The sequence below is a fragment of the Ruegeria sp. D6 genome, assembly GCF_056534365.1.
The window spans coordinates 961,576-1,185,409 of the sequence record NZ_JBQFPH010000001.1; the positions used below are offsets into that span (position 1 = coordinate 961,576).

Below are 223,834 nucleotides of genomic sequence, written 5' to 3' on the forward strand. Positions count from 1 at the left end.
GCATCGCTGAACAGCAAAAACGCGGCGGAGTCTGCGCGTTCGTCGACGCAGAACATGCGCTGGACCCTCAATATGCGCGCAAGCTGGGTGTGGATCTGGATGAATTGCTGATCTCTCAGCCCGACACCGGCGAGCAGGCCCTTGAGATCACCGACACCTTGGTGCGGTCGGGGGCCGTGAACATGGTCGTGGTCGACTCGGTTGCGGCGCTGACGCCGAAATCCGAGTTGGAAGGCGACATGGGTGACAGCAGCGTGGGTGTTCAGGCCCGGCTGATGAGCCAGGCGATGCGCAAGCTGACCGGCTCGATCAATCGCTCGAACTGCATGGTGATCTTCATCAACCAGATCAGGATGAAGATCGGTGTGATGTTTGGCAGCCCGGAAACCACTACCGGTGGTAATGCGTTGAAATTCTACAGCTCGGTCCGTCTGGATATTCGCCGTATCGGTGCGATCAAGGATCGGGACGAAGTTGTGGGCAACCAGACCCGCGTCAAGGTCGTCAAGAACAAGGTGGCACCGCCGTTCAAGCAGGTGGAATTCGACATCATGTATGGCGAAGGCATCAGCAAAATGGGTGAGCTTCTGGATCTGGGCGTTAAGGCCGGTGTGGTCGAAAAGTCGGGTTCGTGGTTTAGCTATGGTGATGAGCGGATCGGGCAGGGGCGTGAGAATGCCAAGCAATATCTGCGTGACAATTCCCGTGCGGCGCTCGAGATCGAAGACAAAATACGTGCCGCGCATGGGTTAGACTTTGAAATGCCACCCGAAACGGAAGAGGATGACATCCTCGAAGCTTAAAGCGTGCCTGAGGGGGAACCGAAGAAATCCCCCGGCACCCCGGTAGTGCTAAAATATCTGGTACAGGGTGGCCCCTCGGGGCCGCCTTGTTTCGTTTCGGATGGGCCAATGCTGTGGACACTCTCGGGGGGTGGGGCTAAACCTTTGCTGACCATAACGACTGCGCGCCGAGAGAGCCTTATGCCAACGCTGAACGACATTCGATCTACCTTCCTGAACTACTTTGCCAAGCAGGGGCACGAAGTGGTTGCGTCCAGCCCGCTGGTTCCGCGCAATGATCCGACACTGATGTTCGTCAACTCGGGTATGGTTCAGTTCAAGAATCTGTTTACTGGCGTCGAAACCCGCGACTACAGCCGTGCTACCACTGCACAGAAATGCGTGCGTGCAGGCGGCAAACACAACGATCTGGACAATGTGGGCTATACCGCTCGCCACCATACGTTCTTTGAAATGCTGGGGAATTTCTCATTCGGGGATTACTTTAAGCATGAGGCGATACCGTTCGCTTGGGAACTGATCACCAAAGAGTTTGGTATCGATAAGAACCGTCTGTTGGCCACTGTCTATCACACCGATGATGAGGCATTTGAAATCTGGAAAAAGGTTGGTGTCCCTGAAGACCGGATCATCCGCATCGCTACCAATGACAATTTCTGGCAAATGGGCCCTACCGGCCCCTGCGGCCCGTGCACCGAGATTTTCTATGACCACGGTGATCACATCTGGGGTGGGCCTCCGGGTTCGGCTGAGGAAGATGGTGATCGGTTCATCGAAATCTGGAACATCGTTTTCATGCAGAACGAACAGTTCGAAGACGGCTCGATGGTCGAACTCGACATGCAGTCGATCGACACCGGCATGGGATTGGAACGCATTGGAGCGTTGCTGCAAGGCAGCCACGACAATTATGACACCGATCTGTTCAAAACGCTGATCGAAGCCTCCGCGGATGCGACCGGTGTTGATCCTTATGGGGATCAAAACGTGCATCATCGCGTGATTGCGGACCACTTGCGTTCAACTTCGTTCCTGATCGCGGATGGTGTGATGCCGTCAAATGATGGGCGAGGGTATGTTCTGCGCCGTATCATGCGCCGCGCGATGCGCCATGCGCATCTGTTGGGGGCCAAAGATCCGGTGATGCATCGCCTGGTACCCACGCTGGTGCAATTGATGGGTGCGCAATATTCAGAGCTTGGTCAGGCGCAGCCACTGATCGAAGAGACACTACTGCTTGAGGAAACTCGGTTCAAGCAAACTTTGGATCGCGGTCTGAAGCTGTTGGATGAGGAAGTTTCGGGCTTACCTGAAGGCGATCCACTACCCGGAGACGCGGCGTTCAAACTGTATGATACCTATGGTTTCCCGCTCGATCTGACGCAGGATGCGCTGCGCGAGAAAGGTCGAACCGTCGACACCGATGGATTTGACGTGGCGATGGCCGAACAAAAAGCCAAGGCACGCGCGGCGTGGGCCGGGTCTGGCGAATCTGCCGATCAGGTGGTTTGGTTCGATGTGCTGGATGCGGCCGGTGCGACCGATTTCCTTGGCTACGATACTGAAAAGGCCGAGGGGCAGGTCGCTGCGTTGGTGGTCGATGGTGTATTGGTCGACAAGATCGAGAAGGGTGGTACCGGCTGGGTCGTAGTCAACCAGACACCGTTCTATGGCGAGGCCGGCGGCCAGGTCGGCGACACCGGTGAAATTCGCAGGCTGGATGAGCGCGACGATATCGCCCGTGTTGAAGACACCAGAAAGTTTGCTGATGGCAAAGTCTATGCTCACAAGGTCACGATTGATCATGGGGCGATCTCAAAAGGTGACGCGGTTGAGCTGGAAGTCGATCACGCGCGCCGCACGGCCATTCGTGCCAACCACTCCGCGACGCACCTTCTGCATGAAGCTCTGCGCGAGACATTGGGTGACCACGTGGCGCAGCGCGGGTCGCTCAACGCATCAGATCGTTTGCGATTCGATTTCAGCCATTCCAAGGCTCTGACACTGGAAGAAGTGCAGAAAGTTGAGCGAGAGGTGAACGCATTCATCCGGCAAAACTCAACCGTGGAAACCAGGATTATGACACCTGATGACGCCCGTGAACTGGGTGCTCAAGCTCTGTTCGGTGAGAAATACGGGGATGAGGTGCGCGTGGTTTCGATGGGCAAAGCACCCACCGGCAAAGGCCAGGATGGCGAAACATGGTCGATTGAACTGTGTGGCGGTACCCATGTGCGCCAGACCGGTGATATCGGAACCTTCGTCGTGCTGGGCGACAGTGCCAGCAGCGCGGGCGTGCGGCGGATCGAGGCTTTGACCGGTGATGGCGCATTTAAGTATCTGTCGAAACAGGATCATCGCCTTTCCTCAATTGCGCTTGAGTTGAAAGCGCAGCCTGATGACGTTGTGGCGCGTGTTAAGACTCTGCTGGATGAGCGTAAGTCGCTGCAAAACGAAGTTGCGCAGTTGCGCCGTGATCTGGCGATGGCCGGAGGTGCGGGGCAGGGCAGTGGCGCTGAAGCGCGCGATGTAAACGGTGTGGCGTTCTTTGCGCAGTCGCTCTCGGGTGTTTCCGGAAAGGACCTGCCTGCATTGATTGATGAGCACAAAAGCCGTTTGGGTACGGGTGCAGTATTATTGATTGCTGATACCGGCGGCAAAGCGGCTGTCGCAGCGGGGGTCACTTCGGACCTGACAGACACGGTATCTGCGGTGGATCTGGTCCGCGCGGCGGTGACCGAACTTGGCGGCAAGGGCGGTGGTGGACGGCCTGACATGGCACAGGGTGGGGGCAAGGATGCCTCAAATGCAGAGGCTGCAATCAAGGCGGCTGAACAGGTTTTGGGAGGATAAGATGCCAGCACTTTGGATCGCACACGTTACTGTGACAGATGCCGATGCTTATGGAAAATACGCCGAGCTTGCAGGGCCGGCAATTGCGGCGCATGGGGGTGAATTCATCGCCCGCGCGGCACGTTACGTGCAGTTAGAGGGCAAAGAGCGACCACGCAATGTGGTCGCCCGCTTCCCAACCGTCGAGGCTGCGGTAGAGTGCTACAATTCTCCTGCATATCAGCAGGCATTGGATCATGCCCGTGGCGCCAGCGAGCGAGAGCTGGTGGTCGTTGAAATTACCGATTGAGAATCAGGCTAAATCTACTTTTGCATGAAACTTGCAAATTCTGCCCGGCCTAGAGCGGTGCGACATGCCATGCATTTTAGACTGGGCGGCTCTTCACGAGCGCTCTGAATTTATATGCATTATTACAATGGGTTGTGCGTACTTCCTGTTGGTTTTGAACATATTTCTCTATCCGATTGTGGCACTTCGCGCCACTTTCTTGCGCGGAAATGGTCACGAAAAGTGACGAATTTCCGCCGTTTTTTCCGCTCAATCTCGGATTTGATTGCGTGACAACCACGGTTTGCGGATATGGTCCGGTGTACAGATGGGTTCTGATCCACGCAGTTTGCAGGGACTAATAGGACTCGAGGGACAGGCATGAAATTCTTTGGTACGACCTTAGACGCCCACTTAAAGAGCGCTGCCAAGCTTGGCGGGCTGTTTGGTTTGGCTATCCTGATTAACGGTTCGCTGTTGTTTGGGACTGAAGCATCGGCGAAAGATGCCGCGTTTATCCCGAGTATCGCTGCCTCGCCACCACCTTCCGGTGCGCGTCAGCTTTGCGGTAAATATTCCTGGGCATGTGCGCAAAAAGGTATCGGTTCCTTATCTACCAGCCAAGAATTGAAGCTTGTCAAAGAGATCAACCGCCGCGTTAATCGATCCACGCGAGAGGTCACGGATCAGTCGCAATACAAAACCAGTGAACTTTGGGCGCTTCCAACGTCGCGCGGTGGTGACTGCGAAGATTTTGCGCTTCTAAAGAAAAGAGATTTGATCCAGGCCGGTTTCGACCCTCGTAAACTACTGCTCGCGACAGTGTTGGATACGCGCAGAAACTCTCATGCTGTTTTGGTCTATCGGTCAAGCGACGGCGATCTGGTTCTGGATAATTTGACCAATCAGATCAAGCCTTGGAAGGCGACGCGCTATCTGTTCCTGAGGATGCAAGATCCTAAGCAGCCCGCCAGATGGCTGGGAGTTTATGGAAAAAGCTGAGTTCTTCGACCTCAACTAGAGTGGGCGGGTGCATCTGCACGCCGCCCATCCGCTATTCTCGCCAGTGGCGCTATGGTCGCGCCCAACCCTGATCGAAGGAATTAATGACCGCGATCATCCTCTTTTTCGCGCTCAGCTCTGCGTTCTTGGGATTTGGCTCTGTCTTTGACCCGTTTGGCTTCGGCTATTGACAGTTTTCCCAAACGCTCTTGCGACTGCCGGGCACTTTCCCGGTACATCTTGGCGTTAGCGGCATGTTGTTGTGCGTAGGCACGTTGCTCATTAGCCCAAGCTTGGCTTTCTTTGGCCCACCCAGCAAACAGCCGCGCTTGTTCCCTTGCCTGCTTCGCACCCTTTTTATCGCCAGCGTCACGTAGTTGCTTGGCTTTTTCAGAATAGTCTTTAGCCGTTTGCCGGTGCTGCTTGATTGTCTTTCTTTTATCTTTGACTCTTTCCCTGTATTCCCTTGCCTTTTCACGCTCTTCTTTCGCCTTTTTCCTGTTTTCCTTTGCCTTTTTTCTTTCTTCCTTGGCTTTTTCGTCGTCGCCGTTTGGCTTCTCAGGCGTATCGGGTGTGTCAGGCGTATCGGGTGTGTCAGGCGTATCAGGTGTGTCAGGCGTATCGGGTGTGACCGGGGTATCAGGCCTATCGCGCTCGGTTCTTTCGTCTGAGGCACCGTCACCCGTGCGCTGCGGGTTAATGCCAATGCTCGCCGTAGGCAAGTCAGTCAAAACAGCTGCAAATCGCGGGCAATCAAGAATTGTACGCTCCAGGATCGACTCGAAGTCGGCGCGCCGTTGGATATAACGGAGCATGCCTGAAGTAACCACGTCGCACGCACAAAGAGTGTTCGACGAAACAGACTGTTTGGCCGTGCTCACTGTGCACGTACCAGCCGCCTGAGCGGAATTTCCGAAGGTGAAGGGTAAGATTGCAGAAGCAAAAGCAATCGATAACAGTTTGGATCTAATGCGCATCGCACGCTCCTTAAGCACTCGTTAACTAAATTGCCGTATACTCAAACGGCGTCACACTTTGAACACAAAGTCCTCTTTCTATCGCCTATTTTCAAGCAAACTTTCTGTTGGATTTCTGTGATCCAGCTCACTCAAACACGATTAATCCATAAAAAACAAAAAGAAGACCTGCTGTTGCACCAGGTCTTCTTTTTCTGTGTTGTTTCTAGCCTGACGCAAAAATGTCACGAATGTGGCAATGTTTCCAAAACGTGAACAAGTTCACAGCATTGATCAGGCTGATTTTGACATCCGTTTACGCTCATGCGGATCCAGATAACGTTTGCGAAGCCGGATCGCATTGGGCGTAACCTCGACCAGTTCATCGTCGTCGATATAGGCGATTGCCTCTTCAAGCGAGAACTGAATATGAGGGGTCAGCCTTACTGCGTCGTCCGAGCCGCTGGCACGCACGTTTGTCAGCTTCTTACCTTTCAGCGGATTCACTTCCAGATCATTGTCTCGCGAATGCTCTCCGATCACCATGCCCTGATAGACATCAGTTTGAGGGCCAACAAACATGCGGCCACGCTCTTCCAAATTCCAAAGCGCATAGGCAACCGCCTGACCGTTTTCCATCGAGATCAGAACACCCGCACGTCGACCCGGAATCTGTCCTTTATGGGCCGCCCAGCCGTGGAAGACACGGTTCAAGACACCAGTTCCGCGTGTATCGGTCAGGAACTCTCCGTGATAGCCGATCAGGCCACGAGACGGCACGTGGGCGATGATCCGGGTCTTGCCTGCCCCTGCAGGGCGCATTTCAGCCAGTTCACCTTTGCGCGCACCCGTGATTTTCTCGATCACCGCGCCAGAATATTCATCATCCACATCGATCGTGACTTCTTCGATAGGTTCAAGGCGCTGGCCGTCCTCCTCGCGGAACAAAACCTGTGGGCGCGAGATGCTAAGCTCGAATCCTTCGCGGCGCATGTTTTCGATCAGAACACCCATCTGCAATTCGCCGCGACCAGCAACCTCGAAGGCCTCGCCGCCGGGCGTGTCGCTGATGCGGATGGCTACGTTCGATTCGGCTTCTTTCATCAGGCGATCACGAATGACCCGAGACTGAACCTTTTTGCCGTCACGACCAGCCAGCGGGGAATCGTTTATGCCGAAGGTCACTGTGATGGTTGGTGGATCGATAGGCTGGGCGGGCAGGGCCTCTTCGACTTGCGGGGATACAAGGGAATCTGCCACGGTGGCTTTGCTCATACCCGCAATCGTGACAATATCGCCTGCTTCAGCGATGTCGATGGGTTGTTGAGCTAATCCACGGAATGCCAGTATTTTCGACGCGCGGAAGCTTTCAATCTGGGTGCCATCTCGGCTGAGTGCTTTGAGGCTGTCACCCGCTTTCAGAGTTCCACTTTCCACGCGACCGGTCAGAATGCGACCGATGAATGGATCGCTGCCCAAAGTGGTGGCGAGCATCTTGAACGGTTCGTCCTTTTTCTCGATCTGCTTGGGGGCGGGGACGTGATCAACGATCAGATCGAACAGGGCGGTCAAGTCCTTGCGCGGACCGTCAAGCTCCATATCGGCCCAGCCGGACCGGCCCGAAGCATACATGGCCGGGAAGTCCAGCTGATCGTCATCGGCGCCCAAGTTGGCGAAAAGGTCGAAACATTCGTCCAGCGCGCGATCAGGCTCGGCATCGGGTTTGTCGACCTTGTTCAGCACGACAATCGGGCGCAGGCCCAAAGCCAGCGCCTTTGAGGTCACGAATTTGGTTTGCGGCATCGGGCCTTCGGCGGCATCGACCAGCAGTACAACGCCGTCGACCATGCTGAGAATACGTTCGACTTCCCCACCGAAATCAGCGTGGCCGGGGGTGTCGACGATGTTAATGCGGGTATCCTTCCACTCAACGCTGGTGGCTTTGGCCAGGATGGTAATGCCGCGTTCGCGTTCCAGGTCGTTGCTGTCCATGGCGCGTTCTGCCACGGCCTGGTTTTCCCGGAACGCGCCGGATTGTTTAAGCAGCTCATCCACCAGGGTCGTCTTGCCGTGGTCCACGTGAGCGATGATTGCGATGTTGCGCAGGTCCATGAGAGGTCAGCCTTTGAACGGGAAGTTGCCGCGCGCATAACGCGGCGCGACAAAATATACCAGCCCTAACCGGCGGTCAGTGGCCCGCTGTAGCTGAAAACAGGTGGATGATCAGAATGCCGCTCAAAATCATGCCCAAACCCAAGACTGCGGGCCAATCGAGTTTTTGGCCAAAAACCAGAAATCCAATCAGTGCGATCAGGGCAATACCAAGGCCCGACCAGATTGCATAGACAATGCCCACAGGCATGACCTTTAACGTGAGGGCCATAAGATAAAAGGCCGACCCATAGCCAACCACGACAAGAGCCGACGGCCAAAATCGCGTAAACTGATGGCTAGCCTGCAACGCAGTCGTGCCGATGGTTTCCGCGATAACAGCCAACATTAGGATTAGGTAGGTCTTTGGCACGAGCGATGCCTCTCTGAATTATCGCGAAAGGTTGAGCATACTTGCGATCATTTGGGCAAGGGGATTCAGATGCAGATGATCAAAACCCTAACTTTACCAAAGGTCAGGTAAACCCGACTATTCGGGCTTTTGCATTTGTGCTAAACACTCGATTGTTTTTAGTGTGTTTTTAATGAGTTTGATAAGATGACGACTTTTGCAAAATCGGTCATTATCGTTTCGGTTTTGATTGTGGCGTTGGGGTGGCTTGCAGACGGGGGGTCCGTCGACATTGATGCAGCCCAGAATGTTGAGCGGTTCACAGGTTTTCCGGTTTAGGCGCCCACCGAGCGATATCCTCGAAAAGGAGCTTTCGGGCTCCTTTTCTTTTCTTCAGACGCTGAGCAATCTTTACTGCTTTTCGATCGCTTTCAGCTTGGATCGATGTTCAGACAGTCTTTTCACCACGAATTGCCGCGCCTTGCGTTCCGCCAGCCTAACCCGGATTTCGGTCAAGAACGCTTCTTCCAGAGATTGCGAGGCTGCACCGAGAACGTCTCCAACCTCCACAAAGAATCGATCCTCGCCCGTCTCGTCCATAACCTTCATCGTGTCCTCGGCCAATCTGGCGGCCAGGGTAGTGATGGTATCGGACATCAGCGCGTATTCTCTGTCAGGCGACGTTTCACGTAATCCGTCACATCTGTCATCAGTGTGTCCATGTGGCGGTCTTGGAAGAAGTGATCGGCACCTTCCACCTCATTATGGGTGATGGTGATACCCTTTTGTTCATGCAGCTTTCCGACCAGAGACGCAGTGTCTGCAGGTGGCGCTACACGGTCCGCCAATCCGTTGATGATCAAGCCAGAAGACGGGCAGGGTGCCAGGAACGAAAAGTCGTACATGTTTGCGGGCGGCGATACACTGATGAAGCCAGTGATCTCGGGGCGGCGCATCAGAAGCTGCATTCCGATCCATGCACCGAACGAGAACCCAGCGACCCAGCAATGCTTGGAGTTGTTGTTCATCGACTGAAGGTAATCCAGCGCTGATGCTGCATCGCTCAGCTCACCTACACCCTGGTCATACTCGCCCTGGCTGCGACCAACGCCGCGAAAGTTAAAACGCAGAACCGTGAAGCCCATGTTGTAAAAGGCGTAATGCAGGTTATAGACCACCTTGTTGTTCATGGTCCCGCCAAATTGTGGATGCGGGTGAAGCACGATAGCGATCGGTGCGTCTTTTTCCTTTTGCGGGTGGTAGCGGCCTTCCAGGCGGCCTTCGGGTCCGGGAAAAATCACCTCGGGCATGTGTGCTTTGGTCCTGTTTTTTGACGCGTCGGCCCCGAGATTATCTTGACGGTAATCCTCAGGTACCTTAGAACGGTTCTAATTACATTGTGTCGCGTGAAAACGCTGTCAGTGGGAGATACGCACTGGCTCGGGCGACGTCAATGTTTTCGCGCAGTTCTTGCCTGAAGGAAACAAAATGAAGCTGTCGACCAAAGGCCGCTATGCGATGGTTGCGCTGGCGGATATCGCACTTCAGTCCTCGGACAAACTCGTCACGTTGGGCGAGATTTCCGAACGTCAGGATATTTCACTGCCGTATTTGGAGCAGCTTTTCGTGAAACTGCGCCGAGCTGATCTGGTCAGTTCAGTACGCGGACCGGGTGGGGGCTATCGCCTGGCGCGACCTGCCTCGGAAATCCGTGTGGTCGAGATACTGGCCGCGGTTGATGAGACGGTGGATGCGATGCACAAGGGGGCAGGTGCCTCGGGCGCGTCTTCGGGCAGCCGGGCGCAGTCACTGACCAATCGGTTGTGGGAAAGCCTGAGCGCGAATGTTTACGTATTCCTGCATCAAACGCGGCTGTCGGATGTAATTCGGAATGATCTTGCACCGTGTCCCGCTGTTCCTAGCTTGTTCGCAGTCGTGGACGATTGATCTGATGACGTTTTTCTGTGTTCCGTCAAAACCCATCTTGGAAAAGATACATCTATGAAACGGGTTTATCTCGACCATAACGCAACCGCCGCTCTGAGGCCCGAGGCCCGCGATGCAATGATCGCGGCGATGGATTTGGTGGGCAATCCGTCCTCGGTCCATGCCGAAGGGCGCGCCGCAAAAGCGGTGGTCGAGAAAGCGCGGGCTCAAATCGCAACAGCGTTTGGGGCCGATGGTGCCGACATCGTGTTTACTTCTGGTGCGACGGAGGCAGCGGCTTTGGCCATGGCGGGGCGCGATCTTCAAGGTGCAGCGATTGAACATGACGCGGTAAGAGCTTGGATTAATGAGGTTCTGCCTGTCTCACAAGGCGGTTACGTTGACGTGCCGGACGCTTCCCGATCCACGCTACAACTGGCCAATTCGGAAACTGGAATTGTTCAAACTTTGCCTGCCGGTCTTGCGGTCACCGACGCGACTCAGGCTTTTGGTAAGTTGCCGATAGCCTTCAACTGGCTGGGGGCTGAGATGGCGCTGATTTCAGCCCACAAACTTGGCGGGCCAAAAGGGATCGGGGCGTTGGTGATGAAACGCGGCACCGATCTTGCTGCGCAAATCAAGGGCGGCGGGCAGGAGATGGGGCGTCGCTCGGGTACAGAAAATGTCACTGGAATTGCGGGGTTCGGAGCAGCAGCTGAAGCCGCGTCCCGTGATTTAGCAAATGGCGTTTGGGAAAACGTTGCAGAACTTAGAAATATTCTAGAAAACGCTCTTGAGGCTGGTACGAAAGCTACTATTTTTGTCGGGAAAGACCAAGGGCGACTCCCCAACACTCTGTGCTTCGCCACACCGGGCTGGAAGGGTGAGACCCAGGTCATGCAGATGGATTTGTCGGGATTTGCGATCAGCGCAGGCTCGGCCTGTTCCAGCGGCAAGGTTCGCGCAAGCGCCGTACTGACGGCCATGGGATTTGATGAGATGACGGCCTCCAGCGCAATCCGCGTATCGCTGGGGCCAGAAACGACGGAAGAAGATGTGCTGCGTTTCGCGGAAACGTGGCTTGAAAAAGAGAAAAAGCATCGCGCGCGGGCCGCGTGATCTGACGGAGGGTGAATTATGGCCGCTTTGGACCAGACCCAGGTGAAAGAGGGTGTCGATCAGGAAACCGTAGACGCGGTTCGCGAGGTCAGCACTTATAAATACGGCTGGGAAACTGATATCGAGATGGAGTATGCGCCAAAAGGCGTGAATCCCGATATCGTTCGTCTGATCTCGGACAAAAATGATGAACCTGAGTGGATGACCGAATGGCGTCTGGCCGCGTTCGAGCGCTGGACCCAGATGGAAGAGCCTAAATGGGCGATGGTGCACTACCCGCCGATCGACTTTCAGGACCAGTATTATTATGCCCGTCCGAAATCGATGGAAGATAAACCCAAATCTCTTGATGAGGTCGATCCCAAGCTTCTGGCGACTTACGAAAAGCTGGGTATCCCTCTGAAAGAACAGATGATCCTGGCAGGTGTCGAGGGCGCTGAGAATGCACCGGCAGAAGGCCGTAAGGTTGCTGTTGATGCAGTATTTGACTCGGTTTCGGTCGGGACGACTTTTCAGGAAGAGTTGAAGAAAGCCGGCGTTATCTTCTGCTCGATTTCCGAGGCGATCAAAGAGCATCCGGAACTGGTCAAGAAATACCTAGGGACGGTCGTACCGGTCTCGGACAATTTCTATGCCACGCTCAACTCAGCTGTGTTCTCGGACGGCTCGTTTGTTTATGTCCCTCCGGGCGTGCGCTGCCCGATGGAACTGAGCACATACTTCCGCATCAATGCGGAAAATACCGGCCAGTTTGAGCGCACGCTGATCATCGCCGACAAGGGCTCTTACGTCTCGTATTTGGAAGGCTGCACAGCGCCTCAGCGCGACACTGCACAGCTTCACGCGGCGGTTGTCGAGATCATCGTCGAAGAAGATGCCGAGGTGAAATACTCGACCGTTCAGAACTGGTTCCCCGGAGATGAGAATGGCAAGGGCGGTATCTACAACTTCGTGACCAAGCGCGCCGATTGTCGGGGTGATCGCTCCAAGGTGATGTGGACGCAGGTCGAAACCGGCTCAGCCGTAACCTGGAAATACCCGTCTTGCATCCTGCGTGGCGACGATAGCCAGGGTGAGTTCTACTCGATCGCAATCACGAACAACATGCAGCAAGCCGACACCGGCACCAAGATGGTGCATCTGGGCAAGAACACCAAGTCGCGGATCGTATCGAAAGGGATCAGCGCCGGTAAGGCGCAGAACACCTATCGTGGTCTGGTGTCGATGCATCCAAAGGCCAAGGATAGCCGCAACTATACGCAGTGCGACAGCTTGCTTATTGGCGACAAATGCGGGGCGCATACGGTTCCGTATATCGAGGTGAAGAACAACTCATCTCGGGTCGAGCACGAGGCGACGACATCAAAAGTGGATGACGATCAGCTGTTCTATTGCCGTCAGCGTGGCATGGACGAGGAAGAAGCCGTGGCCTTGGTCGTCAACGGGTTCTGCAAGGACGTTCTGCAGGCGCTGCCGATGGAATTTGCGATGGAAGCGCAACAGCTTGTGGCAATCAGCCTTGAGGGATCAGTCGGCTGATGACACCAAAACCCCAACAGCGAATCCGAAAGGACGATGTCCTGACCGTGCTTGGCTATGCGTTGCCGGTGCTCGGCGGCCTGTTGGGGGTTGCTTACGTCAATACCAAGTACATGGACTTCATAAACCCGGTTTGGGCAGTGGGCGCAGGCGCGTTGCTTGGATGGATTATCGCCCGTGTGATCCGCAAGGCACTGGGATAGGAACACATCGGGGCCACGTTACGCCCCTTGCGAGATGCAAAAGGACAAAAAATGCTGGAAATCAACAACCTGCACGTCAAACTTGAGGAAGAAGACAAGCAAATTCTGAAAGGGGTCGACCTGACGGTCGAGCCTGGCAAGGTGCATGCGATCATGGGGCCCAATGGCTCGGGCAAATCAACGCTCAGCTACGTGTTGTCAGGCCGTGATGGCTATGAGGTGACCGAGGGCGGCGCGACGCTTGATGGCGAGGATCTGCTTGAGATGGAACCGGAAGAACGTGCAGCCGCAGGTGTGTTTCTGGCGTTCCAGTACCCGGTCGAGATTCCCGGTGTAGGCAACATGACCTTCCTGCGCACCGCCGTGAATGCGCAGCGCAAAGCACGTGGCGAGGAAGAGCTGTCGGCGACAGATTTTTTGAAAGAGGTTCGTGCCAAGGCCAAGGCTCTGAAAATCGACGCTGAAATGTTGAAACGCCCGGTCAATGTGGGCTTTTCAGGCGGTGAGAAAAAGCGCAATGAAATCCTGCAAATGGCGATGCTTGAGCCGAAGATGTGTATCCTGGACGAAACGGACTCGGGCCTTGACGTAGACGCGATGAAGCTGGTGGCCGAGGGCGTGAACGCGTTGCGTGATGAGGGGCGCGGGTTCCTTGTTATCACGCACTATCAGCGGCTTCTCGATCACATCAAACCTGACGTGGTTCACATCATGGCGGATGGTCGTATCGTGAAATCCGGTGGTCCCGATCTGGCGCTGGAAGTTGAAAACAACGGCTATGCCGACATACTGGCCGAGGTGAACTGATGGCATTGCCCCAAGCAAAACAAACGGCGACCGAGGAACGGCTGGCAGCGCTGACCATGCCGGATGCGGGATGCACACGCAAAGCGCGCGAAGCCGCAATTGCACGTGTAAGCGCGATGGGTCTGCCCAGTCGTCGAGATGAATACTGGAAATATACTCGTCCAGACACTCTGGTCTCTGCGGAAGCTCCCAGTGCTGCTTTGTTCAAAACGGATGAACCGGCTCTGTTCCACGCGCTCGACCGGCTGAAGATCGTTTTCATTGATGGCGTATTCAGCCCGGAAGAGTCCGATGATCTGTCTCTGGAGGGTGTAACGATCGATCGGCTGGAAGATATCTGTTGCAAAGATATCCATTGGGCCAAAGAGTTATACGGCGTTCTTGAAGAAAAAGGCCAAAATCCAGTGGCGCGTCCCTTGGCGGCGCTGAACACGGCCTATGCATCTGACGGCGTTGCCATTCATGTATCTGGCAAGCCGAGCAAACCGATTAACCTGATTTATCGCCATGAATCCGAAACGTCGGATGCAATCCTGCATCATGTCGTTCGGGTTGAAAGCGGTGCCGAAGTCACGATCCTTGAAAACGGACCCGCAGCTTCGCGCTTCAACAAATGCATGGAGATCGATATCGCCGACAATGGCACACTGCATCATATCCGTGCGCAGGGCCGGGATCATCAACGCCGTGCGGCGACTCATATGTTCTCGCGGCTTGGTAAGGAATCCGTCTATAAATCCTTCACGCTGACCGTGAACGGAGTTTTGACGCGAAACGAGCAAGTCGTCGAACTGACGGGTGACGATGCGGTCGCGCACGTGGCGGGTGCGTGTGTTGGAGACGGTGATTTTCTCCATGATGACACGGTCTTTGTCACCCATGATGCGGTGAATTGCGAAAGCCGCCAAGTGTTCAAGAAGGTGCTTCGCAACGGGGCGACGGGTGTTTTTCAGGGCAAGATCTTGGTAAAGGAAGGCGCTCAGAAAACCGACGGTTACCAGATCAGCCAGTCGCTGCTTCTGGACGATGACAGTCAGTTCCTCGCAAAGCCCGAGCTCGAGATTTACGCCGATGACGTGGCGTGTTCGCACGGTTCAACCTCTGGCGCCATTGATGAAACGGCTTTATTCTACCTACGCTCGCGTGGAGTCCCGACGGCAGAGGCAACGGACATGTTGACACTGGCCTTCCTGGCTGAAGCCGTTGATGAAATCGAGGACGAGGATCTGGCAGCTGATATCGTGTCCCGATTGCAAGATTGGCTGGCACGCCGCCGCTGATGCCTGTCACAACTGATATCGTGGCCACGTATCGCGGACCGGGGCGTGTGGTGCGTCGGCTGCTTGATATGGGGCCGCGCGAAGATCGCGCATTGGCGTTTGTGATGGCGTTCTGTGTAATAGGCTTTATCGCGCAATTGCCCGGCCTTGCACGGAGGGCTCATCTGGAAGGGATAGAGCTGAACATGCTGATGGGCGGGGCCCTGTTGGGCTCGGTCTTTATACTGCCATTGTGCTTTTATCTTCTTGCTTGGCTCACCCATTTCATCGCGCGGATGATGGGGGGCGTTGGCACCAGCTATGGCGCGCGGCTAGCCTTGTTCTGGGCGCTTCTCGCGTCAGCGCCTTTGGTGTTGCTGAATGGGCTGGTGTCCGGTTTCATCGGCCCCGGGTCAGCGCAAACACTTGTGGGGCTGTTATGGGTTGCGGTTTTTCTCTGGTTCTGGTTGTCGGGCCTCAAGCAATCGCAAAAGGCTGCTAAATGAATTCCACCGCACTGCTCAACCTGGTCGTTCTGACCCTGTCTGATCCAGCCGAAGCCGCAAGACGATTGCTCGCGTTGCGGCTGGGTACGGATGTACTGTGGCTCGCCTTCTCTCTCGCGGTGATCCTGAACGCTCTGGTCCAGTCTGCGTCCAGCTTCGTCCTGCCGCTTATCAGTCCGGATGTTCAGCAACTGGCTGAGCCACTATCGAGGACGCTTTTTGTTTCCGTTGCGGCAATCATGATCAGCGTCGTGACGTTCCTGTTAGTGGGCCGCGTCCTGGGTGGAACGGGAACGTTCAATGACTTCATGGCGCTGATTGTCTGGTTGCAAATCCTGCAAATTGCGGGGCAAGCAATCATTCTAGCGCTGGTTGCAGCGCTGCCGTTTCTATTCTTACCGGCCAGTCTGGCGATGCTGGGTCTTAGCCTTTACATCACCCTGCATTTTCTCAACGAGGCGCATCGATTTAATTCGTTGGGAAAGTCGTTTGTTGTGATCCTGATCTCTGGTCTTGTGGCCGTCCCGTTTGTTCTTTGGCTGATCCCCGCCGGGTCTGTATAGGGAAGTCCTGTCTATGTATGACGTACAAAAAATCCGCGCAGATTTTCCGATCCTGTCACGTCAGGTCAACGGAAAGCCGCTGACTTATCTAGACAATGGGGCCTCCGCGCAGAAACCCCAGGTAGTGATCGACGCGATCACGCAGGCCTATGCGCACGAATATTCGAACGTGCATCGAGGGCTTCACTATCTGTCAAATCTCGCGACCGAGAAATATGAGGCCGTCCGTGGCATGGTTGCGCGGTTTCTGGGCGTATCAAACGAGAATGAGATTGTCCTGAATTCGGGTACGACCGAGGGAATCAATTTGGTCGCCTACGGTTGGGCAATGCCACGCCTGCAGGCGGGGGACGAGATTGTCCTCAGCGTGATGGAACATCACGCCAACATCGTGCCGTGGCACTTCCTGCGCGAACGGCAGGGCGTGGTGCTGAAATGGATCGACGTCGATGCGACCGGCCATCTTGACCCTCAGGCAGTAATCGACGCCATTGGCCCCAAGACAAAGCTGGTTGCGGTGACCCAGTGCTCGAACGTGCTGGGCTCTGTGGTTGATGTCAAAGCAATCACGCAAGGCGCCCACGCCAAAGGCGTTCCGGTTCTGGTGGATGGCAGCCAGGGCGCGGTTCATATGCCCGTCAATGTCGATGACATCGGATGTGACTTCTATGCCATCACGGGTCATAAACTGTACGGCCCGTCCGGTTCTGGCGCAATTTTTATCAAATCGGACCGCATGGCTGAAATGCGCCCCTTTATTGGTGGCGGTGACATGATCAAAGAGGTTTCAAAAGATCAGGTGATCTACAACGATCCGCCAATGAAGTTCGAGGCCGGAACCCCCGGCATCGTGCAGACCATCGGGTTGGGTGTGGCGCTTGACTATATGATGGACCTTGGCATGGAGAGCATCGCATCGCATGAGGCCGGCTTGCGCGATTATGCGATGCAACGGTTGAATGGATTGAACTGGCTGCAGGTTCAAGGCACCACAGCGAACAAAGCCGCGATATTCAGCTTTACTTTGGATGGGGCAGGGCATGCCCATGATGTTTCAACCATTCTGGACAAAAAGGGTGTCGCCGTGCGCGCAGGCCACCACTGCGCCGGGCCGCTGATGGATCATTTGGGGGTCACTGCTACCTGTCGTGCCAGCTTTGGGCTTTATAACACGACTGATGAGGTCGACACTTTGATCGATGCGTTGGAGCTTGCCCACGATCTGTTTGCCTGATCGTACTGCGGATTTGCAGTTGCACCCGGATTGGAACGAGGGTAGCTAACGGCCAAGGCACCTGTAGCTCAGCTGGATAGAGCGCTGCCCTCCGAAGGCAGAGGCCAGAGGTTCGAATCCTCTCAGGTGCGCCATTTCACCCTTGCTAGTCGTCATATTACGCAGAACTGACGGTGCACGAACCTGTTTTTCCAGGCAAAACAAAACCCCCGCCAGAACTATCTGATGGGGGTTGTGCAACAGCGAAAGATGAAATGCTCGATTAGCCGCGCCACGAGCGGATGACACCGCAATCCATGTGAACGAAATTCGAACGATAGTACTGTCCAACGCCACCGGCACGACAGGCCATCGCTGCTTTACCCATTTGCGAGACCGAGCGTGATGACAGTCGCAGATCAGCAGCCTGACCCTTCATATGAAGCGAATTCTTGGCAACACCCCGCGAGCGGCGGCGCAGCATTGCGTTGGTTTGCGGCGAGCGGTAACCCGACAGCAGCATGTAGGGTTCGCTGACATCCAGAAGATTGTGGGTGGCAGCCATGATGTCGATGGTCCTCAGGTCCACGGACTTGACTTGATCGCTGCGCCAGTCGCGCATGAAGTGGTTGACCTCTTTCACCGCGTCTTTGATGTATTTGCCATCAACCCAATAGACCATATCGATACGTTCACCGGTACGGCCGGAATACATGCGGATACGGCGAATATCACCTCCGCCGCGAAGGAAACCTGCTGCGTTGGAATATGTGGGGGCTGCAACAACTGCGGTTGCGGCGAATGCGCCCAATAGGGCACGCCGGGTCAGGCCCGAGGTACTGCTCTTGGTCATTTTTTGTTTCGTCCCGTACTGTTCCTGCCTGCACACGATGTTACGCGCGCCGTATTAATTTTTTCCCATCCCAGATGCGGGATTTATGGCACAGTAGGATTCAACAGCCAAGAAATCTTTGGTCGCAGTCAAATCAAGGGGGAAATTTCGGCAGTTTTTTGCGCAACTGATGCAAGTATGCTTGCTTTTGGCGCAGTTCGCGCGTCGGCGATGCAAACGCGCACCAGGGGTCAAAGAAGCGGTCTGGTGATGAATTTGTGAATAGACATCAGGCGCTCAGCAAAACATTATTTTCAGACGCCGTTTATAGGGCGTGACAAGTCATTGAAGAAACAGGGCCATCCTATGTCATTTGTTACCCGTGCTCGTTCAAGTGTTTTTATCGCCGCTTTCCTTGTGGCTTCGGCCTCAGTCGCGCAGGCGGGGACGGATGGCACAGCGTTTCAAATGGCCGTTGCGGAAAGTGTGTCCAACAGCCCGGCAATTGCTGAGTTTTATCGCACAAACGGGTTTGATCCGGTTTGGGTTGGCGATACGCCCGAACATGCTGCACGACGCAAAGCCCTGATCGAAGCGCTTTCGACGACCGATCTGCATGGATTGCCTGGGGCACGTTACGACGTCCAGACTTTGAAGACAAAGATGCAGGACGCGCGCAACACCCGTGATCTGGGCATGCTCGAGGCCGAGCTGACTCGGGTTTTTGTCAAATATGCCAGAGACTTGCATTCCGGTTCTGTAACGCCTTCGCAGATTGATCCCGGCCTAGTGCGGGCGGTGGAACGACGCAGCGCCGCAGAGCATCTTGAACTGCTCGTTTCCAGCCAGGGTGATACCTATTTCAGGGATATGATGCCTCAATCGCGCCAGTATCTTGCGCTGTTGAAACAGAAGAAGGCGCTGGAAGCGCTGATGACACAAGGTGGCTGGGGCGAGACCGTTCCTGTCTCCAAGCTTGAGCTTGGGGACACAGGGAACAGTGTCATCAGGCTGCGCAATCGACTTGTCGCGATGGGTTATCTGAAGCCTACTGCCAGCCCAAACTATGATGATGCGCTGTTTGCGGCGGTGCAATCCTTTCAGGCTGCTCATGGTCTTGAGGCGGATGGCGTAGCTGGCAAAGGCACTATTTCCGAGATCAATCGCCCAGTTTCAGACCGCTTGAAAGCTGTTTACGTTGCGCTTGAACGGGAGCGCTGGTTACCCAAAGACCGTGGTGAGCGGCATATTCTGGTGAATCTGGCCGATTTTTCTGCCAAGATCGTCGATGACGGGCAGGTCACGTTTGAGACTCGTGCTGTGATCGGCAAAAACACACATGATCGCCGCAGCCCAGAGTTCTCGGATGAGATGGAGCATATGGTGATCAACCCAAGTTGGTATGTGCCACGCTCGATCATCACGAAGGAATATCTGCCGCAATTACGGGCCAATCCAAATGCTGTCGGCCATATCCAGATCACCGACCGCCGTGGCCGTCAGGTGAATCGTGGAGCGGTTGACTTTACCCAGTTCACTGCGCGTAATTTCCCGTTTTCCATGCGTCAGCCCCCCAGCAAAAGCAACGCACTGGGGCTGGTGAAGTTCATGTTCCCTAATAAGTACAACATCTATCTGCATGATACGCCTCAGAAATCTCTGTTCGCACGCGAGGTTCGGGCATTCTCGCATGGATGCATCCGTTTGGCGCAACCGTTCGAGTTTGCCTATAAGCTGCTGGCCAAGCAGGAGGAGGATCCAAAGGCGTTTTTCCACCGCGTGCTGAACGCGGGCAAAGAAACGAAGGTTGAACTGGATAAAAAAATTCCGGTGCATCTGATTTATCGCACGGCCTATATTGGCCCCAAAGGCGAGGTGCAGTATCGCCGCGACGTGTATGACCGGGATCGCAAAATCTGGGAAGCGCTGCAAAAGGCAGGGGTGGTCCTGCCGGACGTTCAAGGGTAATCACGAGGCAAATCCCGCCACGAGGACGCCCGACATGCAGTTTACCGTTCAACAAATCGCCGATTCCCTGGGGGTCGCCGCAGAAGGCCAGACTGGCCTGACCATCTTGCGGGCAGCCGAGCCGGGAGATGCCGGGCCAACCGATCTGGCCATGGCGATGTCGCCAAAATATGCTGAAGCCTTGGAGACCGGTACAGCACGGGCCGCGGTTTTGTGGGATGGCGCGGACTGGAAAGCACTGGGGCTTGAGGCCGCCATTTTTGTGCAACGCCCCCGCATGGCGATGGCAGGGATCACCGCGATGCTGGATCGCGGGCAGGGGATCGCGCCGGGAATTCATCCATCGGCTGTCATTGATGAAACCGCCGAGATCGGGGTCGACGTATCGGTCGGCCCGCTTGCTGTTATCGGTGCGCGCGCGCGCGTCGGCGCGGGTTCGGTTATCGGCCCGCATTGCGTGATCGGGATGGATGCGTCGCTTGGTGAAAACGCGCTGCTGCGCGAAATGGTCAGCATCGGTGCGCGGGCTCAAATCGGTGATCGCTTTATCGCGCAGCCGGGTGCCCGTATCGGCGGGGACGGTTTCAGCTATGTCACACCAGAAGTCTCGGGTGCCGAAAATGCGCGGAAAACTCTGGGTGATCAGGGGGATGCAAAGGCGCAAAGCTGGTTGCGCATCCATTCGCTGGGTGCGGTCGAGATTGGCGACGACGTCGAAGTCGGCTCGAACTGCACTGTCGACAACGGGACCATACGCAATACTGTAATCGGAAGTGGATCGAAACTGGATAATCTTGTCCACGTGGGACACAACACCCGAGTCGGGCAGGATTGTTTGTTATGTGGGCAAACCGGCGTTTCTGGTTCGGTCGAGATTGGTAATAACGTAGTACTGGGTGGTCAGACTGGTGTTGTCGACAATATTTTCATCGGGGATGGCGTGATTGCCGGTGGCGGCACCAAGATTCTGTCAAATGTTCCTGCTGGTCGCGTGATCATGGGCTACCCGGGCATTAAAATGGAAAGCCATACCGAGATATATAAAGCCCAACGTCGTCTGCCCCGATTGTCGCGCGACGTCGAGGCGTTGAAAAAGGCTGTTTTCAAACAGCCTTCAAGTGATTAAATCATCCCCAAGGCGAAAATCAGGGGATCGAGATGAGCATCAGCGACCGCGTCATAGCAATCATTGCCGAACAGGCCGTGCTTGAGCCTTCGGATGTGACGCCCGACAGTACGCTCGAAGAATTGGGCATCGATAGCCTGGGTCTTGTTGAGAGTATCTTTGCCATCGAGGAAGAGTTCGATATCACCGTGCCCTTCAACGCAAACGAGCCCACATCCGGCGATTTCGACATTTCGAATGTGACAGCGATCATTGCGGGTATCGAAAAACTCGTATCGGAAAAGGTCTGACCGCCGGTATGAAACGCGTCGTCATTACGGGTGCTGGCACCATTAATGCGTTGGGCCATTCCGTCCCCGACACTCTGGAAGCCATGCGCGAGGGTCGTTGTGGTATCTCCGAGCTTGAGTTTCGTGATGTGGATCGCCTGTCGATCAAGATCGGTGGTCAAGTCCGGGGTTTTGAGGCCGAGGGCCGTTTCAACCGCCAACAGATGACGCTGTATGATCGGTTCACGCAGTTCACGTTAACCGCCGCCAAAGAAGCGATCGATCAATCCGGCATCGTATTCTCGGGTGACACAGCCGCGCGGTCGGGGGTGGTTCTGGGAACGGCCGGTGGTGGCGTCTCCACCTGGGATGACAACTACCGCTCGGTTTACGAGGATGGCAAAAATCGCGTGCATCCTTTTGTCGTGCCCAAGCTGATGAACAACGCGGCGGCCAGCCACGTTTCAATGGAGCACAACCTCAAAGGCCCTAGCTTTACAGTATCAACAGCGTGTGCGTCCTCGAACCATGCAATGGCGCAGGCATTTCAGATGGTGCGCAGCGGTGCAGCGCCCACCATGGTGACCGGTGGTTCGGAGTCGATGCTGTGCTTTGGGGGCGTCAAGGCATGGGAAGGGCTTCGCGTCATGTCAAAAGATGCCTGTCGGCCCTTTAGCGCAAACCGAAACGGGATGGTGCAAGGCGAAGGTGCGGGTGTTTTTGTGTTCGAAGAATACGAACACGCGCGCGCGCGCGGAGCAGATATCCTGTGCGAGGTCGTGGGATTCGCCATGTCCTCGGACGCGGCCGACATAGTTATGCCCAGCAAACAAGGGGCAGCACGGGCCATGGCCGGGGCGTTATCGGATGCACGGCTGAATGCAAGCGATGTGGGTTACATAAATGCCCATGGGACCGGCACGGCTGCAAATGACAAAACCGAATGTGCAGCCGTTGCTGGTGTGTTTGGTCCGCACGCCGACGATCTGATGATTTCGTCAACAAAGTCCATGCACGGACACCTGATCGGCGGAACCGGCGCAGTTGAGCTATTAGCCTGTATCATGGCCCTGCGCGACGGGGTGATCGCCCCGACCATTGGCTATGAAGAGCCCGACCCCGAATGCGCGCTGGATGTGGTGCCAAACGAGTCGCGTGAGGCGAAAGTTAATGTCGCCCTTAGCAATGCTTTCGCCTTTGGTGGGCTGAACGCCGTTCTTGCGTTGAAGCGTATATGAAGAAACCGCCGTGTTATCACGGCGGCTTTCTTATTCGATGTTTTTGCGGGGCTTAATTTATGGAAACATTCAGCCCGTCAAAGCCTGCTGTGAAGCCAGACAAAGACATGTCCATATTCAGAACCTGATCTGGCAGGCGCGCAGGAACCAGCGACAGCACCGCCTTTTGGCCTGATTTCATCGCGTCGATATCACCCTGAGTCAAACCCAGTTGCGCCACGCAGCCAACCGGAATGCAGTGGTGATAATTGTAAAGCTTGCGCGGTGCCCCATCGATCGACATAGCCAATTGCGCCTGCAGCAGGGTTTCGAGCGGTACAACAACATTCGCCCAAGCAACAGCGGCACCGCCTTCGGGCAGTTTTCCGATCGAAACTTCGGCAATCGGATCACCCTGTTGGTTATTCAGGATCTGAACCATCGCGCAGGGATCGTCTTCGCCTTCGGTTTTGATGCAGGAAATATTCCATTCACCCGTTTGTTCTTTGACGTATTGCTCGCCAACACGGGGACCGGATTCACCCAGATCCAGATCGCTGCCAACTTCGGCTTCAGCACCGGCTTCAGGTTGCTGTGTGGTTTCCTGCGCAAATGCTGTTCCGCATAAAAGTGCTGCGGCCGCCACATTAAAAGGGACAAGTTTCCTGATCATGAATGCCTCATCTAACTGATCCAGTTTTTTGTTTCCTCTATCACCGCAATTCAGTGGTGTCAGGGTAAATCCGAATTCCAGACCGGGAATTGATCGTTTTTTGCCGAAATGCGTGGGAAACACCGCGATCTGCAACGAAAAAGGGAGCCGGTGGAGCGGCTCCCTTCCTGAATATTTTCTCCCCGTCGGACTGGCCGACTTAGTTATGCGCAGACGTTACGAAAGGGGAACCCGTTGGTCAACTCCTAACCCTAAAAAACTATTCTTGCGTCTTTCGGTTTTTGTAGAATTTAAAAAAAGCCGTGCCCAAAGGCACGGCCAGTCGACAGGGAGGAAGTTTGCACCCGCAGCCAAGCCACGAGAAGCAACATTTACTCTCGCAGCGAAAGGTTAACTTTGTATGCTTGCAGCAGATCGGTAGAATTCGGGACAGATTTTCAATGGACAACAAGATCTTCGTAGGCGGTGGTGGCGACGGCTATTCAGTGGCACAGGGGCTGTCGCTGAAATATGCGAACCGCCATGGCCTGATTGCTGGTGCGACCGGTACGGGCAAAACGGTTACGCTGCAAATTCTGGCTGAAGGCTTCTCACAGGCGGGGGTTCCAGTGTTTCTGGCCGATGTGAAAGGTGACTTGTCGGGGCTGGCGCTGCCTGGAAGCGAAACCCACAAATTACACCAGGCTTTTTTGGATCGGGCCGAGAAGATCGGGTTCGGCACATTCTCTTACGCCGCGTGTCCAGTCACGTTCTGGGATCTGTTTGGCGAGCAGGGGCATCCGGTCCGGACCACAGTGACCGAGATGGGCCCACTGCTACTATCGCGACTGATGGAGCTGAGCGAGGCGCAGGAAGGCATTCTGAACATCGCCTTTCGGGTCGCAGACGAAGAAGGCATGCCGCTGCTCGACCTGAAAGACCTGCAGGCATTGCTGGTCTGGATAGGCGAGAATCGCGCCCAACTATCGCTGCGCTATGGCAATGTCTCGACATCTTCGATCGGTGCTATTCAACGCCGCTTGCTGGTTCTGGAAAATCAGGGCGGTACCAATCTGTTTGGCGAGCCTGCGTTGGACCTGGCCGACCTGATGCGGACAGATGCGAACGGGCAGGGGATGGTGAACATTCTGGCCTCTGACAAGCTGATGGGCTCTCCGCGCCTATACGCGACTTTCCTGTTGTGGCTGCTTAGCGAATTGTTTGAAGAACTGCCCGAAGTGGGGGACCCTGAAAAACCGAAGCTGGTGTTCTTCTTTGACGAAGCGCACTTGCTGTTCGAGGACGCCCCCAAGGTGCTGGTGGACAAGGTCGAGCAGGTGGCGCGCCTGATCCGATCAAAGGGCGTTGGCGTTTATTTCATCTCGCAGAATCCGGCAGACATCCCGGAAGATATTTTGGGTCAGCTGGGCAACCGGGTCCAACATGCGCTGCGGGCCTTCACAGCGCGCGACCGCAAGAATCTGCGACTTGCTGCTGAGACCTATCGTGAAAACCCAGCTTTCGATACTGAGACCGCAATCCGAGAGGTGGGCGTGGGCGAGGCCGTGACGTCGATGCTGCAAAAGAAGGGTGTACCGGGCGTGGTCGAGCGCACTTTGATCCGGCCACCGGGCTCACAACTTGGTCCGATTACCAAAGCTGAGCGTCAGTCGGTGATCAAAGCTTCGCCGATGGATGCAAAATACGGCAAGCGTATCGACCGCAAATCGGCGTTTGAGATTCTGCAGGCGCGCGCGGATGCCGCTGCGAATGCGGCGGAACAGGCGGAATCCGACGAAGTTCTGGAACAGCAGACCCCGGCAGAACGCGAATACGCCTCGGCCCGAAGGTATTCGGGCAACCGCGTTGGGCGATCGTCATCTCGTCTTTCGCGCAAAAAGGATAGCTTCGCCACGGCCATGAGCGAGGCCGTGATCAAAGAGCTGAAAGGAACAACTGGCCGCCGCATCGTCAGGGGCATACTGGGCGGCTTGTTCCGCAATCGATAGAATCCGGAGCGCAGCGCGCGCCGAACCAGTCGCGCGCCCATATTGTTATCGATTAAGCCGGCGCAGGCCTTCCTGTCTGCAATAATTATCCGCCTCGGGCACCGACATTTTGGTGGCCGGAAAATCGATTGCGCGGTCCCAGGTGACGCGGTCCTGGCGGTAAAGCTGACAGGTCACAACACCTTTGGGCGTCTGGACCTTGACCGGGGTGGTCTCCAACTGTTCGGGTGAGGGAATACACGCTGATAGCGTTGCCATCAGCGGGATCCCGATTGCGAAAACTCTGAGTGGTTTAATCATTGCGACTACGGTGCTCTCATCTTGGTTAACTGTCAGATCGTTACAACTCCGCACCAAACAAACATGGTATGGGGCACAGCGCGATGTGGTGGATCACGATACACCGATTTAGAGCGTTCTGACTCGCCGCACAATAAAACGCACCGATTAACGGTGCGTTAGGGGAATTTCGCAGGAAATTTTGCTTATTTCTCGGGGATCAGCCCTCTTGGACTGAATCTGAGAACAATCAAAAGAATCAGTCCCATGGTGAACAGGCGCATATGTGCGGCGCTATCGATCAGATGCGTCTTAAGTGCGCTGCCGTCAGGCATGCCTGAGGTTATCAGGTTCATCAGCCACAGGCCCATGGGTTCAACCTGAACCCACAGGAACCAGATCAGGAACGCTCCCAGTACGGCTCCGAAATTGTTGCCCGACCCGCCGACGATCACCATGACCCAGACAAGGAAGGTAAAGCGGAGCGGGTTGTAAGTGCCCGGCGTCAGCTGCCCGTCCAAAGTGGTCATCATCGCACCGGCGATGCCGCAGATGGCTGAGCCCAGAACAAAGATCTGTAGATGGCGGCGGGTGACATCCTTGCCCATCGCCTCGGCGGCAACCTCGTTGTCGCGGATGGCGCGCATCATGCGGCCCCAAGGGCTTTTCAACGCCATCTGAGCCATCCACAGCAGCACCATTAGCACGATCAGGAACAGCAAAGAGTAGCCCAGCTTGACGGAAAGCGTCGAGGCAGTAACCGGATCCAGCCCGAACCACTCGGCCCTTGCAAGGAAAGTTGGGTCTTGCTGCAATTCAACTTCGTAGCCAACCACCGGTGAGGGGCGTGGAATGCCGTAGACGTTCTTGACCCCACGTGCCAGCCAGTCCTCGTTTTTCATGACGGCGATGATGATCTCGGCGATACCAAGTGTGGCGATTGCCAAATAGTCCGAGCGCAGGCCCAGCGCTGTTTTTCCGATCAGCCATGCTGCGCCCGCCGCCAAAAGTCCCCCGGCAGGCCAAGCGAATAGGACAGGAAGGTTCAAACCGCCGATATTACCAGCGACAGCAGGATCAATCGCTTCGATCGCAGCTACGTTGGGATCAAAAATTGCGCGGTAAACAAAAAAACCTACGACCAGAATACCGATGATTGCAAAGGTTTGTGTGCGTCCCTTGGGCATTTTTTGGGCCACCATCACAGCTGCAACCACGGTTGCCGCGCCCATTAAAAGCGACAGGATGACGCCATATCCTCCACCAGACCAGGCGCCGGGGGTTGGGGGTGTCGAAACCAGCACAACCGCGAGCCCGCCCAGCGCGACAAAGCCCATGACACCAACGTTGAAGAGGCCAGCAAAGCCCCATTGCAGGTTGACGCCAATCGACATGATGGCCGAGATCAAGCCCATGTTCAGGATCAGGATTGCGGCGTTCCAGCTTTGGGTGAATCCGGTCAACAGGATGAGTGCGCCGACGACCACAAAAAGCAGCGTGTTTTTGACGGGCTCGCTCATATCACTTTTCCTTTGAACAAGCCGGTTGGCTTAAACAGAAGTACGATCAGCAAAATGGCAAAGCTGACAGCGAATTTGTAATCGGTGGACAGGAACTGCACCAAACCTGACGGCTCCAGATTTTCAGGTGCCAGATAGGTGAGCACTTTCTTCCACGCGTAGGTGATCGTCACCTCAGAAAACGCGATGATGAAACCGCCCGCGATAGCGCCCAGAGGGTTTCCGAGGCCACCCACGATAGCCGAGGCAAAAATCGGCAGCAAAAGCTGGAAATAGACAAATGGCTTGAAGCTTTTGTCGAGGCCGTAGAGCACACCAGCAGTGGTCGCCAGCGCGGCAACGATGATCCATGTGATCATCACCACGCGCTCGGGGTTGATACCGGACAGCAACGCAAGATCCTCATTGTCAGAATAGGCCCGCATTGATTTGCCGGTGCGCGTTTTGTTCAGGAACCAGAACAACAGCGCCACGGCGACAACCGCGACGATCACCGTGATGCCCTGGGAGGTCTTGATTGCCAGCCCTTCACGCAGCCCAGTCATCGCCTTGAAATCTCGCGCCGAGACGATGAAACGCGCTCCGTCCGAGAACCTTTGGTCATCCGGACCGATGATGAAACGAACCAGCCCGTTCATGATGAACATCACGCCCATCGAGACGATCACCAGAATGACAGGTTTGGCCTTCTGTTCCCGATAGAAGCGATAGACCAACCGGTCGGTGATCAGCACCAGAACGATACAGCCCAAAATGGCAAAGGGCAGGGCGAGCAGAGCCGTTGGCAACGGCCCGAAACTGACGCCTGCGGCTTGTAGGCCCCAAGTGACCAGCACCGCGATCATCGCGCCAAAGGCCATCGTATCGCCATGGGCAAAGTTCGAAAACCGCAGGATGCCGTAGATCAGCGTCACCCCCAAAGCGCCCAGCGCCAACTGGCTGCCATAGGCGATTGCGGGAACAAGAACGAAGTTGGAGAGCGCCACAAGGGCGTTGAGGAAGTCCATTAGTTAGTTACCTCATTTTCCAAGCTCGTACGTCTTTTCGACCTGATTTCAGAGTGATCAAACACGAGAGTAGCTGTCACTGGCGTCATCCCCCCAAGAAACTCTTGCGAACTTCTGGATCGGCCAGCAGTTCCTTGCCCGTGCCGGTATAGGCATTGCGCCCCTGAACCAGCACATATCCCTTGTCGGCGATCTCGAGCGCCTGACGGGCGTTTTGCTCGACCATCAAGATCGGCAGCCCGGTTCGGGAAACCTCGATGATCCGGTCAAACAGCTCATCCATTACGATGGGTGAGACACCCGCGGTGGGTTCGTCCAGCATCAGCACCTTGGGCTGGGTCATCAGCGCGCGGCCCACGGCAACCTGTTGGCGTTGGCCGCCTGACAGCTCTCCGGCGGCCTGATTGCGTTTGTCGCGGAGAATGGGGAAGAGGTCATAGACCTGCTCCATCGTATCCGAGAAATCGTCACGACGGATGAAGGCGCCCATCTCAAGGTTCTCTTCCACCGTCATCGACGTAAAAATGTTCGAGGTCTGTGGCACAAAACCCATGCCGCGCACCACACGATCTTGCGGGCTGAGATTGGTGATGTCTTCACCATCCAGCCGAACAGACCCTTGGCGCACATCCAGCATCCCAAAAACGGCTTTCATCGCGGTGGATTTGCCCGCACCGTTGGGGCCGACGATCACAGCGATCTCACCCTTGTCAACGGCAATGGTGCAGTCATGCAGGATGTCCGGCCCTTTGCCATAGCCGCCGGTCATGGTGTCGCCAATCAGGAAAGGACCGCCCTCGACCCGATGCGTTTCACCGCTTTTGCGATGCGCTGGAGTCATGGTGCCGACACCATGCGTATTGGTGATCGAGGCGTCCTTGTTGCCCTTGTCGTCCTGGTAGGGGTTGTCGCTCATGCGCCCGCCTCCAGCTTGTCTTTGTTCTTCAGGCCGGTGCCTAGGTAGGCTTCGATCACGTGTTCATTGGCCTTGATCTCGTCCAGAGTGCCTTCGGCCAGCACCTTTCCCTCGGCCATACAGATGACCGGGTCGCAAATCTTGCCGATGAAATCCATGTCGTGCTCGATAACGACGAAGGTATAGCCGCGTTCCTTGTTCAGGCGCAGGATCGTGTCGGCGATGGTCATCAGCAGGGTGCGGTTCACACCAGCGCCGACCTCGTCCAAAAACACGATCTTGGCATCGACCATCATGGTTCGGCCAAGTTCCAGCAGCTTCTTCTGACCGCCCGAGACCTGACCGGCCTTGTGATCGGCCAGATGTTCGATTGTCAGGAATTCCAGCACCTCATCGGCTTTCGCCCTAAGTGCGCGTTCCTCATCCGCGATACGCTTACGCCCGAACCATGTGTTCCACAGCGATTCCCCGGATTGTGCGCCGGGCACCATCATCAGGTTTTCACGGCAGCTCATCGACGAAAACTCATGCGCGATCTGGAAGGTGCGCAGCAGGCCCTTATGAAACAGCTCGTGCGGGGGCAGGCCAGTGATATCCTCACCGTCCATGTGTACCTTACCGCTAGTCGGTGGAAGTACGCCCGCGATCACGTTGAATAGCGTGGTTTTTCCGGCCCCGTTCGGTCCGATCAGACCGGTGATCGAGCCCTTTTGGATTTCCAGCGATGCCCCGTCCACCGCATGAAACCCGCCGAAATGCTTGTGCACGTCATCGACGACGATCATCTTTTCCCCTAGCCGCCGTTTTCGGCGTTTTTACCATCCCCGTTAACCGGAGTGCGGCCTTTTTTCATTGAAACAGCCCGGACACAAGGGCCGGGCTGCTTGTTTTTATGACTTTTAACCTTGGATCAACGGAAGTTGACGGTCTTGTTTTCGCCGTCGGTCACCTCGATCTCGCGATAGGAACCTGCGCTTTCGCCAGGGCCGATCAGCTCAACGCCCGATGCGCCGACATAATCGATGTCCTGACCGGCAGCCAACAGCTCCAGACCTTTAGCCAGTTCTCCGGGGAAGATTTGCTCACCCGGAGCATTGGCGACATCCATGATTTTCGCGCCGTATTCAGCGGGGTTGGTCGAACCTGCGGCCTGCATCGCCAGCATGAACAGCGCGGCGGCGTCATAGCTTTCCGGCGAGTAGGGCGACGAACCGTCAAAGCCCGCAGCTTCAGCCATGGCAAAGTACTTCTCGGCACCTTCACCGCCCGAGCCAGCGATCTGACCGAACGAGCCGTTCAGGTCGGGACCAACGTTTGTCGGCAGCGAGTCACCGATCATGCCGCCGGGCAGACCGAATGTATCAAACGCGCCGCTGTCCAGCGCCGACTGGATGATGCCCAGACCACCCTGATCCAGATAACCGGCAACGACCAGAATATCGCCACCGGCCGAGGCCAGCGCGCCCACTTCAGCCGAGTAGTCGGCTTTGCCGTCTTCGTGCGCGGCAACGATGGTCACCTCGCCACCCGATGCCTCGAACGAGGACTGGATCGCATCCGCCAGACCCTTGCCATAGTCGTTGTTGGTGTAGGTCAGCGCGATCGAGCTGATGCCACGATCGTTCAGGATGTCAGCCATCACCTGACCTTCACGCGCATCCGACGGGGCGGTGCGGAAGAACAGGCCGTTGTCTTCCATGGTCGACAGACCCGGAGACGTGGCCGACGGCGAGATCATGACCATGCCGTTCGGGATCGCGACGTTCTGCAGGATCGCGCCAGTGACGCCCGAGCAGTCGCCGCCGATGATACCGGCGACGCCATCGGCGATCATACGTTCGCCGTTCGATGTGGCCAGACCATTGTCGATACAGCCGGTATCGGCGCGGGTTCCGGTCACGCTTGCGCCGTCCAGCAGTTTGCCGGATTCGGTGACCTCGGCCATCGCCATTTCTGCGCCCGAACCCATGGCCGGGGCCAGCGATTCAATCGGGCCTGTAAAGCCGAACAGCACGCCCAGCTTCACGTCCTCGGCCATAGCGGTACCCGCCAGCAGAGCGGTTGCTGCAGTAGCGGTAAGCAGCTTTTTCATTAGGTTACTCCCTATTTATCGTTTGAACGTCGTCGTTCTGGGCATGACCCTAGGCAAGCTGTCCGAAAAAGAAAAGTCCTAACAAAAAAGTGCTTTTGAAAGCAGCAATCCTATCTGTTTTGTTAGGCTAGGTCAGTTTGTTGCGGTGCACCACTAGGGATTGGGTCGGTATGATCAGAACTTTTGCGATTCTCATTCTGTCGTGCTGGTCGATTGCAGGCTGGTCCGATGTCATCAACACAACCGCCGGGCCGGTTCAGGTTACTCAGGTGGTTAGAGGCCTTGATACACCTTGGGCGATTGGCATTCTTCCGGATGGCAGCTTTGTTGTCACTGAGCGAGATGGCGAGCTTTTGTACGTTGCCGGAGGTGAGGCGAAGCGCATCAAGGGTCTGCCAAAAGTGGTCGCGAACGGGCAGGGCGGTCTGCTAGATGTCACCATCGCGCGTGACTTTAATCAGACCCGCGAGCTTTTTCTGACTTTCTCCAAATCGCAACGAGGCGGTGCAGGCACCGCTGTCGCTGTCGCTCGTTTATCGGAAAGCGGAGAACGTCTGACCAATCTGCGCGTGATATTCGAGGCCTCTCCCGGTGGCTCCGGCGGGCGCCACTTTGGTTCTCGCGTAGTTGAAGCGAATGATGGCACGTTGTTCGTCACTATCGGTGACCGAGGTGATCGCCCGGCTGCGCAGGATCGATCGAACCACATGGGTACGGTCATTCGGATCAACCGTGATGGTTCAGTTCCCAGTGATAACCCTTTTGTTGGCGATTCCAATGTAAGGCCCGAGATCTGGTCGTTTGGTCACAGAAACCCGCAGGGTGCCAATTTGGATCTGCAGGGCCGGCTTTGGGTTTCGGAACACGGGGCAAAAGGCGGGGATGAGGTTAATCTGATCAGACCCGGTGCCAATTATGGCTGGCCAGTGATTTCGTATGGCGTTCATTATTCGGGTCAGAAGATCGGTGAAGGCACGTCGAAGCAAGGAATGGAACAGCCCGAGCATTATTGGGATCCTTCCATCGCGCCCTCTGGCTTGCTGGTCTATTCCGGGAAACTATGGCCGGAATGGAAGGGAAATCTGTTCGTTGGCTCTTTGAAATTCGACTACATTGCACGTTTGGCGGGCGATCCACTGCGTGAGGCTGAGCAGATCGAAGGCCCCGAGACCGAACGTGTTCGCGACATCGCCGAAGCACCAGATGGGTCGATCTGGTTCATTTCCGTCGGGCAAGGCGCGGTTTACCGAATGACGCCCCTCTGACGGTATTAAACGGGGTTAGGGCGTTTGCTTCTATGCCATTCGGTCACGGTGTATCTGTTCCGGGCTTCAGGGTGATAAGGAGATTTGAATGAGTGATTTTGTAATCGAGCTTTGTGAAACAATGCCGCCAAAGCGCGAACTGAATTCGATCCTGGCACAATATTACGCGCTTATCGTGCAACGAATGCAGGATATGGGCTTTGAGATTGATCCAGCAGCCCCCGAAAGCGCATTGGCGGAGTTTTGGGCGCATACAGAGGATTACCTACCCCCGAATGGATGTCTTGTGGTGGCGCGAAACGATGCCGGAGACATCATTGGATGTGGGATGCTGAAACGATTTGATCACCAAACCGGAGAACTTAAGCGGGTTTTTGTGACCGAGGAGGCACGGGGGACCGGTGCCGGGCGTGCCTTGATCGAAGCCCGGGAACAGGCCGCGCGTGATATGGGTTTGAAACGCCTCATCGCCGATACGCTTACACCGAATGTCGAAATGCGCGACCTGTACCCCAAACTTGGTTTTGTTGAACTGGACTCACCAATCGAAACCACGACCTATCTGGATCAACCGATGTTACGGCCGCACCTGCACTACTTTGCGAAAGATTTGTAAGGTTTCCCTGCGGCCGTGAATCAAACAGACAACCGACCGCTCTGTGCACCGCGTTCGCGATAAGGCGTGGTGTTGTAATGCGCCCGGTAGCATTTGGAGAAATGCGACGGGCTGGCAAAGCCGCAAGCCAGCGCCACATTGATGACGCTCATATCGGTCTGCATCAGCAAGTTCCGCGCTTTATGCAGGCGCAGTTCCATGTAGTAGCGCTTGGGCGAGCGGCTGAGATAGCGGCGGAACAGACGTTCTAGCTGGCGCGTCGACATGCCTACGTCCTTGGCTAGAATAGAAGGCGAGATTGGCTCTTCTATGTTCTTTTCCATCATCAGGATAACCTGACTGAGCTTGGGGTGGCGCACGCCGATCCGTGTAGGTGTCGACAAACGTTGCGTGTCCTGATCCGTACGTATCGAAGAATAGATCATCTGATCAGCGACCGCGTTGGCCAGGTCTTCTCCGTAGTCTTCGGCAATCAGCTTGAGCATCAGGTCAATCGAGGATGTGCCGCCAGCAGTTGTCATTCGGTTGCCATCAACCAAAAACACCGACTTGGTCAGCTCTACTGTGTCGAATTCTTCGGCAAAACTGTCTGAGTTTTCCCAATGGATCGTTGCGCGCTTGCCTTCCAGCAAACCGGCTTTGGCCAGCGTATAGGCCGCGGTGCAAAGACCGCCGATTTTCAACCCTTTACGCGCTTCGCGGCGTACCCAGTTCAGGATGCGTTTGGTGGTTGCCGCTTGTACATCGACCCCCCCGCAGATCAGGACGACGTCGTCACGCTGCAATTCGGTCAGATCAGAATCAAGATTGAAAGAAGTTCCGGCTGAACAAGTCACTGTTTCACCGCCTTCGCCCGTCAAGGTCCAGGTATAAAGCACTCGGTTGGCCATTCGATTGGCGATCCGCAGACTGTCCAAAGCCGAAGCGAATGACAAAAGGGAAAACTTGTCCAGAAGCACAAATACAAAGTTATGCGGCTTGCCTGTGCTATGATCCACAGTGACAACTTGGCGTTGCTCTTGCATGGCGAACTGTCCTTGATTCGGCGCGCACCGGGATTTCCACGGTGGCGGATATGCCAGTCACCATGCTCAAAGCTTGATTATGGCGTCAAGAGGCGCAAAAGGGATATGGCCTCTCATTCATGCTTTTTGTATAGAGGCCACCTGAAATACTTCAGCGGAGATAAAAGCTATGACTGAATGGCAAAAAACGAACTGGCGCAACAAGCCCCGGGTTCAGATGCCAGACTATACCGACGCGGCCGCGCTGGCCAAAGTCGAGGCGCAGCTTTCGCAGTATCCCCCGCTGGTTTTTGCGGGTGAAGCGCGACGGCTGAAGCAGCATCTGGGAGCCGCGGGCCGTGGCGAAGCGTTCCTGTTGCAAGGCGGAGATTGCGCTGAAAGCTTTGAGCAGTTTAGCGCGGATGCGATCCGTGACACGTTCAAGGTGATGCTGCAGATGGCAATGGTGCTAACTTACGGCGCCAAGGTTCCCGTGGTTAAAGTTGGCCGCATGGCGGGCCAGTTCGCAAAGCCGCGCAGCGCACCTACCGAGGTTGTGGAAGGCGTGGAACTGCCCAGCTACCGCGGTGATATCATCAATGAGCTGGCCTTTACACCCGAGGCACGTATTCCGAATCCCGACAAGATGCTTCAGGCCTATACACAGGCGGCGGCAACACTGAATCTGCTGCGGGCGTTCTCGACCGGTGGTTTTGCGGATATGAGCCACGTGCATTCGTGGACGCTGGGTTTTGCCGACGGGCAAGACGTTCAGAAATACTCTGAGATCGCCGACCGCATTCAAGATTCGATTGACTTCATGGGGGCTGCTGGCATCACCGCCGACACCACCCACGAATTCTCATCGGTGGAGTTTTACACCAGCCACGAGAGCCTGTTGCTTGAGTACGAAGAGGCTCTGACCCGTCTGGATTCGACCTCGGGCAATTGGTTGGCCGGTTCCGGGCACATGATCTGGATCGGCGATCGGACCCGTCAGCCCGACGGTGCGCATGTCGAGTTCTGCCGGGGTGTTCTGAACCCGATTGGTCTGAAATGTGGCCCGACAACCAGTGCCGAAGACCTCAAGGTTCTGATGTCCAAGTTGAATCCCGAAAACGAAGAGGGGCGTCTGACTCTGATCGCGCGCTTTGGTGCAGGTAAAGCGGGTGAGCATCTGCCGCGTCTGGTCAAAGCCGTGAAGGAAGAGGGCGCACAGGTTACTTGGGTCTGCGATCCGATGCATGGCAACACGATCAAATCCGCGACCGGCTACAAGACCCGGCCGTTTGATTCCGTGCTGCGCGAAGTACGCGATTTCTTTGGCGTACATCAGGCTGAAGGCACGATCCCCGGTGGTGTTCATTTCGAAATGACAGGGCTGGATGTCACCGAATGCACCGGAGGTGTGCGCGCGGTGACCGAAGAGGATCTTTCGGATCGCTATCACACAGCTTGCGACCCGCGCCTGAACGCCTCGCAGTCGCTGGAACTTGCATTCCTTGTCGCGGAAGAACTGACCAACCTACGTCGTGACCGCAGCAAGCGCGCTGCAAGCTGACTTCGAATACATCCTGAATTAGTAAGACGGCGGGCCTCATGCCCGCCGTTTTCATTTAGTCGTCACGTGATGATACCAACCTTAGGTGCGGTGCCCCTTTGAACGCGGTCTGGTCTTCAGCGAACCCCTCTGCTTGCTGTTGGATAGGCCTCGGAGGCTGTTGCAAATCAGAGATCGTGTTGACGCGGCGATCCGAGACGATGAAGCGACGCGGTGTCGCCCCGATGGTTCCGTCGCTGACCATAACCCCAAGAATGCGGCTGACGTCGCCCAGATCGCTTTTAAGCGGCAGCAGGATCATGCGGGCCTGAAGGCTGGTTCGTCCGAGCTTGCCTTTCGAAAGCAAGCCCAGTTCAGCAACTGCGGGGCCGGTGAGGACTTGGCCCAGAATGGATTTGACATCATCGCGGGCGCTCGGTTCGAAAAAAGCCGTTAGAGGCATACCGCGAACTTCCATGCCCGCCAGATTGTTCAGGTGACTTCCCGCCAGCCGAAACCGGGCCAAACCCGGCGCGATGCGTTCCAGTATGAAAGTGTATTCGAGAACATTCTCCAGGCCGCGCGGATCGATCTGCGAGCGCATCGGAACGCCTTTACCTGTCAGCAAGGCGGTCCAATAGGCTTCGGCCTGACGGATGGGAGAAAGGCTTCGCCCGCTGTCAAATCGGTCCATTGCGATGATCTTTCCAAGTTCTGAGCCGGAACCAGTCCCGAAAAAGGTTTTCATTTCATCACCCTACCGTCAATCACTCGCGATTTTCCTAAAATGCCATCTAATGGGCAAAGCTGCGATCCGCCAGCTTTTCTGACTGTCAGATTGACACGGGTTAATACAATTTTGGAGCAATTCTTTAACGAATGGTTAACCTCTTGGCATTGATTGGGGAATGAGCAAGGTCTTGCCCCTTGCTGGTCAATGGCATTAGGTGCGACCAGTGAATTTGACGGAAAGGGCAGGCATGATCAAATCCATGACCGGTTTCGCCTCGGGCAAGGGGGCGTTTGGTCCCCATAGCTGGACTTGGGAATTGCGCAGCGTCAATGGCAAGGGGCTGGATCTACGTCTGCGGCTTCCCGATTGGTTGACAGGGTTAGAGGCCGCGCTGAGAGGCGATCTATCGAAGCAGGTCAACCGAGGGAACATCACGCTGTCCCTTCGGATGGGACGGGAAGAATCCGCCGCGGATGTCCGGTTGAATACCCCAGCGATGGAAGCTGCGCTGGATGCACTGGCCCAGACCGAAGCGCTTGCTGGCGCGCGGGGCGTATTGTTGGCTCCGTCCAAAGCCAGTGATCTTCTTGCGTTGAAAGGGATGTTGGAAGCCGGAGCTGACGCGGATGATCCAGCCCAACTTGTCGAGCACCTGAAATCTGAGTTCGGTGGCTTGCTTGCTTCATTCATTGAGATGCGCGGTTCCGAAGGAGAAGCTCTGTCAGGCATTCTTGCGGGACAACTCGACCAAGTCGCAAAGCTGACGGATCAGGCCGCTGATCTGGCCGAGCGTCGCCGCGAGGAAATGGCGCAAAACATGCGCGAAAACCTGACACGCGTTCTCGACAATACGCAAGGTGCGGACCCTGATCGCGTTGCACAAGAACTGGCCCTGATCGCGGTCAAGGCCGATATTACCGAAGAAATTGACCGGTTGAAGGCCCATGTCACTGCGGCGCGTTCCCTTTTGACGCAAGACGGCCCGGTTGGGCGTAAGCTGGATTTCCTGATGCAAGAATTCAATCGTGAGGCCAATACGCTCTGCTCGAAATCGCAGAATGCCGAACTGACGGCGGTTGGGTTGGAGCTGAAAGCGGTCATCGATCAGATGCGCGAGCAAGTGCAGAACGTGGAATAAGGACGGGAACATCACATGGCGGATCGCCGCGGTCTATTAATCATACTGTCCTCGCCTTCGGGCGCAGGTAAATCCACTCTGGCCCGCCGTTTGATGCAATGGGATGTCGGTTTGGAATTCTCGATCTCGGCCACCACCCGTGCTCCGCGCCCGGGTGAGGAGCATGGCCGGGAGTATTACTTCCTATCCGAGGACGAGTTCAAACAGCAGGTGGCGGATGGGCAGATGCTGGAACACGCGCATGTGTTCGGCAACTTCTACGGCTCTCCTGCTGGACCGGTCCGCGAGTCCATCACACAGGGGCGCGATGTGCTTTTTGATGTCGATTGGCAGGGAGAAGTGCAGATCCGAAATTCGGATCTGGGCAAGCATGCGTTGTCGATTTTCATCCTCCCGCCCTCGATCCGCGAGCTTCGGCGCAGGCTGGAAGGGCGTGGGCAGGACAGTGAGGATGTGATCGCCAAGCGCATGTTGAAAAGCTGGGATGAGATCAGCCATTGGGGCTACTACGACTATGTTCTGATCAACGATGATTTGGATACCACCGAGGAAAAGCTGAAGACCATCGTCAGCGCAGAACGCATGCGTCGCATCCAACAGCCCAGCCTGCAGAACCACATCCGCTCGTTGCAGACCGAGTTCGAGGGCTTGTCATGACCATCTATGCCTTGGGCGATCACTCGCCGCAAATTCACGAAGACACCTGGGTAGCCCCCGACGCCAACTTGATCGGCAAAGTAGTCCTGGAACAAGGCGCTTCGGTCTGGTTCGGGTGCACCATCCGGGCCGATCACGAAGAAATCCGTGTGGGCGCAGGCAGCAATGTGCAGGAAAACTGCGTGATGCACATCGATGCGGGTTATCCGCTGACCATTGGGAAGAACTGCACAATTGGTCACAAGGTCATGCTGCATGGTTGCACGATCGGAGACAATACGCTGATCGGTATGGGGGCTATCGTTCTAAACGGAGCGAAGATCGGAAAGAACTGTCTGATAGGGGCGGGGGCGCTGATCACCGAAGGCAAAGAGGTTCCCGATAATTCGTTGGTCATGGGCTCGCCGGGCAAAGTTGTGCGGCAGCTTGATGAGGCGGCGGCCCAGAAACTAACGCTGAGTGCGCTGCACTATCAGGACAATATGCGTAAGTTTCGCCAAACATTGCGTCCGGTCTAAACGCGCATGACGGATACCCTGCTTGCCGAATTGGTTTCAGCCATTCCGATGCCCGCCGTGCTGGTCGGTCAGACCGAGCGTATTGTCGCCGCAAATAGCGAGGCGCGGACGCTTTTGGGGCACGCAATCGAAGGCAGGCATTTTGCCACAATCCTGCGCCAGCCTCAGGTCATCGATGCCGTCGAACAATGCCTGCGCTCGAAACAACCCGGCAAAGCGCGGCATCTTTCCAATGATGGTGCTCAGGATACGACGTTTGAGGTGCAGTGCAGATTCGTCGGTGGGACCGAGGCGGTATTGGCGGTATTTCAAGATATCACGCATCTGGAACAGGCAGGTCAGATGCGGCGCGATTTTGTGGCCAATGTCAGCCATGAATTGCGCACGCCGCTAACGGCCTTGATGGGGTTTATCGAAACATTGCGAGGCCCCGCCCGCGATGACACCGCCGCCCGCGACCGTTTTCTTCAGATCATGGCGGATGAGGCCAATCGGATGAACCGGCTTGTGGGGGATTTGCTGTCGCTGAATCGAGTGGAAAGTGAAGAACGGGTCAGACCCAAAGAGCCATTGGAACTGACAGGTCTGATTCAATCGACCTTAAACACTCTGCGACCGCTGGCGGATGATGCCAGTGTTGTTGTTTCGTTGGATGCCCCAAACGAGTCGATCGAGATGGTCGGAGACAGCGATCAGCTTCGTCAGGTGATAACCAATCTCGTTGAAAACGCGATCAAATACGGGGGCAGCGGTGGCAAGGTCGGTGTGGTCGTAACCCTGTCTGAGCGGGATACGGCGATGCGCGGTCCTGCGGTACGTATCAAGATCATTGATCAAGGGCCCGGTATTGATGCCAAACACCTGCCCAGGTTGACCGAACGATTCTACCGCGCAGACAGTCACCGCTCGCGCGAGTTGGGCGGAACCGGACTGGGGCTTGCAATCGTGAAGCATATCGTCAATCGCCATCGGGGCAGGTTGCGGGTGGAAAGTGAGCCGGGGCAGGGCGCGACGTTTACGGTCATTCTACCACGCTGAGGGCGTGCCAAACGCAGGCTTTACTGGGGTGACGCTTCGTCAAGTTAAGAATTTCTGAGAAATTCATGAGTTGTCATGAAACCGTTACATACCTGTCACAAAAGACTTACGCAGGCGTCATAGTGCTGCGCTCAGATCATCATGGGGATGATCAGTACCCATCCTTTTCAAGGAGACTGAAATGTCCTTTGTAAAACTGTCGGCTTCTGCGCTGGCTATCGCTGCCGTCTCGGCAACCACTGCTGCTGCGCGTGACAACGTTCAAGTTGCTGGCTCTTCCACCGTTCTGCCTTATGCGTCAATCGTTGCAGAACTGTTCGGTGAAAATACCGACTTCCCCACACCGGTTGTTGAATCAGGCGGCTCGTCCGCCGGTCTGAAACGCTTCTGCGAAGGCGTCGGTGAAAACACGATCGACGTTGCAAACGCATCGCGTGCCATCCGTGAAAAAGAGATTAAAGCATGCGCCGAAAACGGTGTGACCGACATCATGGAAGTCCGCATCGGTTATGACGGCATCGTATTTGCAAGCCAGCAGTCGGGTCCTGCCTTCACGGCGTTTGAGCCTGCGGATATTTACAATGCCATCGGATCGAAAGTGATGAAAGATGGCGCGCTGGTCGACAACAGCTTCAACAGCTGGGCCGAGTTCAACGCTGACCTGCCGGATGTGGAAATCGCAATGTTCATCCCGGGCACCAAGCACGGTACCCGCGAAGTGTTCGAAGACAAGGTTCTGCTGGCAGGTTGCGAAGCGACGGGCGCGATGGAAGCCATGGTCGCGGGCGGCCTAAGCGAAGATGACGCCGAAGATGCATGCCTGGACGTGCGCACCGACGGCAAATCGGTCGATATCGACGGTGACTACACCGAAACTCTGGCCCGCATCGACACCAACACCAATGGTATCGGCGTGTTTGGTCTGGCGTTCTACGAGAACAACACCGACAAGCTGAAAGTGGCTACGATGGGTGGTATCGCACCGTCGACCGAGAGCATCGCGTCGGGTGAATACCCCGTCTCGCGCCCGCTGTTTTTCTACGTCAAGAAAGCGCATATCGGCGTGATCCCCGGTCTGAAAGAATACGCCCAGTTCTTCACTCATGAAGAAATTGCTGGTCCCTCGGGCCCGCTGGCCAACTACGGTCTGGTTGCCGATCCTGAACTGGCAAAAACGCAGGACGCGATTGCCAACGAAGTTACCTTGGGTTCGGGCAGCTAATCCCTCACCCCGATTGAATTGACTGGGGGCGGCGTTTTCTGTCGCCCCCAATTTTACCCTAATCCCGATCAAGACCTATGGGGGCGTCATGCCAATTCTTTGGCTCATTCTGATCGTGCTTGCGATCGCGGCAGTCGGATATGTTTTGGGGCGAATGCGCGCCTTGCAAAGTGCCGGAGGGGACAGCCGCAATCTGCATTCTCTTCCCTCGTTTTATGGCGCTAACGTCGCACTGAAAGTCATAGTTCCCGCCTTAGGTTTGTTGATCGTCTGGCTGCTGGTTCAGCCGCTCTACGTTAACTCTCAGATCTCGGATATGGTTCCCGAAACGGCTATCAAGGAAGGATCGTCGCGCAGTCTTGTTATGGCCGAGGTGCGTCGGACCGCAAATGGTCTGGACAGTGCCGTTGCGCAGGGACATCTCACCGAAACGCTCGCACAGGATGCGCGGGCGGATATTTCCGAGATGACCCAAAAGTTGAAGGACGCGGGTCAAGTCGTAACCTCGGACATCACGCAGACGGTTTTGCATGCAGCTCAAGCCTATCGGGCGATAAATTCAACCGGTTACGCGATCATGTCCGCCGCTGTGATACTGGTCGCCTTGGCCGGTGCTGCGTTCAGTTGGTTCCAGACGCATTCTGAATATCGTGCCCGCAATGTGGTTGAGCAGGGAATTCGTGTGTTGCTGCTGGCGGCTGCGTCGATTGCGATCCTGACAACGGTCGGCATCGTCCTTTCGCTGGTTTTCAATACGTGGGAGTTCTTCAAGCTTTACCCGGCATCAGAGTTCTTTTTCGGTACTACCTGGGCGCCCAGTTTCTCGGGCCGTGGCGGGGCATCAGATCTGGGTATCATCCCTTTGCTGTGGGGTACGTTCTATATCTCGTTGGTGGCGTTGTTGGTGGCCGTGCCAATCGGTCTTTTCGCTGCGATTTATCTCAGCGAGTACGCTTCTTCGCGCGTGCGCTCGATCGCTAAACCGATGCTTGAGGTGCTGGCCGGTATCCCGACCATCGTTTACGGCCTTTTTGCCCTGCTGACCGTTGGTCCGCTGTTGCTGAGCGTGTTCGGGGATGACGGATTGGGCTGGATGAAAGCCGGTACGGCCGTGATGACCGCCGGTCTGGTCATGGGCATCATGCTGATCCCATTCGTTTCATCGCTTTCCGATGACATCATCAACGCAGTGCCGCAAGCGATGCGGGATGGCTCTTACGGTTTGGGGGCCACGCAGTCAGAGACCATCCGGCAGGTCGTTTTGCCCGCAGCCTTGCCCGGGATCGTGGGAGCGATCCTGCTGGCGGCATCGCGCGCCATCGGTGAGACCATGATCGTGGTTCTGGGGGCAGGGGCCGCTGCGCGTCTGGACCTGAACCCGTTCGAGGCCATGACCACCGTAACCGCCAAGATCGTCAGCCAGCTGACAGGCGACGCCGATTTCGCCTCGCCCGAGGCCCTCGTCGCCTTCGCGCTTGGCATGACGCTGTTCATCCTCACGCTGGGGCTGAACGTTTTCGCCCTTTATATCGTGCGCAAGTATCGGGAGCAGTACGAATGACCGACGCCAGCATGCAAAATACCTCGACCTCGCTGACTGCATCCGATGCCCGGACCAAAAAACGCGCGGCTGCCGAAAAGCGTTTTCGCGCCTATGGGATCGTCGCCATCGCGACCGGACTGTTCTTTCTGATTGTGCTGTTTGCCTCAATCCTGTCGCAGGGCATCCCGGCCTTCCAGCGCACAGTTATCAGTTTAGAATTCACGCTGAGCGAAGCGCAGCGCGATGAAGCCGAAGGCACGATGTTCAAGACAAAGGCCTACTCCAATCTGTTCATTGCGGAACTGAATGGACAACTGGCCGAAAGTGGCATCACCGTGGATTTCGATCAGGATGCCATCGAGCGTCTGTTGGGCAAAATCGGCGGTACGATCCGAACCTTCTATGCCGATAATCCTAGCAAGCTGGGTGAGCCGATCATGTTCGATCTGGCGGCTTCAAGCCGTGTGGATGGCTACTTCAAGGGTCGGGTGTCTCGTGACACACTGCAGGACAGCCGCTTCCTGCAACTCAGCGATCTGGATCTGGTGGACGCGTTGAAAGAGGCAGGGATCATCAAGCAGGCATTCAACTGGCCGTTCATCACTGGTGCGGACTCGGGCGTGGATAACCCCGGTGGCGCGGGTATTGGTGCCTCAGTTGTTGGCTCGTTCTTCATGATGCTGGTGGTGCTGTGCCTGTCGCTGCCCATTGGGGTCGCCGCCTCGATCTATCTGGAAGAATTCGCGCCGCAGAACAAATTTACCGACCTGATCGAGGTGAATATCTCGAACCTGGCCGCCGTTCCGTCCATCGTCTTCGGTATCCTGGGGCTGGCAGTGTTCATTCAATTCATGCACCTGCCGCAATCGGCACCGTTGGTCGGTGGTCTAGTCCTGACCCTGATGACGTTGCCAACGATCATCATCTCAACCCGAGCCTCGTTAAAGGCGGTTCCCCCGTCTATCCGCGACGCGGCGTTGGGGGTAGGGGCCTCGAAGATGCAGGCCGTCTTCCACCACGTGCTGCCGTTGGCCGCGCCCGGTATCCTGACTGGTACCATCATTGGTCTGGCGCAGGCGCTGGGTGAAACTGCTCCGTTGCTGTTGATCGGCATGGTGGGCTTTGTCGCCCGAGGCTATCCCGATGGCTTTTTGGCGGGCTTCACCGAGCCGAACTCGGCCATGCCGGCACAGATCTACACCTGGGCCGCACGCGCCGATGTGGGTTTTTACGAGAAAGCCTGGGGTGGCATCATCATCCTTTTGATGTTCCTGCTGACCATGAATATCATCGCTATCATCCTGCGCCGCCGCTTTGAACGCCGCTGGTAGGAGGGGTTTAAAATGAACGATATGACACGAGTGGAGAGAACCGTGGACTCCAAAGACATCAAGATCAACGCCAAGCAGGTTCAGGTCTACTACGGTGAGACCCACGCCATCAAGGACGTGAGCGTCGATATCGAAGACAAGACTGTGACGGCTTTCATCGGACCCTCTGGCTGCGGTAAATCCACTTTCTTGCGCTGTCTGAACCGGATGAACGACACAATCGATATTTGCCGGGTGCAGGGTGATATCCTGCTGGACGGTGAAGACATTTACGACAAGCGCGTAGATCCGGTACAGTTGCGTGCCAAGGTCGGCATGGTTTTTCAAAAACCGAACCCGTTCCCCAAATCGATCTATGACAACGTGGCTTACGGTCCGCGTATCCACGGCCTTGCCAAGAATAAGGCAGAACTGGATGAAATCGTAGAGAAATCTCTGCGTCGTGGTGCGATCTGGGATGAGGTCAAGGACCGTCTGGATGCCCCCGGTACCGGCCTTTCTGGTGGTCAGCAACAGCGTCTTTGCATTGCGCGCGCCGTAGCCACCGAGCCTGAGGTGCTATTGATGGACGAACCCTGTTCGGCGCTCGACCCAATCGCAACCGCGCAGGTCGAGGAACTGATTGACGAACTGCGTTCACGCTATTCAGTGGTGATCGTAACCCATTCGATGCAACAGGCCGCGCGGGTCAGTCAGAAGACAGCGTTTTTCCATCTGGGGAACTTGGTTGAGTTCGGCGAAACCGGGCAGATCTTCACCAACCCCGAAGATCCCCGAACCGAAAGTTACATCACCGGCCGGATTGGCTGAGCACAGGATAACTGCAATGAGCGAACAACATATTGCATCCGCGTTCGACCGCGACCTTGAGGCCATCCAAGCACACATCATGAAGATGGGTGGACTGGTCGAAGCCGCCATTATGGGCGCGGCCCGGTCGCTGGAGACCCGCGACGAAGAACTGGCAAATGAAGTGCGTCAAGGCGACAAGGCCATCGACGCACTGGAAGAACTGATTGACGAAGAGACCGCGCGCCTGATTGCCTTGCGTGCACCGACGGCCAGCGATTTGCGGCTGGTGCTGTCCGTTCTGAAGGTTGCGACCAACCTTGAACGGATTGGAGATTACTCCAAGAACATCGCCAAGCGAACGACCGTTCTGGTGAATGCCGGCGAAATCAACGGCAGTGCCGCCGCTCTGCGCCGAATGGCGCGCGAGGTCGAGCGGATGCTGCGCGACGCGCTGGATGCCTATATCCAGCGTGATGCTGAGCTGGCGCAGGACGTGATCGAGCGGGATCTGGAAGTGGACCAGATGTATAACGGCCTGTTTCGCGAGTTCCTGACCTTCATGGCGGAGGATCCGCGCAATATCTCATCGTGCATGCACCTGCATTTCATCGCAAAAAACATCGAACGCATGGGCGATCACGTCACCGCCATTGCCGAGCAGGTCGTCTATCTCGTCACCGGCGAGAGACCCAGCGAAGCGCGCCCCAAAGCCGACAACACGTCGCAAACGATCTAGGAGATCTCAGTCATGTCCGCTGATCAACCGACGGTACTGGTTGTTGAGGATGAGTTGGCCCAAAGAGAGGTACTGGCCTATAATCTGGACGCCGAAGGGTTCCGGGTAATCCGTGCCGCTAATGGCGACGAAGCTTTGTTGCTGGTCGAAGAAGACCGCCCGGATATCATCGTTCTGGATTGGATGATGCCCAATCTCAGCGGTATCGAGGTCTGCCGCCGCCTGAAAACGCGGCCGGACACCCGATCAATTCCGATCATCATGCTGTCGGCGCGCTCGGAAGAGGTTGATAAAGTGCGCGGCCTTGAAACCGGTGCCGATGATTATGTGGTCAAGCCTTACTCGGTTGTCGAATTGATGGCACGTGTACGGACACAATTGCGCAGAGTCCGTCCAGCGACCGTTGGCATCCGGTTGGAGTTTGACGATATTATACTGGACTCTGAGACCCACAAGGTCAGCCGCGACAACAAGCTGTTAAAACTGGGCCCGACCGAGTTCCGGTTGCTGAGCACATTCATGGAAAAGCCCGGCCGGGTCTGGAGCCGCGAGCAGTTGCTTGACCGCGTATGGGGCCGCGATATCTACGTCGACACGCGTACTGTTGATGTTCATATCGGTCGTCTGCGCAAAGCGTTGACTCAACATGGCGGCGAAGATCCGGTGCGAACGGTGCGCGGGGCAGGGTACGCGCTCGGCTAACGTGGCAGTGCTTCTTCGGTCTGGGCCTGAGAAGCAAGCCAGTGTCGAAACTCTCGCAATGATCCGTCATCCGATTTTTCGCGCGGCCAAACCAGATAATATGCCCCCATCGTCTCTATCGCGTCAGGGAAGGCTGCAACCAGCCTACCTGTCGCAAGGTCTTGTTCCACCAGATAGTTTGGCAACAGGGCAACACCCAGGCCGTGCAGCGCGGCTTGGTTGATGGTGTTGAACTGGTCGTGGACGGTGCCGGGCAGGGGATGCGGGTGCGTGACACCCATCTGTTGAAACCAGTCCTGCCAGGCGCGCGGTCTTGTCTGGATATGCAGCAGCGGCAGTTTTAGCAGATCGCGGGGTGACGTCGGAGTGCCTTTGGGTAAAAGCTCGGGCGCGCAGACGGGCAAAACCCGCTCGACACTTAATAGCAAGCGATCAGTTCCAGGCCAATCAGGTTCCCCAAAATGTAAAGCCGCATCAAAGGGTTCCGAAGCAAAACTAAACGGTCGCAATCGCGTGGTCATGTTGATTGTGATATCCGGATGGCGGCGGGCGAAATCCGGCAGACGCGGTACCAGCCAGCGCATTCCGAATGTCGGCAGAATCGCCAGATTCAATGTCCCACCGACAGGGGAAATGTGCAGTTTCAGCGCCGCCTGCGCGATCTGAGACAAGGCTGGCCGAATTTCTTGTACATAGTCTTGTCCAGCCTTTGTCAGTGACAATCGCTTGCGATCACGGCTGACCAATTCTGCGTCCAAATGCGCTTCAAGCGTCTGCAGTTGCCGACTGACCGCGCTCTGCGTCAGTGCCATTTCATCCGCGACTGACGAGGCTGATCCAAGGCGATCCAAAGCTTCAAGCGCGCGCAGCGCGGATATAGGCGGCAGGATAGGGCGCTTGGTGTCCATCTATGCGTTTTGATCATGAAACAATGCAAATGTCTCGCTGTTTTTTGAATATTTCTCAGATTATAGTTGCGCAAATCTATTCAAGTCGGAGAAGCAAAATGAACGCTCCAGATACAAAGCCTGTCCTGCGCGCAAAAGATGCGCCTGACCTTGGACGTTTCAACTGGGACGACCCGTTTCGCTTGTCGGACCAGTTGGAAGAGGATGAACGCCTGATTGCCGACAGCGCGCGCGCTTACGCCCAGGAGAAATTGCAGCCGCGTGTCACCAAGGCTTTTGCAAACGAAGAAACCGATCCCGAGATCTTTCGTGAAATGGGTGAAATGGGGCTGTTGGGCACGACAATCCCCGAAGAATATGGCGGGATCGGTGCGAGCTACGTATCTTATGGACTGGTGGCGCGGGAAGTTGAACGGGTGGATTCCGGCTATCGCTCGATGATGTCGGTGCAAAGCTCGTTGGTGATGTACCCGATTTTCGCCTATGGCAGCGAAGAACAGCGTCGCAAATATCTGCCGAAACTGGCAAGTGGCGAATGGATTGGGTGTTTTGGCCTGACAGAGCCGGATGCGGGTTCGGATCCGGCGGCGATGAAGACCCGCGCCGAGAAAATTGATGGCGGGTATCGTCTGACCGGCAGCAAGATGTGGATTTCAAACGCACCGATCGCAGATGTCTATGTGGTCTGGGCCAAGTCTGATGCACATGACGGCAAGATTCGTGGGTTCGTGCTGGATAAAGGCACCAAGGGCCTGAGCGCACCGAAGATCGAGAACAAGCTGAGCCTGCGTACTTCGATCACAGGTGAAATTGTCATGGATGGCGTTGAGGTGGACGAGGGCGCTTTGCTTCCACATGTTCAGGGTCTCAAGGGACCGTTCGGCTGCCTGAACCGCGCACGCTATGGTATCAGCTGGGGTGCGATGGGGGCCGCGGAATGCTGCTGGCACGCAGCGCGTCAATACGGCTTGGATCGTAAACAGTTCAATCGACCACTTGCGCAGACCCAGTTGTTTCAACGCAAACTGGCAGAGATGCAGATCGAAATCTCTTTGGGACTGCAAGCAAGCTTGCGCGTCGGCCGTCTGATGGATCAGGCTGAAGCTGCGCCCGAGATGATCTCGATCATCAAACGTAACAATTGCGGCAAGGCATTGGACATTGCGCGGATGTCGCGTGACATGCACGGCGGCAACGGTATCTCACTTGAGTTCCAGGTGGTGCGTCACATGATCAATCTTGAGACAGTCAACACCTATGAGGGCACGCACGACGTTCATGCATTGATCCTGGGGCGGGCGCAAACTGGGTTACAGGCATTTTACTGAGGCTGTATCTGGTACTCGCATAATCGGTATTATGTATAATACATAGCAAGCGAGCCACGACTATAGAACACACATTGGTCGTGGCTCGCCAATATGTTACGCTGTGTTTGAGAAGTAAGACACGAGCTATGCAATGGTTCTGATTGGGAAGACCGTCGTCATCACTGGCGCTGCAAATGGCATAGGTAAAGGTCTTGCCAAGCGGTTCTCAGAAGAAGGTGCGCATGTAGTCTGCGCCGATATCGACCTTGCCGGCGCGCAGGCCGTGGCGGCGCAAATTGGCGGTGATGCACTCAGCTGTGATGTGTCCAAGGAAAGTGATATTCGAAATCTGATTGAGACTGTCGAGGATAAGATCGCTCCGATTGATTTATTCTGTGCCAATGCGGGAATACTCACCCTAGGTGGATTTGAAGTGCCGGATGCTGAATGGGACCGCATCTGGCAGATCAACGTGATGTCTCATGTCTGGACGGCGCGGCACCTGGTCCCAAGGATGGTTGCGCGTGGTGGTGGTTATTTGATGATCACAGCATCAGCGGCTGGATTGCTCAATCAACCCGGCGCAGCCCCTTATGGCGTAACCAAACATGCGGCTGTGGGTTTTGCTGAATGGGTCGCGATGACCTATGGCGACAAAGGTCTCAGGGTCTCAGTTCTGTGTCCACAGGCCGTTCGGTCCGAGATGATACGTGGACATGAGGATTCGGTCGCCGCGATTGACGGAATAATTGAACCTGATGAGGTCGCCCAAGCCTGTGTCGAGGCGCTGGTGGATGAACGTTTCTTGATTCTTCCGCATCCACAAGTGCTTGACTATATGCGTTTAAAAACAGAAGACTACGACCGATGGTTAGGTGGAATGATGAAGCTTAATCAAAGGTTTGCTGGCAGTTCTTAGCGCGGTTTCCGTCTTCTGAGCAGGCCTTCTTGCGCGACGGATGCAACTAATTCACCATTCTGCGAGAAGATCGAACCCCGATTGAAGCTGCGCCCCTGCCCTGTCCACGGCGACTCCATCGAATACAGATGCCAGTTTTGAAACTGCACGGGCGCATGAAACCAGATTGCATGGTCCAGACTGGCCCCATCAATTTCACCAGTGAACCAGCTCAGCCCATGGGGCCGCATTCCGGAACTGAGCAAGCTCATATCCGAGGCATAGGCCAATAGAAGATGTTGTGTGACGGTGTCCGCGTGGTTCGCTGCGCCCATGCGAAACCAGACGTGATTCTTGTCATCTGCCTTTGCGGGTGCAAACAGGTCCAGCGGATCGATTTCGCGCACTTCGATCGGGCGCTCGCGCAGCAATTCAGCTTTCAGCTTTTCGGGAACGCGATCCAGGTATTTTTCGCGCAATTCGTCACGCGATGGATGGTGCTCGGGCGCTTGAACGTCCGGAATCGGATGCTGATGTTCCCATCCGTCATCCTGCTTGTGAAACGAGGCCGACATGTTCAAAATTTGCTTGCCATGCTGGATCGCAACCACGCGGCGGGTTGTAAAAGAACCTCCATCGCGCGCGCGATCCACTTGATATATAACCGGAATTGACGGATCTCCGGGCCTTATGAAATAGGCGTGCAAGGAATGGCATAAACGATCCTCGACCGTCCTGTACGCTGCCGCAAGCGCTTGCGCGATCACCTGCCCGCCAAAGATACGCGTAGGCGTCTCACCACCAGAACCGGTTCCGCGAAACAAATCGACCTCAAGCGGTTCGATATTCAGCAGATCAAGCAATATGCGTTCGGCTTCGGTCATTCGGGGCTCTCCGGCGTCTTGGCCTTTTCCGGTATCACTCAAACACCGATCATTCAACGAGCGCCGCGTGAACAAGCGCCTTGAGTTCCGCTCGGGATGGATAAGAGCTGGATGGCGAGAGCTGTGTAAAAAACACTGTTGAAAGCGCGTTGACCGGATCGATCCAGAAATAGGTGGAGGCCATCCCGCCCCAGCCATAGTCGCCAACCGAGCTTGGGGCTCGGGTGCGCGCCGGGTTCAGTACCACCGCGCCTCCGATGCCAAAGCCTGTGCCTTCCATGGGTTGCTCGGCAAAGCTTTGTGGACCCATTGAGGCGATATCGCTCGGTAAGTGGTTACGATACATGAATTCTACGGTCTTCGGTCCGAGCAATCGCGCGCCATTTGCGGTTCCTTTGTTTCGCAACATCTCGGCGAACTTGCTGTAATCGTCGATGGTACTGATCAATCCGCCACCGCCAGAAAAGGTCGTTGCCGCCTCAAACGGGGACTCTCCGGCCCGATCCACCAACCGCAATGTTTCGCCACCCGATTTTGCGGCATTCAGCGCCATGGCATCGCCTTCGAGCGGGGTGTAGAGCGAGGCAAATCGGTCCCCTTCCCCTTCAGGCACTGAAAACGCGGTTTCACTCATCCCAAGTGGTCGAAAGATGTGTTCTGTCAGAAACACGTCCAGCGGTTTGCCTGATACGACTTCTATCACGCGGCCAATCACGTCGATCCCGACCGAGTACTCCCAGCGACTGCCTGGCTGAAAAGCCAGCGGCAACCCTGCCAGCACTTTAACCCGGTCTGACAGCGGGCCTTGTTTCGGGGAAAAGATCAGATCGAGCTCATCCATGGCCATTGGCAAAAGGCCGGGATTGAACGGGTAGCTCAGCCCGCTGGTGTGCGTCAGCAACTGATGCAGGCTGGGTATCGGCGCGTCCTCGGTCTGGTCCAACTGCGTTGCACCCGGGACCAAGGCTTGCATCGTTGCAAACTCTGGCAGGAAATCGGAAACCGGGGCATCTAGATGAAACAACCCCTGTTCCACCAGCATCATCAAGGCAACGGACGTCACAGGCTTGGTCATCGAATATATCCGAATCAGGCTGTCCCGCTGAAACGCGAGGTCGGTTTCAATGCAGCGGCGGCCACATGCGTGAAAGAATGCCTCTTGCCCGTTCTGGTGGATCAGAAGGGCGCTGCCTGCGTATTTCTTCTGCTCAACATATCTGTGCATCCATTGGCGGATGTGGGTCTGCGCGGTCGGATCAAATCCCATGAGGCAACTCCATCTTGATCAGGCCGATCTTGCCTTCGTAAGACCCTAGGCAACAGCGAATTCTGCCGATTTTTGCTGGATTTGTTGAAGGGCGCCGAGAATACTGCCTACGTTTTTTGCAGCGCAGATAATCCGTGTTGGGCGAAGACCGGCACATAGGCACCGAAAGCCTTAGCGCGTGCCGGGTCTGATGCGTTTCCATCCAAGGCCCGCTTGTAGACACCTTGCAGAATGCCGGCCATCCGAAAGAAGTTGAAAGCAAGGTAGAAGCCAAAATTCTCAATCCCCGTTAGGCCGCGGCGCGCGCAATACTCGGCGATGAAGTCCTGATCTGACGGTAGCCCAAGGCTTAACCGATCTACGCCAGCCAGCCCCCGTCCCTCCTTGCCCGGCGGCAGTTGCCACTGCATGACGACGGCCGCCAGGTCGGCGTATGGATGGCCGATGGTCGATAGCTCCCAATCCAGCACTCCAATGCAGGCGCTTCCATCCGCCTCGAACATCAGATTGTCGATGCGGTAATCCCCATGAACCAGTGTTCTTTGATTATCATCCTCGGGGATCTGGCGCTCAAGCCCGGCGATCAGATGATTCATCTCGGCGATTTTTTCGGTCTCAGAGGCGCGATATTGTTTGGTCCAGCGAGCAATTTGCCGCTCGAAATAGTTGCCTGGAGGTCCGAAATCCGAAAGACCCACTGCATCGATATCGACCATGTGCAGTTCGGCCAGTACGCGGTTCATCTCTTTCAGTACACCCGTGCGCGTCGCATTGTTTTCGCCTTTCATGACAGGGTCGACAAATGTGCGCCCTTTCAGATGCTCCATCACGTAAAAGGCAGAGCCTATGACGCTGTCATCTTCACAAAGCAGATGTACTTGCGGGACGGGCACTTTGCTACCAGCCAGCGCCGCTTGTACGCGAAATTCCCTATCCACTGCATGTGCGGATTTCAGCAATATGCCCGGCGGCTTGCGTCTCAGAACATAGGATTTGGCCGGCGTACGCAGCAGATAGGTTGGGTTCGACTGACCCACGGTGAATTTTGTAGCTTCAAGAGGGCCATGATAACCAACAAGATGCGTATCTAGATAAGCGTCGACGGACTTGATATCCAAAGTGTTTTCAGTGTGTGTCATATATTCAGCCTGCGTATGAACCCACGGCTAAAGGGCATCGGCAAAGATATTGCCACCGGTCTGCACATTTATCCCGCCGGAGACAGGGATGACCGCGCCAGTGACATAGCTGCCTCCGCGACCGCATAGAAACAACATGCAACCAGCGATATCCTCGGCCTGGCCAACCCGGCCCAGTGGAACACCTTTGCCGACGCGCGCGCGCTTGGTTTCGTCTTCGGTGGCAAAGGCCGTCATGCGCGATACGAATGGTCCCGGGGCCAGCGCATTCACCGTGACTCTGTATGGTGCCAATTCTTTAGCCATGATTTTGGACAGGTGAATAACCGCCGCTTTGGACGCGGAATAGCTGTAGGCCCCGTCACCCATCGGAACTTCACCCATGACCGAACCTACATTGATGACCCGCGCAGGATCCTCGTCGGTTGCGGATTTCATCAGAAGTGGCAGCAATTTTTGGGTCAGATCAAATACGCCTGCGACATTAACCGACATGACTTTGTCCCAAGCGAAATGAGGGAACTGCCCCATCGGCGCGCCCCAAGACACACCTGCATTATTCATCAGTATATCAATCGCTTGAGTGCGGTTTTTGACTTCATCCACCAGCGCATCTACACCCGCCTCACTGCTGATGTCGCCAGCAAACCCTTCGGCCGAACCTGGCGCGTCCAGAGCGTTCAACTCTGTTGCAACCTCCTCGCATGCCTCGCCTTTGCGAGAAGCGATCAGCACATGCGCCCCGGCACGTACCAACGCCTCGGCCGCCATTCGGCCGATACCGGTGGAACCCCCAGTTACCAGCGCAGTCTTTCCACTGAGCGAAAACAAAGTCTCGGGCGTCATGTACACTCCATTCAGGCGATCTGGGATTCTGGCGCGAGGTCTTCTTGACAATACGTCCTCACAATCCAACGATTTCAAAACAGGTGAAGCAAGAGGCAATTGAAAAACATGCAGGCATTACTCAGCGTCACACCGGGCGGTCCGGAGACTTTGGAACTGACCACCCTGCCCGATCCGACCCCTGAGGCAGATGAGATGGTACTGCGTATCCGCGCCGCTGGGGTGAACTTCCCCGATACGCTGATGATCCGGGACCTATATCAGATGAAACCACCCCGCCCCTTTGCGCCAGGTGGTGAAATCGCCGGAGAAGTTGTCTCGGTTGGAGAAGGCGTCACAGACTTCGCGCCTGGTGATCGGGTTCTGGCGCTGACTGGGCACGGAGGGTTCGCCACGCATCTGAAGCTTAAACCAGCGACTGCTGTCAAGATACCCGACGTGATGCCGTTTGAAGATGCGGCCAGCTTTGTCTTCACCTACGGCACTTCATACCACGCCCTCAAGGACCGTGCGCTACTTAAGCCCGGCGAAAAAGTACTTGTTCTGGGGGCCGCCGGTGGCGTTGGGTCTGCGGCGATCGAGCTAGCCAAAGCGATGGGGGCACATGTGATCGCGGCGGTCTCGTCTGAAGACAAAGCATTGTTTTGCAGAGATATTGGTGCAGACCAGACGCTGATCTATCCACGCGATTTGGACCGCGAAGCGCAAAAGGCCCTGTCCGCCGAGATAAAGGCACTGGCCGGGGGCGAAGGTGTGGATGTGGTCTACGACGCGGTCGGCGGAGACTACGCTGAGCCCGCCTTGCGAAGTATGGCATGGGGCGGGCGTTATCTGGTTGTTGGCTTTCCTGCCGGCATCCCCAGCATTCCGCTGAACCTGACTTTGCTCAAGGGCTGTCAGATCGTCGGGGTGTTCTGGGGCGCGTCAGTATTTCGCGACCCGAAAGGGCACGTACAGAACCTGGCCGAGTTGTTCCGCCTCTATGGTTCGGGAAAGATTTCACCCCGTATCAGTGCACGATTTCCGCTAACCCAGGCGGCAGAGGCAATTGGCATGCTCGAACGGCGCGAGGCTCTCGGTAAAGTTGTGGTCACGATGGAAGATAATTGAATAGAGGATGGGATTGAGCCGATCCAGCAACCTGCATGCGTCAATGAAGCTCTACCCATAAGAGCGAAGGTCGCTGGACGACCTTTAAATTCATGTTTATGAAAAAAGGAAGATGGGGACAGTTTGAATATGCACAATATCCTGGTTCTGAATGGTCCGAACCTGAATTTGCTTGGTACACGGCAACCCGAGGTCTACGGCGCAACGACGTTGCAGATGATCGAGGACCTGTGCGTTGCACATGGTGAAACGCTGGGTCAAATCATAACCCATCTCCAATCCAATCACGAAGGCGCGCTGATTGATGCGATCCACGCGGCACGCGGCGTTCAGGATGGCATAGTACTGAATGCAGGCGCATTCACGCATACATCGATTGCGCTGATGGATGCGATATCTTCGGCCGAAGTACCCGTGGTCGAAGTTCATTTATCTAACATTCACGCGCGCGAGGCGTTTCGTCACAAATCGCATATCGCACCAGTCGCGATTGGACAGATCTGTGGTTTTGGCGCGCAAAGCTATGTTCTTGCACTGAACGCGATTGCCGCGCATCTGGCTGAGAGGGACACAGGATGACCCTCAAAGAGTATCTGAATTTTCTGAGCTACACGAAAACTCTGGAAGAGCTTTGGGATGCACATTGCCGCCAGATGGAAAAGTATGGCTTCGACCGGTTGTTGTATGGGTATACGCAATACCGAACGGCGACTTCGCTCGGCGATCCAGAAGACTTTGTAATCCTGACCAATCACTGCTCGGATTACTTGGAAGGGTTCCTTCAATCCGGCCTGTATTTTCACGCCCCCATGCTGAAATGGGCGCTGAACAACGAAGGCGCTGCAAGTTGGAGCATGATACAGGACATGATGTCCAGCGGGGTCATGTCGAACGAAGAGCTTCGGGTTTTTGAGTTCAATAAGTCGCGTGATATTACAGTAGGTTATACGGTCAGCTTCAACTCGGTGTCGATGCGTTCCAAAGGGGCGATTTCGCTTGCGGCACGTAATCACAGCCAGGAGGAGATGGACGAGGTCTGGAACGAGCACGGCGACGACATCCTTCTGATGAACAATGTTGCCCATCTCAAAATCCTGACCTTGCCATATCATGCCCCGAACCGCGCGCTGACCAAACGCCAGCGCGAGGCTTTGCAATGGGTCGGCGACGGAAAGACCACGCAGGACATCGCGCTATTGATGGGTTTGACTTCGGCAACGGTGGAAAAACATCTGAGACTCGCGCGTGAGGCGCTTTCGGTTGAAACAACAGCACAGGCCGTATTGAAGGCCGCGTTGCAGAATCAGATGTTTGTGATGGAAGCATGACCCTATTTTGATGCTAATTAGCATCAAATTGACCTAGGGTAAGGAATACATGACTTTCCGAATCTCCCGATAAAATTGCAAATTGATATTGTTCCGTGAGTGGTGGCTTTAGCCAGGGAACGTTTTGATCGGATCTTTGTAATACCAAAGCTCTCTGATCGCTCTGACACCGAGGCGTCTATTCGTCCACGTCTCTTTGTCGGGATTATTGAGGGGCCCTTCCATCCCCATCATGCAGGGCCCCTCAATTCACCAATCTTCGCAAGCATCGGTTCACAGGCTTTTGACATGAAAAAAACCCGGCTGCGCTATGCAACCGGGCTCGGTATTTGTTGCAGCCTCTAACCGAAGCTGCAAAAGATTTTAGCCTTGGGCTGCCTTTGCAACTTCGGCAGCGAAGTCTTCTTTTTCGACCACGATGCCCTCGCCTACTTCCATGCGGACAAAACCGGTGATGGTCGCACCCGCCTCTTTGGCAGCCGCTTCGACGGTCAGATCAGGATTCACAACGAAGTCCTGGTTCAGCAGGGTCGCTTCGGCGACGAATTTCTTCATGCGACCGACGATCATCTTTTCGATCACCTGCTCGGGCTTGCCGGATTCGCGGGCGATGTCCATCTGGACCTGCTTCTCTTTCTCGACAACTTCCGGGTCCATGTCCGCCTCGGACAGGGCCGCTGGGTTCACAGCTGCAATGTGCATTGCAACCTGCTTGCCGAAGCCTTCATCACCGCCGGACAGAGCGACCAGAACGCCGATTTTGCCCATGCCGGTTGTCGCCGCGTTGTGAACGTAGGAAACGACAGTATCGCCCGACAGTTTCGACATGCGGCGGACCGACATGTTTTCACCAATGGTGGCGATCTTGTCGGTCAGGGTATCTGCAACAGACTTGCCGCCCAGATCAGCAGCCAGTAGCGCGTCGACGTCATCAACACCTTCGGCTGCGTAGGTGATCTTGCCGACCATCTCTTGGAATTCGCTGTTTTTCGCAACGAAGTCGGTTTCCGAGTTCACTTCGACTGCAACACCGTTGCCGCCGTTGACGTGAACAGCAACCAGACCTTCCGCTGCAGTACGGCCCGATTTCTTGGCCGCCTTGGCCAGGCCTTTGGTGCGCAGCCAGTCAACGGCTTCGTCCATGTTGCCGCCGGTTTCGGTCAGCGCTTTTTTTGCGTCCATCATGCCTGCGCCGGTCGAGTCGCGCAGTTCTTTTACCATTGCTGCTGTGATTGCCATCTTTTGGCTCTCCTCAATTCAAACGGAATTGGGGCAGGTCTACCCTGCCCCATATGTCATTTACGTGACGGGCAGCTTACGCTTCGGCTTTGACTTCCGGCGCGGCTTCTTCAGCGGGTGCTTCTTCGGCTACGACTTCTTCAACCGGAGCTTCTTCGAATGCACCCAGGTCAACGCCAGCAGCACCCATCTGAGCGGTCATGCCGTCCAGAGCTGCACGTGCGGCCAGATCGCAATACAGAGCGATTGCGCGCGCTGCGTCGTCGTTGCCGGGGATGATGTAGTCAACGCCATCGGGCGAGCAGTTGGTGTCGACAACAGCCACAACCGGGATACCCAGCTTGTTGGCTTCGGCGATAGCCAGTGCTTCTTTCTTGACGTCGATGACGAACAGTAGATCCGGAACGCCACCCATCTCGCGGATACCGCCCAGTGAAGCCTGCAGCTTGGCCTGGTCACGTTCCATGCCCAGACGCTCTTTCTTGGTCAGGCCTTCGGCACCCGACTCCATGGCTTCGTCGATCTGGTTCAGACGGTTGATCGACTGGGAAACGGTTTTCCAGTTGGTCAGCGTGCCGCCCAGCCAGCGGTGGTTCATGTAGTACTGAGCCGACTTTTCAGCGGCATCTGCGATCGGCTGAGCTGCCTGACGCTTGGTGCCTACGAACAGAACGCGACCACCTTTTGCGACGGTGTCACGAACAGCCTGCAGAGCCTGATCCAGCATCGGAACGGTCTGAGTCAGGTCCATGATGTGGATGCCATTGCGCGAGCCGTAGATGAACGGGCCCATGCGGGGATTCCAACGCTGTGTCTGGTGACCAAAGTGAACGCCAGCTTCCAGCAGCTGACGCATGGTGAACTCGGGAAGAGCCATGCTTTACTTTCCTTTTCCGGTTTACGCCTCGGCGGGGGTGAAAGAAGCGGATGCTCCAACCGGCGGGCCAGTTAAGGATGTCTCCCTCAAAAAGCCCAAACCCCGCCTGCGGGTTTGAATGGCGCGCGTATACGGCAGGTTTAGCATCAGCGCAAGGGCCAAATGCCCCTATTTTTCAAGCCGCGCCAGTGAATGCGCATGACGTACCGCGTCTTCGCAATGGGCTGCCAGAGCTTTGCGGTTTTCAAAGTCGCTAACCTTGGCTGGCGCGTGGTAGATCAATTCCACGGTGCCTTGTCGACGTGCCCCCAAAGTCTTAAGCAAATGCGGTCCGAAATCCATGTCGCCCCACCAGCCATAAAACCTATCGGGCTGACCTTGGGGAGCGTGAAAGATGACCGAAACCGGTTGAACATACATGAATTCCCGCAGCTCTTCAGTGAAGAACGCGGCAAAGAGTGTTGTTTTAAAGGGTAAAACTCGCTGTCCGTCGGTCGAGGTGCCTTCTGGAAAGAACAACAGCTTGTGCCCGGCTTTCAGACGTTCCTCGAAAATCCGGGTCTGCTCGCGGGCTTTCTTGCGATCACGTTCGATAAAGACCGTACCCGTCGCGCGTGCCAGCCAGCCGATGCCGGGCCATTTTGCAACTTCGGCTTTCGATACGAAATACACGCGCTTAAGGGCATTCAGCGCAAAGATATCCAGCCACGACGTATGGTTTGCAACCACAGCGCCGCGTTCCTGCATGAGCGCGCCAGAGGTGCGAAATCTGATCCCGAGAATTCGAAATGCATTGCGACAAACGAACTGAGAAATGAACGGTGTCACCGGCCGTTGAACGCCATAAAGCGGTCGTTCGATGAGACGTATGGCCAATAAGACGAACAGCCCCCCAAAAACCAGAAGGGCCAGCGGCAGACCGCGAAGTATCACCAGGACCCAACCTAAGAAACCAAGCTCAATTGGATCAGGAGCGTCTTCACTTTGCCACGATGGGTCGCTCACAGGGTTATGCTCCACCATAAATACGCCGCTGACGCTCATTCATGCGGGCTGTGTCAAGGATCAGACACACATCGGTTGTGTTGAAGGCATGATCGATAAATGCCCCCTCGCCCACGAATCCACCGAGGCGAAGGTAGGCCTTGATGAGAGACGGCACTTGAACCATCGCCGCGCGCCGATCCAGCGCGTCGGGTGCCAAAAGGTCCATTGATTGAAACACATCTGGCTGGGCCCGAACCCGCAAATCCAGCGGGGCAAGGTGGTTGTGATGCAGCATCGACAGCGGCTGCGCCAATTTGCTCACGTCGGTTCCGTGGAAACTCGCGACCCCGAACAAGACCTCAATATCACGCTCGGTGACGTATGCAGCCAGACCATTCCACAGATGATACATCGCCGTGCCACCACGATAATCCGGATGCACGCACGAGCGTCCAAGCTCCAACAGCTTGCGCCCGCTTTGTTTCAGGATGGTGAGATCGTATTCATCCTCGGAGTAGAATTGCCCCAGTTCGGCAGCTCGCTCACCAGGAAGCAGTCGATAGACGCCGATCACCTCTCCAGATGAATCGTCGATGGCGAGCATATGATCGAAGTATGGATCGAACCGATCCTTCTCGAGCCCCTCCTCATGATCCACCATCTCGCCGCCACCGCCCAATTCCTGAACAAACACGTCATAGCGCAGACGTTGGGCCGCCCGCAGTTCAACCTCGGTATTGGCTAATTTGACAGTGAATGAGGGGCCTTCGTCTGGCATCAAGAAAATTCCATCGATCGCGGTTGCGCGCTGATAACGCGATTGCTCGGCCAAAGGCAACAAGCCCGCGTTTTGCCCGAGTTGTTAACCTTTCCTAAACCAGTTTCACGGATCAAAGACCGGCATCAGGGCTATGCGTGTCCCGTCGATCACCACTTTCCCCTGCTCGCGAAAGTTAACGGTGATCTTGCCTCCGATATTGGACTGCACTTGTCCAACGCCCCAATCGGGGAAATCGGGGTGGCGGACATACATGCCCGGTGCAAGAATGGCATTCAGATCTGTCATATCGGGCCTCCGGGTCCAAGGCAGATGCAGCAGGAGGTACGCATGGGCGCGTCAGACGTCAACCTGGCCGAATTGATCGGCTCTCGGATCTGTCATGATCTGATCAGCCCCATTGGGGCAATTACCAACGGGCTTGAGCTGTTGGAGATGGTTGGCGCAGTCCAGGGCCCTGAAATGGAGCTGATTTCGGGCAGCGTTGGCAGTGCAGGCGCCCGCATCCGGTTTTTCCGCGTTGCCTTTGGATCAGCAAGCGATCAGCCATTGGGTCGCACCGAAGTGGTCGAGCTTCTTAAAGATGTGGAAAAGGCCGGGCGTCTGCGGATCAGTTGGAACCTGACCGAACCTGTCCCGCGCAATCAGGTTAAACTCGCGTTTCTGGCTGTGATGTGCTGTGAAAATGCGATGCCCTTCGGCGGCGAAGTGGAAATCGAAACTCAGGGCGACGCATGGACGGTGACTGGCGTTGCTGACAAGCTGAACCTCAATACGGGACTATGGAAAGGGATTGGCTCGGGGCGATTTACCGAAAAACTAAGCCCGGCGCAGGTTCAATTTGCCCTGCTGCCGGACACAGCCTCGACGATGGGTCGCAGGATCACGGCAGAAACGACCGCAACCCAGGTGACACTGCGGTTTTAGTGCCGCGTGGTCCCGTTTCCGCGCACCAGATACTTAAAACTGGTCAACTGAGCGGCACCGACGGGACCGCGCGCGTGCATCTTGCCGGTGGCGATACCAATCTCAGCACCCATGCCAAACTCACCGCCATCCGCGAATTGCGTCGAGGCATTATGCATCAGGATAGCGCTGTCGAGCCGTTCGAAGAAGTGCTCGGCGGCCGCGGAATCCTCGGTCATGATACTATCGGTGTGGCTTGAGCCAAACTGCCGGATATGCGCAATCGCGGCGTCGATATCTGCTACGGGCCGTGCAGCGATGATACTATCTAGGTACTCTTTGCCCCAGTCATCATCCGACGCAGGAATGGTGTTTTCATTGGCCAAAATGCCTTCGGCATGCACTTCAACACCCGCAGCTTGAAGAGCAGCGATTAGATCACGGCCCAGTGTTTCTGCAACGTCTTGATGGATCAGCAAGCATTCTGCCGCGCCACAGATACCGGTGCGCCGGGTTTTGGCGTTCAACACAACATCCAGCGTCTTCTGTGGATCGGCGGCTTTATCAACATAAATATGAACGATGCCTTCGAGATGCGCAAAGACGGGCACGCGCGCCTCGCGTTGCACAAGACCCACCAATCCTTTGCCACCTCGGGGAACGATGACGTCGACATAATCAGTCATGGTCAAAAGCTCTTGCACCGCAGCCCGGTCGCGAGTCGGCACCAGTTGAATGGCGTCTTCGGGCAAGCTAGCAGCTGCTAGCCCCTCAACCAGACATGCATGGATCGCGGTTGACGAATGAAAGCTCTCAGACCCGCCGCGCAAGATCACGGCGTTCCCGGATTTCAGGCACAATGCACCCGCATCCGCCGTAACGTTGGGGCGGCTTTCATAAATCACGCCGATTACACCCAAAGGCGTGCGCACACGCTGAATGTTGAGGCCCGAGGCCATGTCCCATTCGGCCAACACCTCACCCACAGGATCGGTCTGATCGGCAACGGTGCGCAGCCCGTCAACCATGCCCTGAACGCGTGCTTCATCCAGCATCAGGCGGTCCATCATCGCGGGGCTCAAACCCTTTTCTCGCCCGAACTCCAAATCCTTCTTGTTCGCTTCGATAATGTCGGCACGTTTGTGCCAAACGGCGTCTGCGGCTGCGATCAGCGCGGCGTGCTTGCGTTCGGCGGTGGCAAAGGCAAGCTCTTGCGAGGCTGCTTTGGCGCGCGCACCAAGGTCGGCCATCATTGCGGGAATGTTGTCGAAATCCTTCATCTCATGCGCCTTTCGGTCTCAGTTTATCAAATCACGCCCTTACAGCGCCAGATCGTCCCGGTGAATCAGGGCTGCGCGGCCAGGATAGCCTAGCGTCGCCTCGATTTCGGACGATTTACGTCCTTTGATCGCATCCGCCTCTTGCGCGGTATAGCGACTTAGCCCCTGTGCCAGCCTCCGCGCCTGCGCATCCAGAACAGCGACGGGATCGCCGCGACCAAAATCACCCGTGACCTCGACAATGCCAGCGGGCAACAGGCTTTTGCCATTGGAAAGCGCCCTTGCCGCGCCGTCATCGATCACGATCTCTCCGCGCGGTTTCATCGCCGAAATCCAGCGTTTCCGGGCTGCATGCGGATCGAGCGTGGCCGTGAACCAAGTGCAGCTCGCGCCATTTTCAAGCGTTTTCAGCGGGTTCAGGGGTGATCCTTCAGTTATCGCCATATCGCAGCCAGCTGCGGTTGCCATCTTGGCAGCCAACAGCTTGGTCTTCATGCCGCCCTTTGACAGCCCCGATCCCGCGTCACCTGCCATGGCCTCGATCTCGGGCGTGATCTGTTTGATCACGTCATATCGGGTGGCTGTCGTGTCCTCGTTGGGATTGCCCGAATAGAACCCGTCGACATCTGAAAGCAGGATCAACTGATCCGCGCCGATGGTCACGGCGATTTGCGCTGCCAGCCGGTCATTGTCGCCATACCGGATCTCATCCGTGGCGACTGTATCGTTTTCGTTGACAATCGGAACAACACCCAGGCTCAGCAGCGTTTCCAGCGTTGCACGGGAATTCAGATAACGCCGCCGATCTGAGCTGTCTTCCAACGTGACCAGCACCTGAGCGGTTTTGATCTCATGCGGCGTCAACGCTTCTTCATACGCACGGGCAAGCCGGATTTGTCCAACCGCCGCAGCGGCCTGTGACTGTTCCAGCGGCAGATTCTGCATCGGCAGGCCCAGTACACCTCGACCCAACGCGATTGACCCGGACGAGACCAGAACAACATCTGTCCCCTGCCCTTTCAGCCAAGCCACGTCCTGCGCCAGCGATTTCAGCCAATCCGACCTGAGCAATCCCGTATCCCGGTCGACCAACAAGGCCGATCCGATCTTGACCACCAGGCGGCGGGCATGGGTCAGGGTTGCCAAGGCGTGGCCTCCTCGGCGGGTTTCTGGCGCAGGCGGTTTTCATCGATCTGAGCCCGCAAGGACCGCAGCACCTCGGTCACGCCCAAATGCGCAACGCCTGACATGGTCATGACCGGGCCGCGAACGGCTTCTTCCAGTTCGGCCTTGATCAGTTCGCGTTCCTCATCGTCCAGAGCGTCGATCTTGTTCAAAACGGTGATACGTGGCTTATCCGCCAGCTCTCCGCCATAGGCCTCAAGCTCGGTGATGATTGTGCGATAGTCTTCGACCACAGTTTCCGAGGTGCCGTCGACCAGATGCAACAGTACCGCGCAGCGTTCTACGTGGCCAAGAAACCGGTCACCGATTCCACGCCCCTCATGCGCGCCTTCGATCAGACCTGGAATGTCGGCAACGACGAACTCCACGTTATCGACACCGACAACGCCCAGATTGGGGTGCAGCGTAGTAAAGGGATAGTCGGCGATTTTGGGCCGTGCATTGGATGTGGCAGCCAAGAAAGTTGATTTCCCGGCGTTGGGCATGCCCAAAAGACCCACATCCGCAATCAGCTTCAGCCGCAGCCAGATGGTGCGGTCGATCCCCGCCTGCCCCGGATTGGCGCGGCGCGGGGCCTGATTGGTCGCGGATTTGAAATGCAGGTTGCCAAAGCCGCCGTTGCCGCCTTTTGCCAGCAAAAACCTCTGACCAACCTCGGTCAGGTCACAAATCACGGTCTCTTCGTCTTCATCCAGAATCTCGGTTCCGACGGGAACGCGCAGGATGATGTCGTCACCATCCTTACCCGTACGCTGCTGACCGCGACCGGGTTGGCCGTTCTTGGCGAAAAAATGCTGTTGATAGCGAAAGTCGATCAGGGTGTTCAGCCCGTCCACAACCTCGGCCCAAACAGACCCACCCTTACCGCCGTCCCCACCATCGGGTCCGCCGTATTCGATGTACTTTTCACGTCTAAAGCTGACGCAGCCGCCACCTCCGGCCCCGGACCGGATGTAGACCTTTGCAAGATCGAGAAATTTCATAGCTGTCCCCTACTGCAAAGGCCCCATCGGCCACAAGTCAGAGTTTCTTTGTATAGGTCCACGTGGGCACATTCGCATCGCGCGCCACCGAATAGGTTTCCGCATCGCCAAGATACTGGAACCCGCAATGGGTCAGAACCCGGGCCGAGGCCGGGTTGTCCTGGAACACGCTGGCGAACATGGTCGCGTTTTCCAGCGGATTGGCGTTGACCAGCGTTTCAACGGCCAGCGATGCAATGCCGGTGTTCCAATACACCGGGGCGACCCAATAGCCGACCTCGGACTGGTTGCGATCCAGCCGGGTCAATGAAATCAGTCCGATCAGCTCCGGGCCACCATCCTTTGTGGCATCCATTGCCCAGACATCCTCGTCCCGGTCTTCGGCCATCGCGCGCATCACAAACGCCTCAATCGAGCCAGGTGGCAATGGATGCGGGATCGATGTCGTCATGCGCGCCACACGCTCATCGCCTGCATAGTGCTCAATGAGACCCAAATCCGACCGACGCAGAGGGCGAAGGTCGAACCGCTCGGTTTCAATGACCGGCTGATTTATTATTGCCTCAATTTTCATGAGTGCGTTCCTCCTCCGAACAACACAAAAAGTACGGACGCAACTGTCAAACTGGCTAACGTCCACATCAGATATTTTTCCGCAGGCCGACCTTCAACCGCATGGGCGATCCGATCTCCGGCAAATGTCCAGATCGGGTGCAATACGATCTGGCAGATTAACAAACAGAGAGCGATCGTGAGGGTCGCCTCAAAACTGGGTGTTCCTGTTGCCACAAACCCGGTGAAGCCTGCGATAATCATTGCCCAAGCCTTAGGGTTAAGAGGATGCACTATTAACCCCGCCAGAAAACCGGGCACTTGCTTATCCGATTGACCTCGGGAAAGCCGCAGATTGGCAATTTTCCACGCGAGCCAGCAAATATATGCAGCAGAAGCATATTTGAGTGTCTCGAACACCAACGGCGCTTGATCGGCAACTTGCATCAGGCCAAATCCAACCGGCCAGATGATCAGCTGTTTTCCCAGAATGACCCCGCCCACAAAGGGCAGTGCCGACCGAAAGCCAAAACGCGCACCTGTTCCCAGCAGGACCATATTGGCCGGTCCCGGCGTGCCGACCTGCGAAGCGGCAAAAATCAGGAAACTGGTGGTTGCGACTGTCATCGGTTCTGGTGATCACGACTGCGTTAAAACGAAAAAGGGACCGGCACTTTGTGCCGGTCCCCCATGAATTTTTCTTAAACCTTCTGGGTTTCGGCTTACTCTGCGGCCTCCGCCACTGGCAGGACCGAAATAAAGGTGCGGTTTTTAAGTCCCTTATGGAACTTCACGGCGCCATCGACAGTTGCAAAGATGGTATGGTCTTTGCCCATGCCTACGCCTTCGCCCGGCCAGAACTTGGTGCCGCGCTGACGTACGATGATGTTGCCTGCGATGGCGGCCTGGCCACCATACAGCTTCACGCCAAGGCGACGACCAGCTGAGTCGCGACCGTTACGGGAGGAACCGCCAGCTTTCTTATGTGCCATTCTCTCTCTCCTTAGCCCTGAGCCAGCTCTTTGGCTTGCTCAACCCATTCGGGTTTCACTTTGATGGTGTCGATAGCAGCAATCTGCTCGTCCGACAAGGCGGCCAGAGCGGCAAAGCTTTCGATACCGGCTTCAACCAGCTTTTTGGCAGCGGCAGGGCCGACACCATTAAGAGCAGTCAGATCGTCAGCGGCAGCAGCTGCGGCGGGTGCCTCTGCTTTGGCTTCAGCTTTCTTGGCAGGCTTTTTTGCCATCGGAGCAGCTTCGCCAGCCGGTGCCGAACCGGTTGCAGCTTTGATGCCCGACTTGTCAGCGCCTGACGACAGGATGTCGGTGATTTTGACCAGAGTCAGTTTCTGACGGTGACCAACGGTACGCTTCGAGCTGTGTTTACGACGGCGCTTGACGAACTTGATGACCTTGTCACCTTTGATCTGTTCGATCACTTCGGCCTGTACGCCTGCGCCTTCAACGAAAGGTGCACCAACAACCGGTGCGTCGCCGCCCAGCATCAGAACATCGTTGAATTGAACTTTTTCACCTGCGTCGGCAGCCAGCTTTTCAACACGGAGCACATCGCCCGCCTGAACCTTGTACTGCTTGCCGCCAGTCTTGAGGACCGCAAACATGCGTCTTTCCTTTGTCTAACCGCGTTCTGTGGTCCCCGATTGGGTGTTTCCGGCTTTCGCCACCTCGAACAGCGCGCCCTTTTCGGGCTGTGTGAATGACCTTTGGCACATGCCATCAGGTCAAAGAATAACGATACCCGGCGCGGAAAGCCGGCCGGGATGCGCGCTTATCGAAGCATTCATGAAGAAAGTCAACCAAAAATCTGCGGCTCAGAGATCCGACGCTTTCATGGCTTGCGCGACGGTTTGACCAAGCTGGTAAGAGATGCCGTTTAGCATTTCATCAAAACCCATGAACAAAGCGGAATTCAAGGCCCGACCCGCATCGGTGCGGGAAAAGGCGATGTTCTCTCGCATCTGAGACTCGTTCAACGGCTGATAGGCCAATAAAAGGAACGAGTACATCCATTCAGTTGTCTCTGCCCTGGTGTTCTCATGCTGAGATAGCAGTTCCTGCAACACGGATGCATCGTCGAACAGGGCACTTTGCCCAGAGGCAAGTCCTTGGTAAAAACTATAATCAGCGCTGATGGTGCCTTGCACATTTTTCTCGATCAGGTCGTTGACCTGCACATATTCATCTACAAGACGAAAAAACATGCCCTCGCGATCAGCCTGTTCGTAAGCGCTGCGTGCCATCTCTTCGATCGCGTCATCTGCAATGGCCCGGCGCGCCGAATTTTCCAGAGAAACGATGCTTTGCCCCAGTTCGCTTTCAAAAAAGATCGAAGCTTGTTCTAGCTGCGCATCGGACATCATCTCGCCAACAGACAGCGAAAGTTGCTGGTGCATCGTAGTCGGATCGTACAGATCCTCAACTTGCGCCAAAAAATAGGCTCCTCCTGAGCTGCCCAGCATCGACTCGTTGATTGCATGCCCTTGCGCCACGCCTTCTTCACTAAGAATTTTCATAAAATCCAAAATATGCATCGCCTGCATCAGTCTTTCAGCACGCTCGCTTGCGGCCAGAGGCAGCGCCCAGATCGTCAAACAGAGTGCCGTAGCTAAAACTCGCATCAGATATCCTGCGCCGGGCGCAATTCGGCCATACGGGCGGCCAATACTTCAAACCGCATCGCCATGATTTCATATTGGATCGCATTCAACAGCTCATAGACCTCCTGCATCAGAGGCTGTTCCAGAGCGTCAACATAGGCGTCGACATCCTCATCCGAGAAATCCTGGTAGGTGTAAGCCGCCCCTGCCAAAGCTGACAGTTGCAGAGATCGACGCAACTCACCTTCATTGCGTTGGATCATCGCGCGCAGTTCATCTCCGCTCAGTTGCATGTCGATAATGCCAGACGCACTTGCCGCCAGCAAAAACCGCACCTGGATCTCTTGCAGCGCGCGCAGCGAGGTTCCGCTGGCGTCCACCGCACGGTTCATGCGTTTCAGGCTTTCAACACGAGATGAGCCTTCTTTTATCAACTTCGAGACGATTTCTTGCCCGGCCAGTTGTTTGGCATCATCATCGTCATCCATATGAGCGGCGTTTTCAGCAACGACCAGTCTTTGCCCCAACTCCGAGGCGTAAAACGAGACCGCGTGGACCAGCGCCTCTTCGCTAAGCGTCTGTTCAAGGATCGAGACAGCCGTTTCGTGCATCAAAGCGGTATCAAACACCTCTTCGGTCAGACGCGCCCAATCCGATCCGAAGCCGTCAGGGTCGATACCTAGCATCTGCGGGGCCGAAGCAGAGGCCTGCGCTATGCTTTCCAAGGCAACGTCAAACCCTGTCGTGGTCAGAAACGCCTCAATCTGATCCTGACTGGCGGCCTGAGATGGCGAGGCCATGACACCAAGCGAGAAAATTGGAAGGATGAGGCTGATTGCGAACTGGCGTATAAAGTAAGTCATACATATCAGCCTAGGTGTTTTCTTACCTCTGGCAATGGAAAATCCCACTAACGTCAAAATCCGGAATTTTCTGCTTGCACCCCTGCCCGTTCACCACTAAATCCCCCCCTCACAGACCCCCGCGGAGAGGTGCCGGAGTGGTCGAACGGGGCGGTCTCGAAAACCGTTGTGGGTGCAAGCCCACCCAGGGTTCGAATCCCTGTCTCTCCGCCATAAATCAATTCATCGTTCAAGGCTGTTTCTTTGCTTGTGTTGCGATTCCTGCAATGGATGGCATGATGTTGCCACTGCCTGCAGTGTCAATCAGCGCAGTGTGGCTCAAACCCGCAATATGCTGCAAACTCACGTGTTTTCCCCTTTGCTTTAACGTACGTTAACCCCATCTGAGCGACACATCATTTGAAGGAGACATCCAATGTCGCGTCTTTTACTTATCGTAGCCATCGCCGTTATCGGCGGAGGCGCTTACTATTTCGCCACAAAACCTGAACCAACCCCTGCCGAGCAGTTGCAATCGGCGGCTGAAGATGCCTCAGAGGCGGTTGGTGAAGCAGCGTCGGCAATACAAGAGGGCGCTGCTGATGCCGTTGAGGCGGCGACTGAACAAGCATCCGAGGCTGCGTCCTCGATTGCTGATCAGGCCTCGGAAGCTGCATCTTCGGTATCGGAACAGGCCAGCGACGCTGCTACATCTTTGACCGAGCAGGCCAATGATGCAGCCTCAGCAGCTGGCGATCAGGTCGCAGCGCTTGCCGGTCAGGGGCAGGAACTGTTCAACTCGTGGGTTCAGGACGGCATGCTGACCGCGCAGAATTTCGACTATGACGCAATCGTCACGTCGGTTCAGGAAAGCGCCTTGTCTCAGGACATCAAAACACAGGTTATGAAGATCCTCGACGAGATCAAAGCGTCGCCTGAGCTGGTTGTCGCGAAGATACAGGATCTGCGCAATCTGATGACGCAGCAGTGATCAATTCCAGAACCAGCCCCAAGAGGGCTGGTTCACCCGGTCGGGATGCGACTTAATTTGCGTCACATTACGGCATTACCCAATTGACATAGCTCACCGTGTTTGATTGCTTTCTTGAGATTGTTTTTAAAAAATAAAACCTTTTGTCAGTGTGTTACATTGTGACGACGAAGGCCTCGTGCTGAACTCGCATCAAAGAAGGATCGAACGATGACCACCCTGCCCGACACCATGTTTGCCGTTGTTCAGACGCAGGACGGATATTCCGGCACAGCCACGGGACCGACGCTGGAGAATGCCTCGGACTGGTTAGCGGAGGCCGAGCTGCCTTTGCCTGTGCCCAAGGCGGGACAGGTTTTGATCAAACTGCGCACAGCCTCGGTGAACCCGTCAGATATTCATTTCATCAAAGGGGAATATGGTCAGCCGCGGGTCAAAGGCGCCGCAGCAGGGTTCGAGGGGTGCGGAGATGTTGTTGCCACCGGTACCGGGGCTGACGCACTGCTGGATCAGCGCGTGGCCTTTGTGGCAGCAGGCTCTGGTGCTTGGGCCGAATATGTTGTGACGCAGGCCCAGATGTGTATCCCCTTGCGCCCCGAAATCTCGGATGAAGACGGGGCGGCGCAGATCGTAAACCCGCTAACCGCAATGGCGATGGTGGATATCGCTCGGGCTGAGGGCGAGGCTTTTGTAGTCTCTGCCGCCACCAGCCAGCTTGGTAAGTTGATGTGCAGCCTTGGACGGGATCTTGGGTTGAAACCGATCGCTCTGGTGCGGCGCGCCGAAACGGTCGAGATGTTAAAAGGCCTGGGTGCGGCAGAGGTGGTCGTGACCAGCGATACGGATGCGCCGACGCGGTTTGCCACGATCAGTGCAGATCTGAAACCTCGTGTTTTTCTCGACGCGGTTGCCGACCAACTGTCAGAGCAGGTGTTCTGCGCGATGCCCAATGGCGCGCGGTGGGTTTGCTATGGGAAACTCAGTACGGAAATGCCGAAGTTGACTCAGATGGGCCAGTTGATCTTCATGAGCAAACGGATCGAGGGTTTCTGGCTGACCCGCTGGATGATGGACACCCCCCCGGCTGATCAAATGCGAGTTGTCAGCGAAGTGCAGGCGCGATTTGCAGATGGGCGCTGGCGCACAGATGTTTCCGCACGGCTTTCGCTACGAGAAGTGCTGCCAAATCTGGCGGATGCTCTGAAAAAGAGTGACGGGAAGGTGATAATCACTCCATAGTAGAACAAAGCGCCGGACTTAACCGGCTTAGGGAGGGTGAGATTGGATAACGCACAGCTGCTGATTAGCGGGCTGGCGAATGGTTGTGTCTACGGCCTGATCGCCCTTGGCTTTGTACTGATTTACAAAGCCACCGAGGCAGTGAATTTTGCGCAGGGCGATTTCATGATGCTGGGTGCGTTTGTCACCATTGGCCTTACGAATACGGAATATATGGGGCTGCCCTTCTGGCTGGCGCTACCGATTTCACTGGGGATTATGGGCGCACTTGGGTATCTGATCGATCGGCTGATCATCCGCCGCGTCTTTGGCGAAAGTCAGACTGCCGTGGTGATCCTAACCATCGCCTTGGGCTTTGTGATCAGGTTTGCAGCTGGTCTGATCTGGGGGCACGAGCCGCAAACGCTGCAGAACCCATTGGCTGGTAAGGAAATCCGGTTCGGTGGTCTTGTGCTGGGGATGGAGGACGTGGCCGTGATTGTTGTCACCGTCCTACTGACCTGGGGTCTTTATGTGTTCTTCAGCAAGACCAAGCTGGGGCTTGCCATGCAAGGTGCGTCTCAAAACCAGTTGGCGGCATATTACATGGGGATCCCGGTCAAGTGGGTTCAGGGCTTAATCTGGGCATTGGCCGGAGTTGTCGCTGGGATTGCCGGAATTTTGTTCGCGGCCAAAGGCTCGGTCGATCCCACAACTGGGCTTCTGGGAATCAAGGCATTTGCAGCAGCTGTGATAGGCGGATTCGGCAGCCTGCCCGGCGCTTTGGCCGGCGGGCTAATCGTCGGCGTAATCGAGCCCTTTGCCAGCCGCTATATCGCAGCCGGGTACAGTCAGATCGCGCCTTATGCGCTGTTGCTGGCAGTTCTGATCTTTCGACCGCATGGGCTGTTCAGCCAGGTGCGGGTCAAGAAGGTCTGATCGCATGCGGATTGTTTTCAAAACAAACTATATGCAGGACATTCGCCCGTGGAAGGATGGCTATCAGCTTAGCCTCTATCTGATCCTGTTGGCGGTCGTAGCCGCTGCGCCGTGGTGGCTGGATGATTTCTATCTTGGGGAACTGACTAATGTCCTGATCTGGGCCATCGCGGGTTTGGGCTTGATGATCCTAACCGGCCATACCGGGCAGGCCAGCCTTGGCCATGCCGCCTTTCTGGCCGTTGGGTGCTATGCCAATGTCATCCTGATTGAGGCTGGGGTGCCCTTTCTGCTGGCGTTCCCGTTGGCGGGCCTGTTGACCGGCATCGTCGGAGCAACCGTCGCTATTCCTGCCCTGCGCCTGCATGGCATCTATCTTGCGATCTTCACCCTGGCTCTGTCTGTGCTCATGGACGACATCATCGTTCTGGCCGAACCCGTCACCGGAGGTGTCGCGGGTAAATATCTGGGTGGTGTCGAAATCTTCGGACATCTGGTCGATCGTTGGGCCACCCCGGCCCCGTTTTTCTGGCTGGTGCTGGCCGTCGCCGTTATCGTGACACTGGGCTATATCAACCTATTGCGCGCGCCCTTGGGCCGCAGCTTCATCGCCGTACGAGACTCTGAGGTCTCAGCGCAGGCGATGGGTGTGGATATCGCGCGCACCAAGACGATCTCTTTCGCCCTCTCCTGCGCGGTCACCGGACTAGCAGGCGCATTGATGGGTATGTTCTCTGGGGCGTTCAATAACGAGACCTTCAGTGTCGTAATTTCCATCCAATTGCTGATGATGATCGTTATCGGAGGTCTGGGCTCAATCCATGGCGCGTTTTTGGGCGCAATCGTGATCGGTTTCCTGCCGCAGTTTCTGTCGATTTCAAAGGAATACGCAGCAGCCCTGTTTGGCGGCAATACGGTCGCCATTCCGGGGCTCGAATTCGGCATCTTTGGCATGATCCTGATCGCCTTCATCCTGTTCGAACCGATGGGTTTGTATGGTCGATGGCTAAAAATCCGGACGTGGTTCGAACTGTTCCCCTTCTACCGCAAGGACATGTTCAAAAGACAAAAGTCCTATCTCAAGACGGAGCGTCTGAGATGAGCTTGCTGGAGTTTGAAAACGTTACCCTGAAATTCGGCGGTCTGACTGCTGTGGATGATCTGTCCTTCAACGTGCAAGAAGGTGAGGTGTTCGCCATCGTCGGTCCCAACGGCGCAGGCAAATCAACGGTCTTCAACCTGATTTCGCGCTTCTATGATCCTTATGCAGGGGCGATCCACTTTGACGGGCATGATCTGCTGCTTATCAAGCCCTCGGGTGTCGCGGCCTATGGCGTCGCGCGGACGTTCCAGAACATTGAACTGTTCGAACATGCGACCGTTTTGCAGAACCTCCTGGTCGGTCGCCACCGGCACCGCAAAACCAATCTGATCTCGGAAATTCTGTTCACGCCCTCTGCACGACAGCAGGAGATCGAGAACCGAGAAAAGGTTGAAGAGATCATCGACTTCCTCGACCTCCAGGCCTTTCGTGACAAGATGATCTCGGGCCTCCCCTATGGCGTGCGTAAGGTGGTCGAAGTCGCCCGAGCGTTGGCCACCGATCCAAAACTCCTGCTGTTGGACGAACCCGCCTCGGGCCTATCGGTGGAAGAGACCACAGATATGCGTTGGTGGATCGATGACATCCGGCGTCAGATGGGCATTACCGTGCTTATGGTAGAGCACGATATGGGTCTGGTCTCGGGCGTGTCCGACCGGGTTCTTGCCATGGCCGACGGAGCGAAGCTTGCCCTTGGAACCCCAGCCGAAGTTCAATCTCATCCTGCTGTGGTAGAGGCCTATTTGGGCAAAGCTTCATGAACCAACCGATCCTTAGCATTCGCAATGTTGAAAGCTTTTATGGCCCGATCATGGCCATTCGTGGCGTGTCATTGGACGTGCATCGAGGGCAGGTCGTTTCAATCCTGGGCGCAAATGGCGCGGGCAAGACAACGCTGATGAAAACAATCTCAGGCGTGATGGATCCCGAAAAAGGTTCAATCACATTTGACGGTCAGCAGATACAGGGATCGGAACCTCACAAGGTCGTGCAAAAAGGCATCGTCCATGTGCCCGAGGGACGCGAGGTCTTTCCACTTTTGACCGTCGACGAGAATCTGAATCTTGGGGCTTATACCCTGTCGGATAAAGGACAGATCGATCATGACCGCGATCTGGTGTTTTCCTACTTTCCTGTGTTGAAAGACCGCCGCAATCAAGAGGCTGGCACTCTGTCCGGCGGGCAACAGCAGATGCTGGCGATTGGGCGCGGCCTGATGGCTAACCCGCGTATCATGCTGCTGGATGAGCCCTCGCTGGGCCTATCGCCGCTGCTGGTGCAAGAGATTTTTGGCATTCTCAAACGCCTGAATGACGAACAGAGCATGACAATGATGCTGGTCGAGCAGAACGCCAATGCGGCACTGGAACTCGCCCATCATGGCTATGTAATGGAGATCGGACGGATCGTTATGGATGGTGCGGCTGAAACCTTGCTGCAATCCGAGGACATTCAGAATTTCTATCTGGGCGTTCAGGAAGAAGGCGCGCGAGAAAACCGCCGCTGGAAACGCAAGAAGACATGGAGGTGAGCTGGATGGACGCAAGCCCCCTGCCCCCTCAGACCAGAATCAACGGTGTGCAGTTCAACGCTACGCCAGGTCAGAGACCCCTGCGAGTCGATGGCTGTGTCACGATATGCGAGCTATTCCAGAAACGCTGTGCCGAACTGGAACAGCGTACGGCGCATCGCGAGAAGGACTTCGGCATCTGGAAATCCTACTCATGGGCCGACTACTGGCAACACGCCAAATGGATCGGGCTGGCCCTGCGCAAGCTGGGTCTGCAACGTGGCGAGGTTGTCTCGATCCTGTCCGAAGACCGCAAGGAATGGGCGTGGTTCGACATGGGCATCCAGTGTGTCGGAGGGATTGCTTCGGGCGTCTACACCACAGATTCGGCCAGCCAGTTAAAATATCTGATCAATGACAGTGGCAGCCGGTTTCTGATCGTTGAAGATGAAGAGCAGTTGGACAAGTTCCTCGAAGTCGAGGCGGATCTGCCCGATTTGCTCAAGGTCATTATCCTTGAGGATGAAGGCCTGCACGACCTGGATCATCCGCGTTGCATGATGATCGAGGACTTGTACGCTCTGGGGCAGCAGGCTCAGGTCGATGAACCCGGCGCATTCGAAGCAGAAATCGCTGAAACCACGTCACAAGACACCGCCCTGCTCATATATACTTCAGGTACCACCGGTAATCCCAAAGGCGCCATGCTGAGCCATGAGAACATCATGGCCGCGATCGAGGCAGGGGCACATTCCCTGCCCTCCCAATCAGCCGACGAACAGCTATGTTTTCTGCCGCTCTGTCATATCCTCGAACGCGACGTATCGATCTACTACCCGCTTGCGATGAAGACTACTGTGAATTTCGCTGAAAGCCCCGAGACAGTGTTCTCCAACCTGCAAGAGGTCTCTCCCGCCACCTTCACTGCCGTCCCGCGCGTGTGGGAGAAGATCTACTCGCAGGTCATGTTCATGGCGAAAGAAGCAACGCCCACAGGGCGCTTCGCCTTTGCACAGGCGCTCAAGTCTGGAATGGCGCGGGCCGAATTTATCCTTGCAGGCAAACCTGTTCCAGCACCGATCGCTATGCAGTTCTGGCTTTGGGATCGGCTTGTCCTGCGTAACCTGCGCCGGATGCTGGGCTTAGATCGTCTCCGCCGAGGCGGCTCTGGTGCAGCGCCGATCTCTCCCGATTTGCTCAGGTGGTATTGGGCAATTGGTGTGCCCATTGTCGAGGGCTTCGGTATGACTGAAACCGCCGGCATAGCAGCGCTGAACACGCTTGAGGCCAACAAGATCGGCACCATTGGAAAACCTGTTCCTGGCAACGACCTGCGCATCGCGGAAGACGGAGAAATTCAGGTCAAAGGCCTGAACGTCTTTCAAGGCTACTGGCGCAACAATGCCAAAACAGCTGAAAGCTTCACCTGCGACGGTTGGCTGCGCACTGGGGATATGGGGCATATCGACGAGGAAGGCTTTGTCACCATCACAGGGCGCCTCAAGGACATCATCATTACTGCGGGCGGTAAGAACGTCACGCCCGCAGAGATCGAGAGCGGGTTGAAGTTCAGCCAGTATATCTCGGACGCGGTGATCATCGGGGATCGGCGCAAGTACCTGACGGCGCTAATCATGATCGATCAGGAAAACGTTGAGAAATTCGCACAAGAGCGCAAGATCCCCTTTTCGAACTTTTCTTCCCTTTGTGCTGCGTCCGAAGTGACGGAGTTGATCGGCAATGAAATCGCAGCGGTCAATAAGGACTTTGCGCGGGTCGAACAGATCAAGAATTTCCGGCTGATCGATGTGTTGCTCACTGCCGAAGATGAGGAGCTGACGGCGACGATGAAACTCAAACGTGGTCTGGTGGAAAAGAAACACGCACATCTCATTGAAGATATGTACAATTAGTTAAGGGGCGACCCAACAGGGAGGAGAAGTATGAAACACTTATTTAAGGGCCTTGCCGCAGCGACGGCATTGACTGCATCCGCCACGATCAGCTGGGCGCAAACACAAGGCGTGACAGATGACGAGATCGTCATTGGCTCAGTCAACGACCTCAGCGGCATCTTCGCTGCCGTGGGCGTTCCGGCCACCAAAGGCGCAAATGTGGTCTTTGATCGCGTCAACGCCGAGGGTGGCGTGCATGGCCGCAAGATCCGCTTTGTCGTCGAGGATAACGGCTATCAGATGCCACGCGCGATGCAGGGCTATAACAAGCTGCTGAACCGCGACAAGGTTTTCGCGATGTTGCAGTCGCTGGGTACGCCGATGAATGTTGCTGGGTTCAAGCTGCTGGACCCGAAAGGTATTCCCAACGTCGCCCCTCTAACCGCCGCGCGGCAAATGCTGCAAGAGCCGATGAAGAACAAGTTCACCTCATTCTCGACCTATTACGATCAAGCTCGGATCGGGGTGAAGTATCTGAACGGTGAGTTCGGATCGCAAACCGTTTGCACCATGTATCTGCCCACCGATTTCGGTGAGGAAATTCTGGAAGGCAGCAAAGCGGGAGCCGAAGAGGCTGGCATCACTTTCGGCGCTGAGACCACCCATAAACCGGACGAGACGGATTTCGTGGGGTCCTTGAGCAAGCTTAAAGAAGAAGGTTGTGACATCGTCACGATGGCGCTCGGCGTGCGTCAGGCAATCACTGTTGTTGGAACGGCCAAGAAAATGGGCCTGACCGACATGAAGTTCCTCGGCACCTCTGCCAGCTTCCTAACCGTGGTGGCGCAGGTGCCCGGTGGTGTGACCGACGGTTTCTATGCGGCGGCCTCGTGGCTGGATCTCTGGGCGCGCGCCGAAGAGCCAGCCCCGGCAGCATTTATTGCTGAATACAAAGAGGCTACGGGCGAAGACCCGGTCGGATTTTCAATGCTGGGCTATTCAGCGGCCGAGATGATGGTCAAAGCGCTTGAAGCTGCAGGTCCTGATCTGACGCATGATAGCTTTATCGCCGCGATGGAATCTCTGGATTACATGGATGAGTTGGTCGGCAACCAGATCACATATGGGCCCGATGACCATCAGGGTGCTGACTCTGTATTTGTCAGCGTCGTCGAAAATGGTGCGTGGAAACTGGTTTACGAAGAATAAACCGACCAAAGAAAAAGGGCTCGCAGTTGCGAGCCCTTGCCAATTCGGTATCCGTAGCGATTAACGCTTCGAGAACTGGAACGAACGACGCGCTTTACGCTTACCGTATTTCTTACGTTCCACAACGCGGCTGTCGCGGGTCAGGAAGCCAGCGGCTTTCAGAGCGCCACGCAGCGACGGATCGTACAGTTGCAGCGCTTTCGAGATACCGTGCTTGACCGCACCGGCCTGACCGGTCAGGCCACCGCCTTTGACGGTTGCAACAACGTCGAACTCACCTTCCACACCAGCAACCTGGAACGGCTGGCGCAGGATCAGCTGCAGAACGGGACGCGCAAAATACTTGTCCTGATCCTTGCCGTTTACGGTGACTTTGCCGGAACCCGGCTTGATCCAAACGCGGGCGACAGCGTCTTTACGCTTGCCGGTGGCGTAGGAACGACCCAGCTCGTCACGTACGGGTTCACGTACGATGACTTCTTCGGCCACGGTTTCAACGCCTGCGACGGCGCTCAGCTCTTCGAGAGTATTGATCTGATCAGCCATCGGTCATTAGCTCCGGGTGTTTTTCTTGTTCATGGACTTTACGTCCAGAACTTCGGGCGCTTGCGCCTCATGAGGATGCTCGGCACCAGCATAAACGCGCAGGTTGGTCATCTGCTGACGCGCCAGACGGTTGCCCGGCAGCATGCGCTTGACCGCTTGGGTCACGACGCGCTCGGGGTGTGCACCCTCAAGGATCTGCTGCTTGGTGCGCGACTTGATGCCGCCCGGGTGGCCAGTGTGCCAGTAGAAGTTCTCTTCGCGCTTCTTGCCGGTCATCTGGATTTTGTCAGCGTTGATCACGATGACATTGTCGCCCATGTCCATGTTGGGTGTGAACGACGCTTTGTGCTTGCCACGCAGGCGCATGGCGACGATCGAGGCAAGACGGCCCAGAACAACGCCCTCGGCGTCGATCAGGATCCATTTCTTGTCGATGTCTGCAGGTGTTGCAGAAAAGGTTTTCATGGCAGGATAGTCCTGTTTGATGTGAAAGACCGCCCCTTGGCGGAGCGGCCCGAATTCGATGGAGGGGGTTTAGACCTACTAGTTATGCAGGTCAATACAGGCAAAGTATAATATATCTATCAATAACAATAACTTATAAAATAGGTATTATTTTACCCCAAAATTTCTTCGGCATATCCAACTTTACGTAGTTTAGCTAAGCTAGACTCAACCAAGATCATCCAATGTCGGAGGTGGCAATGCAAGAATTGGAACAGGTTATCGCTGCCTATGGTGCGGCATGGCAGTCGACCGATCCCGAAAGGCGACTGAGCCTTCTTGAGCAGTGTTTTACACAAACTGGTCGTTACGTCGATCCAACTGCAGAAGTTTCCGGCAGAGATCAACTCAATGCCCATATCGGAGCGGTTCTGAGTGATACAAAGGGCCGAGTTGAGCTGACCAGTGAGCCGAATTCACACCATGATGTGGTCCACTTCACCTGGCATATGGTTGCTCCCGATGGTTCCATTATGGTGGCCGGACATGATTTCATTCGTCTCGATGCCGATGGTAAAATTGCACATTTGTCGGGCTTTTTCGGCGACCCTTCCCCGGTGCAATAACGGCTAGACGCTTATTTGTTCGGGTGGGTTATCCAGCAGCGCGCGCAGGCGCAGCATGGCATCTTCGAACTTCTCAAGCGAGACATGCCCATTCACCGCTATACGAACGGCATTTGGCGCGCGACCATCCCGCAGCGCGAATTCATCGGCCGATCGCAGCTGAATACCTTCCCGCTCGGCCGCCCGGCTGAACGCAGCAGACCGCCAACCGGAAGGCAGATGAAGCCAGACGAAGGGAATTTCAGAATCCCAGTTTAGATCGAAGCCGCCCAGGGCGTTTACCGCCACACGTACATATTCGCCCATCTTGGTACGGACGTTTTTTGCAAGTTGCCTCGCCTCTGGATGTCCCAACAGCAACCGCGTCAACTCAGCCAAAGGCTGGGCGAGCCCGAAATACCCGTATTCTGCAGAACGCCGCAGATCGACGCTCTGCTCTTTCGGTGCGATGGCGAAACCTACCCGTAATGCTGGTGTGAGAGTTTTCGAAATTGACGAAACATGCCAGCCCCGTTCGGGTGCCAAAGCACGATAGCTGGGCGCGCGGGCCTCGCCCATGCGATAGCAATCGTCTTCGATGATCTGTAATTCATGCTTTCGCGCAATCTCGACAACTTCTTTGCGCCGCTCCAAAGGTGAATGCCCGCCCGTTGGGTTCTGCACTTCGGGTGAGACGCAGATCGCCTGCGCCTTCGTTTGCCTGAGGATGTGGTCTAGCGCCTCGGGGCTTATGCCCCATTTGTCCATTTTTACCCCGACAACCTCGGCGCGCATCAACTCACCTGCCCGTCTGAATCCGGCATAAGACAAGTCCTCAACCAACACGATGGGTTTCGGATCTTTCAGAACGGTCTGGAACACGACGCAAATGCCACTTTGCCCACCGTGTGTCAGTACAATGTCATCTGCATTCAATGAGCCCAGAGGAAGATCTGACAACCAGTCGGCCACAACCTGACGCACGGGTAGGTAGGCATCTCGGGTCGGATAGTTCATAAACATCCGCGGATCGCCTTTTGCAACCTTTTCAAGGCATTCGCGGATTAATGTCACCTGCCCCACATCCGGCAAGCGTGGGCTGAACAGGCTGACATTGGATTCATATTTGTCGTCCCTCAGATGTAGCTGCCGCGACCAGACATCATCCAGAATGGGCGATCTCGGCGGGGCTACAAATGTACCACGCCCGACCTCGGCTTGTAGCAAACCTTCATCGGTCAGGATCGTATAGGCGCGCGCGACAGTGCCTGGTGTAATCTTTAATCGATACGCTAACTCACGCACCGGAGGTAGTTTCTTTCCAACCTCCAGTGTTTTGTTTTCTATCGCTTTTCGGATCGTGTCAGCGACCAGAGTATATTTTGGACCTTTGGATTTCGGTAACGCCTCTGGCCAAATTGTATCCATTACAATTCTTCCTTTGATTTCGACACAATGCTGAATGTATCAAGGCAGTGTACCGAACATATTTACTTTGTGTCAATACAATTTGAAAGGATACCCAAGATGACACGCGCAATGCACAACCCCGCCCTCTTGCTGCTGAACGACAGCCCCCGGCTGCCGCTGATCGCCGCGCTGGCCGTGCGGTTTGCGGCGTCGGTCACACAATGGGAACAACGCCGCCGCAGCCGGGTAAACTTAGGTAAGCTGGATGACAGGCTGCTCCGCGATGTCGGGCTGACCCGCCATCGGGCAGATGCAGAAGTCAGCCGCTATTTCTGGATGAAATAGACTATCCCCAGTCCCATCTAAGGGACCTCTTCCTGGCCGGGGTTTATCCCCGGCCTTTTTTACCCAAAGGCAGCAGCGGCTGAGCCTTCTGGAGGAAGCGAATAGGTCATGCTGGCCCGCGCGACGGGTTTGTCAGAGCCTTCCGAGTAAATCAGCACATCCCCGACAGCCAGAGTTCGACCTAATTTCAACAACCTACACTCAGCAATCAGGTCCGCCCCGCCTTCGGGCTTGCGCAAGAAATCCAGAGAACTGTTGGTGGTGACAGCCAGAGATTGCCGACCTTTCCGTGCCAAAACCATTGCATATACACTGACATCGGCCAGCCCGAACATGGACGGACCAGATACTGTGCCTCCGGGGCGCAGGTGACGGTCTTCGACCCTCAGGCGCATGGTGATGTTGGCTTCTGTCAGATCCTCGACCACAAAGTCGCTATGAACCTGTGGAAACACCTGCGCCAGGTATTCCGTCAATTCTTGCTTGTTCAGTACTAATGACATGCTTCCCCTCGTCGCTCTGCCCGCCTAGAGTTGGCCTGAACGCCAGCGGGAGGGCAAGATGGCAATTCTGGAACGTCACGACACAGGTGCGATTGCACGGCTTCGAATGAACGCGCCTGAGCGGTTGAACGCCCTCAGCGATGAAATGCTGGCGGCCCTGCAGGCAGAGTTCAATGCGCTGCGCGAAGACAAGTCGATTCGTGTTGTTGTTCTTTCCGGTGCGGGGAAAGCCTTTTGCGCGGGGCACGATCTGAAACAGATGACCCAGGGGCGGCAGGCACCCGATGGTGGGCTTTCCTATTTTCAGGATCTGTTCGACCGATGTGCCAAGATGATGATGTCCATTCAGTCCCTGCCCCAACCCGTGATCGCCCAAGCGCACGGGATCGCCACTGCCGCAGGGTGTCAGCTTGTAGCAACCTGTGACCTGGCAATCGCGGCCGAGGGTACACGGTTCGGCGTAAATGGTGTCAATATCGGCTTGTTCTGCTCCACTCCGATGGTGGCTCTCAGCCGGAATATACCGCGGAAACAGGCGTTTGAAATGCTCACGACCGGTGATTTTATCACCGCCGAACGCGCGGCTGAGCTGGGTCTGATCAATCGAGCGGTTCCCGAGAACTTGTTGGAAGATGAAACCAATGCGTTGGCCGAGAAGTTGGCAGGCAAGCTCAGCAGTGCGGTGAAAATCGGTAAAACCGCTTTTTATCAACAGATTACAATGCGGACTGATCAGGCATACGATTATACCGCCGAGGTAATGGCACAGAATATGATGGACCGGAATACTGAGGAAGGAATTAGTGCCTTTATCGAAAAGCGCCCGCCTGATTGGCACCAGTAACGCAATTATTTAATACATTTTTGCCGACTGTTCGCATTTTTTCACTTTTCAAAAGGGCGACACTGTGGCAAAGCTGGGTCAAGGCCAAGGCCTGACCATACTTTTGGGTCGCCGTGGGCGGAAGGTCCCTCCAAGCTGGTTTCTCTCACCGGCGTTGACATTCCCGCAGCGGCGACCCCAAGAATCCCCCTCAGAACTAAAGCGATTACTGCGCATTGCGCATGGCGCTGCTCTGCCCTATTTGGCAGCACATGACAGAGACATTGCATATCGTGGGCGGCGGCATGGCCGGGTCCGAGGCCGCCTGGCAGGCAGCGGAAATGGGCGTGGATGTCGTGATCCACGAAATGCGTCCTAATGTGGGCACGTTTGCACACCAGACCGGCAATCTGGCCGAGATGGTGTGTTCGAACTCATTCCGATCGGATGATGATGAACAGAACGCAGTCGGCTTGCTGCATTGGGAAATGCGCGCGGCAAACGGGTTGATCATGACGACCGCAGATAGCCATCGCCTGCCTGCGGGTGGCGCGCTTGCGGTTGACCGTGATCCTTTTGCCGAAGCCGTAACTGCCAAGCTGAAGGCCCATCCACGGGTCTCGGTCTCAGCGGAAGAAGTAACCAGTCTACCCCAAGACGGAAAGTGGATCTTTGCAACCGGGCCGTTGACCTCGCCCGCATTGGGGGAAGCCATTCGCGCAGAGACTGGTGCCGAGGCGCTGGCCTTTTTCGATGCGATCGCCCCCATCGTCTATGCAGACAGCATTGATATGAGCAAAGCCTGGATGCAGTCACGCTACGATAAGGGCGAGACTGAGGAAGAGCGCACCGCCTACCTCAACTGTCCGATGGATCGTGACCAGCACGAAGCCTTCATTAATGCGCTGCTGGCTGCAGATAAGACCGAATTCCACGAGGGAGAGACCGCTGGTTATTTCGACGGCTGTCTGCCGATCGAGGTTATGGCCGAGCGCGGTCGTGAAACTTTACGCCATGGCCCGATGAAACCTGTTGGCCTGACAAATCCGCATCAACCGGACGTAAAACCTTATGCCGTCGTCCAATTGCGGCGCGACAATGCCTTGGGCACGTTGTTCAACATCGTCGGTTTCCAAACCAAGATGAAATACGGTGCGCAAACCGAGGTATTTCGTATGATACCGGGTCTGGAAAATGCCAGCTTTGCGCGATTGGGTGGCATTCACCGCAACACTTTCATCAACTCTCCGACTTTGCTGGACGCGCAGATGCGGCTCAAGTCTAGGCCAAATATTCGTTTTGCGGGGCAAATCACGGGGGTGGAAGGCTATGTGGAAAGCGCAGCGATGGGCCTTTTGGCAGGCCGTTTGGCCGCTGCCGAAATACTAGGCCGATCCCTTCCCGACGTACCGCAAGACAGTGCGATGGGCGCATTGATCCACCACATCACGGGCGGCGCCGAAGCCAAGACCTTCCAGCCGATGAACGTGAATTTCGGTCTGTTTCGCCCGGTCGACGGCCTGAAGGGGGGGCGCCGAGGCCGCAAGGACCGCTACAAGGCCTATACCGATCGCGCCAAGGAAGTCTGGAGCGATTGGGTAAAGCAGTGTTGACTGGACGTCGCCCCCAGCCTGCGCCTAACATGTAAGTTATGAGCGATAAGTTTCTGAAAGACACATACAATCTGAATTCTGCCCAGGAAACGCACGATCACTACCAGAAATGGGCGGCCTCATACGATGATGAGGTCGGTGAGCACGGATATGTCACCCCGGACCGTGTTGCGGCAGCATTGAAATCCTTTGTCTCAGATGCTGATGTGCCGGTGCTGGACTACGGATGCGGTACCGGGTTGTCGGGTTTAGCACTTCGCAAGGCGGGTTTTCGTGTCATCGATGGGATGGATCCAACACCAAAGATGCTGGAAGGTGCCGCTGCCAAGGGGGTTTATCGCAACTTGATAAACTTCGAAGTTACTGATCCCAACCCCATTGAGGCCGAGGCTTACTCAGCCATAACATGCATTGGCGTCATCGGCGTTGGTGCCGCGCCGCCTGAAACCTTTGATCTACTTATGAACGCGCTGCCACGTGGCGGATATCTGGCGTTTTCCTTCAACGATCACACTTTGGCTGACCGCACTTACACCGGGCGGCTGAACGACTGGCTGGACATGGGTCACGCAAGGCTGTTATTCCGCGAATACGGTCCGCATCTACCGGGTATGGACATGAAATCAGACGTTTATGTTGTTGAAAAAACGTGACATTCACAACGCGTTTTGCGCCATCGCCAACAGGTCCGCTGCATTTGGGGCATGCCTATTCCGCGCTTCTTGCGTTTGATCAGGCACGGGCTGCGGGTGGATCATTTCTTTTACGGATCGAAGATATTGATCAATCGCGATCCAGGTCCCATTGGGAAACCCAGATCTACGACGACCTGCACTGGCTTGGACTGCGCTGGCCGCACCCGGCGATGCGCCAGTCGGACAGGCTGCCGCGATACAGAGAGGCATTGGAAATTCTGAAAAACATGGGCCTTGTCTACCCTTGCAGCTGCAATCGTGCCGATATCGAATCTGCGGCCGGTGCTCCGCAGGAAGGTGTACCCCAGTTCGGACCTGACGGGCGCATCTATCCAGGCACGTGCCGCGACCGCCCTTTGTCGGATGCTTCAGCTGGGGATGTTCTGCGCCTGAACATGCACAAGGCAATCAAGGCATCCGAACTTCGTGGATTTTGTGAAACTGGTGCGAAGTATTTGGGAACGCATGAGCTTGATGCGCACAACCTCATGAACGCGGTTGGCGACATCATTCTCGTTCGGCGCAATATGGGCAGTTCGTATCACCTGTCCGTCGTGGTTGATGATGCGGATCAGAACATCTCCCATGTGGTCCGGGGCGAGGATTTGTTCGATGCCACGCAGATACATGTCCTTTTACAAGGGCTGCTTGGGTTGCCGACACCTGTTTATCATCATCACCGTCTGATCCGGGACAACAACGGCAAACGCCTCGCAAAACGTGACGACGCACGCGCCATCTCGCTTTATCGCGAACAAGGAGCATCTCCTGCTGAAATCAGAGAGATGGTGGGCATTTGACCTGACCACCATCAGAGGCCCCACTATTCCATCGGCTTCATGAGCTCGACTTCGGTCCCATCGCGGACGGCCGTGTAGAAACAACTTCGCCGATTGGTGTGACAGGCTGGCCCCGTTTGGTTTACCACGACCAGCAGGCAATCCCTGTCGCAATCGACGCGAAAATCCACTAGGGCCTGAAAGTGGCCTGAGCTTTCGCCCTTGATCCAGAACGCCTGTCGCGACCGCGACCAATACGTAACCCGTCCGGTTCCCAACGTGCGCTCGATGGATTGGACATTCATCCAGGCCATCATAAGAACCTCGCCCGTCGCTTCGTCCTGTGCGATCGCGGGGATCAAACCCGCCTCGTTAAATTTCAGTGTCGACGGATCGAACAAGACTGCGTCAGCCATCGCAAAAACCTTTTGCATCCCAGAATCCCGCCATTATGTATGGGGAATGGACAACGAGGGAAAGCCATGAGCGGCGAAACCGATCTGATCAAGCTCTATTCCGGACGCATCTTGGCGCTAGCTGCGGATATTCCTTATCTGGATCGCTTGGATAATCCCGATGCGACGGTAAAGAAACGAGCCCCTTTGTGTGGATCGACCGTGACTGTAGACGTCAAGCTCGAAGATGGGCGGATCGTGGACTTTGGGCAAGACGTCAAGGCCTGTGCGTTGGGTCAGGCCTCGGCTTCGGTCGTAGGCAGCGCCGTGATCGGGGCGACGCGGTCGCAGGTCGAAACCGCACGTGATCAGCTTTCCGCAATGCTGAAGAAAGACGGCCCTGCCCCCGAGGCGCCCTTTAACGGGCTCGAAGTTCTGATGCCCGCGCGGGACTACAAGAACCGCCACGCGTCAATCCTGCTGGCGCTTGACGCGACCGCCGAGGCGATGGAGCAGGCCGAACAGGCCAACTGCGCCTGATTGGCTTTTCCATACAAAGCCGTATAGGGTGCCCCCAATGATTGGGGGGGCTAACGTGAACAATTTGCTGGAACATTTTGTGACGCTCTGGGTCGTGATCGACCCGATCGGCACCATCCCCGTCTTTATCGCTGTCACTGCTGGGATCGCAACGGGTGCGCGTCGTAAAACCGCTTTACTGGCCGCGTTGGTCAGCGCAGGCATTCTGCTGTTCTTTCTGATCTTTGGGCAACTTGTGATCGAGGCTTTGGATATCGGCCTTAACTCGTTTCAGGTTGCAGGCGGAATTATTCTGTTTCTCTTCGCTCTGACCATGATCTTTGGCGAAAGCAAACAGGTGATCGAGCAGCGCCAGGCCGAAGAAGACCTGGACGACAAAATGCACAAGACCAATCCGGCCATTTTCCCTTTGGCCGTCCCTTCGCTTGCGTCACCGGGCGCGATGCTGGCGATAGTGGTTCTAACGGACAACAACCGATACAGCGTCGCCGATCAGAGCATCACTGCACTGGTTATGTTGGTCGTTATTGCCATAGCGTTTGTGCTGATGCTGCTGGCCGAGCCGATCATCCGGTTGATCGGGCATTCGGGCGCAGCGATCATCAGCCGCGTGATGGGGATGATCCTTGCATCCGTCGCCGTAAATTCAGTTCTATCCGCCACGATCGAAATCATCAAAACCGGACAGCTGTAAAAAGAACCGCCGCACCTTCCGGGCGGAAAGGGCGGCGGCAAGTCATGCGTTTCTCATGTAGGGTCCGGATCACCGCACGGGGCCGAGGCAGGCCCCTTCAAGGGAAATGGGACAGGCAGGTCACCCTTGACTATGACGGGGAGACAAGCGCGGTGTGATCGGCACGAGATCGCAGGCAGAAAGGCTTAGAACCCGGTTGGCAGGTGAAGGGCAACCACCAGCATCACAACCAGTGAAACCGCGCCCGCTGCATCCTGCAAAATCGTGGATTGTGAACGGGTAAAGGCAGTTTTGATCTGGCTCAGCATGGTCTCACCTCCGGTCAGGTTTAATCCTTTGTTGACCTTTTGTTCTCATATTTTAACGAGTCGGTAAAGAACTTTTTGAGAACATTTGTGAACTTAGTGGGATTTTCGGTCTAACCCACTGATATCAAACGGATCGCCTGATCCTGCTTCATAAGCCACAGAAGAACACGCGCAGCCTGCCCCCGATCCGAGGTCAATTTGGGGTCTGCGGACAGCAAAGCGCGCGCATCTGATTGCGCCACCGCCATCAGCCCAGCTTGCCTTTCAAGATCAGCTATCCGGAACTTTGGCAGGCCAGATTGTGCGGTTCCGATCAAGTCACCCGCACCGCGCATCTGCAGATCGGTCTCGGCAATGCGGAAGCCGTCTTCAGTTTCTCGGAGTACTTCCAGCCGTTTTCGACCACCCTCGCTAAGCGGTGGCTGATACATCAACAAACAGGTTGAGGCATCTTCACCACGTCCAACTCGGCCCCTAAGCTGATGCAACTGCGCCAGACCAAAAATCTCTGCCCGCTCAATCACCATGATCGTGGCGTTGGGCACGTTCACCCCAACCTCGATCACCGTAGTAGCGACAAGGACTTTGGTCTTACCACTCTGAAACGCCGCCATTGCCGCGTCTTTATCGGCGGTCGGCATTTGGCCGTGTACCAGGCCCACCACGTCGTCCCCCAAGATCGCGCGCAACCGTTTGAAACGCTCCTCAGCCGCAGTCAGGTCCGAGACCTCGGATTCATCGACTAATGGGCACACCCAATAGCATTGTTTGCCTGCATCAATCGCACCGCGCAGATGGGCCACAACTTCGTCCATGCGTTGCGTGCTGACGACTGCGGTCTTGATCGGTTTACGACCCGGCGGCTTTTCATCCAGCACCGAGACGTCCATATCGCCGTACTGCGCAAGCGCCAAACTGCGCGGGATGGGCGTAGCGGTCATCACCAGCACATCAGCGCGTTGGCCCTTTTCGGACAGTTCCATGCGTTGGCGGACGCCAAAACGGTGCTGCTCATCAACGATGGCCAGCCTTAGGGCTTTGAATTCAACATCGTCCTGAAACACCGCGTGGGTACCGACCAATATCTGAATATCTCCCTGCTTCAGCGCGGCCAGCTTCGCTCGACGCTCAGCCCCCTTGTCGCGCCCGGTCAGGATTTCCAGCACAACTCCGGCTTCTTCTGCCAACGGACGCAGCCCTTCAAGATGCTGCCGGGCAAGGATTTCGGTAGGGGCCATCATCACCCCCTGCCCGCCAGCTTCGACGGCTATAAGCAGCGAAACAAATGCTACCAGAGTCTTTCCTGCCCCCACATCGCCCTGAAGCAACCGGTTCATCCGCGTCTCAGCGGCCATATCTGCCGAGATTTCCTCGATCGCGCGTGTCTGCGCTCCGGTTGGTCGATATGGAAGGCTTGCCAGCACCTTGGATTGCAAAGCACCGGTGCCGAGACTGACGATCCCTCGCGCTTTACGCTCACGCTGTCGTGCCAGGGCCAGCGTCAGTTGATGTGCGAGCAGCTCATCGTAAGCCAGACGTTCCCGCGCAGGCGCAAAAGGTGCTACGTCGTCCGCCCCTTGTGGGTGATGCGCCGCGTGAATAGCAGTTGTCCAATCTGGCCAATTCTGTTGTGCCACCTGAGCGGGGTCGGCCCATTCGGCCAATGCAGGTACTCGCGCCAACGCACTTTGAGCAGCTTTATAGGCAGTTTTTTGCGTTACACCCTGCGTCAGATGATAAACCGGCTCAAACTCGGGCAATTCGCCTGCGTTTTCAGGAGCGACCATATGATCGGGGTGTACCATCTGAGCCATGCCATCGAACAGCTCAAGCTTTCCCGATACCACCCGGCGTGCGCCCTCCGGCAACAGCTTCTTCAGATAGTCCCCTCGGGCATGAAAAAACACCAGTTGGAAATCCGCCTGACTGTCTTCAACATGAATGCGATATGCGCCCCCTTTGTTCCGCGGTGCTCGATGCGCGCCGATTGTCACCTCAACAGTCAGAGTCGCCGGAAGGTCGGCGCCCTGAATCGTATCGCGTCGCCGCCGGTCAATCACCGCATAGGGTAGCGAAAACAATACATCGCGCGGTGAATCGATCCCCAATTGGCCCAGAAGCTGCGCGGTCTTCGGCCCCACACCATCTAGTGTTTCAAGACCCGCAAACAGCGGAAAGAGCTGTTCAGGCCTACCGCTCATAGATCGCCAATCAGTTGAAGCCAGCTATCTTCATCCAAGGTTTCGATGCCCAGATCAGCCGCTTTTTTCGCCTTGGACCCTGCGCCCGGGCCCGCCACGAGCAAATCAGTTTTCTGACTGACCGAGCCAGATACCTTGGCCCCCAGCGCTTCGGCGCGGGCCTTGGCCTCGGCGCGTGTCATCTTTTCAAGCGTTCCCGTAAACACGACGGTTTTTCCTGCGACCGGACTGTCCGACGCAGGAGCCTCTGGTGGAACAACCGTCAGATGTTTGCGCAGATCATCAAATGCTTGGCGTTCCTCCGAATTGGCAAACGCATCAGATAGTGACAACCCGAGCGTGGCGCCGATTCCGTCGATACCAATCAGATCAGCCCAGGCGCTGGCGGCATCTGTCGAAACATCCATTCGCGCGAAAGCCGCATCCCGAACTTCTTTAACTTTCGCGCGTCTCGCTTCTGCAGTAGCCGCGATTCTCTCGGCGTCTTCCGCTTCATCGGCTGCACGCTGCGCAAGCGCGGCAGGCCGGGCCGTATCAATGGAGGCCGCCATTACATCCCATTCCCGATAAAACAACGCCAAATCTCGCGCACCAACTTCGCCCACATGACGAATCCCCAGAGCGAACAACAGACGGGCGAACGGTATGGTCCGCTTATCATCGATCGCTGCGAACAGGTTGCTGGCCGATGTCTCGCCCCAGCCGTCGCGGTTTTTCAACCGAGCCAGGTTTTCGGTGTCGCGATCTTTCAATGTAAATATGTCAGCGGGTGTGTTTATTGGCAGAAGAGGATCGCCATAAAACATCTCGATTTGTCGTGCGCCAAGCCCTTCGATATCGAACGCCTTGCGCGATACGAAATGTTTGAGTTTTTCAACCGCCTGAGCGGGACATATCAGCCCCCCTGTGCAGCGGCGGACCGCATCCCCCTCTTCCCGGATCGCGTCGCTGTCACATTCCGGGCATTTCGTCGGGAAAGCGAAGGGCCGCGCATCATCGGGTCGTTTCGACAGATCAACATCCGAGATTTTCGGGATCACATCCCCGGCCCGATAGACCTGAACCCAATCTCCAACGCGAATATCCTTGCCCTCACGAATGACTCCGCCTTTGGCGTCCCGCCCTGCAATATAATCTTCATTGTGTAGGGTCGCGTTCGAAACAACTACCCCGCCAACGGTTACCGGATGCAGCCGCGCTACCGGGCTAAGCGCGCCGGTACGGCCCACCTGAATGTCGATGGCTTCAAGCCGCGTCCAAGCCAGTTCGGCAGGAAACTTGTGCGCAATCGCCCAGCGGGGCGTGGTAGATCGGAAACCCAGCCGGGCCTGCAGACTCAGATCATCGACCTTGTATACGACCCCATCAATGTCATAGCCCAAGGTCGCGCGCTGAGCTTCAATCTGACGGTAATGTTCCAACATCTCATTAGTCGTTGAGCAACGCCTTGTCAGCGCATTTACCTGGAACCCCAAGGTTTTGAGGCGATCAATTGCGCCCATCTGAGTCTCAGCTAGCGGTGCAGACAGTTCACCCCAGGCGTAGGCAAAGAATTTCAGCGGGCGAGATCGTGTTATTTCGGAATCCAGTTGACGGAGGGAACCAGCCGCAGCGTTGCGCGGATTTGCAAAGGTCTTTCCACCTGTTTCGACCTGACGTGCGTTCAAAGCCTCGAAATCATGGTGAGACATGTATACCTCGCCGCGAACCTCAAGAACGTCTGGTGCACCCTCAATTCGGTGTGGAATATCGGAAAGCGTACGCGCATTTGCGGTAACGTTTTCACCGGTCTCACCATCACCACGTGTTGCAGCCTGCATCAGTTCACCCTGCTCATACCGTAGGGATAATGACAGGCCGTCGATTTTGGGCTCAGCTGTATAGGCGAGCGGTGCCTCATCTCCCAGTCCCAGATATTTGCGGATCGAGCGGTCAAAATCGGCAACATCCGTGTCATCAAACGCATTGCCCAGTGACATCATACGCACGGCGTGGGTCACTTTTGCAAACCCATCTGAAACGCGTGCGCCCACTTGTTCAGTAGGGCTGTCGGAGCGTTTCAGTTCGGGGAATCGCGCCTCGATCTCGGCATTGCGACGCTTGAGAGCATCATAGTCGGCATCCGAAATTTCTGGAGCATCTTCAGTGTGATAAAGCTGGTTTGCCCGCAGCAATTCCTTGGCGAGCCGGGCCAATTCTTCCCGTGCTTCATCTTCTGTCAGATCTGCGATTTCTGTGGTATCGCTCATGGCCCCGCCCTGTCACGTCGTCTTGAAAACCAGTGATAGGACGAGGCCATGGTCAGGTCCAGTGTTGTGCTGACACGCGAGTGGATTTACCGCCCCGGACCATCGACGGTAGCAATCAGATCAGATTAGGCACCCACGGCCATGCGGGTTTCACCCATTTTGTTGGCTTGCGGATCACGCAGGACGTATCCACGACCCCAGACCGTCTCGATATAATTCTCACCGCCGGTCGCATTGCTGAGTTTCTTGCGTAACTTGCAGATGAAGACGTCGATAATCTTGAGCTCGGGCTCATCCATGCCGCCGTAGAGATGGTTCAGGAACATTTCTTTGGTCAGTGTTGTCCCTTTCCGCAGGCTCAGAAGTTCCAGCATCTGATATTCCTTGCCTGTCAGGTGTACGGTTTTTCCGTTCACCTCTACGGTTTTGGCATCCAGATTTACGGCGACCTGCCCGGTGTGAATCACGGATTGAGAATGCCCCTTAGAGCGGCGGATAATCGCATGAATGCGCGCCACCAGCTCTTCTCGATGGAAAGGTTTGGTCAGATAATCGTCTGCTCCAAATCCGAATCCCTTGATCTTGCTTTCGGTGTCATCAGCGCCCGACAGAATCAGGATCGGTGTCTCTACCCGTGCTATGCGCAGTTGGCGCAATACTTCATGGCCGTTCATATCCGGCAGATTCAAGTCCAACAGGATGAGGTCGTAATCATATAGCTTGGCCAGATCGATGCCTTCTTCGCCAAGGTCCGTCGCATACACGTTGAGATTGGCGTGTGTCAGCATCAGTTCGATGCTTTTGGACGTGGTTGGATCATCCTCGACAAGAAGTATGCGCATGTTCACTGCTCCAATTTAGGTCAAATTCTTCAACTGATTTGAGCCTGAATAAAAATGGTTAATCTGACGTTACCGTTGAATCATTTATTCACTTTCACCTTTAAGTTGTCGATATTTTTTTAAGGCCGTCACCTTCAACCCATCGATCCCGTGCTCAGCAACTGCTGAGACCCACGAGTTGAACTCTTCATCGCTGATGCCATAGCGCTTTTTGGCTTCAGACAATGAAATCAACCCATAAAGTACACCGCGCACAACGATCACCTTGCGCGACGCCACCCAGCGCCGCGTATCCGCAGGAGGCAAATCGGCGCGTGTCAGCACGCTCCCGTCCGGCAGGGTGACCGACCTTGGACCTTCCACTTTGTGCAAATACATCTCTCATACCTTCTGCTGCTGCGACAAAGCTGCACCCAGCCTACTTAAAAGGGCGTGAAACCGCCCCTTGAGAGTGTCTAGAATTTTCTTATATTCTGCCGGTCTTTCTTAACCCGGACAGGAACCGCCTATGGCCCTCGATACCGAGACCCCGCTGAACTCGCTTGGCTTTGCCAAACCACCCTCGGAAACGCGGGTTGTCGTGGCCATGTCCGGCGGTGTGGACAGCTCTGTTGTGGCGGCCCATCTCGCTGATCAAGGCTATGATGTCGTAGGTGTTACTCTGCAGCTTTACGATCACGGTGCGGCGTTGGCCAAGAAAGGCGCGTGCTGTGCGGGGATCGACATTCACGATGCGCGTCGCGTGGCGGAAGAACGCGGGTTCCCTCACTACGTCTTGGACTATGAAAATATCTTCAAGGACGCTGTAATCGACGAATTCGCCGACAGCTATCTGGCCGGCGCGACTCCGGTGCCCTGCATCCGTTGCAATGAACGGGTAAAGTTCAAGGACTTGCTTGAGACCGCCAAGGACCTTGAGGCCGACTGCATGGCCACGGGCCATTATATTCAGCGCAAGATGGGCGCAAACGGGGCCGAATTGCATAGTGCTGAGGATGCAAATCGCGATCAGTCCTATTTCCTATTTTCGACCACACCGGAACAGTTGGATTTCCTGCGTTTCCCGCTAGGCCACCTGCCCTCCAAAGACGCCACGCGCGAGATGGCGGCACAATATGGGCTGGCCGTTGCGGACAAGCCGGATAGTCAGGACATCTGTTTTGTGCCCAACGGAAACTATGCCAGCGTGATCGAAAAACTGCGCCCCGGAGCCGCAGAACCCGGTGAGATCGTACACGCCGATGGCCGCGTTCTGGCGCAGCATAACGGGGTGATTCACTATACGATCGGTCAGCGTCGTGGGCTCGGTATCGGTGGTCTCAGCGAACCTTTGTATGTGGTCAAGCTGGATGTGGACAAGAAACAGGTTGTTGTCGGCCCCAAAGAGATGTTGGCCACAAGAACCGTTCCCGTGCGCGAGATCAATTGGCTGGGAGACGAACCGTTCACGTCAAAGAACGAATGGCATGTTTCGGTCAAAGTCCGCTCGACCCGCCCCCCGCGTGAGGCGATTATTCGCCCCCTTTCGGACACAACAGCCGAGGTTGAATTGCTGACGCCCGAGGAAGGTATCTCTCCGGGTCAGGCTTGTGTGTTCTACGAAACCGATAGCAGCCGTATCTTTGGCGGCGGCTGGATCTGGCGCGGTTACTAAATCGCGTCAGTCCACGAGTTGCTGAGGATATAGATCCCGGCACAAATCATCACGTAAGGCACCAGTTTCTCAAGCCGACGTGCGAAACCGCCGGTCATGATTGGGGATTGTGCACCCCAAAGCCCCAGCATGGTCAGCGTCAGCGCTGCGGCCACCGCGCCGGTGACACCCGCAATCCGATAGCTGGGGGCTGAGTCGGCCAATAGCGGCGCAAGCACAGCGAACGTGTCCATCGACAGACTTATGAACAGCAGCATGGTGACGAATGTCGAAGCACCCGTGGATATTTGAGGGGCCTCCTCGGTCTCCGATCCGCGGAACTGACGGATAACTCCGATCAGCCCGAGGCCAAGTGGTATCACGCCCAGATATCCAGCCCAATGTGGCACCACATCATCGACACCCAAGGCCAACAATAAGGCGGCAGCGATGATTAACATCTGCGCCAGCAGGAACCCCGCAACGGTCCGGCGCGGACCAGACACCATCATCAACGCTACAAGAGCTGCAAGGTTGTCGAGATTGGTCAAAACCTGCGCCATCAAGGCAGAAGCAGCAAAGATCACATGATCCAGCATCACGATTTCATTCTGTCCAAAACGGACCTTGCCGCACGCAAACCCGGTGCTTCGCCACCGCGACCAAGACGCTCCATCGTCGTCGCCATGGCTTGATGTTGGGCGTCGGGGGTGGTGGCCACCTGTTCCAACGCCGAAGCGATCTTGTCCGGTTGGCATTCATCCAGCAGACATTCGGGTACTGCGTGTGTCTCCGAGACCAGATTGACCAGTGTGACGGTGTCCAGCTTAACCATTCGTTTTGCGATCAGCGTGGTCAGCCAGTTGAGGTTATAGGCGATCACCATCGGTGTTGCCTGCGCGGCCAGTTCCAATGAGACCGTGCCGGATGCAGCCAATGCAAGATCAGCTGCGGCAAACGCTGCCCGTTTCTGCGCTTGCGCGTCGTCCGAGGGCAATTCCCGCGGATCGACAACTATCGGATTCCCCGGCCAGTTCCGAACCTGTTCGACGACCGCATCAACCATATGTGCAACTGCGGGCACGACCACGCGCATACCGGGACGGTCTTTCAGAAATTCCTGCAAAGCAGCGCCAAAGATCGGAGCCAGCCGCTCGACCTCACCCCGTCGAGAGCCGGGCAAAGCCAGCACGATGGGCGCGTCGCCCAGATCGTGAGCCGCGCGGAATCGCTGGATATCCTGATCGGACGCAATGGGTTCGTTCACAACCGGATGGCCGACAAAGTCACACTCCATCCCTGCCCGCTCCATATAAGGCGGTTCAAAGGGTAACAGCGCAAGGACGTGATCGATTACTTTCGCCATCTTGTCTGCGCGCCCCGGTCTCCAGGCCCAGACGCTGGGGGCAACGTAGTGGACAGTGCGAATCTCGCTGGAGGCCTTTACCAGCTTAGCCACACGCAACGAGAAATCCGGGCTGTCGACAGTGATCAGTACATCAGGCTTCGTGTCTAGAACTGCCTGAGCAGTCTCAGCGATACGGCGTTTCAGGTGAAAGAACTTGGGCAGAACCTCGACCAACCCCATAATGCTGAGTTCGGACATGGGAAATCGGCTGGTCAGCCCCTGCGCCTGCATTAGCGGCCCGCCAACCCCATCAAACTGCACCTCTGGCAAAAGGGTACGCAGACCTTCCATCAACGCGGCCCCCAAACGGTCGCCCGAGGGTTCACCGGCGACCAGAAATACGCGCATCAGACCGTGCGCTCGCGGACATAAAGAAACAAACCAAGGCGATTGCATTCATCAATCACGCGGTCGCGCTGCAAAACAATGACGCCGCCCTTTTCGATGACAATGCCCGACAGGCCCGCCGCGACAGCCCCCGAAACGGTGTCGGGTCCGATGGCAGGCATATCTGCGCGGCGATCCTGATCTGGTTTTGGACCCTTGTACAGAATGCCACCGCCCGCGTCGGGGCGCTGAGTCAAGGATTGCAGCATCCATGCGGTGCCATAGATGCCCTCGATCGCCAACGCTTGGGATTTCAGTACTACGCAAGCCTGACCGATATCCGCCGTCCCCATGTTGCGCAGGATTCCTGCCGCTCGATCTGCGTCGGCGTGATCAGCTTCAGAAGGTTGGGCTTCGGTCAATGAGCCAAGAGGCGGCAGCAAATCCGGTGCGATCTCATGCGCCGCACGGACCGTCAAACCGGCATCCTCAAATATACCAATGACCGCGCGCAATGCGCCGTCGTCACCGGCCATGATGGCCTTTTGCAGGATCGGCACCAGCGGCATCGTCGCCGCATCAATGCGAGCTGGATTGACAGTCGGACGACGCACTGCCCCTGCCATGCAAATCTCGGTCACGCCGCGGGCTTTGAGATCGGCGACGAAGCTTCCCAGTTGCTCCAATGGAAAAACCAAGTCGGTGGTCAGTGTATCGGGCTCAAACCCTTCCAGAGCGCAGATCAGCGGGCGGTTTGGCAGACAATTGACCACCTCGTCTGGTAAAGCGCCAGTTCCTGCGATCAATGCCAGCATTGGCCTACTTCCTCGGGGTCAGGAACGAACGGTCTGTTTGCCCCGTCACAAATTCGACGATCTGGCGCACATATTCGTTGTCTGCATCCTCGCCCAGCCGGGTGGCGCGATCCATGAAGGTGCCGTCTCCTTCTGACAGTTCCTTGAAGGCCGCGCGCAATGCCGAGATATCCTCACGCGTTACACCACGCCGTTTCAAACCGACCAGATTCAAGCCATCCAGCTCGCCCCGAGGCGCCTGAACAAGCCCATATGGGATCACATCATTCGGGACCATCGTAAGCGCGCCAATGATGGCACCGCGACCTACGCGCACGAACTGATGTAAGCCCGAAATTCCGCCAACGATGACGTCATCCTCGATAATACAGTGACCAGCCGCGCCAGCGTGATTCACCAGAATGACCCGGTTGCCGATTTGTACATCATGCGCCACGTGGACACCGGCCATCAGTAAGCAGTCATCGCCAATCCGGGTGATACCACCGCCGCCATCCGTGCCGGTGTTGATGGTCACATGCTCGCGAATGCGATTGCGTTCACCGATTTCAAGGCGTGTGTTCTCACCACCGAATTTCTTATCTTGTGGGATTTCACCGACTACTGCGAAGCTAAAAATCACTGTGTCATCACCAATTGACGTATCGCCGGTGACTACGACATGGGATTTCAATTCGACCCGATCGCCCAGACGGACCTGCGGACCGATATGGCAGAATGGACCAATCGTACAACCCTGCCCGATCTGCGCACCGTCTTCGATAATGGCGCTGGGATGAATACCGCTCATGTTGTTTTTTCCATGTCCCAGTCGACATAGGCCGAAAATTCAGCTTCGGCAGCAACCTCGCCCTCGACTGTCGCGCGGCCGCTGAACTTGAAGATCTTGCCACCTTTCTTACCGCGTACAGTTTCGACATGCATTTCGAGAACATCGCCTGGTACGACCTTGCGGCGGAATTTGCATTTGTCGATATTCATGAAATAGATCAGCAACTCGCTGTCGATGACATCCATGCCGACACCCAGCATAACCCCTGCAGTCTGCGCCATCGCCTCGACAATGGTCACGCCAGGCATGATCGGAGTTCCGGGGAAATGGCCCTGAAAGTGCGGCTCGTTCATGGTGACATTCTTGATGCCCACCGCTGATTGATAGCCATCGATATCCACAACCTTGTCGACCAACAAAAACGGATAGCGATGCGGCAATATACGCTGAATCAGCTGAATGTCGGCGCTCTTGGTTTCCGTGGTCATGGTGCGGATGTCCTGTTCTGGATGTCTCTTTCAAGCGTGGTTAGCAATACCCGTACCCAAGGGCAAGCCAGCCTATTCGTTGTTATTGTTTTCAAGTGTAGCGCCGTCGCCGATAGCGGCATCGATCCTGGCGATCGCAGCGTTGGTAATATCTGAGGCGTCCGTGCTTAGAACCACATTGGACCGCTCGATCACAATCGAGGCGCCAAATTCGCGCAGCAATTCGATCAGCACCGGTTGCGCCATTTCAAAAAACTGACCACGCGCCTCTTCGCCGCGCCGCGCTAATGCGTCCAGTTTGGCGCGCTGGCCGTCACGGTGTGATTGAACTTTCTCGTCAAAAGCTTCGGCAAGCGGGCGAAACTCGTCCGCCGAAAGATCTGACCTCTTTTCGGTCAGATCTTTTTCTTCCTTGCTCAACTGCGCCACAATCCGTTCGTTTTCTTCAGCCAAAAGGGTGCTTTCGGCTTCAATCTCGCGAAAGACGCGCTGCCCAAAGGCGGAATCTGCAAACAAACGCTCACTGGAGATTGTCAGAACGTCTGTTTGTGGCACGCCCAATTGCTGCGCACCCAGCGGCATTGCTACAGCTACAAGTACCAAAACGCACAGGGCCCTTAGCGGGCCCTGCAGGATGTTCTTAACTTCGGTGATCATTCGCGATCAGAACCTGGCTTGAACGGTCAGGTCAAAGCTTTGCTCTTTATCGAAGTCCTCTTTCTTGAGGGCCTGCGAGAAGTTGAAGCGAAGCGGACCAAACGGTGTTTCCCACAGTACGGATACCCCTACAACATGCCGGATCGAACCGCTTTCACCAACAATATCAGCGCCAGCGGTGTTGACGTTGTTGAGATTGTAGAGGTTGCCAACATCGTAGAAGACGCCGCCACGCAGCCCCAGTTCTTCGGGCAGCCCCAGCGGGAAGTCCGATTCGAAACGAGCAACCCAGTAGTAGTTGCCGCCGATGGCATCGTCCTGCCCGTTCGAAAGGTCACGCGGCCCGATACCAGCAGGCTCAAACCCGCGGAATGTGCTAGGACCTAGAACAAACCGGTCGAGCGTGCGGCTGAAATCGTCCCCGGTCCAGTTCAGTGCACCCAATTCAAGCGTCGCGCGCAATACGACTTCTTCGTTGAGGACGCGTTTCTGCGCGATCGCCCGCGCCGTGGTTTTGAAGAATTCATTATCCCCGCCAAGACCAGCAGCATCCACGCCGACTTCGAACAAGACGCCCGCTGTGGGGTTCAGGCCACCAATACGGCTATCGTATACGTAGGACACCCCCAGAGAACTGCTGGTTCGTTTCCCCTGATCGATCTCTGATGAGATGACAGCGCCGTTCCGCTCATTGCTCTGCTGGGTCATTTCGCTGCGATCCCAACCATAGCGAAGACGCAACGCCGACAATTCACCGATCGCGTAGCTCAGCTGTGGGCGGAAGAACACTGTTTTTGTGTCGTAGCTGGCAAAGCTCGAATTGGTGCTGGCCAGACCAAGCCCAAGATCAAAGCGTAGCTTACGGCCCAACAGATAAGGCTCGGTAAAGTTGATAACGTACTGCTCAGAATCCTGAGCTGTCGACAACGTGATACCCAGGTTTTGCCCACGGCCGAGGAAGTTCGATTCATTCAATCCGATTGCGATCCCGAAACCGTCCGAGACCGAGTAGCTACCACCCAGGCTCAACGAACCGGTTGGTTGTTCTTCGACATCCACGTCCACGATAACCTGGCTTGGCGACGATCCCTCGCGGGTTTCCACATCAGCAACCGAGAAGAAACCCAAGGCTCGAATACGTTCGGCGCTCTGGCGGATTTCACGGGGATTGAAGGGGTCGCCTTCAACGGTATCGAATTGACGGCGGATCACACGGTCTAGGGTGGTTGTGTTCCCCTCGATATCGATGCGTTCCACAAAGATACGCGGGCCACGGGTCAGCACGAACTGGACATCCAATGTCAGATCGCGGGGATTACGCGTTACCCGGGGCTCGACCCGCAGAAAATCAACGCCGTTTTTCAGCCCCAGACGCTCCATCCGCGCGATCGAGTTCTCAAGCACCGTCGGAGAGTAAATTACACCTGGTTTGACTTTCAGAGCCGCCTGATAAGGCGCCGGGTCCACACCCGGGATCTCACTGACGGTCGTAATCTGGCCGAACGAGAACCGCTGTCCTTCTGTGACGTTCATAACCAGAAAGAATGCATCTCGTTCGCGGGTGAATTCGACATTGGCACTATTGACGCGAAAATCGATATAACCGCGTGACAGGTAGAAATCACGGATCACCTGTTTGTCGAATTCGATTCTGTCGGCAATGAAGGTGTCGCCGCGAAGGAAGGTCCGCAGAATGTTCGCCTGCTTTGTTTCAAGCACGCGGCGCAGTCGACGGTCCGAAAACGCGCGGTTTCCTACAAAACTGACTCGCTCAACCTCGATTGTCGTTCCCTCGGCGACTTCGAACACCAGATCGACACGGTTATCGCTGCGACGAATGATGCGCGGGATAACCGTCGCGGATACGCGGCCCTGCGCCGAATATACTTCGGCAATCAGGTCAGCGTCCGCTTCGGCCTGTTGAGGCGTGAATACGCGGCGGGTTTGGGACGATATCGCTTCGAGCAGGAGATCATCTTTTACGCGGCGATTGCCCTCGATGCTAATCTGGTTGATGGTCGGGTATTCCTCGACCGCGATGACCAACGTACTGCCACGTGGTGTAAGTTCGACTGTTTCAAAAACACCACTGTCAAGCAAACGCTGGAAGGCATCATTCAATTGTCCTGCCGTAACAGTCTGCCCCGGTTCGATTCCGGTGCGGGCGATAATCGTCGAAGTCTCGATCCGTCGATTGCCCTCAACTTCGAAGCTGTTGATGGTGTAGGATTGCGCCTGCGCGGGCTGCGTCAGAACCAGTAAACCCGGTGTAGCAAAAAGGAAAAAGAACGTTAGTGCCTGCCACAAAATGTTGCTTTTCCGCCCCCGCGAGCCGCAGTATGTGCCCGTGCGCCTGCTGTCAGTCATTTTTATCACTACCCAGAATTTTCAGCCTTTAGCTGCTGAGTAGCCCGATTGTGGGGCCATGTCAAAAGACGAAAAAGCAAAAACGGCCCATAAGGCCGTTGCACGTAAGTCAGACATGTTCAGGAGAATCACAAACCGAGCAGATAACCACCAACAGCTAGGGCCAGTGCGGTCACGGCAAAGCTGAGCAGCATATCCCAGTTCAACTGGAACAGGACGCTGACACTCTGATAGGATTTTTGAAACGCCTTGGTCATTGAACTCAAGCCTACACTTATCGATGCACCCCAATAAGATACGCTTGAATTGCGGCAATTTTGCGTCGGAACGGTGCCAAGATCGCCTTAATCAGCAGAACAGATCATTACTGACCGAGAAAAGCATCAATGACAGGATCAGTGTGACACCGACCCCCATCAGTACCCTCAGCGCTTTATCACTGGGTGGTCTACCAGACACAGCTTCATAAGCGTAGAATAGCAAATGCCCCCCATCCAAGGCTGGGATCGGGAACAGGTTCAGCAACCCGACCGCCGTTGACAATACGGCGATGAAGAAGATGAAGTTCTGAGCCCCCTGGCTGGCCATAGCACCCGAGGTTTCGGCAATACCGATCGGCCCGGAAATGTTGCAGGTGCTGATCGCTCCGGTGATCATGTGCCACATTCCCGACAGTGAGCCTTCGATGATGCGCCCGGTTTGGACCACGCCACCTTCGATCGAATCCCAAATGCCCGCTGGAACGGTTTCGGGATCGATCATCATGCCGCCGACGATACCGATGCGCCAATGGGTGATGAAACCACCATCGGACGTCGGCTCGTCGGTGCGTCGGGGCGCAAGTGCAAATTCTAAATCCGCCCCGTCGCGCCATACATCCAGCAGCAATACGCGCCCGTTCGATCCTTCGACATGTTCTTTAAGCTGCTCGAACGCAAAGATCGGATCACCGTCTACCGCCGTGATTACGTCGCCTTGCTGCAACTGTATGTCCATCGCTGCACTGCGCGGCGTAACCTGTTGGATTAGCGGTGGAAAGAGCCAAGGTGCCACGACATCAGTGGTCTCTCCATCTCGGATAACCGTATAGTCCAGCTCTGGTTCTACAGGCAGCGAATTGATGAAATCGGACCAGTTGCTTGCGTCATCGAAATCCGGTGTTGAAATGCCTGCGATGGCGATAATCTCATCGCCCTCCTGCAGACCCTGAATTGTACCAGGCAACGGCTGCAGTGCACCAACTGTCAAAGGTTCACGGGAAACACCCTGCGACCAGAAAATCAGGCCAAACACCAATATCGACATCACGAAATTAAAGACTGGCCCTGCCGCAACAGTAGCCGCACGCGCCCAAAGCGGGGCGCCGTGCATGGTGCGGCGTAGCTCTTCCGGGCTTTGTGCAGAGATCTCACTCATTGCGTCTACGTCCTTGCCGGACGCGGCATTGGCATCCCCCAGGAATTTGACATAACCGCCAAATGGCAGCAGCGCGACCTGCCAGCGAGTGCCGCGCTTGTCTACACGGCTCCATAGAACCGGGCCGAAACCGATCGAGAACACTTCGGCATGAATGCCAGACCACCGACCAACGATGTAGTGGCCGTATTCGTGCACCGCGACAATCACTGAAAGCGCAATAACAAAGGCTATTATCGTGTAGAGCAGATTGCCAAATTGCGGGATCAAAGAGAGTATGTCCAAAAGTTCTATCCTGCTCGTTCCAATACGGTTTCATCGACCCACTGACGTGCGAGATGGTCCGTTTGCTGTACATTATCAAGGGTCAATGGTGCATCAATCAGGCTGTCTGAAGCCTCAAAACGCTCCAACACGGCCGACACCGTGTCTGCCATATCCAAAAAACGTATCCGGTTTTCTATAAAGTGGTCCAATGCGCGCTCTTTGGCGGCGTTGAAGATCGCACCGGACAAGCCGCCGCGCTGCATCACTTCGCGGGCAAGACGCAAAGCCGGGTAACGCACTTCATCCGGTGCATGAAATCGCAACTGACCCAGTTGCGCGAGATCCAGACGCGCAACAGGTAAATCGCGCCGTTCGGGCCAATGCAGCGCGTACCCGATGGCATGGCGCATATCCGGAGCCCCCAGATGTGCCATCAAGGCGCCGTCCTGAAATCCGACCAGTGCGTGAACGATGGATTCGGGGTGCACGAGGACTTCGATATTCGATGGGTTAACGCCAAAATATTCTTTGGTTTCTATAACTTCCAATGCCTTGTTGAACATAGATGCGCTGTCGATCGTAATCCGCTGTCCCATGTTCCAGTTCGGATGACTCGATGCCTGTTCAACAGTTGCTTTGGCCAGATCGCCAAGCGGCCAATCCCGGAACGCTCCACCGCTTGCGGTGATAATGATCCGTTCAACGCTTGTCATATCCTCGCCCACAAGCGCCTGAAAAACTGCCGAATGTTCGCTATCCACGGGTAATAGCGTGGCGCCATGCGCCCGAGCCGTTTCCAGAACCAGCGGCCCGGCACAAACCAGCGTTTCCTTGTTGGCAAGCGCGAGTGTCGCCCCTTGTTTCAACGCTTCGATCCCCGGAGCCAATCCTGCGGAACCGACAATCGCCGACATCACCCAAGCCGCCGGTCGCGCCCCGGCCTCGATCAGAGCGGCCTGCCCCGCAGCCGCTCGCACTCCGCTGCCGGCCAATGCGTCACGCAGATCATCGAGTTTGTCATCAAACGCAGTCACCGCCACGTCTGCATCCAGGCGCACCGCATCGCGTGCAAGCTGCGCGACGTTGCGTCCACCGGTCAACGCGACCACGTCATAGGCATTCGGATTTCTTGCGATCAGATCAATCGTATTCTGGCCAATGGAACCAGTCGCACCAAATATGGATACCCTTCGCATCACATACCTCCGGGCGCGTAAAACAGCCCTACGAGCAACACAAAGACCGACGCGCCCATCATCCCATCAAACCGATCCAGAAACCCGCCATGACCGGGTATAAGGTTTGAGCTGTCCTTAACGCCAAAGCCACGTTTTGTCGCGCTTTCAACAATATCACCGATCTGGCTGGCCATAGAGGCAAGAACCGAGACAACGATAAAAGCAATGCCGAAACCGGCATAGTGCGCAAAAACTGTTCCGACCAGCGCGGCGGCAACCCAGCCTCCAACCGTACCGGACCATGTCTTCTTGGGGCTAACTCTGGGCCAAAACTTAGGTCCGCCAAGCGTTTTGCCCACAAAATACCCGGCGACATCCGTGGCCACGACCACAAGGATCAGCCAAACCATCCATCCAAATCCCAGGTTCTCTCGGATCGATATGAATCCCAGCCCCGACATCGCGATCCAAAGGGCAAACAGGACGTATATCCCGCGCGCACGGTTGATCTGTCCTGCTCCTACCAATGCCGGGGCCACCAAACATGGAAGCTTGTATAGCGGTGGTAGATGATAGCTTAGGACCACGGCGAACCCGGTCAGTATCGCCAGCTGAATCGCGACACCCTGACGTTCTGGGTCGATCATCCGGATCAGTTCCCATATCATCAGACCGCAGACGGTGCCGATAAATATCTCAAACCACAGGCCGCCTAGCCAAACTTCGACTGCCGCAATAGTCACAAGAACCGAAGCCGACAAAACCCGGGCAGTCAGATCAGACCATCGGCCATCACTCATGCCGGGACCGCTCCAAACCGCCGTTCTCGCGATCCATAGTTGCGGCACAGCCGTTCTAGTTCTGCAGCGGTGAAATCAGGCCACAGAGTATCGATGAATTCGTATTCGGAATAGGCAGACTGCCACAGCAGGAAATTCGAAATCCGCGCTTCACCACTGGTACGGATCACCAAATCGGGGTCTGGCAGAACGCGCGTGTCCAGATATTTGGGCAGAGTTTCCTCGTCCACGTCCTCGGGGGGCAGAATGCCATCGGCCACGTCACGTACCAAACGTCTGGTCGCGCGCGCCACCTCGTCACGACCGCCATAGTTCAAGGCAACGGTTAGATGAACCAGGTCGTTGTTCTGTGTTTCGCGTTCAAGCGTATCCATCAGCTCGGTCAACTTGGCATCCAGCCGAACTCTATCCCCAATGAAACGGACCCGAATGCCGTTATCTTTCAAGGTCTTGGTCTCTTTGACGATGTAACGGCGAAACAAGCTCATCAGGCCTGCAACTTCGACCTGAGTGCGTTTCCAGTTTTCAGTCGAAAACGCAAATACTGTCAGATACTTGATCCCTAAACCTGGGCAGGCCTCGACCACCTCACGGACGCGGCGCGCACCTGCATGATGGCCAAACAATCGAGGCCGCCCGCGCGACTGTGCCCAGCGACCGTTGCCGTCCATGATGATAGCAACGTGGCGCGGCCCTGCAATCGGAGAGGTATCGGGATCCTTTGGCATATCCGAGGCTCAGACCTGCATGATCTCGGCTTGTTTGGTCTCGAGCGCATCATCGACGGATTTGATCATGGTATCCGTCAGCTCCTGAACCTCGGTTTCCCAGAATTTCTGATCGTCCTCGGACATGCCGTCTGCCTTGGCCTTTTTGATCTGGTCCATGCCATCACGGCGCACATTCCTGATCGAAACCCGTGCGCTTTCTGCATATTGACCCGCGACCTTGCCGAGCTCGCGACGGCGTTCTTCGTTCAGTTCGGGAATCGGCAGCATGATGATGGTACCATTCAGTTGCGGGTTTATACCCAAACCGCTTTCCCGAATGGCCTTTTCAACCTTGCCGACGAGGCCCTTGTCCCAAACATTCACGGTTACCATGCGCGGTTCAGGGACGTTCACGGTACCGACCTGATTGATCGGAGTCATCGCGCCGTAAGCATCGACCATGACGGGCTCAAGCATTGAAGCCGATGCACGACCGGTCCGCAGCGAAGCGAATTCGGTTCTGAGGTTGGCCATGGCACCGTCCATGCGGCGTTTCAGATCATCGGTATCGAGTTCGAAATCATCAGACATGCTGCTCACTCCCCGTCTTCAGGTGATGTTCGGATGGGTCTTAAGCCATCACAAATGGGATGTATAGCAATCATGGTCACGAAATGTGGCAATGGCCAGAACTGTTTCCGGCATTTCGGCCTCATTCCCGACAATTGGGTCGGCCGGATGCATGCTCCGGCCGAACCGTTGTCTGTTTTGTCTATCAAGCGTTCACGTTGACCACGACGCGCCCTTTTACCTGACCTTGCAGAATGTCCGCTCCCAACTGGGGCAGATCAGAAAGGGTTGCTGCATGGACCATCGCCTCAAGCTTATCCATGGGCAAATCGGTCGCGATACGCTTCCAGGCTCGGACCCGGTTGTCGTATGGCTGCATCACGCTGTCGATGCCCAACAGATTAACACCGCGCAGCAGGAATGGGATCACGGTTGCGGGCAGCGCCGCACCACCGGCAAGGCCAACCGCAGCTACCGAGGCCCCATACTTCATCTGCCCCAGCACGCGGGCAAGCATCGCTCCGCCCACCGCATCAACACATCCGGACCAAGTTTCACTTTCCAGCGGACGCTTGGTGGTCTCGTTCAACTCGTCACGCGGGACAATTGTGGTTGCACCCAGTGATTTCAGGTATTCTTCGGTTTCAGGACGCCCGGTCACAGCTGCAACCTCATAGCCCAGATGGGCCAAAATGGCCGTCGCGACCGAGCCGACACCTCCTGCGGCACCTGTGACCAACACCGGGCCATGACCCGGCTGCAAACCTTGATCCTCCAGCGCCATGACGGCCAGCATAGCGGTGAACCCGGCAGTGCCAACGGCCATCGCCTGCCGTGTATCCAACCCATCCGGCAACGGTACCAGCCAATCTGCCCGCGCGTTTGCTTTTTGTGAAAAGCCGCCCCAATGCGCTTCACCTACGCGCCAGCCCGTCAGCACGACCTTGTCGCCAGGTTTGTAGCGTGCATCCGAGGACTGCTCGACCGTGCCCGCATAATCGATGCCCGGAATATGAGGATAACTACGCACCAGACCACCGCCTTTGGGCGACATGCACAGACCGTCCTTATAGTTCACCGTTGAATATTCAACGGCGATCGTCACTTCTCCATCCGGCAGCGCATCCAGAGAAATCTGCTTCACCGAAGCGCTTGCGAGGCCACTTTCTTCATCTTTTTCAACGACAAGTGCATTAAACATGAACTTACTCCTTCTATTGCCTCAATCGGCTGTGTTCCTGAAACAAGGGCTTAGCGCCAGAATTTTTCCTGCACCTCGGCCCATCGCATTCCATGTTCGGTCATCAATTCAATCCGCGTACCTGGCGCCCAATGGGACCGGTCGACCATTCCAATGGCTACATTCACTCCAAACTCGGGTGAATACGCAGCCGAAGCCACCTGCCCGACCTGCCGGCCCCCGGCCATCAGCGGCCAAGATTCGGTGCACGGTCCGATCTCACCTTCAATGACAAGCGGACGGATCTGCCGGGGCGGACCGTTTTTCGCCTGATCCGCCAAATCGGATTTGCCGATATAATCCAGCGGAGAATTGCAGAACCGTGCTAGCCCGCATTCATAGGGCGTATTCTCGCGCCGCATGTCCGACCCGAAACTCAACAGACCGCTTTCAACACGCTCAATCCCGTTTGGGCAACCTGCCCGCACGTTCAGGTCTCGGCCATTAGAAAACAGCGTGTCCCATAGTGGCATGCCATAATCCGTCCCTTCGACGTATATCTCGAACCCGCCTTGTTTTGACCAGCCAGACCGGGCGACGACGAATGATGTATCTTCAAACGCCAACCGTTTATATCGAAAGAACTTTATATCCCTGACTTCATCACCAAAGACGCGCGTCATCAGCTCGTCCGCCTTGGGGCCTTGTACCGCCAAGGGCGACACATCCGGCTCAGAAATATCGACATCCAGCCCCAGCGCAATCACGATTCCCAGAGCAAATTGCCAAAGGTCACCATCGGCAACCGACAACCAATAGTGATCATCCGCCAGTTTGATCGCAACAGGATCATTCAGCATGCCGCCATTGTGATCTACTATCGGCACATAATAGCACTGGTTCGCCTGCATTTTGTCCATATCGCGCGGGCTGAGCATCTTCATCAGCCGCAACGCATCCGGGCCTTTGATCTGTACCTGCCGCTCACACGAGACATCCCAGACCTGAACATGCTGTTTCAGATGCGCCGCATCAGCCTCGATGCTTTCAAAAACCGTCGCAAGCAGCATGTGATTATAAACGGTATACCCTGTGACGCCTTCGGCCTCGACGCCCCGAGTAAATGGGGTTTTGCGCACGCGCCGGTTCGGTGAGATGACTGCCATGTCAGAAATCCTCTGGCAGAAAGACAAGATCGCTGACAGGTGCCTGCGAACCAGCCTCGGTCAGCATTTGGTGCAATTGTCCGCGATGATGTGTCTGATGATTGAACATATGAATGACGCATTGCCCGTAAGGCTTTGTTACGTCATTCTCTTTTGCAGCCGAGTACCACGTGAACGAACCGCTCAGGACATCATCCCCCAACGTATTGGCCCATCTGGCAATACGGGCGTCAATCGTATCGCGCAGCGGCAGCCAGTCGGCCATGCCAGTGCAGATCGAGACACTCTCAGGAATGCCGCCACCTGGCCCCGGTCCCTTGTCAAACCGGGAAATCCAGATCCAATCCCCCCAAAGCAGATGATTGGCAGTTCCCATGATCGACCCGAAAAAAGCGCCGCGATCCCGTGCCAATTCTTCGCCTGAAAGAGCTTTGAGAAAGCCCTTTAACTGGTTGTTTTGCCAGTGGTTATATCGCGCCATTTCACGGGCATAGGCACCGGTTATCATTACTTTGGCCCGTGCCAATCAATCGGGCAGATCTCGGCTGACTTGCCGCCGAAGTCCCATACGCGACCATAGTCGCGCACCTTGGATTTCGTGCCTTTTGCTACAATGATGTCCGGCCCCATCCAGTATTTCGAATTTGAAACCATCACCGGATGCTCTGGGTCTTTGCCCGCAAGCATTTCGATCTCACCCTGAATCTTGCGCCCTATCATGATCCGGCGTTTGGTGCCGTCCCTTTCGATCTGAACCGGTGCACGTTCAGCCCCTATGATCTCGCTGACCAACATAGTGAACAACCCGGTTGTGCCACCTGCCTGACCGCTGAATATCTGCAACAGTCCATTGTAAGCCTTGCCGCTAGCACGTTCATCCACATAAGCCGCGACCTTCCACTGGCCTTCGCCCATGCGTCCGGGGATATCAACCAACAGGCCTACATTCAGTCCGGACAAATCTTCGCCTTCGTAATGGCCTTCGTCGATCGCGATACCCATCCACGCATGGCAATGCCCTTCGGTCGGAGGGTGTGCACCCAGCGAAACCACGCATGGGCAGAATACGTCACACGAACAGTTCAGGATCAGCTCACCCTTAACCGCCCAATCGGTCGGGCTCATCTCACGCCGCTTGGGATTTGGCATCCGGCTGTCAATTCTTTGACTGACCGGCAGCTTGTCTGCATCCGGTTTTCTATTTTTAGCCATCGACTTATCCTCCGTAAACAATGTGATGAGCGAGCAGTGCAAAACCACCCGCAATCAAGACGAATCCCATAGGACGGGTCACGGCGTGCCCGATCTGGGGAAGTTTTTCCAATACCATGAACAGGGTCGCCAGCCCCATCCAGAGCAGGCTCATGACGCCGCCGACAAAGCCCAACGCCATGAAGCCCCAGCAGCAACCGACACAGAACGCACCCAGTCCGACGCCCATGCGTACACCGCCGCCGAATCCGGTTTTCCAGTGGCCCAGAAAATACGTCATCGGTGCATGGCAAACACCGTGGCAGATTTCTTTCGCCCGAGAAAACTGAAAGGCACCCACGGCGATCAACAGGCCGGCGGCCAGATATGGCGATTTAGCGATTCCCAACATATCGACCGCGCCGCCAAACAGCAGCGCCAATTGCAGGCCAGTGATCAGCGCAGCAAAGCCCACCCAAACTATGAAATATCCAGATAGAACGCCCAGCCACCCTGCCCGCGTACCGTTCGCGCTGCGGATCAGATCATCATAACTGCGCAACGTGGGCACCAAAGTCGGCAGCATCATGGCCGCCATCATGATCGCCCACATCCAGAAAAGTGGGCCGAACTCGGCCATGGGCATATACATTTCCATACGCGGATCCATGGCCGCCATCGCCTGACCCATCGGTCCGGGTCGACCGATCCAGTCCACGTCCATATCGCGGCTCATCGAGACCATCATCCACCACGACCAAAGGATCGTGATGTAGAAGCCCAACCAAAGCGCGCTGCGGAAAATTGAGCGACTCACTTGCTCCTCCCGACTCAACTCTCTTGCTTTTCAAATGTCAGACTTTTAAATGTCAGACAAATAAAAATTACGCATCGCCGAAAACAACCATGAAAATCGACCCTCAGAGTACTGTAGATCTGTCCGCTCAAATTGCTCAGGCAATCCGCGACGCCATCATTTCGGGTCGGCTAATTGTAGATGAGCGTCTGCCCTCAGAATCTGAGTTGGCCGATCAGTTCAAAGTATCACGGCCTACGGTTCGCGAAGCATTGAAACGTCTGGCAGCGCAGTCCCTTATCCGCACGCAACGCGGGGCATCGGGTGGTGCGTTTGTGAACCGACTGAGTTTTGAGGACGCCTATTCCCAACAAGTCACAACCTCGACACTGCTGCTGTCGATGAACGCAGTCAGGTTCGACACCGCATGCGAAGCGCGTTATGCGCTCGAACGTGCATGCGCTGCTTTGTCGGCACAACGTCGTACCGCGGATCAACTCGCCACCATGCGGGCCGAGATTTTTCGTCAGGCGCAACCAGGTCTCACAGATGAGGCTTTCTGCGCGTCCGACGTCGCCTTTCATCGCGCGCTTGTGGATGGCGCGGGCAACCCCGTTCTGTCCTACCAATTGGCCGGTGCGGTCGAGGCTATGCAACCTCTGATGAACATGATTACGTTCACGGCTCGATCCCGCGAAGAGATCATCGCCCTTCACAGTGACATCACAGACGCACTAGAAGCGCGTGATGCCGGCTCGGTCGATGCAGCATTGATCAAACTTGAGGCCTACACACGGCAACTGGCGCAGGACGTGGCCGAAAGACGACGCAAACCCGCCTGACCACAGGCAAAAAGGAACGAAGGACGGCGAGGTGCCCGAGCAGGCAGCATGACATCCGGCGTTAAGACCGGAACTTCCAACATGAATTGAAGATCAATGACTTACGGGAGGACGTTATGAACCAAAGACCGGACCCAACCTTTTACCCATCAGCCAAACTGGCGATGGAGGGCCCCACTGAAACGCTTGCATTCACGTTGATGCTAAGCCCTGATTTTTCCCAACCAGACGGTTTGGCCGTCGTGAACGTGGATCCGACTTCGGATGATTACGGAAAAATTGTTCATCAGGTGATCATGCCAGAAAAAGGCGATGAGTTTCACCATTTCGGGTGGAACGCTTGTTCCTCTGCGCTGTCACCGCTTAGTGGCCATGCGTTTCTGGAACGCCGCTACCTCATTGTTCCTGGCATACGATCAAGCCGGATCTACATTATCGACGTCAAGAACCCGCTTGAGGCCAAGATACACAAGATCATCGAACCCGAAGAAGTTTTTGCAAAAACTGGATATTCCCGCCCGCACACGATCCATTGCGGACCGGAGGGGATCTACGTGAGCACGCTTGGAGGCGGTGGCGAAGACGGCACGGACGGTCCTCCGGGCATTTTCATCATGGATTGCGAGAGCTTCGAGATCATCGGGCGCTACGAGATCGAGCGAGGTATCCAAGACAAACACTACGATTTCTGGTGGAACCTGCCACGCGACTATATGGTCAGTTCGGAATGGGGGCTGCCTCCGCAATTCGAAAACGGCATCGTGGCCGAGGATCTGCTTTCGAACAAATACGGGCACAGCATCCATTTCTGGAACCTGCGCAGCCGGACCAATATTCAGACCATCGATCTGGGTGAAAATCACCAGATGGCCCTGGAAATCCGGCCCGCTCACGATCCGGTCAAACAATATGGGTTCTGTGGTGTGGTGGTTGACACGACCAACCTGCAGGGCGCGATCTTTACTTGGTGGCGTAATGATGATGGCACCTTCGAGGCCAAGAAGACCATCACGATCGATCCGCAGCCCGCTGATCCAGATGACTTGCCTGAATTGCTGAAAGGCTTCTCTGCCGTTCCGCCACTGGTCACGGATATCGACCTCAGCCTGGACGATAAATACCTTTATGTGGCCTGTTGGGGTACGGGTGAGATGCATCAATACGATGTCTCTGATCCGATGAACCCGACCCTTGCGGGCAAAGTCGAGATCGGGGGGATCGTCAAGAAAACAAAACATCCCAACGGGCAAGACTTTGGTTACGGACCGCAGATGGTTGAAATCAGCCGCGACGGAAAGCGGGTATATTGGACCAATTCGCTTTATTCCACTTGGGATGATCAGTTCTATCCCGGTGAACGCGGGGCTGCGATGGTCAAGGCGGATGTTGGCGAAAACGGAGGCCTGACATTGGATCCGAAGTTCTGGGTCGACTTCCCCGACGGATATCGGGCCCACCAAATCCGGCTTGAGGGTGGAGACTGTTCTACCGATAGTTTCTGCTACCCATCGGTCTGAGTTGGAAACTCTGATGACATCAACGGCTGGTCTCTGGCTGGCCGTTGTGCTTAGCGGCGCATATCATGGCCTGAATCCCGGAATGGGCTGGCCGCTTGCGGTATCTTCGGCGCTGATGGAACAACGGCCATCAGCTTTGTGGCGCGCATTGACCGCCCTGGCTGGTGGTCATTTCGTCGCCATGCTGGGGGTCCTACTGCCATTTGCTATGATGGCAGTTCTGGTTGAATATCAACGCGAAATTCGTATCGGTGCTGCGCTGATTGTGATCACAATGGGTGTTTACATCGCCATAACACGCCGGCATCCCCGGATGTTGTCGCGCGTACCGCCAAGCAAATTGGCACTTTGGTCGTTCCTCGTTGCGCTGGCACACGGCGCGGCGTTGATGCTGGTTCCGATTTATCTTGGATTGTGTGGATCAGACGAGTTGGAAACGGGCCAGATCGCAGTCTCTCAGATCATGGCGAGCAATGGCCTGCTCGTACTGACGGTCGCTGCACTTCACACAGCCGCCATGATCCTTGGCGGGGGCATTCTGGCCTTCGCCGTCTATCGCTGGCTGGGCCTTCAATTTCTGTCACGCAGTTGGTTCAATCTGGAACTTGTCTGGGCTCTCAGCCTGATCGCGGTCGGAGTTATAGGCTTGTGGTCAGCGATTTAGATGCTTTTCTTTACATAGTGCTGCGCTAGACTCTGCGGGCAGAGCAAAAAGGGAAAAAAGTCCATGATCACAGCCCTTAACGTGATTGCCGCCTTGCTGACCGTCGGCTTTGGTTTGTTCGGATTTCTGGCCCCGGCCTACACAGCCAACGCGCTGGACCTAGCCCCCACCAAAAGCACCATGGGACTTAGTGAGATGCGAGCCTCGGTTGGCGGGTTGTTCGTGGTGACAGGTGCCGTGGTTCTCTGGCTCAACACACCGATGGCATATGCCATGCTGGGCGTTGTTTATGCAGGGGCGGCGTTGGGCCGGTTTGTGTCTTTGGCGCTGGATAATCCCCCGTTCGTCAAGGCGCTGACTTTTGGTGGAATCGAGCTTGTTCTGGCCCTTTGGCTTATTCTCGCCAACTTGAACAGAGCTGCTTAACTTATTGAATTTGATACAAGTCAACCTTAGCATTCCGGGTTTGCATCCGACCACGTCCTAACCTATATATGAGGGGTCCTTCGGGACTATGGACATAAACGCGCTCGTAATAAGCGGATCGGACCCGGGGGCGGTACCCGGCGGCTCCACCAACATCCTTCGTTTGAGGATCATGGGGCCGAAATAGGATCGACGAACGTCTAAAGGGGTTAGCTTTGTCTCGGCTGTCTGCCACCGTTACCGGCGAAACTAGTACAATTGCAAACGACAATCGTGCTCCGGTTGCAGTTGCTGCGTAAGCAGTAGCAAGACCGAAACTTAAGCCCTTGCGCCTAGCCGCGTAAGGCGGGGTTCGCAGGTACCTGGCAACAGAAACCTGCATTTTACCGATTATGTCTGCTCCATGCCCATAACTCACCTGGGATTCAGGGTTTATTCACTTCTCTGCTTCATCTTCCTGAACAAGCGACAGGAGGGCTGAGATGACGAATTCTGACAGGCTTAGGGCGTGGTATTCAGAGGTCTGGGAACAAGGCAATACCGATGCAATCGATCAGTTTTTTGCCCCGGATACGATGGCCGAAGGGTTGATACCCGAAATGCAGGTTGGCGCGGACGACTTTCGCGATCTGGTCATGGCGTTTCGTCATGTTCTGGGCGAGATCACAGTCGAACTGCCGAAGATCATCGAAAATGGTGATTGGGTCTCTGGTATTCTGCATGTCCGCACCTTCCGGGCCGATAACGGTGCCCCGCTTGAAGTTACCGGACAAGTCATGGCGCGCTTCAAAGGGGACAAGATGGTCGAGGCCTATAATCAGTTTGATTTCATTACACTTTTTGAACAACTGGGGCAGTTCCCACAGGATACCCTTCCGGTTTGCATGACCGGGCAAAGGTTGGACTGGGCCTGATAAACTTGACCGCAAGCTTGACCCATCCCGCATTTGCGCGCTAGCAGAGGATCAAGGGGTAAGCTTGCGAACACCCCGTGAGGCGGCAGCCCAAGTTCGCATGTATCCAAAGCAATAAGGAAACATGCAATGGCTGCCCCCAATGCAATTACACCCCGACAACTCTTGCGCCTGATCGGTACGCCTCAGGCTCCTATCCTGTTTGATGTGCGCACAGATGGGGATTTCGACGATGATCCCTCCCTCATACCCGGCGCATTCCGAATGCCATATCAAAATGTTGATGGCATAAGAAATCATACCGGCGATCATTCTTGCGTAGTAATTTGCCAGAAAGGCAAAAAGCTGAGTCAGGGCGTTGTTTCATGGCTGCAGGCTGAAGGGGTGGTGGCGGAATTTCTGGAAGGTGGAATGTTCGCCTGGCGCGCTATGCCGGGCGCAATGGTCGTGCCTATGCCTGCCCTTCCTGCAGTTGCAAAAGGCAACACGGTCTGGGTGACGCGGCACCGCCCCAAGATTGATCGCATCGCGTGCCCCTGGCTGATCCGCAGGTTTGTCGACAGGCGCGCTCGGTTCCTGTTTGTAGCACCGGATGAAATTCAGGGGGTTGCCGAGCACTTCGGCGCCACACCCTTTGATGTTGAAGGAACTGATTGGAGCCATCGCGGCGACAATTGCACCTTTGACACGATGCTGGATGACTTCAAGCTTCGATCTGAGCCTCTGGACCGCATGGCCACGATCATACGTGCCGCCGATACAAACAGGCACGATCTGGCGCCTGAGGCCGCCGGGTTGCTGGCCCTTTCGGTCGGCTTGTCGCGCCAGTATCGGGATGACCAACAACAATTGCAGGCTGGAATGCACATCTATGATGCACTCTATCGCTGGGCGCGCGATGGCTCTAGCGAGACACATGACTGGCCCGCGGGTCACGGCAGATGACCCCTTCATATCAAGAGTTGATCAGGGTGTTTGGGCGCATCGGGCTGCTGTCCTTCGGCGGCCCCGCCGCCCAAATTTCACTGATGCATCAGGAGCTGGTCGAAAAGCGCCCCTGGTTGGACGAACAGACCTATCTGCGCGCGCTTTCCTTATGCATGCTGTTGCCAGGTCCCGAGGCCATGCAGCTTGCCACTTATGCAGGTTGGCGGCTGCGCGGCGTGGCCGGAGGGTTAATCGCGGGCTGTTTGTTTGTACTGCCAGGTGCTCTGGTGATCGCGCTGCTGGTATTGCTTTATGCGGCCTATGGTACATTGCCTTTGGTTCAAGCTGGATTCTTGGGCATCAAGGCCACGGTGATCATCATCGTCCTGCAAGCATTACGGAACCTATCGAGGAAAGCGCTTACAGACGTCGAGCACCGGGTTATCGCGGGCCTAGCCTTTTTGGGGATCTTTGTCTTCAACCTGCCCTTCCCGCTAATCATACTGTGCGCTGCCGTTTGGGGATTCGTGACTTCGAAAGACGACAAGCCCGTTGCCGTTCAAACCAGCCCAACACTTGCCAATCCTGTTCGCATAGCGGTTTTCTGGCTTATTCTTTGGCTGGGGCCGTTGTTTGTTCTGTCTTTGAGCGGTCAGGAACTGCTCAGCGATCTGGGCTGGTTCTTTGCCCGCCTTGCGGTTGTAACTTTTGGCGGTGCCTATGCGGTGCTGGCCTATATGACCCAGACCGTGGTCGAAACCTACCAATGGATCAGCACGGACCAGATGATCGACGCGCTAGGTCTGGCCGAAACCACGCCTGGGCCGCTGATTCTGGTGACTCAATTTGTGGCCATGCTTAGCGGTCAGATTGCCGGAGGCGCCTCGCTGGCGTTTGCGGCGGGCATTGTCGCTTTATGGGCGACGTTTGTACCGTGTTTTCTGTGGATTTTTCTTGCAGCCCCGCATCTGGACAGAATCGCCGAGCGTCCGCGTCTTGGGGCCGCGATGCACGGAATCACAGCTGCGGTCGTCGGAGTGATTCTCAACCTCTCCGTGTGGTTCGGGCTAAACGTCTTGTTCACCTCAATTCCGGGGTGGCATTGGGGACCAGTTTCTCTCCCCCTACCCGACCCTTCGTCGCTTGAATTCAGCGCACTTGTGCTGACCGTTCTGGCTGGCCTGTTGATTTTCCGTATGAAATCCGGTTTAGCAACCACACTTGGTATCATGGTTCTGGCCGGACTAGGCATGCAGATTTTGTAATCAATACAGCCCAGCACAGCCTTTCGTTTCCGTCCGAATGAACTATGCTGGGATTAACCACTTTCGAGGATCAACCATGTCGCAAGACATCGACTACGGGAATCTGATGCACACGGCCATGCGAGGCCTGATCAAGACCGTCCTGACCGACGTGTCCGAAACCGGCCTGCCCGGTTCGCATCATTTCTTTATCACTTTTGATACACGGTATGAGGGCGTTGAGTTGGCCGATTGGCTGCGTGAGCGATATCCAGGCGAGATGACGATTGTCATGCAGCACTGGTTCGAAAACCTCGAAGTCGGTGACGATGGCTTTTCGATTACGCTGAATTTCGGGGACGCGCCGGAACCGCTTTACATCCCCTATCTGGCGATCAAGACCTTCGTGGATCCTTCGGTTGAGTTTGGCTTGCGCTTTGAAAGCCCGGAAGACGAGGACGAAGAGATCCATGTGACGGAAGAGGCCCCGATTGAGCTTGAGGCCGAAGAGGCAGAACCGCAGCATGATGCGGATGTGGTCTCGCTGGACAGCTTCCGGAAATGACCAGAAAACCCCGCTTGATGCGGGGTTTATTCTTTTTGAAGGAATGTCTCGACCGAGCGCGACTTAACCCCATCGCGAAACCGGGAAAATGACAGGTCGAGCCCGCCATCAGCTAGTGTCCGGTCAAATTGCTGAAGCTCATAGCCACCGTTTTCGGCTATGAACAACGAAAACACCGTCAGAGTATCTCCTTCGATCCGCCCCCAAACAAAGGGTTCCCCTTTCATCGGGTCAAGCGGCACCTCATGGCCAAACACATTACGCTTCATGGCCGCAGAATAAACATCGGGCCGATCCGAGCTTTGAAAATCAACCGAGTATTTCTCATCCTTGATGCGACCGTCGGCTTTGTAAGTCGTGGTGGTCCAACTCACGTTGAAGCCCCCTTTGATTTCCTGAATCGAAACGCTCATATCCCGAGGGGTCGCCGTACCATCCGCATCAACAACGTCGGCCGAACCGGTATAGTCGCCCACGAACGGCTCGATTCCCGTCGCCTGAGCGTTTTGCACAAATACTGCCAGCCAAAAACTCGCGGCAAACAATAACGCAAGCGTATACAAAGGGCTTTTGAGAAGTGACACGCGCATGGTTGCCTCCGTCAGGGTTATTGTCCCATCTTAACTTTAGCCCGCCGACGTACAATGGCACTGTTTTCGCTAACAGAAATTATTTGTAGCTGTGCCGCGTCTATACCTTTGCGCGGCCCAAGTTTAAGGTGCGCTCAACTGGCCGATTGCGCCACAGCCTTGCTGCGGGTAAACGGCATACGACTGCATACCAGACCGGAGCGACCGATGTCTCAAACCCGCACTGAATCCGACAGCTTTGGCCCGCTTGAGGTGCCTGCCGATAAGTACTGGGGCGCGCAAACGCAGCGTTCGATCATGAACTTCCCCATCGGCTGGGAAAAGCAGCCCGTCGCCATCGTGCGCGCGTTGGGTGTGATCAAAAAGGCCTGTGCAATTGAAAACAAAGCCATCGGCAAGCTGGACGCCAAGATCGCCGACGCGATCATACAAGCGGCCGGTGAAGTGTTCGAAGGCAAGTTTGACGACAACTTTCCTCTGGTCGTATGGCAAACCGGCTCGGGCACGCAATCCAATATGAACTCGAACGAGGTCATTGCGAACCGCGCGATTGAGATTATGGGTGGCGAGATTGGCTCGAAAGATCCCGTTCACCCGAATGATCACTGCAATATGGGTCAATCCTCGAACGATACTTTCCCCACCGCGATGCACATCGCCACAGCGATGAGTGTGCGCGATGTGTTGATGCCCGGGCTTGAGAAGTTCGCCTCGGCGCTGGAAGCCAAGGCAAAAGAGTTTGCCGGTATCATCAAGATCGGCCGCACCCATACGCAGGATGCCACGCCGTTGACGTTGGAACAGGAATTCGGCGGGTATGCGCATCAAATTCGTCAGGGCATTGCGCGTGTAGAAGCTGCAATGCCCGGTATCTATGAACTGGCTCAAGGCGGTACTGCTGTGGGTACCGGTTTGAACACGCATGGCGGCTGGGATGAGGCTGTCGCCAAGAATATGGCCGATATCACCAGCCTGCCCTTTGTGACCGCGCCGAACAAATTCGAAGCTTTGGCCGCACATGATGCGATGGTCTTCCTGTCGGGCGCGTTGGCCACGATCGCCGGTTCCTGCTACAAGATTGCCAACGATATCCGTCTGTTGGGTTCGGGGCCCCGCTCAGGATTGGGTGAGCTTATCCTGCCCGAAAACGAGCCCGGTTCCTCCATCATGCCCGGAAAGGTGAACCCGACACAGGCCGAAGCGCTGACTCAGGTGGCCGCGCATGTGATGGGCAACGACGCAGCAATGAAGTTTGCAGGTTCGCAGGGCCATTTCCAGCTGAACGTCTACAACCCGATGATGTCCTATAACCTGCTGCAGTCGATCCAGCTGCTGGGCGATGCGACCGACAGCTTTACGGAGCGGATGTTGTTGGGCATCAAAGCCAACGAGCCACGCATCGACAAGCTGATGAAGGAATCCCTGATGCTGGTGACTGCTCTGGCACCGACAATCGGGTATGACAACGCCACGACCGTCGCCAAAACAGCGCACAAGAACGGCACAACACTTAAGGAAGAAGCGATTGCGTTGGGCTTTGTGGACGAGGCGACGTTTGATGCGGTTGTACGGCCCGAGCATATGATTGGACCCAAGGACTGATGGGTAAACCGGTTAACCTGAACCGGTTTCGAAAAGAAAAAGCGCGGGCTGAAAAAAAGGCCCGCGCGGATGCAAACGCTGCGAAACACGGGCAATCCAAAGCCGACAGGACCGTTGTAAAGCTGCAGCAAGACCGGCAGCGCCGGGACCTTGACGGTCACAAGGTCGACGAATGAGTGGACGTCCTGTCAAACGCTCCCTGACCTTGCAAGGTCATCGAACATCCGTTTCGCTTGAGGATGAGTTCTGGCAAGCCTTCCGTGACATCGCGCGGAAAAAAGATATCCCAATCAATGTCCTGGCGGCAAATATTGATGCAGAGCGCGACCCGGAAACCGGACTGGCTTCGGCCATTCGTGTCTTCATTCTGAATTGGTATCGTCAAACCGATTGAGTACTTGATTTCAAACAATCGCGTCGCTTATCCTCGCGGAGAACAAAAAGGGTACATTCATGAACGATTTGGCAACGGGCCCAGATGGAAAACCTCGGTGTTCGTGGTGCAACGCCGCGCCCGAATTCTTTGACTATCATGATAACGAATGGGGATATCCGGTTTCCGATGACAGACGATTGTTTGAGAAACTTTGCCTCGAGAGCTTTCAGTCGGGCCTGAGTTGGCGCACTATTCTGTCAAAACGCGAGAATTTCAGAGCAGCGTTTTGTAAATTTGATTTCAATAAGATAGCAGAGTTTTCTGACGCAGATATCAATCGACTTCTGGACGACAAAGGCATCGTGCGACACCGCGGTAAGATTGAAGCCGTTATCAACAATGCCTGCCGCGTGCAGGACCTAATCGCTTCCGAAGGATCATTGGCCGCTTATGTCTGGAGGTACGAGCCTACGGCGCCACCCGCCCCGCAAAGCGCTTCCACGTCGGCAGAATCCATTGCGATGTCGAAAGATCTGAAAAAACGCGGTTGGAAATTCGTAGGCCCCACCACGATCTTTGCCTTTATGCAGGCCATGGGGTTGATCAATGATCACGCCAACGGATGTGTCATGCGCGAAAAAGCGGCGCAGATGCGCCGCGATTTCATCAAGCCCGAATAGATTACCCCACGATCAGATCGAGGCGCGGAAGATATTGTCGATATTCCCGCCGAGCGCTGCGTTGAATTCTGCGTCAGATTGCTGTTTGGACAGCCCTTCGGTCAGTGCGCGCGAAAACGAGGCGATCATCCTGCTGTTTTGGCCAAGCAGGTCGCAGGCCTGCTCGGTCGAGTATCCGCCGGACAGCGCCACAACTCGCAGGACGCGCGGGTGATCCGCCACCTCATCATAAAGGTTGGCCTGGCTGGGGATGGTCAGCTTCAGCATCACTTCCTGACCCTCGACCAATTGATCCAGATTCTTCAGAATTTCTGATTTCAGAATGTCCTCAGCCTCGGCCTTGGTTTCCGAGTGGATGTTTACCTCAGGCTCGACAATTGGGACCATTCCCGCATCAGTGACCACGCGTGCGACCTGGAACTGCTGCGCGACAACGTCGGCAATGCCCTGAGCATTTGCTTCGTGGATAACTGAGCGTTCCTTGGTGCCAAAAACACCATCCGCCTTGGCCAACGTCTCAGCCAGCCCCGGAATTGGCTTCATCATCTGAACACCGTTGGCCTGATCCTCAAGTCCTTTGTCGATTTTCAGGAACGGCACGATGCCTTTTTCGGACCAAAGGTAATCCGCAACCTTCTTGCCGTCGATTTCTTCACCCAAAGTCCGTTCGAACAGGATCGCGCCAATCACTTTATCCTTGGTGAAATCGTCAGCCAGAATGATCCGCGCGCGCATCTTCTGAATCTCGCCGAACATCTCTTCGTCTGATCCGTAATCCGATGCTTCAACACCATACAAAGCCAGCGCTTTGGGGGTTGAACCGCCGCTTTGGTCCAGTGCTGCGATAAATCCTGCGCCTTCGGACATCTGCGCGCGCTGTTCTGCTTTCGACATAACTCAATCCCGTTCAATATGATTCCGCGTTTTCAATCCGCATACAGCATGCCGAAGAGCGATGGTAGTTTGTTAGCGCTCAACCAAGCGCAACCAAATTCCGTCTTTCGATCTGACGGTCAAATGCGCGACCGGTACCGGCGTTTCGTCTGGTATTGTTTCGAATCGGTAACGACGCAAGAGCATCGATAAGATCAAAGGACCTTCTACCATCGCGAACCCTGCGCCCGTGCAGACCCGGGGGCCAGCCGAAAAGGGAATATAGGCCTCGCGCTGGCATTTCTTTCCGTTTTCCGTCGTCCATCGCGTGGGGTCGAAATCGTCCGGCCGGTCCCAAAGCCTTTCGTGCCGATGTAAGTGCCAGGGGCTTACAACGATCTGAGAACCCTGCAAAATATCCCGATCACGGAAGCGTTCAGGACATGTCGCCTCGCGCACCATCATTGGAACTGGTGGATACAGGCGTAAAGCTTCACGAAACACATCGCGGCTAAGTTTTAGTTGGGACATGGTTGAAAACTCGGGCATGTCCAGAGCTTTCGCTTCCTCAGCCAGCTTTTCCTGCCAGTCCGGATACATCGCTATCAGATAGAGCGTCCAAGCCAGTGCAGACGCGCTGGTTTCATGCCCCGCCAAAAAGAAGATGGCGACCTGATCGACCATTTCCTGCGCATCAAACCGGTCTCCAGTTTCCGGATCTGTTGTCGTCATGATCTTGGTGGCCAGATCATCGGGGGCCGACCCGTTTTCGATTGCTATAGCGCGTGCATCCGTCAATCGGCTGATCAGATCCCGAATCTCGCTGGCGGTTTGGCGAGTTTTGCGAGAATGAAATCGGGGCATCCAGCTTGGAACCGGAACGAATGCGGCCAGGTTCAGCAAGGGCTGTTCGCGCTGATAGATTCTGAATTTATCGAAGACCTGCGCGGCAACCTCATGTTCGATGGGAACCGAAAACAGGGTGCGGAAAATCACATCCGCCGCGACATGGCTTGTGATTTCTTCACATTCCACCTTCTGCCCAACCCTGCCAGAAAGCCGATCCGCACAAGCCTGCGCCGCATTTAACATTGCAGGAAACGTATCTTTCAAACGTCCGCCTTCAAAGGCGGGATCAATGATCCTGCGCTGCCGTTTCCAGACTTCGCCATTGGTCAGGAACACGGACCGGCCCAATAAGGGGCGTAAGCCTTCGCTGATGCGATTTGATTTTGGAAACGCATCCGGGCGCTCTTTCAGAACAGCGTGGATCAGATCGGGTTGGTTGACCATATACGAGCGAAAGAACAGCGTTCGGAATTCAGCCATCCATGCTCGATATAGACGCTGGGGCTGAGCAGACAGCAAGTCTTGCCGAAACAGACGTAGATACCGCCACAGCGAGACTTTATCCGGTCGTGCTTCGGGCTTTGGGGGCGTCATGCTTCCACCGCAATGTATTTCGAAACCGCCCGTTCAATGCGCGACCGAGATGGCGCGCGCCTTTCAAACCGCTGTTTCAATGTTTCAGGACCTGCGGTGATGCGGAAATAGTCATAAAGTCCAGGTTGATCGAACGCACAAAGATATTGAAAGTGCAGGCGAAAAAAGCGCCAACGCAATTGCTGCCATCGCGCAGGGGACAGTGTTTGGGTGAAGGCCGCAGAAAGAACCAGCGGCCCGCATTTTTTGGGGCCAGCGACGCCGCTGACCGCGACCGGATCGCACAACGCAAACGCGCAGCCATCCCCTGGTGCAGAGACATCGATCCAAGTCATATCCGCGCGTTCGGACAGATATTTAAGATCAGCGCGAAGCGTGTGTGCCTGCGGTAGAAACGAAACCATTGGCACCACCTGCCCCAAGGTCAGAAAGGATAAGACTGGCTTATCCTGTACACCGCCCCGTCGTCGTAAAACATCTGCCAACACTGACACACCAAGATGGGCGCCAGAGCTGTGACCTACGACCAGCACCTCATCGGTGTCTGTGTCCAGCGTCTCGGTGATCAGGTCAGAAAACTCCCGCAGCCTCGATTGCAGATCTTGCGAGTGCGCGCCGTATAGCTTCGCCGAGTGGGCATAGTCATGCATGAGGTAATAAGCGAACAGTCGATTATCGATCTTTCGGAACCATTGCATCAGAGCATAGATTACCCCGGCAGCAGGTACCAAAGACCACCACCCAACGAGTGGTTTCAATACAGCGACTAAACCCCAAGCAATAAACAACGATGCCAAAAGCTGCAGCAGCAGCATTGCCACCGGGTATAGCGCCGCAATTACGGGCCCCTTGCGCAGCTGCATCAGCCGCCAAAGCGTACCGGTCGAGATATATATCCAGGCGGTTCTCGCCAGTTGCAGATAGGTTGCCGGTATCGATTGAGCCATGCTGTCACGCACGATATCCGACCAGACCAGAACCTGAACATCTGCATCAACAGGACTGCCGTCCTGCTGAGAAGTCACCTGCCAGCCGTAGGGACCTTCGCCCGTCCTAGCGCTAATATCGATCTGGTATCCCGATATCTCAGCCTGGGCGCCCCCCTCTTTGCGGTAGAGCTCTCGATATCGGCGCGGATGAATCGGGTCGTAGCCGGGAATGTAAAACACCCGGCGTTTGCGCACCTGCGGATTGGATTGCTGACTGCTCATTACCCGGCCCTCTGCGCCAAAGATTAGCGCAGCGTTGACGCCAAGGTAAGACCTGGCGTCTATCCATCCGCGTTTAATGCCAGAGGGTTAACCGAGGTTTGCCAATGCCGGGAATGTTTCCAGCAGCCACCAGCTGAATTCGGTGAACAAACCGGTGACAAGCATGATGCCAACAAAAAGCAGCAGCCCGCCCATCACCTTCTCGATTGTGCCCATATGCGGTTTGATGCGGTTCATAACCGCCATCGAGCGGTTCAGGAACATCGCAGCCAGCAAGAATGGAATGCCCAGGCCTGCCGCATATACGCCAAGCAATACGGTGCCACGCGTGACTGATGCTTCGGAGGCGGCCAGCGACAAGATTGCACCTAATTGTGGGCCGATACACGGCGTCCAACCGAAGGCGAAGGCCAGTCCCAGAATATATGCCCCGAACACAGATCCGCTGGAGTCACCCGTATCAACGCGTGCCTCACGATCCAACAAAGGAATACGGAACACGTTCAGAAAGTGCAGGCCAAAGACAATGACGACAGCGCCCGAGAGTTTGGCGAAAAGCACCTGATTCTGAAGAACAAACGCCCCAAAGACCGAGGCTGTAAAGCCTAGCAGCAGGAACACGGTCGACAGACCCAGAACAAAAAACAGTGCCGCCAGGGTCGCCTTGCGCCGCGCGCGCGCCTCATCCTGCATCTCGTTGATAGTCACACCGCTCATATACGCGAGGTACGGTGGCACAATCGGCAGCACGCAGGGAGACAGAAAACTTATCAACCCGCCCAGCATGGCGATAAACATGGCAGGCAGAAGGCCCGCGTCTATGATCTCAATTCCGAACATGACTCAGCACATATGGTATCGCGCGGGTTTCGTCACGAGGCCATTCGGTCACATCCTCGTGGTTGCGCGCTGGACAGTATCGCTCGTTAGAAATATCTCAGCCCCATGACCAATGAGATTGAAACACTGGATGCGTTGGGATTGTTGTGCCCCTTGCCTGTTTTGAAGGCTCGGAAGCGCCTGAAATCCTTGCCTGCGGGGGGTATGCTGCGCGTGCTGGCCGATGATCCTGCCGCGATTATCGACGTACCGCATTTCTGTACCGAATCTGGCCATACACTTGTCTCGCAAGACACAGTAGATGGTCATCAGATATATGTGATCCAAAAATCGGCCTGAGGATTCTTTGGAACGCACCCTAATGAAAAAGGCGGGCCAGTTGGCCCGCCTTTTTCTTACTGTCCCAATGACCACCACCCTCGGCGCTTTGGCTTGGCCGGCGCGGGTTCGGGTTCGTCTGCCACTGCCTCCAAGACCGGCTCTGGGGTGGCAGCCTCAATGACTTCGGGTTCTGCTGCCACGGTCGATTCTTCGGCTTCTTCGGCAACCAGTTCAGGCGCTTCAGCAGGTTCCTCTGGCACTTCTTCAGCGACTTCAGAAGCCGACGTTGCTTCGGCGATCTCAAGTTCTGATGGTGCATCAGCACTATCGGGCTCAGCGGCTGGTTCGATGCTTTCAGACTCATCGGCTGGCTCTTGCTGTTCAGCCTCGGCGGCCTCAGCATTGACCGGCTCTTTCTGCGGATCGGAGTTCGCATTATCCGCTTCGGTCTGCGTCTCACTTGCTTCGACTGTGGCCTCAGTATCCTTTTTGCGTCGGCGCGGTGCCCGGCGCTTTTTCGGTTTGGCCGCTTTCTCAGCATCTTCCTCAGCAACAGGCTCCGCCTCGGTCTGCTTGGCTTCGACGCTCTCAGCTTCGTTGCTCGAGTCGGTTACACTGTCTGCGTCAGACTCGTCCGCATTGCCATCCGGCGCGTCACCATTGCCCGAACTCTTCTTGCGCCGGCGCCGACGCCGTTTACGCTTGGGCTTGGTCTCTTCCTCGCTCTGAACCGCAGTTTCTTCTTCGGTTTCGTCCTCATCCGTGGCGTCGACCATATCCATCAGCGACGCATCAACCGATACCACCGGCGCAGTTGCTTCAGGAACAACGCGGCTCGCGGTCTTGAACTTCTCCATCGAGAAGTCGGGACTGACCAAATGAACGTCCCCTTCGATCCGAACCGACAAACCATACCGCGCTTCGATCTGCGCGATATGTTCGCGTTTCTGGTTCATCAGGAAGTTGGCGATGCTAACCGGGCAACGCACCAATACCTCACGCGAACGGCGGCGAGTGCCTTCCTCTTCAATCTGGCGAAGGATTGACAGTGCCATATTGTCGTCCGACCGGATCAGGCCGGTACCATGGCAAGACGGGCATGGCTGGGTCGTCGCCTCAAGCATTCCAGGACGCAGACGCTGACGGCTCATTTCGAGCAGTCCAAAGCCCGAAATCCGGCCCACCTGAATACGGGCACGATCCGTTTTCAGCTTGTCTTTCAGTCGTTTCTCAACGGCCGAGTTATTTTTGCGCTCGTCCATATCGATGAAATCGATCACGATCAGACCGGCCAGATCGCGCAGACGCAATTGGCGCGCCACTTCTTCGGCGGCCTCCAGATTGGTCTTCAACGCGGTTTCCTCGATCGAACCTTCTTTGGTCGCCCGACCCGAGTTCACATCGATCGCCACCAGCGCTTCGGTCACGCCGATCACAATGTAACCACCGGATTTCAGCTGAACCGTCGGGTTGAACATCCCAGCCAGATAGCTTTCCACCTGATATCGCGCGAATAGCGGCAGCGCGTCTTCGTATCGCTTCACGTTTTTGGCGTGCGACGGCATGATCATCTTCATGAAGTCTTTGGCGATGCGATACCCGCCCTCGCCTTCAACCAGAACCTCATCGATGTCGCGATTATACAAGTCGCGGATCGAGCGCTTGATCAGGTCGCCTTCTTCATAAATTTTCGCAGGCGCAATGGATTGCAACGTCAGCTCGCGGATCTGCTCCCACAGTCGTTGCAGGTATTCATAGTCGCGCTTGATCTCTGATTTGGTCCGCTTGGCACCCGCCGTACGAACGATCAGACCTGCGCCCGTGGGCACGTCAATTTCAGCAGCAATGTCCTTCAGTTTCTTCCGGTCAGCGGCATTGGTGATCTTGCGGCTAATTCCGCCGCCCCGTGCGGTATTGGGCATCAGTACGCAGTACCGACCCGCCAAAGACAGATACGTGGTCAGTGCCGCACCCTTGTTGCCGCGCTCTTCCTTGACCACCTGCACCAGCAGGACCTGACGCACCTTGATAACTTCTTGAATCTTGTAGCGGCGCGGGCGTGGCTTGCGCGGAGGACGGATATCCTCGCTATCGTCTTCGTCCGCCACCGACTCGATGGTATCGTCTTTCGAAGCCGCGTCAGCGCTTTTGCTTTCTGTCTCGCCATCCGCCTCGGGCTCATCGCCAGAAGCTTCCGCCTCTTCTTCGTCAGACTTGGCTTCGACCTCATCCGAAGGTTCTTCTTGGTCGGTATCAGTTGCTTCGACAGGCGCGTCTTCCGCTACCTCAGCAGTCTCTTCTGGCGCTTCCGCCTGCTGATCTACATCTTCTGACTTGGCTTCTTCGGTCGGAGCTTCTTCAGCGACAGGCTCGGCGGCATCCTCAGGCTCTTCCACCGGCGTCTCGGCAACGATTTCCATCGGAGACGTCCCTTCGGGCACCTCCGTCTCTTCACCGTCATCCAGATCGATGGTTTCCATTCCGGTCGGCTCTGAGGAAACCTCCAGCGTCTCAACCGGATCGTCCGTCTTGACGTCAGCGGCCTTCGAGCGCGAACGCGACCGGCGCTTCTTGGGCTTTGTTTCCTCGGCCTCATCCCGCGCCTTCATCGCCTCGGCATAGGCGCGCTCTTCCTCCATCAGCGCTTCGCGGTCAGCGACGGGGATCTGGTAGTAGTCGGGATGGATTTCGGAGAAGGCCAGAAACCCGTGCCGGTTCCCGCCGTAGTCCACAAATGCCGCCTGTAGCGACGGCTCAACCCGTGTTACTTTTGCAAGATAGATGTTGCCAGCAAGCTGGCGTTTGTTTTCGGATTCAAAGTCAAATTCCTCAACCTTGTTTCCGTCGACCACCACAACGCGGGTTTCCTCCGCGTGGGTGGCATCGATAAGCATTTTCTTAGCCATGTGTCCTTGGTGCACCGCGCCAAACGCGTTGTCCTGACCCGTCCAGGCGGACAGGCGCTTTTGGGGAGGTGTCTTGTACGGGCGATATCGGACGGCGCGCGGCAGGGTCTGGCGCTTTGGCCCCCTGCCCGTATACTCAATCGTTGCGCGCGCGTCATCGCGGTTCTTCTCCGACAGGCGCGTCTATATGCGGCCCGCCCATTTATTCCTTTCACCCGCATAGACGGGTTCAGGCGTTCATCTGCCCCATTGGGGCATAATCGGTCTGCCGCGCCGCGCGGGATCTATCCTCACCATCAGCTCAGCAGCGAAACTCAAAACACGGGGCTTGCAGGCACAAAATACCCGGCCCGTTCGATCACAATAAAAGCAGTCCTGTGGAAAAGACAATGGGCAAACTGCATCGCGACCCAAGAACGCGCCGAAGAGTCCCTTCATCTGTTCAAAAATATCCAGGGGTTGAATTGAACCGCAGGCTCAAGAGGGGGCCAGCCCCCTCCTCCGCTTTCACAGGTAGTCCGAACGCTGCAATCCGTACTTCGCCATCTTTTCGTTCAGTGTCCGGCGTGGCAGGCAGAGTTCTTCCATCACCGAGGCGATCGATCCCTTGTGACGGCGCATCGTATTGTCGATCAGCATCCGCTCGAAGGCTTCAACATATTCCTTCAGCGGCTTGCCTTCAGTTGTCATCACTGGCTGCATCTCTTCGTGATCCGACATCAGCAGCGAAGCAATTGTCCCCGACCCGCGCCGCGACTGCAGCACCGCACGCTCAGCAATGTTGATCAACTGCCTCACATTCCCGGGCCACGGGGCCTGAAGCAGCTGAGCCGCTTCCTGCGCACTGACCTGAGGCGCGTCGCAGCCATATTCCTCTGCGAACTGTTCGCTCAGACGGGTGAACAGCGTCAGGATGTCCTCACCCCGCTGTCGCAGCGGAGGCATGGTGATGCGCAGCGCCGCCAACCGATAGAACAGATCGGGACGCAATACATCTTCTGAGGTTTTGCCCGCTTCCTGCAGGTTCGAAATCGCAACGATCCGCGTTTCCGCAGGGGTGCCCTGCTCATTCATAACGCTCAATAGACGGGCCTGCAGCGTATCACTCAGGGCTTCGACATCCTCAAGAACCAGCGTACCGCCGCGGGCCTCTTCGATGGCGGGCAACTGCGTGTCTTCGGGGAGCATCGGGCCAAACAGGCGTTTCGACAGCGCTTCTTCCTCAAGTGCTGCGCAAGAAACCAGGACGAATTTCTTACCCGCCCGGCTACCAACCGCGTGCAATGCATGCGCCACCAAAGTCTTTCCGGTTCCGGTTTCCCCATCGATCAGGACATGACCATCCGCCTGCCCCAGATCCAGAATATCTTCACGCAACCGCTCCATGACGGGGCTGGCACCGATCAGCTTGTTCATGATCTGCGTACCGCCAGACAGCTCACGCCGCAGGGCTCGGTTGTCAAGCGTCAGACGACGCGCATTGCTGGCGCGTTTGGCCAGTTCGGACATGCGATCGGGGTTAAACGGCTTTTCAAGGAAATCGAACGCCCCGACACGCATCGCCTCTACGGCCATTGGCACGTCACCATGTCCCGTGATCATGATCACCGGTAGCGTGCTATCGGCCCCCATCAGCTTTTTCAGCAGTTGAATGCCATCCATTCCCGGCATCTTGATGTCAGAGATCACGATCCCGGGATATTCTGGCCCCAAGACCTTGAGCGCATCCTCGGCACTTGAAAAGGTTTCGGTGTCGTACCCCGACAAAGCCAGCCACTGGCTGATCGACTGGCGCATGTCCTGTTCATCATCCACGATGGCGATTTTCATGGCCTGTGCCATAGTCACTTCCTCTATTCCGCGGCCTCAAGGCCGTCGCTTCCCAATATGGGCAATTGCATCTCAAACACCGCGCCACCCTGTTGGCCGTTGCGCGCGGTCAGCCGTCCGCCATGGTCGTTCACGATCCCGGACGAGATGGCAAGCCCCAGACCAACGCCGTCCCCCGGGCGTTTGGTCGTATAAAACGGCTCGAACAGGTTTTCGATATCCTCGATCCCGTGGCCATTGTCCCGCACGGTCAGTACCGCAGTTTCACCTGCAGCGAGAATGATCTCGACATCCGGCTCATCCACAGACTTGGTCGCATCCAGCGCATTGCGCAAGAGATTGACCATAACCTGTTCGATCCGCATCCGATCACCCATCACTATAACAGGTTCTTCGGGCAAAATCTGGGTTATCTTCACATGCCGCTGACGCAGCTGCGGTTCCATCATCGACAGGGACGAGGCCAGCGCTTCGCCAAGATTTACTGGCGAAAACGCATCTGCACCTTTGCGCGCATAGGATTTGAGCTGGCGCGTGATCGCCCCCATCCGCTCGATCAATCCGTCGATCCGCCCAAAGCTGGCCAACGCCTCTTCGGGCCGGTTTCGACGCAAAAGCAGACGCGCGCCGGCCAGATAAGTTTTCATCGCAGCCAGAGGTTGATTTAACTCGTGACTGACTGCCGCAGACATCTCGCCAAGTGCTGCCAGTTTTGAGCTCTGGGCAAGGGTTTGTTCGGCAACTTCCAGCGTCTTTTCAACACGTTCACGCTCAGCGATTTCCCGCTGCAGCCTTACGTTCAATGCGCGAAGCTCCGCCGACTCGCGCTGGAACAAGGTCATGCGCAACGTCGCCCTGCGGCTGAGCGCATAGAAGGTCAGCGCCAGAAGAATCGCAAATGCCATGATCTCAAGCGCCAGAACGCTGTTCACCCGCTCGCGGATCGATGAATAGGTGGTGAACGAGGTCATTTGCCAGCCCCGGAACGGAATACGGGTCTCCATCCGCATCACAGCCTCGCCCTGAAGATAGGCATCCGGGGGCAAAGCACTCCAATCGGTTGTGGCCCGGATTGCGCGCTGGATCGCGTTCTGAGGGGGTTGGCGCAACATGGCACCGCTTTCATCCAGACCCCGCCACTGAGGCTCGGTCGAGAGGATGATCGTACCAGTGCTGTCTGTGACCATCACCGCGTCAGAAATACCAGCCCAGGCGCGTTCAAATTTCTGCAAATCAACTTCGACAACGATCACGCCAAGGATCTCTGCATTCGCCTCGATTCGCCGCGAGTAGACAAAGCTGTAACCGCCGGATTCACGTGGAATGACCGAGAATATCGTGGCATTCGACCGGATAGCATCGATGAAGTATGGCGAGTTCCGGTGGCTTTCCTGCAACCGGTTCCGGTCGGTTGCAGCACGTGTCAGGCCATCCCCATCCAGCAAAACCAGCGAGGCCGCCCCGATTTCTTCAACGAAAGAGATCAGGCGCTGGCTCGACAGCGTGTAATCGCTGGATTGCAGGGCCGAAATCAGGGTGGGGTCACGGGCAAGCAACTGCGGCACGATGGCGTTGCGCCGCAACTCACTCAGCAGGTTGCCGGAATACAAGGCTAACCGCAGTTCGGCGCGGTTTCTGGTCGATTCGGTGAAGCGACTGGTTAGCAGACTGTTGGTGATCCACACTGTGGCGACGGTAGCAAGCAGCAACAAAAACACGGCAAGACGCAGCCGCCAGCCCATAGGCGCGCCGCGAAACCGGTTCAGAAACCCTTTGCTGTCTGCTTGATCTTCCGCGCTCATGTACTGACGCTACGCGTCCCGACTGATGACCTCAAGTCACGCGGGCGTCAGCACCCCGGCCAATGCGCGGAAGAGCGCCGTTCCGTCGGTGCCTCCGTGGCCTGAATCCGCCGCCCGCTCGGGGTGGGGCATCATGCCTAACACGCGCCGGTTGTGCGATAAAATCCCTGCAATATCGTCGCGCGAACCATTGGGATTTTCGGCATATGTGAAGGCAATGCGATCCTGATCCTTCAACTCGGCCAAGGTCTCATCGTCTGCGAAATAATTGCCATCGTGATGCGCAATCGGGATATCGATCACATCCCCGGCATTGTACCCTTCAGTAAAGGCGCTATCGCTGGTTTCGACCTTCAGTCCGATCGTTTTGCAGATGTATTTCAGACCGGCGTTGCGCAACAGCGCGCCAGGCAGAATTCCGGTTTCGGTCAGAACCTGAAAACCGTTGCAGATACCGACGGCATAGCCACCACGCTCGGTATGCGCGGCCAGCGCTTTGCAAATGGGCGATTGGGCCGCAATCGCGCCGCAGCGCAGATAGTCACCATAGGAAAACCCACCCGGAACACCGACAATATCTATGCCCTCGGGCAGCGCGGCATCCTTGTGCCAGACCATATCGACGGAAAAACCGGCCTGCTCGAAAGCAACGGCAAGATCACGATCGCAGTTGGAACCGGGGAAAACAATGACGGCTGCGCGCATGGCGGACCCTCCTAGGTCGGAAAACTCAGAGCAGTTCGATCTCGAAGCGTTCGATGACCGTGTTGGCCAACAGCTTTTCGCACATCTTGGTTACGTCCGCCTCGGTCGCGCCGTCTGCCAGTTCCAGATCGATCACCTTGCCCTGACGGACACCTTCGACCTGATCAAAGCCCATCGCACCCAATGCGTGACGCACAGCCTCGCCCTGCGGGTCCAGAACCCCGTTCTTGAGCATCACATGCACACGTGCTTTCATTTTCGAGAACTCCACTGATGGACCGCGCATCGATCCGTTTCGTTGGGCGCGGGATACCCCGCTTGGGCTTGTCGGACAACCCTGTCGATATGAGACAGGATCAGTTGATCAGCGTTGGTTTTGTGACATTGCTTTTGGGCAGAACGCCAAGACGGCGGGCGACCTCAGAATATGCATCAGTCAGACTACCCAGATCACGGCGGAACACATCCTTGTCCAGCTTCTGACCGGTTTCGATATCCCATAGACGGCAGCTATCGGGGCTGATTTCGTCCGCAATGATCAGTCGTTGGAAATCGCCTTCGAACACGCGCCCGATCTCGATTTTGAAATCGACCAGACGAATACCAACCGCCAGCATCACGCCGCTCATGAAATCATTAACGCGCAGTGCAAGGCTCAGGATATCGTCCATATCCTGCTGGCTCGCCCAGCCGAATGCCGCAATGTGCTCTTCGGTCACCAGCGGATCACCCAGCGCATCGTCCTTGTAGCAGTATTCAACAATCGGGCGCGGCAGTTGAGTACCCTCGGCGATACCGAGGCGTTTGGACATCGATCCGGCGGCATAGTTGCGGACGATCACTTCCAGTGGAATGATCTCACAATTCCGCACAAGTTGTTCTCGCATGTTCAGACGGCGAATGAAATGCGTCGGAACTCCGATCTGGGCCAGACCGGTCATGAAGAATTCGCTTAACCGGTTGTTCAGAACGCCCTTTCCATCGATCACGTCTTTCTTCTCGGCGTTGAAAGCTGTGGCGTCATCCTTGAAGTACTGCACGATGGTGCCCGGCTCGGGACCTTCATACAGGATCTTGGCTTTACCTTCGTAAATCTTCTTGCGACGCGCCATGAGCGACCTTTCCAGTCTGGGGAAAGGGAATGAGTCCCTTCACGTTGGCGCCCTCATAGTGCAAGCCCCGCTTTCCCGCAAGTTCGCAACCCCGAGAGGCTTTGACGCAGCGCAAATACCTTGCGCACAGGGCGTCGTATAGTCATATCATCAGAAAAGAACATCTAACCCAAGAGGTCCCCAACCAATGACCACATTCGACGAACGTGAAGCCGCGTTTGAAAACAAATTCGCTCATGACGAAAAGATGCAGTTCATCGCCCGGATGCGCCGCAATCGATTTATGGCTGTATGGGCCTCGGCGCTGAAAGGCGAGACTGTGGAACAGGCGCGTAAATACGGGCAGGAACTGGTCCACACCGACCTGCAGAATGTCAGCGAAGACGATGTTGTCGAGGCGGTCAAAGGGTACCTCGGTGATCTCGCGGATGAGGCTAAAATCCGCGAGAAGATGGTCGAACTTCTGGTCGAAGCCAAAGAGCAGGTGATGGCGGAAGCCGAGTCCTGATGCCTGAGCTGCAAAACTCATGATCTTCATGAGTTTTATGAATTTGATTTGACGCCCCGGTCATGAGACACGGGGCGTCTCATATTTTGACGGGCTGTGGCCCCAATTTTGGAATACTCCAATGACAAACGCGCTCAGCAACCTTCTGGAAACCGGTGACGTCATTCTGGCGGATGGCGCAACCGGGACGAACCTGTTCAACATGGGCCTGCAATCAGGCGATGCGCCGGAATTGTGGAACGTCGATGCGCCTGACAAGATTCGTGCTCTGTATCAGGGCTCGGTCGATGCCGGCAGTGATCTGTTTTTGACAAACACATTTGGTGGAACAGCCGCGCGTTTGAAGTTACACGACGCCCAGAACCGCGTGGCCGAGCTGAATCGTATTGGCGCTGAACTGGGTCGCGAAGTCGCTGATAAGGCAGGTCGCCCGATCATCGTGGCCGGCTCTGTTGGCCCGACCGGCGAGATCATGGAACCTGTCGGCAGTCTTTCACACGCCGAAGCCGTCGAGATGTTTCATGAACAGGCTGCGGCGCTAAAGACTGGAGGCGCAGATGTTCTGTGGCTTGAGACCATAAGCGCGCCGGAAGAATTCCGGGCTGCGGCAGAAGCGTTCGCTCTGGCAGATATGCCGTGGTGCGGCACCATGAGTTTTGACACGGCTGGCCGCACAATGATGGGTGTTACATCTTCTGATCTGGCAATGATCGTGGAAACTCTGCCCAATCCTCCGGTTGCGTTCGGGGCGAATTGCGGCACTGGTGCCTCGGACATACTGCGGACGGTGCTTGGGTTCGCTGCCCAAGGAAACGAACGTCCACTGATTTCCAAGGGCAACGCAGGGATCCCGAAATATGTGGACGGTCATATCCATTATGATGGAACACCTGAACTGATGGGCCAGTACGCCGCCATGGCGCGCGATGCAGGTGCAACGATCATTGGCGGTTGCTGTGGCACCATGCCTGCGCATTTGCGCAAAATGCGCGAGGCGTTAGATAACGGTCCGCGCGGCGAACGCCCGACCCTGGATCAGATCGTATCGGCGCTTGGTCCGTTTACCTCAGCCTCAGATGGCACTGGGGACGAGGCCGTTCCCGAACGGCGCACTCGTCGCCGCCGCCGGGCCTGATTGAATGATCAGCGCCCTTCAAATTTCGCAGGGCGCTTTTCCAGAAAGGCTACGACGCCTTCGGCAAAGTCTCGGGTACGTCCGCATTCGCCCTGCAGGTGGGCTTCGGCCGCAAGTTGCTGAGGTAACGTTCTATCGTAAGTTCCCCGGATCGCTTGTTTGATCGCGCGAAACCCAGAGGTTGGGCCATTCGCCAAATACGCAGCTCTCTTGCGCCAATGAGCGTCGAACTCATCATCTGCAACCGCTTCCCAGATCAATCCCCATTCATCCGCCTGGCGCGCGCTGATCTTGTCTGCAAACAACGCTGCACCCATCGCTTTGGCAAACCCCATCTGACGCGGCATGAACCAGGTGCCGCCTGCATCGGGCAGCAGACCGATCCGAGCGAAAGCTTGCAGGAAATAGGCACTCTCGGTTGCTATCACCACATCGGCACAAAGTGCCAGGTTAGCCCCCGCCCCCGCCGCAGGCCCGTTAACAGCCGCTATTGTTGGCACGGGGCAATCATAGACCGCCTCAAGCATCGGTTCATATTCGTCGCGAAGCGCGCGTTCGAGGTCGATCTTTCCTGTGCTCGACGCGTCACCCAAATCCTGACCTGAACAAAAGGCAGGTCCAGCACCGGTCAGGACGATCGCGCGAGCGTGTTGCGCGGCATCTTTCATTGCGTAGGTGATCTCGGCCCGCATCTGCGTCGTCAACGCATTCATCTTATCCGGCCGGTTCAATGTCAAAACCGCCAAATTATCAGTAATGTCCAGAAGGACCGCTTCGTATTCCATGCAAAACCTCAGCTGCGCAGCGTTCTGCAAAACACTGACGCAAATGCGGAAAAAGGAAAAGAAGAACCGCGCGTCAGTCTTCCAGAATTCGGCGCAGACGCTCTTGTTCTTCCTCACTAAGGCCTTCGGAATGCGCTACTTCTTGATGCTGCGCACGCTTGCGCAAAAAGTTCCACCCCATGCCGGCCGCTATCAGCAGCATGACAGGAGCCGACAGCCATAACAACAGATTGGCACCGGTCGCGGTGGGTTTCAGCAGCACATATTCGCCATAGCGATCAACGATGAAGTCCACAACCTCTTGATCAGTATCCCCCGCAACCAGACGTTCTCGCACCAAGATACGCAGATCACGCGCAAGTTCGGCATTGCTTTCGTCAATGCTTTCGTTCCTGCACACCAAGCAGCGCAGACCGGTACTAATATCCCGCGCTCGTGTCTCGAGCGCCGGGTCGTCAAGCACTTCATCCGGCTGAATAGCCATGATCGGGGATGCAATCAGCAGCAGGATAACAAGCAGGCGCTTCATTCGGCAGGAACCCCGCTTGTAGGCGTTTTCCGTGCACCGGCTGCAACACGGAAACGGCGATCCGACAGGCTGAGCACACCGCCCAGAGCCATGAGGATACATCCGCCCCAAATCCAGTTGGCCAGAGGTTTGATATAGGTTCGCATCACCCAGCCGCCATCAGCTTGTTGATCCCCGATCACAACATATAGATCGCGCAGAAAGCGATAGTCGATTGCAGCCTCAGTTGTCGGCATCCGTGCCACAGGGTAGTCGCGCTTTTCCGGGTTAAGAGTCGCGATATAGCGCCCGTCCTTCTCAACAAGCACATCCGCCATGGTTGAGAAATAGTTCGGCCCCTGTACCTGACGCACATCTTGCAACGTCAACGTAAACTGCCCCACTTCAAAAGGCTGACCCGGTTGAGCGACACGAATATCCTCGACTTCCCAAGCGGTTAGGCCTGCGATGGCAAACATGGTGACACCCAAACCACAATGGGCCACCGCCTTACCCCAGTCTGCGCCGGGCAGTCGAAACAGGCGTCCAAAACTGCCTTTGCGGCCAGTGCGGCTCCAAAGATCGACGATGGCGCCGAAGGTGATCCACGCCCCCAGCAACAAACCTACGGGTCCCAATGCGCTGCGTCCGGTCTGCATCACCCAGACCAGTATCGCGATCGTGACCGCCAGTACAAATGCATAGCGCAAAGACCATGCCGCCCGGCTTAGCTTGCCCCGCTTCCACGGCAGCATTGCGCCGACGGGAAGAACGATTCCGAGGGCGACCATGAATGGGGTAAATGCCGCATTGAAGAACGGCGCGCCCACCGAGAGTTTTCTATCGAACGCCATCTCGGCCACCATTGGCCACATTGTGCCAAAAAACACGACAAAGCAGCTAACTGCCAACAAGATGTTGTTCAGAACCAATGCACTTTCGCGGCTGACCATTCCGAAGACACCCTTCGCCTCCATCGCCTGCGCGCGTGCAGCAAACAGGGTCAACGCACCGCCGGTAAAGATGATCAGGATGAACAGGATAAATACGCCACGCTCAGGATCATTGGCAAAAGCATGGACCGAAGTCAGCAGCCCCGATCTCACGATAAAGGTCCCGATCAGAGAAAACCCAAACGCGATGATCGCAAGCAAGATCGTCCAGCTTTTCAACGCCTCGCGTTTTTCCACCACGATGGAGGAATGCAATAGAGCGGCCGCCAGTAGCCAAGGCATAAAGCTGGCGTTCTCAACAGGGTCCCAGAACCAGAACCCGCCCCAGCCCAATTCGTAGTAGGCCCACCATGATCCAAGTGCGATACCGATCGTCAGGAAGACCCAAGCCGCCAATGTCCAAGGCCGTACCCAACGCCCCCAAGCCGCGTCCACCCGGCCCTCGATCAATGCAGCAACGGCAAAACTGAACGCCATGCTGAGGCCGACATAGCCCAGATACAGGAATGGCGGATGGAAGGCCAAACCGGGGTCCTGCAGCAGCGGGTTCAGGTCCCGCCCATCGAACGGAGGAACAGGCAGTCGGTCAAACGGGTTCGATGTGAAGAGGATAAAGGCATAGAAAGCCACTCCGATCGCGGCCTGAACGGCCAGCACCCGCGCCTTTAAGGTCGGAGGCAAGCCAGCGCCGAATATGGCGGCCATCGCGCCGAATATCGCTACAATCAGGACCCATAACAGCATCGAACCTTCATGGTTTCCCCAGGTCCCGGTGATCTTGTAGAGCATCGGTTTTGCCGAATGGCTATTCTCGACCACGATCCGCAACGAGAAGTCAGACGTGGTAAACGCCCAGACCAGCGCACCAAAGGAAAAGGCGGCCAAGATGAACTGCGTGATGGCGGCCGGTTCAGCGAAAACCATCCACCCGTTCCAACGGTTGGCAGCCCCGATCAACGGCACCACAGTTTGGACGATGGCAACGAGGAAGGCTAAGATAAGTGCGAAATGGCCGAGTTCTGTAATCATGGCCTGCTTATACTGCGGCACCGGTGCAAGTGCCATTCACATTCGCCTCGGATCACCGCACATAATGTCGCGCCTCAGGTCCTTCGTAGCCGCTTCCAGTCCTCCAATGCAGGGTTCGAATCCGGCTGGTTGACTGCTTCGGCCAACGATGCGTCCGAGCCAGTATCGGCGACACCCGGACTGTCATCGCGCAACCCGCGGATCGTTTCAAGATTGGCGATCACCTCAGGCGCCCTCAGCATTGTCGCGCTGATTTCTCTTTGAAAATCCTGCGCTTTGATCTGATGCCGCGCGCCAAAGTAAAACGACACGATCACCCCTAACAGCCACCACAGTGGCTCTGGCACCAGCGCAATTCCCTGCATACGTGCTGCGAACCACAGCGGATCGATCATGGCGGCCAGAAACAAACCCAATGTTCCCAAAGCCAGCGCCGGTCGCGGAAGGCGATTCAGCCCATCCATGAATCGATCAAACCTGGTTTTGCTTGGAGCTTGGAATTCAGTGCCGAATTGCGTCATGGCCGCACCGCGCAGTTCGACAGAACGCTCGGCACCGCTTTCTACATTTTCGCGAAACACTTCCGCAGTTTCGCGAACCACATTGCGACCTCCGCCAAACAAGAGCGCCAACAAACCCGAGATCAAACCCATCCTGAAACCCTTTTCTGAAACGCGTCCTCGCTCAGATGATACTTGGGCGATAAAAACTCTTCGGCACGCTTGATCCATCCGCCTTTGCCGCCCGCGCGAGTTCTGGCATATTTGCGAAGAGCGATCCGCCGGTCTGCTAAACGGAAGTAATAGTTTCGTCTTGCGACCCCATAGGCATCGCGAAACACCAGAGGCTTTGGACTGGCCGCCTCGCGGCTTGCCTCTGCAGTCTGAGGGCCGATGACCCCGTCAACCGTAACGTCATACTCCATCTGCCGCAGCAGGTTCTGCAGGATTTTCACCGCTTGAGCTCCTGCATTGACGTACATGTCGAACACGGATGCCTGTACGGCTTTCGGCAGCACCTGAAGGCGTGGTTTCTCAAAATAGTGTTCCAGAAAAATATCGACGGCCTGCGCTTTGCTAAGCATGCGCACGTCTTGTTGCGTCACCGAACCATCTCGGTCCAGATCGAGACCCAATCGGCGCATGGTATGGATCGTCACCCCGTATTTCGTGGCACCGCCGGGATCATCGGGGTCATCCACAAAACCACCTTCCCGCGCCACGATCCCTTTTGCAATCTGCCGCACTGTCCGCATTGCCGCCCCCTCTGCCAAACTTTGGTAAACGGTCGGACAATTTCGTTAACACCACTGCAAAACAAAGGGCGCAGCCTACCTCTCGCACGCAACGCCCCGCTTCTTCTGTTTAGAAATTTTAACGCCGATGGCATTCAGCCATCGCCTGATTCCTGATAGACGCCTTGCTCTTTTAATGCGTCCACAACCTCTTTGGGCATGTAGGTTTCATCGTGTTTCGCAAGGATTTCAGTGGCTTCAAAGACTCCATTCACATAACTTCCGGTGCCCACCATACCCTGATTTTCCGAGAATAGATCGGGCAGAACACCGGTAAAAGCGACCTTTACGCTTTCACCGCCGTCGGTCACGACGAAATGCACAGTCTCACCCTGCCCGCGAATGATCGAACCTTCTTCGACCAATCCACCTATACGGAACACCTCGGTCGGTTTCGGCGGTTCTGCAATCACCTGACTGGGTGAGCGGAAAAAGTTGATGCCATCACGCATCGCATATCCGATCAGACCCGTCGCCAGTATCAGGGCCGCAACAGCCACTAGAATGACTTGTACACGACGACGTTTCTTAAGCGTTTTCATACCGTCCTCACGGGAACAAGGGGGCCATCATCAGACCCAGGGTTTCATCCTCACCTAACATCAGGTTGGCGTTCTGCAAGGCTTGCCCACTGCTACCTTTTGTCAGGTTATCCAATGCTGCCACCACGATTGCACGGCGTTCGATCCGATCTCCAACGACACCGATATGGCAGAAGTTCGACCCCCGCACATGGTGGGTCGAGGGCGTCTCGCCAAATGGCAGCATCTCAATGAAGGGCTCGGCTTCATAGGCCGATTGAAGTGTCTCATACACGCTCTGCGGGTCACCCTTTACATAGGTTGTGGCCAGAATACCCCGGTTGGCTGGGATCAGGTGCGGTGTGAACTGCACATGCACCGTCCGTCCAGCCAGTTCCGTGAATTCCTGATCAAACTCGCCCAGATGCCGGTGCGTCCCGCCAACGGCATATGCGTTCGCCCCTTCACTGAGTTCTGCGTGCAATAGATTCTCTTTCAGCGCCCGACCTGCGCCCGAGACCGCGCATTTCAGGTCCAGAATGATGTCATCCAGATCAATCACACCCGCCGAAATCAGCGGACGCAGCACATACTGACCCGTCGCGGCATTGCATCCGGTCCCGGCAACCAGCCGAGCGCCGCGGATTTCGTCACGGTAGAACTCGGTCAGACCATAAACCGCCTCTTCCTGATGCCCAAGCGCGGCATGTGAATTCCCATACCACTTCTTGTATTCGTCGCCATCGCGAAGTCGAAAATCTGCTGACAGGTCAACAATTTTCAAGGTGTTGGGTAGTTCGCGAATGACTTCCTGACTGGTCTTGTGCGGCAGAGCGCAGAAACACAGGTCGATTTGGCTAAAGTCGATCTCGGAAATCTTGCAAAGCACCGGCAAATCCATATGGCGCAGATGCGGAAATACCTGCGCCATTGTCTGTCCAGCCTTCCGCTCGGCGGCCAGAGCTTTGATTTCCATACTCGGATGCCCGGCGATCAGCCGCACGAGTTCCGCGCCGGTGTAGCCAGAAGCGCCAAGAATTGCGATTTTATGGGTCATGTCAGACCTCTTTCATTCATGTGTCACATGGGGTGACCGCCGCTGTGACGGTCAACGAATTACGGAATCGGAAAAGCGCCGTCCTTGACCTAGGTCAGGCGGCTTCAAAGGTGATTTGTCGTCGGAGGAACTGAGTCGCGCGATCCGTCACAACGCCCGGCTTACCCGTTGTCAGGAAGCCATCAGTGCCCTCACCCAGCATTTTCGGATGCCGTTGCAAGTAGTCTGCAAGGCTTTCCGCAACCAGATCACCCTGGCTATAGACTTTCACATCCGGTCCGAGCGCCTGCTGAAACGTCTCTGCCATCAGCGGGTAATGCGTACAGCCCAGAATGGCTGCTTGCGGTTCTGGCATCTTGCGCTTCAGAGCATCCACATGGCTGCGTACCAAGGCCTCGGCCAAGATCATGTCGCCCTCTTCGATGGCGTCCACCACCCCGCCGCAGGCTTGCGCCTCGACATCAACCCCGATCGCCCGAAACGCCAGCTCCCGCTGAAACGCACGGCTCGACACTGTCGCGGGCGTCGCAAACAGCGCAACATGCTGCACCTGAACCTCACGCGGTGGAGAGTTGTCGCCCCATTGCCGTTCAGTCAGCGCCTCAATCAAAGGCACAAATACGCCCAGTACACGCTTTCCTTCTGGCACGCCCGCTTCTTGCATCCGACGCAGGGCGGCGGCGCTTGCGGTATTGCAGGCCAGAATCACCAGATTGCAGCCGCGATCCCAAAGGTCCTGCACAGCGTTTCGTGTCAGGTTAAAGATATCCTCGGCATCGCGCACACCATAAGGCGCATGCGCGCTGTCCGCGAAATAAAGAAAATCAACGTCGGGCAGACGTTTCTGCGCGGCGTTCAGGACGGTCAAACCACCCAATCCGGAATCAAAGATACCTACTGCCATTTGCCCCTTCAGGCGCGATGCCGTTCCTCGAATTCATAGCCATAGTCATAAGACTTCAATGGCTCTGGAGACAGCTCATACGTGGCTTTGCGCAGGAAATCCATCATCTTGCGCGTATCCTTGCCCAGCGGGTCCAGAATGTCGCGCCCAATGGGGTCTCCTACAACCACGCGGACGGGGGTATCGACACGTTTCTTGAACTCTTTGATCAGCAACCCCATCCGCAGAGTGTTGTGCAGATGGCTGGCAATCTGGAACAAACGCGAGGTGTGACCATCGAAGAAAACCGGCACAACGGTCGCATTGGATTTGGCAACCATCCGCGCTGTAAATCCGCGCCACCCTGGATCCATCGGATGAGAAAATGGCTTGGCCGCAGTGCTGACGGTGCCACCCGGGAAGATCCCGATTGCACCACCATCGCTTAGGTAGTTCAGAGCGGTTTTTCGGGTCGCAAGGTTCAGCTTCATCGCATCTTTTGTGGCATCAAACGAAATTGGCAGCACGATGCTGTTCAGGTCTTCAGCTTTGCGAAAAACATGATTGGCGAGAATGCGAAAGTCTGTCCGAGTCTGAGACAGGATGTGTCCCATCATTAGCCCGTCTAGAATGCCATAGGGATGGTTCGCAATCAGGATCAATGGCCCATCTTTTGGGATGTTCGACAACGCACCGCCAACCACGTCTAATGTCAGCCCATATCGATCCACCATTACGGACCAAAAATCACGCCCCTGTGCGACCTCCTGCTCATACCCGTCAGCGCGGCGGATAAGACGCAGACGACCGGTGGTGTTTTCCATCAGCTTGATCACCATCCGCCCGCTCCGCGTTTCTGCGGAATGGGCGTAAGAGATGTCACGAGCGACGTGATGGCGCGAGGGCATTGGCTACTCCGGTTTGCTGCCGCTTAGATAAGGCCGGGTAGCCATTTTGCATAGGTTTGATGACAAGCTTGTAAAGCCTCACTCTGCCGCAGCTTTCATCTGAGGCCCGCCATCGCGAATAACAGCCAACAATTCCTCGCGACGTTTCGCAGCCTTGGCTTCATTCGCGACCAAAACCGGACCGAAACCGCGAATGTCCAATGGCAGAGCCGCAAGGGCCGCGATCGCATCACTGGTTTCGGGTGTCAGGCTGGGCAAAACCTCTTTCATGTCCTTTTCATACTGGCGGATCAGAGCACGCTCCATTTTGCGCTCTGTCGTGTAGCCAAAGATATCCAGCGGAGTGCCGCGCAAACCTTTCAGCTTGGCTAGAACCTTCAACGGACCAAGAAACCACTCTCCGAACGCTTTCTTGGCCGGGCGTCCATTGTCGCCCTTCGTCCCCAGGGTTGGCGGCGCAAGATGGAAGGTCATCTTAAAGTCACCATCAAACTCGGCCTCCGCCTTCTGGCGACTGTCGAGCAGCAATCGGGCGACTTCATATTCATCCTTATATGACAAAAGCTTATGGTAGCCTTTGGCAATAGCCTCACGAACGTGTTGATCTTCAACGCTGTCGACCAGCTTGCGATAACGTTTCGCCAACCGCTTATTTTGATAGTCGATCAGGTGCGCAGCGCGGAAATCGATCACTTGATCGAGGGTCTTTGGCAACTCTTCCACGTTGGGGCGCAAAATATTGGCCACGTCGTTGGGGTGGGTCACCGCCCAGCGACCAACTTCAAAGGCGCGTTTGTTGCGCTCGACCGCCGCACCATTCAACTCAATAGCACCCATTATCGCTTGGTGACTGATCGGTAGCAGACCACGCTGCCAGGCTGCACCAAAGACCATCATATTGGAATAGATCGAGTCGCCCATCACGGCTCGCGCCAGATCGGTGGCATCGAAAAGGGCCACCCCATCTTTCAACCGCGCTTGCAGAGCAAGCTGCAATTGATCGCTGGGGATCGTGAATTCTGTATCGCGCGTGAAGTCACCGGTGATAATCTCATGACTGTTCACAACAGCGCCGGTCTGGCCGGTTTGCGTGAGGCCAAGCGTCTTGGCCCCGGCCGATACCACCAGATCACCGCCGATCAGCGTATGCGCCTCGCCAGTGGCAACACGGATCGCGCTGATATCTTCGGGCCGGTTGGCCAGACGGCAATGGATATGTACGGCGCCACCCTTCTGTGCGAGGCCGGCCATTTCCATCATACCGGCACCCTTGCCGTCGATTTGTGCGGCTTGCGCCAGAACCGCCCCGATGGTGACAACGCCTGTGCCGCCAACTCCGGTAATTACGACGTTATGAGTGCCAATGATCTGTGGCAAAACGGGGTCCGGTAGATCGGGCAAGTCGAGGTCGGTCGTCGCCTCTTTGCGGATTTTCGCCCCTTCAACGGTTACAAAAGACGGGCAGAACCCGTTCAAGCAGGAAAAATCCTTGTTGCAGCTTGACTGATCAATCGCACGCTTGCGGCCAAGTTCGGTCTCTTTCGGTACGATGGAAACACAGTTCGACTGAACGCCGCAATCTCCGCAACCCTCACAGATATCAGTATTTATGAACACTCGCTTATCGGGGTCGGGGAACGTGCCGCGCTTGCGTCTCCTGCGCTTTTCAGCTGCGCAGGTCTGGACATAAACAATGACCGATACACCCTCGATTTCGCGGAATTTTTCCTGAACCTGCATCAGTTTTGAACGCTCGAACGTCTCAACGCCCGAAGGCAACGCACCAAAATTCACATCTTCTTTTTCGTCGTAAACGACAGCGACGTTGCTGACACCCATCGCGCGGACCTCGGCGACGATGCGTTCGGCACTTAGCCCACCTTCGTTCTCCTGACCTCCAGTCATCGCAACGGCGTCGTTATAGAGGATCTTAAAGGTGATATTTGTGCCCGCAGCCAGTGCCGCCCGGATCGCCTGCACGCCGGAATGGTTATAGGTGCCATCGCCGAGGTTTTGGAAAACATGTTGTGTGGTTGAAAACGGAGCCTCGCCGATCCAGTTTGCGCCTTCGCCGCCCATCTGGGTGAAACCGGTGGTTTCGCGATCCATCCACTGCACCATGTAGTGACAGCCAATTCCGGCATAGGCACGGCTGCCATCAGGCAGCTTGGTTGAACTGTTATGCGGACATCCAGAACAAAAGTATGGTAAACGCGCCGCGATTTCCTGCGCATTGTCAGCCCGGCGCGCTTCGGACAGCGCCTCCAGTCCGGCACGAACGCCATCTGTATCGCGCCCCTCTTCGATTAGGATCTCACCCAGCTTCTCGGCAATCATGATCGGGTCAAGCGCCCCTCGGGTCGGGAACAGTTCTTCGCGGTGCAGCGTCCCCGCGCCGCCTTTGTACCAGCCATAAACACGGCGCCCACGACGGTCGTCAAAGATAGCCTCTTTGACCTGAACTTCGATCAGCTTGCGCTTTTCCTCGACGATCACGATCAGGTCCAGCCCCTCAGCCCAATCGTGGAAGCCCTTCATATCCAAGGGGAAAGTCTGCCCGATCTTATAGGTGGTAATGCCTAGCCGTTCGGCCTCATCCGCGTTGATGTTCAGCAGCGACATGGCATGAGTCAGATCAAGCCAGTTCTTACCCGCCGCCACAAACCCAATCTTGGCACCCGGTTTTCCCCAGACCCTCTTGTCTAGCTTGTTGGCGTGCGAAAAGACCTCTGCCGCAAAGCGCTTGTGGTCGATTACGCGCGCTTCCTGCAGATGCGGCGTATCACCCAGCCGAATATTCAGCCCACCCTCTGGCATATCGAATTGAGGGGTGACCAGCTGCATTCGGTCAGGGCGGCCATCTACGACGGAAGTCACTTCGATCGTGTCTTTCATCGTTTTCAGCCCGACCCAGACCCCGGCGAACCGGCTAAGCGCGAACCCATAGATGCCATAGTCCAGAATTTCTTGCACACCAGCGGGGCTGACCACGGGCATGTACATGTCCACCAGTGACCATTCCGACTGATGTAAAACGGTGGAGCTTTCACCCGTGTGATCATCGCCCATGGCCATCAATACACCGCCATGTTGCGCCGTGCCCGCCATATTGGCATGGCGCATCACATCACCGGATCGATCTACGCCCGGCCCCTTGCCATACCAGAGCCCAAAAACACCATCGAATTTTCCGTCGCCACGCAGCCCCGCCTGTTGGCTGCCCCATAATGCGGTTGCGGCCAGATCTTCGTTCAATCCGAATTGAAAGGTGACATCCTTTTCGGCAAGTTGCTTTTCTGCACGAGACATCTGAAGGTCTACAGCACCAAGCGGAGACCCCCGATAGCCAGTGACCAGACCTGCTGTGTTCAATCCCGCCGCAGTGTCTCGTACTTTTTGCATCAGCATCAAACGCACCAGTGCCTGCGTACCGTTCAGAAGAACCGGGCTTTTGGACAGGTCGAACCGGTCGTTGAGTGAAATTTTCGGCTGACTCATCTGACGTCTCCCCTCGTCGGATTAGTGTGCTTTATTCTCGTGCATATTAGGTCATAAATACTGACCTGTATAGTGATTTTACTCTATTCCGTAACGATTTCCGGGTTTCATTGTGGAATTTGTTACCTGTTTCATATAGGGCTGCGCGAGGATAACGAAAGTTGCGGCGATGGATTGGGACAAGCTCAGAATATTTCACGCGGTTGCAGACGCTGGCAGCCTCACACACGCGGGAGACAAGCTCAATTTATCTCAATCCGCGGTGAGCCGTCAGATCCGCGCGCTTGAAGAATCACTCGATGCAACCTTGTTCCACCGCCATGCACGCGGCCTGATTCTGACAGAACAAGGCGAATTGCTGTTCGATGCCACGACGGCCATGCTGAAACGTCTGGATGCCGCTGCAGCGCGTATCCGGGATAGTGAAGATGAGGTATTTGGCGTACTGAGGGTGACCACCACCTTCGGGTTCGGCACGCTGTGGCTCGCCCCGCGCCTACCGAAGCTCTATGAACAGTATCCCGACCTCAATATCGACCTCATGCTTGAAGAGCGGGTGTTGGATCTGCCAATGCGTGAAGCCGATGTGGCCATCCGCATGAAAGAGCCCAGCCAGGCCGATCTCGTGCGCAAACGGCTGATGACTGTGCAGATGCTGCTCTATGCAACGCGCAGCTATTTGGATGCTCATGGTGGGGCGCCTGAAACGCTGGAAGACATTTCCAAGCACCGATTGATCTGCCAAACGCCCGCAGCCCCTCAGGTTGGGGCAAGCGCGTCGATGGTTCGTCACCTTATGACATACAATCCCGGCTCGTTGCTGACCGTGAACAACTATTTCGGCGTTCTTCAGGGCGTGCTGCATGATCTGGGTATCGGAGTACTTCCTGATTATGTGACTGAGGACTTCCCGGATCTGGTCCCCGTCATGTCAGACATCGAAAGTGCTGATGTCCCGGTTTACCTCGCCTACCCCGAAGAATTGCGTCATTCCAAACGGATAGCGGCATTTCGGGACTTTGTGCAGGATGAGATAATCGCCCATCGCAAACAGCTAAGGCAATTGGGCAAGCTATAGCCATGCACTCAGAGCATAGCGGGCATGACGCCGGGGTCTGCTAATAGACCTTGATCGTTAATAAACTGATCCCTAAATGAGCACATGAAGGCGGTGATGCTGAAACGCTCATCATCTTCATACCTCCCTGTTGGACTACGGCCGAGCTCAGTGCTCGGCCTTTTTTTTGCGCCAGGCTGATGCAATTCAGTGGAAAGCACTGGGAAAATCCAACGCGTAGGCCTATGATCCCGAAAAAACACCTAAATTTCGTGTTCGAGGGCTAATTCATGTACCACTCATTCCGCCTATTGTTGGCGATGATTTCAGTCTTGTTCCTGGCCGTGCCACTTCATGCACAAGACACAAGCACAACCGCTACAGTTGAAATTCCCGAAGATCTTACGCCAGAACAGGTTGATGATCTGGTTGCGCGCATGTCTGACGACCAGGTACGGGCAATCCTTCTGGAACGCCTTGACGCTGTTGCCGAAAAGCAAGCGGCGGAAAAGGAAGGTCAGGAAGACCCGCTGACCGAGCTCAATGAGATCTGGGCAGAAATGGTCGCATCCTGGACACATGTTCTGACCACAGTTCCCAATATCATCAGTGCGCAAATCACTGCATTTAGCAATTTCTCTGACAAATTGGGGGGCGCTGGTGTTCTGACGCTAATGGGGCTGGTGCTCTCGGTCCTGATAGTCGGCTTCATTGCTGAGAAGCTATTCATTTTCCTGACCCGCCGCTGGCATGAGGCAACCGAACCCTCGGGTGACGCTGATCTCAGAGGCGCTGTGAACTACCTGTTCCGCCGATTTTGCCGCGAAATTGCAGGGCTTATCGTATTCTACGTCGTCATTCGGGCGATTGGCCGAGGATTGCTGAGCCCCGAGCAGATCATCTATGCAGCCCCATTTGTATTCTACCTAATCTGGGTGCCGCGTCTGGGGGCAGCAGTCTCGCGCTTTGTTCTTGCGCCGCAAAAGCCACAATTCCGATTGGTAAACATTGACGACCACTGGGCAAAATACCTGCATCGCAACCTGATCGGTCTGCTGATCCTGATCGGCTTTACCTTATTCGTACTAAGGTTCAACGCGCTCAACGGGGTAACCGGCGATCAAACGCGCATCGGTTTCTGGCTGAACGCTGCAATCCACGTCTATATTGGCATAATCGCCTGGACTGCGCGCGAAGGTTTGTCACAGATGATGCTGGGCACCGACCCGGACCACACCAAGTTCGACGAAGAAGTCGCGCGGTATTACCCGTATTTTGCAATCGGCGTTTCGGTCGTGATTTGGCTGCTGGTCGAATTCCTAGTGGCACAACGCAACCCGGCGCTGATCCGCGTACTGTCCGGTGGAGCGCATTTCACAACCATGTTCTGGCTGTTGATTGCACCTGCACTTGATACATTAATACGTGGTTTGGTGCGCCACCTGCAGCCGCCAATGTCGGGCGAAGGGCCATTAGCAGAACGCGCCTATCGATCGGCCAAGCGCAGCTATATTCGCATCGGTCGGGTGATTGCTGGCCTCTTCGTCGTCTTCATGATTTCCCGTGTTTGGCAGCTAGATCTGCGCCATGTTGCGTCCGCAGGTATCGGTGCCGAAGTTGGCGGCGCAATCATCGAGTTCCTGCTGATCATCGCTGTCGGCTACATCCTGAACGAGATCGTCTCGCTATGGATTAACCGTCGTCTGGCCAAGGAACAGACAGCGGCCGAGGAGCTGGATGAAGAAGCCGGCGGAGAAGGTGGCGGCGCGGGTGGTTCGCGTCTGGCGACCGTCCTGCCCTTGTTGCGGATTACCGCACAAGTCACAATCTCGGTGATCTTCGGCCTACTTGCCCTGAGCGCCTTGGGCATCAACATCACGCCGCTGCTGGCTGGTGCTGGTGTTTTGGGTCTGGCCATCGGCTTTGGTGCGCAGAAACTGGTGGCCGATATCGTAGGCGGCATCTTCTTCCTGATCGATGACGCATTCCGCGTCGGCGAATATGTCGATGTCGGCGGGACCATGGGAACGGTCGAGAAAATTTCGATCCGCTCAATGCAGCTTCGCCACCATCGTGGTCCGGTGCACACTATACCTTATGGCGAGATTCAAAAGCTCACCAACTTCAGCCGTGACTGGGTGATCATGAAGTTGAAATTTACTGTGCCGTTCGACACCGACCCCAACAAGGTCAAGAAGATCTTCAAGAAGATCGGTGCCGAGATGATGCAGGACGAGGTTCACAAAGATGGCTTCCTGCAGCCCTTCAAATCTCAGGGTGTGTTCGACTTCGACGATGTCGGTATGATCATCCGAGGCAAGTTCATGGCCAAGCCCGGTAAGCAATTCACATTGCGTAAGGAAATCTTTAACCGTGTGAAGGCCGAATTCAACGCAAATGGTATCGACTTCGCCCGCCGCGAGGTGCGCGTCGCCATCCCGGGGTTGGATGAGGCTGAGAACATAACTGAAGAACAAAAAGCTGCCGCCGGTGCAGCCGCCGCAGATGCGGTCAACAAAGGGCAAAACCCCGCCTGACACTTAGGCTTCGACACGTTTCAGCCGCTGGCTGAACCAAATCAGCACGCCTCTCAAATCGGAACCGGTCTTATGGCCGGTTCCGTTTTTTATTGCCCGATGACCCCTGTGCGGGTTTGGCTCTTTCCTCAAGCGGCCCATTGCCCTAAAAGGCCCGCAATCTCGGCCCACTTGGACACAGGACAGAAGATGCAAGAGCCCGCCATCACACCCGATCTGATTGCCGCACATGGGCTCAAGCCCGAGGAATACGACATGATCCTTGAGATCATCGGGCGTGAGCCGACCTTTACCGAGCTTGGCATCTTTTCGGCGATGTGGAACGAGCATTGTTCTTATAAGTCGTCCAAGAAATGGTTGCGCACCCTTCCAACCTCTGGCCCTCAGGTTATCTGCGGCCCAGGCGAGAATGCGGGTGTCGTCGATATCGGCGACGGTCAGGCCGTGGTGTTCAAGATGGAAAGCCACAACCACCCTTCGTATATCGAACCTTATCAGGGCGCGGCGACCGGCGTGGGCGGCATCCTGCGGGATGTTTTCACCATGGGCGCACGGCCCATCGCCTCGATGAACTCACTGTCCTTTGGCGAGCCGGGCCACCATAAGACGCGCCAATTGGTGAACGGAGTGGTCGAGGGGATTGGCGGCTACGGCAACTGCTTCGGTGTGCCTTGCGTGGGTGGCGAAGTTCGGTTCCACCCGGCCTATAACGGCAACTGCCTTGTGAACGCGTTTGCCGCTGGTCTGGCTGACAGTGACAAGATTTTCTACTCGGCCGCTTCGGGCGTTGGGATGCCCGTCGTCTATCTGGGCGCAAAAACCGGTCGTGACGGTGTGGGCGGAGCAACCATGGCATCGGCCGAATTCGATGACACCATCGAAGAAAAACGCCCCACCGTTCAGGTCGGCGACCCCTTCACCGAAAAGCGCCTGATGGAAGCAACGCTGGAACTGATGCAGACCGGTGCCGTGATCTCGATCCAGGACATGGGCGCAGCGGGCTTGACCTGCTCGGCTGTAGAGATGGGCGACAAAGGTGGTCTGGGCGTGCGTTTGGACCTCGAGAATGTCCCGCAGCGCGAAGAGAACATGACAGCCTATGAAATGATGCTGTCGGAATCTCAGGAACGGATGCTGATGGTCCTCAAACCTGAGCTTGAGGCCGAGGCCCGCGCCGTGTTCGAAAAATGGGACCTCGATTTTGCCATCGTAGGCGAAACCATTGCCGAAGACCGTTTCCTGATCATGCACAATGGTGAGATCAAAGCCGATCTGGTCCTGTCTAAACTGTCCTCGACCGCGCCTGAATACGACCGCCCGTGGGAACCGACCCCTGAGTCCGCGCCACTGGAAGACGTACCACAGATCGATCCGATCGACGGTCTGCGCGCCCTGCTCTCTTCACCCAATTACGCAGGCAAACAATGGGTCTATGAGCAATATGACACCATGGTCATGGCGGATTCAACTCGCACGCCGGGTCTGGGCGCTGGCATGGTCCGCGTACATGGCACCGACAAGGTGCTGGCCTTCACCAGCGACGTAACCCCGCGCTATGTCCGTGCAAACCCGGTGGAAGGCGGCAAACAAGCGGTGGCCGAGGCCTATCGCAACCTGACCGCCGTGGGGGCCAAACCACTTGCCACCACAGACAACCTGAACTTCGGGAACCCCGAAAAGCCCGAGATCATGGGTCAGTTCGTCGGCGCGATCCAAGGTATCGGTGCCGCCGTTGGTGCGCTGGATATGCCCATCGTGTCGGGCAACGTCTCTCTTTATAACGAGACAGACGGTCAGGCGATCCTGCCAACCCCCACCATCGGCGCGGTTGGTCTTCTTGCTCATAGCGACGAGATCATCGGAAACGAGGTTCGGGATGGCCATGTTGCGCTGGTCATCGGCGAAACCAACGGCCATATGGGTCAGTCCGCCCTGCTGGCCGAGGTATTCAACCGCGAGGACGGAGACGCGCCGCATGTTGATCTGGCTGCAGAGGCGCGCAACGGGGAATTCATCCGTGCCAATCGCGAGATGATCAAAGCATGTACTGATCTTAGCGATGGCGGCCTTGCACTGGCAGCGTTTGAACTTGCTGAAGCTGCAGGCGTAGGCGTTTGCCTGGATGATGCATCGTCCGAGTTCCTATTCGGCGAAGACCAGGCCCGTTATCTTGTGGCGTGCAACTTCGATCAAGCCGAGGCGCTAATGATCGCTGCCGGTCAGGCTGGTGTCCCGCTGGTCTCGGTTGGCCGGTTTACCGGTGACAGCGTGAAGATCGGCAATTCCGAAGCTCCTTTGGCAGAACTGACCGAGAGCTTCCGCCAGAGCTTTGCCGCCGCGGTCGCCTGATAAATCGTCTCTTCCGAATTCCAGAATTCCCGCGTCTTCCATAGGCGCGGGATTCGCGTATCTGAAAGATGCTCGACATCTTGCACGCCCGCTCCCATCACTCTACATCTTGGGAAAGACCTACAGGAGTGAACCTACATGCCGATGAGCGCCCACGAGATCGAAACCCTGCTGCGCGAAAGCTTTCCCGATGCGGAAATTCAGGTTGGTGGCAGCGATGGCGTGCACATGTCCGCCATGGTCGTGGACGAGAGCTTTCGCGGCAAAAACCGCGTTCAGCAACAGCGTGCGGTTTACGCTGCGCTGAAAGGCAAGATGGATGGATCTGATGGGGAATTGCACGCGCTGGCGTTGACGACGAAGGTACCTGAATGACACAGCACTACTTTCAAAAAAGCGCCTAAGTGGCTTTGAAAACATGAGTGGCTGGCCCTTCTGGATATCTCTTCTTGGTGCATTGATAGTTGTCGCCGCCCTCATCGAAGCCTATGTCAAACGCAACAGAAAACGAAAACTGTCGGATATGCGCCCTGACCCCGATACGCTTAGCAAGGTTGGGGGAATTGAACGATACGGGCTTGATCCGGTGACGCTTGCACAAGCAGAACACCGGCGGCTTGAAGAAGAAGGATGGGCACCTGAACTGCCCGATAACCGAACGACCGCCGCGCAAGCGGATGAAAAGGAAAAGCAAGATGAGCGACGTTAAGACCCAGATCGACGAAACCGTCAAAGCCAACGATGTGGTGCTTTACATGAAAGGCACCAAAGAGATGCCGCAGTGCGGGTTCTCATCCCGGGTGGCCGGTGTTCTGAATTACATGGGGGTCGAATACACCGACGTGAACGTTCTGGCTGACGAAGCTGTGCGCCAGGGCATCAAGGACTACTCCGACTGGCCAACCGTGCCTCAGCTTTATGTCAAAGGCGAGTTTGTCGGCGGTTGCGACATTATCACTGAAATGACGCTGTCGGGCGAGCTAGACACACTGTTCGATGAAAACAGTGTGGGCTACAACAAAGACGCTGCGGACAAAATCCGCGAAGCAAACGCGTAAGCTATCGGCTGCTACAGTCCTTGAACAATACGAGTTCCGGGGCTGTGTCGCCTTCGGCCTGATGGCTGATCGTGGCATCCCACCCCTTGGAGCGCAGGGTATATGTCCCTGCCCCTCCGACGGATTCATACCGGATGCCCGAGCCGCTTGGAACCTGTTTCATGGGGATCAACTGATCATCGATCATCATCGCAGCCGCCCCATCGCCATTTGAGGCGTTAAAGTAGGACACCGGCACTTGCGTGTTGTTTTCACAGGTAAACGTCACGGACAGAATGTCGATATCGGCCTTTGCCATCGTGCCAGTCAGCGAGACGACGGCCGCGCAAAAGGCCATTCGGGCGATCGGCATTAGGCCGTCCTTTCTTCAATGACTGCCGCCAGGGCTTCGGCGCGCGCCGCCATTTCAGCCAGCGTATCCGTGACAGATGGCGGCACTACCGCGACCTCGATCCGTTCAGGTTCCGGCTGCGGTTGGCTGCGGAGCCGCTTCAATTCGGTCTCCAATTCAACCAGCTTGGCCTCGGCCAGTTTCATGCGATCTTCATGCGCGGCCGCCTTGTCTGCCAACATGAGTCCCGCCATCAGCAGCATCCGCGATTCCGGCATACGTCCGATCTGGTCCGACAAAACCTGAGCCTCATCATCCAGCAGTCTGGCTGCCGCTTGCAGAAACGGTTCTTCACCGTCCTGGCACGAGACATCAAAGCCGCGGCCACCGATATGAATGGTTACTTCGGGCATTATTCCACCTCTCCCTCGGCCAGATTGGCATGACTTAGCAATGGCTCAAGCCGAGCCAGGACCGCATGCGCTTCGGCTGCGTCCGACGCGCGCGCGGCACGTATGGCTTCTAATTCGGCTGTCGTGGCCCGGTTCAGCATGTCAGCATCCGTGACACCGTCCTCTGCGGCGGCGCGTAATTCATCGACAGCGCTTCGGAGCTGATCGTTTGCATTGCGAAGCCGTTGCAAATCATCATCCAACCGGGACATCGCGGCCCCATGGCTAGCCCGTTCCGCGCGCAGCATCTCAAGCTCGGCATTGAGTTCGGTTAACCGCTCGCTATCGACCAGTTCAGCCCGCAGACGCGCCAATTCGGCCTCCATCTCTTCCGCGCGATCCGCGATTGGGGTCAGTTTCTCGACCTGCGCGCGCAACGTATTCGCCTCTTCTGCAGCGCCCTGATGTGATCGCAGAGTCTCAATCTCTGCCTTCAAGCCCTCGACTTCGTCCGTGTTTTCAAGCGCAGCCTTGGCATCCGCCAACTCGGCCCGCGCAGCCTCAACCGTGGCGAGCTGAGAAGTCGCCTCGGCCAATTGCGCACGCAGCGCATCCACTTCCGAACTCGGTGCCGGTTGCGCACGCAGCGCGTCAATCTCTTGCGCGTGCCTCTCTTTGATCGTTTTCAGCCGTTCCTCAAGCTGGGCATTGGCCACCCGCTCTTCTTCAAGCGCCGTTCGCAGCGACGTGTCATCACCGGCTGCGGATCCAGCATCGTGCAAGGCCTCGACACCATTACCGATCCGCTCCATCGCGGTGATAATACGGCGTTGTAGTTCTTCGATCTGACTCATGCCTGTGTCACCTCTTTATCAAGGTTCGTTCTGATATTCGCCTACCCGAATCAAAAGCGGCGGCGCTCAGCCCTAGTCTAACGGAATGCGACAGAAAATACCCACTGTTTGGTTTCAACCACTTGCACACCGCTCTTGAAGCGCCAATTCGATGTGCCACGCGGTTCTGCTTGCACTTTGACAATCGGATGGTATTCAGCGCCCATCTGCCCGTAAACCAAAGGAACTACGCCCGTGGACCTGACTGCGCTGCGCAATGCCAACCCCGAACACTGGGACAAGGCTGCGGCCATCCGCACCCTGACCCTCGACGCTGTCGCCGCCGCCAATTCCGGCCATTCCGGTATGCCGATGGGCATGGCCGATGTTGCGACCGTATTGTTCGAAAAGCACCTCAAATTCGACGCCGCTGCCCCGAACTGGCCGGACCGCGATCGGTTCATCCTATCGGCGGGTCACGGTTCGATGCTGGTCTATTCGCTGCTGTATCTCACCGGTCATGGCGATGTTACGCTGGAAGAGATCAAGAACTTCCGTCAATTGGGCGCCAAAACTGCCGGGCACCCTGAAAACTTCCTGATCGATGGTGTCGAAACCACTACCGGACCTTTGGGTCAGGGCATTTCGAATGCCGTTGGCTTTGCGATGGCCGAGGAAATTCAGCGTGCGCATTATGGCAAGAAGATCGTTGATCACTATACCTACGTGATTGCGGGCGACGGCTGCCTGATGGAAGGCGTCAGCCAAGAGGCGATCACTTTGGCGGGTCGCCACGAGTTGAGCAAGCTGATCGTCTTCTGGGATAACAACAACATCACCATCGACGGCACAGTCGACATCGCCGACCGCACCGATCAGGTGCGCCGTTTTGCGGCCTCGGGCTGGCATGTGCTTGAGATTGACGGCCACGACCCCAAGGCCATCGATGCGGCCATCGTGCAGGCGAAGAAGTCGAACAAACCGACGATGATTGCTTGTGAAAGCCACATTGCACTGGGTCACGCGGCGCAGGACACTTCAAAAGGCCATGGCGCTCTGACCGATCAGGATCAGTTGAACGCCGCCAAAGAAGCATATGACTGGCCGCATGATGCGTTCGTCATCCCTGCTGAGGTCAAAGCCGTTTGGGAGGCCATTGGTGCACGTGGCAAAGCCGAGCGCGCAGCGTGGGAGGAGCGTTTTGCGCAAGTCTCCGAACGTAAACAAGCCGAATTCAACCGCGCCTATGCGTTTGAGGCACCAAAGAAGCTGGCCGGCGCCATCCGGTCGTTTAAGAAACAGATGTCGGAAGACCAGCCAAAGCTGGCCACACGCGCCTCTTCAGAGAAGGTGTTGAATGTCGTTAACCCGATCATGCCCGAAACCATTGGCGGCTCGGCTGACCTGACTGGATCGAACAACACCAAATCGGCTGATATGGGCGTGTTCCTTCCGGAAAACCGCAAGGGTCGGTATATCCATTACGGCATTCGTGAACACGGTATGGCCGCTGCTATGAACGGTATGGCGCTGCATGGTGGTATTCGCCCGTATGGCGGTACGTTCATGGCCTTCACCGACTATGCGCGGCCCTCGATGCGTTTGGCTGCACTTATGAAGATCCCGACGGTCTTCGTGATGACCCACGACTCGATTGGTCTGGGCGAAGACGGTCCGACGCACCAGCCGGTGGAACATCTGGCGATCTCACGCGCGACGCCGAACACTTATGTGTTCCGCCCCGCGGATACGATTGAGACCGCCGAAGCCTGGGAATTGGCGCTGACCTTCAAGGATAGCCCCTCAGTCCTGTCGCTGACCCGTCAAGGCGTGCCAACTGTTCGGACCCAGCACAAAGCTAAAAACCTAACCGCGCAAGGCGCTTATGTATTGGCTGACGCAGAAAACAAGCGTCAGGCGATTCTGATTGCCACAGGTTCCGAGGTTTCGCTGGCGATGGAAGCTAAAGCAATACTTGAGGCCGAAGGCATCGGCACTCGGGTCGTTTCCATGCCCTGTATGGAGCTGTTTGCCGAACAAGACGAAGCCTACCGCAAGCGCGTACTACCTGCGGGAGCCGTCCGCGTCGGTATCGAGGCTGCGGTTCGCGCCGGAGGCTGGGACCGTTGGCTTCTGGGCGAGCGTGGTCGCGAGGCCAAAGCCGGGTTCATCGGCATGTCCAGCTTTGGTGCGTCGGCACCCGCCGGAGAGCTCTACAAGCATTTTGGCATCACGACCGAGGCAACAGTCGCCAAGGTCAAAGAACTGCTGGGTTGAACCTACCCAAATAAGTCAGAAGGCCTCGGTTATAACCGGGGCCTTTTTTGTTAGACGAAAATTATTACTGACTGCATACCATCGACAATTAGATCACCATCGGTGTTCCACATCCGCATGACCTGAGAGCTGTAGCCGTCATGTCCAGCTGTCAATTGATGTTCCATCAACCACCATCCATCGCGAGTATGAATATCTTCGGACAGCACGTTGAAAATCCAGTTCATTGACGAGTTGTTTCCCGGCTTCTTCAATGTCGGGAATATGGCCGGTGGCAATAGGTCCGCAATTGCGATCAACCCTTCGATCCTATCGCGCATATCGGCATCATTATGGCGCGCCCAAACCTTCACATAGCCACGCTCTGCACCAGCAAATGGCCGCGCCCCGTCGATCAATCGAACGTCGAAGTTCTCAAGAAATGCAATGGGAAGTTTTGGCAAATCTGGCGGGAAATAGTGTTCTGTGATCTCTGGCTGTATCTCTGCCTTAGCCGGATGTTCGAACGCCACATGGCTTTCCTGTGCCTTGCCAAACGTAAATGTCCCAAGCGCGGCTGTATTCCCCTCAATCCTTGCTCGTGTATTGATCGTTGTGACATTCCGCCCATTGCGAAGCACCTCGGTTTCGATCAGCGGAGGTGAACCGATGGGCGCGGTAAAATTGATCAGGGCCGAGCGTAATGGCGGCAGAACATCGACCGCATTTCTCGCAGCAGCCAGCAGCAAGGCAGACGAGAAGCCGCCATATGTTGTGCGGCCTTGCATCCAGTTTGGCGGCACCGGAAACTGCAGCATCCCGTTCAACCGATCTGAACTGGCAAGGACTTGGGAAAGGCTGAGTTTAGTCATCGATCTCACACCGGATATGCTTCGATTGGAACTTACCCCGCTCTTACCGTTGTGCCAGATGAAACCTCACGTCACATGATCCTGATTTCAGTGTTTATTCTCAGATCCCGAAATCGCGCTGATCGCGGGGGACAGCAGCTTGGTTGCCACCGGTATCAGCGCCAGCCCATAGGCCAGACCGAATACACCATCCATCGTCGCCTTCGCGATCCACTTTACCGCGCCTGCCCATTGTTCAGGCACAGTATGACTCGCAGCATTTGCCCAGTCGTAAATGTGATGGCCCAGCCAGCCAAAGCCCAGGACCTCCATACCGTGGATCATGATCGACCCGCCGACCCACAGCATCGCAGCAGTACCAACGATAGATAGAACTTTCATGACAACGGGCATCGCTTTGACTAGGCCCCTTCCCGTTCCGCGCCCTATCGGCGTCGGAGCGTTTTGCGCCAAATACAGGCCGACATCATCCATTTTAACGATCAGAGCGACCGAGCCATAAACGGCGACGGTGACCCCAACGCCCACCACGGCCAGCGTCGCGGCTTGCATCCACACATTCGGCGCTTCAATGGCCGCCAAAGCGATGGTCATGATTTCAGCAGACAGGATAAAGTCAGTCTTGATCGCACCCTTCACCTTCTTTTCTTCCAGATGGCCGGGATCGGGATTTTTCATATCTTCGTCTATCGCATGGCTCCCATGTGGAAACAGGACGTGAAAAATCTTCTCGGCCCCCTCGAAACACAGATATGAACCACCGAGCATAAGCAGCGGTGTGATCAACCAAGGCGCAAAATTGGCGAGTAGCAAGGCAACCGGCAACAACAGAATGATCTTGTTGAAAATTGATCCGCGCGCGATGCGCCAGATGATCGGCAGTTCCCGCGCCGGGGCAAAACCCTGAACGTATTTGGGCGTCACGGCCGCATCGTCAATGATCACACCCGCAGTCTTGGCCCCAGCCTTGCCGGCAGCGGCCACCACATCGTCCACCGAAGCCGCCGCGACCTTTGCAATGCCCGCCACGTCGTCCAACAGGGCCAACAGACCACTCATCGCGCTTCCTTTCCATTCATCTGTTCGATCGGACCCTACCTGATCCAACGGCTAGCGCAAGCGTTAGCGCAATCGGCGCAGGTTTGCGCTAACACCTTAAAAATATGCCATTTTTGCCCTTTTGAGATTCAATATTCGCGGCTATATGGCCTGCAACGCAAGCGCATTTTTGGAGACGTCGGATGACCATCAAGGTCGGTATCAATGGTTTTGGCCGCATCGGCCGCTGTACTCTGTCGCACATCGCCGCATCGGCGCGCAACGACATCGAAGTGATCAAGGTCAACGCCACCGGCCCGCTGGAAACCTCCGCGCATCTGTTGAAATACGACAGCATCCATGGACGTTTCCCACGCGACGTCTCGGTCGAAGGCAACACCATGGATCTGGGTCGCGGCCCGATGGAGATGTTCTCGACCTACGATATGAACGAGCTGGACTGGGAAGGCTGCGATGTCGTTCTGGAATGCACCGGTAAATTCAACGACGGCCTGAAGGCTAAAACCCATCTTGAGCGCGGCGCAGGCAAGGTTCTGCTATCGGCCCCTGGCAAGAATGTCGACAAGACCATCGTATTTGGTGTGAACCACAACAGCCTGACTGCAAACGACAACATGGTGTCGAACGGTTCTTGCACCACCAACTGCCTTGCTCCGCTTGCCAAAGTTCTGGACGAAGGTATCGGCATCGAGCATGGCATCATGACCACGATTCACGCCTATACCGGCGACCAACCGACGCTGGACCGTCGCCACAGCGATCTGTATCGCGCCCGCGCTGCCGCCATGTCGATGATCCCGACGTCCACTGGCGCCGCTGCAGCACTGGGAGAGGTTCTGCCGAACCTCAAAGGGCGCCTGGACGGCTCGGCGATCCGCGTGCCCACTCCAAACGTCTCGGCCGTTGATCTATCATTCCGCGCCTCGCGCGACGTCACTGTCGAAGAAGTTAACGCCATCGTCGAAGAGGCAGCGAAAGGCCCGATGCAGCGCGTTCTGGGCTATGAGCCCGCTCCGCTGGTATCGACCGATTTTAACCATACCGAAGAAAGCTCGATCTTCGCGCCGGATCAGACCCGTGTGGTCGACAACCGTATGGTACGCGTGCTGGCGTGGTATGACAACGAATGGGGATTCTCGGTGCGTATGGCGGATGTCGCCGTCGCGATGGGCCGCCTTAACTGACCCTTCGCACATCGCTTGTACCTTTATGCCCGCTCAGGTTATCTGAGCGGGCATTTTCGTTCAGGGCGCAGAAATGACAAATCAAATCGCCATCTGGCTTGGAATCCTAATTCTGGGCGGTCTGATGCTGGACGTGGCACTATTCGGCACCGAACACCTGCTGTTCCTGGGCAAGAAGCTCTACGATTTCCTGGATTGGCTCGCCTTCTGGCGCTGACAGAGGTTTTTCTTGACTTTCGCGCCAATCTGGCTTTGTTAGCGCTAACCATCTATGGACCATGTTCTGACGGAGCGCATTATGACACTCAAGCTGGCAATCAATGGATTTGGACGGATCGGGCGCGGCGTTCTTCGGGCCGTCATGGAATCCGGACGTACTGATGTTGAAATCATCGCAATCAACGATCTGGCAAAGCCCGAAATGAACGCACATCTGTTCGAGTTCGACAGTGTGCATGGACGCTATTCCAATCCCGTAACTCTGACTGATGCAGGTCTGGACGTGGGTGCTGGGCCCATCCGGCTGACCAGCGAGCGTGATCCCGAAGCACTGGACTGGTCTGATGTGGATGTGGTTCTGGAATGCACCGGTGTTTTCCGGACCCGTGAAGCAGCTGAGCGGCACCTGAAAAACGGATCAAAGAAAGTATTGATCTCGGCCCCTGCCCGTGGCGACGGCGGCGTGAAGACAGTCGTGTTCGGCGTGAACGATCATGAGCTAACCGCCGACGATATCGTTGTTTCCAATGCCTCCTGCACCACCAACTGCCTGTCGCCGGTCGCGGCGGCTTTGGACGCAGGACTGGGCATCAAACACGGCAACATGACAACCGTTCATGCCTATACGGCGAGCCAACCGGTTCACGACACTGCGGGCAAAGACCCCTACTTGTCGCGCGCAGCAGCACTGTCGATGATTCCCACGACAACCGGCGCGGCGTCTGCAGTGGGTCTGGTATTGCCGCAGCTTGCTGGTAAGTTGACCGGGCAAGCCATTCGTGTCCCCACGCCCAATGTCTCAGTCGTTGATCTGGTTGCTGAGGTTTCGCGACCGACGACCGAAGAAGAGGTCAATGCCCTCTTTGTAGAAGCCGCCGCCAAAATCCCCAGTGTGCTGGCGGCCGAGAATCGCCCCTTGATCTCGATCGATTTCAACCACGACTCGCATAGCTCGACGGTTTCACTGGCTGAAACCAAAGTAACTGACGGCACATTGGTTCGTGTGCTTGCATGGTACGACAACGAATGGGGCTTCTCGAACCGGATGCTGGACACAGCCGCCGCGATGGGCGCGCTATCCTAACCGCTCTTTCAAGGCGGAATTGACGCGGGGCGTGACGAATTTTGACACGTCCCCGTTCAATCTGGCGATTTCTTTGACCAGTTTCGACGCAATGGCTTGATGCCGTGCCTCTGCCATCAAGAACACGGTCTCAATCGAGTCGTCCAACGCGCGATTCATCCCAACCATCTGGAATTCATACTCGAAATCCGCAACCGCACGCAGTCCGCGCACGATGATCTGAGCGCCTACATCGCGGGCGCAATCGATCAGCAGGTTTTCAAACGGATGCGCGACAATCTCGGTGCCAGTCTGCTCGGTTAGATGGGCGCATTCGGCCTCGATCATCGCGACACGCTCTTCCAAAGAAAACAGCGGGCCCTTGTCCCGGTTGATAGCAACACCAATGACGAGCTTATCCACCAGCGCAGCCGCGCGGCGAATAATGTCTATATGACCCATGGTGATAGGGTCGAAAGTACCGGGATATAATCCAACCCGCATTGGGCTCTCCAGCGCAACAATATTTCTGCGCAAGCAAACATAACTTTGCCGCAGGTGCAAGAGGCTGAAACAGCCCCCGCGTTCAGTGCCCCATGATCATGCCTTCAAGCGCGTCTTTTTCCATAGCAAGTTCAGCCAGTTGCGCCTTCACCGCATCACCCAGCGTAACGATGCCGACCAGTTTGCCATCTTCCAATACAGGCATGTGGCGAAATCGTCCTTCGGTCATCTGGGACAGGATAGACTCAACAGTATCCTGCTGGCTGGCGGTCACAAGTTGCTTGGTCATATAGTTGCTAACGGGTTTATCTAGGCACCCACTGCCGCTGGCAGCCAACTCGCGAACAATATCTCGTTCGGATAAAATACCCGCTGCCGTCTGCCCCCCATCCTCGGAAATGACCACAGTACCAATCCGCTTTTCCGCAAGAATCTCGGCAGCCTGAGAAACGGATGCCGTTGGCTCGACCGTCTCCACACCGCCGCTGGCCTTGGATTTGAGAATGGCCTGTACAAGCATAAGCGAAAACCTCCGGAATTACGTACTGTTTTCCAAAGCGTTGCCGGAATGTGTGAATGTGTCAAGGTGAAGCTTCGCGCTCAAGCCGCGCTACTTCGTCCCGTATTCCGCGCGTCAACGCCTCGGCAAAGCGGTTCAACCGCTCATTGCGCTGATCACCCTGATGGCGGACCAGATAGAACCCCCGGGTCAGACTGACCTGATCCGTCAGGATTTTCTGCAATCCCCGATGGAACGGCAATGTGAAATCATGTGCCACGCAGACTCCTGTTCCCAGCGAAACTTGTCGCAGCTGAACAGAAACAGAGTTTGATGCAAGCGCGACACGTTCAACACCAATGTCGTTGAGATAGTCCAGCTCGCGGTCGAAAATCATGTCCGGAATATAGCCTATCATCCGATGCCCTTTTAGATCCTCGATGGATCGAATTTCGGCGTGACGACTCAGGTATTCCTTCGTTGCGACCATATGCAGCCGATAGTCGGATATCTTCTGCACCAGCAGTTTCCCTGCGGTGGGCGCACTGACTGTTACCGCCATGTCGGCCTCTCGCCGGGATAGGTTGATGATGCGCGGCAACGCCAGGATCTGAATGTCTAGATCAGGATTGGCATCGCTGATCTTGGCGCAGACCTGTGGCAACAGGTAATTGGCACTACCATCCGGGGCACCAATTCGGATCTGACCGCTTAGCGATTTGGCAGAGCCTGACATGACACCAGTCGCTGCGCGCATAGCTTCTTCCGCCTGCAGCCCATGCTCCATCAGGCGTTGTCCTGCAGTCGTCAACACATAGCCCTGCTGTGATTTCGTGAACAACACCGCGTCCAATGCCGCTTCGAGCCGCGCGATTCTGCGCCCGACAGTCGCCGGGTCTATCTTGAGAACCCGCCCCGCACCCGAAAGGCTTTCATCGCGCGCGACCGCCAGGAAAACCCGCAAATCATCCCAATTCGGCGTCATGTTCTACCCTTTGCATTTTTGCAAAACTGATTTGAAATATTGCCTCTGTTCAGGTGATTTTCGCAAGTCTATTCTTCGCGCAACTTAATCCGGAGGAGTTTGCAATGCAGAACCTGACCCATTTCATCAACGGCGAAAATGTCGCTGGCACATCTGGCCGCTTTGACAATGTATTCAACCCAGCAACGGGTGAAGTGCAGTACCAATGCCCGATGGCCAGCGTCGCCGAGACCACCGCTGCGATCGAAGACGCTGCAGCAGCTCAGGTCGCTTGGGGCGCAACCAACCCGCAGAAGCGCGCGCGCGTTATGATGGCGATGGTTGGCTTGATGAACCGCGACATGGACAAGCTGGCCGAGGCTCTCAGCCGGGAACATGGCAAGACCATTCCCGATGCGAAGGGTGACTTGCAGCGTGGTCTGGAAGTGATCGAGTACTGCATCGGCGCGCCCCAGATGCTGAAAGGTGAGTTCACCGACAGCGCGGGCCCGGGCATCGATATGTATTCGATGCGTCAGCCGCTGGGCGTGGTCGCTTCGATCATGCCATTCAACTTCCCCGCAATGATGCCGCTTTGGCACGTTGGCCCGGCACTGGCCTGCGGCAACGCAGTTGTTCTAAAGCCGTCCGAGCGCGACCCCTCTGTTCCATTGATGCTGGCAGAGCTGTTTGTCGAAGCTGGTCTGCCCAAGGGCGTGTTCCAAGTCGTAAACGGTGACAAAGAGGCCGTGGACACCCTGCTGGACAGCGAAATCATTCAGGGCGTGTCGTTCGTGGGTTCAACCCCGATCGCGCAGTACATCTATGCTCGTGCAACCGCCAACGGCAAACGCGCGCAGTGCTTCGGTGGCGCCAAGAACCACATGATCGTTATGCCTGACGCCGATCTGGATCAGGCTGCTGACGCGCTGGTCGGTGCGGGTTTTGGCGCGGCTGGCGAGCGCTGCATGGCGATCTCGGTTGCCGTTCCTGTGGGTGAAGAAACCGCAGACGCACTGATCGAAAAACTGATCCCGCGCGTAGAAAAGCTGAAAGTCGGCCCCTACACAGCGGGCGACGACGTAGACATGGGTCCGGTTGTTACTGCTGCCGCGAAAGAGCGTATCCTTGGCCTGATCAACTCGGGCGTTGAGCAGGGCGCGAAGCTGGTTGTCGACAACCGCGACTTCAGCCTGCAGGGCTATGAGGATGGCTTCTTTGTCGGCCCGCACCTGTTCGACAACGTCACACCCGAGATGGACATCTACAAGCAAGAGATCTTTGGCCCGGTCCTGTCGACCGTACGCGCGGGTTCTTATGAAGAGGCGTTGAAACTGGCGATGGATCATGAATACGGCAACGGCACTGCGATCTTCACCCGCGACGGTGATACGGCGCGTGACTTTGCCAGCCGTGTGAACATCGGCATGGTCGGCATCAACGTTCCGATCCCGGTTCCGCTGGCCTACCACACTTTTGGCGGCTGGAAGAAATCGATGTTCGGCGACCTGAACCAGCACGGTCCGGACAGCTTCAAGTTCTACACCCGCACCAAAACAGTGACATCGCGCTGGCCGTCGGGCATCAAGGAAGGTGGCGAGTTCAACTTCAAAGCGATGGACTGATCATTCAGCTTACAAATCAGGAAACCCGGCCCTACATGGGTCGGGTTTTTTCGTGCATGCGCCAGTTGCTGCCTGATCGCGTACCTCACAAGAAATTCAGAGGTCGCCCTCTGGAAAAAGCAGGCAATCACTAATATTTTATCGGTAATTCAACTATCCGAGCAGCTCATAACTCCCTGGAGGCAACCTTGTCCCAAAATCGTTTTACCCGTCGTCACGCCCTTTTGGGCGCTGCATCGCTGATTGCGGCCCCTGCTATCGTGCGTGCTCAAAGCACTGATGCTTTCCCACAGACCGAGGAAGCAATCAGCACGCAGCTTCCAGTACGTCGTAACACTTCATCGTTCTCGCAGCAGAATTGGCAGGATCACTTTGACGAGTTGGGCGTCGGCGCATTGTTGGCCGATATCACCAGCCGGGCTGTTCATTACTGGGGGCCGGATGGAACCTACAAGCTGTACCCCAGTTCTGTCCCGATGAGCGAAGAGCTGACCAAGCGCGGCTATACCAAAGTCACACGCAAGGCGGAGAACCCAAGCTGGACACCAACCCCATCAATGCGCGAGCGCGATCCCTCGTTGCCAATTCGCATGGAGGGTGGTGAACCTGGAAACCCATTGGGAACTCGCGCTATGTATCTTGGCTGGCCTGCCTACCTGGTTCACGGCACCTATGATACCCGCAAGATTGGACGTCAGAGCTCGTCCGGCTGTATTGGTCTCTATAACCAGCACGTTGAAGAGCTGTATCCGCTGGTAAAGGTCGGTACTCAGGTACGATTGGTCTAAACGGCGAGTTTCTACACGAAACACAAAAAAGCCCCGTCCATCAGGAACGGGGCTTTTGTTTTCGTGAAGGTGGTAGATTTATTCGGGAATGATCACTTCGTCGACAACGTGAATGACGCCGTTGCTGGCTTCGATGTCGGCCTGCACAACTTTGGCACCATTAACTTTCACGCCATTTTTTGCGTTCACGCTTAGTCGGTCGCCTTGCACGGTCAAAACCTTCGCGCGCTTTCCTGCAATGTCGCCGGACATCACTTTGGCTGGCACGACATGGTAGGTCAGGATCGACACCAACTGGTCCTTGTTTTCTGGCAGAAGTAGGGTTTCAACAGTGCCTTCAGGCAGAGCTGCAAAAGCTTCATCCGTGGGTGCAAAGACGGTGAAGGGCCCATCGCCTTTCAGCGTATCGACCAGGCCCGCGGCCTGAACGGCAGCAACCAGGGTGTTGAAAGACCCGGCAGCAACTGCGGTATCTACGATATCAGCGGCCTGTGCCTTGACGGGCAGTGCAAGTGCAAATGCGGCAGCAGCGCCCATGAATGTGCGGCGGAACATGGCTGTTAACTCCTCTCCAGCTTGTTATGGAAAGGGTTACGGGCCTGGGTTCGAACCGGATCACACAGAAATCAATTTTCTTTGAGCTGAACCCAGATGCTCTGCGCACGGCCCTCTTCTAGAAACGGCAGCGCTGCGACGGCGTCGGGGCGATCCTGCTGCAGGTAATATCCGGGCCAAAGCATTGAATAGAAACCGGATTGCAGCAAGGCGTGCAACATGTACTGCTCACCCCATCCTGGGCAGTCATAGAAGAACCGTTTGGGATATTCATAAGGCAGAAAAACATCGTGGACATGAATGACAACGCCGGGTTTCAGCGCTGGAATGATCCGACAGAATAGATGGGCGACATCGTTGCTCATCCGAACCACATGGCTTGAATCGATGAACAGAACATCCCCAGCCTCAAGCTGATCGAACAGCGCGGGATCTACTTCTTCCAGTCGCTTCTGCTCAAACTGATCGACGACATGGGCGATATCTGCGCGCGGGTACGGATCAATTGCCGTGATCGTCGTATCCAAACCACCATCTATGATCGCCTGCCGCGTCACGCGGGTAGAGTTCCCGCAGCCGACCTCGATCACGCGCTTGGGCTGAAAGCGGCGGATCATCAGGTAAAGCGCATCCGCATCCGGGCTATCGTAATATCCATTGCCGGTGTGATACCCAGTCTGATTTCGCGCCGGGTCCTTCAAAGCTGCAAGCGCATCGGCATGGCGCGTATACTCTTCGACAAGTTGCGCGATATCGAATCCGTCCATTCCCGGCGACAGGGCATAAGCAGGCCTGGTCAATCCCCCTGCCCGTTCGAACGCTTCCAGCCGCGCCCGTTCATCCTGTTCCGTAACCTTGTCGATCAGCTTGACGCCCAACTCATCCAGGGCGGCATTGATCTGCGGAAATTTTCTGGGTTTCACGAGGACAGCTCCACATTGCGTTGCGCCCGCTCTTTACCTGTGCACGCAGGACCTCTGCAAGAACCGACAGGCCAAACCCTTGGCAAAACGCTAATTTCCGTATTCACTAACGTGAATTGACCAACGAGGACCGCCATGCAGCAGGAATTTACGATCGGCATTGAAGAGGAATACCTGCTGGTCGATCAAGACAGTCTGCAGCTCGCCGAGGCGCCCGCAGCATTGATGGAAGCTTGTCAGGCAGATTTCGAAGGCCAGGTCAGCCCGGAATTTCTGCAGTGCCAGATCGAAGTCGGGACCCGCCCACATGCTACGATCAGATCGGCGCGCGAAGATCTAAAGCGCCTGCGTTCTTGTGTTTCAAAACGTGCAGCCGAGTATAATTTGGCTCCGATCGCGGTCTCTTGCCACCCGTTTGCGAACTGGAAAGACCAGCACCATACACGGAAAGAACGCTATGACGCCCTGCAGCATGCTTTGGGCGGCGTGGCGCGGCGGATGCTGATCTGCGGAATGCATGTGCATGTGGGCGTCGAAGATCAAGCCTTGCGCGCCGACCTGGTACCCCAGCTTTCTTACTTTCTGCCCCATCTGCTGGCGTTGTCGACCTCGTCTCCTTATTGGAACGGCGAAGATACCGGGCTTTCCTCCTATAGGCTCACCGTGTTCGACAATCTGCCCCGGACCGGTCTGCCCCCGGTGTTCGGCAGTTGGGGCGAATACGAACGCACCACTGGGGTGCTGGTCGAACTCGGCGTGATCGAGGACACCTCGAAGATCTGGTGGGACCTACGTCCATCTCACCGGTTCCCCACCCTAGAAACACGCATCATGGACGTACAGCCAAGGCTTGAACATACGCTTTCGCTTGCAGCGCTAGTGCAGGCGCTGACCCGGATGCTGTGCCGCCTGAAAGACCGCAATCTTCGTTGGCGGCAATATGATAAGTTTCTGATCGGCGAAAACCGTTGGCGCGCGCAGCGCTACGGTGTGGGCGAAGGTCTGATCGATTTCGGTGATCGCTCAATCAAGCCGATGGCTGAACTGATCGGAGAGCTGATGGGCATGTTGGCCGAAGACACCGAGGCATTGGGCACCATGACCGAACTCGCCCGACTTCGGCAGATCGCAGAAAATGGCACCTCCGCCACCCGCCAACGCCGTGTTTACGCTGAAGCTTTAGCGCGCGGGGATGATCCGGGCATGGCGGTGGTCAAGCACCTGATCGAGGAATTTCACGCCGACCTATAAAGTCAAACCGCCGCCAAAATCTCCTTGATCCGCTCCGCTACGGGTTCATACAAATCGCGATCCGTCCAGTATCCGTTATGCGAAAGCGGGTTCCACGACGTAAAGATTTTGCCCGCATTGATCGGCTTATCCTTCAAGGCCCCACTTTGAGCGAGCTGTTCATAGCTTGGCGCGCTTTTGCCCAAAGGAAAACCCAAAACATCATGCTTGTCATAGTAGTTTCGCCACCAGGTCGAAAACTGCAACGCAGGCGGCAGCGCGCGGTTCGGGGCCATGATCGGAAAAATCTCATTCTCGGGATATGCGAACAGAAAAATCGGAATATTGCACCCAAACGTCACGAGGCCAGCAACGGTTTTCATGTTTTCAACATCTGTCGGGTGAACCGGTGAACCACCCTGGCGCAGATGTCTTTGCATGTCATAAATATAGTTCGACATTATGTGCCCACCCAGCGAATGCGCCAGGATCAGTACAGGCCCCTGTGGTCCGACCTGGTATTTGACGACCCCCATCACATTCTCGATTTTCTTGTGGATCGCCTCATAGATCTTATCGCCATCATCCGGAGTTGGTCGGTAAGAAGCAGCATCCGACAGATTGCACACTACAAACTCGCGCAGCTTGTCGTATCCTAGGCTGCGGTTGACCTTACGCAGATATGCCTTTTGCCGCCCTTGCAGGATCTGTGCCCAGACCACCTCGTGCCAGATCACATCATCCATATCCGCGCCGACCCGGTTCGATACGCGTCGTTTCAGCCCTTTGGAAAACGTTGGGGTCGTGGATGGGGGCTGGTTCTGAGGATTGTACTGGCTGCCCATGCCGTGAATCGCGATAACAGCAAGCTTGTGTGACGACATAAGAATACTCCGTAATGATCAAGAAAGCAGAATTCCCGCAGTATACCTCACCGTCCAGAAATCCCCTAAATCGCCGGGTTTGCCGTCATTGAAAAATTTCTGTAAGGATTGAAGAATAAAACGCTCGTTCAATTCTATAGCCATCAGGAAGCACACGTCATGGATTTCGCGCTGACCGAAGAACAAACGGCCATTTTCGACATGGCCTACGCCTTTGGCCAAGACCACATCGCCCCCTTCGCGCGTCAGTGGGAAGCAGACGGAACCATCCCCAAAGAGCTTTGGCCCAAAATCGGCGAACTAGGATTTGGTGGACTTTATGTCTCGGAAGAGGCTGGTGGTTCGGGTTTGACGCGATTGGATGCGACACTGGTGTTCGAAGCGCTATCGATGGCCTGTCCCTCGGTCGCGGCGTTCCTGTCGATTCACAACATGTGCGCCAAAATGCTGGACAGCTTTGGCAGTGACGATCTGAAGTCCCGCATTATGCCAAGTATCCTCAGCCTCGAAACCGTCCTCAGCTACTGCCTGACGGAACCCGGATCGGGATCGGACGCTGCGGCGCTGAAAACGCGCGCTGAACGGACCAATGAAGGCTTCACGCTCAACGGCACAAAAGCGTTCATTTCCGGCGGCGGCTATTCGGATGCCTATGTCTGCATGGTTCGCACGGGTGAAGACGGCCCTAAAGGAATCTCTACCGTCTATGTCGAAGACGGCACGCCGGGCCTGAGTTTCGGTGGTCTGGAACAAAAAATGGGTTGGAAAAGCCAGCCAACCGCGCAAGTTCAGTTTGACGATTGTAAAATTCCATCCAGCAATCTGGTCGGGGCTGAAGGCGACGGTTTCAAATACGCGATGATGGGGCTGGACGGTGGCCGCCTGAACATCGCCTCCTGCTCGCTGGGGGCAGCTCAGAACGGTCTGGACATGACGTTGCAGTATATGTCCGAGCGCAAGGCCTTTGGACAATCGATCGATCAGTTTCAGGCGCTGCAGTTCCGACTGGCAGATATGGAGATTGAGCTACAGGCGGCGCGCACATTCTTGCGTCAGGCAGCGTGGAAACTTGATCAGGGCGCACCGGACGCCACAAAATTCTGCGCGATGGCCAAGAAGTTCGTAACCGAAACCGGATCGAAAGTCGTGGATCAGTGTCTGCAATTGCACGGTGGATATGGCTATCTGGCGGATTATGGCATCGAGAAACTGGTGCGGGATCTGCGCGTGCACCAAATTCTGGAAGGCACGAACGAGATCATGCGCGTGATCGTTGCGCGCCAGATGCTCTCCAATCGCTGAGGTCTTTGATGTCTGATATCGACATTCGCACCACAGGCCGAGCCGGGCGCATCACGCTGACACGACCCCACGCCCTGAACGCCCTTAGCTATGAGATGTGCATGGCCATCGATACCGCTCTGCGCAACTGGCGTGAGGATGATCAAGTCGATCTGATCATTCTCAATGCCGAAGGCGACAAAGCCTTTTGCGCTGGCGGAGATATTGCCGACCTTTATGCGACCGGCACCAAGGCGGACTATGCTTATGGCCAAACGTTTTGGCGCGACGAATACCGCCTGAATGCCTTGATTTTTGAGTACTCAAAACCAGTGATCAGCTTCCTGCAAGGTTTCACCATGGGTGGCGGGGTTGGCATCGGGTGCCATGGCAGCCATCGAGTGGTTGGAGAAAGCTCAAAGATCGCGATGCCGGAATGCTCAATCGGGCTGGTTCCTGATGTGGGCGGATCGCTGATGTTGGCGCTGGCGCCGGGGCGATTGGGCGAGTATCTGGGCACCACCGGCCACCGCATGGGGCCCGGAGATGCGATCTATGCCGGGTTTGCCGACCATTTCATTCCCCAAGAGCATTGGGCGGGGCTGATAGACCAGTTGGAAGCCTCTGGACGGGCGGAACTGGTGGATGAGCATGCAGTGCCCGCACCGGATAGCCCCTTGGCTGAAATGCAGGGCGAGATCGACCGGCTATTTAGCGGAGAAAGTCTTGGCGATATCCTGAACAGCTTGCGCAACGATGACACAGAATTTTCGACAAAAATTCTCGGCACCCTGCAGCGAAACTCTCCTATCTCCATGGCTTGTGCTGTCGAGATGTTGCATCGGCTGCGCGGAACCGGCCTGACATTGCAAAAAGCGCTGGATCTGGAGTACCGGTTTACTTATCGCGCGATGGAGCATGGCGATTTTCTGGAAGGAATTCGCGCCCAGATCATCGACAAGGATCGCAACCCGAAATGGCAGTTTGCTGATTTGGATGTGCCTGCAGTCGCGGTGTCCAAGATGCTGCAACCGCTCGGTGCGGATGCACTAAGCTTTTCAGAGGAGTAAGGGATGAAAATCGCATTCATAGGGCTTGGCAACATGGGCGGCCCGATGGCGGCCAATCTGGCGCGCGCGGGCCATGACGTCATCGGCTTTGATCAAGTTGATGTCGCCATCGAAGGCGTTTCCATGGCGTCCTCTGGCGCCGCTGCAGCTGCGGAAGCCGACGCCGTCATCACCATGCTTCCCAACGGGCAGATTCTGCGCACTGTGGCCAATGAAGTCGTCCCGGCAATGCAAGACGGTGCGGTTCTGATTGATTGCTCTACGGTCGATGTCGACAGCGCCCGCGCAGTGGCGCATCAGGCAGCGCAGGCTGGCCTACTATCAGTCGATGCACCTGTATCCGGCGGGATTGGTGGGGCCGCTGCAGGCACTTTGACCTTTATGGCCGGTGGATCTGACGCAGCTTTTGCCAAGGCGGCCCCGTTGTTTGAAATCATGGGTCAAAAAGCGGTTCACTGCGGTGAAGCTGGCGCGGGTCAGGCCGCCAAAATCTGCAACAACATGATCCTCGGCGTAACAATGATCGCAACCTGCGAGGCATTTGCGCTTGCTGATAAATTGGGATTGGACCGGCAAAAGATGTTCGATGTCGTCAGCACGTCCTCAGGGTACAGCTGGACAATGAACGCCTATTGCCCTGCCCCCGGCGTTGGACCCGAAAGCCCATCCGACAATGACTATACCCCTGGTTTCGCCGCCGAGCTGATGTTGAAAGATCTACGTCTCAGCCAACAGGCTGCCGAGAGTGCGGACGCTGATACGCCCATGGGACAGGTTGCGACAAAGCTATATGAACAGTTTGTCGAACAAGAAGATGGCTTGGGTCGCGATTTCAGCGCCATGTTACCGCGATTTGAGAAGCGGTCCAGAGACTGAACAACCTCAGAACGCAGCGCTCTACGAAGCAACAGAGAAGAAAATTCGCAGCATTTTCTTCTCTCGCTCTGTTCCTATTCGGCAGCTACGGCTTGCCCATCCAGCATTGGCTTCAGATAACGCCCAGTGTGGCTACGCTCACATTCAGCGACGTCTTCGGGCGTACCCTCAGCCACAATCTGACCTCCGCCATCGCCACCTTCCGGGCCAATGTCGATTATCCAGTCGGCGGTTTTTACGACATCGAGATTATGTTCGATGACAACAACAGTATTTCCTTGGTCGACCAGTTCGTGCAGGACTTCCAACAGTTTACGCACGTCCTCGAAATGCAGACCCGTTGTGGGTTCGTCCAGAATATACAGCGTTCGACCCGTTGATCGCTTGCTCAGTTCTTTAGAGAGCTTTACACGCTGCGCCTCACCACCGGAGAGCGTGGTCGCCTGTTGACCAACTTTGATGTAGCCGAGCCCAACGCGAGCCAAGGCATCCATCTTGTCACGGATCGATGGCACCGCTTTAAAAAACTCCTGCGCATCTTCCACTGTCATATCAAGTACATCCGCGATGGACTTACCCTTGAACTTGATCTCAAGCGTCTCACGGTTATATCGCGCGCCTTTGCAGGTTTCGCAGGTGACATAAACATCAGGCAGAAAGTGCATCTCGATCTTGATGACGCCATCACCCTGACACGCTTCGCACCGGCCGCCTTTGACGTTAAAGCTGAACCGCCCGGGCTTGTATCCACGCGCTTTGGCTTCTGGCAACCCGGCAAACCAGTCTCGGATCGGGGTGAAAGCCCCGGTGTAAGTCGCTGGATTTGAACGTGGAGTCCGGCCAATGGGTCGCTGATCTATGTCGATCACCTTGTCCAGATGCTCAAGCCCTTTGATCGTTTCACAGGGCGCCGGTGTCTGGCGAGCGCCGTTCAACCGCATCGAGGCGGTTTTGAACAAAGTCTCAATCGTCAGCGTCGATTTTCCACCGCCAGACACACCGGTCACACAAACAAATTTTCCGAGCGGAAATTCGGCCGTAACGTTCTTGAGGTTGTTTCCGGTCGCCTTAACAACGGTCACTTTCTGCTTCTTACCCTTGCGCCGCTCAACCGGCACCGGGATCTCGCGTGTGCCCGAAAGATATTGACCGGTGATCGAGGCCGCATCGCCGGCGATATGCTCGGGCGTACCGTGGCTGACCACCTGTCCCCCATGCACTCCTGCACCGGGACCGATATCAAACACATAATCCGCCTCGCGAATGGCCTCTTCGTCATGCTCAACGACGATGACCGTGTTGCCCTGGTCACGCAAATTCTTAAGCGTTCCCAGCAGACGATCATTGTCGCGTTGGTGCAGACCAATCGATGGCTCGTCGAGCACATACAATACCCCGGTCAGGCCCGAGCCGATCTGGCTCGCCAGACGGATACGCTGACTTTCACCTCCGGACAGGGTACCACTTGAACGAGACATCGTGAGATACTCTAATCCAACATTATTCAAAAAACCCAACCGCTCGCGAATTTCCTTGAGAATTGCGCGCGCGATCTCGTTCTTTTGTGCACTCAGATGATTTGGGGCATCCTCGACCCAGGCCAGCGCCTCGCGGATCGACATTTCAACGACCTGTCCAACGTGCAAACCCGCGATCTTGACGGCCAGCGCCTCAGCACGCAGACGGTAGCCTTTGCATGTGCCGCAGGGTCGGTTGTTTTGATAGCGCTCGAATTCTTCGCGAATCCAGGCGCTGTCAGTCTCGCGATAGCGGCGCTCCATGTTGGGGATGACGCCTTCAAAGCTTCGGGTAACCTGATAGACGCGGCCACCTTCATCATAACGGAACTGGATCTCTTCATCACCAGACCCGCGCAGAAACACCTGCTGGACTTTCTTGGGCAAGTCCTTCCAGGGAGTGTTCTTGTCAAACTCGTAATGTCGCGCGATAGCTTCGATCGTTTGCAGAAAATATGGTGATTTACCCTTCCGCCAGGGCGCAAGCGCCCCGTCATAGAGTTTCAATGTCTGGTCCGGCACGACCAGACGTTCATCAAAGAACAGTTCGACCCCAAGCCCGTCGCAATCGGGGCACGCCCCAAAGGGCGCGTTGAATGAGAACAGGCGCGGCTCGATCGCGGGGATGGTGAACCCACTGACCGGGCAGGCAAAATTCTCACTGAATGTGATGCGTTCCGGGTCGCCCTCCTTCGGTGCGGTTTCGAGGATTGCGATCCCGTCCGCCAGATCCAGTGCGGTCCTTAGGCTGTCGGCCAGGCGTGTTTCCATGCCCTCTCGTACCACCAGACGATCGACAACGACGTCGATATCGTGGCGGAACTTCTTGTCCAGCGTCGGCGGCTCATCCAATTCATAGAACTCACCATCTACCTTGACGCGTTGAAAACCCTGCTTGCGCAGCTCAAGGAACTCTTTCCGATATTCACCTTTCCGATCACGAACGATGGGGGCCAGCAGATAGCCGCGTGTGCCCTCCTCCATCGTCATGATCCGGTCGACCATGTCCTGCACCTGCTGTGCCTCAATCGGCAATCCTGTGGCCGGGCTGTAAGGCGTACCAGCACGGGCAAAGAGCAAGCGCAGATAGTCGTAGATCTCGGTTACGGTGCCCACGGTCGAACGCGGGTTTTTTGAGGTCGTCTTCTGCTCGATCGAAATCGCGGGGCTTAGTCCGCTAATGTGATCCACATCGGGCTTCTCCATCATATCGAGGAACTGGCGCGCATAGGCCGACAGGCTTTCGACATAGCGGCGCTGCCCTTCGGCATAGATCGTATCAAATGCCAAAGAAGACTTACCCGAGCCCGACAGGCCAGTGATCACCACTAGCTGATCCCGTGGGATGTCGACATCAATGCTCTTGAGGTTATGCTCGCGCGCACCGCGCACCTCGATATTCTTCAGCTCAGCCATTCAGGCCCCCAACAACCAACGTCACTCAGAGATAGGCGAGAGCGGCTGAGTCTCCAACCAAAAAATTAGAACAAAGTAAGAACAGGCGATTTTTCGACACTCGGCTTAAGCACTGGTTTTCTTAGCCAGAGCCCATGCGCAGATTGGAAAATCGGGATCGTTCTCCAAATTGTCTGTCTCAGGGTCATAAACAGGAGGCCATTCAAGTTCGAGATTGCGCAAAGCGGCATGCCGATTGCCCCACTGTTCGGCCCGGATGAGATCCGGGTCGAACCCACACTCAGTGAGCAGGTTTTTCAATCCGCGCGCAGACCAGCGCGAACAGTCATGCGGAGCGGCGTGAAACGGAATGAAGAACGGGACGGCCAGCCAGAAATACCCTCCGGGTCTTAGCATCTCTAGCACGTTCAGCGTGGCTTCAACCGGGCGATCCAAGTGCTCCCACACCTGATTGGCCAAAACCAGATCGACCTTTCGCACCTGCTGTTGTTTGTTCAGAACGGGTCCGGTGCAGATATCATGTTGCTTATGCCAAATCTGTTCATAGCTGCAAAATCCAAATTGCTTACCCCACGAACCAGAAATCTCAATGACATCAAGTGTTTCCGGCTTCAGGCCGCGGACCCACTGCCGGCTGCGCCGTGCCATGATGACTCGATTTAGACTGGTCACTGCTTGCCCCTGATGTTTTGCAGGCAATAAACCATAAGATCAGTAAGATGTCGGCACAAAAAAACGCCCACAAGGGCGTATGACTTTCTAAATCGAAGGAAATGGCGCGGTTGACGGGGCTCGAACCCGCGACCCCCGGCGTGACAGGCCGGTACTCTAACCAACTGAGCTACAACCGCGCATTTAGGGTCTATGTGCGATCCGTTTGCCCGGATCAAAGGCTGGCAGCGATGGCGCGGTTGACGGGGCTCGAACCCGCGACCCCCGGCGTGACAGGCCGGTACTCTAACCAACTGAGCTACAACCGCCCACTGCCCGTTCATCTCTGAACGTTGGGGTGTATTATGGCTACACCCCGGCATCGTCAAGCGGCGTTTTCAAGTTTTTTGCTCGAACCTGATTTTTTCCGATCTATCCGACTTGGCGGGCAATGTGTGAAAACCGGATTTCGTCTGACGCGCTGCAATTTGAACGCTTTGAACTTGCGGCGAAACACAAGCCGCTGTATCAAACGCCGCTATGGGTGATTAGCTCAGTGGTAGAGCGCTTCGTTCACATCGAAGATGTCAGGAGTTCAAATCTCTTATCACCCACCATATTATTCAAATGCTTATGCGACATAGTTGAAGCGTTTTGGAACCATTTAGTTCAACGCTGCCAGCACAATGCTGTCATCCTCCGACATACACGCCGGATTTAGGACGATAAAAAACCTTTTGGTCATGCAGACGCCCCAGAAGGTCGTGTGCCTTGCGCACAAAGTCTTCACGGGTTTCCCTTTCTTCTACCCTCTCGTCAACAGGGACATTCGATCTGGAAGCTATGGCATGACGCATGGCCTCTTCGATTATATCCATATCTTCGACCGAAAGCTCGAACATATCATTGTACAGAGGCATCCTGGGTTCTCCTACCTTGGCACAGTCGACCAGCGTGCCTCATGTTCCGAGTCGATTCCACTTCAAATACCTATTGCCGGCGATCGCGTTTCGAAGAACACGCCCAGCAGGATTTAGAAGATGAATCGGGCAGACCTCGTTTTCACGAATTTTCTGCATGATATGTGGCACTTGCCATGTTTCCCGTGGCCTGCTTATCCTGATGTCATAGCCACCAATAAGGCACCCCTCTTTGGGCGAGAAATAACATGGCGAAACTGAAGCGGGAAATTGGCCTGGTCGGCCTGACCTTCATTTCGGTTGGAGGAATCATTGGGTCAGGCTGGCTTTTCGGCCCCCTACTCGCCGTGCAACACGCAGGCCCCGCCGCGGTTCTTTCTTGGATTATTGGCGCCGTTGCGATGTTCATACTGGCAATAACATTCGCCGAGATTTCAGCGATGTTACCTATCCCAGGAGGAATCGCACGCGTCCCTCAGTTCTCACACGGCAACATCGTGTCGATGGCGATGGGATGGACGGCCTGGATTGGCTACAACACCACCGCTCCGATCGAAGTTGAAGCCATGCTTAAATACCTCGCGCCCTACGCGTCATGGCTCCACGCCGCAGATACCGGCGAACTGACCGGCGCTGGTGTTTCGGTCGCCTTGCTATTCATGTTGCTGTTCGTCGCTGTGAACGCACTGGGCGTAAAATTTTTTGCACAGGTAAATGCAACGCTGACCTGGGCCAAGATTGCCATTCCGATAGTATTGTCCGTGTTGTTGATCGCGACCCGCTTTGACGTGCAGAATTTCTCCGCCCCTGACGGTTTCGCCCCCTACGGCCTGAAAGGCATCATGGCCGCAGTATCAACCGGTGGGGTGATCTTTTCCTTTATAGGTTTCCGGCATGTTGTTGATATGGCAGGAGAAGTTCGAAACCCAAAATTCGACATCCCGGCCGCTCTGGTTCTGTCCATTGTACTATGTGCCTTGATCTACCTTGGATTACAGGTGGCCTTTATCGGCGCGCTTGATCCCATGATGATCCGCGATGGTTGGGCGAGTCTCAGCTTCGGTGGGCAAGGTCCTTTGGATGGCGTCATAATGTCTGTCGGAATATTGTGGTTCCTCAGCTTGCTGAACGTCGGGTCGGTCATCGGCCCGTTTGGCAATGGGTTGGTTGCAACAGGATCGAACGCCCGTATCGCTCTGGCCCTGTCGCAAAACGGGTTCCTGCCGAAACGTTTGCAGATCTTGTCATCGTTCGGAGTACCGCTTTGGGCCTTGGCTCTCAACTTTCTGATTGGCACTCTGTTTTTACTGACGGTCCCGTTCGCAACCGTAATCGCCCTGAACGGGGCCGCGATTGTGCTTTCATTCGCGGTCGGCCCAATCGCCGTGGTGTGTTTACGCGATCTGATGCCTGACCGCCCGCGCTCAATCCGTATTCCCGCCGTCAAACTTGTCGGGCTCACGGCCTTCGCGATCTCAACCCTGATCGTCTACTGGAGCGGATGGGACACGGTCTGGAGGCTGGGAATTGCACTGCTCATCGGCATGGCGCTGCTGCTGATCCGCTTTCACAATCGGCTCGATGAAATGGACGCAACCGAGGCGCTTTGGCTGATGCCCTATTTCTGTGGTTTGGGGCTGATCTCCTACATGGGTCAGTTTGGAGAAGGCGCGCAAAAGCAGATCCCGTTTGGTTGGGACATTGTGCTGTGTGCGGCATTTTCGGCGGTGATTTTTGCGCTCGCCGTACGCTCGGCGCTGTCAGACAAAAAATTCCAGGCTTACATCGAAAACGAAGAGGTGCTGGACCCGGCCAAACCTGTCATTGGACTTTGAACAAAAAAAAGCGGGGCATGACCCCGCCTTTCTAATTAATCTGTTTCAGGCTTAGTGGGCTGTTGCCGACGGTCCTGCCCCTTCGGCCGCCTTGGCGGCAGCGGCAGCGGCCTCTTCAGCGGCCTCATCCCACTCAATTGACTCGGGCTTACGTATCAACGCCTGCTCTAGTACCTCCGAGACGTGTTTGACCGCGATGATCTCCAGCCCTTCTTTCACGTTGTCGGGGATATCCGCCAGATCCTTCTCATTCTCTTCGGGAATGAGGACGGTCTTGATCCCGCCACGCAGGGCAGCCAGCAGTTTTTCTTTCAGCCCGCCAATCGGCATCGCGTTGCCGCGCAGCGAAACCTCGCCTGTCATGGCGATGTCCTTGCGCACAGGAATACCGGTCAGGACCGAAACAATCGAGGTCACCATAGCCAAGCCCGCAGACGGACCATCCTTTGGCGTCGCACCATCGGGCACGTGCACGTGGATATCGATTTTGTCGAACTGCGGCGGTTTAACCCCGATCTGAGGCGAAATTGATCGGACGTAAGACGACGCCGCGTCGATCGATTCCTTCATCACATCGCCCAGCTTACCAGTGGTCTTCATCCGCCCTTTGCCGGGCAGTTTCAGAGCCTCGATATGCAGCAGATCACCACCGACCGAAGTCCAGGCCAAGCCAGTGACTACACCAACCTGATCGTCCTGTTCAGCCAAGCCATAACGGAACTTGGGCACTCCAAGAAAATCATCCAGATTGTCGGGCGTCACCTTTACGGTCTCCGCCTCTTTCTTGATGATCTTGGTCAACGATTTCCGCGCCACTTTGGCGATTTCGCGTTCGAGGTTCCGCACACCCGCCTCGCGGGTATAGGTGCGAATGATCGATTGCAGCGCCTCATCGGTCAGCTCAAACTCCTTGGCTTTCAGACCATGGTTTTTGACCTGTTTGTCGATCAGGTGTTGCTTGGCGATCTCGCTCTTTTCCTCTTCGGTGTAACCGGCCAGCGGGATGATCTCCATCCGGTCTAGCAGAGGCCCAGGCATGTTGTAGCTGTTAGACGTGGTCAGGAACATCACGTTGGACAGGTCATATTCGACCTCAAGATAATGATCCATGAACGTGTTGTTCTGTTCCGGGTCCAACACCTCCAGCATCGCCGAGGCTGGATCGCCACGGAAATCCTGCCCCATCTTGTCGATTTCATCGAGCAGGATGAGAGGGTTTGTGGTTTTCGCCTTCTTCAGCGCCTGAATGATCTTGCCGGGCATCGACCCGATATAAGTCCGACGGTGGCCACGAATCTCAGATTCGTCGCGCACACCACCCAGCGAGATGCGAATGAATTCGCGCCCCGTGGCTTTTGCGACCGATTTACCCAGCGAGGTTTTACCCACACCCGGAGGGCCAACAAGGCACAGGATCGGGCCTTTCAGCTTTTTCGAGCGCTGCTGAACCGCCAGATATTCGACGATCCGCTCTTTGACTTTCTCAAGTCCATAATGATCGGCGTCCAGAATGTCCTGCGCGCGACCCAGATCCTTTTTAACGCGAGATTTGGTGCCCCACGGCAGTGACAGGATCCAGTCCAGATAGTTGCGCACAACGGTCGCTTCAGCCGACATGGGCGACATGTTCTTAAGCTTTTTCAGCTCACCTTCGGCCTTTTCGCGCGCCTCTTTCGACAGCTTGGTCTCGTTGATCTTGGCTTCCAGTTCGGCAACTTCGTTGCTGCCGTCCTCACCATCGCCAAGCTCCTTCTGAATGGCTTTCATCTGCTCATTCAGATAGTACTCGCGCTGCGTCTTCTCCATCTGGGATTTGACGCGGGTCTTGATCTTTTTCTCGACCTGCAGAACCGACATTTCGCCCTGCATCAGGCCATAGACCTTCTCAAGCCGCTCGCTCACCGAGAGAGTCTCAAGCAGTTCCTGTTTCTGTTCAACCTCGATGCCCAGATGACCTGACACAAGGTCGGCCAACTTTGCAGGCTCGGTGGTTTCACCAACAGCGGCCAGCGCTTCTTCGGGGATGTTCTTGCGCACTTTGGCATAGCGCTCGAACTCGTCCGCGACGGTGCGCAGCAGTGCTTCGGTGGTGGTTACATCACCTGGAATCTCGGTAAGATACTCGGCGCGGGCTTCGAAAAACTGATCGTTTTCAAGAAATTCCGTGATCTGCACACGCGCCTGACCCTCGACCAGCACCTTGACGGTGCCATCGGGCAGCTTCAACAGTTGCAGTACATTGGCCAGAACGCCCGAACGGTAGATACCGTCGATTTCCGGATCATCCTCACCGGGATCAATCTGGCTGGACAACAGAATTTGCTTGTCATCCTGCATCACCTCTTCCAGGGCGCGGACCGATTTGTCACGGCCCACGAACAGCGGCACGATCATGTGTGGGAAGACCACGATATCGCGCAGCGGCAGGACGGGGTATGAGGAATTCAGAGGCTCTTGCATGCTCTATCCTTATCATTGGCAAGACGGCGCTGGTCCCTGATTCAGGCAACCTTTGGCCATCTCCTGTCTTGGACGATAAAGGTGGGGCACCTGTTCCCCCATTTCAACCTCATCGTCATTTGTCGTGATGCAGCATGACCCGATGATTTGGGGACTTCAAGGCATCCGACAGACATATCCACCGATTTTAGCGAACCCAGCATTAAAACGGGCAACAAATCATCCAGCGTGGATCAGAACACCCTCTGCTTAGCTCGCGACAAAAAGAAGCCATGACCGACTTCGTTTCTACATTCCAAGCCCTTTTTCGAGGAATGGCAGACGAACCCGCCAAACTCTCCGGTTACGCCGTAGTCTGCACGGTCAAATCCGTCCCGGTTATGGCTGACTGGTTGGCACAGCATGCGGACGGCGCCCGTATTGGTCATGAAAAAATCATGTCCCCAGTCCGACTGGCAATCCGCCGGGCGCGGGAACGCAGGCGCTCCGCTGCGCTCAATTATGGTGCAAGACAGGTCCGAAACACTCGCCCCCTGCCCGACGACACACTGAATATTCTCGGACGGGGTTTCGAAGGTCCAGACATCCGCAAGAGATGTCGATGCGCAAAGAACGATTGCGATAGAAACAATAAAGCGAGGCATTGAATCCTCCTGAACAAAACAAATGAAAATGGTAAATAATGCGCGAACAGTATAGCAAAAAATACCGCGTTTGTCACCGCAATGGCCACAATCTACAGCGGTTCAATATCGCCTTGCTCCCGAAGCGCGTGGAATTGCGATTGCCACTCTGCGAATGTGCCCTGTGAAATCGCGTCCCGCATTCCCTGCATGATTTCCTGAAAGTAATGCAGATTGTGCCAAGTCAGCAGCATGCCCGAGATCATCTCATTCGAGCGGAACACGTGATGCAAGTAGGCCCGAGAATAACTTGAACACGCGGGGCATGTGCAGTTCTCATCCAGCGGGCGTGGGTCGTCAGCATGGCGGGCGTTCTTGATATTGACCACACCGTAACGCGTGAACACCTGCCCGGTGCGACCCGACCGCGAAGGTAGAACGCAATCCATCATATCTATCCCGCGTGCAACGGCACCTACGATATCATCAGGCTTGCCTACGCCCATCAGATAACGCGGTTTATCCTGGGGCAAGAAGTCAGGCGCATAGTCAAGGCAGCTGAACATGGCCTCCTGCCCCTCACCCACGGCAAGGCCGCCGACGGCGTAGCCTTCAAAACCGATCTGCTTAAGTGCCTCGGCACTTTCTTCCCGAAGATCTTGTTCCAGCCCGCCCTGCATGATCCCAAACAGGGCATGTCCGGGGCGGTCTCCAAACGCTTCGCGCGACCGCGCGGCCCACCGCATCGAAAGGCGCATGGACTCGGCGATACGGTCGCTATCTGCGGGCAGCGCGGGGCATTCATCAAAGCACATGACGATGTCCGAGCCCAAAAGCCGCTGGATTTCCATCGACCGTTCCGGCGTCAATTCGTGCTTCGAGCCATCGACGTGAGATTTAAAGGTCACGCCCTTCTCGGTCAGTTTGCGCAGACCGGCCAGCGACATCACCTGAAATCCGCCAGAATCCGTCAGGATGGGCCGGTCCCAGTTCATGAACTTGTGCAGGCCTCCCAAACGATCGATCCGCTCGGCCGTTGGGCGCAGCATCAGATGATAGGTGTTGCCCAACAGAATATCGGCACCCGTGGCACGCACACTTTCCGGCATCATCGCCTTGACGGTCGCGGCTGTGCCCACAGGCATGAACGCCGGCGTCCGCACCTCACCGCGCGGCGTGTTGATCACGCCAGTGCGGGCCTTGCCATCGGTGGCTTTCAGGTCGAAAGAAAATCGCTGGGTCATGGTAACGCCTTGGATCGCTGAACCGGGCAGGCTTTGCCCGATCTGCAAGGGCATTGCAACCCGTCAGGGCAGCGAGGCTACACGGTCCGTAAACAGGCGCACCACCCCTGCCCCATCGACATCCCGGCACACTCGCACTGGTGGCCGTGCAGGGTTAGGACGAGTCGCACCGATCTCAGCCCCGTCCAACGCCACCTGCAAACCCGTTTCGACCATTTCGAACATCGGTTCATGGGTGCAGGCGATAACGGCAGTCGAGTCATGCAGTCCGCACCCTTCAAGCCCACCGATCTCTTTGTAGAACTTTAAATAGAAGCGCGAGATATCACGCAGAAAACCACCCATGTCAGGGGAACGTTCAGCGAGCGCCTCAAAATCAGCGGTCTCGTAGAGCGTTTTCAGAGTCACATCCAATCCCACCAGAATCGTAGGCGGCGGCGCGGCAAAGACTTCGTCTGCAGCTTTGGCATCGTGATAGATATTCGCCTCGGCATGTTCGGTGATGTTGCCCGGGCAGTACACGGCCCCGCCCATGATGACGAGCTTGCCAAGATTCTCTGCAAACTCAGGGTCCAATCGCATGGCATCAGCGATATTGGTCAATGGCCCAACCGCGCATACGACCAGCTCTCCGCGATGGCCGCGCGCCATGTCGACAAGAAACTCTGCGGCGGACAGGGCGTGGTTTTCACCGATCTCTTCAATCTGGGTCAGGTCACCAAAGCCTTCGGGGCCGTGCACATGTTCCGAAGGTGAATGCGTGGTCTCCCCCAAAGCGAATGGCGCGCCTTGGGCCACGGGTATGCCCAGCCTCAGTTTGTCCACCAGAAACCGCGCATTGCGGCTGGATTGATGCACATGGGTGTTGCCGAACACGGTGGTCAGGCCGATCAGGTCAATTTCGGACGCAGCGGCGGCATAGGCAATGGCCATTGCGTCGTCGATGCCGGGGTCTGTATCGATAATCAGTTTCATCCTCGTCCGATAACGCAAACACTAGTGGGATGCAAAGCTGCCACAAAAGGGAATTTCTGGCCGGTATGAACGTTTTCACCGATTTGCATTCCGGCCAGCACAATCCATACCAGAGTTGAAATTGAGCGACTCAATCCCCATATGTATACCATAGTACACAATAAATGAGGACAGTATGATAGAAGACCAGATTATCGGACTGATTACTTCGAACATTATCTACCTGCTGGCAGCGGCGCTTATTGCCATTGTCATATTCAAAGGCATCAAAATCGTGCCTCAATCCGAAAAGTACGTGGTTGAACGGTTTGGCCGCCTGCATTCGGTGCTTGGGCCCGGGATCAATTTTATCGTTCCTTTTCTAGATGTTGCCCGCCACAAGATATCCATCCTTGAGCGTCAGTTGCCAAACGCAACGCAAGACGCAATTACCAAGGACAACGTTCTGGTGCAGATCGATACCTCGGTGTTCTACCGCATTCTCGAGCCAGAAAAGACGGTTTATCGCATCCGCGATGTCGACGGTGCGATTGCAACGACTGTAGCCGGTATCGTCCGCGCCGAGATCGGCAAGATGGACCTGGATGAAGTGCAATCGAACCGGGCGCAACTGATTGAACGTATTCAGGAAAGCGTAGAAACCGCTGTTGACGATTGGGGGATCGAAGTAACCCGCGCCGAGATTCTGGACGTAAATCTTGATCAGGCCACTCGTGACGCGATGTTGCAGCAATTGAACGCCGAACGTGCCCGCCGTGCACAGGTGACCGAGGCCGAGGGCCAAAAGCGTGCCGTTGAGCTGCAAGCAGATGCCGAACTTTATGCGGCAGAGCAGACCGCCAAGGCCCGCCGAATCTCGGCTGAGGCCGAAGCTTATGCGACTCAGGTCGTGGCAAAGGCCATTCAAGACAACGGGCTTGAAGCGGCACAGTATCAGGTTGCGTTGAAACAGGTGGAATCGCTGAACGCCCTGGGCAACGGCACCGGCTCGCAGACCATCGTTGTGCCTGCAAACGCACTTGAAGCCTTCGGCAATGCCTTTAACATGCTTAAAGGAGGAAAATGATGGCCGATCCTTTCTGGCTGACGTGGTGGATTTGGTTGGCCGGAGCGCTTGCTCTGGGCATCCTTGAGGTCGCGCTGCCCGGCTTCATTTTCCTGGGTTTTGCCATCGGTGCAGCCATTACCGGAGTGGTTTTGCTGATCCCTGGCCTCACGCCATCCCTGCCCGTTCTGATGTTGATATTTGCTGTTCTGTCACTGGTCGCATGGCTGGTTCTGCGCCGTATGTTTGCCCTGCCGCACGGTCAGGTCAAAACCTTCAAGCACGACATCAACGACTGATCTGTCGTGGCGCCCAAATCAGGCGCCACGGCACCTCTGGACGCTGCCCGGCACTTTCCCTATATAATTTCTCAGGTAACAGACCCGAGGCATCAATGACCCACCCCAGTGAACAGTTCGAAGGCAGCCCTCTGATCGCTCCCTCGACCATCGATCACCCGCTCTACGAACCCGTGGTCGAAGCTTGCCGGACGGTGTTTGACCCAGAAATACCGGTCAATATCTACGATCTCGGTCTGATCTATACGATCGACATCACCGGAGAAAACGCGGTCAAGGTGATCATGACCCTCACTGCGCCAGGTTGTCCTGTCGCAGGCGAAATGCCCGGTTGGATCGTGGAAGCAATCGAACCCGTTGCTGGCGTCAAAGAGGTCGACGTCGAACTGACTTGGGAGCCACCTTGGGGCATGGAAATGATGTCAGATGAAGCCCGGCTTGAGCTGGGTTTCATGTAACTCTCGACTTACTCACAAAAAACATGGCGATGTTACAAAACGGTGTACTGCGTGTTACTTAACCGTTTTCATGTTGTCACAATGCTGGGTCACAAGGTCCTCAGGTACTGACCCAGTGATTAAGCATGCGTTTTTCGATCTGCTGGACGTGCTGGCGCAGGATGTCGAGTAGCGGGCGTCTTATCCGATTGCCCCGCTAAATTGACATACTTCGAGAATTGCATGGGCCTCTGACCATAGCCATCCCCCATTCAATGGGCCCATTCCGGGCCGCTCTTGCCCGAGAGCGGCCCTTTTTGATTGATTATTCGATGTTACAGGTCGACTTGATTTCAGCAGCGCGCGCGTCCAGCTCTTTTATATAGTCGCCTGACAGCATCTTCAGGTGCTTGCTCTCGGTTCCTGTGACGAGACCCAGCAAGGCACCGGCAGGGAGGATCGAGAACACGCTTTCAGCCTGCTGGTCCTCGGCATGTTTCTTTTCAGCTGCGATTGCGCGCAGATCACCGGGTGCGGTAGCACAGTTGACCGGGTGCCGTTTTGTGTCATCTATCGCAAGTGCCGCAGACGCGGACGCCAGCAACATAGATGTGAAAATGGCTGCTCCTGCCCAGTTCTGCGCTCTCATCGATCCAAACCTCTCTGGAATGCCTGTCCTTTACTTCAGATACGCTAAAGCTTCGCGCACCATCGTGACAACCCTGCGCGGAGTGTGTATTTGAACAGGCTCTCTCTTGAGCCCGGCGCGTGTCGGCCTTAGATTAGAGATAACGCGCGATAACGGAGCCCACCATGTTTGGCATTCCCGGCAAACAAGCCGTGACCATGACACCTAAAGCTGCTGAACAGATTGTTCGGCTTATGAAATCCGGCGGTCACACCGGATTGCGCATTGGCGTCAAGAAAGGCGGCTGTGCGGGGATGGAATACACCATGGACTACGTCGATGATGCCGACCCGAACGACGAAGTGGTCGAGCAGGATGGCGCGCGTGTAATGATCGCCCCGATGGCACAGATGTTCCTGTTCGGAACCGAGATCGACTACGAGGTTTCACTGCTTGAGGCCGGTTTCAAGTTCCGAAACCCGAATGTAGTCGATGCATGCGGATGCGGAGAATCGATCAAGTTCGACGAAACCTTGGCTGAACAACGCTAACTCGCAGCTTTTAGGTGGACGTAGGTCTCATTAAATCGCCGCGTCAGGTGCTCTCCGGCGCGGATCGTGGCGCATGAACCCGGCGGCGCAACATTTGTGTCGTAAGAAGGATTAAAGAACAACGGAACCGAGATCCTCTCGTTCACGCTGCCTTTGACCCTATGCTCGGTCGCTTTGACTTCTCCTGCCGTCCAAAACTCCAGCATCTCCCCGAAATTGATTATGAATTGTCCCGGCGTGGCGTTTACAGCTTGCCAATCTCCATCAGGCATACGAACTTCCAGACCCGGAGTGCCGTCCGTGGCCAGCAAAGTCAGGCAGCCATAATCCGTATGCGCGCCGATACCAAAGTCCTTTTCTCCCGCCCAATCAGGGCGTTGCGGATAGAAGTTACCGCGCAGCAGCGCCATTGGTGTATCAAAGGCGGCATCAAAACTGTTTGCATCCCTACCGATGGCAATCGCAATCGCGCGCAAAACGCGAATGGCAACTGAGCAAGCGTCTGAATAGTAACTCTGGATCGTTCTCCGAAAGGCGTCAGCCCCGTCTGGCCAGAGATTTGGGGCATACACACTTAATCCCCGCCCCGCATAGGGATCATCGGCTGGCAGTTCAAAACCGCTATCAAAGACTTCTTTGAAATCCGGGTTCGCCCTGAGATCCACCTGTTCGGAACGCGGCGCACCCCAACCGCGGTTGGCACCCGTAGCTGCCATATCGACGCTCTGCTTGATCTCATCGGGTTGACGAAAAAAATCGCGATACGCGTCAATCACCAGCTGCACACGGGCGGCATCGAGGCCGGAATTGGAGATTGTTAGAAATCCGATCTGGCGAACAGCATGTCTCAGCTTTTCCATTTCAGCTGGATCACGCAGATCCAATTTGGCGAGATCGAGATCGTCTATCATGCCATCCTCCGCAACAACGCGCGCAATGTGTCCCGGCACGTAGCGCTATGCAACCGGAATTGTCAGCCCCGCCTGCGGGTGATATCCGAGGGTTCAAAGCAGAAAACCGGAGGGATCGCGATGCGGCGTAAGTTGGCGGCAGGCAACTGGAAAATGAATGGAACTGGCGTTGCGCTGAGCGAGTTGGAAGCGTTGAAAGCCTCGCACCCATCTTCTGCGGTAGAAATCCTGATATGCCCACCAGCCACTTTGCTTCATCGCGCGGCAAATACGGTTGAAGGTTCGGGCATTGCCGTTGGCGGCCAAGACTGCCACGCGGCGCTCTCGGGTGCGCATACCGGGGATCTGAGTGCCGAGATGCTGTTGGATGCAGGGGCGAGCGCAGTGATCCTTGGCCATTCCGAGCGCCGTGAAGATCATGCTGAGCAGAACGAAGACATCCGTGCCAAAGCACGCACCGCCATGGATGCAGGCCTGAAGACGATCATCTGCGTCGGTGAAAGCCTTGAGCAGCGCGAAGCAGCAAATACTCTGGATATCATCGGTGGACAGATGTCAGGTTCGATCCCGGATCAAGCGACAGGCGAGAACCTGATTGTCGCATATGAGCCGATCTGGGCCATCGGCACCGGTAAGGTTCCGACTTTGGAAGAGATCGGAGAAGTGCACGATTTCATACGCGCACGTCTGGAACGCCGATTTGGCGAAGGTGTCGGCCGGTCAGTCCGCCTGCTGTATGGCGGATCGGTCAAACCCGGTAATGCTGCCGAGATTTTTGGCGTTTCAAATGTTGACGGAGCGTTGGTGGGTGGCGCCAGTCTGAAAGCAAATGATTTCTCGGGCATCATTCAGGCGCTTGAAAGCGCCTGATCGCCAACCTCATTCGGCAATATCTTCGGCCCAAAGCGCGGGCTTCTCTTCGATAAAACGCTTCATCAATGCAATGCAGTCCGGGTCATCTGCGATGATGACCTCGACACCGCGATCGCGCAGGAAGTCCTCATTGCCGCCAAAATTCACGGTGTCTCCGATCACAACACGCGGGATACCGAACTGTACGATCGTGCCAGAACACATCATGCAAGGCGACAGCGAGGTATAGAGCACAGTATCGCGATAGGTCTTCTGCCGCCCTGCCTTGCGCAGCGCATCCATTTCCCCATGGGCAATCGGGTCGCCCAGTTGGACACGCTGATTACGCCCTTGCGCAACGACCTCACCACCCCGCGCAAGCACTGAACCGATTGGGCAGCCTCCTTCGTCAAATCCAGCTTTCGCCTCATCATAGGCGACGCGGAGCAAGCGTGCATCGGTGTCGGTCAGCATATGCAGGTGTCCTTTGTTCGGAGTTGTTTCGCAAAGCTGCCCGACACCACAACGGCGGTCAACGCTTAGGCCAGTTTCATGATGACCAAACCCGTCACGATTAGAATCGCAGCGCCGATCCGCATGGGCGTCAGCGCTTCGCCCAGGAATAGGACGCCAACAGTGAACGCCCCTACTGCGCCGATCCCGGTCCAGATCGTATAGGCGGTGCCAAGCGGCAGATCCCGCATGGCCATTGCAAGCAGGCCAAATGACCCGATCATCGCAACACCCATGATCGCCGTCGGCCACAGCCGCGTGAAACCAGCGGTCTGCTTCATCGCGACGGCCCAGACGATTTCGAGGAGGCCAGCAAACAACAGTAATACCCAGGGCATAAGAACACCTCACTTTCCGAGATCGGGTCGTCCCGAATAATCGTCCATGATGGTGAGGTCGTCCTCTGACCCTCAGATATGCGTTTGGGCATCAGTTTCAAGACAAAAAACCGGGCGGATTACACCGCCCGGTTCATATGCTCGGTTTAACCGATCTAGTTGGTTATGATCTCAGGCCCCATGAATGTGTTGGGCAGGAATGTCGAAATCCACGGGATATACGTAACCATGATGAGGAAGACGAACAGCACGGCCAAGAACGGCAACGCTGCCTTCACAACACTCATCATCGGCATACCCGCCACGCCCGAGGTTACGAACAAGTTCAACCCGACCGGAGGCGTGATCATCCCGATCTCCATATTGACCACCATGATAATGCCCAGATGGATCGGGTCGATACCCAACTCGATAGCAATCGGGAACACCAGGGGGGCCACAATGACCAGCAGACCTGAGGGCTCCATGAACTGGCCACCGATCAGCAGGATCACGTTGACCACAATCAGGAAAGTCACTGGCCCCAGACCCGCCGATAGCATGGCGCTTGCGATATGCTGGGGCACCTGCTCATCCGTCAGCACATGTTTCAGGATCAGCGCGTTGGCGATCACGAACAGCAGCGTGACAGTCAGCTTGCCCGCCTCGAAAAGTGTATGCTTGGTGTCGGGGTGCACAAAGGCCGTGATCAACGCATAGGGTTTCTTGAGCAGCGAGATGTTCTGCGCATCCCCTTCAGTGCTGAGCGGACCCATATCCTTGTAGACAAAACTTGCGATCAGGAACGCATAGACGGCAGCAACAGCCGCGGCCTCGGTTGGGGTAAAGATACCTCCGTAGATACCGCCGAGGATGATGACGATCAGGAACAGACCCCAACCGGCCTCGCGTGCTGACGTGAAGACTTCGCCCCAACCTTTCCAATCGCCTTTGGGAAGGTTCTTGACCTTGGCCATGACGTAAATGGTGATCATCAGCATCAGACCAGCCATCAAACCCGGAATAACGCCCGCAAGGAACATCCGCCCGACCGAAACCTCCACGGCTGCCGCATAGACCACCATCACGATTGATGGCGGAATCAGAATGCCCAGTGTCCCTGCGTTACAGATCACACCGGCGGCGAATTCCTTGGAATAGCCCACCTGACGCATGCCAGCGATGACGATCGATCCGATGGCCACAACTGTCGCCGGAGACGAACCGGACAAGGCCGCAAACAACATACAAGCGAAGACGCCAGCAATTGCCAGACCTCCGGGCAAGTGCCCCACACAAGCGATCGAGAACCGGATGATCCGCCGCGCCACTCCACCTGTGGTCATGAAAGATGACGCGAGAATGAAAAACGGGATAGCCAAGAGGGTGAAATGCCCCTCAAATGCCTCGAACAGCGTGCCAGCGACCGAAGCCAATGAGCTGTCGGAATAGATCAGCAGGAAGAGGGTCGAGCTGAGACCAAGTGCCACCGCGATCGGAACGCCGATCAACAATAGGCCAATGACCATCGAGAAAAGTAGTACGACGTCCATCAGTCATGCTCCCCCTGCTGGGCGCGGACTTCTTCGATCTCGTCCTCAACCTCGTGGCTAGCTACAAGGCGATCAGTTTCACCGCGCCAAATCTGTACTGCGACCTGTGCGAAACGGATCACCAGCAGCAACATCGAAAGAGGCAGAACGAAATACGGAACGACCTTGGGCAGTTTCTCGTAATATTCGCCATAGTTGATCATATCTTCCAGAAACCGCAGCGGCGCGACCATCGGGATATCATCAACTTCATAGAAGCTCTGGCTGCGCGCACTCATGTCAAAGCCGGTCGGAAACCAGCGACCCGAGGTGGGCGGCAGATCGGCAAACACTGCCCAGTAGTCATACGAACCCTTGAGCAGGAGCAGAGAAAACACCAGACAGCAAGCAACGGCTATCAACGCTAAAACCCGGCGTGGCGCGGGGGCCAGCATGTTCAGGATCGCATCAACACCCAGATGTGCATGCTTTTTCACTGCATAAGACGCACCCAGCAGCACCAACCAACCGAAGGTGAATACTGTCAGTTCCAGCGCCCAAAGAATGTTAGAATTGAATACAAACCGCGCGATCACATTGGCGAAGGTGACAATTGTCATCAGACCCAACAGGCACGCAATCATGGTTTCTTCGATATGGTCGACCAGCCCGCCTTGGCCGGGTTTCGCACCAGACATCTCTCTGTCCCCGCATTTTTTTGATGAGAGTGGTGGGAGTGTGGCGGGCCATTAAGGCCCGCCCAGCCTATGCGTCCATAACTCCCCAGTCCCCGGACGCGTGGCTTGAACCGGGATCAGAACCCGGCGTTGATCGCCTGTGCGGCGTCGATCTTGTCCTGACCAACGTCACCGGCAAATTTGTCCCAGACTGGCTTCATCGCATCGACCCAGGCCTGGCGCTGCTCGGGGTTCAGTTCCCGGATGATGCCCCCTGCGTCAGTGATCGAAGCCTTGGCAGCTTCGTTTACGGAAAAGGCCTCCTTGTTACGGGTCTCGGTCACTTCGGCGAGAATCGTCAGGAATTGATCGCGAACTTCAGGCTCCAGGCTGTCCAGCCAGTCAACTGAGGTTACAACCAGATAATCGATTATACCGTGGTTCGTTTCTGTGATGCCGTCCTGCACCTCGAAGAACTTCTTGCCGTAGATGTTCGACCAGGTGTTTTCCTGCCCGTCAACAACGCCCTGTTGCAGAGCACCGTACACTTCCGAGAACGCCATCTTCTGAGGGCTGCCACCAATTGCTTCCATCTGGGCAACCAATACGTCCGAAGACTGAACGCGGAACTTCAGGCCGTTCGCATCCGAAGGATCTTCCAACGGCTTGTTCGCAGACATCTGCTTCATGCCATTGTGCCAGAATGCCAGCCCTTGAAGGCCGCGGCGCTGCATGCTGTCTTTCATCGCCTGACCATCAGCCGAGGCTTGGAACGCATCCACAGCATCGATGTTCTTGAACATGAACGGCAGATCGAACAGGCGGAATTGCTTTGTAAACTTCTCAAACTTCGACAGCGAGGGCGCGGCCAACTGCACGTCGCCCTGCAGCATCGCTTCAAGAACCTTGTCATCGTTGTAAAGAGTGGAGTTCGGATAAACCTCCATGCACATCACGCCGTTCATCTCGTCATTGACGCGCTGCTCAAGCAGCGAAGCGGCGATGCCCTTGGGGTGTTTATCCGTATTGGTCACATGCGCAAACTTCACGACGATCTCGCCATCATCGCAAGCTGCTACACCAGCGGTCGCTGTCACGGACAGTGCGATTGCGGTTGCTGCCGTTGTCAGGAATTTCATCAGTCTTATCCTCCCAGACTTCCCTAAAACTTCCATCGAGCGCCCAATCAGCGCCGTATGTTGCGGAGTGAACCGAATCGGCTCCTCACTCTCAACATTTTGTTTAGATGTTGCTGAAATCTGTTTTTTCCAAATAATTTCTTACGGTTAAATGATGTCCGTTATAAATCTGGTGTTTCGGCAGAACTACGCTGTGCGATTTTTCGCACAGGCAGTCAGCACCTTGTGCGAATTTCCGCACAATATCCGAATCGATGCGAGCGAATCGCTCGCTTAAGACGCAGCGCAACCGCGGCTCGCCCTAGCGGAAGTGTTTTGCTAACGACGATAGTCTTCTGGCCTGATGTGGTAGCGGGTCAGCTTGTCATAAAAAGTTTTGCGCGGCAGCTTCAGTGCTTTGGCTGCATCCGCAGCCTTGCCATTGTGGCGCCCAAGGGCTGCAATCAGCAAAGACCTCTCAACCCGCGCCAATTGCTCGCTCAACCCCAGATCAGCGGCCTGTGCAACCTCATCCGGCATCCCCAACACAAACCGCATTGCCGCCGACATCAACGATCGGGCATTGCCCGGCCAATCCTGCGCCATCAGCGAGGCCAGATGCTCGGGTGTCACTTCAGGCTCCGCAATCCCGGCCTGCTCAGCGGCCTGCGCCACATAGCGGCGAAAGATGACGGGGATATCCTCGGGCCGTTCTGACAGGGCCGGGATTCGCACCCGCATGACATCCAACCTATAGAACAGATCGGCATTGAACCTTCCCTGTGCAGTAAGGTCCGACAAATCGGCCGTTGCCCCTGCGATGATTCTGGCTTCCGTCCCTTGTTCGATCAGTTCCAGCGCGGCGTATTGCGTGGCATCCGACATCGCCGAGATCTCATCCAGATACAGCGATCCGCCTGCCGCATCCTTACAGACACGCAACAAATCATCCGGGTTCAGGCCTGAGGCAGGGCGTTTGACAAATGGCCCCTGTCCAACCGGAGACATCAGATGGACAACTTCAGCGACCTTTGAAACTCCGCTACCCGCTGGCCCGGTAACCAGTACCTCGGCCCGTGTTGGCGCTACGCTCCGCACTCGCTCACGCAAGGCCTCGGCTTGATCTGACAACCCAAACAGCATGCGTGCTGCGGGATCGCCACGCTCAAGTTCGCGCCGTTGCTCGCGTTCCTGCAGAATTTCTGCGCGCGCGGCAAAGGCTCGTTCGAGTACCGCCAATAAATCCGCTGCTGCACAGGGCTTTTCCAGAAAATCAAATGCTCCCTGCCCCATGGCCTGTACCGCCATCGGGATATCGCCTTCACCTGTCAGCAATACCACCGGAAGTTCAGGATCAACCTCGCGCGCGTATGCGAGCAGATGAAACCCATCCCGCCCCGGCATGCGAATATCCGAGATGATCACACCGCCGAAGTCACGATGAATATGATCCTTTGCGGCCACGAAAGATCCCGCGGTGACCGGTTCATACTCGGCCAATTCGAGGGTTTGCGCCAAGGCCTCACGTACGGCGGCATCATCATCGACCAAAAGCACTTTGCGGATCATGCTGCCTCATCTTCTTCAAAGGGTTCCAGTTCAACCGTGAATTCAGCACCCTCGTCCGTGTTGGCACCGCGAATATCCCCCCCGAAGCTCTGAACCAGACCGTAGGATATCGACAGCCCCAGACCCATCCCCTCGGACGTCCCAACTGTTTTTGTGGTGTAGAACGGCTCAAACACGCGGTCGGGGTCCTCGATGCCGGGTCCGGTATCCCGCACCGACACGCGAATAGGCTTCCCCCCTGACAGAGTGACCAATATCCTGCGCGTCGGTCGATCGACCATCGCATCCGCTGCATTATTGATTAGGTTGACAAACACCTGTACCAGTCGCACCTCTCCACCCCAAGCATAGACCGCAGTCTTTGGCGGCACCCACTCCAACGCGACGTTCTCATCGCGCAGGCGCGCCTCGGTCAATTCTGTGGCAGTGTTCAGAACCTGAACCAGATCAACGCGCCCCATTGGTTCGCTTTCATTTCTCGCAAAGGCCCGCAGGTTCTTGATGATCCGCGCCATGCGTGCGGCCATATCGGAAATGCGGCCCAGATTTTCGCCAGCTCTCTGGCCCTTGCCGCGCTCAAGAAAGGCGGACCCGTTGTCGGCGAACTGCTGAATCGCCATCAAGGGCTGGTTCAATTCATGACTGATGCCAGCCGACATCTTGCCCAAAGCGCTCAACTTACCAGCCTGAACCAAATCGGCCTGCGCTTGTTTGAGCGCGGCCTCCGCCTCCTGCCTCTCGGCAACTTCGTGGCGCAAAGCGCTATTAGCCGCCGTCAAGGCGCGCGTACGTTGCGCGACCCGGCTTTCCAGCACGGTATTTGCCTCTGCAAGTGTCCGACGGCGTTCCGAGGCCAGAAACAACAACGCACCAAAGGCGAAACAGATCGCCGCAACCGCTGCCGCCTGTAACCCCGCCAACCGGCGCGCCGGGGCGACATCAACCAGCATCTCTGCGGTCATCGCAATCACCGGAAGATCGAGCGTCAGATGCAGGGCGCGACGGGGCAGATAGCGACCCCAATTGAGCTTCCACACTTCATATCCCGCAATCCAGGTTGAGGCGAAATCGACATTCTCACCTTCGGGTGACATCAGGCCCTGCTGCCCTTGCCCGCGGCGCCATAGTAGCAGATCCGATCGGTTCGAGATAAAGACAACCCCATCCGTATCAACGAAAAACACCGCATCGGTGCTACCGCGCCAAGTTTGTTCAACGTCCTGCACATCGGCCAGAACCATCAACGCGCCTTGTATCTGCCCCAATTCCCCAAATGCAGGGGCCGCATATGAATAGATGCGATCGCCGCTTGCGTCTTCGACCCCATGCGCGCTGCCCAGGGCCCCCTGCATGGCGCGCTCGAAGGCCGGATGTGCGGACATATCGCGCTGCGTCACCGGTTGGGCCGCGACAAGAACCTGACCCTCCGGATTCAGGTACATAACGTTAACGGCAGCGGTTTTGTCTGCCACATCCAGCAGCACCTTTCGGGCGGCCCGTTGCTGTTCTGATGTTTCTAGCTCCTGCAAAGCAGGATGATCCGCCATCAAGGCGGCCACTTCCTGATAGACCTGCATTTGCGTGCTCAGACGGTCGGCGGCCAGTTCCAAATCAGCCTCGGCCTTCTCGCTCAGTTGCGACAGGGCCTGACGATAGCCATAAGTCCAGACCGCCGCTGACAGCAATCCGACCGCGCATAAGAAACCGGCTATGATCCAAAAACGTTGCATATCTAGGGTCTTGCATTCAGCAGCCGCCATGGCAAGTCTGCACCGCATGAAGACGCTGACCCAATCCCCGACCGACCCGGCATTCGTGCAAAACCCATACCCCTTTTATGACAGCGCACGTCAGTCGGGCGATCTGTTCTACTGGAAAGACTACGGCCTTGTCGCGGCTGTCTCGCACAAAGCGGTGCAAATTCTGCTGCGCGATCGGCGCTTCGGGCGTGAAATCCCGGCGGAACTTGCAAAACCCGGCCCAGACCATCTTGCACCCTGGCTAGAAGTCGAATCCCATTCGATGTTAGAGCTTGAACCCCCGCGTCATACTCGATTGCGTTCTCTGGTTCTGCGGGCGTTTACCTCTCGCGCGATCACGGCGCTTGAGGGGTCCACTGAACAGTTGTGCCACGATTTGATCAAGCAGTTCCCCGCTGGCCCCTTCGATCTGCTGGAGGCCTATTGCACCCAGGTCCCCGTGATCACGATCTGCCGTCTGCTTGGTGTGCCGGAAGACATGGCACCGCAACTGTTGCAGTGGTCGCACGCCATGGTGGCCATGTATCAGGCAAACCGGACGCGCCAGACCGAAGACGAAGCCGTCCGCGCCACACAAGCCTTTACCACCTATCTCGAAAAATACATCGAAAAACGCCGCACTGACCCGCGTGACGATCTGATCACCCGGTTGATCGCGGCAGAGGAAGATGGTGAAAAACTCTCGCGCGACGAACTGATCACGACCTGCATTTTGTTGCTGAACGCCGGTCACGAAGCCACCGTGCACGCCATCGGCAATGGCGTGAAGACTATATTAACAACGGGTACACAGCAGTATGTCCTGACGCCTGGCACCATCGATAGCACAGTCGAGGAAATCCTGCGTTTCGATCCACCACTGCACATGTTCAGACGCTATGCCTATGAAGACATTGAACTCTTCGGTCACCGCTTTGCGCGTGGTGACGAAGTTGCCTTGCTTCTGGGCGCAGCCAATCGTGACCCTGCTGCTTGGTCCCAACCCGATACATTCGACCCGATGCGAGATGTAAGCGCCAATACTAGCTTTGGTGGTGGCCTTCACTTCTGTGTGGGCGCTCCGCTGGCCCGGCTTGAGATGCGGATCGCCCTGCCCATCCTGTTCCAGCAATGCCCAAAGCTAAAGCTGACGGCAGAGCCGCAATATTCGGACAGCTACCATTTCCACGGGCTGACCAAACTCATGGTAACGGGCTGACTTAATATCCTGTCAAGAAACCCGGATCCGTGCTTCATCTGGCCATAAATATCTCGGGGGAGTCGCCTTCGGGCGGCGGGGGCGGCGCCCCCATTCACGCTTCATCCTATCCGACAGACTTCAGTGGTAGCATGGTGGTCGATTTGATCTCTTCCATCGAAAGCAAGGCTGTTACGTTGTGCACTCGCACCTCTGAAATCAACGCCTGATAAAACGCATCATACGCACGCGCGTTCTTGACGCGCACTTTCAGAATGTAATCAATGTCTCCCGCCAAACGGTGCGCTTCCTGAACCTCTGGACGATCGCGCAACGCTTTCAGGAACTTCTGCTGCCACTCCGCTTCATGTTCCGACGTACGGATCAGCACAAAGAATGTGGCCTCAAAGCCCAACGCTTCGGCATCCAGCAATACGGTCTGCTGGCCAATGACTCCTGCCCCCTTCAGCTTGCGAATGCGATTCCAAACCGGCGTCTTGGAGCTCCCTACACGGGCTGCGATTTCGTCAAGCGACTGGCTGGCATCCCGTTGCAGCTCGGCTAGAATTTTCCGATCCGTGTCGTCTATTCGCACCGACATTCCAATTTCCCTTCCAATTCAGAACAAACCTTCTTTCACTCACCGCATATAGAACGTTTGTTCTTATTTCTTCGCGCATATGGCGATTTGACGGGAATATTTCCTATATTGGCACTCAAGTCAAATCAGTCACGAGATGATCCGATGCAGGTCAAACAAACAAATATGCGCATTCACAAACCCGGCGTCGCCCGAATTGCGCAATACCCGCACGTAGTCTCGGCTTTCAATAAGGAGCTTGCCTGATGGCCCGCGCTTTTACCCCCAAAGTCGTCACCGCCAACGACTTGTTGGAAGGTGATGTGATTTACCAGACCGAAGATGACCGGTGGTCGCGCGAGTTGTCCGATGCCGAACTGATCACGGACGAAGCTCACGCGCAGGTTCGTCTGCTGGATGCCGCGCGTCAGGCCAACAAGATCGTCGGCGCCTATCTTGCCGACGCGGTGGCCGGAGAAAACGGCCCCGAACCCACCCATTTTCGGGAGGATTTCCGCCGGACTGGTCCGTCCAACTATGCCCACGGCAAACAGGAAACCTCCCCGCAGCCTCGGGCCTGATCTCAGGCCATTCTCTCTCCCCTTCAAGGCCCCGGGTCCGGGGCTGCAACTAAGGACAGCTAAACATGTATCGCTACTCCGAGTTCGACACAGCATTTTTGGCAGAACGCAACGCGCAGTTCCGTGCGCAGGTTGAGCGTCGCATTGACGGTTCGCTGACTGAAGACGAATTCAAGCCACTGCGCCTGATGAATGGTCTGTATCTGCAATTGCACGCTTATATGCTGCGGGTCGCTATTCCATATGGCACGCTGTCCAGTGCTCAGATGCGTCAGCTCGCTTTGCTGGCCGAGAAATGGGACAAAGGTTACGGCCATTTTACCACCCGTCAGAACATTCAGTACAACTGGCCGAAACTGAACGACGTGCCGGATATGCTGGACGCACTGGCCGAGGTTGGCATGCACGCCATCCAGACCTCGGGTAACACCATCCGCAACGTGACCGCCGATCATTTCGCCGGTGCCGCCGCGGATGAGGTCGCTGATCCGCGCCCCTATGCCGAACTGCTGCGCCAGTGGTCGACCGACCATCCTGAATTCCAGTTCATGCCGCGCAAATTCAAGATCGCCATCACCGGCAGCGAGAATGACCGCGCCGTGATCAAGGCGCATGACATCGGTCTGCAATTGGTTGAGCGTGATGGCGTTCTGGGTGCCCGCGTCATCGTTGGCGGTGGTCTGGGCCGTACGCCCATGATCGGCAAAGAGCTATCGGAATTCGTCGCCTTTGACGACCTGCTGGCCTATCTTGAGGCCACCGTTTCCGTGTGGAACCAGATCGGCCGTCGCGACAACAAGTACAAGGCACGTATCAAGATCACCGTGCACGAGCATGGTATCGACGCCATCCGTGCCAAAGTGAACGAACGCTTTTTGAAGGTTCGCCCGCAATTCAAAGGCGCGGATATGAACCTGCTGGACAAAATCAAAGGCCACTTTGCGCCTCCAGCCTTCCGTGATGGTTCGGTTGCCTCGTTCGAGAGTGCCTACACCAACGATCCGGTCTTCCGTTCGTGGGTCGACACCAACATCGCGCCGCACAAGAACGCGGACCACGCGATCGTCACGATCTCGATCAAGAAGCACGGCCAGACGCCGGGCGATGCGACTGCCGAGCAGATGCGCGTAATGGCTGATCTGGCCGAAGAGTTTGCCTATGACGAACTGCGTATCAGCCACGAGCAGAACGTAATCCTGCCGCATGTCCACAAATCCGACCTGCCCGCGATCCACGCGACGCTGAAAGAATACGAGTTGGCGACCGCCAACATCGGCTTGATCAGCGACATTATCGCCTGCCCCGGTATGGATTACTGCGCACTGGCGACGGCACGTTCGATCCCCGTGGCGCAGGAAATCGCGACCCGGTTCGAAGACCTGAAACTGGAGCATGATATCGGCCACCTGAAGATCAAGATCTCGGGCTGCATCAACGCCTGTGGTCACCACCATGTGGGTCACATCGGCATTCTTGGCCTGGACCGCGCTGGCGTCGAAAACTACCAGATCACTTTGGGTGGTGACGGTACCGAATCCGCAGCCATCGGTGATCGTACTGGCCCGGGCTTCGCCTATGACGAGATCGTTCCGGCGGTCGAGCGCATCGTCGACACATATCTGGAGCAGCGCGACAGCGCTGAAGAGACCTTCTTGCAGACCTATCGCCGCGTTGGCATGGCACCGTTCAAGGCGGCGCTTTACCCCGAGGCACAGGCCAATGCCGCTTGACCTGATCCAAACGGAACTGGGGGCTGACCGCGCCGAACTGACCGAAAAGGTCGAGGCGCTGAACGCCCGCTTCCGCCACCACAGTGCCCATGATGTGATGCATGGCGCATTGGACGAGATCGAGGAGCTTGCTCTGGTCTCCAGCTTTGGCGCGGAATCGGTGGTGTTGCTGCATATGGCTGCAGTGGTCGACAAGATGACCCCAGTGCTGTTCGTGGACACCCAGATGCTGTTTGCCGAAACGCTGGAATACCAGCAGGAGGTCAGCGAGCGTCTGGGCCTGCGCAATGTGCAGATCATCCGCGCCGAGGATGGAGATGTTCAGCGCGACGATCCTTATGGCGCGTTGCGTCTGCGTGACACCGATGCTTGCTGCAACCTGCGCAAGACCTTCCCGCTGCAGAAAGCTCTGACTGGGTATTGTGGCTGGATCACCGGGCGCAAACGGTTTCAGTCCGGCACCCGTGCCGCGCTGGACTTTTTCGAGGTCGAGGACGGAACCGGCCGGATCAAGGTCAACCCCTTGGCCCACTGGGCGCCCAACGATGTGCGCGCCTATATGGAAGAAAACAACCTGCCCCGGCATCCGCTGGTGGCCAAAGGATACCCCTCGATCGGCTGTGCGCCCTGCACTTCGCCGGTCAAAGAAGGCGAAGACCCCCGCGCCGGGCGCTGGCGCGATCAGAACAAGGAAGAATGCGGCATCCATTTTGTTGATGGAAAAATGGTGCGCATCGGAGAGAAAACATGAACGTAATCGTAAACGACGAGGGCTTTGCCCCCGATGATTGGACCGATGGCTATGTCACGCTGGACGATGCAGCGAATGACGTGGTTGCACTGGATATCGCCTCGGACACTGACCCCGATGAACTGTTTGACCGGCTGGGCAGCGCCCAGATGGTGCGCGTGGACTTTCCATCCTCAGCGGATGGGCGCGGCTTTACGATCGCGCGCGTTCTGCGTCTGAAAGGTTATACAGGTCGCCTGCGGGCAAAAGGCCATGTTCTTGCAGACCAATACGCCATGGCGCGTCGTAGCGGCTTTGACGAAGTCGAAATTGATGACACCTTGGCGAACCGGCAGCCCGAAGATCAGTGGTTGGCCCGGGCCAATTGGCAGGACAACAACTACCAGGCCCGCCTGCGCGGCTAACCCGCCATCGCCGACCTGTGATACGAAAGGGGCAATCTGCCCCTTTTCCTGACTTGGATCAAAGATTAAACGGAGATACCGGTTTAGCAGACCGGCAGTGAAATGATGACAGAGATGAAATCCGTGAGTGAAGCAACCGCCGTTAAGGCCCCCGTCCTGCCCGACGCCCAGACTGTGACCGAGGTCAAACATTGGACCGACCGCCTGTTCTCTTTCAAGGTGTCGCGCCCTGCATCGCTTCGTTTCCGCTCGGGTGAGTTCGTGATGATCGGCCTGCTGGGCGACAACGGCAAACCGCTGCTGCGCGCCTATTCCATCGCCTCGCCTTCATGGGATGAGGAACTGGAATTCTACTCGATCAAAGTGCAGGATGGCCCGCTGACCTCAAAACTGCAGCACATCCAGCCTGGTGATCAGATCATCCTTCGGCCTAAACCCGTTGGCACACTGGTGCATGACGCATTGCTGCCCGGCAAGCGCATCTGGTTCTTCGCCACCGGCACAGGCTTTGCGCCCTTCGCGTCGCTGCTGCGTGAACCGCAGACCTATGAGGATTATGACGAGGTTATCATCACCCATACCTGCCGCGACGTAGCTGAATTGGATTACGGTCGCGAGTTGATCGAGAGCGTCAAACAGGACGAGTTGCTGGCCGAACTAATTGGTGACGGTTTCGCCGACAAGATTCGCTATTATCCCACCACCACGCGGGAAGAGAGCCCAAAGATGGGCCGTATAACCGAGCTGTTGAAAGACGGCACCGTATTTGCCGATCTGGGCATCGAAGGTGGTATCAAGCCAGATACTGATCGCGCGATGGTTTGTGGCAGCCTTGCCTTCAACCATGACATCAAAGCAATTCTGGAAGAGTTCGGCTTGCGAGAAGGTGCAAATTCCGAACCCAAGGAATTCGTGATTGAAAAGGCATTTGTGGGCTAATGGGGTTTGCCGGTGGAGTTATCGACACCCTAAACCGGCAAAAACTCACGAAATTCATGGAAAATTCATGCGGCTTGCAATTTATGCCGCTTGAAACACCTCTCAGCCCGGTCTAAATTCCGGGCTCGAAATTCTGCAATCATCAAAGGAATGAACCCATAGCCCGCAGACCTCACAACGCGCCGCCACAGCGAGATACCGGCCCGCGCGTCAATGACAAGATCCGTGCTCCCGAAATTCGCCTGATTGGCGCCGAAGGTGAAAATGTCGGGGTGGTTCATCCCGCAAAGGCCATGCAGATGGCCGCCGATGTCGGCCTCGATCTGGTTGAGATTTCGCCCAACGCGAACCCGCCGGTCTGCAAAATCATGGATTTCGGCAAGTTCAAGTACGAACAGCAGAAACGCGAAAGCGAAGCCCGCAAGAAGCAAAAGATCATTGAGGTGAAAGAGGTCAAGTTCCGGCCCAACACCGACACGCATGACTATGACGTCAAGATGCGCAACGTGTTCAAGTTTCTTGAGAACGGCGACAAGGTCAAAGTCACCCTGCGTTTCCGGGGCCGCGAGATGGCGCACCAGAACCTGGGGCGTGAGCTGCTGGAACGTGTGGCCGAAGACGTCAAGGATCTGGGCAAGATCGAGAACATGCCCAAGATGGAAGGCCGTCAGATGATCATGATGATTGGCCCGCTGCCACAGAAGTAGGTTTTCTTTTTGTAGAATGACAAAAGCCCCTCCGAAATCGGAGGGGCTTCTTTGTTTTCTGGCTTCTCGCCTAAATCAGATCACCGAGGATATCGCCCGATCCAGCTTGTCTACAAGATCGACCAGTTGGTCATCTTCGATGATAAAGGGCGGTGCTAGGAGGATATGATCTCCGTTGCGTCCATCACGCGTTCCCGACATCGGGTAACAGATCAATCCCTCGGCCATAGCGGCCTTCTTGATCTTGGCCGCTAGGCCACGCGACGGATCAAACGGAGTTTTCGTATCCCGATCCTCGACCAACTCAATTCCTCGGAATAAGCCGCGGCCCCGTATGTCCCCGAAATTCGGGTGTTGGCCAAACTTGTTTTCCAACATGCTCTGCAATTTGCCCCCCATTACGCCGGCCCGCGCTGGCAGGTCACGAGAAGTAAGTTCCTGTACAACGGCAAGCGCAGCCGCAGTCGCGACCGGATGACCGATATAGGTGTGGCCATGCTGGAAGAAGCCCGATCCATCCCGGATCGCATCATAGATTCGACCCGAACACAGCATCGCTCCGATAGGCTGATACCCTGCCCCCAACCCTTTGGCGATACAAAGAATATCCGGCGCGACATCGTCATGATCACAGGCAAACAAATGCCCGGTACGCCCCATGCCGCACATTACTTCGTCGAGGATCAGAAGAACGCCGTGTTGATCGCAAATTTCACGGATTCGCTTGTAGTACCCCTCGACTGCCGGAACAGCCCCAAGCGTCGCACCAACCACCGGCTCTGCCATGAAAGCCATGACCGTTTCAGGCCCAAGGCGCAGGATTTCTGCCTCCAGCTCATTCGCAACGCGCTGACCATATTCAAAACTGCTCTCATCCTCAGGCTTTTCGGCGTACTCATAGCAAGGAGCGATATGTGTCATCTCGATCAGCATCGGTGCAAACTGCGCCCGCCGCCATTCATTGCCACCCGCCGAAAGTGCACCCAAAGTGTTGCCGTGATAGCTTTGTCGGCGCGCTATGACATGACGGCGTTCAGGCTGGCCGGTTTCCAGATAATACTGCCGCGCCAGTTTGATAGCAGCCTCGGTCGCCTCTGACCCGCCCGAGACAAAGTAGACCCGGTCCAGTTCGCCGGGGGCGTGTTTAATCAGCAGATCGGCCAGTGCCTCGGCCGGTGCCGATGTCATAAAGCCCGTATGCGCAAACGCAATCTGCGCCACCTGATCCTGCACCGCTTTGACCACAGCGGCGTTGGAATGGCCGAGGCATGAAACGGCAGCATCACCACAATCCAGATAGCGACGGCCGGTTGAGTCGATGAGATAACAGCCGTCACCACCAGCGGCCTCAGGCAGTTCCGACTTTGTATGGCGTGGAAATACGTGACTCATGTCGACGTCCTTTTCAGAAGATTAATGAGCGCCGCGACTGATGCAGCATTGTCTGCCCAAGCCTGGCCATCCGGACCTGCAAGGCTGTTTTCGAAACCCACTCGCACATCGCCACCCAACTGCGCGGCCTTTTGCAGGCACGCATGCTCCTGCCCTCCAAAGGCACAGACCATCCATGGATCAGCGCTGTGCGGAAACACATCCAGATCATTCGGACTCGATTCCTGCGCCGTGGCATAGCGACCAAGGACAAGCAGACGGTCGACCTGATCCGATTTTACCACCCCCCCAGCCTGCCAATGGGTCAGTAACTCAACGTCAGCGACATCATAGAGGATATGCTGAACACGAGTCCCTTGTTCCGCGCACAGAGCGTAGACCTTTGGCGCAAGTTCGGGCGACCGTGCAATCTCGCGCACCGAAATCGAAGCCCAGTCCGGGCGCACATTTTGCAAACAAGCAAGTTGTGCTTGAACGCCGAAAACGCCAGCAGCTTCTGTCGTAATCTGGATGTCCATATCAGGGGCCGCAGCACGCAGTTCAGCAATGGTTTCACAATACAAACCCGCATCAAGCGAATGCTGACCCGCCTGATCACGAACATGCAGGTGCAGGCCTTGCGCACCTGCCCGATTGCACGTCTTCGCAGCTTTGACGATTTCGTCCGTTGTGATCGGCAGCGCAGGATGATCCCCATGCCCCCGCCGCGCCCCGTTCGGAGCCACCAACACATATGGCCTTCCCGCCATCCTCGAACCAGTCTCTGACATTCCGTCACCTGTTTTGCACGATCCCGAATTAGACAGCCTGCCAACGTTTTCAATTTGCATTCTTCATAACATTTGTTTTTCTTATCGGATGCAACACACCTCATCCCAACTGACCGAGCAGCTTCGGCACGAAATCGACACCTTGCCTCAGCAAATGCAAGCCGCAGCGAAATACATCATCGACCATCCCGGCGATTTCGGGCTCGACCCAGTTCGACTAACCGCCGAGAAAATCGGTGTCAGTTCAAACGTTCTGGTTCGGTTGGCACAACGTATGGGGTTCGACAGTTTTGATGCGTTCAGACGCCCCTTTCGCCAAACCCTTGTCACAGACCGAGAAGATCGGCTGGGTCAGGGCTGGCTGGATCACATGAAATCGGGGGACCAATTCAGCGCTGCGCAAGCTGGGTTTGCGCAAAACGAACTGAACGTCGTAGCCCGCTCCCTGCGACTGGCCGATCCTGATTTGATGCAACAGGTCACAGAGTACATGATTGCAGCTAATCGCTGTTTCATAACCGCGACCCGGGCCAGCTATGCTTTGGCCTATTATCTCCACTATGCGGGCCGGATGGCACACCCAGGATTTCAGCTTATCCCGCGACATATGGGATCAGCCATCGATGATTTGCTCGAGGCCGATGAAGCAGACTGCCTTTTCGCTATTACCGTTCACCCCTATTCCTCTGACACCATACAATCCATGCGTTTTGCGCGTAAACGCGGAATGCGCATCGCGTTATTGTCGGATAGCGACGTCATCGCCCCTGGTGTTGACCCTGACATCGTGCTGCCTGTCAGTACCCGCGCGCAACATCACTTTTCCAGCTTCTCCGGAGCGATGGCAGTGCTTGAATGCCTGCTAGGTCATCTCTTTGCCGCCGGGGGATCAGCCGCGCGTGACCGCGTGGAACGCTATCAGACGGCACGAGAAGACACCGGCGCCTACTGGCGCCCCGCCAAGCCCCCAAGAGTTCGGAAAGAATAAAGAGCCCCGGCTTTCACCGAGGCTCTCAAAGCTGATTAACAATCAGATCAACTGCAAGCTTCGACAGCCCGTTTCGTCATAACAGTGACCAGATGCGCCCGATACGTTTTGCTCCCGTGCAGATCACCAATCATGATCATCGGATTGATGTGCAGCCCCATCAAAGCGTCCGCGCGGAACTCTTTGTTCAGGGCCTCCTCGGCCTCTGCCCAGCGGAAAACTCCTTCCTCGCTTGCACCGGTTACTGCAACTCGAACGCCATCGGCAAACCGGGCAAGATATACCCCGACCAACGCAAACCGAGACGCGGGCTGCAAAAACTTCTGATAACTCGCCGCCTGAGGCACGGGGAAACGCACCGAAGTGATAATCTCGCCCTCTTCCAAAGCTGTCGTGAACATGCCCTGAAAGAAGTCATCCGCCGCTATCTGGCGATTATTGGTGACAATGGTCGCGCCTGAACCCAGCACTCCCGCCGGATAACAGGCCGCTGGATCATTGTTGGCAATCGAACCGCCAATAGTGCCACGATTACGCACCGCAGGATCACCGATCTGGCCGGCCAGCGCTGCCAGCGCCGGATAGTTGCCAGCAGCTTCAGCGGCCACATTTGCGTGGGTTGTCGCACCGCCTATCGCTACCGAGCCATCATCCTCGACGCAGACCCCTTTCATTTCAGCGATTCCGTTGACCGAAACCAGCTTGGATGGCGCGGCCAACCGCTGCTTCATTGTGGGGATCAGGGTTTGCCCACCCCCCAATGCCTGCGCATCCTCAACTCCCAACGCAGTAACCGCGTCAGCGATGGTCGAGGGTTTCTCATACTCGAAATTGTACATTTCGTTCTTCCTTTCCGAAAAGCGCGGATCCGCCCTTCATCTGGCTATAAATATCTCGGGGAGCGCGAGGGGCTGGCCCCTCGCACTCGAACCTCTCAACCATGCATTGCTGTCCAAACACGCGACGGGCTCATCGGCATGTCAATGTGATCAACAGCCTTTCCACCCGAGTTCAGCGCATCCAGAACCGCGTTGACTACCGCAGGCGGCGAGCCAATCGCACCAGCTTCACCGCAGCCCTTCACACCCAACGGGTTGTGCGTACACGGCGTCTGGCTGGAATGGTCGACCGCATAGAACGGCAGATCATCGGCGCGTGGCATCGCGTAATCCATGAAGGATGCGCTCAGCAACTGGCCATTCTCGTCATAGGCGCAATTTTCCAACAAAGCCTGACCGATACCCTGACCGATACCGCCATGTACCTGACCATCCACAATCATCGGGTTAACGATGTTGCCAAAGTCATCCGCAGCGGTGAAGGCTTCGATGATCACCTGTCCAGTCTCGGGATCCACCTCAACCTCGCAGGCATATGCCCCCGCTGGGAAGGTGAAGTTGGCCGGGTCATAAAATGCGGTCTCCTCCAGCCCCGGCTCAACCTCCAATGGGAAGTTGTGCGGTACATAGGCTGTCAGAGTCACATCACCCCAGGCCACCGACTTGTCAGTGCCCGCGACGCTGAACTGACCGTCCTTCAGCTCGATATCGGCCTCGGACGCCTCGAGCAGGTGGGCCGCGATCTTCTTGGCCTTGTCGATCACCTTTTCGGTAGCCTTAACCATGGCCGAACCACAAACCGCCAGCGAGCGTGAGCCATAAGTGCCCATGCCGAACGGGATCTTCGAGGTGTCGCCATGCACAATCTCGACCATCGACTCATCGATGCCGATCATGTCGGCCACAACCTGCGGGAAAGCAGTCTCATGCCCCTGCCCGTGGCTATGTGCACCAACCATGACACTGATGGAACCGGTGGCGTTTACTCGCACCGTGGCAGCATCATAAAGACCCGCCCGGGCCCCCAGCATGCCGACGATGTTCGAGGGCGCGATGCCGCAGGCCTCGATATAGCAATTGACGCCTAGGCCACGCAGCTTGCCATTGGCCTCGCTTTCCGCCCGTCGCGCGGCAAAGCCAGCCAAATCAGCAGCAGCTTCAAGCTTATCCATCGTCCCGTTGTAATCCCCGGTGTCGTAGGTCAGCGCCACCGGTGTGTCATACGGGAACTGGGTGATGAAATTCTGGCGACGCAGGGCGATCGGATCGACACCCAGTTCACGCGCCGCCTTGTCGATGACGCGCTCCAGCTGATAGGTCGCCTCTGGCCGACCCGCACCGCGATAAGCGTCCACCGGCACTGTGTTGGTGAACATTGCCTTCACATTCACCTGAATGACCGGCGTCTTGTAATTGCCCGCCATCAGAGTGCCATGCAGCCAAGTCGGAACCGAGCTTGAGAAGGTCGACAGATACGCGCCCAGATTGGCGTAGGTGTTGGTGCGGAGGCCTGTGAAGTTATTGTCCGCGTCCAAAGCGAGCTCAATCGTGCTGACGTGGTCGCGGCCCTGCGCATCCGACATAAACGCCTCGGACCGGCTGGCGGTCCATTTGACCGGACGGTTGCAGGCCTTGGCAGCGAATGTACAGAACGCCTCTTCCGCGTAGTGGAAAATCTTCGTGCCAAATCCACCACCAACATCAGGCGCTACAACACGCACTTTGTGTTCAGGCAAGCCCAGAACAAATGCGCACATCAGCAAGCGGATCACATGCGGGTTCTGCGAAGTGGTGTAGAGCGTGTACTCATCCGTACCCCGGCTGTACTCGGCCACCGCAACACGCGGCTCCATCGGGTTTGCGACCAGACGGTTATTGATCAGGTCCAGAGTGGTGACATGGGCCGCGTTGGCAAAAACCTCATTGACCTTGTCATTGTCTTCTTCGCCTAGATGCCAGTCATAGCAGATGTTGTTCTTCAGATCCTCATGGATAAGCGTCGCGCCATCCTGCGCTGCGGCTTTCATATCCAGCACGGCGGGGAGCTCTTCGATATCCACTTCAATCGCTTCCGCCGCATCGCGGGCGAGTTCAATGCTGTCCGCGACAACGGCAGCGATGGGATCGCCTACATGTCGGACCTTGCCTTGCGCCAGAATGGGATGCGGTGGTTCCTGCATCGGGGCGCCATGACGGTCGGTTACTTCCCAGCCGCAGGGCATTCCGCCCACGCCTTCAAAGTCCTTGCCGGTGAACACCTTCACAACCCCCGGCATACCCTCGGCGGCAGATGTGTCGATGTTGGTGATCCGGCCATGCGCGATGTCGGACCGTAGGAAATGCACATAGGCCTGGCCATGTACGTTGATGTCGTCGGTGTAATTGCCTGCTCCGGTCAGAAAGCGTACGTCCTCGCGCCGCTTGGAACTGGCTCCGATGCCACTGTCTTTGGGCATTGCTTGTTCTCCTCCGTGGAAAAGAATTTTCGTCGAAAATTCTTAACCGCCTCACTCGGCGGCGATGCTGGAAACGTCTTGACCCGATGCGGCCATGATTGCCTTGACGATGTTGTGGTAGCCTGTGCACCGGCATAGGTTACCCTCAAGGTACTTGCGAATTTCGCCTTCGGTCGGGCGCGGGTTATCCTTGAGCAATGCTGCAGCGCTCATCACCATGCCCGGAGTGCAAAACCCACATTGCAGCCCATGATGATCCTGAAAGGCCTGTTGGATCACGTTCAGCGTGCCATCTTCGGCCGCCTGCCCCTCGATCGTGCCCACATCCGCGCCGTCTGCTTCCAGCGCCAGCATGTTGCAGGATTTGACCGCCTCACCATTCACGTGCACTACGCACGCGCCACATTGAGCCGTGTCGCAGCCAATATGTGTGCCTGTCAAATTCAGGTGGTCGCGTAGAAATCCGGATAATAGAGTCCGCCCTTCAACATCACCGCTGACGGCAACGCCGTTCACGGTCATTGAGACCTTGGTCATAAGATCCTCCCCTTTTTTTGGCTTATTTGCTAAGCCAGAGTTAAACACGGTAAATTTCGTTTGAGAACAAAAATATTTGCCTGATTTTTCCGCAGTTTCGCTGATCAGCCTTCTAACAATGATGCGTCTACCAAACGGGGCAAAATTGCCGTTGCGTCATTTACTCTTGGCAGCGCGGGGCTGTGGCCGCGTCGGGATTTCTTTTAGCAGCCCACCGACACCCATCCCTGCGATGTCCGCGCCCGTCGTTTCGATTCCGCAAGCAACGCGGGACAAGACCCAATCCGCCCCGTTCAATGCTGGTGAGCGCGCGCATCCGGGCAAACCGATGATGGGGCGCCCGCCGGAAGATCCCAAAAACAACAGGTTCCCCGGATCGACCGGCATTCCAAACCGGTCGACGATACCCCCCGCCGCCCGCACAGAAGCAGGCGCCACATCATCTTTATCCGACGTGGCCGATCCGGTCAGGATCATGACGATCTCACCCCGAATGGCCGAAATCGATGCTGTTAAGTCGCCCATCCGATGCGGCACCACCTGAACATCTGACAGATTCATACCCAAAGCCTCAACCCGGCTACGAATAGCAGCGATACCTTTTTCATTAGATGGCCCGCCAGCAATGTCGGTAACGATGAGACCCGCATTTTCGTATTTGGGCACCGATAACCGAATAGCGTCCTGCGCATGACGGGCCGCACTCTCAACGTCGGATCGAGGTACGGCATAAGAAATCACCTTGATCGTCGCGACCATGCCGCCAGCCGCCATCTGCTGATATTGCGGCACCGTCGCAACAGTGATCATCGGATTGACCTGATTGAACTTTTGCAAGGCATCGGTATCCAGCACCGCGACGCCTGGTCCATTTGCTAAAAGGTTGACCCGGCCTGTAAAGGCTTCGGTGACACGCAGATTTGCCTGTGTGGGACTTGGTGCAAGCGCTTCTGCCAGCAGCGCTGCGGCTTCGTCCTCATGGCAATCACCTTGCTCCAGTCTCGCGACTGTGACCTCGGTCAGACTGGCTTGGTGCAACTCGGCTATGTGCTCGGACGAAAGCGTTATACCTTTCCTAAGCTTGCGGTTTCCCGCTTTGACGGAATGGGCTAATATCGCGCCGTCGGCGTCGGAAACGGGTACCGGACCAAACTTCACGCTCTGCCTCGCAGGACCGCCGTCATCTGCGCCAGGATCGCAACGGCTATCTCAGACGGTCCAGCCGCCCCGATATCAAGCCCAACAGGTCCGTGAATCAGTGAAATCTGGTCATCGTTGAACCCGGCCTGCTTCATCCGCTCCACGCGTTTGGCATGTGTGCGCTTAGATCCGAGTGCGCCGATGTAGAACACATCGGCCGCCAAACCGGCCTGAAGCGCGGGGTCATCAAGTTTGGGGTCGTGGGTCAGCAACACAAGCGCCGTGCGCGAGTCGAGACCCAGCTTTGATACAGCCTCATCCGGCCAATCCGTAAGGATGGTTTCTCCGGGAAAACGTGCGTCCGATGCGAAGGCCTCGCGCGGATCTATAATCGCCGGGTCATAACCCGCGATCCGGGCCATCGGCACCAGAGCTTGGGCGATGTGCACCGCTCCCACCACTATCAACCGTAACGGTGGGTTGTGGACAGCGACAAAGGTTTGCCCATCCTCTTCGAACCCGGACCTGTCCATACGCAAGCGTTCGGAATAGGCATTTCGGCGCAACGCGCGCTGGCCCGTCTCGACATTGACTTCATAGGCCAAGGGCTCGCGCCGCGCCCGTGCCGCGACCAGTTCGGCCAGCATTGGTTCGGGCAGGACCTTGCCGACCGGTTCAACCAAAACCCTGATCGTACCGCCGCAGGCCAGACCGACGGCAAACGCATCCTCGTCGCTTACACCGAACTCTAGCAGCCTTGCCTCGCCTTCCTCTATGGCTTCCAGCGCTTCGACGATCACGGCACCTTCGACGCAACCACCAGAAACCGAGCCTTCGATCCGACCATCGCCCGCAATGACCAACTGCGCGCCTACACGGCGCGGCGCGCTGCCCCAGGTCTCAACCACAGTGGCCAAAGCCGCGCCCTTCCCGGCGCGATACCATTTTAGTGCGGTTTCCGGGCTGCTATCGAATCGTTCCATTTAGACCTCCGGCCGTGCTTGGGTTCAACATAGTCAGCTTTGGAGCAATGAAAAGCGCTCAGCGGGTCGATCTTGTGGCGCTAACAAGCCGATTTCGAACTCACATTCACAAATTGTTGAATGTTGGAAGGCGTCATTCTAGCCTGCATGCGATTCCGGGGCCTATTCGGGATCGTCCCAACATATTTCATAGCGGAGACAAACAGTTGAAACGCATTCTTACACTCGGAGCAGCGATCGGCCTGTTGACTGCCAGCACCGGCTGGGCTGACACATTTCTGAAATACGGCGAGGTCGAAGGCTGGAAGGTTTTCATCGATCAGGACAAGAAATCCTGCCTTATCGAAGCGGTTGATGACGCTGAAAATGTCGTGCAGATGGGCCTGACCGAAGATCGCGGCGTTGGCTATGTTGGTGTCTTCACCAAGGCCAAAACCAACATCAAGAAAGGCGAGAAAGAGGCTGTTGCCATCCTTATCGGCGACAATATTTATGTCGGAGAAGCCACCGGTATGAAGGGGAACATCACCAAGGGCTATTCGGGCGGGTATGTTCTGTCAGACGACCCTCAGTTCGCAGATGATCTTGCCAAGAAGAAGGTGATGGTCGTTTTCCCGGAGAAAGAGTTCGCCTTCACCGTTGACCTGACTGGCACTTACAAAGCCATGGAAATGGCACGGAAGTGCAATGAAGAGCAGCTTTCGTAACAGCTAGTCTGAAAGCGCGGACATCAGCCGCGCTTTCTGCCCCTGATCATCTGGTTGCGAAATCACGGCGGCCAGATCTTCCAGCGACGCAATCGAATGCCCGGCGCGGAAGCTGTCGACATGTGGAAGCATTGTCGCCACACCCTGAGCTTTCGGTGCGAACCCGTCCCAGCGCAGCAATGGGTTCAGCCAAATCAGACGCCGCGACGACAGGTGCAGGCGCTCGATTTCCTTTTCCAGCATCTCGGGATCGCCCCGCTCTAACCCGTCGGTGATCAACAACACGACCGCCCCCTGCCCCATGACGCGCCGCGACCAGTCGCGATTGAACTGATGCAGGCATTCTCCGATCCGGGTTCCGCCTTCCCAGTCCTGTGCCTCGGCCCCAGCAGCGGCCAGCGCTGCATCGACATCACGTTGATGCAGATGGCGGGTGATGTTGGTCAGGCGTGTGCCAAACGTGAATGCGTGCACTTTGGCCCAACCTGCGCCTTTGGCATTCGAAACCGCGTGTAGAAAGTGCAGAATGATCCGACTGTATTGGCTCATCGACCCGGATATATCGCACAACGCCACCAAATTCGGCCACCGAGGTTTGGGTTGCAAGTGCGCGATATCACGTAGTTCGCCACCCTGCCGCATCGCTGACCTAAGTGTCCGAGCGCGATCAATGCGGTGACCGAGGTGACTGGCCTGACCTCGGCGAGACTCAATGGGTTTGACCGGTAAGTTCAGGCGCGACAGCATGCGTTTGGCCTGGGCGATCTCGGATGTACTCATCTGTTCGAAATCGAGGTTGCGCAAGCGTTCTTCAGATGACGCGGTTTGGGTTGCGTCGATCTCGATCTCGCTTTCCTCTTGTTGCTCGGTTGATTCTGGCAAGTCGCGTTCGACGCCATCCAACAAGGCCTCAGCCGCCCGCTTTTCAGCCGCATCCGCTTTGCGCTCCTCCTGAACACCGCGAATGGCGGGCAGCATCATGGACATCATATGTTCTAGATACCGCGGATCGCGCCAATAGAGGCGGAAGACTTGCGCAAAAACCGTTCGATGTTCCGGCCGGTTCACGAAACAGGCATGCAGCGTCCAGTAGAAATCTCGTTTCTCGGTGAACCCCGCAGCCTGCACGGCGCGGATCGCGTCAACCACGCGCCCAGTTCCTATCGGCAGTCCGGCCTTGCGCAAAGCGCGCGCAAAATGGGTGATGTTCTGGGCCAGTTTGGGGTTGTCCGGTATATCGAGTGGGAGTTGTTCGGCCATCAAACCCCCGAAATATTTTCGAACAGATGAAGCATCAGGCCGGTTCGAGATCGGCTTTCGCCTGATCCAGAATGCGTTTGGCCTCGGACCCCTGCAACTTTTGGATGTCGTCCTGGTATTTCAGGATGGCACCCAACGTATCGCCGATTACTTCGGGACTGAGGTTGATAACGTCCAGCGCCAGCAGGCACTTCGCCCAATCGATGGTCTCGGCTACCCCCGGTTTCTTGAACAAATCTTCAGTGCGCAAGCGCTGAACAAAGGCGACCACCTCACGGCTCAGCGCTTGCGCCGCTTCGGGAGCCCGGGCGTGCAGGATTTCGATTTCGCGCGCAAAGTCAGGGTAATCGACCCAATGATATAGGCAGCGGCGTTTCAGTGCGTCGTGTACTTCGCGCGTACGGTTCGAGGTAACGATCACGATCGGCGGTTCTGGAGCTTTGACAGTACCAAGCTCGGGGATCGTGACCTGAAAGTCACTGAGCGCCTCCAGCAAGAAAGCCTCAAAAGGTTCGTCGGTCCGGTCTAATTCGTCAATTAGCAATACAGGTGCCCCATTGGCATCCGGACGCATGGCCTGCAGCAAGGGGCGTTCGATCAGATAGTCATCCGAGAACAGCTCGGTCTGCAACGCGCCTCGGTCCGCCCCACCCGACGCTTCTGCGGTTCGGATCGCCACCATCTGGGCGGGGAAATTCCACTCATACACAGCGGAAGAGGCATCAAGGCCTTCGTAACACTGCAACCGGATCAAGCGGCGGCCTAGTCCTGCGGCCAGCGCCTTGGCAATTTCGGTTTTGCCGACGCCCGCCTCACCTTCCAGAAACAGAGGCCGACCAAGTTTCAGCGAAAGAAACACAACCGTCGCCAAAGCCCGGCCACAGACATAACCCTCAGAGCCCAAAAGCTCTTGCACGGCATCGATGGAGTTTGGCTGTGTCATGAGTTCCCCTTTTTCCTGCGCCCCAACAGGTCATGACCACAACCAGAGGTCAAGACCACCATCCGTCAGTGACTTACGGCGATCTGTCTCATCGGCAAGGGCAAGAGGGTCTTTCACCACCCAAGCGGCTGTGTTAGCCGGGGGCCATGACCCAATCCCTGACGATCCGCCGCCCCGATGACTGGCATTTGCATCTGCGCGATGGCGCGATGCTGCAAGCCGTCTTGCCTGAAACCGCGCGCCATTTTGCCCGTGCCATCATCATGCCGAATCTGGTTCCGCCCGTTGTCAAAGGTGACGACGCAGCAGCTTATCGGGACCGCATCCTTGCTGCTCTGCCTGAGGACATGACGTTTGAGCCGCTGATGACGCTCTACCTGACAGAAGACACAGACCCGGCGGATGTGGCCGCCGCACATGCAAGCGGATTGGTCAAGGCGGTAAAGCTTTACCCGGCTGGGGCAACAACCAACTCGTCTTCTGGCGTTCGCGATTTCGACAAGGTACGCCCGGTGCTGGAGAAGATGGCCGAGATCGGTCTGCCGCTATGTGTGCACGGCGAAGTCACGGATGCCGAGATCGATATCTTCGATCGCGAGGCGGTGTTCATCGACCGCGTTCTTGATCCGATTCGCATAGCAACACCCGGACTGCGCGTGGTGATGGAGCACATCACGACGTCAAACGGCGTGGATTACGTCAAGGCGAACGAGAAAGATCTGGGTGCGACGATTACAACGCATCACCTGATCATCAACCGCAACCACATTCTGGTTGGCGGCATCAAGCCGCATTACTACTGCTTGCCGGTCGCCAAGCGCGAAGAGCATCGGCTGGCGCTGCTGACCGCCGCGACATCAGGCGATACGCGTTTCTTCTTGGGCACAGACAGCGCGCCGCACACCGATGCAAATAAGGAAATGGCCTGTGGCTGCGCTGGCTGTTTCACTGCAACCAATACGATGTCACTGCTGGCCGAAATGTTCGAACGAGCGGATGCGTTGGACAAGCTAGAGGCGTTCACGTCACTCAGCGGCTCGGCCTTCTATCGCCTGCCAGTAAACGAAGAGACCATCACGCTGACCAAAGGCGATGAGGTCGTCTATCCGGCCAAAATCGAAAGCGGCGACGGCCCCGTGACCGTATTCGATCCGGGCTTTCCACTGCATTGGCGCGTCGCTTAATCAGTTAGCCTTTCAGCCAAATCCGCTGCGCGCCCACCGGTGCGTAGCATTGACCAGATGGCGTCTGCCTCATCCCCTCCGATCAGCTTCGCCGCTTTCTCCCTGACGCGATCTTCGCGATCCGATAGAGACATCGGAGCCAGCAGATCATGGCTGGCCTCGCGGCGCGCGCCGTCCCGGCGTAACAGGGACAGATGGGCTTGTGTCTCGGATAGACTCTCATCCGCCTCGACCGTGATCCGGTCCCTTAAGGATTGCAGTCTTGGATCAGCACAAATCTTGTCGGAATAGCTCCCAGGCAGAGCTGTATCGTAGCCCATTGCCTGCATAGCAATCACGGTACGATAGGAAAACTTCGCTCCTAACCCACTGGTCGGCTGCAGTTGATTGCACACACTCATCCAGCGGGGGTGGGTTTTGATCTTGATCTCGGCCACCTCGGGCTCGGCGATGTCGAGATCGCGCGCAGCCTCAAGCGCCGCGTGCAGGCCATGGCAGCAAGCGTGGAATTTGTGGCTGATGCTTTCGAACAGCCACTCGTCCCCCAAACCATCAAGCGCAGCAGCTAAATCGTCAGCCCCCAAATGTGTCGCCCCAAACCCAAACGGGCCTTCCAATGCGTCAGCACCGGGTTGAAAACCGTTGCGGATCAACTGGGCGGCCTCAACCCCGTTCGAGGCCGCAAGTCCAGCGTTATAGGGTTTACCCATAGTCCCGAACTGTGATTTCTGCCCTGAGGCCCGGGTCGCGGTTAGCCCCAGCAGGTCACGCATCTGCTTTACGTCAAATGCCATAATCCGACCCGCAGCCACCGCAGCCCCAAACGCACCAGCCGTGGCTGTTTGGTGAAAACCAGCCTGATAATGACCACGACCAAGCCACAAACCGATGCGGATCGATAACTCCATTCCCACTAGCGCTGCCTCAAGCAGATCGACCAGAGGTCGGTCTTCCCACGCAGTAAGAGCAAGGGCTGCAGGAAAAACAGCAACCGATGGATGACCGATATGAGCGAAATGCGTGTCGTCATAATCAAGCGCATGAGAAATGGTACCATTCACCAGCGCAGCTGCGCGTAGCGGCGCATCACCGCCTCCGAACAAACGCGCCTGTGCGGCACCGCTCTCGGAAAGAACCATCTGACGTATGATGCGGGAAACCGGCTCATCTGCGCCTGCCCGCCCCACAGCAAGCCAGTCCAACGCGGATAGAGATGTCACGATACGAGCCTGCGCCGTGGTCGACACAGAACCAGCAGCAAACTCGGCAAGGGCAGTTGTCAAATCGGTCATGTGGCGCAGTCTAGCGCGCGCCGCTCGGGCGTAAAGCCTCAGCCGTACAGGACGGCAGCACGTTGTTCAAATGCTCGGACGATACGGTGCATGGCTTCGTTGAAAACCACGCCAATGATTCCTTGCAGAACCGCGTTCTTGAATTCGAAATCAACGTGGAACGAGACGTTGCAGCCATCATCCGTATCTTCGAACTCCCAATCCGAGCGCATATATTTGAAGGGGCCGTCCAGATACTCGGTATCGATCCGTTTAAGCTCATCAAATAGCGTGACCCGACTGCCAAAGCGTTCGCGGAACACCTTGAATGAAATCACCAGATCCGCCTCCATCACCTTGCCATCTCCGGCTTGATAGGTCCGACGAATGCGGGCCGCCGCGCACCATGGCAGGAACTCGGGGTATTTCGCCACATCCGCGACCAGGTCATACATCTGCTGAGCGGTGTAAGGCAGCGGGCGGGTCTCGGAATGGGTTGGCATGATATCCGGGATTAACTGGTGACAATGGCGCGTGATTTCGTATGTTGCGCGCCAAAGATCAAGGGGGCAGCGATGAGCCAGCGCGCATATGTGATAGATGAGATGATCTCGGCCAAGGCAATTGCTGCCCGGATCGAAGAGCTTTGCCGCGAAATAACGGCTGAATTCGGCGGCACCGACAAGCTGGTCGTTGTCGGCCTGCTGCGCGGCAGCTTCGTCTTTATCGCTGATCTGGTGCGTGAGCTGGACCTGCCCATCGAGGTCGATTTTCTTGAGGCATCATCCTACGGAGACTCGATGGAAAGCAGTCGAGAAGTTCGTATTCTTAAGGACTTACGCGGCGCTATTGAAGGGCGCGATGTTTTGGTGGTCGAGGATATCGTGGATACTGGCCATACCCTGAACCACGTCTCCAAGCTGCTCCGCACCCGCAAGCCGCACCGGTTGAAATCCATCGCCCTTCTGGACAAACCCAGCCGGCGCGAGGTTGATTTCCGCTCGGACTGGATCGGGTTTGAAATCCCTGATGAATTTGTCGTGGGTTATGGCATCGACTATGCGCAGCGCAATCGCAACCTGCCGTTTATCGGCAAGGTTCGATTTGTCGAAGATCAGGACTGATGAGTCTGCGCCATTTTGTTCGCATGTCGAAATGGGGGCGAAACCCGCCCTCGGAACGGCGCGTGAAACTGGTGTTTGGCGCGATCCTTATCTGCCTGATGATTGCCGGAATTGAATATATGGGTTGGTGGCCCGAATGGGCAGAAAGCCAGCCCAGAAAACTCAGGCCTTGAGCGTTTGTTCGATAGCAGCCAAAAAAATATCTGTCCCGATCGGGATCAAAGCATCCGGGAAATCATAGTCGGGGTTGTGTAGCTGCGGATGATCCCGCCCCGCGCCTAGCCAGAACATGGCGCTTTTTGCGCCTTTTCCGAACTGCCCGAAATCTTCCGAAAACCTTTGTGGTGTCGCAACCAGCTTGCAAGGAATGTCGCGGCTTTGGCAGGCCTCTGACAGGATCTGCACGGCTTCACCCGAATTTGTGCAAGCCTCAAACACATCGTCATAGGTGATTTCAACACCTAATCCCTGTGCCTGAGCACGTGTAGTCACCAGCTGTTCTGCGTCGCGGATCAGGCTTGCCATCCGGCTGTCCGAGACCGTGCGCAGGGTCACCCACAGTTCGGCCTGACCGGGTGCGATACCAAAAGTGGCCTCACCCAGCCTAGCATGGGTTACCGTTGTCAGCGCATATTCTGCATCCAGCGCCCCACCTTGCCCCAGAATGGCCAAAGCAGGCATAAGCTCTGCCAGCGCACCGGCTGGCGACACTCCATCCTGAGGAGCCGCCGCGTGAGAGGTTTTGCCCGTCAAAACAATTCGCATCCCACGCGAGGCGCAATTCGCCGGACCCGAGCAAAGCTCAACCCCGCCCAATTCCAAACCCGGCAAATTGTGCAAAGAAAACACATAGTCAGGAGCGATATCCGCAAACTTGGGATCAGCACGATAGGCAATCGCACCTTGACCGGTTTCTTCGGCGGGTTGAAAAATCAGAACCACCCGCCCCTTGGTCGGACGCTTGTCCCCCAATACAAAGGCAACACCAAGCACCATCGCCATATGGCCATCATGCCCGCAAAGATGCCCCTTTCCGGGATGTTGCGACGCGTATCGTGCACTTGAGATTTCCTGAATCGGCAAACCGTCCAATTCACATCGGATTCCGATGGTTGGTCCGGGCTGTCCGCTATCATAAACCGCCGCGACACCGTGGCCACCGATACCTGTCAGAACCGCATCGGGATCACACGCCTGAAGCAAGTTCGAGATACTCGTCGCGGTTCCACGTTCCTCGCCCGATATCTCAGGCACTTGATGCAGTTCATGGCGCTTTTCGGTAAGCCAGGATTGAAGTTCGGGTTTCACCTCTGGTTCAACTTCTTTTGTCGAGCTTCGCGCAAACGGGCGAAATCATCGCCCGCGTGGTAAGACGACCGGGTCAAAGGAGTTGCCGAGACCATAAGGAAACCTTTGCCGAATGCAGCTTTTTCATAGGCCGCAAACTCTTCGGGTGTAACAAAGCGGTCAATGCCATGATGCTTGGGTGTTGGCTGCAGATACTGACCGATAGTCAGAAAATCGATATCCGCCGCGCGCATGTCATCCATGACCTGACGAACTTGCTGCTCGTCCTCGCCCAGTCCGACCATTATGCCGGATTTGGTGAAAATGGACGGGTCCATTTCTTTGACCCGCTGCAGTAAGCGCAATGAGTGGAAATATCGCGCACCGGGACGTACCTGAGGATATAGGCCCGGCACCGTTTCAAGATTGTGATTGAACACATCTGGCTTGGCCTCGACAACAATCTCAAGCACTGAGGGATCGCATTTCAGGAAATCCGGCGTCAGAATCTCGATTGTAGTCTTGGGCGAGCGGTGGCGTACTGCGCGTATGGTTTGGGCGAAATGGTCAGCCCCTCCATCCTGCAGGTCATCCCGGTCCACGGATGTGATGACCACATGGTTCAAGCCCAGCTTCTGCACCGCATGCGCCACGCGACCCGGTTCAAATGCATCCAGAGTATCCGGCTTACCGGTCGCGATGTTGCAGAATGTACAGCCGCGCGTGCAAATCTCGCCCATGATCATCATGGTCGCGTGACCCTGGCTCCAGCACTCACCCACATTCGGGCATCCGGCTTCTTCGCAGACGGTGACCAGATTGTTGTCACGCATGATCTTATGCGTCTCGGCATAGCCCTTGCCACCCGGCGCTTTGACCCGAATCCAGTTCGGTTTGCGCGGAGCCGCATTGTCAGGTCGATGTGCCTTTTCGGGGTGTCTTTGCTCGGGTATTTTCAGATCACGCACGGCTGGCTTTCCTGACTTTGGGTCAATTTTCTTTGTTCATAACATAGACCGACTCATTTGGTTACACCAGCGGCGCATAGCCGCTATGCGGCACGTCTACGCGCCTGCAGCGAAAGTGACCACGCACATCATTTTACGCATTACTTATAATGCTTTAACGCCATCAAAGATATTATGCTTTTGCAGCATATATATCATTGAAGCCGAGATAGAATCATTTTAACTCTCGCGGCAAACATATGTGAATCACAGGATTTTGATGATGAAAACCGGTGCAAAACTACCTGACGTAACCTTCCACACCCGTGTCCGCGATGAGGCCGTCGAAGGCCCCAACCCGTTCCGTTGGGAAGACAAGACAACTGCGGATTATTTTGCAGGCAAGCGCGTTATCCTGTTCTCGCTGCCCGGCGCATTCACCCCGACATGCTCGACCTATCAATTGCCTGGTTTCGAAAAAGGCCACGGCGATTTTGCGGCCAAGGGCATCGATGCAATCTACTGCATGTCCGTCAACGACAGCTTTGTCATGAACAAATGGGCCGCCGATCAGGGTCTGGAAAACGTCAAGGTCATTCCTGATGGATCCGGTGAGTTCACGCGTAAAATGGGTATGCTGGTCGACAAGGACAATCTGGGCTTTGGCATGCGCTCATGGCGTTACGCAGCCATCGTCAACGATGGCGTTGTGGAGGCATGGTTCGAAGAGCCCGGCCTGATGGATAACTGCCCCGAAGACCCTTACGGCGTGTCGTCCCCAGAAAACCTAATGAAGCATCTGGACGAAGCCCGCGAACCGGCGCTGGTATAATCCTGTCATGCACTACTCTGAAAGGCCCGCCATTTCGGCGGGCCTTTTTTGTTAGGTTCGAGTTTTAGCTACCACGTCTTCACCGACCTGCCGGATTACTTGCGCCAATCGATCGAACCACTCCTCCGCTCCGGTCGAGCTGCGACGCACCAGGCCAATGGTCCTCGCCGGTTGCGGCGCACCAAATCGCAACAATCGCAATCCGGGGACTGCATCCGTCTCGGCCTGCGCCGCAAGTTCAGGCATCAACGTCAGGCCAAACCCTTCGGCGACCAAACGCGACAACGTGGCAAGTGAGGACGCACCCATATTAATTTGGCCGCTGGTACGATCCTGACCGCAAACTTCTAGCGCCTGATCTGTCAGGCAGTGCCCGTCTTCCAACAGCATCAATTGCGCTGTCTTCAAGTCCACAGGCCGCAACTCTTCCGGGCTGATGGTCAATCGATTCAGGCGAGTCTGACTTCCTGCCAGCAAGAACCGATCTTCGAACAGTGGCTCTTCGTGGAAAGTTCCATTTCCCAAGGGTAGCGCCAGTACGGCGGCATCTATTTCGCCCAAGCCCAACATGGATAGCAGCCGCTCGGTCCGGGCCTCGCGAATCTGAACCCGTAACGAGACATCCGCAGCCCGCAACCCAGCCAGCACCCCCGGCAGCAAATAAGGTGCAACCGTAGGAATAATCCCGATCGACAGGGACCTATGGCCACCCGAATGGTCGCGTGCAAACCGGTCCAACCGTTCGGCCGCGTTCAGGACATGTTGGGCATAGTCCAAAACGTCTCGACCAAGTGGTGTCAACAGGATGTCGCGGGCCTGCCGTTCGAACAACGGCCCACCGATCGAGTCTTCCAGTGACTTGATTTGAACTGAAAGCGCAGGCTGCGAAACATGGCAGACCTGCGCGGCACGGCCAAAGTTACGCTGTTCGGCGACGGCCTGGAAATATTGCAGCTGGCGGAAGGTGAAATTCATAACCCCTGACTATCATTTGGGGTCATTTCCGCAAGGCCGGTATATGGCTGCATGAATCGTTCAGCCGATCATCCGATCCCGCTCGGTCTGGTCCTCGTAGTGGCGCTTCAGCCTTTGCAACGCGATCCGCAGCACGATCTTGCCTGATCGCGCAGACCAGCCCATCCGCTTTTCAGCCAGCTCAAGCCCTTCTAAATAACAACAACAGCGCAGCGCGACGTCGCTCAAACCCGGCCCAAGGTCAGACAGCGCGCGGGCCACACGATCTCTGGCACCAGAAGGTCCTCGCCCCACATGGCTATCCGAGGCAAAGTCACCGCGTCCACCGCCTGTCAGAAAGCGATCCCAATTTTGTGTGACCTGAGGTCCGATCTGCGCCAGTTCGAAATCCTCACGCAAGCGCTCGCCTGCGCTCACCAGAGTTTCATCCAGAAACGGCTTGCCATCCCGGTCGCGGCGGCGCGCCAAAGCGATCAGCGGGCTTTCCACAGTGCTGTAACGGACGCGAGGCTGCGATGGCGCCCTTGCACCCGCAGTTGCGGGTTTGAATGCGGCCTGCGCTTCCGCCATGCCAAATTCATTCTGCGTACGCGCCCGGTTTTCGGCCTCGGCAATCAAATGACTTAGTGCAGCCCTGCCCGAGGTTGAAATCCGGTAGCGCGAAATCCGACCCGGACTATCGCATGAAATCCAATCATTCAGCGCCAGAGCCTGCGCGATCCGGCAATCTACAACTGCTGTTTTGGTAGTTCCTCCTTTGCCGTTGTCCCGAACCACAACAGCCTTGTCCATATCCTCGGCCACGGCAAGCACGGCACCGGATTCAC

At 56.1% G+C, this 223,834-nt stretch carries 230 protein-coding genes, 5 tRNA genes, 1 other RNA gene and 1 pseudogene (2 of these 237 running past the window's edge); 109 read left to right on the forward strand and 128 right to left on the reverse strand.

Annotated features, from left to right (window positions below; all coding sequences use genetic code 11):
* The 4 genes from recA to ACR0A1_RS04775 form a co-directional block, all read left to right on the forward strand.
* Window positions 1–803: the 3' portion of a recombinase RecA gene (recA, locus tag ACR0A1_RS04760; protein ID WP_170595572.1), read on the forward strand. 262 nt of this gene lie to the left of the window's left edge; only the last 803 of its 1,065 coding nucleotides appear in the window; its start codon lies off the left edge, out of view; its stop codon occupies window positions 801–803.
* Window positions 804–983: 180 nt separating this feature from the next.
* Entirely contained in the window at window positions 984–3,656 is a 2,673-nt protein-coding gene (alaS, locus tag ACR0A1_RS04765) for an alanine--tRNA ligase (RefSeq protein WP_480866870.1), read from the forward strand.
* 1 nt (window position 3,657) lies between these two features.
* Window positions 3,658–3,945, forward strand: coding sequence for a DUF1330 domain-containing protein (locus ACR0A1_RS04770; protein ID WP_170393026.1), 288 nt, complete (start codon window positions 3,658–3,660; stop codon window positions 3,943–3,945).
* Between the two features lie 360 nt (window positions 3,946–4,305).
* Window positions 4,306–4,926 carry a transglutaminase-like cysteine peptidase gene (locus ACR0A1_RS04775; protein WP_170562671.1) on the forward strand — a complete coding sequence of 207 codons (621 nt, stop codon included), beginning with the start codon at window positions 4,306–4,308 and terminating at the stop codon, window positions 4,924–4,926.
* Window positions 4,927–5,027: 101 nt separating this feature from the next.
* On the opposite strand, the gene ACR0A1_RS04780 is transcribed toward ACR0A1_RS04775, so the two are convergent.
* The 3 genes from ACR0A1_RS04780 to ACR0A1_RS04790 form a co-directional block, all read right to left on the reverse strand.
* Entirely contained in the window at window positions 5,028–5,903 is an 876-nt protein-coding gene (locus ACR0A1_RS04780) for a hypothetical protein (protein ID WP_480866447.1), read from the reverse strand.
* A 273-nt stretch (window positions 5,904–6,176) separates the two neighbouring features.
* The gene (gene typA / locus ACR0A1_RS04785) at window positions 6,177–7,994 is read right to left on the reverse strand and encodes a translational GTPase TypA (protein ID WP_170625884.1); all 1,818 of its coding nucleotides are present in this window, start codon (window positions 7,992–7,994) and stop codon (window positions 6,177–6,179) included.
* Between the two features lie 76 nt (window positions 7,995–8,070).
* Complete coding sequence (locus tag ACR0A1_RS04790; protein WP_480453698.1) at window positions 8,071–8,406, reverse strand: DMT family transporter; 336 nt, start codon at window positions 8,404–8,406, stop codon at window positions 8,071–8,073.
* 186 nt (window positions 8,407–8,592) lie between these two features.
* On the opposite strand from ACR0A1_RS04790, the gene ACR0A1_RS04795 reads away from it, so the two are divergent.
* Window positions 8,593–8,724 (forward strand): hypothetical protein, encoded by a 132-nt coding sequence (locus ACR0A1_RS04795; RefSeq protein WP_480759554.1) that lies wholly within the window; start codon window positions 8,593–8,595, stop codon window positions 8,722–8,724.
* Between the two features lie 72 nt (window positions 8,725–8,796).
* Here ACR0A1_RS04795 and ACR0A1_RS04800 read toward each other — a convergent pair whose 3' ends face one another.
* Together ACR0A1_RS04800 and ACR0A1_RS04805 are read right to left on the reverse strand one after the other, a co-directional pair.
* Window positions 8,797–9,042: a hypothetical protein gene (locus ACR0A1_RS04800; protein WP_170393030.1), complete on the reverse strand. Its 246-nt coding sequence runs from the start codon at window positions 9,040–9,042 to the stop codon at window positions 8,797–8,799.
* Window positions 9,042–9,695 (reverse strand): alpha/beta hydrolase, encoded by a 654-nt coding sequence (locus tag ACR0A1_RS04805; RefSeq protein ID WP_008758207.1) that lies wholly within the window; start codon window positions 9,693–9,695, stop codon window positions 9,042–9,044. Before ACR0A1_RS04805 ends, ACR0A1_RS04800 begins: the two co-directional genes overlap by 1 nt.
* Window positions 9,696–9,873: 178 nt before the next feature.
* Here ACR0A1_RS04805 and iscR point away from each other — a divergent pair, with 178 nt between their 5' ends.
* From iscR to ACR0A1_RS04855, 10 genes are all read left to right on the forward strand, one after another.
* On the forward strand, window positions 9,874–10,332 hold the full coding sequence (gene iscR / locus ACR0A1_RS04810) for a Fe-S cluster assembly transcriptional regulator IscR (RefSeq protein WP_170393031.1): 459 nt from the start codon (window positions 9,874–9,876) through the stop codon (window positions 10,330–10,332).
* Window positions 10,333–10,386: 54 nt separating this feature from the next.
* Window positions 10,387–11,430 (forward strand): cysteine desulfurase family protein, encoded by a 1,044-nt coding sequence (locus ACR0A1_RS04815; RefSeq protein WP_170393032.1) that lies wholly within the window; start codon window positions 10,387–10,389, stop codon window positions 11,428–11,430.
* Window positions 11,431–11,448: 18 nt separating this feature from the next.
* Complete coding sequence (gene sufB, locus ACR0A1_RS04820) at window positions 11,449–12,969, forward strand: Fe-S cluster assembly protein SufB (protein ID WP_170393033.1); 1,521 nt, start codon at window positions 11,449–11,451, stop codon at window positions 12,967–12,969.
* Window positions 12,969–13,172: a hypothetical protein gene (locus ACR0A1_RS04825; protein ID WP_170636125.1), complete on the forward strand. Its 204-nt coding sequence runs from the start codon at window positions 12,969–12,971 to the stop codon at window positions 13,170–13,172. The genes sufB and ACR0A1_RS04825 overlap by 1 nt, the downstream gene beginning before the upstream one ends.
* A 51-nt stretch (window positions 13,173–13,223) precedes the next feature.
* Complete coding sequence (gene sufC / locus ACR0A1_RS04830; protein ID WP_480866451.1) at window positions 13,224–13,979, forward strand: Fe-S cluster assembly ATPase SufC; 756 nt, start codon at window positions 13,224–13,226, stop codon at window positions 13,977–13,979.
* The gene (gene sufD / locus ACR0A1_RS04835; RefSeq protein ID WP_480866453.1) at window positions 13,979–15,259 is read left to right on the forward strand and encodes a Fe-S cluster assembly protein SufD; all 1,281 of its coding nucleotides are present in this window, start codon (window positions 13,979–13,981) and stop codon (window positions 15,257–15,259) included. Before sufC ends, sufD begins: the two co-directional genes overlap by 1 nt.
* Complete coding sequence (locus ACR0A1_RS04840; protein ID WP_170393037.1) at window positions 15,259–15,744, forward strand: YIP1 family protein; 486 nt, start codon at window positions 15,259–15,261, stop codon at window positions 15,742–15,744. Before sufD ends, ACR0A1_RS04840 begins: the two co-directional genes overlap by 1 nt.
* Window positions 15,741–16,307 carry a Yip1 family protein gene (locus ACR0A1_RS04845; RefSeq protein WP_480866455.1) on the forward strand — a complete coding sequence of 189 codons (567 nt, stop codon included), beginning with the start codon at window positions 15,741–15,743 and terminating at the stop codon, window positions 16,305–16,307. The genes ACR0A1_RS04840 and ACR0A1_RS04845 overlap by 4 nt, the downstream gene beginning before the upstream one ends.
* A gap of 13 nt (window positions 16,308–16,320) precedes the next feature.
* Window positions 16,321–17,541, forward strand: coding sequence for a cysteine desulfurase (locus tag ACR0A1_RS04850; RefSeq protein ID WP_480866457.1), 1,221 nt, complete (start codon window positions 16,321–16,323; stop codon window positions 17,539–17,541).
* A 57-nt stretch (window positions 17,542–17,598) separates the two neighbouring features.
* A tRNA-Arg gene (locus tag ACR0A1_RS04855) sits at window positions 17,599–17,675 on the forward strand.
* Between the two features lie 128 nt (window positions 17,676–17,803).
* Here ACR0A1_RS04855 and mepK read toward each other — a convergent pair.
* The gene (gene mepK, locus ACR0A1_RS04860; RefSeq protein WP_170393040.1) at window positions 17,804–18,373 is read right to left on the reverse strand and encodes a peptidoglycan L,D-endopeptidase MepK; all 570 of its coding nucleotides are present in this window, start codon (window positions 18,371–18,373) and stop codon (window positions 17,804–17,806) included.
* 345 nt (window positions 18,374–18,718) lie between these two features.
* Here mepK and ACR0A1_RS04865 point away from each other — a divergent pair, with 345 nt between their 5' ends.
* From ACR0A1_RS04865 to ACR0A1_RS04880, 4 genes are read left to right on the forward strand one after another with little or no spacing between them, the layout of a single operon-like run.
* The gene (locus ACR0A1_RS04865; protein ID WP_480866459.1) at window positions 18,719–20,320 is read left to right on the forward strand and encodes a L,D-transpeptidase family protein; all 1,602 of its coding nucleotides are present in this window, start codon (window positions 18,719–18,721) and stop codon (window positions 20,318–20,320) included.
* A gap of 34 nt (window positions 20,321–20,354) precedes the next feature.
* Entirely contained in the window at window positions 20,355–21,446 is a 1,092-nt protein-coding gene (gene lpxD, locus ACR0A1_RS04870) for a UDP-3-O-(3-hydroxymyristoyl)glucosamine N-acyltransferase (protein WP_170510276.1), read from the forward strand.
* A 32-nt stretch (window positions 21,447–21,478) separates the two neighbouring features.
* Window positions 21,479–21,736, forward strand: coding sequence for an acyl carrier protein (locus tag ACR0A1_RS04875; protein WP_170393043.1), 258 nt, complete (start codon window positions 21,479–21,481; stop codon window positions 21,734–21,736).
* A gap of 8 nt (window positions 21,737–21,744) precedes the next feature.
* Window positions 21,745–22,953, forward strand: coding sequence for a beta-ketoacyl-[acyl-carrier-protein] synthase family protein (locus ACR0A1_RS04880; protein ID WP_170732230.1), 1,209 nt, complete (start codon window positions 21,745–21,747; stop codon window positions 22,951–22,953).
* A 52-nt stretch (window positions 22,954–23,005) separates the two neighbouring features.
* Here ACR0A1_RS04880 and ACR0A1_RS04885 read toward each other — a convergent pair whose 3' ends face one another.
* Entirely contained in the window at window positions 23,006–23,605 is a 600-nt protein-coding gene (locus ACR0A1_RS04885; RefSeq protein WP_170393045.1) for an invasion associated locus B family protein, read from the reverse strand.
* A gap of 440 nt (window positions 23,606–24,045) precedes the next feature.
* Between ACR0A1_RS04885 and ACR0A1_RS04890 the strand changes: the two genes are divergently transcribed.
* Window positions 24,046–25,593, forward strand: coding sequence for a helicase HerA-like domain-containing protein (locus ACR0A1_RS04890; RefSeq protein WP_480866461.1), 1,548 nt, complete (start codon window positions 24,046–24,048; stop codon window positions 25,591–25,593).
* Between the two features lie 45 nt (window positions 25,594–25,638).
* Here the strand turns inward: ACR0A1_RS04890 and ACR0A1_RS04895 are convergent, their stop codons facing one another.
* The 6 genes from ACR0A1_RS04895 to ACR0A1_RS04920 form a co-directional block, all read right to left on the reverse strand.
* Entirely contained in the window at window positions 25,639–25,851 is a 213-nt protein-coding gene (locus tag ACR0A1_RS04895) for a hypothetical protein (RefSeq protein WP_480438555.1), read from the reverse strand.
* Window positions 25,852–26,078: 227 nt separating this feature from the next.
* Complete coding sequence (locus ACR0A1_RS04900; protein ID WP_480866464.1) at window positions 26,079–27,392, reverse strand: branched-chain amino acid ABC transporter permease; 1,314 nt, start codon at window positions 27,390–27,392, stop codon at window positions 26,079–26,081.
* Window positions 27,389–28,399, reverse strand: coding sequence for a branched-chain amino acid ABC transporter permease (locus ACR0A1_RS04905; RefSeq protein WP_170393049.1), 1,011 nt, complete (start codon window positions 28,397–28,399; stop codon window positions 27,389–27,391). The genes ACR0A1_RS04900 and ACR0A1_RS04905 overlap by 4 nt, the downstream gene beginning before the upstream one ends.
* A gap of 85 nt (window positions 28,400–28,484) precedes the next feature.
* Window positions 28,485–29,315, reverse strand: a complete 831-nt coding sequence (locus ACR0A1_RS04910; protein WP_170509856.1) for an ABC transporter ATP-binding protein — start codon at window positions 29,313–29,315, stop codon at window positions 28,485–28,487.
* Window positions 29,312–30,100, reverse strand: coding sequence for an ABC transporter ATP-binding protein (locus tag ACR0A1_RS04915; protein ID WP_170393051.1), 789 nt, complete (start codon window positions 30,098–30,100; stop codon window positions 29,312–29,314). Before ACR0A1_RS04915 ends, ACR0A1_RS04910 begins: the two co-directional genes overlap by 4 nt.
* Window positions 30,101–30,225: 125 nt before the next feature.
* The gene (locus ACR0A1_RS04920) at window positions 30,226–31,407 is read right to left on the reverse strand and encodes an ABC transporter substrate-binding protein (RefSeq protein ID WP_170510292.1); all 1,182 of its coding nucleotides are present in this window, start codon (window positions 31,405–31,407) and stop codon (window positions 30,226–30,228) included.
* A gap of 170 nt (window positions 31,408–31,577) precedes the next feature.
* On the opposite strand from ACR0A1_RS04920, the gene ACR0A1_RS04925 reads away from it, so the two are divergent.
* Window positions 31,578–32,672: a PQQ-dependent sugar dehydrogenase gene (locus ACR0A1_RS04925; RefSeq protein ID WP_480866467.1), complete on the forward strand. Its 1,095-nt coding sequence runs from the start codon at window positions 31,578–31,580 to the stop codon at window positions 32,670–32,672.
* Window positions 32,673–32,760: 88 nt separating this feature from the next.
* Window positions 32,761–33,288, forward strand: a complete 528-nt coding sequence (locus ACR0A1_RS04930) for a GNAT family N-acetyltransferase (RefSeq protein WP_480866469.1) — start codon at window positions 32,761–32,763, stop codon at window positions 33,286–33,288.
* 20 nt (window positions 33,289–33,308) lie between these two features.
* On the opposite strand, the gene ACR0A1_RS04935 is transcribed toward ACR0A1_RS04930, so the two are convergent.
* Window positions 33,309–34,313, reverse strand: coding sequence for a GlxA family transcriptional regulator (locus ACR0A1_RS04935; protein ID WP_480866471.1), 1,005 nt, complete (start codon window positions 34,311–34,313; stop codon window positions 33,309–33,311).
* A 169-nt stretch (window positions 34,314–34,482) separates the two neighbouring features.
* Between ACR0A1_RS04935 and ACR0A1_RS04940 the strand changes: the two genes are divergently transcribed.
* A complete protein-coding gene (locus ACR0A1_RS04940) occupies window positions 34,483–35,853 on the forward strand; it encodes a class II 3-deoxy-7-phosphoheptulonate synthase (protein ID WP_480866473.1) in 1,371 nt (456 codons plus the stop codon).
* Window positions 35,854–35,908: 55 nt separating this feature from the next.
* Here ACR0A1_RS04940 and ACR0A1_RS04945 read toward each other — a convergent pair whose 3' ends face one another.
* Window positions 35,909–36,580 (reverse strand): PAS domain-containing protein, encoded by a 672-nt coding sequence (locus ACR0A1_RS04945; protein WP_480866475.1) that lies wholly within the window; start codon window positions 36,578–36,580, stop codon window positions 35,909–35,911.
* Window positions 36,581–36,812: 232 nt separating this feature from the next.
* Here ACR0A1_RS04945 and ACR0A1_RS04950 point away from each other — a divergent pair, with 232 nt between their 5' ends.
* From ACR0A1_RS04950 to phoB, 10 genes are all read left to right on the forward strand, one after another.
* Entirely contained in the window at window positions 36,813–37,703 is an 891-nt protein-coding gene (locus tag ACR0A1_RS04950; RefSeq protein ID WP_170393692.1) for a YicC/YloC family endoribonuclease, read from the forward strand.
* A gap of 15 nt (window positions 37,704–37,718) precedes the next feature.
* Window positions 37,719–38,360 carry a guanylate kinase gene (gene gmk, locus ACR0A1_RS04955; RefSeq protein ID WP_170393058.1) on the forward strand — a complete coding sequence of 214 codons (642 nt, stop codon included), beginning with the start codon at window positions 37,719–37,721 and terminating at the stop codon, window positions 38,358–38,360.
* Window positions 38,357–38,878 (forward strand): gamma carbonic anhydrase family protein, encoded by a 522-nt coding sequence (locus tag ACR0A1_RS04960; RefSeq protein ID WP_170646059.1) that lies wholly within the window; start codon window positions 38,357–38,359, stop codon window positions 38,876–38,878. The genes gmk and ACR0A1_RS04960 overlap by 4 nt, the downstream gene beginning before the upstream one ends.
* Window positions 38,879–38,884: 6 nt before the next feature.
* Complete coding sequence (locus ACR0A1_RS04965; RefSeq protein WP_170393060.1) at window positions 38,885–39,916, forward strand: ATP-binding protein; 1,032 nt, start codon at window positions 38,885–38,887, stop codon at window positions 39,914–39,916.
* Window positions 39,917–40,097: 181 nt separating this feature from the next.
* Window positions 40,098–41,138, forward strand: a complete 1,041-nt coding sequence (locus ACR0A1_RS04970) for a substrate-binding domain-containing protein (RefSeq protein ID WP_170393061.1) — start codon at window positions 40,098–40,100, stop codon at window positions 41,136–41,138.
* 88 nt (window positions 41,139–41,226) lie between these two features.
* Complete coding sequence (pstC, locus tag ACR0A1_RS04975) at window positions 41,227–42,699, forward strand: phosphate ABC transporter permease subunit PstC (RefSeq protein WP_480753210.1); 1,473 nt, start codon at window positions 41,227–41,229, stop codon at window positions 42,697–42,699.
* Complete coding sequence (gene pstA, locus ACR0A1_RS04980) at window positions 42,696–44,012, forward strand: phosphate ABC transporter permease PstA (protein WP_170562724.1); 1,317 nt, start codon at window positions 42,696–42,698, stop codon at window positions 44,010–44,012. Before pstC ends, pstA begins: the two co-directional genes overlap by 4 nt.
* Window positions 44,013–44,024: 12 nt before the next feature.
* Window positions 44,025–44,822, forward strand: coding sequence for a phosphate ABC transporter ATP-binding protein PstB (gene pstB, locus ACR0A1_RS04985; protein WP_170393064.1), 798 nt, complete (start codon window positions 44,025–44,027; stop codon window positions 44,820–44,822).
* Between the two features lie 16 nt (window positions 44,823–44,838).
* Window positions 44,839–45,540, forward strand: coding sequence for a phosphate signaling complex protein PhoU (gene phoU / locus ACR0A1_RS04990; protein ID WP_170393065.1), 702 nt, complete (start codon window positions 44,839–44,841; stop codon window positions 45,538–45,540).
* Window positions 45,541–45,552: 12 nt separating this feature from the next.
* Entirely contained in the window at window positions 45,553–46,242 is a 690-nt protein-coding gene (gene phoB, locus ACR0A1_RS04995; protein WP_170393066.1) for a phosphate regulon transcriptional regulator PhoB, read from the forward strand.
* Here the strand turns inward: phoB and ACR0A1_RS05000 are convergent.
* Window positions 46,239–47,150 carry a LysR substrate-binding domain-containing protein gene (locus tag ACR0A1_RS05000; RefSeq protein WP_170610675.1) on the reverse strand — a complete coding sequence of 304 codons (912 nt, stop codon included), beginning with the start codon at window positions 47,148–47,150 and terminating at the stop codon, window positions 46,239–46,241. The genes phoB and ACR0A1_RS05000 overlap by 4 nt on opposite strands.
* Before the next feature lie 98 nt (window positions 47,151–47,248).
* On the opposite strand from ACR0A1_RS05000, the gene ACR0A1_RS05005 reads away from it, so the two are divergent.
* Together ACR0A1_RS05005 and ACR0A1_RS05010 are read left to right on the forward strand one after the other, a co-directional pair.
* Window positions 47,249–48,478 carry an acyl-CoA dehydrogenase gene (locus tag ACR0A1_RS05005; RefSeq protein WP_480866478.1) on the forward strand — a complete coding sequence of 410 codons (1,230 nt, stop codon included), beginning with the start codon at window positions 47,249–47,251 and terminating at the stop codon, window positions 48,476–48,478.
* 133 nt (window positions 48,479–48,611) lie between these two features.
* On the forward strand, window positions 48,612–49,379 hold the full coding sequence (locus ACR0A1_RS05010; RefSeq protein WP_480866480.1) for an SDR family oxidoreductase: 768 nt from the start codon (window positions 48,612–48,614) through the stop codon (window positions 49,377–49,379).
* Here ACR0A1_RS05010 and ACR0A1_RS05015 read toward each other — a convergent pair.
* From ACR0A1_RS05015 to ACR0A1_RS05030, 4 genes are all read right to left on the reverse strand, one after another.
* Window positions 49,376–50,242 (reverse strand): acyl-CoA thioesterase, encoded by an 867-nt coding sequence (locus ACR0A1_RS05015; RefSeq protein WP_170509894.1) that lies wholly within the window; start codon window positions 50,240–50,242, stop codon window positions 49,376–49,378. The two genes, ACR0A1_RS05010 and ACR0A1_RS05015, sit on opposite strands and share 4 nt — an antisense overlap.
* Window positions 50,243–50,291: 49 nt before the next feature.
* Entirely contained in the window at window positions 50,292–51,509 is a 1,218-nt protein-coding gene (locus ACR0A1_RS05020) for a serine hydrolase domain-containing protein (protein ID WP_480866482.1), read from the reverse strand.
* A 107-nt stretch (window positions 51,510–51,616) separates the two neighbouring features.
* Window positions 51,617–52,648: a phosphotransferase family protein gene (locus tag ACR0A1_RS05025; protein WP_480866484.1), complete on the reverse strand. Its 1,032-nt coding sequence runs from the start codon at window positions 52,646–52,648 to the stop codon at window positions 51,617–51,619.
* A gap of 27 nt (window positions 52,649–52,675) precedes the next feature.
* Entirely contained in the window at window positions 52,676–53,494 is an 819-nt protein-coding gene (locus ACR0A1_RS05030) for an SDR family NAD(P)-dependent oxidoreductase (RefSeq protein ID WP_170646049.1), read from the reverse strand.
* A gap of 108 nt (window positions 53,495–53,602) precedes the next feature.
* On the opposite strand from ACR0A1_RS05030, the gene ACR0A1_RS05035 reads away from it, so the two are divergent.
* The 3 genes from ACR0A1_RS05035 to ACR0A1_RS05045 all read left to right on the forward strand — a co-directional run bounded on the left by ACR0A1_RS05035 (window position 53,603) and on the right by ACR0A1_RS05045 (window position 55,932).
* A complete protein-coding gene (locus ACR0A1_RS05035; protein WP_480866486.1) occupies window positions 53,603–54,604 on the forward strand; it encodes an NADPH:quinone oxidoreductase family protein in 1,002 nt (333 codons plus the stop codon).
* 129 nt (window positions 54,605–54,733) lie between these two features.
* Window positions 54,734–55,183 carry a type II 3-dehydroquinate dehydratase gene (gene aroQ, locus ACR0A1_RS05040; RefSeq protein ID WP_170393075.1) on the forward strand — a complete coding sequence of 150 codons (450 nt, stop codon included), beginning with the start codon at window positions 54,734–54,736 and terminating at the stop codon, window positions 55,181–55,183.
* Window positions 55,180–55,932: an autoinducer binding domain-containing protein gene (locus ACR0A1_RS05045; protein ID WP_170393076.1), complete on the forward strand. Its 753-nt coding sequence runs from the start codon at window positions 55,180–55,182 to the stop codon at window positions 55,930–55,932. Before aroQ ends, ACR0A1_RS05045 begins: the two co-directional genes overlap by 4 nt.
* 363 nt (window positions 55,933–56,295) lie before the next feature.
* Here the strand turns inward: ACR0A1_RS05045 and tsf are convergent, their stop codons facing one another.
* The 5 genes from tsf to ACR0A1_RS05070 form a co-directional block, all read right to left on the reverse strand.
* Window positions 56,296–57,171 carry a translation elongation factor Ts gene (gene tsf / locus ACR0A1_RS05050; RefSeq protein WP_170509912.1) on the reverse strand — a complete coding sequence of 292 codons (876 nt, stop codon included), beginning with the start codon at window positions 57,169–57,171 and terminating at the stop codon, window positions 56,296–56,298.
* Between the two features lie 76 nt (window positions 57,172–57,247).
* Entirely contained in the window at window positions 57,248–58,048 is an 801-nt protein-coding gene (gene rpsB / locus ACR0A1_RS05055) for a 30S ribosomal protein S2 (protein ID WP_170405761.1), read from the reverse strand.
* A gap of 168 nt (window positions 58,049–58,216) precedes the next feature.
* Entirely contained in the window at window positions 58,217–59,071 is an 855-nt protein-coding gene (gene olsA, locus ACR0A1_RS05060) for a lyso-ornithine lipid O-acyltransferase (protein WP_480753791.1), read from the reverse strand.
* Entirely contained in the window at window positions 59,058–59,813 is a 756-nt protein-coding gene (olsB, locus tag ACR0A1_RS05065) for an L-ornithine N(alpha)-acyltransferase (RefSeq protein ID WP_480866489.1), read from the reverse strand. The genes olsA and olsB overlap by 14 nt, the downstream gene beginning before the upstream one ends.
* 105 nt (window positions 59,814–59,918) lie before the next feature.
* Entirely contained in the window at window positions 59,919–60,101 is a 183-nt protein-coding gene (locus ACR0A1_RS05070) for a DUF3553 domain-containing protein (RefSeq protein WP_010440107.1), read from the reverse strand.
* A 42-nt stretch (window positions 60,102–60,143) separates the two neighbouring features.
* Here ACR0A1_RS05070 and ACR0A1_RS05075 point away from each other — a divergent pair, with 42 nt between their 5' ends.
* On the forward strand, window positions 60,144–60,740 hold the full coding sequence (locus ACR0A1_RS05075; RefSeq protein ID WP_170735040.1) for a histidine phosphotransferase family protein: 597 nt from the start codon (window positions 60,144–60,146) through the stop codon (window positions 60,738–60,740).
* Here ACR0A1_RS05075 and ACR0A1_RS05080 read toward each other — a convergent pair.
* The 9 genes from ACR0A1_RS05080 to ACR0A1_RS05120 all read right to left on the reverse strand — a co-directional run bounded on the left by ACR0A1_RS05080 (window position 60,737) and on the right by ACR0A1_RS05120 (window position 68,199).
* Window positions 60,737–61,999, reverse strand: coding sequence for a glutamate-5-semialdehyde dehydrogenase (locus ACR0A1_RS05080; RefSeq protein ID WP_480866491.1), 1,263 nt, complete (start codon window positions 61,997–61,999; stop codon window positions 60,737–60,739). The genes ACR0A1_RS05075 and ACR0A1_RS05080 overlap by 4 nt on opposite strands.
* Window positions 62,000–62,038: 39 nt before the next feature.
* The gene (proB, locus tag ACR0A1_RS05085; protein WP_480866493.1) at window positions 62,039–63,145 is read right to left on the reverse strand and encodes a glutamate 5-kinase; all 1,107 of its coding nucleotides are present in this window, start codon (window positions 63,143–63,145) and stop codon (window positions 62,039–62,041) included.
* Entirely contained in the window at window positions 63,133–64,167 is a 1,035-nt protein-coding gene (obgE, locus tag ACR0A1_RS05090; protein WP_170393084.1) for a GTPase ObgE, read from the reverse strand. The genes proB and obgE overlap by 13 nt, the downstream gene beginning before the upstream one ends.
* A 37-nt stretch (window positions 64,168–64,204) precedes the next feature.
* Window positions 64,205–64,741 carry a GNAT family N-acetyltransferase gene (locus ACR0A1_RS05095; RefSeq protein ID WP_170393085.1) on the reverse strand — a complete coding sequence of 179 codons (537 nt, stop codon included), beginning with the start codon at window positions 64,739–64,741 and terminating at the stop codon, window positions 64,205–64,207.
* Complete coding sequence (locus ACR0A1_RS05100) at window positions 64,738–65,346, reverse strand: LysE family translocator (protein WP_170509934.1); 609 nt, start codon at window positions 65,344–65,346, stop codon at window positions 64,738–64,740. The genes ACR0A1_RS05095 and ACR0A1_RS05100 overlap by 4 nt, the downstream gene beginning before the upstream one ends.
* A gap of 95 nt (window positions 65,347–65,441) precedes the next feature.
* A complete protein-coding gene (gene rpmA / locus ACR0A1_RS05105) occupies window positions 65,442–65,711 on the reverse strand; it encodes a 50S ribosomal protein L27 (protein ID WP_010440093.1) in 270 nt (89 codons plus the stop codon).
* An 11-nt stretch (window positions 65,712–65,722) separates the two neighbouring features.
* Window positions 65,723–66,340, reverse strand: coding sequence for a 50S ribosomal protein L21 (locus ACR0A1_RS05110; protein ID WP_480866496.1), 618 nt, complete (start codon window positions 66,338–66,340; stop codon window positions 65,723–65,725).
* 210 nt (window positions 66,341–66,550) lie between these two features.
* Window positions 66,551–67,357 carry a DUF2059 domain-containing protein gene (locus ACR0A1_RS05115; RefSeq protein ID WP_170608870.1) on the reverse strand — a complete coding sequence of 269 codons (807 nt, stop codon included), beginning with the start codon at window positions 67,355–67,357 and terminating at the stop codon, window positions 66,551–66,553.
* On the reverse strand, window positions 67,357–68,199 hold the full coding sequence (locus ACR0A1_RS05120) for a DUF2059 domain-containing protein (protein ID WP_170421599.1): 843 nt from the start codon (window positions 68,197–68,199) through the stop codon (window positions 67,357–67,359). Before ACR0A1_RS05120 ends, ACR0A1_RS05115 begins: the two co-directional genes overlap by 1 nt.
* Before the next feature lie 123 nt (window positions 68,200–68,322).
* On the opposite strand from ACR0A1_RS05120, the gene ACR0A1_RS05125 reads away from it, so the two are divergent.
* The 9 genes from ACR0A1_RS05125 (at window position 68,323) to ACR0A1_RS05165 (ending at window position 77,042) form a co-directional block, all read left to right on the forward strand.
* Window positions 68,323–68,412, forward strand: a tRNA-Ser gene (locus ACR0A1_RS05125).
* Between the two features lie 202 nt (window positions 68,413–68,614).
* A complete protein-coding gene (locus tag ACR0A1_RS05130; protein ID WP_170393102.1) occupies window positions 68,615–69,169 on the forward strand; it encodes a hypothetical protein in 555 nt (184 codons plus the stop codon).
* A gap of 210 nt (window positions 69,170–69,379) precedes the next feature.
* Window positions 69,380–70,408 (forward strand): alcohol dehydrogenase catalytic domain-containing protein, encoded by a 1,029-nt coding sequence (locus ACR0A1_RS05135; RefSeq protein WP_223118057.1) that lies wholly within the window; start codon window positions 69,380–69,382, stop codon window positions 70,406–70,408.
* Window positions 70,409–70,450: 42 nt separating this feature from the next.
* On the forward strand, window positions 70,451–71,326 hold the full coding sequence (locus ACR0A1_RS05140; protein WP_480866498.1) for a branched-chain amino acid ABC transporter permease: 876 nt from the start codon (window positions 70,451–70,453) through the stop codon (window positions 71,324–71,326).
* Window positions 71,327–71,330: 4 nt separating this feature from the next.
* Window positions 71,331–72,428: a branched-chain amino acid ABC transporter permease gene (locus ACR0A1_RS05145; protein WP_170817764.1), complete on the forward strand. Its 1,098-nt coding sequence runs from the start codon at window positions 71,331–71,333 to the stop codon at window positions 72,426–72,428.
* A complete protein-coding gene (locus ACR0A1_RS05150) occupies window positions 72,425–73,189 on the forward strand; it encodes an ABC transporter ATP-binding protein (protein WP_480866501.1) in 765 nt (254 codons plus the stop codon). The genes ACR0A1_RS05145 and ACR0A1_RS05150 overlap by 4 nt, the downstream gene beginning before the upstream one ends.
* Window positions 73,186–73,959 carry an ABC transporter ATP-binding protein gene (locus ACR0A1_RS05155; protein WP_170405694.1) on the forward strand — a complete coding sequence of 258 codons (774 nt, stop codon included), beginning with the start codon at window positions 73,186–73,188 and terminating at the stop codon, window positions 73,957–73,959. Before ACR0A1_RS05150 ends, ACR0A1_RS05155 begins: the two co-directional genes overlap by 4 nt.
* Before the next feature lie 5 nt (window positions 73,960–73,964).
* Entirely contained in the window at window positions 73,965–75,851 is a 1,887-nt protein-coding gene (locus ACR0A1_RS05160) for an AMP-dependent synthetase/ligase (protein ID WP_480866503.1), read from the forward strand.
* A gap of 30 nt (window positions 75,852–75,881) precedes the next feature.
* The gene (locus ACR0A1_RS05165; RefSeq protein ID WP_170393109.1) at window positions 75,882–77,042 is read left to right on the forward strand and encodes an ABC transporter substrate-binding protein; all 1,161 of its coding nucleotides are present in this window, start codon (window positions 75,882–75,884) and stop codon (window positions 77,040–77,042) included.
* Between the two features lie 60 nt (window positions 77,043–77,102).
* Here ACR0A1_RS05165 and rpsI read toward each other — a convergent pair whose 3' ends face one another.
* Window positions 77,103–77,588: a 30S ribosomal protein S9 gene (gene rpsI / locus ACR0A1_RS05170; protein WP_039535473.1), complete on the reverse strand. Its 486-nt coding sequence runs from the start codon at window positions 77,586–77,588 to the stop codon at window positions 77,103–77,105.
* Between the two features lie 6 nt (window positions 77,589–77,594).
* Entirely contained in the window at window positions 77,595–78,053 is a 459-nt protein-coding gene (gene rplM / locus ACR0A1_RS05175) for a 50S ribosomal protein L13 (RefSeq protein ID WP_039536983.1), read from the reverse strand.
* A 239-nt stretch (window positions 78,054–78,292) separates the two neighbouring features.
* Here rplM and ACR0A1_RS05180 point away from each other — a divergent pair, with 239 nt between their 5' ends.
* A complete protein-coding gene (locus tag ACR0A1_RS05180) occupies window positions 78,293–78,658 on the forward strand; it encodes a nuclear transport factor 2 family protein (protein WP_480585020.1) in 366 nt (121 codons plus the stop codon).
* A gap of 3 nt (window positions 78,659–78,661) precedes the next feature.
* Here the strand turns inward: ACR0A1_RS05180 and ACR0A1_RS05185 are convergent, their stop codons facing one another.
* Window positions 78,662–80,065, reverse strand: a complete 1,404-nt coding sequence (locus ACR0A1_RS05185; RefSeq protein ID WP_480866506.1) for an aminotransferase-like domain-containing protein — start codon at window positions 80,063–80,065, stop codon at window positions 78,662–78,664.
* A 99-nt stretch (window positions 80,066–80,164) separates the two neighbouring features.
* On the opposite strand from ACR0A1_RS05185, the gene ACR0A1_RS05190 reads away from it, so the two are divergent.
* The gene (locus ACR0A1_RS05190; RefSeq protein ID WP_170393113.1) at window positions 80,165–80,392 is read left to right on the forward strand and encodes a YjiS-like domain-containing protein; all 228 of its coding nucleotides are present in this window, start codon (window positions 80,165–80,167) and stop codon (window positions 80,390–80,392) included.
* Window positions 80,393–80,451: 59 nt separating this feature from the next.
* Here the strand turns inward: ACR0A1_RS05190 and ACR0A1_RS05195 are convergent, their stop codons facing one another.
* Window positions 80,452–80,895, reverse strand: a complete 444-nt coding sequence (locus ACR0A1_RS05195; protein WP_480866508.1) for a PaaI family thioesterase — start codon at window positions 80,893–80,895, stop codon at window positions 80,452–80,454.
* Between the two features lie 49 nt (window positions 80,896–80,944).
* On the opposite strand from ACR0A1_RS05195, the pseudogene ACR0A1_RS05200 reads away from it, so the two are divergent.
* The 4 genes and pseudogenes from ACR0A1_RS05200 to gluQRS all read left to right on the forward strand — a co-directional run.
* A pseudogene (locus ACR0A1_RS05200) lies at window positions 80,945–81,739 on the forward strand (enoyl-CoA hydratase); the annotation flags it as partial.
* 251 nt (window positions 81,740–81,990) lie between these two features.
* Complete coding sequence (gene trmFO, locus ACR0A1_RS05205) at window positions 81,991–83,331, forward strand: methylenetetrahydrofolate--tRNA-(uracil(54)-C(5))-methyltransferase (FADH(2)-oxidizing) TrmFO (protein ID WP_170421543.1); 1,341 nt, start codon at window positions 81,991–81,993, stop codon at window positions 83,329–83,331.
* A 38-nt stretch (window positions 83,332–83,369) separates the two neighbouring features.
* Window positions 83,370–83,984 carry a class I SAM-dependent methyltransferase gene (locus ACR0A1_RS05210; RefSeq protein WP_170595665.1) on the forward strand — a complete coding sequence of 205 codons (615 nt, stop codon included), beginning with the start codon at window positions 83,370–83,372 and terminating at the stop codon, window positions 83,982–83,984.
* Window positions 83,981–84,826 carry a tRNA glutamyl-Q(34) synthetase GluQRS gene (gene gluQRS / locus ACR0A1_RS05215; RefSeq protein WP_480866510.1) on the forward strand — a complete coding sequence of 282 codons (846 nt, stop codon included), beginning with the start codon at window positions 83,981–83,983 and terminating at the stop codon, window positions 84,824–84,826. Before ACR0A1_RS05210 ends, gluQRS begins: the two co-directional genes overlap by 4 nt.
* A 23-nt stretch (window positions 84,827–84,849) precedes the next feature.
* Here gluQRS and hisI read toward each other — a convergent pair whose 3' ends face one another.
* A complete protein-coding gene (gene hisI, locus ACR0A1_RS05220) occupies window positions 84,850–85,239 on the reverse strand; it encodes a phosphoribosyl-AMP cyclohydrolase (RefSeq protein ID WP_170735072.1) in 390 nt (129 codons plus the stop codon).
* A gap of 48 nt (window positions 85,240–85,287) precedes the next feature.
* Between hisI and ACR0A1_RS05225 the strand changes: the two genes are divergently transcribed.
* On the forward strand, window positions 85,288–85,740 hold the full coding sequence (locus ACR0A1_RS05225; RefSeq protein WP_480866512.1) for an iron-sulfur cluster assembly scaffold protein: 453 nt from the start codon (window positions 85,288–85,290) through the stop codon (window positions 85,738–85,740).
* A 55-nt stretch (window positions 85,741–85,795) separates the two neighbouring features.
* Window positions 85,796–86,434 carry a MarC family protein gene (locus ACR0A1_RS05230; protein ID WP_170393121.1) on the forward strand — a complete coding sequence of 213 codons (639 nt, stop codon included), beginning with the start codon at window positions 85,796–85,798 and terminating at the stop codon, window positions 86,432–86,434.
* 185 nt (window positions 86,435–86,619) lie between these two features.
* Here ACR0A1_RS05230 and ACR0A1_RS05235 read toward each other — a convergent pair whose 3' ends face one another.
* From ACR0A1_RS05235 to sciP, 5 genes are all read right to left on the reverse strand, one after another.
* On the reverse strand, window positions 86,620–86,742 hold the full coding sequence (locus tag ACR0A1_RS05235; protein WP_255612104.1) for a hypothetical protein: 123 nt from the start codon (window positions 86,740–86,742) through the stop codon (window positions 86,620–86,622).
* A gap of 110 nt (window positions 86,743–86,852) precedes the next feature.
* Window positions 86,853–88,943, reverse strand: coding sequence for an ATP-dependent DNA helicase RecG (gene recG / locus ACR0A1_RS05240; protein ID WP_480866514.1), 2,091 nt, complete (start codon window positions 88,941–88,943; stop codon window positions 86,853–86,855).
* Complete coding sequence (gene ligA, locus ACR0A1_RS05245) at window positions 88,940–91,192, reverse strand: NAD-dependent DNA ligase LigA (RefSeq protein WP_480866515.1); 2,253 nt, start codon at window positions 91,190–91,192, stop codon at window positions 88,940–88,942. Before ligA ends, recG begins: the two co-directional genes overlap by 4 nt.
* A 125-nt stretch (window positions 91,193–91,317) precedes the next feature.
* Window positions 91,318–92,034, reverse strand: coding sequence for a response regulator transcription factor CtrA (gene ctrA / locus ACR0A1_RS05250; protein ID WP_480866517.1), 717 nt, complete (start codon window positions 92,032–92,034; stop codon window positions 91,318–91,320).
* An 84-nt stretch (window positions 92,035–92,118) separates the two neighbouring features.
* Window positions 92,119–92,412 carry a CtrA inhibitor SciP gene (gene sciP, locus ACR0A1_RS05255; protein ID WP_170662503.1) on the reverse strand — a complete coding sequence of 98 codons (294 nt, stop codon included), beginning with the start codon at window positions 92,410–92,412 and terminating at the stop codon, window positions 92,119–92,121.
* Between the two features lie 130 nt (window positions 92,413–92,542).
* Here sciP and mnmA point away from each other — a divergent pair, with 130 nt between their 5' ends.
* Window positions 92,543–93,688, forward strand: coding sequence for a tRNA 2-thiouridine(34) synthase MnmA (gene mnmA / locus ACR0A1_RS05260; RefSeq protein WP_170421523.1), 1,146 nt, complete (start codon window positions 92,543–92,545; stop codon window positions 93,686–93,688).
* Here mnmA and ACR0A1_RS05265 read toward each other — a convergent pair.
* The 18 genes from ACR0A1_RS05265 to ACR0A1_RS05350 form a co-directional block, all read right to left on the reverse strand.
* Window positions 93,685–94,266 carry a cadmium resistance transporter gene (locus tag ACR0A1_RS05265; protein ID WP_480866519.1) on the reverse strand — a complete coding sequence of 194 codons (582 nt, stop codon included), beginning with the start codon at window positions 94,264–94,266 and terminating at the stop codon, window positions 93,685–93,687. The two genes, mnmA and ACR0A1_RS05265, sit on opposite strands and share 4 nt — an antisense overlap.
* Complete coding sequence (gene lpxB, locus ACR0A1_RS05270; protein ID WP_480866521.1) at window positions 94,266–95,423, reverse strand: lipid-A-disaccharide synthase; 1,158 nt, start codon at window positions 95,421–95,423, stop codon at window positions 94,266–94,268. The genes ACR0A1_RS05265 and lpxB overlap by 1 nt, the downstream gene beginning before the upstream one ends.
* The gene (locus tag ACR0A1_RS05275; protein ID WP_170595679.1) at window positions 95,423–96,217 is read right to left on the reverse strand and encodes a UDP-2,3-diacylglucosamine diphosphatase LpxI domain-containing protein; all 795 of its coding nucleotides are present in this window, start codon (window positions 96,215–96,217) and stop codon (window positions 95,423–95,425) included. Before ACR0A1_RS05275 ends, lpxB begins: the two co-directional genes overlap by 1 nt.
* A 4-nt stretch (window positions 96,218–96,221) precedes the next feature.
* Window positions 96,222–97,007: an acyl-ACP--UDP-N-acetylglucosamine O-acyltransferase gene (gene lpxA, locus ACR0A1_RS05280; RefSeq protein WP_170405636.1), complete on the reverse strand. Its 786-nt coding sequence runs from the start codon at window positions 97,005–97,007 to the stop codon at window positions 96,222–96,224.
* Window positions 97,004–97,477, reverse strand: a complete 474-nt coding sequence (gene fabZ, locus ACR0A1_RS05285) for a 3-hydroxyacyl-ACP dehydratase FabZ (protein ID WP_170393131.1) — start codon at window positions 97,475–97,477, stop codon at window positions 97,004–97,006. The genes lpxA and fabZ overlap by 4 nt, the downstream gene beginning before the upstream one ends.
* Window positions 97,478–97,549: 72 nt before the next feature.
* Window positions 97,550–98,134, reverse strand: coding sequence for an OmpH family outer membrane protein (locus ACR0A1_RS05290; protein WP_170393132.1), 585 nt, complete (start codon window positions 98,132–98,134; stop codon window positions 97,550–97,552).
* A 6-nt stretch (window positions 98,135–98,140) separates the two neighbouring features.
* Window positions 98,141–100,501, reverse strand: a complete 2,361-nt coding sequence (gene bamA, locus ACR0A1_RS05295) for an outer membrane protein assembly factor BamA (protein WP_170393133.1) — start codon at window positions 100,499–100,501, stop codon at window positions 98,141–98,143.
* A gap of 128 nt (window positions 100,502–100,629) precedes the next feature.
* A complete protein-coding gene (locus ACR0A1_RS05300) occupies window positions 100,630–100,758 on the reverse strand; it encodes a hypothetical protein (RefSeq protein WP_255612105.1) in 129 nt (42 codons plus the stop codon).
* Window positions 100,759–100,849: 91 nt separating this feature from the next.
* Window positions 100,850–102,202: an RIP metalloprotease RseP gene (gene rseP / locus ACR0A1_RS05305; protein WP_480866525.1), complete on the reverse strand. Its 1,353-nt coding sequence runs from the start codon at window positions 102,200–102,202 to the stop codon at window positions 100,850–100,852.
* A 5-nt stretch (window positions 102,203–102,207) separates the two neighbouring features.
* Window positions 102,208–103,380 carry a 1-deoxy-D-xylulose-5-phosphate reductoisomerase gene (gene dxr, locus ACR0A1_RS05310; protein ID WP_480866526.1) on the reverse strand — a complete coding sequence of 391 codons (1,173 nt, stop codon included), beginning with the start codon at window positions 103,378–103,380 and terminating at the stop codon, window positions 102,208–102,210.
* On the reverse strand, window positions 103,380–104,162 hold the full coding sequence (locus tag ACR0A1_RS05315) for a phosphatidate cytidylyltransferase (RefSeq protein WP_480866528.1): 783 nt from the start codon (window positions 104,160–104,162) through the stop codon (window positions 103,380–103,382). Before ACR0A1_RS05315 ends, dxr begins: the two co-directional genes overlap by 1 nt.
* Window positions 104,159–104,890, reverse strand: a complete 732-nt coding sequence (gene uppS, locus ACR0A1_RS05320; protein ID WP_480866530.1) for a polyprenyl diphosphate synthase — start codon at window positions 104,888–104,890, stop codon at window positions 104,159–104,161. Before uppS ends, ACR0A1_RS05315 begins: the two co-directional genes overlap by 4 nt.
* 9 nt (window positions 104,891–104,899) lie before the next feature.
* Window positions 104,900–105,463, reverse strand: a complete 564-nt coding sequence (frr, locus tag ACR0A1_RS05325; protein ID WP_170393138.1) for a ribosome recycling factor — start codon at window positions 105,461–105,463, stop codon at window positions 104,900–104,902.
* A 184-nt stretch (window positions 105,464–105,647) separates the two neighbouring features.
* Window positions 105,648–106,643, reverse strand: coding sequence for an acryloyl-CoA reductase (gene acuI / locus ACR0A1_RS05330; RefSeq protein ID WP_480866532.1), 996 nt, complete (start codon window positions 106,641–106,643; stop codon window positions 105,648–105,650).
* Between the two features lie 50 nt (window positions 106,644–106,693).
* Complete coding sequence (locus ACR0A1_RS05335) at window positions 106,694–107,788, reverse strand: dimethylsulfoniopropionate demethylase (protein WP_480866534.1); 1,095 nt, start codon at window positions 107,786–107,788, stop codon at window positions 106,694–106,696.
* A gap of 1 nt (window position 107,789) precedes the next feature.
* Window positions 107,790–108,296, reverse strand: a complete 507-nt coding sequence (locus tag ACR0A1_RS05340; protein ID WP_480866536.1) for a DinB family protein — start codon at window positions 108,294–108,296, stop codon at window positions 107,790–107,792.
* The gene (locus ACR0A1_RS05345; protein WP_170393142.1) at window positions 108,296–109,000 is read right to left on the reverse strand and encodes a DUF1326 domain-containing protein; all 705 of its coding nucleotides are present in this window, start codon (window positions 108,998–109,000) and stop codon (window positions 108,296–108,298) included. Before ACR0A1_RS05345 ends, ACR0A1_RS05340 begins: the two co-directional genes overlap by 1 nt.
* Before the next feature lie 4 nt (window positions 109,001–109,004).
* A complete protein-coding gene (locus tag ACR0A1_RS05350; protein ID WP_480866538.1) occupies window positions 109,005–109,796 on the reverse strand; it encodes a DUF2182 domain-containing protein in 792 nt (263 codons plus the stop codon).
* Between the two features lie 89 nt (window positions 109,797–109,885).
* On the opposite strand from ACR0A1_RS05350, the gene ACR0A1_RS05355 reads away from it, so the two are divergent.
* From ACR0A1_RS05355 to ACR0A1_RS05395, 9 genes are all read left to right on the forward strand, one after another.
* The gene (locus ACR0A1_RS05355; protein ID WP_480866540.1) at window positions 109,886–110,617 is read left to right on the forward strand and encodes a FadR/GntR family transcriptional regulator; all 732 of its coding nucleotides are present in this window, start codon (window positions 109,886–109,888) and stop codon (window positions 110,615–110,617) included.
* A 116-nt stretch (window positions 110,618–110,733) separates the two neighbouring features.
* On the forward strand, window positions 110,734–112,134 hold the full coding sequence (locus tag ACR0A1_RS05360; RefSeq protein ID WP_170393145.1) for a selenium-binding protein SBP56-related protein: 1,401 nt from the start codon (window positions 110,734–110,736) through the stop codon (window positions 112,132–112,134).
* A 13-nt stretch (window positions 112,135–112,147) separates the two neighbouring features.
* Complete coding sequence (locus tag ACR0A1_RS05365; protein ID WP_170421484.1) at window positions 112,148–112,798, forward strand: hypothetical protein; 651 nt, start codon at window positions 112,148–112,150, stop codon at window positions 112,796–112,798.
* A gap of 63 nt (window positions 112,799–112,861) precedes the next feature.
* A complete protein-coding gene (locus ACR0A1_RS05370) occupies window positions 112,862–113,224 on the forward strand; it encodes a DUF4345 family protein (protein WP_480866542.1) in 363 nt (120 codons plus the stop codon).
* A 36-nt stretch (window positions 113,225–113,260) separates the two neighbouring features.
* Window positions 113,261–113,607, forward strand: a transfer-messenger RNA (tmRNA) gene (gene ssrA / locus ACR0A1_RS05375).
* A 99-nt stretch (window positions 113,608–113,706) separates the two neighbouring features.
* Window positions 113,707–114,138 carry an ester cyclase gene (locus ACR0A1_RS05380; RefSeq protein ID WP_170393148.1) on the forward strand — a complete coding sequence of 144 codons (432 nt, stop codon included), beginning with the start codon at window positions 113,707–113,709 and terminating at the stop codon, window positions 114,136–114,138.
* 129 nt (window positions 114,139–114,267) lie between these two features.
* Window positions 114,268–115,083: a chromate resistance protein ChrB domain-containing protein gene (locus ACR0A1_RS05385; protein WP_480866544.1), complete on the forward strand. Its 816-nt coding sequence runs from the start codon at window positions 114,268–114,270 to the stop codon at window positions 115,081–115,083.
* Entirely contained in the window at window positions 115,080–116,330 is a 1,251-nt protein-coding gene (gene chrA, locus ACR0A1_RS05390; protein ID WP_480866546.1) for a chromate efflux transporter, read from the forward strand. Before ACR0A1_RS05385 ends, chrA begins: the two co-directional genes overlap by 4 nt.
* A 76-nt stretch (window positions 116,331–116,406) precedes the next feature.
* The gene (locus tag ACR0A1_RS05395; RefSeq protein WP_480866548.1) at window positions 116,407–116,874 is read left to right on the forward strand and encodes an SspB family protein; all 468 of its coding nucleotides are present in this window, start codon (window positions 116,407–116,409) and stop codon (window positions 116,872–116,874) included.
* Window positions 116,875–116,900: 26 nt separating this feature from the next.
* Here ACR0A1_RS05395 and ACR0A1_RS05400 read toward each other — a convergent pair whose 3' ends face one another.
* Window positions 116,901–117,464, reverse strand: coding sequence for a hypothetical protein (locus ACR0A1_RS05400; RefSeq protein ID WP_480866550.1), 564 nt, complete (start codon window positions 117,462–117,464; stop codon window positions 116,901–116,903).
* Window positions 117,465–117,671: 207 nt separating this feature from the next.
* Here ACR0A1_RS05400 and fumC point away from each other — a divergent pair, with 207 nt between their 5' ends.
* Genes fumC through ACR0A1_RS05420 form a run of 4 tightly spaced genes read left to right on the forward strand, consistent with a single transcriptional unit; the run spans window position 117,672 to window position 120,122 of the window.
* Window positions 117,672–119,066 carry a class II fumarate hydratase gene (gene fumC, locus ACR0A1_RS05405; protein ID WP_480866552.1) on the forward strand — a complete coding sequence of 465 codons (1,395 nt, stop codon included), beginning with the start codon at window positions 117,672–117,674 and terminating at the stop codon, window positions 119,064–119,066.
* Window positions 119,066–119,242, forward strand: a complete 177-nt coding sequence (locus ACR0A1_RS05410) for a DUF4169 family protein (protein ID WP_170393154.1) — start codon at window positions 119,066–119,068, stop codon at window positions 119,240–119,242. The genes fumC and ACR0A1_RS05410 overlap by 1 nt, the downstream gene beginning before the upstream one ends.
* Window positions 119,239–119,460 (forward strand): ribbon-helix-helix domain-containing protein, encoded by a 222-nt coding sequence (locus ACR0A1_RS05415; protein WP_170405591.1) that lies wholly within the window; start codon window positions 119,239–119,241, stop codon window positions 119,458–119,460. The genes ACR0A1_RS05410 and ACR0A1_RS05415 overlap by 4 nt, the downstream gene beginning before the upstream one ends.
* A 59-nt stretch (window positions 119,461–119,519) precedes the next feature.
* Window positions 119,520–120,122 carry a DNA-3-methyladenine glycosylase I gene (locus tag ACR0A1_RS05420; RefSeq protein ID WP_170510052.1) on the forward strand — a complete coding sequence of 201 codons (603 nt, stop codon included), beginning with the start codon at window positions 119,520–119,522 and terminating at the stop codon, window positions 120,120–120,122.
* Between the two features lie 12 nt (window positions 120,123–120,134).
* On the opposite strand, the gene ACR0A1_RS05425 is transcribed toward ACR0A1_RS05420, so the two are convergent.
* The 4 genes from ACR0A1_RS05425 to ACR0A1_RS05440 form a co-directional block, all read right to left on the reverse strand.
* Window positions 120,135–121,016, reverse strand: coding sequence for a fructose bisphosphate aldolase (locus ACR0A1_RS05425; RefSeq protein ID WP_480866554.1), 882 nt, complete (start codon window positions 121,014–121,016; stop codon window positions 120,135–120,137).
* A 72-nt stretch (window positions 121,017–121,088) separates the two neighbouring features.
* A complete protein-coding gene (locus tag ACR0A1_RS05430) occupies window positions 121,089–122,438 on the reverse strand; it encodes a cytochrome P450 (protein WP_480866556.1) in 1,350 nt (449 codons plus the stop codon).
* On the reverse strand, window positions 122,435–123,649 hold the full coding sequence (locus ACR0A1_RS05435) for a hypothetical protein (protein ID WP_480866558.1): 1,215 nt from the start codon (window positions 123,647–123,649) through the stop codon (window positions 122,435–122,437). The genes ACR0A1_RS05430 and ACR0A1_RS05435 overlap by 4 nt, the downstream gene beginning before the upstream one ends.
* Before the next feature lie 87 nt (window positions 123,650–123,736).
* Window positions 123,737–124,489 (reverse strand): cytochrome c biogenesis CcdA family protein, encoded by a 753-nt coding sequence (locus ACR0A1_RS05440; protein WP_170393160.1) that lies wholly within the window; start codon window positions 124,487–124,489, stop codon window positions 123,737–123,739.
* 105 nt (window positions 124,490–124,594) lie between these two features.
* Between ACR0A1_RS05440 and ACR0A1_RS05445 the strand changes: the two genes are divergently transcribed.
* A complete protein-coding gene (locus ACR0A1_RS05445; protein WP_170393161.1) occupies window positions 124,595–124,828 on the forward strand; it encodes a sulfurtransferase TusA family protein in 234 nt (77 codons plus the stop codon).
* A gap of 56 nt (window positions 124,829–124,884) precedes the next feature.
* Here the strand turns inward: ACR0A1_RS05445 and ACR0A1_RS05450 are convergent, their stop codons facing one another.
* The 6 genes from ACR0A1_RS05450 to purC form a co-directional block, all read right to left on the reverse strand.
* On the reverse strand, window positions 124,885–127,716 hold the full coding sequence (locus ACR0A1_RS05450) for an Rne/Rng family ribonuclease (protein WP_480866560.1): 2,832 nt from the start codon (window positions 127,714–127,716) through the stop codon (window positions 124,885–124,887).
* A gap of 507 nt (window positions 127,717–128,223) precedes the next feature.
* The gene (locus ACR0A1_RS05455; protein WP_170393162.1) at window positions 128,224–129,558 is read right to left on the reverse strand and encodes a sigma-54-dependent transcriptional regulator; all 1,335 of its coding nucleotides are present in this window, start codon (window positions 129,556–129,558) and stop codon (window positions 128,224–128,226) included.
* An 11-nt stretch (window positions 129,559–129,569) separates the two neighbouring features.
* On the reverse strand, window positions 129,570–131,348 hold the full coding sequence (locus ACR0A1_RS05460; RefSeq protein ID WP_370644429.1) for a sensor histidine kinase: 1,779 nt from the start codon (window positions 131,346–131,348) through the stop codon (window positions 129,570–129,572).
* Window positions 131,349–131,384: 36 nt separating this feature from the next.
* Window positions 131,385–132,053: a phosphoribosylformylglycinamidine synthase subunit PurQ gene (gene purQ, locus ACR0A1_RS05465; RefSeq protein WP_170393163.1), complete on the reverse strand. Its 669-nt coding sequence runs from the start codon at window positions 132,051–132,053 to the stop codon at window positions 131,385–131,387.
* Between the two features lie 25 nt (window positions 132,054–132,078).
* On the reverse strand, window positions 132,079–132,309 hold the full coding sequence (gene purS, locus ACR0A1_RS05470; RefSeq protein WP_010439914.1) for a phosphoribosylformylglycinamidine synthase subunit PurS: 231 nt from the start codon (window positions 132,307–132,309) through the stop codon (window positions 132,079–132,081).
* Between the two features lie 100 nt (window positions 132,310–132,409).
* Window positions 132,410–133,165, reverse strand: coding sequence for a phosphoribosylaminoimidazolesuccinocarboxamide synthase (gene purC / locus ACR0A1_RS05475; protein WP_170393164.1), 756 nt, complete (start codon window positions 133,163–133,165; stop codon window positions 132,410–132,412).
* Between the two features lie 187 nt (window positions 133,166–133,352).
* On the opposite strand from purC, the gene ACR0A1_RS05480 reads away from it, so the two are divergent.
* Window positions 133,353–133,673 (forward strand): DUF1476 domain-containing protein, encoded by a 321-nt coding sequence (locus tag ACR0A1_RS05480; protein ID WP_170393165.1) that lies wholly within the window; start codon window positions 133,353–133,355, stop codon window positions 133,671–133,673.
* Between the two features lie 121 nt (window positions 133,674–133,794).
* On the forward strand, window positions 133,795–134,808 hold the full coding sequence (bmt, locus tag ACR0A1_RS05485; protein WP_480866564.1) for a betaine--homocysteine S-methyltransferase: 1,014 nt from the start codon (window positions 133,795–133,797) through the stop codon (window positions 134,806–134,808).
* An 8-nt stretch (window positions 134,809–134,816) separates the two neighbouring features.
* Here the strand turns inward: bmt and ACR0A1_RS05490 are convergent, their stop codons facing one another.
* The 10 genes from ACR0A1_RS05490 to ACR0A1_RS05535 all read right to left on the reverse strand — a co-directional run bounded on the left by ACR0A1_RS05490 (window position 134,817) and on the right by ACR0A1_RS05535 (window position 146,244).
* Window positions 134,817–135,593 (reverse strand): enoyl-CoA hydratase-related protein, encoded by a 777-nt coding sequence (locus ACR0A1_RS05490; RefSeq protein ID WP_170393167.1) that lies wholly within the window; start codon window positions 135,591–135,593, stop codon window positions 134,817–134,819.
* A gap of 73 nt (window positions 135,594–135,666) precedes the next feature.
* Window positions 135,667–136,122, reverse strand: a complete 456-nt coding sequence (locus tag ACR0A1_RS05495) for a cytochrome c-type biogenesis protein (RefSeq protein WP_170405571.1) — start codon at window positions 136,120–136,122, stop codon at window positions 135,667–135,669.
* On the reverse strand, window positions 136,119–138,083 hold the full coding sequence (locus tag ACR0A1_RS05500; protein ID WP_480866872.1) for a heme lyase CcmF/NrfE family subunit: 1,965 nt from the start codon (window positions 138,081–138,083) through the stop codon (window positions 136,119–136,121). Before ACR0A1_RS05500 ends, ACR0A1_RS05495 begins: the two co-directional genes overlap by 4 nt.
* Before the next feature lie 74 nt (window positions 138,084–138,157).
* Window positions 138,158–138,736, reverse strand: coding sequence for a holin family protein (locus ACR0A1_RS05505; RefSeq protein ID WP_480866566.1), 579 nt, complete (start codon window positions 138,734–138,736; stop codon window positions 138,158–138,160).
* Complete coding sequence (locus tag ACR0A1_RS05510; RefSeq protein ID WP_480866568.1) at window positions 138,727–139,338, reverse strand: holin-associated N-acetylmuramidase; 612 nt, start codon at window positions 139,336–139,338, stop codon at window positions 138,727–138,729. Before ACR0A1_RS05510 ends, ACR0A1_RS05505 begins: the two co-directional genes overlap by 10 nt.
* A 134-nt stretch (window positions 139,339–139,472) precedes the next feature.
* Window positions 139,473–139,919, reverse strand: coding sequence for a cytochrome c maturation protein CcmE (gene ccmE, locus ACR0A1_RS05515; RefSeq protein WP_480736292.1), 447 nt, complete (start codon window positions 139,917–139,919; stop codon window positions 139,473–139,475).
* A 7-nt stretch (window positions 139,920–139,926) separates the two neighbouring features.
* Window positions 139,927–140,955 (reverse strand): N-acetyl-gamma-glutamyl-phosphate reductase, encoded by a 1,029-nt coding sequence (gene argC / locus ACR0A1_RS05520; RefSeq protein WP_480866571.1) that lies wholly within the window; start codon window positions 140,953–140,955, stop codon window positions 139,927–139,929.
* Window positions 140,956–141,049: 94 nt separating this feature from the next.
* Entirely contained in the window at window positions 141,050–141,859 is an 810-nt protein-coding gene (gene murI / locus ACR0A1_RS05525; protein ID WP_480753321.1) for a glutamate racemase, read from the reverse strand.
* 8 nt (window positions 141,860–141,867) lie between these two features.
* A complete protein-coding gene (locus ACR0A1_RS05530) occupies window positions 141,868–142,746 on the reverse strand; it encodes a lysophospholipid acyltransferase family protein (RefSeq protein WP_170421435.1) in 879 nt (292 codons plus the stop codon).
* A gap of 78 nt (window positions 142,747–142,824) precedes the next feature.
* Window positions 142,825–146,244, reverse strand: coding sequence for an indolepyruvate ferredoxin oxidoreductase family protein (locus tag ACR0A1_RS05535; RefSeq protein ID WP_170635672.1), 3,420 nt, complete (start codon window positions 146,242–146,244; stop codon window positions 142,825–142,827).
* Between the two features lie 169 nt (window positions 146,245–146,413).
* On the opposite strand from ACR0A1_RS05535, the gene ACR0A1_RS05540 reads away from it, so the two are divergent.
* The 6 genes from ACR0A1_RS05540 (at window position 146,414) to grxD (ending at window position 153,245) form a co-directional block, all read left to right on the forward strand.
* Window positions 146,414–147,322, forward strand: a complete 909-nt coding sequence (locus tag ACR0A1_RS05540) for a LysR family transcriptional regulator (protein ID WP_170393176.1) — start codon at window positions 146,414–146,416, stop codon at window positions 147,320–147,322.
* Window positions 147,323–147,591: 269 nt separating this feature from the next.
* Window positions 147,592–149,838: a mechanosensitive ion channel family protein gene (locus ACR0A1_RS05545; RefSeq protein WP_480866574.1), complete on the forward strand. Its 2,247-nt coding sequence runs from the start codon at window positions 147,592–147,594 to the stop codon at window positions 149,836–149,838.
* Window positions 149,839–150,027: 189 nt separating this feature from the next.
* Window positions 150,028–152,187 carry a phosphoribosylformylglycinamidine synthase subunit PurL gene (purL, locus tag ACR0A1_RS05550; RefSeq protein WP_480866576.1) on the forward strand — a complete coding sequence of 720 codons (2,160 nt, stop codon included), beginning with the start codon at window positions 150,028–150,030 and terminating at the stop codon, window positions 152,185–152,187.
* Between the two features lie 138 nt (window positions 152,188–152,325).
* Entirely contained in the window at window positions 152,326–152,562 is a 237-nt protein-coding gene (locus ACR0A1_RS05555; protein ID WP_170562863.1) for a BolA/IbaG family iron-sulfur metabolism protein, read from the forward strand.
* Window positions 152,563–152,605: 43 nt separating this feature from the next.
* On the forward strand, window positions 152,606–152,896 hold the full coding sequence (locus ACR0A1_RS05560; RefSeq protein WP_170393180.1) for a hypothetical protein: 291 nt from the start codon (window positions 152,606–152,608) through the stop codon (window positions 152,894–152,896).
* Window positions 152,883–153,245, forward strand: coding sequence for a Grx4 family monothiol glutaredoxin (grxD, locus tag ACR0A1_RS05565; RefSeq protein ID WP_170393181.1), 363 nt, complete (start codon window positions 152,883–152,885; stop codon window positions 153,243–153,245). The genes ACR0A1_RS05560 and grxD overlap by 14 nt, the downstream gene beginning before the upstream one ends.
* A gap of 1 nt (window position 153,246) precedes the next feature.
* Here the strand turns inward: grxD and ACR0A1_RS05570 are convergent, their stop codons facing one another.
* The 3 genes from ACR0A1_RS05570 to ACR0A1_RS05580 are packed head-to-tail and all read right to left on the reverse strand — an operon-like array spanning window position 153,247 to window position 154,822.
* Window positions 153,247–153,597: an MliC family protein gene (locus tag ACR0A1_RS05570; protein WP_170405544.1), complete on the reverse strand. Its 351-nt coding sequence runs from the start codon at window positions 153,595–153,597 to the stop codon at window positions 153,247–153,249.
* Window positions 153,597–153,989 (reverse strand): cell division protein ZapA, encoded by a 393-nt coding sequence (locus tag ACR0A1_RS05575; RefSeq protein ID WP_170393183.1) that lies wholly within the window; start codon window positions 153,987–153,989, stop codon window positions 153,597–153,599. Before ACR0A1_RS05575 ends, ACR0A1_RS05570 begins: the two co-directional genes overlap by 1 nt.
* Window positions 153,989–154,822 (reverse strand): coiled-coil domain-containing protein, encoded by an 834-nt coding sequence (locus tag ACR0A1_RS05580; RefSeq protein ID WP_170393184.1) that lies wholly within the window; start codon window positions 154,820–154,822, stop codon window positions 153,989–153,991. The genes ACR0A1_RS05575 and ACR0A1_RS05580 overlap by 1 nt, the downstream gene beginning before the upstream one ends.
* Before the next feature lie 234 nt (window positions 154,823–155,056).
* Between ACR0A1_RS05580 and tkt the strand changes: the two genes are divergently transcribed.
* Window positions 155,057–157,078: a transketolase gene (gene tkt / locus ACR0A1_RS05585; RefSeq protein ID WP_480866579.1), complete on the forward strand. Its 2,022-nt coding sequence runs from the start codon at window positions 155,057–155,059 to the stop codon at window positions 157,076–157,078.
* Window positions 157,079–157,128: 50 nt separating this feature from the next.
* Here the strand turns inward: tkt and ACR0A1_RS05590 are convergent, their stop codons facing one another.
* Window positions 157,129–157,929, reverse strand: a complete 801-nt coding sequence (locus ACR0A1_RS05590) for a thioesterase family protein (protein WP_170510103.1) — start codon at window positions 157,927–157,929, stop codon at window positions 157,129–157,131.
* Window positions 157,930–158,016: 87 nt separating this feature from the next.
* A complete protein-coding gene (locus tag ACR0A1_RS05595) occupies window positions 158,017–158,988 on the reverse strand; it encodes a DUF808 domain-containing protein (protein ID WP_480866581.1) in 972 nt (323 codons plus the stop codon).
* A gap of 182 nt (window positions 158,989–159,170) precedes the next feature.
* On the opposite strand from ACR0A1_RS05595, the gene gap (ACR0A1_RS05600) reads away from it, so the two are divergent.
* The 3 genes from gap (ACR0A1_RS05600) to gap (ACR0A1_RS05610) all read left to right on the forward strand — a co-directional run bounded on the left by gap (ACR0A1_RS05600) (window position 159,171) and on the right by gap (ACR0A1_RS05610) (window position 161,475).
* Window positions 159,171–160,172 carry a type I glyceraldehyde-3-phosphate dehydrogenase gene (gene gap, locus ACR0A1_RS05600; RefSeq protein ID WP_170393188.1) on the forward strand — a complete coding sequence of 334 codons (1,002 nt, stop codon included), beginning with the start codon at window positions 159,171–159,173 and terminating at the stop codon, window positions 160,170–160,172.
* A gap of 73 nt (window positions 160,173–160,245) precedes the next feature.
* Entirely contained in the window at window positions 160,246–160,389 is a 144-nt protein-coding gene (locus ACR0A1_RS05605; protein ID WP_010439846.1) for a hypothetical protein, read from the forward strand.
* A gap of 81 nt (window positions 160,390–160,470) precedes the next feature.
* Entirely contained in the window at window positions 160,471–161,475 is a 1,005-nt protein-coding gene (gap, locus tag ACR0A1_RS05610) for a type I glyceraldehyde-3-phosphate dehydrogenase (protein ID WP_480866583.1), read from the forward strand.
* Here gap (ACR0A1_RS05610) and coaD read toward each other — a convergent pair.
* The 3 genes from coaD to ACR0A1_RS05625 all read right to left on the reverse strand — a co-directional run bounded on the left by coaD (window position 161,467) and on the right by ACR0A1_RS05625 (window position 163,442).
* A complete protein-coding gene (gene coaD / locus ACR0A1_RS05615) occupies window positions 161,467–161,958 on the reverse strand; it encodes a pantetheine-phosphate adenylyltransferase (RefSeq protein ID WP_170393190.1) in 492 nt (163 codons plus the stop codon). The genes gap (ACR0A1_RS05610) and coaD overlap by 9 nt on opposite strands.
* Before the next feature lie 82 nt (window positions 161,959–162,040).
* Complete coding sequence (locus tag ACR0A1_RS05620) at window positions 162,041–162,478, reverse strand: CBS domain-containing protein (protein WP_170405529.1); 438 nt, start codon at window positions 162,476–162,478, stop codon at window positions 162,041–162,043.
* 61 nt (window positions 162,479–162,539) lie between these two features.
* The gene (locus ACR0A1_RS05625) at window positions 162,540–163,442 is read right to left on the reverse strand and encodes a LysR family transcriptional regulator (protein ID WP_170405527.1); all 903 of its coding nucleotides are present in this window, start codon (window positions 163,440–163,442) and stop codon (window positions 162,540–162,542) included.
* A gap of 104 nt (window positions 163,443–163,546) precedes the next feature.
* On the opposite strand from ACR0A1_RS05625, the gene ACR0A1_RS05630 reads away from it, so the two are divergent.
* Entirely contained in the window at window positions 163,547–165,046 is a 1,500-nt protein-coding gene (locus ACR0A1_RS05630; protein ID WP_170405524.1) for a CoA-acylating methylmalonate-semialdehyde dehydrogenase, read from the forward strand.
* 188 nt (window positions 165,047–165,234) lie between these two features.
* Window positions 165,235–165,834 carry a L,D-transpeptidase gene (locus tag ACR0A1_RS05635; protein ID WP_480866586.1) on the forward strand — a complete coding sequence of 200 codons (600 nt, stop codon included), beginning with the start codon at window positions 165,235–165,237 and terminating at the stop codon, window positions 165,832–165,834.
* A gap of 78 nt (window positions 165,835–165,912) precedes the next feature.
* Here the strand turns inward: ACR0A1_RS05635 and ACR0A1_RS05640 are convergent, their stop codons facing one another.
* Together ACR0A1_RS05640 and ACR0A1_RS05645 are read right to left on the reverse strand one after the other, a co-directional pair.
* Window positions 165,913–166,389 (reverse strand): fasciclin domain-containing protein, encoded by a 477-nt coding sequence (locus tag ACR0A1_RS05640; protein WP_170393195.1) that lies wholly within the window; start codon window positions 166,387–166,389, stop codon window positions 165,913–165,915.
* 71 nt (window positions 166,390–166,460) lie between these two features.
* Window positions 166,461–167,312 (reverse strand): class I SAM-dependent methyltransferase, encoded by an 852-nt coding sequence (locus ACR0A1_RS05645; protein WP_170562887.1) that lies wholly within the window; start codon window positions 167,310–167,312, stop codon window positions 166,461–166,463.
* 135 nt (window positions 167,313–167,447) lie between these two features.
* Here ACR0A1_RS05645 and ACR0A1_RS05650 point away from each other — a divergent pair, with 135 nt between their 5' ends.
* Window positions 167,448–168,563: a carboxylate-amine ligase gene (locus ACR0A1_RS05650; protein WP_170510546.1), complete on the forward strand. Its 1,116-nt coding sequence runs from the start codon at window positions 167,448–167,450 to the stop codon at window positions 168,561–168,563.
* Between the two features lie 2 nt (window positions 168,564–168,565).
* On the opposite strand, the gene ACR0A1_RS05655 is transcribed toward ACR0A1_RS05650, so the two are convergent.
* A complete protein-coding gene (locus ACR0A1_RS05655; RefSeq protein ID WP_480866589.1) occupies window positions 168,566–169,426 on the reverse strand; it encodes a hypothetical protein in 861 nt (286 codons plus the stop codon).
* Between the two features lie 159 nt (window positions 169,427–169,585).
* Between ACR0A1_RS05655 and ACR0A1_RS05660 the strand changes: the two genes are divergently transcribed.
* The 3 genes from ACR0A1_RS05660 to mmsB are packed head-to-tail and all read left to right on the forward strand — an operon-like array spanning window position 169,586 to window position 172,653.
* On the forward strand, window positions 169,586–170,728 hold the full coding sequence (locus ACR0A1_RS05660; protein WP_170421396.1) for an acyl-CoA dehydrogenase family protein: 1,143 nt from the start codon (window positions 169,586–169,588) through the stop codon (window positions 170,726–170,728).
* An 8-nt stretch (window positions 170,729–170,736) separates the two neighbouring features.
* Window positions 170,737–171,777 carry an enoyl-CoA hydratase/isomerase family protein gene (locus ACR0A1_RS05665; RefSeq protein WP_480866591.1) on the forward strand — a complete coding sequence of 347 codons (1,041 nt, stop codon included), beginning with the start codon at window positions 170,737–170,739 and terminating at the stop codon, window positions 171,775–171,777.
* Window positions 171,778–171,780: 3 nt separating this feature from the next.
* Window positions 171,781–172,653, forward strand: a complete 873-nt coding sequence (mmsB, locus tag ACR0A1_RS05670; RefSeq protein ID WP_480866593.1) for a 3-hydroxyisobutyrate dehydrogenase — start codon at window positions 171,781–171,783, stop codon at window positions 172,651–172,653.
* Between the two features lie 74 nt (window positions 172,654–172,727).
* Here the strand turns inward: mmsB and uvrA are convergent, their stop codons facing one another.
* From uvrA to ACR0A1_RS05690, 4 genes are all read right to left on the reverse strand, one after another.
* Complete coding sequence (gene uvrA / locus ACR0A1_RS05675) at window positions 172,728–175,586, reverse strand: excinuclease ABC subunit UvrA (protein ID WP_480866595.1); 2,859 nt, start codon at window positions 175,584–175,586, stop codon at window positions 172,728–172,730.
* Between the two features lie 105 nt (window positions 175,587–175,691).
* Window positions 175,692–176,258: a methyltransferase domain-containing protein gene (locus ACR0A1_RS05680; RefSeq protein ID WP_170393203.1), complete on the reverse strand. Its 567-nt coding sequence runs from the start codon at window positions 176,256–176,258 to the stop codon at window positions 175,692–175,694.
* Between the two features lie 102 nt (window positions 176,259–176,360).
* Window positions 176,361–176,437: transfer RNA gene (locus ACR0A1_RS05685), tRNA-Asp, on the reverse strand.
* A 52-nt stretch (window positions 176,438–176,489) separates the two neighbouring features.
* A tRNA-Asp gene (locus ACR0A1_RS05690) sits at window positions 176,490–176,566 on the reverse strand.
* Window positions 176,567–176,779: 213 nt separating this feature from the next.
* On the opposite strand from ACR0A1_RS05690, the gene ACR0A1_RS05695 reads away from it, so the two are divergent.
* Window positions 176,780–176,854, forward strand: a tRNA-Val gene (locus ACR0A1_RS05695).
* A gap of 75 nt (window positions 176,855–176,929) precedes the next feature.
* Here ACR0A1_RS05695 and ACR0A1_RS05700 read toward each other — a convergent pair.
* Window positions 176,930–177,157 (reverse strand): hypothetical protein, encoded by a 228-nt coding sequence (locus ACR0A1_RS05700; protein WP_170405503.1) that lies wholly within the window; start codon window positions 177,155–177,157, stop codon window positions 176,930–176,932.
* Window positions 177,158–177,405: 248 nt separating this feature from the next.
* Here ACR0A1_RS05700 and ACR0A1_RS05705 point away from each other — a divergent pair, with 248 nt between their 5' ends.
* Complete coding sequence (locus tag ACR0A1_RS05705; protein ID WP_170595745.1) at window positions 177,406–178,992, forward strand: APC family permease; 1,587 nt, start codon at window positions 177,406–177,408, stop codon at window positions 178,990–178,992.
* Between the two features lie 51 nt (window positions 178,993–179,043).
* On the opposite strand, the gene lon is transcribed toward ACR0A1_RS05705, so the two are convergent.
* From lon to ACR0A1_RS05725, 4 genes are all read right to left on the reverse strand, one after another.
* The gene (gene lon / locus ACR0A1_RS05710) at window positions 179,044–181,452 is read right to left on the reverse strand and encodes an endopeptidase La (RefSeq protein WP_170393206.1); all 2,409 of its coding nucleotides are present in this window, start codon (window positions 181,450–181,452) and stop codon (window positions 179,044–179,046) included.
* A 233-nt stretch (window positions 181,453–181,685) separates the two neighbouring features.
* A complete protein-coding gene (locus ACR0A1_RS05715) occupies window positions 181,686–182,096 on the reverse strand; it encodes a DUF6636 domain-containing protein (RefSeq protein ID WP_170405494.1) in 411 nt (136 codons plus the stop codon).
* A gap of 92 nt (window positions 182,097–182,188) precedes the next feature.
* Window positions 182,189–183,319 carry a tRNA guanosine(34) transglycosylase Tgt gene (tgt, locus tag ACR0A1_RS05720; protein WP_480866874.1) on the reverse strand — a complete coding sequence of 377 codons (1,131 nt, stop codon included), beginning with the start codon at window positions 183,317–183,319 and terminating at the stop codon, window positions 182,189–182,191.
* A 63-nt stretch (window positions 183,320–183,382) separates the two neighbouring features.
* A complete protein-coding gene (locus ACR0A1_RS05725; RefSeq protein WP_480866598.1) occupies window positions 183,383–184,294 on the reverse strand; it encodes a nucleoside hydrolase in 912 nt (303 codons plus the stop codon).
* 175 nt (window positions 184,295–184,469) lie between these two features.
* Here ACR0A1_RS05725 and ACR0A1_RS05730 point away from each other — a divergent pair, with 175 nt between their 5' ends.
* The 3 genes from ACR0A1_RS05730 (at window position 184,470) to ACR0A1_RS05740 (ending at window position 186,096) form a co-directional block, all read left to right on the forward strand.
* On the forward strand, window positions 184,470–185,360 hold the full coding sequence (locus ACR0A1_RS05730; RefSeq protein WP_170393209.1) for an SPFH domain-containing protein: 891 nt from the start codon (window positions 184,470–184,472) through the stop codon (window positions 185,358–185,360).
* Window positions 185,360–185,638, forward strand: coding sequence for an NfeD family protein (locus tag ACR0A1_RS05735; RefSeq protein WP_480866600.1), 279 nt, complete (start codon window positions 185,360–185,362; stop codon window positions 185,636–185,638). Before ACR0A1_RS05730 ends, ACR0A1_RS05735 begins: the two co-directional genes overlap by 1 nt.
* A gap of 95 nt (window positions 185,639–185,733) precedes the next feature.
* A complete protein-coding gene (locus ACR0A1_RS05740; RefSeq protein WP_170393211.1) occupies window positions 185,734–186,096 on the forward strand; it encodes an SUF system Fe-S cluster assembly protein in 363 nt (120 codons plus the stop codon).
* 304 nt (window positions 186,097–186,400) lie between these two features.
* Here ACR0A1_RS05740 and ACR0A1_RS05745 read toward each other — a convergent pair whose 3' ends face one another.
* Window positions 186,401–186,724 (reverse strand): hypothetical protein, encoded by a 324-nt coding sequence (locus tag ACR0A1_RS05745; protein ID WP_170393212.1) that lies wholly within the window; start codon window positions 186,722–186,724, stop codon window positions 186,401–186,403.
* A gap of 164 nt (window positions 186,725–186,888) precedes the next feature.
* Here ACR0A1_RS05745 and ACR0A1_RS05750 point away from each other — a divergent pair, with 164 nt between their 5' ends.
* On the forward strand, window positions 186,889–187,254 hold the full coding sequence (locus ACR0A1_RS05750; protein ID WP_170465407.1) for a HesB/IscA family protein: 366 nt from the start codon (window positions 186,889–186,891) through the stop codon (window positions 187,252–187,254).
* On the opposite strand, the gene ACR0A1_RS05755 is transcribed toward ACR0A1_RS05750, so the two are convergent.
* Entirely contained in the window at window positions 187,251–188,165 is a 915-nt protein-coding gene (locus ACR0A1_RS05755) for a 2-oxoglutarate and iron-dependent oxygenase domain-containing protein (RefSeq protein ID WP_170817716.1), read from the reverse strand. The genes ACR0A1_RS05750 and ACR0A1_RS05755 overlap by 4 nt on opposite strands.
* A 120-nt stretch (window positions 188,166–188,285) precedes the next feature.
* Here ACR0A1_RS05755 and tpiA point away from each other — a divergent pair, with 120 nt between their 5' ends.
* Window positions 188,286–189,035, forward strand: coding sequence for a triose-phosphate isomerase (tpiA, locus tag ACR0A1_RS05760; protein WP_480569543.1), 750 nt, complete (start codon window positions 188,286–188,288; stop codon window positions 189,033–189,035).
* A 9-nt stretch (window positions 189,036–189,044) separates the two neighbouring features.
* Here the strand turns inward: tpiA and ACR0A1_RS05765 are convergent, their stop codons facing one another.
* From ACR0A1_RS05765 to ACR0A1_RS05795, 7 genes are all read right to left on the reverse strand, one after another.
* Window positions 189,045–189,491: a nucleoside deaminase gene (locus ACR0A1_RS05765; RefSeq protein WP_170817714.1), complete on the reverse strand. Its 447-nt coding sequence runs from the start codon at window positions 189,489–189,491 to the stop codon at window positions 189,045–189,047.
* Window positions 189,492–189,556: 65 nt separating this feature from the next.
* Window positions 189,557–189,868, reverse strand: a complete 312-nt coding sequence (locus ACR0A1_RS05770; RefSeq protein WP_480866603.1) for a DMT family transporter — start codon at window positions 189,866–189,868, stop codon at window positions 189,557–189,559.
* Between the two features lie 155 nt (window positions 189,869–190,023).
* The gene (locus tag ACR0A1_RS05775) at window positions 190,024–191,400 is read right to left on the reverse strand and encodes a TRAP transporter large permease (protein WP_170393218.1); all 1,377 of its coding nucleotides are present in this window, start codon (window positions 191,398–191,400) and stop codon (window positions 190,024–190,026) included.
* Window positions 191,400–192,077, reverse strand: coding sequence for a TRAP transporter small permease (locus tag ACR0A1_RS05780; RefSeq protein ID WP_170393219.1), 678 nt, complete (start codon window positions 192,075–192,077; stop codon window positions 191,400–191,402). Before ACR0A1_RS05780 ends, ACR0A1_RS05775 begins: the two co-directional genes overlap by 1 nt.
* Before the next feature lie 116 nt (window positions 192,078–192,193).
* Window positions 192,194–193,195 (reverse strand): DctP family TRAP transporter solute-binding subunit, encoded by a 1,002-nt coding sequence (locus ACR0A1_RS05785; protein ID WP_480438504.1) that lies wholly within the window; start codon window positions 193,193–193,195, stop codon window positions 192,194–192,196.
* A gap of 318 nt (window positions 193,196–193,513) precedes the next feature.
* On the reverse strand, window positions 193,514–194,743 hold the full coding sequence (locus tag ACR0A1_RS05790) for a sigma-54-dependent transcriptional regulator (protein WP_170393221.1): 1,230 nt from the start codon (window positions 194,741–194,743) through the stop codon (window positions 193,514–193,516).
* A complete protein-coding gene (locus ACR0A1_RS05795) occupies window positions 194,740–196,473 on the reverse strand; it encodes an ATP-binding protein (RefSeq protein ID WP_170421367.1) in 1,734 nt (577 codons plus the stop codon). The genes ACR0A1_RS05790 and ACR0A1_RS05795 overlap by 4 nt, the downstream gene beginning before the upstream one ends.
* 46 nt (window positions 196,474–196,519) lie before the next feature.
* On the opposite strand from ACR0A1_RS05795, the gene ACR0A1_RS05800 reads away from it, so the two are divergent.
* On the forward strand, window positions 196,520–197,701 hold the full coding sequence (locus ACR0A1_RS05800; RefSeq protein WP_480866876.1) for a cytochrome P450: 1,182 nt from the start codon (window positions 196,520–196,522) through the stop codon (window positions 197,699–197,701).
* 106 nt (window positions 197,702–197,807) lie between these two features.
* Here the strand turns inward: ACR0A1_RS05800 and ACR0A1_RS05805 are convergent, their stop codons facing one another.
* Window positions 197,808–198,281 carry an Lrp/AsnC family transcriptional regulator gene (locus tag ACR0A1_RS05805; RefSeq protein ID WP_010439761.1) on the reverse strand — a complete coding sequence of 158 codons (474 nt, stop codon included), beginning with the start codon at window positions 198,279–198,281 and terminating at the stop codon, window positions 197,808–197,810.
* 245 nt (window positions 198,282–198,526) lie between these two features.
* Between ACR0A1_RS05805 and ACR0A1_RS05810 the strand changes: the two genes are divergently transcribed.
* From ACR0A1_RS05810 to infC, 6 genes are all read left to right on the forward strand, one after another.
* On the forward strand, window positions 198,527–198,841 hold the full coding sequence (locus tag ACR0A1_RS05810) for a DUF2849 domain-containing protein (protein ID WP_170393224.1): 315 nt from the start codon (window positions 198,527–198,529) through the stop codon (window positions 198,839–198,841).
* Between the two features lie 65 nt (window positions 198,842–198,906).
* Window positions 198,907–200,571, forward strand: coding sequence for a nitrite/sulfite reductase (locus tag ACR0A1_RS05815; RefSeq protein ID WP_170393225.1), 1,665 nt, complete (start codon window positions 198,907–198,909; stop codon window positions 200,569–200,571).
* Window positions 200,561–201,322, forward strand: coding sequence for a phosphoadenylyl-sulfate reductase (locus tag ACR0A1_RS05820; RefSeq protein ID WP_480569524.1), 762 nt, complete (start codon window positions 200,561–200,563; stop codon window positions 201,320–201,322). Before ACR0A1_RS05815 ends, ACR0A1_RS05820 begins: the two co-directional genes overlap by 11 nt.
* Window positions 201,319–201,726, forward strand: coding sequence for a DUF934 domain-containing protein (locus ACR0A1_RS05825; RefSeq protein ID WP_170393227.1), 408 nt, complete (start codon window positions 201,319–201,321; stop codon window positions 201,724–201,726). Before ACR0A1_RS05820 ends, ACR0A1_RS05825 begins: the two co-directional genes overlap by 4 nt.
* Before the next feature lie 105 nt (window positions 201,727–201,831).
* Window positions 201,832–202,665 (forward strand): ferredoxin--NADP reductase, encoded by an 834-nt coding sequence (locus ACR0A1_RS05830; protein ID WP_170393228.1) that lies wholly within the window; start codon window positions 201,832–201,834, stop codon window positions 202,663–202,665.
* Between the two features lie 245 nt (window positions 202,666–202,910).
* Complete coding sequence (infC, locus tag ACR0A1_RS05835; RefSeq protein WP_238528775.1) at window positions 202,911–203,372, forward strand: translation initiation factor IF-3; 462 nt, start codon at window positions 202,911–202,913, stop codon at window positions 203,370–203,372.
* A 75-nt stretch (window positions 203,373–203,447) separates the two neighbouring features.
* Here the strand turns inward: infC and ACR0A1_RS05840 are convergent, their stop codons facing one another.
* Both ACR0A1_RS05840 and ACR0A1_RS05845 read right to left on the reverse strand, forming a co-directional pair.
* Window positions 203,448–204,764 carry an aspartate aminotransferase family protein gene (locus ACR0A1_RS05840; protein WP_480866608.1) on the reverse strand — a complete coding sequence of 439 codons (1,317 nt, stop codon included), beginning with the start codon at window positions 204,762–204,764 and terminating at the stop codon, window positions 203,448–203,450.
* Entirely contained in the window at window positions 204,761–205,534 is a 774-nt protein-coding gene (locus ACR0A1_RS05845) for a beta-keto acid cleavage family enzyme (protein WP_480753380.1), read from the reverse strand. Before ACR0A1_RS05845 ends, ACR0A1_RS05840 begins: the two co-directional genes overlap by 4 nt.
* A gap of 88 nt (window positions 205,535–205,622) precedes the next feature.
* On the opposite strand from ACR0A1_RS05845, the gene ACR0A1_RS05850 reads away from it, so the two are divergent.
* Window positions 205,623–206,522 (forward strand): MurR/RpiR family transcriptional regulator, encoded by a 900-nt coding sequence (locus tag ACR0A1_RS05850; protein WP_480613642.1) that lies wholly within the window; start codon window positions 205,623–205,625, stop codon window positions 206,520–206,522.
* Between the two features lie 47 nt (window positions 206,523–206,569).
* Here the strand turns inward: ACR0A1_RS05850 and ACR0A1_RS05855 are convergent, their stop codons facing one another.
* The 5 genes from ACR0A1_RS05855 to ACR0A1_RS05875 form a co-directional block, all read right to left on the reverse strand.
* Complete coding sequence (locus ACR0A1_RS05855) at window positions 206,570–207,361, reverse strand: FAD binding domain-containing protein (RefSeq protein ID WP_480866610.1); 792 nt, start codon at window positions 207,359–207,361, stop codon at window positions 206,570–206,572.
* Window positions 207,362–207,456: 95 nt separating this feature from the next.
* A complete protein-coding gene (locus ACR0A1_RS05860; protein ID WP_480866612.1) occupies window positions 207,457–209,817 on the reverse strand; it encodes a xanthine dehydrogenase family protein molybdopterin-binding subunit in 2,361 nt (786 codons plus the stop codon).
* A gap of 51 nt (window positions 209,818–209,868) precedes the next feature.
* Window positions 209,869–210,354: a (2Fe-2S)-binding protein gene (locus ACR0A1_RS05865; protein ID WP_170393234.1), complete on the reverse strand. Its 486-nt coding sequence runs from the start codon at window positions 210,352–210,354 to the stop codon at window positions 209,869–209,871.
* A 156-nt stretch (window positions 210,355–210,510) separates the two neighbouring features.
* Window positions 210,511–211,512, reverse strand: a complete 1,002-nt coding sequence (locus ACR0A1_RS05870; RefSeq protein WP_480866614.1) for a molybdopterin-binding protein — start codon at window positions 211,510–211,512, stop codon at window positions 210,511–210,513.
* On the reverse strand, window positions 211,509–212,477 hold the full coding sequence (locus ACR0A1_RS05875) for an XdhC family protein (RefSeq protein ID WP_170421340.1): 969 nt from the start codon (window positions 212,475–212,477) through the stop codon (window positions 211,509–211,511). Before ACR0A1_RS05875 ends, ACR0A1_RS05870 begins: the two co-directional genes overlap by 4 nt.
* Window positions 212,478–212,683: 206 nt before the next feature.
* Here ACR0A1_RS05875 and ACR0A1_RS05880 point away from each other — a divergent pair, with 206 nt between their 5' ends.
* Window positions 212,684–213,184, forward strand: coding sequence for a hypothetical protein (locus ACR0A1_RS05880; protein WP_170510628.1), 501 nt, complete (start codon window positions 212,684–212,686; stop codon window positions 213,182–213,184).
* A 3-nt stretch (window positions 213,185–213,187) separates the two neighbouring features.
* Here ACR0A1_RS05880 and ACR0A1_RS05885 read toward each other — a convergent pair whose 3' ends face one another.
* A complete protein-coding gene (locus ACR0A1_RS05885) occupies window positions 213,188–214,444 on the reverse strand; it encodes a vWA domain-containing protein (protein ID WP_170817704.1) in 1,257 nt (418 codons plus the stop codon).
* A 34-nt stretch (window positions 214,445–214,478) separates the two neighbouring features.
* A complete protein-coding gene (locus ACR0A1_RS05890; protein ID WP_170735152.1) occupies window positions 214,479–215,387 on the reverse strand; it encodes an AAA family ATPase in 909 nt (302 codons plus the stop codon).
* A gap of 146 nt (window positions 215,388–215,533) precedes the next feature.
* On the opposite strand from ACR0A1_RS05890, the gene pyrC reads away from it, so the two are divergent.
* On the forward strand, window positions 215,534–216,571 hold the full coding sequence (pyrC, locus tag ACR0A1_RS05895) for a dihydroorotase (RefSeq protein ID WP_480866617.1): 1,038 nt from the start codon (window positions 215,534–215,536) through the stop codon (window positions 216,569–216,571).
* Here pyrC and ACR0A1_RS05900 read toward each other — a convergent pair.
* Window positions 216,568–217,863 carry an MmgE/PrpD family protein gene (locus ACR0A1_RS05900; RefSeq protein WP_170421331.1) on the reverse strand — a complete coding sequence of 432 codons (1,296 nt, stop codon included), beginning with the start codon at window positions 217,861–217,863 and terminating at the stop codon, window positions 216,568–216,570. The genes pyrC and ACR0A1_RS05900 overlap by 4 nt on opposite strands.
* Before the next feature lie 38 nt (window positions 217,864–217,901).
* The gene (locus ACR0A1_RS05905; protein ID WP_170405416.1) at window positions 217,902–218,345 is read right to left on the reverse strand and encodes a type II toxin-antitoxin system RatA family toxin; all 444 of its coding nucleotides are present in this window, start codon (window positions 218,343–218,345) and stop codon (window positions 217,902–217,904) included.
* A 72-nt stretch (window positions 218,346–218,417) separates the two neighbouring features.
* Between ACR0A1_RS05905 and hpt the strand changes: the two genes are divergently transcribed.
* Both hpt and ACR0A1_RS05915 read left to right on the forward strand, forming a co-directional pair.
* The gene (hpt, locus tag ACR0A1_RS05910) at window positions 218,418–218,966 is read left to right on the forward strand and encodes a hypoxanthine phosphoribosyltransferase (RefSeq protein ID WP_010439696.1); all 549 of its coding nucleotides are present in this window, start codon (window positions 218,418–218,420) and stop codon (window positions 218,964–218,966) included.
* The gene (locus ACR0A1_RS05915) at window positions 218,966–219,139 is read left to right on the forward strand and encodes a hypothetical protein (RefSeq protein ID WP_170421327.1); all 174 of its coding nucleotides are present in this window, start codon (window positions 218,966–218,968) and stop codon (window positions 219,137–219,139) included. Before hpt ends, ACR0A1_RS05915 begins: the two co-directional genes overlap by 1 nt.
* On the opposite strand, the gene ACR0A1_RS05920 is transcribed toward ACR0A1_RS05915, so the two are convergent.
* Both ACR0A1_RS05920 and lipA read right to left on the reverse strand, forming a co-directional pair.
* Window positions 219,129–220,274 carry an amidohydrolase gene (locus tag ACR0A1_RS05920; RefSeq protein WP_480753403.1) on the reverse strand — a complete coding sequence of 382 codons (1,146 nt, stop codon included), beginning with the start codon at window positions 220,272–220,274 and terminating at the stop codon, window positions 219,129–219,131. The two genes, ACR0A1_RS05915 and ACR0A1_RS05920, sit on opposite strands and share 11 nt — an antisense overlap.
* A complete protein-coding gene (gene lipA / locus ACR0A1_RS05925; protein ID WP_170421324.1) occupies window positions 220,271–221,221 on the reverse strand; it encodes a lipoyl synthase in 951 nt (316 codons plus the stop codon). Before lipA ends, ACR0A1_RS05920 begins: the two co-directional genes overlap by 4 nt.
* Window positions 221,222–221,483: 262 nt before the next feature.
* On the opposite strand from lipA, the gene ACR0A1_RS05930 reads away from it, so the two are divergent.
* Entirely contained in the window at window positions 221,484–222,032 is a 549-nt protein-coding gene (locus ACR0A1_RS05930; RefSeq protein WP_170645965.1) for a peroxiredoxin, read from the forward strand.
* Between the two features lie 51 nt (window positions 222,033–222,083).
* Here the strand turns inward: ACR0A1_RS05930 and ACR0A1_RS05935 are convergent, their stop codons facing one another.
* Together ACR0A1_RS05935 and ACR0A1_RS05940 are read right to left on the reverse strand one after the other, a co-directional pair.
* Entirely contained in the window at window positions 222,084–223,007 is a 924-nt protein-coding gene (locus ACR0A1_RS05935) for a hydrogen peroxide-inducible genes activator (RefSeq protein ID WP_170562940.1), read from the reverse strand.
* Window positions 223,008–223,067: 60 nt separating this feature from the next.
* Window positions 223,068–223,834 carry the 3' portion of a DUF6456 domain-containing protein gene (locus ACR0A1_RS05940; protein ID WP_480584896.1) on the reverse strand. It continues 331 nt past the right edge of the window, so 767 of the gene's 1,098 nt are visible here — the last part of the coding sequence; its start codon lies beyond the right edge, outside the window — the gene reads right to left on this strand; the stop codon is at window positions 223,068–223,070.

Excerpts from the sequence above, each read along its gene's own strand:
- alaS (WP_480866870.1), top strand. The coding sequence starts at position 984 with ATGCCAACGCTGAACGACATTCGATCTACCTTCCTGAACTACTTTGCC.
- ACR0A1_RS04770 (WP_170393026.1), top strand. The coding sequence starts at position 3,658 with ATGCCAGCACTTTGGATCGCACACGTTACTGTGACAGATGCCGATGCT.
- ACR0A1_RS04775 (WP_170562671.1), top strand. The coding sequence starts at position 4,306 with ATGAAATTCTTTGGTACGACCTTAGACGCCCACTTAAAGAGCGCTGCC.
- ACR0A1_RS04780 (WP_480866447.1), bottom strand. The coding sequence starts at position 5,903 with ATGCGCATTAGATCCAAACTGTTATCGATTGCTTTTGCTTCTGCAATC.
- typA (WP_170625884.1), bottom strand. The coding sequence starts at position 7,994 with ATGGACCTGCGCAACATCGCAATCATCGCTCACGTGGACCACGGCAAG.
- ACR0A1_RS04795 (WP_480759554.1), top strand. The coding sequence starts at position 8,593 with ATGACGACTTTTGCAAAATCGGTCATTATCGTTTCGGTTTTGATTGTG.
- ACR0A1_RS04800 (WP_170393030.1), bottom strand. The coding sequence starts at position 9,042 with ATGTCCGATACCATCACTACCCTGGCCGCCAGATTGGCCGAGGACACG.
- ACR0A1_RS04805 (WP_008758207.1), bottom strand. The coding sequence starts at position 9,695 with ATGCCCGAGGTGATTTTTCCCGGACCCGAAGGCCGCCTGGAAGGCCGC.
- iscR (WP_170393031.1), top strand. The coding sequence starts at position 9,874 with ATGAAGCTGTCGACCAAAGGCCGCTATGCGATGGTTGCGCTGGCGGAT.
- ACR0A1_RS04815 (WP_170393032.1), top strand. The coding sequence starts at position 10,387 with ATGAAACGGGTTTATCTCGACCATAACGCAACCGCCGCTCTGAGGCCC.
- sufB (WP_170393033.1), top strand. The coding sequence starts at position 11,449 with ATGGCCGCTTTGGACCAGACCCAGGTGAAAGAGGGTGTCGATCAGGAA.
- ACR0A1_RS04825 (WP_170636125.1), top strand. The coding sequence starts at position 12,969 with ATGACACCAAAACCCCAACAGCGAATCCGAAAGGACGATGTCCTGACC.
- sufC (WP_480866451.1), top strand. The coding sequence starts at position 13,224 with ATGCTGGAAATCAACAACCTGCACGTCAAACTTGAGGAAGAAGACAAG.
- sufD (WP_480866453.1), top strand. The coding sequence starts at position 13,979 with ATGGCATTGCCCCAAGCAAAACAAACGGCGACCGAGGAACGGCTGGCA.
- ACR0A1_RS04840 (WP_170393037.1), top strand. The coding sequence starts at position 15,259 with ATGCCTGTCACAACTGATATCGTGGCCACGTATCGCGGACCGGGGCGT.
- ACR0A1_RS04845 (WP_480866455.1), top strand. The coding sequence starts at position 15,741 with ATGAATTCCACCGCACTGCTCAACCTGGTCGTTCTGACCCTGTCTGAT.
- ACR0A1_RS04850 (WP_480866457.1), top strand. The coding sequence starts at position 16,321 with ATGTATGACGTACAAAAAATCCGCGCAGATTTTCCGATCCTGTCACGT.
- mepK (WP_170393040.1), bottom strand. The coding sequence starts at position 18,373 with ATGACCAAGAGCAGTACCTCGGGCCTGACCCGGCGTGCCCTATTGGGC.
- ACR0A1_RS04865 (WP_480866459.1), top strand. The coding sequence starts at position 18,719 with ATGTCATTTGTTACCCGTGCTCGTTCAAGTGTTTTTATCGCCGCTTTC.
- lpxD (WP_170510276.1), top strand. The coding sequence starts at position 20,355 with ATGCAGTTTACCGTTCAACAAATCGCCGATTCCCTGGGGGTCGCCGCA.
- ACR0A1_RS04875 (WP_170393043.1), top strand. The coding sequence starts at position 21,479 with ATGAGCATCAGCGACCGCGTCATAGCAATCATTGCCGAACAGGCCGTG.
- ACR0A1_RS04880 (WP_170732230.1), top strand. The coding sequence starts at position 21,745 with ATGAAACGCGTCGTCATTACGGGTGCTGGCACCATTAATGCGTTGGGC.
- ACR0A1_RS04885 (WP_170393045.1), bottom strand. The coding sequence starts at position 23,605 with ATGATCAGGAAACTTGTCCCTTTTAATGTGGCGGCCGCAGCACTTTTA.
- ACR0A1_RS04890 (WP_480866461.1), top strand. The coding sequence starts at position 24,046 with ATGGACAACAAGATCTTCGTAGGCGGTGGTGGCGACGGCTATTCAGTG.
- ACR0A1_RS04895 (WP_480438555.1), bottom strand. The coding sequence starts at position 25,851 with ATGGCAACGCTATCAGCGTGTATTCCCTCACCCGAACAGTTGGAGACC.
- ACR0A1_RS04900 (WP_480866464.1), bottom strand. The coding sequence starts at position 27,392 with ATGAGCGAGCCCGTCAAAAACACGCTGCTTTTTGTGGTCGTCGGCGCA.
- ACR0A1_RS04905 (WP_170393049.1), bottom strand. The coding sequence starts at position 28,399 with ATGGACTTCCTCAACGCCCTTGTGGCGCTCTCCAACTTCGTTCTTGTT.
- ACR0A1_RS04910 (WP_170509856.1), bottom strand. The coding sequence starts at position 29,315 with ATGAGCGACAACCCCTACCAGGACGACAAGGGCAACAAGGACGCCTCG.
- ACR0A1_RS04915 (WP_170393051.1), bottom strand. The coding sequence starts at position 30,100 with ATGATCGTCGTCGATGACGTGCACAAGCATTTCGGCGGGTTTCATGCG.
- ACR0A1_RS04920 (WP_170510292.1), bottom strand. The coding sequence starts at position 31,407 with ATGAAAAAGCTGCTTACCGCTACTGCAGCAACCGCTCTGCTGGCGGGT.
- ACR0A1_RS04925 (WP_480866467.1), top strand. The coding sequence starts at position 31,578 with ATGATCAGAACTTTTGCGATTCTCATTCTGTCGTGCTGGTCGATTGCA.
- ACR0A1_RS04930 (WP_480866469.1), top strand. The coding sequence starts at position 32,761 with ATGAGTGATTTTGTAATCGAGCTTTGTGAAACAATGCCGCCAAAGCGC.
- ACR0A1_RS04935 (WP_480866471.1), bottom strand. The coding sequence starts at position 34,313 with ATGCAAGAGCAACGCCAAGTTGTCACTGTGGATCATAGCACAGGCAAG.
- ACR0A1_RS04940 (WP_480866473.1), top strand. The coding sequence starts at position 34,483 with ATGACTGAATGGCAAAAAACGAACTGGCGCAACAAGCCCCGGGTTCAG.
- ACR0A1_RS04945 (WP_480866475.1), bottom strand. The coding sequence starts at position 36,580 with ATGAAAACCTTTTTCGGGACTGGTTCCGGCTCAGAACTTGGAAAGATC.
- ACR0A1_RS04950 (WP_170393692.1), top strand. The coding sequence starts at position 36,813 with ATGATCAAATCCATGACCGGTTTCGCCTCGGGCAAGGGGGCGTTTGGT.
- gmk (WP_170393058.1), top strand. The coding sequence starts at position 37,719 with ATGGCGGATCGCCGCGGTCTATTAATCATACTGTCCTCGCCTTCGGGC.
- ACR0A1_RS04960 (WP_170646059.1), top strand. The coding sequence starts at position 38,357 with ATGACCATCTATGCCTTGGGCGATCACTCGCCGCAAATTCACGAAGAC.
- ACR0A1_RS04965 (WP_170393060.1), top strand. The coding sequence starts at position 38,885 with ATGACGGATACCCTGCTTGCCGAATTGGTTTCAGCCATTCCGATGCCC.
- ACR0A1_RS04970 (WP_170393061.1), top strand. The coding sequence starts at position 40,098 with ATGTCCTTTGTAAAACTGTCGGCTTCTGCGCTGGCTATCGCTGCCGTC.
- pstC (WP_480753210.1), top strand. The coding sequence starts at position 41,227 with ATGCCAATTCTTTGGCTCATTCTGATCGTGCTTGCGATCGCGGCAGTC.
- pstA (WP_170562724.1), top strand. The coding sequence starts at position 42,696 with ATGACCGACGCCAGCATGCAAAATACCTCGACCTCGCTGACTGCATCC.
- pstB (WP_170393064.1), top strand. The coding sequence starts at position 44,025 with ATGAACGATATGACACGAGTGGAGAGAACCGTGGACTCCAAAGACATC.
- phoU (WP_170393065.1), top strand. The coding sequence starts at position 44,839 with ATGAGCGAACAACATATTGCATCCGCGTTCGACCGCGACCTTGAGGCC.
- phoB (WP_170393066.1), top strand. The coding sequence starts at position 45,553 with ATGTCCGCTGATCAACCGACGGTACTGGTTGTTGAGGATGAGTTGGCC.
- ACR0A1_RS05000 (WP_170610675.1), bottom strand. The coding sequence starts at position 47,150 with ATGGACACCAAGCGCCCTATCCTGCCGCCTATATCCGCGCTGCGCGCG.
- ACR0A1_RS05005 (WP_480866478.1), top strand. The coding sequence starts at position 47,249 with ATGAACGCTCCAGATACAAAGCCTGTCCTGCGCGCAAAAGATGCGCCT.
- ACR0A1_RS05010 (WP_480866480.1), top strand. The coding sequence starts at position 48,612 with ATGGTTCTGATTGGGAAGACCGTCGTCATCACTGGCGCTGCAAATGGC.
- ACR0A1_RS05015 (WP_170509894.1), bottom strand. The coding sequence starts at position 50,242 with ATGACCGAAGCCGAACGCATATTGCTTGATCTGCTGAATATCGAACCG.
- ACR0A1_RS05020 (WP_480866482.1), bottom strand. The coding sequence starts at position 51,509 with ATGGGATTTGATCCGACCGCGCAGACCCACATCCGCCAATGGATGCAC.
- ACR0A1_RS05025 (WP_480866484.1), bottom strand. The coding sequence starts at position 52,648 with ATGACACACACTGAAAACACTTTGGATATCAAGTCCGTCGACGCTTAT.
- ACR0A1_RS05030 (WP_170646049.1), bottom strand. The coding sequence starts at position 53,494 with ATGACGCCCGAGACTTTGTTTTCGCTCAGTGGAAAGACTGCGCTGGTA.
- ACR0A1_RS05035 (WP_480866486.1), top strand. The coding sequence starts at position 53,603 with ATGCAGGCATTACTCAGCGTCACACCGGGCGGTCCGGAGACTTTGGAA.
- aroQ (WP_170393075.1), top strand. The coding sequence starts at position 54,734 with ATGCACAATATCCTGGTTCTGAATGGTCCGAACCTGAATTTGCTTGGT.
- ACR0A1_RS05045 (WP_170393076.1), top strand. The coding sequence starts at position 55,180 with ATGACCCTCAAAGAGTATCTGAATTTTCTGAGCTACACGAAAACTCTG.
- tsf (WP_170509912.1), bottom strand. The coding sequence starts at position 57,171 with ATGGCAATCACAGCAGCAATGGTAAAAGAACTGCGCGACTCGACCGGC.
- rpsB (WP_170405761.1), bottom strand. The coding sequence starts at position 58,048 with ATGGCTCTTCCCGAGTTCACCATGCGTCAGCTGCTGGAAGCTGGCGTT.
- olsA (WP_480753791.1), bottom strand. The coding sequence starts at position 59,071 with ATGGTGGAGCATAACCCTGTGAGCGACCCATCGTGGCAAAGTGAAGAC.
- olsB (WP_480866489.1), bottom strand. The coding sequence starts at position 59,813 with ATGCCAGACGAAGGCCCCTCATTCACTGTCAAATTAGCCAATACCGAG.
- ACR0A1_RS05070 (WP_010440107.1), bottom strand. The coding sequence starts at position 60,101 with ATGACAGATCTGAATGCCATTCTTGCACCGGGCATGTATGTCCGCCAC.
- ACR0A1_RS05075 (WP_170735040.1), top strand. The coding sequence starts at position 60,144 with ATGGGCGCGTCAGACGTCAACCTGGCCGAATTGATCGGCTCTCGGATC.
- ACR0A1_RS05080 (WP_480866491.1), bottom strand. The coding sequence starts at position 61,999 with ATGAAGGATTTCGACAACATTCCCGCAATGATGGCCGACCTTGGTGCG.
- obgE (WP_170393084.1), bottom strand. The coding sequence starts at position 64,167 with ATGAAATTTCTCGATCTTGCAAAGGTCTACATCCGGTCCGGGGCCGGA.
- ACR0A1_RS05095 (WP_170393085.1), bottom strand. The coding sequence starts at position 64,741 with ATGAAAATTGAGGCAATAATAAATCAGCCGGTCATTGAAACCGAGCGG.
- ACR0A1_RS05100 (WP_170509934.1), bottom strand. The coding sequence starts at position 65,346 with ATGACAGTCGCAACCACCAGTTTCCTGATTTTTGCCGCTTCGCAGGTC.
- rpmA (WP_010440093.1), bottom strand. The coding sequence starts at position 65,711 with ATGGCACATAAGAAAGCTGGCGGTTCCTCCCGTAACGGTCGCGACTCA.
- ACR0A1_RS05110 (WP_480866496.1), bottom strand. The coding sequence starts at position 66,340 with ATGTTTGCGGTCCTCAAGACTGGCGGCAAGCAGTACAAGGTTCAGGCG.
- ACR0A1_RS05115 (WP_170608870.1), bottom strand. The coding sequence starts at position 67,357 with ATGCGAGTTTTAGCTACGGCACTCTGTTTGACGATCTGGGCGCTGCCT.
- ACR0A1_RS05120 (WP_170421599.1), bottom strand. The coding sequence starts at position 68,199 with ATGACTTACTTTATACGCCAGTTCGCAATCAGCCTCATCCTTCCAATT.
- ACR0A1_RS05130 (WP_170393102.1), top strand. The coding sequence starts at position 68,615 with ATGTCGCGTCTTTTACTTATCGTAGCCATCGCCGTTATCGGCGGAGGC.
- ACR0A1_RS05135 (WP_223118057.1), top strand. The coding sequence starts at position 69,380 with ATGACCACCCTGCCCGACACCATGTTTGCCGTTGTTCAGACGCAGGAC.
- ACR0A1_RS05145 (WP_170817764.1), top strand. The coding sequence starts at position 71,331 with ATGCGGATTGTTTTCAAAACAAACTATATGCAGGACATTCGCCCGTGG.
- ACR0A1_RS05150 (WP_480866501.1), top strand. The coding sequence starts at position 72,425 with ATGAGCTTGCTGGAGTTTGAAAACGTTACCCTGAAATTCGGCGGTCTG.
- ACR0A1_RS05155 (WP_170405694.1), top strand. The coding sequence starts at position 73,186 with ATGAACCAACCGATCCTTAGCATTCGCAATGTTGAAAGCTTTTATGGC.
- ACR0A1_RS05160 (WP_480866503.1), top strand. The coding sequence starts at position 73,965 with ATGGACGCAAGCCCCCTGCCCCCTCAGACCAGAATCAACGGTGTGCAG.
- ACR0A1_RS05165 (WP_170393109.1), top strand. The coding sequence starts at position 75,882 with ATGAAACACTTATTTAAGGGCCTTGCCGCAGCGACGGCATTGACTGCA.
- rpsI (WP_039535473.1), bottom strand. The coding sequence starts at position 77,588 with ATGGCTGATCAGATCAATACTCTCGAAGAGCTGAGCGCCGTCGCAGGC.
- rplM (WP_039536983.1), bottom strand. The coding sequence starts at position 78,053 with ATGAAAACCTTTTCTGCAACACCTGCAGACATCGACAAGAAATGGATC.
- ACR0A1_RS05180 (WP_480585020.1), top strand. The coding sequence starts at position 78,293 with ATGCAAGAATTGGAACAGGTTATCGCTGCCTATGGTGCGGCATGGCAG.
- ACR0A1_RS05185 (WP_480866506.1), bottom strand. The coding sequence starts at position 80,065 with ATGGATACAATTTGGCCAGAGGCGTTACCGAAATCCAAAGGTCCAAAA.
- ACR0A1_RS05190 (WP_170393113.1), top strand. The coding sequence starts at position 80,165 with ATGACACGCGCAATGCACAACCCCGCCCTCTTGCTGCTGAACGACAGC.
- ACR0A1_RS05195 (WP_480866508.1), bottom strand. The coding sequence starts at position 80,895 with ATGTCATTAGTACTGAACAAGCAAGAATTGACGGAATACCTGGCGCAG.
- trmFO (WP_170421543.1), top strand. The coding sequence starts at position 81,991 with ATGACAGAGACATTGCATATCGTGGGCGGCGGCATGGCCGGGTCCGAG.
- ACR0A1_RS05210 (WP_170595665.1), top strand. The coding sequence starts at position 83,370 with ATGAGCGATAAGTTTCTGAAAGACACATACAATCTGAATTCTGCCCAG.
- hisI (WP_170735072.1), bottom strand. The coding sequence starts at position 85,239 with ATGCAAAAGGTTTTTGCGATGGCTGACGCAGTCTTGTTCGATCCGTCG.
- ACR0A1_RS05225 (WP_480866512.1), top strand. The coding sequence starts at position 85,288 with ATGAGCGGCGAAACCGATCTGATCAAGCTCTATTCCGGACGCATCTTG.
- ACR0A1_RS05235 (WP_255612104.1), bottom strand. The coding sequence starts at position 86,742 with ATGCTGAGCCAGATCAAAACTGCCTTTACCCGTTCACAATCCACGATT.
- recG (WP_480866514.1), bottom strand. The coding sequence starts at position 88,943 with ATGAGCGGTAGGCCTGAACAGCTCTTTCCGCTGTTTGCGGGTCTTGAA.
- ligA (WP_480866515.1), bottom strand. The coding sequence starts at position 91,192 with ATGAGCGATACCACAGAAATCGCAGATCTGACAGAAGATGAAGCACGG.
- ctrA (WP_480866517.1), bottom strand. The coding sequence starts at position 92,034 with ATGCGCATACTTCTTGTCGAGGATGATCCAACCACGTCCAAAAGCATC.
- sciP (WP_170662503.1), bottom strand. The coding sequence starts at position 92,412 with ATGTATTTGCACAAAGTGGAAGGTCCAAGGTCGGTCACCCTGCCGGAC.
- mnmA (WP_170421523.1), top strand. The coding sequence starts at position 92,543 with ATGGCCCTCGATACCGAGACCCCGCTGAACTCGCTTGGCTTTGCCAAA.
- ACR0A1_RS05265 (WP_480866519.1), bottom strand. The coding sequence starts at position 94,266 with ATGCTGGATCATGTGATCTTTGCTGCTTCTGCCTTGATGGCGCAGGTT.
- lpxB (WP_480866521.1), bottom strand. The coding sequence starts at position 95,423 with ATGCGCGTATTTCTGGTCGCCGGTGAACCCTCGGGCGACCGTTTGGGG.
- ACR0A1_RS05275 (WP_170595679.1), bottom strand. The coding sequence starts at position 96,217 with ATGCTGGCATTGATCGCAGGAACTGGCGCTTTACCAGACGAGGTGGTC.
- lpxA (WP_170405636.1), bottom strand. The coding sequence starts at position 97,007 with ATGAGCGGTATTCATCCCAGCGCCATTATCGAAGACGGTGCGCAGATC.
- fabZ (WP_170393131.1), bottom strand. The coding sequence starts at position 97,477 with ATGACCACGGAAACCAAGAGCGCCGACATTCAGCTGATTCAGCGTATA.
- ACR0A1_RS05290 (WP_170393132.1), bottom strand. The coding sequence starts at position 98,134 with ATGATCACCGAAGTTAAGAACATCCTGCAGGGCCCGCTAAGGGCCCTG.
- bamA (WP_170393133.1), bottom strand. The coding sequence starts at position 100,501 with ATGACTGACAGCAGGCGCACGGGCACATACTGCGGCTCGCGGGGGCGG.
- ACR0A1_RS05300 (WP_255612105.1), bottom strand. The coding sequence starts at position 100,758 with ATGACCAAGGCGTTTCAAAAATCCTATCAGAGTGTCAGCGTCCTGTTC.
- dxr (WP_480866526.1), bottom strand. The coding sequence starts at position 103,380 with ATGCGAAGGGTATCCATATTTGGTGCGACTGGTTCCATTGGCCAGAAT.
- ACR0A1_RS05315 (WP_480866528.1), bottom strand. The coding sequence starts at position 104,162 with ATGAGTGATGGCCGATGGTCTGATCTGACTGCCCGGGTTTTGTCGGCT.
- uppS (WP_480866530.1), bottom strand. The coding sequence starts at position 104,890 with ATGCCAAAGGATCCCGATACCTCTCCGATTGCAGGGCCGCGCCACGTT.
- frr (WP_170393138.1), bottom strand. The coding sequence starts at position 105,463 with ATGTCTGATGATTTCGAACTCGATACCGATGATCTGAAACGCCGCATG.
- acuI (WP_480866532.1), bottom strand. The coding sequence starts at position 106,643 with ATGTTTAATGCACTTGTCGTTGAAAAAGATGAAGAAAGTGGCCTCGCA.
- ACR0A1_RS05335 (WP_480866534.1), bottom strand. The coding sequence starts at position 107,788 with ATGGCAGTCATCTCACCGAACCGGCGCGTGCGCAAAACCCCATTTACT.
- ACR0A1_RS05340 (WP_480866536.1), bottom strand. The coding sequence starts at position 108,296 with ATGATAACCGGTGCCTATGCCCGTGAAATGGCGCGATATAACCACTGG.
- ACR0A1_RS05345 (WP_170393142.1), bottom strand. The coding sequence starts at position 109,000 with ATGGCTAAAAATAGAAAACCGGATGCAGACAAGCTGCCGGTCAGTCAA.
- ACR0A1_RS05355 (WP_480866540.1), top strand. The coding sequence starts at position 109,886 with ATGAAAATCGACCCTCAGAGTACTGTAGATCTGTCCGCTCAAATTGCT.
- ACR0A1_RS05360 (WP_170393145.1), top strand. The coding sequence starts at position 110,734 with ATGAACCAAAGACCGGACCCAACCTTTTACCCATCAGCCAAACTGGCG.
- ACR0A1_RS05365 (WP_170421484.1), top strand. The coding sequence starts at position 112,148 with ATGACATCAACGGCTGGTCTCTGGCTGGCCGTTGTGCTTAGCGGCGCA.
- ACR0A1_RS05370 (WP_480866542.1), top strand. The coding sequence starts at position 112,862 with ATGATCACAGCCCTTAACGTGATTGCCGCCTTGCTGACCGTCGGCTTT.
- ACR0A1_RS05380 (WP_170393148.1), top strand. The coding sequence starts at position 113,707 with ATGACGAATTCTGACAGGCTTAGGGCGTGGTATTCAGAGGTCTGGGAA.
- ACR0A1_RS05385 (WP_480866544.1), top strand. The coding sequence starts at position 114,268 with ATGGCTGCCCCCAATGCAATTACACCCCGACAACTCTTGCGCCTGATC.
- chrA (WP_480866546.1), top strand. The coding sequence starts at position 115,080 with ATGACCCCTTCATATCAAGAGTTGATCAGGGTGTTTGGGCGCATCGGG.
- ACR0A1_RS05395 (WP_480866548.1), top strand. The coding sequence starts at position 116,407 with ATGTCGCAAGACATCGACTACGGGAATCTGATGCACACGGCCATGCGA.
- ACR0A1_RS05400 (WP_480866550.1), bottom strand. The coding sequence starts at position 117,464 with ATGCGCGTGTCACTTCTCAAAAGCCCTTTGTATACGCTTGCGTTATTG.
- fumC (WP_480866552.1), top strand. The coding sequence starts at position 117,672 with ATGTCTCAAACCCGCACTGAATCCGACAGCTTTGGCCCGCTTGAGGTG.
- ACR0A1_RS05410 (WP_170393154.1), top strand. The coding sequence starts at position 119,066 with ATGGGTAAACCGGTTAACCTGAACCGGTTTCGAAAAGAAAAAGCGCGG.
- ACR0A1_RS05415 (WP_170405591.1), top strand. The coding sequence starts at position 119,239 with ATGAGTGGACGTCCTGTCAAACGCTCCCTGACCTTGCAAGGTCATCGA.
- ACR0A1_RS05420 (WP_170510052.1), top strand. The coding sequence starts at position 119,520 with ATGAACGATTTGGCAACGGGCCCAGATGGAAAACCTCGGTGTTCGTGG.
- ACR0A1_RS05425 (WP_480866554.1), bottom strand. The coding sequence starts at position 121,016 with ATGTCGAAAGCAGAACAGCGCGCGCAGATGTCCGAAGGCGCAGGATTT.
- ACR0A1_RS05430 (WP_480866556.1), bottom strand. The coding sequence starts at position 122,438 with ATGACGCCCCCAAAGCCCGAAGCACGACCGGATAAAGTCTCGCTGTGG.
- ACR0A1_RS05435 (WP_480866558.1), bottom strand. The coding sequence starts at position 123,649 with ATGAGCAGTCAGCAATCCAATCCGCAGGTGCGCAAACGCCGGGTGTTT.
- ACR0A1_RS05440 (WP_170393160.1), bottom strand. The coding sequence starts at position 124,489 with ATGTTCGGAATTGAGATCATAGACGCGGGCCTTCTGCCTGCCATGTTT.
- ACR0A1_RS05445 (WP_170393161.1), top strand. The coding sequence starts at position 124,595 with ATGACCAATGAGATTGAAACACTGGATGCGTTGGGATTGTTGTGCCCC.
- ACR0A1_RS05450 (WP_480866560.1), bottom strand. The coding sequence starts at position 127,716 with ATGGCTAAGAAAATGCTTATCGATGCCACCCACGCGGAGGAAACCCGC.
- ACR0A1_RS05455 (WP_170393162.1), bottom strand. The coding sequence starts at position 129,558 with ATGGCACAGGCCATGAAAATCGCCATCGTGGATGATGAACAGGACATG.
- ACR0A1_RS05460 (WP_370644429.1), bottom strand. The coding sequence starts at position 131,348 with ATGAGCGCGGAAGATCAAGCAGACAGCAAAGGGTTTCTGAACCGGTTT.
- purQ (WP_170393163.1), bottom strand. The coding sequence starts at position 132,053 with ATGCGCGCAGCCGTCATTGTTTTCCCCGGTTCCAACTGCGATCGTGAT.
- purS (WP_010439914.1), bottom strand. The coding sequence starts at position 132,309 with ATGAAAGCACGTGTGCATGTGATGCTCAAGAACGGGGTTCTGGACCCG.
- purC (WP_170393164.1), bottom strand. The coding sequence starts at position 133,165 with ATGGCGCGTCGCAAGAAGATTTACGAAGGTAAAGCCAAGATCCTGTAT.
- ACR0A1_RS05480 (WP_170393165.1), top strand. The coding sequence starts at position 133,353 with ATGACCACATTCGACGAACGTGAAGCCGCGTTTGAAAACAAATTCGCT.
- bmt (WP_480866564.1), top strand. The coding sequence starts at position 133,795 with ATGACAAACGCGCTCAGCAACCTTCTGGAAACCGGTGACGTCATTCTG.
- ACR0A1_RS05490 (WP_170393167.1), bottom strand. The coding sequence starts at position 135,593 with ATGGAATACGAAGCGGTCCTTCTGGACATTACTGATAATTTGGCGGTT.
- ACR0A1_RS05495 (WP_170405571.1), bottom strand. The coding sequence starts at position 136,122 with ATGAAGCGCCTGCTTGTTATCCTGCTGCTGATTGCATCCCCGATCATG.
- ACR0A1_RS05500 (WP_480866872.1), bottom strand. The coding sequence starts at position 138,083 with ATGATTACAGAACTCGGCCATTTCGCACTTATCTTAGCCTTCCTCGTT.
- ACR0A1_RS05505 (WP_480866566.1), bottom strand. The coding sequence starts at position 138,736 with ATGGGTTTGATCTCGGGTTTGTTGGCGCTCTTGTTTGGCGGAGGTCGC.
- ACR0A1_RS05510 (WP_480866568.1), bottom strand. The coding sequence starts at position 139,338 with ATGCGGACAGTGCGGCAGATTGCAAAAGGGATCGTGGCGCGGGAAGGT.
- ccmE (WP_480736292.1), bottom strand. The coding sequence starts at position 139,919 with ATGAAAACGCTTAAGAAACGTCGTCGTGTACAAGTCATTCTAGTGGCT.
- argC (WP_480866571.1), bottom strand. The coding sequence starts at position 140,955 with ATGACCCATAAAATCGCAATTCTTGGCGCTTCTGGCTACACCGGCGCG.
- murI (WP_480753321.1), bottom strand. The coding sequence starts at position 141,859 with ATGGCAGTAGGTATCTTTGATTCCGGATTGGGTGGTTTGACCGTCCTG.
- ACR0A1_RS05530 (WP_170421435.1), bottom strand. The coding sequence starts at position 142,746 with ATGCCCTCGCGCCATCACGTCGCTCGTGACATCTCTTACGCCCATTCC.
- ACR0A1_RS05535 (WP_170635672.1), bottom strand. The coding sequence starts at position 146,244 with ATGAGTCAGCCGAAAATTTCACTCAACGACCGGTTCGACCTGTCCAAA.
- ACR0A1_RS05540 (WP_170393176.1), top strand. The coding sequence starts at position 146,414 with ATGGATTGGGACAAGCTCAGAATATTTCACGCGGTTGCAGACGCTGGC.
- ACR0A1_RS05545 (WP_480866574.1), top strand. The coding sequence starts at position 147,592 with ATGTACCACTCATTCCGCCTATTGTTGGCGATGATTTCAGTCTTGTTC.
- purL (WP_480866576.1), top strand. The coding sequence starts at position 150,028 with ATGCAAGAGCCCGCCATCACACCCGATCTGATTGCCGCACATGGGCTC.
- ACR0A1_RS05555 (WP_170562863.1), top strand. The coding sequence starts at position 152,326 with ATGCCGATGAGCGCCCACGAGATCGAAACCCTGCTGCGCGAAAGCTTT.
- ACR0A1_RS05560 (WP_170393180.1), top strand. The coding sequence starts at position 152,606 with ATGAGTGGCTGGCCCTTCTGGATATCTCTTCTTGGTGCATTGATAGTT.
- grxD (WP_170393181.1), top strand. The coding sequence starts at position 152,883 with ATGAGCGACGTTAAGACCCAGATCGACGAAACCGTCAAAGCCAACGAT.
- ACR0A1_RS05570 (WP_170405544.1), bottom strand. The coding sequence starts at position 153,597 with ATGCCGATCGCCCGAATGGCCTTTTGCGCGGCCGTCGTCTCGCTGACT.
- ACR0A1_RS05575 (WP_170393183.1), bottom strand. The coding sequence starts at position 153,989 with ATGCCCGAAGTAACCATTCATATCGGTGGCCGCGGCTTTGATGTCTCG.
- ACR0A1_RS05580 (WP_170393184.1), bottom strand. The coding sequence starts at position 154,822 with ATGAGTCAGATCGAAGAACTACAACGCCGTATTATCACCGCGATGGAG.
- ACR0A1_RS05590 (WP_170510103.1), bottom strand. The coding sequence starts at position 157,929 with ATGACTAAACTCAGCCTTTCCCAAGTCCTTGCCAGTTCAGATCGGTTG.
- ACR0A1_RS05595 (WP_480866581.1), bottom strand. The coding sequence starts at position 158,988 with ATGAGTGGTCTGTTGGCCCTGTTGGACGACGTGGCGGGCATTGCAAAG.
- gap (WP_170393188.1), top strand. The coding sequence starts at position 159,171 with ATGACCATCAAGGTCGGTATCAATGGTTTTGGCCGCATCGGCCGCTGT.
- ACR0A1_RS05605 (WP_010439846.1), top strand. The coding sequence starts at position 160,246 with ATGACAAATCAAATCGCCATCTGGCTTGGAATCCTAATTCTGGGCGGT.
- gap (WP_480866583.1), top strand. The coding sequence starts at position 160,471 with ATGACACTCAAGCTGGCAATCAATGGATTTGGACGGATCGGGCGCGGC.
- coaD (WP_170393190.1), bottom strand. The coding sequence starts at position 161,958 with ATGCGGGTTGGATTATATCCCGGTACTTTCGACCCTATCACCATGGGT.
- ACR0A1_RS05620 (WP_170405529.1), bottom strand. The coding sequence starts at position 162,478 with ATGCTTGTACAGGCCATTCTCAAATCCAAGGCCAGCGGCGGTGTGGAG.
- ACR0A1_RS05625 (WP_170405527.1), bottom strand. The coding sequence starts at position 163,442 with ATGACGCCGAATTGGGATGATTTGCGGGTTTTCCTGGCGGTCGCGCGC.
- ACR0A1_RS05630 (WP_170405524.1), top strand. The coding sequence starts at position 163,547 with ATGCAGAACCTGACCCATTTCATCAACGGCGAAAATGTCGCTGGCACA.
- ACR0A1_RS05640 (WP_170393195.1), bottom strand. The coding sequence starts at position 166,389 with ATGTTCCGCCGCACATTCATGGGCGCTGCTGCCGCATTTGCACTTGCA.
- ACR0A1_RS05650 (WP_170510546.1), top strand. The coding sequence starts at position 167,448 with ATGCAGCAGGAATTTACGATCGGCATTGAAGAGGAATACCTGCTGGTC.
- ACR0A1_RS05655 (WP_480866589.1), bottom strand. The coding sequence starts at position 169,426 with ATGTCGTCACACAAGCTTGCTGTTATCGCGATTCACGGCATGGGCAGC.
- ACR0A1_RS05660 (WP_170421396.1), top strand. The coding sequence starts at position 169,586 with ATGGATTTCGCGCTGACCGAAGAACAAACGGCCATTTTCGACATGGCC.
- ACR0A1_RS05665 (WP_480866591.1), top strand. The coding sequence starts at position 170,737 with ATGTCTGATATCGACATTCGCACCACAGGCCGAGCCGGGCGCATCACG.
- mmsB (WP_480866593.1), top strand. The coding sequence starts at position 171,781 with ATGAAAATCGCATTCATAGGGCTTGGCAACATGGGCGGCCCGATGGCG.
- uvrA (WP_480866595.1), bottom strand. The coding sequence starts at position 175,586 with ATGGCTGAGCTGAAGAATATCGAGGTGCGCGGTGCGCGCGAGCATAAC.
- ACR0A1_RS05700 (WP_170405503.1), bottom strand. The coding sequence starts at position 177,157 with ATGCCTCTGTACAATGATATGTTCGAGCTTTCGGTCGAAGATATGGAT.
- ACR0A1_RS05705 (WP_170595745.1), top strand. The coding sequence starts at position 177,406 with ATGGCGAAACTGAAGCGGGAAATTGGCCTGGTCGGCCTGACCTTCATT.
- lon (WP_170393206.1), bottom strand. The coding sequence starts at position 181,452 with ATGCAAGAGCCTCTGAATTCCTCATACCCCGTCCTGCCGCTGCGCGAT.
- ACR0A1_RS05715 (WP_170405494.1), bottom strand. The coding sequence starts at position 182,096 with ATGCCTCGCTTTATTGTTTCTATCGCAATCGTTCTTTGCGCATCGACA.
- tgt (WP_480866874.1), bottom strand. The coding sequence starts at position 183,319 with ATGACCCAGCGATTTTCTTTCGACCTGAAAGCCACCGATGGCAAGGCC.
- ACR0A1_RS05725 (WP_480866598.1), bottom strand. The coding sequence starts at position 184,294 with ATGAAACTGATTATCGATACAGACCCCGGCATCGACGACGCAATGGCC.
- ACR0A1_RS05730 (WP_170393209.1), top strand. The coding sequence starts at position 184,470 with ATGATAGAAGACCAGATTATCGGACTGATTACTTCGAACATTATCTAC.
- ACR0A1_RS05735 (WP_480866600.1), top strand. The coding sequence starts at position 185,360 with ATGGCCGATCCTTTCTGGCTGACGTGGTGGATTTGGTTGGCCGGAGCG.
- ACR0A1_RS05740 (WP_170393211.1), top strand. The coding sequence starts at position 185,734 with ATGACCCACCCCAGTGAACAGTTCGAAGGCAGCCCTCTGATCGCTCCC.
- ACR0A1_RS05745 (WP_170393212.1), bottom strand. The coding sequence starts at position 186,724 with ATGAGAGCGCAGAACTGGGCAGGAGCAGCCATTTTCACATCTATGTTG.
- ACR0A1_RS05750 (WP_170465407.1), top strand. The coding sequence starts at position 186,889 with ATGTTTGGCATTCCCGGCAAACAAGCCGTGACCATGACACCTAAAGCT.
- ACR0A1_RS05755 (WP_170817716.1), bottom strand. The coding sequence starts at position 188,165 with ATGATAGACGATCTCGATCTCGCCAAATTGGATCTGCGTGATCCAGCT.
- tpiA (WP_480569543.1), top strand. The coding sequence starts at position 188,286 with ATGCGGCGTAAGTTGGCGGCAGGCAACTGGAAAATGAATGGAACTGGC.
- ACR0A1_RS05765 (WP_170817714.1), bottom strand. The coding sequence starts at position 189,491 with ATGCTGACCGACACCGATGCACGCTTGCTCCGCGTCGCCTATGATGAG.
- ACR0A1_RS05770 (WP_480866603.1), bottom strand. The coding sequence starts at position 189,868 with ATGCCCTGGGTATTACTGTTGTTTGCTGGCCTCCTCGAAATCGTCTGG.
- ACR0A1_RS05775 (WP_170393218.1), bottom strand. The coding sequence starts at position 191,400 with ATGGACGTCGTACTACTTTTCTCGATGGTCATTGGCCTATTGTTGATC.
- ACR0A1_RS05780 (WP_170393219.1), bottom strand. The coding sequence starts at position 192,077 with ATGTCTGGTGCGAAACCCGGCCAAGGCGGGCTGGTCGACCATATCGAA.
- ACR0A1_RS05785 (WP_480438504.1), bottom strand. The coding sequence starts at position 193,195 with ATGAAATTCCTGACAACGGCAGCAACCGCAATCGCACTGTCCGTGACA.
- ACR0A1_RS05790 (WP_170393221.1), bottom strand. The coding sequence starts at position 194,743 with ATGATCCGCAAAGTGCTTTTGGTCGATGATGATGCCGCCGTACGTGAG.
- ACR0A1_RS05795 (WP_170421367.1), bottom strand. The coding sequence starts at position 196,473 with ATGCAACGTTTTTGGATCATAGCCGGTTTCTTATGCGCGGTCGGATTG.
- ACR0A1_RS05800 (WP_480866876.1), top strand. The coding sequence starts at position 196,520 with ATGAAGACGCTGACCCAATCCCCGACCGACCCGGCATTCGTGCAAAAC.
- ACR0A1_RS05805 (WP_010439761.1), bottom strand. The coding sequence starts at position 198,281 with ATGTCGGTGCGAATAGACGACACGGATCGGAAAATTCTAGCCGAGCTG.
- ACR0A1_RS05810 (WP_170393224.1), top strand. The coding sequence starts at position 198,527 with ATGGCCCGCGCTTTTACCCCCAAAGTCGTCACCGCCAACGACTTGTTG.
- ACR0A1_RS05815 (WP_170393225.1), top strand. The coding sequence starts at position 198,907 with ATGTATCGCTACTCCGAGTTCGACACAGCATTTTTGGCAGAACGCAAC.
- ACR0A1_RS05820 (WP_480569524.1), top strand. The coding sequence starts at position 200,561 with ATGCCGCTTGACCTGATCCAAACGGAACTGGGGGCTGACCGCGCCGAA.
- ACR0A1_RS05825 (WP_170393227.1), top strand. The coding sequence starts at position 201,319 with ATGAACGTAATCGTAAACGACGAGGGCTTTGCCCCCGATGATTGGACC.
- ACR0A1_RS05830 (WP_170393228.1), top strand. The coding sequence starts at position 201,832 with ATGACAGAGATGAAATCCGTGAGTGAAGCAACCGCCGTTAAGGCCCCC.
- ACR0A1_RS05840 (WP_480866608.1), bottom strand. The coding sequence starts at position 204,764 with ATGAGTCACGTATTTCCACGCCATACAAAGTCGGAACTGCCTGAGGCC.
- ACR0A1_RS05845 (WP_480753380.1), bottom strand. The coding sequence starts at position 205,534 with ATGTCAGAGACTGGTTCGAGGATGGCGGGAAGGCCATATGTGTTGGTG.
- ACR0A1_RS05850 (WP_480613642.1), top strand. The coding sequence starts at position 205,623 with ATGCAACACACCTCATCCCAACTGACCGAGCAGCTTCGGCACGAAATC.
- ACR0A1_RS05855 (WP_480866610.1), bottom strand. The coding sequence starts at position 207,361 with ATGTACAATTTCGAGTATGAGAAACCCTCGACCATCGCTGACGCGGTT.
- ACR0A1_RS05860 (WP_480866612.1), bottom strand. The coding sequence starts at position 209,817 with ATGCCCAAAGACAGTGGCATCGGAGCCAGTTCCAAGCGGCGCGAGGAC.
- ACR0A1_RS05865 (WP_170393234.1), bottom strand. The coding sequence starts at position 210,354 with ATGACCAAGGTCTCAATGACCGTGAACGGCGTTGCCGTCAGCGGTGAT.
- ACR0A1_RS05875 (WP_170421340.1), bottom strand. The coding sequence starts at position 212,477 with ATGGAACGATTCGATAGCAGCCCGGAAACCGCACTAAAATGGTATCGC.
- ACR0A1_RS05885 (WP_170817704.1), bottom strand. The coding sequence starts at position 214,444 with ATGGCCGAACAACTCCCACTCGATATACCGGACAACCCCAAACTGGCC.
- ACR0A1_RS05890 (WP_170735152.1), bottom strand. The coding sequence starts at position 215,387 with ATGACACAGCCAAACTCCATCGATGCCGTGCAAGAGCTTTTGGGCTCT.
- pyrC (WP_480866617.1), top strand. The coding sequence starts at position 215,534 with ATGACCCAATCCCTGACGATCCGCCGCCCCGATGACTGGCATTTGCAT.
- ACR0A1_RS05900 (WP_170421331.1), bottom strand. The coding sequence starts at position 217,863 with ATGACCGATTTGACAACTGCCCTTGCCGAGTTTGCTGCTGGTTCTGTG.
- ACR0A1_RS05905 (WP_170405416.1), bottom strand. The coding sequence starts at position 218,345 with ATGCCAACCCATTCCGAGACCCGCCCGCTGCCTTACACCGCTCAGCAG.
- hpt (WP_010439696.1), top strand. The coding sequence starts at position 218,418 with ATGAGCCAGCGCGCATATGTGATAGATGAGATGATCTCGGCCAAGGCA.
- ACR0A1_RS05915 (WP_170421327.1), top strand. The coding sequence starts at position 218,966 with ATGAGTCTGCGCCATTTTGTTCGCATGTCGAAATGGGGGCGAAACCCG.
- ACR0A1_RS05930 (WP_170645965.1), top strand. The coding sequence starts at position 221,484 with ATGAAAACCGGTGCAAAACTACCTGACGTAACCTTCCACACCCGTGTC.
- ACR0A1_RS05935 (WP_170562940.1), bottom strand. The coding sequence starts at position 223,007 with ATGAATTTCACCTTCCGCCAGCTGCAATATTTCCAGGCCGTCGCCGAA.